Below are 230686 nucleotides of genomic sequence, written 5' to 3'. Positions count from 1 at the left end.
AATTTCCGGTCACACTTTCTATATCAGCAATCATTGTAATCTGTATACTCTCGGCGGTAAGAACAGATATAGACAGGAAAAATATTATAGCCATAAAGTTCTTCATGCATTCTCCTTGTGTATTATCTTTAAGCTGAATCGATAATAAAAACCAAGTTAAAATAAATTAAAAATGTGAAACATACTCATAATATATAGGGAAAAAACAAAATACAACGAAAAAATAGCTTTAAGTATTGATCTATCGCGTTATTTTTTTTTCGCTTACGCAAATGGGAAGAGCAAAGGTGGTTATGGTAGTTTTAAGAAACGTTTATCTATCACGAATAAGGAAGAACGGGCGGACACTAGGTCCGCCCCTACAACGCACTGTGTTAAAGATAGTCAAATATTATGCGGCGGTTACAAGCTCAAATGCCCCAGTGCGAGAAGCCCGTAAAAGGTATACTCACAGTCGAGAATATCATCGGTCCAGTTGCCGTAAAAACCACCGCTGTTTGTCCACAGACTATCGACAAAATCCAAACCTGGCTCTACAATAGGTTCGATATTCGCTTTTAAATACGACAACGAATGCAAAGCTGTTGCTGTGGAGAGAAGATCGGGAACGGGGAAGGTTAGGTTATTACAAAATCCACCATCAATACAGTGGTTCATCAACCACATTGCCAGATGATTGCCTAAGGGAATTTGCCAAGCGTACAATATGGCAATTGCCGCAGCGCTTGCCGTTACGTTACCTTGCGGCATGTTCGGCATATTGGCGTATCCACCATCTGTCGCTTCCAGAGAGCGCAAGTTATAAACAATGGCATTCTTTATCGCGTCTGGCATGCCGATATCTAAATCTTGGTAGGCGCCTAGTAGCAAGAAATTCGCATACGCAGAACCATGTTGTTGCTCTTTGGTTACATTGTACCCGCCATCTTGCGCTTTGTATTCAGCCATACATTCGAGTATGCGCTTGCCGTCTATTTTGTCTTGTATACCGACTGCCGCAGCCGCACGCACTAAGCAACTTAGGTGTACAAAGTCGAGCTTTTCGACTTCGCGAAACCCAAGTAGATATTTTGTGGTTTGTTCCTTGGGAATGTCTCCTTGCAGAGCATGAAGACATTCCAGGGCAAACACGGTATAGTATAGGTCACTGTTTCCAGAGCGATCCTTAAATCCACCATCTTCGTTTAGGTGACTATACAGAAAACGATGTATTAGGCTCTTTACTTCCTGCAACGGTTTCTGTGCCAGTCTCGCGACTTGCAACATTTCTAGCCTCAAACTCACTGCACCATCCCTTTATTTCTAAGTCGTTAAATATCTTGCTTATTACGCGGCGTAATAATCCTTTTAAAGTGTGGTTTTCTATGTAGCGAATGGAGCGGGTTGCTTGTTCTTTATATGACTCTAACAATTGAGTTGCGCGTTTTACCGCTTTGTTTTTCTCAATAATCTTTTGAATATTATCCCAATTTTCCGCGACAGGAATTTTCTTGGTCCACAAATCGGCCAAGAGTTTCTTGTCGTCTTTGACGGCCTTTTCGTGGGCGATGGCAAGAATAAGCGACAAACGCATGGAGTGTATGTCGTCGGCTTCGCCTTCAATGTCATTTAAATCATCGCGGATTTGATAAGCAATACCTAGTGATTCGCTGTACTCTTCTAGTACATCGTGGATTTCTTCCTCGGCTCCAGCGTATGTTGCACCTATGCGTAGAGCGGTTTCAAATGCGGGTGCCGTTTTTTTGCGGAACACGTCTACCACATCTACTGCTTTTAACGGTTTAGGTTCGCGCATCCAACATAACTCAGCGCCTTGACCAATACACAGTTCACGGTGTCCAGCAATCGCTAGCTGTAGTATTTCATTTTTACATTCCGCATCAATGTCGCATTCGGCGATTAGGCGATAACCTTCGGCGATGAGAAAGTCCCCTACGTTTAACGCCACGGGAACACCGTAGTCCTCGTGTAGAGTTTTTTCTCCATAACGCAGCGCATCATTGTCTTCTATATCATCGTGAATGAGAGATGCCTTGTGGAAACACTCGACAGCAACAGCTAACTTTTTCAAATTGCTGCTCACATCGTCGACACCTTTTATTGCCTGAGCACTACATACCGTTAGAAATGGACGCCAACGTTTCCCGCTTTTCCCTAACCACTCATGGGCAATTTCCTGGGTTTTATTTTTCGCCTCTCCCATTATTTTACTGAGAGGTTCTTTGTCAAACCATGTATTTATTTCTTCACGCAAACCATCGAGATCCATACGATATGTCTTGTCTTCGCTAGTTAGATGAATCACATCCCACAGCCAATCTAGGTCGACATTGGTGTTGGCGCAATCATCTTGAAGAAGAGGAATCGCTAAGCCAGGAATAGCTGAACCTTCCATATAGGGGAACATTCTCTCTAAAACCGCTAAACAACTTACACCGACAATGGCTTCGATTTTCCCCGTTTGGATAATAGAAACCACGATCGGCGAACCTTCGGCAACGAGCACTGCGTATCCTAATCTCTCTGCTTCTAACTGAAAATCTTGAATAGAGCACATTCCACAGTGTTTGCACAAAAGTCCAAATTCATCGAAAGGTGCCTTACAAGTATCTTCTTTGCGTAAACATTTCGGTAAAAGTAGCAAGCGGCGTTCGAAGGGAATACTTGCTAAAAGATCGCGACATGCAGCATTGTTAATCAAAACGGCGATATAGTCGCGGTAAATAGGGTTGATGTTGCAATGGCTCAGGAGATCATCAGCATATTCTTTCAGATCGTCAAAACTTAGAGGAAAAACAACCTTGTTGTTTGCGACGTAATCCTTAACGACACGCCACACATGTTCTCGCTCTCCTTTGGTTTGTGGAATATTTTTTTGTATCGGGCGCATTTGTTGTACAAATACAGGTTTTGGTAAAGGTTTTGTAGATTCAGACATTTTTTTTCCTTTGCATATCGGAAATGGGAAAATTTTACCGCATTCCTTTGGTCTATGAAGCTTTTTGTCTACGAGTGATTTTTTTGCGTGCTTGCGAAAAGTGTTTTCGCCACGACAAAATCTCAGCTCTTCCCAACATTTGAATTAGAGAGCGCTTAAACCAGGCAACGCCACCTGCTCGTTGATTGTCCCAGTACAGTCGTGGGACCCATTTAAAATTGATTTCGTAACACATGGTGTATAACTTTAAGTGATCTTCACGCATCCGCATTAGGTTGAATTGTACACCGCGTTTAGGATCATCACAGAGAACTGGTTCGTGAAATATAGGAAATACCACCGCGCGTTTTGTGCCTAAGTATTTCACGAGTTCAATGGTTCGTGCGATATCATCTGGGGTTTCACCAGGAAGTCCCAGAATCACACTAAAAACAGGAAAAAAACCCGATTCGGTCATGCGATTGGCCACTTCACGAACCATCTCTTCCCAATCGTCGGCGCGAAACGGAGCGATTTTTCCCTGCCCATTGCGCTGTACCAAGTGACCGTTGGCACTTTCAATTCCCATGTTTACCCACAGATAATCGCTGCGTTTTTCCCAAGTAAGGAGTTGACGCACTTCACGCAATTGTTCGTTCGTGAGTTGTAAAGCGGAAGAAATGTTGGCGTGATCAATTTGCATAAAAGACAAACCTTCGACTTTCTTCATTTCTACGAGCAAATCGTGAAGCCTTTCAAAGCGTACTTTCGAACCATAACCGCCATAGCGAAAGAAATCCTCGCTACCACTTACTACGGCCCGCACTCCACCGCGAACGTTGGTCTGTAAATCGGCAATAATTTTTTCGGTGGGTAAGTGTTCCATTTTTTTGAATGCCAAGGTACAGAACTGACACGCCTTACCACAACCACGCGAAAGTTCCACAACACCGAGCATCGAGGCCCCTTTTAGTGGTGCGACATCCGCACAGCAAGTTTGCGCTTCGTAGATATGCGTATCCACATCCTTGCCTTCGATTAAATCCATAAATACCTGTGGACCTTTGGTTTCAAAATAACCTTCGAATACCACATCAATACCATGTCGCGCAGTTTCTTCTTGGTTTTGAACCCATTGCCATGCTCCCGCACCCCCGCCAATGACCTTGTAACCGTATTTGGATTTTTGTTCTTTGATGTAGTCCATCATACTGTTCATCCACGTACGCGTATACAATTCACCTTTCCAAAAATTTGTGGTGGTGGTGTTGCTCATACCTTTCCCCAAGGGATCACTGGAACTTACCCCCACCACTTTCACCCACGGGCCGAGTAGTTTGGGAAGATATTCAGGTGTTGTACATACAATGTCTTCTTGGGTCAAAGATGTTTGGTCGATCAAGGCCGATTCGACTCTGCGCAGTCCCAACGGAACGACATCAGCGCGTCCGTTTTCGTCGGTCGAAACTTTAGGAGATACAAAACTACGCATTGCCCATTCTGGCACTTGTGTAGTTTGCATTGTGGCAAAAATTCCTTCAAAAAGCACCTTGTAATCAGCACTTAATGTACGATCGGCAACGAGAACTACTTGTGGTTTAACTTGCATGATTTTACCTTTCTTCGAGAGTTATTCGTAACAAACTCTCTATTCCGAGCTGTCATCCAATAAATGCTTTGGTATTGGTAATGAATTCAGTACTTCATCGGGAATATCTAAATCTTTTTGTAATTTCTTTAAACAACGCTTGCGTTCTTTTAACGCCCGATCTTCGTCGCGTTCTTTGGCAAAACGCGATTGTGCTCGTTCAGATCTTTGTCGCAAAGCATCGTAAATGTTTCCACCAAGAAGCGAAGAGATATCTACCTTCATCTTTTCTTTATTCAGATCTTCTTCACTGACCTCATCGCCGTTAATAGGTCCTGCTTTGTATTTGGGAAACATAATTGCCGCTTCGGGACACACACGTGAACACGCAGGGCATTCGGTCTTACAGTTTTGCGGCGTCTGCACCTGCAACTTTTGCTCATTGGACAGACCGTATACTCCAAACAAGCAAAAATTCATACACTGCATACAATTTGTGCAGCGATCATAATCAATAACCGGAAACCATGGTTTCCAGGGTTTTTCGGTGCTTTGCTCTAATTTCGACATCACTTGCGGTGTCTCGCTCAAATCTACGATAGGACAAGATAACTGCTCTACGTCCTGTGGAAAGTCTCCCGCAAATTCTCCGACAACAATACTGCTACCTTGGAGTGCTTGCGTTTGCGAAGTACACGTAACATGGTGACCATGTTGCAGTAAATCACATAACGCGGAATATTTTTTATCTAAGTCGTTTGCTTCGTTTTGGTAGAAGGTTACGGTCATGGCTATGTCCTTGCTGTTATCATGAAAACGAATTTAGGAAATAATTGTTCATTTTTCCATCACTTGGTCAATGATTTCTTGTGCTTGCTGTGCACGCATGTTGGCAATTTTTTGTTGTTGTAGAGGTGCTTGGGCCGATTTAAATAACCACTTCACCGCACGAGGGTAACAGGCAATAATATGTAGGTCCTCCTGCTGCGCAAAATCCTTTAATACGGGGCTTTTCTCCGCCGAAAGTTTACATATATCCGGTACTGCTTCGAAATTTACTCCCGAGTCCGATAGTTTGCGCAAAACCTCCATCTTTACTTCTTTGGGAACAGCACGTGAATATGCACAGTGGCAATATAATATTTTCGGTTTTTCTGACATAAAATCTCACTAACTTGCTTGTTGATCGCGGTAGGTAGGGACGGGCTCTCCTGGTTGAAAAAACTCTTTATGATCAAAAGAGACCTCGATGTTTTCCTGTTCTTGGTATTGTTGCAAAACTTTTTGCACCACATCATATAAAAGTTGCGCATCGCACTCTGCACGTAAATTAATGGTCAAATCACCACTTTTTAAATATTCGAGAAGTGTCTGAGCAACTTCGGGAACACCATCGTTGCGCACTAAGTTAACAACGGCAATTTGTCCATCACCATTGTGTGGTAATAGGGTCATTTTTAAGTGGGCAATTTCTGTTTGTGGCAATTCTTGTTTTATTCTTTGTGATATTTTTTCTAAAAAATCATTGCCATCAAAATGATAATCACTTTTCACACTCACACTACAATTTAACCAACCTAGAAGTGCTTCACCTTCGGCATAGATTTTATAATCCACTTCCATCGGTGTTGCTGTTCCTAGTTCGCGCTCCATCATTACCTCGATCCACGACTCCATTCCGTGGTTATGCCGCGCAGAAACCTTAAAAATTTCCGCTCTAGGAAAGCGTTCTTTCAGAGCAACCTCTAACGATTCTAGTTGCTTATCTTCAAGTAAATCCTTTTTATTGATAACGATAATGTCCGCTTCTTCCAATTGCTTGAGATAGATGTAACTTACCTTTGGCGAAAACTTCTTACCTGGTTGTAGGTCTAAAATACGCATCGCACGAATCGGGTCCACGACAACACTTAGCGGAGAAATCGTGAACTGATTACCATATATACGTCGTAATGGATAACTCACTGTTGCAATTAAATCCGTACAACTTCCGACAGGTTCGGCAATGAAAATATCGGGTGTATTATCTTGTTGTAGTTTTTGTGCCGCTTCCATGAGAGAATTAAAGCGACAACAAAAACACCCACCAGAAATTTCTTCCACTGCAAAACCACTTGCTTGAAAAGTATTTGTATCGACAAGGCTAGCTCCCTGGTCATTGGTAATAAGCCCTACCTTGTAACGTGTGGCAAGTTGTTTTGCTATTTGTAAAATGGATGTCGATTTTCCTGCGCCCAAAAATCCGCCTATCATAATATAGCGTGCTTTATCCATCTTCGTATCCTTCTTCTAACATCTTGTTAATAATTTGATCTAAAAAATCAACGTACTGCTGCACATCAAAATGCTGTGCTTCTGGTTCTCCCTTGGCCAGATAGAGCCAACCCTTGTTGTATGGATCGGAATAAATCACCGATGGATCTTCGTCAAGGTCTGTATTGCGTCCATCAAACGTACCATTTACTACGCTGAAAAGATCGGAGACAGCTTTAAATCCTTCAATCCAGCCAATAACCTCTCCCACACCAATTTTCGCTTGTTGTGTGACATCAAAATCATACTCAACAATATCTCCTAACATACGTAGGGCAAATTTTGTGTAGCCAATACGCCACGTATTGTCTTGTTGTTGGCACATCCAAAAATGTGAGGGAGTATATATATACTTTGTGGGAAGGCGAGTAAAAAATCTAGATTTTTTGTAGCTTATGTATTCAGGCATATTTTTATTTTGATCGTAAGATAATAATCTAATATAGTAAAATTCTAAGTGTAAAATAAATACGACAAATTTGGCCTTATTTTTTTTACCTCGCCATTGTACAAAAAAACACAGCCAACGCCAAATTTTTATTAAAAACATATGAGGATTTATGGAATATCACATTGCACTAGATGTGGACGACACATTGTTAGCAGGTCCCGAATCGACATTACGCCCACATTTAGAAGATTTTCTAAAATTTTGCGTGGAAAATTTTGCAACGGTTTCACTGCTAACACTTTCGCGAGAATCAGAATGTCGGAGAAAATTGGGGGAACTTTATAAGTACATCACGCAACACATATATGCATTTCCTAGAAAAGAAAACAACTTTTGCACAGATAAAGATTTGCGTTGGGTGCATCATGATATTAGCAAGGTGATTATGGTAGAGGACCCGCTAGCGGAAATGCTGAATGTCAACTGGCAAGAGCAGGGGAAAAGCTATATCGTCGTTCCCCCATTCGATTACAACAAACCACAAGACGACAATGAACTACTAAGAGTGATGGAAGTGATAAAGGAACGTCTGGATTTGTTTTAGTCCTCTTTATGTGGGTGCTCTCACCATCGAATTGAAAGGGTTTTGCTGTAGGGTTTTGTTGTAGGGATTCGTTTTGCGTATTGGTGCCCTTACCATCGAATTTAAAGGGTTTTGTTGTAGGGATTCGTTTTGCGTATTGGTGCCCTCACCATCGAATTTAAAGGGTTTTGTTGTAGGGATTCGTTTTGCGTATTGGTGCCCTTACCATCGAATTTAAAGGGTTTTGTTGTAGGGATTCGTTTTGCGTATTGGTGCCCTCACCATCGAATTTAAAGGGTTTTGTTGTAGGGATTCGTTTTGCGTATTGGTGCCCTCACCATCGAATTTAAGGTTTTAGCTTCGCTAAAAGCCTTAATTCTCATGCCTCTCCCACAGGGAGAGGCGTAACACGTCCTAATTTGTTTCCATTTGTGTTACTTTGTGCCGCCACACGCACAACCATAATTTTATAAATATAGTAACGCCATACTCTTGTCTCGCAAATCAATTGAATTTTGTTTTTAACAAAAGAGACGCATTACACCTCTCCCGTGGGAGAGGTATGAGAATAGTAGCTTACAGCCAAGCTGTAAGCTACTAATTCGATGGTGAGGGCATCGCACACCAAACGAATTCCTTATCCTACACAGTTTCCAAAATAAAACTGGCACCTTGTCCGCCGCCCACACATAACGTCGCGAGGCCAGCGTTCTTGTCTTGGCGTCGCAATTCATTGACAAGATTCATAACAATGCGTACCGCCGAAGCGCCTACGGGATGACCTAAAGCGATCGCTCCACCGTTGACGTTGAGAATATTCTCATCAATTTCCCCCATCGCCGGACGTTGTAGGTATTTCTCACTTAATGAGTCTGAGGAAAAAATGCGCAAGTTTGCCAACACTTGCACGGCGAACGCCTCATTGATTTCTACTAGATCTAAGTCTTTCACTGTCATTTGTGCTTTGTCAAGTGCCAGAGGAGTTGCATAAGCAGGACCTAATCCCATATAAGAAGGGTCCAAACCCGCAAAGGCAAATGAGCGTAGTCTCGCTAAGGGTTTGTAACCCATTTCTTTGGCGTGTTCCTCTTCCATCACTAGTAACATCGCCGCGCCATCAGTGATTTGGCTGGCATTTCCCGCTGTAACTGTCCCACCGTCTTTTTTAAAGACAGTTTTTAATTTTGCCAACTTATCGGTATTCGACAACTCACGAACACCATTGTCGTGAAATACACGGCTGTCTTCTTCCTCTTCATCTATGAGATACGGCATGATTTCTTCAGCGAATTTACCGCCGTCTATCGCTTGTTTGGCGCGCTGATGACTGCGAAGCGAAAAAGCGTCTTGTTCTTCGCGGGAAATACCAAAATCATGGGCGAGTATTTCCGCGGTATGTCCCATTTCCAAACCACAAAAGCGATCTGACAAAACCAGTTTCAGTCCAATAATCGGTCGAAAGTAGTCAAAATGGAATTTGCCCAGCATGCGATATTGTTGCCATTTTCCCTTACAACGCATGAATTTTTGCAACCAATTGCGTGCACCAACATTCCACATTAGAGGAATTTGCGACATATTCTCTGCGCCACCAACAACGAATACCTTTCCCATATCTGCTTGAATTTTTTGGTAGGCATAGGCAATCGCTTCCATACCACTTGCACAGTTGCGCTGTACGGTAACGGCGGGCACACTATAAGGAATGTCGGCAAGTAACGCTATATGGCGCGCTAAGTTGGCCGCTTCAGGAGGTTGCGCGACATTTCCGATAATCACTTCGTCAATATGCTTAACATCTAATTCATTGCGCTTCACCAATTCCTTGATAACTTGCGCCCCTAAATCGTAAGCAGGGATATTTTTGAATTCACTGTTCATTTTTAAAAAAGGTGTGCGTAAACCTGCAACAATCACAACATTTTTCATCGAAAATTCCTAAAAACTACTTGCACATACTGAAAATAACTTTTACGATGGGAGAAATTTTCTCAGTAGCGCGTCTCTACTACATGCTTAAAACCTTCATTGTAATGGATCATGTTATGAAAAAGCAATACTATATTATATTCGTTGTATTTCTGTGCCTAGGTTGTGGTTCTACAGAGGTAAAAAAAGTTAGTAACCCTAAATATTTTTACAACCTCAATGGCACCATTAAAACAGATAAACAAAAGTACCAACTTGGTGAGAATATCGTTACCGAGTATGTTATCCAAAATAATGGTGAAAAATTACATCAAGAACCCGTAACAGATGGAAGTAAAAATATCGCAGAGGCATTCCAGTCATACAGTTTTAACGCCGCTTCGGTAAAAAACCAACTCGAACATCTTGAGCTCAAAGATTTTGGCAAACCCATTAATGGTGCCATTTCTATCAAACCAAAAGAAGAAAAACTTTTTGTGAAGAATGTTTTTTCTGCGTCGACTGCGGGAAAATATCGGCTCACTTTTGATCTCAACTGGAAGGAAAACAAGCAAATTCTTTTCAAGCCGGTCATCATTGAAATCGTGGACAATAGCAAGGTAGAAGAAGAGGCCAAGCAAGAAACCATTGATCCGCAAATACGAGTGGTGATTCGCAATTTACTAGACCCTGAACTTCGCGAAGAAGCCGAAAAAGAAATTGTGGGCTACGGTGCGCAAGGTCTCGTTGCTCTTGTTGAGGCGATGGGAGACAGTAATAGTGAACTGCGTTCCGAAGCGATGTTTTTCCTCATACGTATCAAAGACGATTATGAAGTAAATCCTATTCGCGCATTGTCATGGGGAGCGGCTCATGAAAATCCAGAAATACGCATGCGCTCTATTCACGTTGCCGGACAAATTGCCCCAGACGAAATCATTCAAATAATAAAGGATCGCTTGGTCAATGATCCAGATAAAAACGTACGTTTAACATGTCTACGCGTTGTGAAGCCCCTTACAGATATCATTGCGGTACAGATGATGATTTTTGCACTCAATGACAAAGATCTCGCAGTACGCAAAGAAGTCATCACCGAATTGCGCGATCGCACTCTTGAAAACTTTGGCTACGATCCTGAGGCCAGTGAAGAACAACGCAAGGCAGCCACACGCAAATGGATTGAATGGGCAAAATCGAAATATCGCGGAAAATAATTCATGCTCGAAGACAATGACCTGGTGGAACTATTTAACGACGGCGAAGCACAAGCTTTTGAGATATTGGTAGAACGCTACAGTTCGCGTATTATTAACTTTATATATCGCCTATGCTGGCAAAGAGAACTTGCCGAAGACTTGGCCCAAGAAGTGTTCATCAAGCTGTATCGAAATTTATCGCGTTACGAATGTAGCGGAAAATTTTCCGCATACATCTTTACAATCGCAAAAAATATATGGATTGACTTTTTGCGGAGTAAAAGAGGTAAAACCGAGTTAAGCAAACGCAAAACTCACGAAATTATATTCGAAAATATAAAATCAAAAGAACCTTCTGCTGAGGAAATGGTTTATTATAAGGAAAAGTTAGAACTATTACAAACAACCATAAACGAATTATCAGAAGAACAACGCATGGTTTTTATGTTGTATCACGATGATATGAAATATGCCGAAATTGCGGAAATTTTATCGATTCCAGAGGGAACAGTAAAGTCGCGTTTACACCATGCGTTTCAAAAAATAAAAAAAGCATTGTTTGAGGAATAGAATTGTATAACAAAGGTATATTGTTAGATCGCGATGGTGTTCTTATCGAGAACCGCGAAGATTATGTGAAAAATATTAGCGAAATAAAAATACTCCCCGGAGTAAAAGACGCAATCATGGACTTGTGGAGCAAAAATTACACCATTTGCATTGTCACAAACCAGTCTGGTGTCAGCAAGGGTCTATATCGAGAACAAGATGTTCGCGATGTTCACGAATTTATCGAACAACAATTCAAAAAAGAGATGTCTGGCCCTATTTTTTGGTACTATTGCCCCCACCAAGACAAAGACAATTGCGATTGCCGAAAACCCAAACCAGGTCTATTGCAAAGAGCAATACGCGAGCACAATTTTTGTGAAGAGAATACATGGATGGTGGGAGACAATATTCGCGATATTGAAGCAGGTCGTGCTCTCGATTGCAAGACATGCTTAGTACTTACAGGTCTTGGAAAAAGTTTTCATCATCCGCAGATGAGTCTAGTTCCACAAAAAGTTTGCTGTGATTTACATGAATTTGTTCAACAAATTTTAACTGAAGAAGAGGAGAGTCTATAAGAGTATACTTATAGCAAAATTACTATGGGAAAGAAAATGCGAAATGCTATATCTCCTACACGTGTAGAAGATTATCCTGAGTGGTACCAACAAGTCATAAAAGCTGCCGACCTAGCCGAAAACTCAGAAGTCCGCGGCTGTATGGTGATAAAACCTTGGGGATATAGCTTATGGGAAAACATTCAACGTTGTCTAGATAAAATGTTTAGAGATACCGGACACCGCAATGCGTATTTTCCGCTATTTATTCCACTAAGTTATATGGAAAAAGAAGCAGAGCACGTCGAAGGATTTGCCAAAGAGTGTGCCGTTGTTACCCATCACCGTTTAGAGCCAGGAGAAAATGGTGGCCTAGTTCCCGCTGGTCCTCTTCAAGAACCTTTAATTATACGCCCGACTTCTGAAACGATTATTGGAGCGGCCTTTTCTCGCTGGGTACAATCGTATCGCGACTTACCGCTTTTGATTAACCAGTGGGCCAACGTAGTGCGTTGGGAACTGCGTACGCGTTTATTCTTGCGTACCGCAGAATTTTTATGGCAAGAAGGTCACACCGTGCACGCAACGGAACAAGAAGCGGTAGATGAAACACTGCAAATGCTGGATGTTTACGCTGACTTTTGTGAAAACTTTATGGCGGTTCCCGTCATTAAAGGACGCAAAACAGCAAGTGAAAGATTTCCAGGGGCCGTCGAAACATATTGTATTGAAGCGATGATGCAAGACCAGAAAGCTCTACAAGCAGGAACTTCACACTTCCTAGGTCAAAACTTTTCGCGGGCATCGAATATTAAATTTCAAGATGAAAATAGCCAAGAAAGTTTTGCATGGACAACCTCATGGGGAGTTTCCACTCGTTTAGTGGGGGCGCTTATCATGGCTCATGGAGACGATGATGGACTCGTCATGCCTCCAAGAATCGCAGCATCACACATTGCCATTATACCAATGCTCAACAAAGAAGAAATCAAAGATCAAGTACTAGAGTACTGCGATGATCTCGTTGCCAAGTTAAAAGAGATCAACTACTACGGTACGAATATACGTGTGGAATACGACAAACGCGACACGAGTAGTGGACAACGTACTTGGGAATGGATTAAAAAAGGTGTCCCTATTCGTATCGAGGTTGGTGGACGCGAACTGGAAGAAGGCAACGTGTTTATGGGACGTAGAGACAAAGGTCCAAAAGACAAAAAAGCCATGGCAAAAGATGAGTTCGTGGCCAGTGTTACAGATATCCTAGATGACATCCATAACAATCTATTTACGCGTGCGAAGAAATTCCGCAAAGAAAATACCAAGAAGATCGATGATAAAGACGAATTCTACAAGTTTTTTACTCCAGAAAACAAGAAAAAGCCTGAGATTCACGGAGGGTTTGCACTGTGCCACTGGAGTGGAGACGCTGATGTAGAAGAACAAGTGAAGAAAGATCTCAAGGTCACGATACGCTGTATACCTTTAGATGATGATGGAGAAGAAGGTAAGTGTATTATTAGCGGCAAGCCAAGCAAACAACGCGTCATCTTCGGAAAAGCGTATTAGAAATCGTTGGTATACGGCCTCTCCAGCGGCTAACGCCGCTGACTCTCCCTGTGGGAGAGTTTACGTATATCAAAAAGTGTTGAAAAAACGCAACGTTAGTTCGAATTTACGTTGCGTTTTTTCTTTTCACGGGTAGTGCGGAAAAGTGTTGTATGCTAACGAATCGCGTATAATTTGCGATCGTGACTCGTGAAGTATGTCGTATTTTTATATAGTAGCGGCGAAGATTCAATTGTCTCACCAATATGAAATTTATTGAATTCTTTACCACTTCGATCAACAAAATATACACCACCGCGCTTTGTTGAAAAACACACAAAGTCCTTGGTCACTGCTGGGGAAGCCAAAAGCGGCCCATCGGCTTTGAACTTCCATTTTAACCCGCCCTCTCTCGTAAGAGCGTATAGGTGACGATCTATACAACTCACGAATATCATATTACGCGACAAAGTGGGGGCCGAGACAATTTCTCCTCCGCAGATAAACATCCAGATCAATTTCCCTGTGCGACTGTCAATGCAGTACAAACTTTTGTCTTCACTGGTAAACAGTAGCGTATTTTTATGTAGGATCGGCGTACCTTTGACCTTACCTTTTGTTGCAAATCGCCACTCAACCATACCAGTCAATCTGTTCAGAGCGTAAATATGGAAATCTTCACTAGCAAAATACACCAATTTGCTATTTACCGATGCACCAGAGCTAATAATACCTCCGGTTTTCCATCTCCACTTTCCTCTTCCCGTTTTCGCATCTAAGCAGTAAAAATATTTATCATGGCTTCCTATGAATACTTGATCTCCATAGCAAGTTGCTGGTGCCGTAATTTTTCCCGAAGACTTAAATCTCCACAAAGGTTTTCCTTTATCGGCCCACAATGCATACAAGTAATGATCATTACATCCTACATATACGATATTATTTGCAACTGTTGGTGTTGATTTTGAGCCACTTCCCAAAGATCGCGACCATACTTTTTCTCCACTTTTTGCAGAAACGGCATAGATATTCTCGTCTAGGCTTGAAAATACAACACGACCGCGATCAAAAACAGGTGCACCAACAATGCGTCCCTGAGAAGAAAAGCTCCACGCAACATTCATTTTGCCTACAGATAAAGCTACGTTAGAAAAATATTGATTTTTTGTCACAGCTTTTTGTAAATTTGTTTGTGCCGTTTGCGAAGATTTTCCCTGTTGTGAAGACTTTCCCTGTTGTGAAGACTTCCCCTGTTGTGAAGACTTTCCCTGTTGTGAAGACTTCCCCTGTTGTGAAGATTTCGCGTGCTGTGAAGACTTTCCCTGTTGTGAAGATTTTGCCTGCTGTGGAAATTTTCCCTGTTTCGAAGTCTCTTCTTCTCCAAAATCAATCTCCCAAGAGTGCTCCTCATACTCCTCTTTTACAACTACAAAAAAACCACACCAATAATCATAAGAAGAGGGAGTATTATAGACATATATCGCAAAACCACTCACAAGAACAATTATTAAAACTATTAATTTCTTCATGATATATCATTCCGTATATTTTCGTTCAAACGTCTCATAAATTCTTCACTGATACGGCTCGCCATATCAGGATTTTTTTCAATTAACACATTAAACGCTTTAGGAGTGAGTACATACAATTCGCTATCGGCAACGGTGATCGCCGTTGCACTTCTTTTTTGTTCAGCAATGAGCGCCATTTCACCAAAAAATTGTTTTTCTCCAAGTACAGCAATCTCAACCTCTTGTTTTCCCGGTGTTGCTGGTTTAAAAATTCTCACCTTCCCTCTACGTATAATATAGAGAGCATTACCTTCTTCGCCTTCATTGAACAATACCTGGCCTTGAGGTACTTTTTCCAAAGAGGTATTGTCAAGAATTGCCTTGCAATCATCCTCGCTCAGTCCTCTAAGCGCTTTTATTCTTTTTAAAACACTTGGTATACTCATATCCTGTTCCTAAAAACTAACCTTTTTTCTGATACAATCGATACACTGAAATGCCTGCGAGTATCATTGTTATTATGCTTAAAAATTGTGGAAGCCAATCTCCATACTTAGTGTAAACAGTGAGTTGTTGTGTATTTTTTATGGGAATATTCGTCACAAAAAAGCCAGGAAAATCTTTCCACTTAACTCTTTTTCCTTCCAGCTCTAAATCCCAGCTATCTTTGATCGAAGACACGAAAGAACCTTGTCCCCAAAGGCACTGCGGGAGATAGTGCCAATTGATGAGAAAACGATCTTCCCATCGCTGTTGCATATAAGATGGTAGGGATTGCCAATACTCTTCTATAGGTTTATTATGAATGTATTTTGCATTGAGTTTCCCTGTGGGAGGAATAGCAAGCGTGACCCCCGAATTTCCGACGCGCAAAACTCCAACGCGATTTTCGATAGCGCGAAAAATAGAGTTTGCTGTAATTTGTTCGATCTCGCTACTTAGTGCAAACCAGCCTTCGTTTGTTACATTCACCACGAACTGGCAACCTTTTTTTGCAAGAATGCGCGTCTCATCTGGATAGATAATATCAAAACACACCAGGCTGCCAAATTTATATTTGTCATCTAAAGTAAATACTGGTCGTGTTGTACCGGGTTTCAAATCGGGTACGTAACCAACTAAAATATAGACTAATGCCGGAACAAAAGGGATGTAAGAAGAAAATGGTATGCTTTCGCCAACGGGAACTAATCTAATTTTATCGTAGTGTCCTTCTATGTTACCAAGGCGATTAAAAAAATAAGCACTATTGTGTGTAAAAAACGTCTTTCTGCCGCTGTCCAACAAATAACGATGCGAGCCAATCAGTAAATTTACATTGTTATTGCTAGATAGATCGTTAAAAATTTGCCAGCTTTCCGGCGAGAGATTACAATCTCCCGGTGCCATAGTTTCCGGCCACACTAATAAATCTGGTTTTTGTTCCAAAGCCCGTAAAGTTAGAGAAGTATACGTATTAAAGACTTTGCTGCGAAGTTGCGTAACATTGTCTTTAATATCTTGAGGTATATTTCCTTGAATACACGCGACTTTAGGGCCCTCTGTGTATGGAAGTTGTACTTTTTTTGCGCCGTAAATATATGCCCCAACCAAAAACAACAGTAGTACAGCGGTTCCGACATACAAATGTCGTGGTCGTGTTTGTTTTTCGACTACCCAATTGGCAATAACCCCGTTCGCTAATACTACGAGAAATGTGACCCCATAGGCGCCCGTGATATCAGCAAATTGTATGAGCGTTGTTTCATAAGCAAGTGTATGCCCCATGTATAACCATGGAAAACCAGTAAAGATGTAGCAGCGTAAATAATCATTCGCAACCCAGACGATCGGAGCGGCAAGCCACATCGGCATGAAATTTTTGCTAAAATGCGCATATAAAATAGGGAAGGGAAGAATAATAAAATACAAAGGAAACAAAATAGCAATAGGACTAAGTGGATGCACCGTGGCCATCCACGAAATACCTATCCCAAAAAAAGTGAGGTTAAAAATCAAATTGCTCATCAAAAGTTGCTTTGTATTTAACTTCGGTAGTGAGTACAACCAAGGAACCAAAGCGACCCATGCAAAAACATAAAACTCGCATGGAGGAAATGCTATGGCCGCGAGTACACCACTAATAAGAGCAGGTAGAGCATAGCGCTTTTTGTACGTTATGTACACCGCTAGAATAGCAGGTATGGCTTGTCCTGCTAAAAATAAGATATCTGCAAACATGTGTTTTCTCTTAAAAACGTAGCGAACGCTTCCATCCAAAACGTTGTTTACCAAAAAAATACAATAAAATTTTATCCACTCTTTTTGCCCATGCCGCCTCGTTGTGATCTGCTCCTTCGGCCTCTAAGTAAGCTAGATCATATCCTGGTTTAAAGCCTTCGTCGATTAGAGTGTCTCGTAGTAGCCGCGTATCGCGTACGGCGTAGGGAATTTCATCTTCATCACCGTCCATTTTCCCCTCTAAAGTACCTATATCAAGCCACACTTTGATTTTATCATTCAGTTTGTTTTCCTTGATATAACGTACAATATGTTGATACCCCCACCATACAGATGGTGAAACAACACCTGCCATGGAAAATACATGAGAGTATTTCCAACAGATATACATAGATACGAGACCTCCCAGAGAAGACCCCATAATCCCGGTGTACTGACGATGCTTTAATGTGCGATATGTATTGTCTATGAATGGTTTCAAATCATTTATGATGAAGTCGGCGTACAAGTCCGCTTTGCCACCACCGTAGTTTTCCATATATATATGGGTGTATTCTTCCTGTCTTTGAATATTATTTTCTATGGCGACAATAATAATTTCGCGCATTTTCTTTTCTTTAATGAGCTTTTCTGTTGTTTCGTCTAACTCCCACTCCACACCCAAAAAAGCTGTTCGACTGTCAAAGACATTATTTCCGTCATGGACGTATAAAACTGGATAGCGTTTTGAAGGACTCTTAGGATAACTTGGAGGTAAATAAACCCAAATAGTTCTTTTGTTGTCTAACTTAGTTGCCACAAAATCACGATGTTCTTTAATGATACCTGACCATGTATGGGTCGCTTTTAATTTGGGAACCCCCATATCTGCCCAATTGTGTATCGCAAAATGAACCGTACGCCCCTTTGTCACGTACACATTGCGGTCTGGGTATTCGAAAAAATTCTCATCTTTTTCTACTGTTTCCCAGCTTCCTCGTGTAAATTTGTAGTTTAGATGTGTACCTTCGTCAAAAGTAAAACTTGTTTGATACTGTCGTTCACCTACTTTATTTAGCTTTGTTGCATTGGGGACCCAACCACCAAGATTTTTATGGTTACCGCAAATATATATATCATCATTTGGTGGGGTATTTTCTGGAACGGTAACCAAAAATGTAATTCGATATTCGGGCATTTTTATGATCCTGAGGATGTTTCGAACTCAAGTTCTACTTTTGGGGAATCCGCCCATAAATCTTCGAGTTCGTAAAATTCACGCATATCTTCTAAATAAATATGCACGATAACGTCGATAAAATCCATCAAGATCCACTTGCCTTCTTGATAACCTTCGATGTGATGACAAGTTGTACTGTGTTTCTTTTTTAACTCTACTTCAATTTCTTGCGCGATGGCTTTTACATGCTTCTCGGTGTTTCCTGTGCACACGACGAAGTAGTCGGCAAGAACAAAATTCTTCTCTACATGCATAATCGAAACTTGTTGCGATTTTCTGTCGTAAGCATATCGCGCGCACATTTGCGCTAGTTGTTTACTATCCATTTCATTGTCCATAAAAAAACGAAAGCGGGTAGAATATACCCGCTACTATCTTTACTTTAAGGTATCGGCCCTAAAACAATCTTAGGGCGTATTTGCATAAAAATTATTGCTAAAACTAAGCGACAACATCGAACGAGCGCTTTGTCAGTTTTATGACAATAATAGATTGCAAACATGCCCTAATAGCGTACCTATGATATAATTTTCAATATACTATTCGCAAGTAATTGTAAGCTTTTTTTCGCCGCGTTGATAATCGACGCGTATCACTTTCTTATCTTTAAAATTACCGCGTAATAATTCTTCCGACATAGGATCTTCTAAAAGACGCTCAATAGCTCTTTTTAGTGGACGAGCACCAAAATCAGCATTGAAACCTTGATTTACGATGTGATCCTTAGCTTCGGCAGTTAGTTCTATATTCAACTCTTTTTCCGCCAGACGATTTTCTAAACCTTTAAGTTCCAGATCTAGGATGATGGTAATATCGTCTTTTGTCAAAGGTCTAAAAACGATGGTGTCGTCTAAACGGTTGATGAATTCTGGACGAAAGTGGTTTTCAATTTCTTTATCGAGTTGGTCTTTCATTTTCTCGTAAGAAACTTCGTCATTGTTTACTCTAAACCCAAGAGATGCCTGGTTTTTAATTTGTTTTGCACCAATATTTGATGTCATGATAAGAATGACATTTTTGAAATCAATATGGCGACCGAAAGAGTCGGTCAATCGACCTTCTTCCATAATTTGCAGTAACATATTAAATACATCAGGGTGTGCTTTTTCCACTTCGTCTAGCAAAACGACAGCGTAAGGCCGACGGCGTATTTTTTCTGTCAGCTGACCACCTTCTTCATAACCAACATATCCTGGAGGCGCTCCTGTAAGACGGCTTACATTGTGTTTTTCCATATATTCGCTCATGTCCACTTGAATAAGAGCCTCTTCTTCACCAAACATAAACTTGGCGAGAGATTTTGCCATGTGGGTTTTACCAACACCTGTTGGGCCTAAGAACATAAAAGAACCCATTGGTTTATTCGGATCTTTTATTCCTGTGCGACTACGACGAATGGCTTTTGAAATTGCCTTTACTGCTTCGATCTGACTAATCACAATGTTGCTGAGTGTATTTTCCATTTGCAATAGACGTTCCGCTTCGCCTTTTTCCAGTCTCGTTAACGGTATGCCTGTCATGTTAGATACTGTTTCACACACGATATCTACATCAACAACCCCATCAGCTTCATTGGACTGCTCACGCCAATCTTTCATTACTTGATCACGCTTTTTGCGAAACTTCATTACTTTATCGCGAAAGTTGGCAGCACGTTCAAAGTCTTGGTTAGCAACGGCCTCTTCTTTTTCTTTATCTAACTTGCGTATCTCGTCTTCGATTTCTTTAATTCCCGAGGGCTTTGTCATCGATTTTAATCGCACTCTTGCACCAGCTTCGTCCATGACATCAATCGCCTTGTCTGGCATGAAGCGTCCAGTGATATAACGATCCGCTAATTCTATGGCCGTTTTTAGAGCTTCGTCTTGAAATTGAACGCGGTGGTGTGCTTCATATTTATCGCGGAGTCCTTTTAAGATGATGAAGGTTTCATCTTTAGAAGGTGGTTCGACAATAATCGACTGAAAACGACGCTCAAGAGCACCATCTTTTTCAATATACTTGCGATATTCATCCATGGTTGTTGCGCCAATACACTGTACTTCACCACGTGAAAGAGCAGGTTTAAGAACGTTTGAAGCGTCAATTGCTCCTTCTGCACCACCAGCACCCACCAGTGTATGCAACTCGTCGATAAATAAAATAATGTTTTTTGAGCGTCTTACTTCGGCCATCACCGCTTTGATACGTTCTTCAAATTGCCCGCGATATTTTGTACCTGCAACCATCATGGCTAAATCGAGAACGACAAGCCGTCGATCGCGCAGTAATTCAGGAACGTCACCTTTGACGATTTTTTGTGCTAGCCCTTCGACAATGGCTGTCTTCCCTACACCGGCCTCACCTAGGAGTACCGGATTATTTTTGGTACGACGTGACAAAATTTGTACAACGCGCTCAATTTCTTTTTCGCGCCCAATAACAGGGTCTAATTTTTCGCCACGGGCCATTTCAGTTAAATCGCGTCCAAAAGCATCAAGGGCAGGAGTCTTAGACTTTGTTGAATTAGAACTTTTTGTCGAGCTTGTTCCTTGGAACTCTGCCCCCAAAAACTCCAACACTTCTTCACGGACATCCTCTAGTTTAAGAGATAGGTTTACGAGAACCTGTGCAGCAACGCTTTCATTTTCGCGTAAAAGACCTAACAGTAGATGTTCCGTACCAATATAATTGTGGCCCAGGTTATTTGCTTCTTCCAGAGCTAGTTCCAATACTTTTTTCGCACGAGGTGTAAAAGGGAGTTGACCGACCTGTAAAGCACTGGCTCCAGATTCGACCATTTTTTCCACTTCTAAGCGTATTTTGCGTAGTTCGACATCCATGTTTTTAAGAACATTGGCTGCGACACCACTTCCCTCTTGTATCAGCCCTAGCAAAATGTGTTCAGTTCCTATGTATTCGTGATTAAATCGTTGCGCTTCTTGTCTTGCTAGACTCATTACTTTGCGAGCGCGTTCTGTAAAGCGTTCGTACATTTTTCTTTCCTCAAGAATATCTTGTTGGAATTTTAAGTTAGTTATTTTCTTATATTACGTTGTGCAAATTAATAGCAATATAATACTCTCCATTTGTATTTATGCGTTCTTTAATAAGAGCTAAAACATTTGGGAGTGATTGCGAAACTCTCTTTCGCAAGGAATCTTTTTGGACAATAGACAGATTTTGAGAAATATGTTCGATGATTTCATCTGATGACAACTTATTTTTTGTTTCTTCTAAGTCCAACATACGTTTTTGATAATTTTTGGGAATGAGACCGCTTATTATTAACTTTCCATGAATTATATCATAGCGAAAGGAGAGTAAAACAATACCTGTGTTTGCGTCTATATACTCCAAAGTACCCGTTTTTAATATCCATTGACCGTATTCTTCCCAGCATTGCTTGATAAAATCAATCAATAGTTTTCCTAAGGCGGCAAATTCCCGGATGCGACTTTTTAACAGAGTATCTTTTTCATCTTGAAGTCGTAAATAGATAAAAATTTTGTTATCTTGTTGCAAAAATTATTCCTTTCACTTGCCACGAAAATTAGGATTTTTGTGGGGGGGAATATACAACAGAAACTTGCAATGAATAGCTTTGAGAAGCCAGGCTTACTGCAATAGTTTGGTCAGCGTTCTCTGGTATTTCTATGTTTCCAAGAGATGTCACCACTTTTGATGGTTTTAAATCCACTCTGATGTCTTCTTGGCTCAGTTTAGAAGCTGTATTTCCGACAACGATGTTTGCAAACTCCATAACAGAATCTTTCGCAAAATCATTGACTTCCCATATTTTTTCATGAGCTACTTGAGACGCTATTTTTAAAAAAGGCTCATCGGATAGCGAAATGATATAAGTACCGTCGGTGTCTCCAAAAAATTGCTGGTACACATTCCACATAAATGGGGCTATTCGTTCTTTATCGTTGTGTGATTCTATTGGTTGAACTTCCATATCAACAAGACGCAATAGTAGTTTTGCTGTTACATCGAGAAACGTATCTGCAATTTGTCCGCCTTGTAAATTTTCAATGGCTTGTCGTGCTTGGACAGTGTATCCTTTTTGCTCTTCTTTATATGCAGTGAGTTCTACTTCTAAGTCTCCAAGAGTTAGATAACCCTTTTGAACTAGAGCTTCACCAAGAGTAATTCTTTCATTTTTCTGAATAACCAACAGTTCTTCTAATTGTTCGGGAGAGAGCAGATTTTGTTCTAAGGCGATCTCACCAAACATTTTGTCTGTTCGCTGTTGTTCTGAGTGTATTCCTTCGATTTGTTCTGCTTTGAGATAACCAGCATCAAGAGCAAGCGTTCCCAACTTCACGTTGACGCTTTTTTGAAAATCTAGAGCATCCATAAGTTCTTCTTTTAGAATTCGCCCACGTTCTAAAAGAAATTGACCAAAAAACTTAACAGACATTTAGCTGCCTTTCTATACTTTTATGGAAGATTACATGGTAAACTTCATATTAGCCCTCATTTAAAACCTTTTTGAGAACTTCTATTAGGGTTCCTTTTTCATAAGGTTTCATTACAAAGTTTTTGGCACCCTTTTCTAACGACTCCATAACTTTCTCTTTTGCTCCCATAGAGGAGACCATAACAGCTTTAACGTTTGGATCTTTTTCTACAAGGTTTTCAAGAGTTTGAATGCCGTCCATCCCGGGCATGATAATATCTAACAATACTAAGTCTGGCTTGAGTTCGTCAAACTTTACTAGCCCTTCTTCTCCGGATGTCACTTCGCCAACAACTTCAAACTCAGTATCTTTTAAAGTTTTCTTGAGTATTTTCAAAGTCACCAAGGAATCATCAACAGCTAAGATTCGTACTTTGCCTTCAGACATAGCAAAAGGCTCCTCTCACGTTATGATAATATTTCTCTAAGAATTTAACATGGTGCCTGGATGTAGAACTGGGTATAAAATGACAACTTTCCAGTGGTAGCTCTAATTGTTTCATAAAATTATAGTTGTGCACCCAAGTATGTTTCTCCCAGGTCAATTTATTTGATTTGTAGATTGTTTGTAAGAGTAAAAGAATGACAAAAATTGTTTTTCATCTCTCAATACACCTACAAAACGGTAAAACTTTTTTGTGATTTTACAACGATACACTATGTTTTGCAAGAATAAACTCTAACGAATTAGCACATTTCACAAAGAAATTGCCACATGGTAAGGAGAGGTTTAAAGGATTGAAGATAAGAAGAACAAAACAAGGAGTTGAACTCCTTGTTTTGTTGCAAGTGTAACTTATAGGTTACGTGTGTTTTCTAGAGCTTGACGTCCTTGATCATCCAATACCCAATTGAATACAGCTTCTTCAACAGGAGCTTCTGGGTTTGAATGTTCTAAAGTGAAATTTAAAGTTAAGTTTGCTTGACGTCTAACAAAACGGCCATTGACGACAACAAAGCGTTGTACACCAAGACGCATGGTCGCAGTGCGTTCTTCTTCGTTGATTTCAACAGGTGCGTTCAAGAAGAAACGGAAGAAACGAATGTTGTTTCCATAAACTTCTTGTAGTACCGGAATAAAGTCATTGATCAGCTTTTCTTGAGTAAAGTCAGCTGCTTGTGGCTCTGGTTCTGGTTCTGGCTCTGGTTCTGGAGGTGTTAGTAGTGTCACCAACTCACTTACAGAGGTGAAAGCGTTGATTGCTCCCGCACCTGTTGCGTTGCGTTGTGCTACACCAAACACGTTCTCAGGCTTTGTGAAAATACCCTTCAAGAAAGAAGTTTGTGTCTCGCCTTCTGGTAATTGGAAAGTACCATCAGCTAGTGCAGGCTTTAAAACTTCTAGCATCAATGCTGCGATACCAGCAACGTGTGGTGTTGCCATAGAAGTTCCGGAGAAGAATGCAAATCCACCATTAGCGATTGCAGAACGAACTCCCACACCAGGAGCCATCAAAGTAGGAATGTCTTGATTATCTGCGTTTGGACCTCTAGAACTAAAATTAGCTAGGTCTCCACGGCTATCATGTGCACCTACAGAAATAACTATAGGCGAAGAACCTGGATTTCCTACGGTTCTTTCAGTTGGGCCACTATTTCCTGCTGCGGCAACCAAAACAGCACCAGAAGCAACAGCATTATTCGCTGCTTGTTCGATACCATTTACACCTGGCGTGTCGCCATTGGTTCCCAAACTCATGCTAATAACATCTGCTCCGTTAGCAACAGCAAATTGAATCCCTTGAATAATACCAATTCCACTACCACTACCGTTTGCTCCCAAAACTTTTACAGCCATAAGTTGTGCGTCAATAGCTACACCGGCTGTTGCACCAGCAACTGTACCAGCACAGTGTGTACCGTGGTTGTTGCCGTCTTGCTCAGGATCTGCTTCTCCAGGAACAAAAGACGCTCCGGTGACAAATCTTGAAATATTGTTACCATCTTTATCTTTCGCTGGATTTGCAAACTCAGAGTGATTGGACTGAATCCCTGTATCGAGTACTGCAACAATAACACCTTTTCCGGTGATTCCAAGGATGTTGTTTACATCGTCAGACTGGGTAACTTCCAGACCATAGGTATTGAAACTGTCGAAACCAGGAACAGCTTCGTTCACAGCCAAACCACTGACGTTTTCGTTATTGTTGTTATTTCTGTTGCGTCTGTTACGTCTATTGCGTTTATTGCGTTTATTGCGTCTATTCTTTCCTGCTCTACGTGCGCCAGGAACGGTAAGTTCTCTTTTACCAGAACGTCTCTTAAACTTTACTTGATTGACTTCTTCTGGCTCCAAAAACTGCTGTACAATGTTTAGCTCAATTGATTCAACTTTTGGATGTGCGGCAAGTTCGGTAATTGCGTCCCTGCTTAACTCCAATGAAATTGAATTAACTGCCCATAGGTATCTAGCTTCATTGTTGGTCAGTTTGGAAATTAAAGCACGTAAACTACGTTGTGCACGCTCAGAACGTTTTCTCAAACGATTGATCACTTCTTCGCGGATGTTGTTGTTACCGCGTAGTGCTCTTCTTACTGCGCGACGGATTTTTTTTCCGTTTAGTTTTTCTTTTAGTTCGATAACGACATCAAAACTCTGTGCGTCTCCCTCTAAAGCTTCTTGTAATTTCGGGCCAAGTTCCGCCGCGAAAATAGAAGACAATAGAGATAATATTGTTATAAGGATTAAATTACGCATACAAGCCTTTCTATAACAAAGATCTCTACAAGCCAGTTTTCTAAATACCTTAGAAAAAACAATAATCCTGGCTAAGTATATGTTAACAAATGTAGATTGTAAACGCTAGTTTTTTTTTAGTTTGCCCTACGCCTCTTCTTTTTTCGCCTTTGAAACGTTTTCTCCCAGTCGTTCCAAAAGTTGATTAAACTTTTCCTTCGTTAGCATTAAATTTTGGAACAGAAACTCTTTTACATCTTCTTTACCATCAGATGTCTGTTTTTCGTAGACATGCTCTGCGGAGAGTAAATTGAGACTATCACATCCCCCACAGTAAGTTATATACAACTGAATATATGGCTTGTACTTCGCCACCTCTATTTCATCGACCCAAGCAATGCTATCCACAATGATATCTTGTTTGATGCGCTTTGCGATATCGGCATTTATTGTCATCGGTAGCGGTTCTTTCTCTAACCATATATAACAATTTTCACAAAAAACATCATATTTGGAAAGCATTCCTATGGAATAAAAGGCAAACAAAACCCACACGACTTCCAGGATGCCATACACTTCATCTCTAAAAAAATTGTATTGGATGTACTGCAACATCCATTCGGGATCCGCCAATCGTTCGAACAATCTACCTTTACCATACATTACTGCGTCGGCGCACCACAATACATACAAAACAATGCATGCCGAAATCGTCGTTCCCACAAAGGATAGTTTGCGGTTACGGTTGTTTCCCTTCTTTTCTCTCCCCTCATACATTGTGCACACCATAATAATGTACACGATATAAACAATGATAAACTCGATAAAGTACGGAAAGATCTGCCGGATGTACACTTGCAGAAACGCAACGATAATCGCCGAGAGAGTTACAGAAAAAAGACCATTTACAACGCCAAACAATCCAGACCGGCCTGATAATTGATAAAAATTTGCCATGTTTAATACTCAATCAATTCGTTAATTGCATCCAACACAAAACGACGTCGCAAATCGTGCGATTCGTTGTAAAATTCCCATTTTTCTACGGTATCGTGAATAGAGAGCAACTCGTCTACCGTCATTTTTTTAAATATTTTTCGCCAGTAAATACTTTTGAATAACTTCTCAAGGGACGCAACAGCATCAATTGGTCCACGACCGCGATTTGCCAGTGCACCAAGGTGCTTAATCATCAATGGAGCGCTGATTTGATCCAAACGTCGCACACCCTTATTTTTGATTTGGTATAGTCTTTTACTCACAATTTGATATCCCGCAGCAATTTGTATATCTTTTGCCGTGTTTTCGGCATAAACGGTATAGTGAGTAAAAATTCTTTCTTTCCTAATCTCCATATGATGATCTTCAACGGGCTGGCCATCGATAAAAACTTTATACGGGTAGAGAATACCGTCTAATTCTACCGAATTACCGGTGATAAAAAATTTGTATTTACCTAATTTACGAAGAGGAGCTTCGATCACAAACGGTCCGTTGCCAGATGTTATACGTATACGTGTTTTCAATGTATCGTACTCTTTAAACCTTGCGGTTATTTCATAGCTTTTACCCACTTCAAAAACATCTTCTTCTGCGATGTCCTTCTTGCCAATTTTTATGTCAATCGCTTTTGCAGAATGACCATTTTCATTTTTCACGTGAAAAGAAATTCTTCGTGCGCTCCCGGCATCTGCAGGCTGAAATTTTGCAATAATACTGCGGTACGCATCTTCGGTGCGCAGAATGTCAAAGTCATTTTCTTTTTGTATCTTTTCTACATTATTAAAGCCATTGCGCACTGCGTCCTTCAAAGCAGTAATCGCTTTGCGAATATCTCCATTTCTATTGCCTATACCCACTGGAGTACGATCGTATTTTTGTGCCTGTAAGCTATAACAACAAGCGAGAAGATAATACGCATCTATTTGCTTAGGGTCCATGTTAAGAGATGTCTCAAGACTTTTAATCGCTTGCGCAAGTTTACCACCTTCTTTTGCCGTAACCGCTTGCAAGTAGTAAGAGTTCGCATCTTTAATTTCGCTCGCCATACGCGAACTATCGGTAACCTCTATTTTCCAAAGTTTCACGATGTGATTTTGTGAACTCGCAAAAATTACGGCACTATCTTTGCTAAAAGATACTTGCGAAATGGCCACAGAGTAATCAGAAATAGTTCGTAGTAGTTTTCCCGTTGCCAGTGACCATATGCGAATAGTATTGTCTTCACTGCCACTCGCCAAGAGTTTCTTGTTTGGGCTAAGGGCCAAACAAGTCACAGCTTTACTATGACCAGAAAGTGTAAGTTTGTCATTTCCATTACTCGTTGACCAAACTTTAATCAGCATATCCTGCCCAGCACTGGCCAATAGAGCACCGTCACTACTAAATGCCAAGGCATTGATATAGTGAAAATGTCCTTTTAATGTGAACAATACCATGTTACCGGTGGCGTTGCGTAGACTAATGTGATTATTTTGATGCGCAACAGCCATAAATTTGCCGTCATTGCTATATACCACCGCACGCACATTTTGAAAAATATTCCATTCCTCGATATTGATTTTTTCGGCGTACAAAGCTATCAGTGCACAACATAAAATTATGATTCTTTTCATCGTAGATATTACGGGACGTTCCCGTGTCTCCTTTCTTGTGCTTTGTAGTATAACTATTATAACTAGTGGTATGTCAGGCAAATCTCTACATGTAATTGATTCTTTTGAGTTTTAGCTGACACGCCCTACAAAGGATCGTCTTGAGGTAGTTTCTATAACTTTGGAAGTTAATAATATAGCGATATAGCTTGTAAAACCCGGATTTTGACTCCTCTAGAAGTCCTACTCTCATATTATGCATTGTAAGTGAAGATTTTGGTATAAAAAAGCGGGCGCAAGAATGATAAATTCTTTGTGCTCTGCCACAGATGAATGAATGGTATGATTATGAGAGATAGGTAAGTCTTGCTATTCACCACCAGTAAAAGGATTTTGCGAATTGATGTCAATGGCTTTCGTACATAGATCTTTCGCTTCTTCGACATTTCCGGTAAAAGCACATAAAAGTCCCATACGCGCTAGCCCATCAGACATTGCTCTTTTGTCTCCTGTATCTTGTGCTATTTTTAGAGCCTGTGTCTGATTTTTGATGGCCTCTTCCAAACTATTGTTGTCCATATTTGCGATCGCTAAATTATTTAAATGTTTAATTTCTAGATCCTTGCGGCCTTCAATTTGTGAAATTTCTAACGCGTCATTGTGATACTTAAGTGCATCTTTGTGTTTACCCATAGCGCCGTGAACCATAGCAATGTTCGACAAAATCATTGCCCGATCTTTACTATTGTTTTTTTCCGCCATGGATAGGCCCGCAAAAAGGTTTTTGAGAGCCTTGGTATTGACCCCTACTTGGGCATATGCAATACCTAAATTACTGTAGGCAGACTCAATATACTTGAGACTTTTGTTGGTTTGCTTGAAAAAAAACAACAAGGCTTCTAATATGGGGATCGCGTGTCGCGCACGGTTGGTTTGTAAGTACTGAGAAGATTTTCCCCAATAGGTTTTAAAATTATCTTCGGTAATGACGATAGAACCATATTCACCATCGAAATCAAACATTTTTTGAAAACAAGACTCTAAAAAACGGAATGTTTTACCCAACGTAGCATCTTGCCCTGGCTTCTCGGTATACTCGCGCATTTTACGCAGTAGGTTAAAAAAGGGTGTGTCAAATTCTTCATAATTGTCTTTCACCCATTTACTAAAGCCTTCGGGGCCCAATGCCACCTTGATTAGGGCTTCTTGTACAAGCCAACGGTCTTTTGGTAGGTTATTGTATTTGCTCATTTTCCTTGTTTTTCTTTCAACATATCGCGACGACGCTTTACTACCTGTAAGTTGAGTTTTACGGAAGTAAAGCTCGGGTCCATTTTCAAAGCGTTTTCCCAATCATCAATGGCTTCGTCATATTGTTTTAATAGTGAATATACAACCCCGCGGTTGTTGTATGCATCTGCAAATTTTTTGTCTAGTTGTATTGCGGTAGTGTAGTCTTTTAAAGCTTGTTGGTAATCTTTTTGAAAGTGATGGGCCACTCCACGAAAGTAATATGCTTTGGCATAGTCTGGCTTCAATTCAATTGCGGCTTTGAAATCTTCAAGAGCCTGTTCAAGGTTATTGAGGCTGTTATACGCAATTCCTCTATTCGCGTAAGCAATTGCATTGTCAGGATCGTACTCCAGAACTTTGTTAAAGTCGACCAACGCCTCTTCGTACCTCTGTAGACCAACAAGAGCGTTTCCTCTACTTAAATACGCATCGGTGTGGTACGGATTACTTTTCAAGACGCGCGTGTAATCAGAGATGGCCTTTTCGAAATCTTTATCTGATTGATATTGATTTGCTCGATCAAAAAAGGCTTGCACGTTTTTTTCGTGTATAGAGATGATAACGTCTAATTTTTCGTCTGTCAAATAACCTTTTTCGATAAGAAATACCGATAGCGGTTTGCTTGATAACTCACGTTTTTTTCTCTTTAAGCACTCTTTTACTTCTATACGAGAAAGTATACCGTACTTGATTGCTAACTTACAAAATAACTTTTCTTCAGGAGAAATATCTGACATTACTCAGTTCCATCGATAAAAAAACGTTTAAAATTGAATTTAGACAAAGTAAAATGTACAGCAAGAAATTTAAAAATTTCTTGCTGTAGTTTTAGGCGATTATAGCTTTACTATTAAGAACTTAGTTGATCTTTTATCTGCTGAACAGCAGCATCAACAACTTGATCTGTAGCTTCTTCAACGATAACATCGGTAAGTTCTTTAAATTTTCCACCTGTTTGTTTTTCAACTTCTTCTTTTACCATGTCACTTGCTTTTTCAGATACGAATGCTTTTATTGCTTCTTCGCCAGCATCTGCAAGATTGTCAGGCATTGTTTCGATCAATCTACCAACAACAGTTTTTGTTACTTTAGCGATAGTTTCTTCTTTGAATTTCTTCTTCAATTGTTCTTGAACGTTGCCGCCAGAAAACAAACCTTTTATTGTATCAATCAAACTCATTAAACGTTCCTTTATAGGAAAAAAAATTACAGACCATATATAAACTACAGGTTGATGCAATTTTAAATTACCTTGATTTTTAGAAATTGTCAAATTTTTTTTCATAGCGAATCATAACTTATCATTTGAATCTTTGGCAGAGTTCGGGCATAATACCAGCACTTACATATTTGTTGTGCTTTTATCAAAATGTTAAAAGTTCCTGACGTATGAGCTGGTACTTGGTCCCTTAAATTCGAAGTTTGGTGGTGAAATGATAGAAGTAAATGGCGTTTCTAAGATTTTTGAGGATAGTGCACAAGAAACAAAAGCACTTGATGAAGTGTCTTTTTCATGTTGTGCAGGAGAAATATTTGGTCTACTAGGTCCGAATGGTGCAGGAAAAACAACTTGTCTGCGAATATTGTCAACTGTGTTATGTCCTACAGCAGGAGAAGCCAAAGTCGCAAATTACAATGTTGTTGACAATCCCCAAGAGGTGCGTCGCCGCATAGGCTTTATTTCCGGGAACACGGGGATATACGACCGATTAACTCCTCACGAAACCGTATTATATTTTGGAAAGCTGTACGGACTATCGAAAAGTTTTCTCAAAAAGCGCTGTGATGAGATATATGAAATGTTCCAAATGACAGATTTCATTCATACTCTGAATGGTAAACTATCAACAGGGATGAAGCAAAAAGTTTCTATTGCCCGAACCATTGTTCACGACCCACCAGTACTCATTTTCGACGAACCCACGGCAAACCTTGATATTTTAGTGGCAAAAAACGTACTCAATTTTATCCTTGATTGCCGCGAGAAAGGCAAATGTATCATTTTGTCAACTCATATCATGAGCGAAGCACAAAAACTTTGCGATCGCTTGGGCATTATTCACAAAGGTAAACTTTTGGTTCAAGGCAAAACAGAAGATCTTTGTGCGCAGTACGACTGTGGAGATATCGAAGATATCTTTTTTTCTCTAATCGATAGCGGCTTTTAAAAGGTGAAAAAAGTGCAGTGGTTAAACAAATTAGATAACATCTTAAATATATGGGGTAAGGAAATAAAAGAAACGCTTCGCGATAAAAGAACTCTTTTTATCATGACCTTACTACCTATTTTACTCTATCCATCACTAATGCTGGGTATGACGCAGCTCATTGTATATCAACTCGATAAAATAGACAAAGAAGATGTAACAATTGCCATAGAGGGTAGTTCGCAAAAAATTAACGAACTATTGCAAGGAAAGTCTTTTAAAATAGTCGAAACAAAAAGTGCTTGGGATGAAGTCTACTTAGAGAAAGCTGTTTTAGGTTTGAAAATACCTGAGAATTTTGACAAAGACATCAGTGATTTGAACGCTGTTCCTCGTATTTTAGTTTACTACTCTGGTGCAAATGACAAAGCGCGTTTACTGCTCAAGAAAGTGCGTGACTCTCTAAATGTTTTATTACGCAAAACTCAACGCAAAGCGCTACAAAATAGTCCACCAGGATTGGTAAAACCATTCACGATAGCCCTCAAAAACACCGCTGGTGCAAAAAAACAAGGAGCTTTTGAATTTGGACGTCTTCTCGCTTTACTCGTCGTACTCATGGCCATTACTTTTCCGCTATATCCTGCCATTGATATGGGGGCCGGCGAAAAAGAACGAGGTACAATGGAGACACTACTAGTTGCTCCTGCCACCCGATTTGAAATTGTCGTTGGGAAATATCTTGCCATTTTTAGCATCGCCATTTTTGGATCTTTATTGAATCTCGCGAGCATGGGAATTACTTTTGGATATTTTACCAAGCAAAGCAATGCGCTTCTCGAAGCAACACGGACACAAGAGTACCAAAGTGTTGATGATTTTAAAATAACCCAATTAGCCACCAACGATGATATTCCACATATTCGCGAAGAAGGTAAAATATCTCATGCAAAACTTTACAACGAAAATGTGGCTTTTACCATTAACAACAACAAACAACAAATTTCGTTGTGGCACATAAAAGCGGAAAAAATAATGTACCGCTCCCCATGGACCTTTGCGAACGTAACAAAAATATCCACAATGGGCAACAGTTGGATTGCGAGTACACAAAACAGATTGATACACATCTTCATTTCATCACAAGGGATTGGCTTGCGTACGTTGTGGCAAAATGAACATATCATAGAAAATTTTATAGTGGATTCCTCCACACAAAAAGTCATTGCCGAACTAAAAGTAGAAGAAGAAAAGCGACGCTTCGTTATTTTGGACACCAAAACTTGGCAAGTCGAACAAAACTTTGATGGTTATGGCAATATAGTCGATGGTAACATCAACTACATTATATTTCGCAATGAAAATTTACAGTTGCTAGATACACAAAGTGGAGAAATCACCGCATTACCAGGATACAAAGCACTACTTTTCAACAAAAATCGCATTGTTTTCTTTACGGAAAGCACCTTGGGGATCTATGATACCAGGGCAAAAGCAATTATCCGAGAAATACCTATAAATTTATATACACAGCTACCCATCACTGCAGTTACACACAGTAATAACAATTTGGTACTTGGTACTCAAGATGGTGTTGTACAGTTGTGGAGTTACAAAAAAAATAGTTTCTCTTTCGTTGCTTATCTTGGAGCACACGAAGGTCCTATTACCCATATAGATATATTTGACAATTACTACCTAAGCCTTGATGAAACAGGGACATTGATGAATTGGTCAACATCTCCCCCACTCAAGTTTGACATATCAAACTCTGTTTTAGTCGGCATGTTTATATTGCTCATTCCTCTTGTAGGTATGTTTTCGGCACTATGTTTAGGTCTTTCTATTTTTGCGCGAAGTTACAAAGAAGGCCAGCATTATTTGACCCCTATGGTCATTGTAGTGATGCCACTAGTCATGGTAGCGTTTTTGCCTAACATGCACTTGACAACGCGGCTTTGTTTTGTACCCGTTTCTAACATTGTACTTCTTTACAAAGAAATGTTTCTCGGTAACGCCACTTTTACACAGATTTTATTAGTGTTTTTCTCAACCGCTCTATATGCGCTACTCGCTCTGATATGGGCGATACGGCTTTTTAGTCGTGAAGAAGTTATTTTCCGCCAGGTAGAAGGTATCAAATGGGATTTTTGGCGAAAAAATTCCACGGTGATATTCACAACGAACCAGGCATTCATATTTTTTGCACTGACAACCATTTTATTCCACTTTATGGGACCAAAACTTTCCAACAACATTTTGTTTGGTCAAGCACTATCCATGGTATTGTTTCTTGTTGCTGTCCCAGTCATTGTTACAAAGGTATTCCATTACGATCTACGCAAAACCTTTGCAATTGGCGAAAAGTTTCCTGTTACGAAAATCCCTGTTATTATCGCATTGAGTATTAGTGGGCTTATTTTTGCTCTTACGGTAAAAAGTATCCAAGATTTTATCTTGCCAATTCACAATGAGCAATTGGTAAAAATGCTACAAACTCTATTGCAAGGATATCCATTGTGGATCATGATTATCGTATTTGCGGTACTACCGGGAATTTGTGAAGAGCTATTTTTTCGTGGGTTACTACTCTCCAGCTTTCGTAAAAAAATGTCACCATTGGCAGCTGTTGTATGGACAGCTCTATTGTTTGCCGTGATGCATATGGATATTTCGCGTCTTTCCTTTACCTTTGTTATGGGCATTTTTCTCGGAATTGTGTTGTTGCGCACCGAAAATATTCTTGTGCCGATAGTTATTCATATATTGTGCAATTCGACTACCCTAACAATAGGTTACTACGCCCAAGAAAATTCGCTCGACAACTATCTTTACTACTTGACTGCATACCCCTGGATTTCAATACCTGGTAGTTTGATCGTTAGTGGTTTTATTATTAAATACTGTTTTCAAGCTTTAGGGCATAGACATGAATAAGTTTATCAACAAAAGATCTTTATACTACGAAGCTCTAGAAGGAAAGCATCCTGATTTGAGTGTCAAAAAAAAGTGGATTCGCCACGAAAGTGAATCAGTAAACCGCGCCGTAACTCTATATCTTCGGGATATTTTCACGCCGCTTACATTAAAATTCTATGAATTTATCACACAAATTTCTTCGCAAACAATTGCGGATATGGCAAAGCAATTTGTTGTGTATGAAAACGTATACAGTGATGTTATTTTCGAAGAAAACGCAATGCCATTTCTCGAAGGTTATCAAAGTATTGATACAATAGATACGTCAAACTCTAAATTCGAAGATTTCGCAAACGCATATAAAGCTCTACCAGAAAAAATGCGTGCATATTATCGAAAACTCTTATTACATAGCAAAAGTGTCGCTACTCTAGAAAGATATGGACTCAGTGATATTGTCAGTGGTCACTACCACAGTTATCTGTGGTCATCAATTGATAATGGTATTCAAACCACAAGTCATGCTGTAGACACGACTCTTGTTCCCATTGGCGAATATGGATATAATTTATCGCGCACTATGGTACTGACAACCAATATAATGGCAAAACTCACCTACGATTTTTTTCAAAAAACGGCGGTCATCGAAGACAAGTATCAACAACTTATTGACAACGAAACCGCACGTGGTCGCGAAAAACAACAGGCACTTTCACAGGCAGAACAAATGTGCCATTGGCAGAATTTTCCTGTCCATTGCGAACATGCGCAAAAAATTTACCAGTTGCAAAAAGAGCAACGACAATTGATCATAAAAGAATCTGCGCGTTTCGCTGCTCCGGATACATTTAAAGAAGCCATCCAAAGTGTACAGGCGGCGCTGTCGTCTTTCTATGCCCAAAAAGTTATCGAAGACCCTATTGCCTACTTGAGAACGATCATTTCCTCAGGGGTGGCCATACAATTCGCCAAAATAGTTCCTTTCGGCTACACCCTGCCTGTGGTAAGGCGCGGTCGATTTTATCCGCATATTTTACAGCCGAAACGAAATGGTTTACAACTCAATCCTCACTTTTGCCAAAAAGCGCGTAATTTAAAAGAGGATTACCTAAAAACACGAGTGTATGAACTGGACCAAAGAAATCCTGGTTTCCTGGGTTTTGGATGTCCCGCAGCAATTCGCGATAAGGCTTGTAAAAAAACAGGTATTCGCTATATGCTAGATTGTTACGAGCATATATTTAAAATTGTTTACCATCAAAATTCATAATCGTACAACTATCAATCCCGGTCCACAAAGAAAGTCTATATGGGATCGGGACGCAGAAAGCTAGCTGTCCTCAATATTCCATCTCAAGTATTTGACTTTTTAACTTTTTAAACTTGGGATTATCAGGTGCAATACGCAGAGCATTTTTAATCCAAGCAATCGCATAATGATACCGCCGTTTTTCGTAAAATTTCCTCGCTAACATCGCAAAAAATACATCTCTATCTTCTATGTAAGGGAGAAGATACTTAATATAAAGCGGAGCGTAATTTTCCATTTCACTGGCGAATAGAAAATCGAAAAAGTCAAAAACTTGTTGTTGGGTTTTGTCGGACATCGATAGTTTTAAATATTTTTGCAAAACGCGCTTTTCACGCTCATGGTCAGGAATTTGGTGTATCATTTCTTGCGCAGCCTCAAATTTTTGCAGTTCTATCACACATGGAATAATGGCAATAATTTTCGAGGAGTTGTTGGGGATAACTTGTTGCCAATTTTGCGGAAAAAGAATTTGCGCAACGATAATAGACCATCTACCGTACTTTGCTACATTGTAATAATTTAATAATAACAGGTTATTGCGGATGAAATTTACGTAGGTATGATTGTTTTTTTGCTGATACTTTTGCAACCAGTAAGCGGTTGTCGATAGCAAAACAGTAACATGTGCAGGTGAAAGCGTTTGTGCTCTAAGCATCAGTGAATCTAAATTTTGCTTGTTAAGTTGTGAAATTTGCGCTAAGTAGAGATATGGTAATCCCCAAAATGGAATGAGTTGTTGCGAACGACAAAAGTGAAAGTGAGCATTAGAAAGGTACAGTGGATTCTCTTCCGTTTGATAAAGGCGCCAATATAAACGACCTATTTCAAAATGAGCCCAATAATTATTGGGCTCTATTGCCAGTACCTGAGAGAATTTTTTACAAGCCTCATGCAAAAGAGGCTTTTTCTTACCACGAATATAGAGAGGATAGTCATAATATGGTACATGGTAAGAAGCCCAGGAATGTTTTAAAATGTCACAAGACACCATTACAGCCAAAATAACAGCCACTCTTACTAGAAACTTTTTATTACCAGCCAGCATCGACAATAATCAAATCTCCACCGCGAATCAGCATGTTTTCCGCGCGACTCCCTTGAAGTATTTTATCGAAATTCACCACATACTTTTTGGTTACCCCTCCTGGTAAGTGACGAATAATTCTAATCTTAGGCGAGGCAAATTCGGTAAGACCTCCTGCTAGACCCATCACTAGGGACATGCGTGTTCTACTTTCGGGCATGCGAATTGCCCCAGGGCGTCTTACTTCCCCAAAAACACTCACGACTTTACTCTCTTCATCTTTAGAAGGAATGGTGATAATATCGTTCTTTTGCAAATAAAATGGCTTTTGTGCCTTGGGAGAAACAGAAAGTTTAAAAGTGACTCTTTTGTTTTGCTCACTTTCGCGTATCACCTCAACATTATCGAGATTGGCATCAGGCCTTGGCCCACCAGCTAGTAAAATGACATCCCACAATGTCTGCTTTTTATCGTCGTTAATAGGGTAGTTGCCTGGAGTAACAATGCGCCCTTGGACGTAAACTTTTGCCTTTTCCTTGATAACGATTAAATCCTCGGCTTGCAAAGCAATATCGTTTTCGGTATCGTAGTTTTCAAAAATGGCATCAATAGGAAGGTAAAATGTTTCTTTTTTACCTTTGTCGACAGGGTCTTCGCGGATAAGTTCTACACCTTTTACTGTTTTCAAATTGGGTGAAATACCAATACTTAGTAAGAAGCGACTTATGGTAAATATTTCGTCATTGGGCAAGGGGATTGCTCGCGAACCTTTTTCCAGTCCATCAATATAAACTTGGCGCTTTTTCCAATTAATGACATTAATACTAACAAGAGGCTCTTCTATGTAGTCAGACAACTTTTCTTTTAACTCCACCGTCACTTCTTGAACCGTTTTTCCGACAACTTTAAATTCTTTAATAAGTTGATAATTGATAGCTCCTGTTCGAGGAATCAATATATCTTTATTTAGCTTAGGCTCATTGGTAATTTCTATGCGAATAGTATCACCAGGTATCAAAACCGGTTCACGGTATTTTTTTTGCAATTTAGGTGCAATCCATTTGTCTTCACTTACAGACGATGTCTCTGTCGAATTCTTATTTTCGTCGTTGTTTTCTATTTCCACTTCCTGTGGAGGCGGTTCGTAACCAGGTAGTTTATTATCGTTTGTACAAGATGCTAGAATGACGGTAAGTAGTAGGATGACTCTTAACATAACGAGACCTTCACTAAAAAATAACATTAACACTAAAAATGATACGGTGGTTTGCGAAATTTTCGCCCTGCTCTCCTTCACGTTGTTCTAGACGATAGCTAAAACTTAAGTCCACGCTACTTGTCAAACGATAGTTTGCGGCGAAAGAACTGATCGCCCCATAGTTCACGTTGTTGTTGTCAAATTCGGAGTACAACAGGTCGATATTACCTTCGATACCAAAAGCACCCGAAATAACATAACTTCCACCACCACCAACGCGAATCGAGTATTGAAAAACATCATTAAACGCCGGAGCGGTATTGGAACTTGCTCTAACAAAAAGGTTGAGGTTTGGCAACACGTTCCAACTAGCGTTTAAGGCACTAATAAAAAACACCTGATTGTCTATTGTTTGCAACCCAAAACTCAATCGGTTGGACACTTTGCGAACTAAGGGAAATGTAATTCCGACCAAGACACTATGAGCGACAACATTTTCTACATCATCGTCCAGGAAACTAACTTGGTAATTAAGACTTGTGAATAATCCTGAAACGAAATTGTATCCCGCAAAAAAATTTGCGCTATACCGCGAATCTTCGTCGTTTAAATCAAAAGATTTCCTGTACAAGTAACTCAAATTCACTCCATAAGAAAAACGACGCGTATTGGATTCTAGAGAAAACCTGGTGACTGCAGTATGGAGAACATCATTCAACCCTTCGTCTAAACTAACAAATGCATTCGAGCGACTGAAATCTTGAGAGGCTCTAAATGTAAATTTTCGCGATACATATTGATATTGTACACTTGCCGTTGGGAATATATCAAAATTATCGTTATAGCGTATTAAATTCGATAACTGAAATTGCAAATAACCGAAATTTTTCGACACTTCCGTCAGTAAAGTGAGGAGTGTCCCGCTGTCGTTCTCATTATTCCCGTCGCGATCCCCATCACTTTCAAAAAACGCCCCTATCGAAAGAACGTTACGCATACTGAAAGTGCGCGATCGAGGAATAAGAGCCAAGCCCGGACGATTAAAAAACTCTAAAACAAGATCCTTATCACGAACAAGTAATTCTTCATTTTCATCGACTACGGCAATTTGTTCATCGGTTTCGAGTTCGCCCACTTCTGTTACTTCATTTGCAAAATAGTCTTCCTGGCTACACAAGCAAACGATGCAAATAAGCAATAAAAAAAATAACTTCATTGGCATGCTCCAGGAATAACAGCGGTTCGAGGAATCTCTTTTTGGTTTTTATAAAAAGTCGCGGCCATGTCAATCATAACTCGATTAGGTATTTCCACACCGTGTTTCCCAGACGAATAGTGGAAAGAAATCATCACTTTATCATTATACCGAAATTCATACATCCCTTTTCGGAGTACAAGGTAAATTCTTTGCGCACTTACCGACATTTGACCATCAAACACATACTTTGCTTTACCTTCTTTGCTGGCGATTATATTACCACAAGAGAATGCGATAAAATTAGGCTTTTTACCTTCATACTTGAATTTATTGTTTTGTTTTTTTAGAAAGTGCTTTTGCGGCTTTTTGAAGCGAATAGATACGGCCAATGCTTTTGGCAAACAATACACATTTATATAAGTGTGCGTTGTTTCGTATTTTTTATTTCCTTTTTTTATAGGGAAAAATACACCTTGCGCATTCAGACTACTACACAGTAACAAAAAAATTATGATGGAGCGTATCACGTCACTTCCTTTGTGGCATTTGACATTGCGACCAATGTTCCCATTAAGTATGCGAGAAATAAACGATTTGAATTTATGAACAGAGGGAAGTGAAATGCAGCAAAGACAAAAAACATAATGATGGATACCAATACACTATTCCAAAGCATTTTGTCGTATGAAGTATTCTTCGCTATCAAAATTCCCCAAACCAAAAGAAATATTACACCTGCTATGCTCGATAGTATACCATATTCTGCCACAAATTCAATGTAATCGTTGTCTTGATGGAAATATTGTATCACTACGGGAACATCGCGATACATCTCGAAAGCCAGTGAAAAATTACCTGCCCCACAACCAAAAAGCCAATGATCACGTATGATTTTCAACCCCACGCTGTAGTGCTCTAACCTATAACGAAAATCTTCACCACTGCGATAAAAACGTTCCATTATGTCTACCTGAAAAGCAAATAGGACCACAATAATCGCAAAAATCAGTGCAATGGTCGGTATATGTCTGTGGTATAAAAAAATTCCGATTACGATAAGCAAATACAGAAAAACGCCGGTACGTGATTTACTGGCCAACAAACAAAGGAACATCAGTAAACAACACAAAATACCAAGAACGACACATAACTTTTTCTTTTGGTTGTGAAAGTGGAGTATTTGCCCTAACAACAAAGGAGTGCCTACAACAAGAATGTTTGCATATAGATTACGCGTCACATATGTTCCCGTAATCCCTCTCTTGCGACTAAAAAACGGAAAGTATTGGTAAAGCAAAGATTCTCGCGACAAAAAATATTGAACAACACCTACAATAACTTGCAGCAACACCACAAAAATTAGACAGCGCAATAACCATAAAAAATCCTCTTCGGTTTTTAGCACTTGAGGAATGGTAATCATCGCACTTATAGGTAGTAGCCATTGGTAAATCGACAATTTGACGTTCTGCGACGAGAAAAAATACGGCACTTGCAATTCAGGGTGAGATGGAACATTTATGATGCGCGACGGAACAAAAAACTGAACACATAATGTCACAAAAAACAATAGAATCGTAACATTTAACGCAGAAATGTATGGGTTTTGCTCGTTTGCCTGATCAAACACTAAAATTAAATTTACCAGAGACAAAACACAAAGAGGTCCCCAAACGTAGGCAATATTTCCACCATAGCCCAACGTGGCCACTATTATTTGCAGACACAAGTTCATTTTGATGATGGTTTTGACCTCATGGGACATTTTCAAGTTCCTCCTCCCCAAAAAAAAAGAGACCGAAAAATTTTCGGTCTCTTTTTATTCATTACTCAAGTGTAAAAAAGATTCTAGTATACGTGTGTACTTTCTTCTTCTGTTACAGGCTTCTTGAGTAGGTCTGAGCTTAGGTATACTTTCAAGCGTGAGTCACCTGGTTGTACAGCTTTCGCTCTGATTTGCCACTTAATCTTTTCTTTAGGATTCAACTGTGGGTATGGTACAACGGTTACGCGTTTACCAGATACTGTACATTGAGTATCACCACTTGCAGATACAGGTGAAATTTCTGCTGGGAATACAGCTTCAACTTTCACTAGTTTATCTGGAGCGGTACCTTGGTTGGTTACCTCGATAACATAAGTGGTTTCTTCGTTGGCTACAAGTGGGTCAACGGTATCAATTACCTCTAATAGTAACGCTGGGAAACCTCTCCAGTTTGTGCAACATTCAGCTTGCTTACGTACACCTTCAGCTGTTGCAACACCAACGCGGAAGCAGTGGTCGCCAGGTTGTTTAGAGATAACGGTTACAGCGTATGTCTTGGTTTCGCCAACTGGTAGAGAGCCAACATTCCAAGTTACTGAGTTTCCAGAAATGGTTGGGTTGCCTTCGCCAGCTAGAATTTGAAGACCAGAGTCAGAGTTAGCATTGACAGTTACGCCAGATAGAGGTGCACCACCAGTGTTTTTAACAACAACGGTTGCTCTTATGCGTTTACCTAGGAAAGCGATACCTGGGCAAGATACGCTAACTTGAGCTTCCAGTTTGCTAATTTCAGTACATGCTTGCGCTTGAACTGTACCAGCGTTAGAAGAGTTAGCCTTAGCTACGTTGCAAGCACGTCCAGCAGCTTTTGCAGTTACAGGAATGCTTAGAGTTTTTGTAGCTCCAGGAGGCATATCGCCAATTGGTGTACGTAGAGAACTAACGCCACTAGAGTGTGCTAGTTGACTTGGAAGATCGTCGACAACAACAACGTTCTTCGCGGTAGCTGTACCAGTACTCTTAACGGTTACTGTGTAAGCAATTTGTTGACCTACAGAAGCTTTTGCAGGACCAGTTTTGGTGATTTCAATTTTTGGATCACCTGTCCAGTTTGTACAACATTCAGATGTTTTCGTCATACCATCTGCAGATGCACTCATTCTCATGCAGCACTGACCTTCAGCTGTAGCGGTCATTACAAAACTACATGTCTTGCTTTCTCCAGGAGCCAAAGCACCACGCCAGGTTGCGCTTGTTCCGGAAACTTCACCACAATCAGAAGAAATAAGTTGTCCTTGAGAACATACATTTACAGTTAGTGTTGCATCTGTTAACTCTGTATCTCCTTGGTTGGTGAGAACAGCTCTAGCTGTAACACGTTGTCCAACTTTGCCTTGTTGTGGAGCTTGGCAAGTAAGAAGAAGTTCTTTCTTCAAAATCTTTGTACATGCTCTAGCAGTAACACTTCCAGCGTTAGAAGAGTTTGCTGTAGCTACGTTACATACTTGACCACGCTTAACAGCTTTGAATGGAGCTTGAACTGTCTTAGATTGACCTGGGCCTAGGTCTCCTACAGGGAAAGATAGCTGGCTTTTGCCATTAGGATCTTGTAGTCCGTTAGGAACTGGATCGGTAATAACAACGTTTCTTGCAACAGCTGTACCAGAGTTTTTCACTGTGATGGTGTAACTAACATTGCTGTTTAACTGAGCAACTTGAGGACCTGTCTTGGTAATATTAAGTTGTGGCTTACCAATCTTGGTGTTAACACACCATACAGGATCAGCTGTAGCAACATAGCATAGTCTTACATCACCTTCGCGGTTAGAACGTAGATTAACTTTAATTTTTCTTACGTCTTTTTGCTTAAGTAGGGCATAACTCCACATCAATCTGTTGCCGTTAACTCTCGCAGCAGGTTCGCTACTGATGTACTGAACTCCCTCAGGAACAACGGTGTAAAGATGTACGTTACCTGCATCAGAAAGAGCTTCAACATCTACTTCTGATGTGTAAGGTTGACCAATAACTGCTTCACCTGGTGCTTTAGGTGTTACTTTAATTAGTCCACATGTATCGCATCCACCGCCACCGCCGCCAACGCGAACTTCTTTCACGACAACTTTGCCGGGCTTCTCAACTACTTTTTCGACTATTCTGTCTTTGTAAACAACTTTTGTACCTGCGTCAAATTTCTTGCAAGTACAGCCTGTGAAAGCGATGATTGCTGCACAGGTAAGTAGTACGAATTTCTTCATACCAGAATTCTCCTTTGTAAAACGGAAGCTACACCCACTTATAAATATTGTATAGCTAGGTATTTCATATTTAGTGTATACTTAAATTCAAATTTGTTTTTTGCATTGTGCTTTGCATATAGCTTTTGCAATTAGTATACCAAACAATATTTTTAGCGTAAAAACAAGGGGGGCAACTTTATCGCTATGCAAGGAAAACCTTGCGATAAACGATATAAAAATTTTATACATGTTACACGAAACTTTGTATATTGACAAAATTTCGTCTTTTTTTTTACGAGATAGCGTCAAAACATGTATTTGTAGTTTAAGTTTGATCTTTTGTCTAAAATTTTCTACATTTACAATTGCTAATTCACAATTCAAATTCACAATGCAGTTTTAGAACCTAAAATTACAGCAAATTTGAACTATGATTTAAAATGTTTGGCGCAAAATCAAACACATAACAAACATATTTCGTATTAATTAAATCACAAAAAAATATTGTTTGTCATTAAGCACAAATTATAATAAACCCGCGAAAAGCATTGCAAATATATTTTTCGGAATGATCACTTTTTTTTACAAAAGATGTTTGTGTCGCACTTAAGTATCTACAATAAAAAAGCTTAGGAGTCAACAATGGCTAAAGAAGATGTAAAAAAAATTATCCAAAAAGCAAAAGAAAATGAAGAATTTATGGTTTCTATTTTGCAGAATGCGCAACAAGCACTACAGTCTTACAACTTATCGCAAACAGAGCTAGAATTTTTTCAAACTGCGGACCGAAAAACAATAGAAGGTCTAAAAGATAGTTGTTTTGAACTAGCAAAGTAAGCATAGCGATGTAAATCTCTGGTTGAATTTAAACCAGAGATCATAATTTATCGATATATTTTTTCTTGTTTTACACAACGACAAACCTCCCGTAAAAATACACCAATTCCCTCAATAATTTTTCTTCCTTCACCACAATGACAAAAATATACGTTTTTCCTTATTTTTCCTATACAAAGCGATACATTTTTTTTGTTTTTTTAGCCATTTTGTGTTATAATTTATTCTCAAAATAAAAACAGGGGACAAAACATGACACAAAAAATTTTTTTTAGTATGTCTGTCTTTGTAATTGTAGTTACATTGACCTTGGAAGTCACTAGCTCTCTAAGAGCTTCCTCCGTCGACGCATATCAACAAGCGGAAATTATTGCCGAAATTCGCAATAAAATTCTAAACTTTTACGTCGAAGACGTCGATTCTGAAAAGCTAATGCGTGGAGCTCTAGATGGAATGGTTTCTGTTCTAGATGATCCTTATGCTGCTTACTTAGATGAAGAAGACTACAAAAAGATATTTGAGGGGACAGAAGGAGAATTTATTGGGATTGGAATTGAAATCTCCGTAAAAGACAATTTTATTACTGTTGTTTCTCCGATAGAAGGATCTCCTGCATCTAAAGCCGGTATCTTAGCGGAAGATAAAATTTTGGAAATAGATGGTAAATCTGCGGAAGGAATTACCATAGAACAGGCTGTAGATTGGTTGCGGGGTAAAGCAGGAACAACAGTGAAACTACGTATACTCCACAGCAGTAGCACCACAAGCGATGAGATTACAGTTGTAAGAGGGCGCATAGAGTTAAAAAGTGTCAAAAATGCCCATATCATCAATACCGAGTACCATATAGGATATATTCGCCTAACGCGTTTTAATAAACATACATACGATGACTTAAAGAAAAATATTGAAACACTACGCGAACAAGGAATGGAAAACCTGATACTCGATTTACGCTTTAATCCCGGTGGATTGCTAACAGCATCTGTTGACGTCGTAAATACATTTATTTCTGAGGGCAATATAGTCCATACCAAAGGTCGTATTAAGCAAAATCAACAAACCTATAGTGCTGCACCCGACAAAATTTGTTGGAAAAAGCCCATGGTAATCATAGTCAATAAAGGAAGCGCTAGTGCTTCTGAAATCGTAGCAGGTGCTCTACAAGATTATCACCGAGCTGTTATTATCGGAAACAGAACATATGGTAAAGGAAGCGTTCAAAGTATTCTACCTCTTAGAGATGAAAAACGTGGACTAAAGATAACAACGGCAAAATACTACACTCCATCAGGAAGATCTATTCAAAAAGGCTCCGATGATGAAGGGGGCATTACACCAGATGTACTACTACCCCTTTCCACTGAAGAACAGCGTGAACTCATTAGGTCTTTCAGTCAACCAGGAAGTAAATTGGATGACAAACAAATACAAAAAGCAATAGAAGTGATAAAAAAACCATAGGTGTATTTTCACCTAACTTATACTAGTTCTAACAAAGTCAGTGGTGTGGCCGCACTTAGTTTTACTCGTAATGTTCATTTGCTATCAAAATTAGCCTTACGACTAGAATTAAACCGGCGAATAATAGTTGTTGAACTAGAACAACGAAGTAAATCACAAAATGTTAGAATCAGAATTTTAAATTAAAGTAGAAAGGAAAATGGAAGAACAGTGAAGGCTGTAAATCCATATCTATTTTAAATATGACTGATACAAAGCAGTGTCCTGTTGTTCGGTTAGAAGACGAACTAAAAAACTCTTATTTAACCTATGCGATGAGTGTAATCGTATCACGGGCATTACCTGATGTTCGTGACGGTATGAAACCATCACAAAGGCGTATTCTCCTGGCAATGAACGATTTGAATCTTGGACCATCATCAAAATTCAGAAAGTGTGCAAAAATAGCCGGGGATACTTCGGGTAACTATCACCCACACGGTGAAGCGGTAGTTTATCCCACACTAGTTAGAATGGCACAGAACTTTAATATGCGTTACCCGTTAATCCAGGGACAGGGAAACTTCGGATCTATCGATGGAGACCCTCCGGCAGCGATGCGTTATACGGAAGCGCGTTTAACAGCTCCAAGTGTCAATATGCTAGAAGATATGGACAAAGATACGGTTGATTTTGTATCTAACTACGATGAAACACGTGAAGAGCCAACGGTTCTTCCCGCTAAATTTCCTAATTTATTGGTCAACGGTTCTGTGGGAATTGCGGTGGGGATGTCGACGTCTATTCCTCCCAATAACTTAACCGAAATATGCGATGGAATCATCGAATTAATTGAAAACCCTGACATTGAAGTAGAGGCCCTATGTGAGATTATTAAAGGACCTGATTTTCCCACAGGAGCTATTATTTGCGGTGAAAAGGATGTACGTAAAGCCTACACCACAGGACGAGGTATAGTCAAAGTACGATCCAAGGCCGAAGTAGAAGAAAAAAAGAATGGTCGCGAATCGATAGTATTCAAAGAAATTCCTTACCAGCTTAACAAAGCAAAAGTGATTGAAAAAATAGCTGATCTTGTAAAAGACGGTAAAATAACAGGTATTTCTGATGTGCGCGATGAAAGTGGACGCAAAGAACCTGTGCGTATTGTTGTGGATTTAAAGCGCGGGGAAAATAGTGATGTCATCCTCAATCAACTTTATAAATACACACTACTACAATCTAGTTTTTCGATTATTATGTTGGCTCTAGTCAACGGTCGACCGCAACTACTAAACATAAAAGAAATGATTTATCATTTTGTTGAACACCGCAAAGAAATCATTCGTCGTCGTACACTATTCTTACTAAAAAAAGCGGAAAAGCGCCATCACATCGTAAAGGGTCTAATCCTAGCATTAAACCACATTGATGAAGTGATCAAAGTAATTCGTGGATCTCAAGATACAAAGGAAGCCAAAAGCTCTTTACGCGAGAAATGGCAACTCAGCGTTCAACAAGCGGATGCGATTGTGCAGATGCGTCTAGGTGCTCTAACCAATCTAGAGTTTAATAAACTCGACGATGAAAGAAAAACCTTGGAAGAACAAATTGCAACATTTAAAGGAATTCTCGAAGATCCGCAAAAAATTCTAGCGATCATCAAAGAAGAAACCATCGCAATTCGTGACAAATACGGAGACAAAAGACGTACGAAAATTGGCACTGCAATCGAAGCCTTTGTTTTGGAAGATATCATTGCCGATGATCAATCCGTCGTTCTAATCACTCACGAAGGATATATTAAGCGTACCCCTGTTGATACTTACTCCAAGCAACATCGAGGAGGAAAAGGTGTCACGGGAACGGGAATGAAACAAGGAGATATCGTCAAAGACTTCTTCATTGCTTCCGCGCATCAATATATTCTGTTCTTTAGTAACTATGGAAAAGTGTACTGGTTAAAAGTGTATGATATACCAGAAATGTCACGAACCGCAAAAGGAAGAGCTCTTGTCAACCTTCTTAATCTTGACAACGACGAAAATATTAGCTCGGTCATTCCTGTTCGTGAATTTGACAGTCGGTGGTTGGTGATGGCCACGAGACAAGGTATCATCAAAAAAACAGCACTCTCTGCATTTTCTCGTCCGAATAAAAGTGGTATTCGTGCTATTAATCTCGATGAAGGTGATCGTCTAATCTCCACCGTTCTTACAGACGGAGAGCAAGATCTCATCATCGGTACGAAACTAGGACGTGCATGCCGCTTTAATGAAACAGAAGTACGCCCCTTAGGTCGCGCGGCCCGAGGAGTACGCGGATGTAAACTTTTAGAAAACGACATCGTCATTGGTATGGTTGTGGTTCGCGATGACCACAGTTTACTAACTATCTGTGAAAAAGGTTATGGAAAACGTTCTGCGTATGAATCTTATCGTTTAACAAGAAGAGGTGTACAAGGGGTTTTAAATTTCCGACGCACGGATAAAACAGGTGATGTTGTGGCCATTGTTTCCGTAAGAGACGAAGAGCAAGTCATGATCATAACAAGTAAAGGAATGGTAATCCGCATGGGTACTGCTTCTTTACGCATCTTATCGCGAGCCACACAAGGGGTGAGGTTGATCAGACTCAAAAAGAACGACAGTGTCGTCTCCGTAGCGAAACTTACGAAAGAAATTCTTGAAGATATGGGAGAAGACTCTTCGGTAACCGAAGCTTCAGAAACAGAAGCCGAAGCTGATAATGGTGAGGTTGCAAATGAAGAAACTTCCGAAAAGTCTTCCGAGGAATCTTCAGAAGAACCCTCAGAAGAAACCGCAGTAGAATCCACAGAATCAGAATAAACCAAATTTAACGATCAATGTCGCTAAGCGACATTGATCGTCATACCAAACCTCTTCTATTTTCCACAAATATTCTCAGGCACACCTTTTGCTCATTCACCACATAAGATTTCTAAAACACATAGAAGTTCTTCGTATGTAGTGTTATACTAAGGGTAAATAATCATTTTCTGTGGTCCAGATTTCTCTGTGACTGCTCTACCTCTAATAAAAATGAAAGGCAAACACTTTCCATTCCATACAAAGTGTTGATCATAAAAATGACAGAAGAAGTAAAAGTACAAAAGACGAAAAAACGACGACGTTTGTGGTTAAAAATACCTCTATATACGTTATTGTTCATCATTGTCCTAATCGCATTTCTTCCTCTATATTCGGGACTTTTTGTTGCGACAATTGTCGATGTTGTAGAACAAAAAACCGGGCGCAAAGCACAAATAGAGAGTTTATCCGTCAACGTATTCGGAGGAAGTGTATATGTCGGCGGAGTTTTGTTAAAAGAAGACAAGTCAGAAAACGATTTTGTCAAAGTTGACAAAGTAGAGTTCGACATTGCAATACTCTCACTCATTTTTGGCAATATCAACATTGCCAATGCCGAAGTTTCCGGAGTAGATGTTCATGTTGTCAAAGGTAAAGACGGAAAGTTCAACTTTCAATCTATTTTAGACAACCTTGCCAGTGTAGACGGTTCAAAACCGGCAAAAAATGTGGAGACGGAACTTCCGCAACAAGACACAGAAAAAGACACCACAAAACAACCGAGTTCAGACTCAAATCCCGTTGATTCACTGCGTTCTTTAGGGGTAAAAGTCACATTGGCGGACATCAACTTTCATTACGAAGATTTACAACAAAATAGTAGTTTCGCATTAAAGAAACTCAATTTCTTTTGTAATGTTGCAGGCCTAGATAATATCGGTTATCAGTCTAATTGGGAAAAAGCACAGTTTGAATCGCAAAACGGGAAAGAAGTCTCCGCCGGGCTTGTATATAGTCTAAGTGGAAACGCTGGAGTCGCCGCGAAAAAGGGAAAATTGAACTTGTATTCCAAAGGTTCTCTATCGTTTCTCGACATGTACGCCAAAGGTCTTGGTGACAAGGATGTAGAAAACACTAATTTAAAAGTTACACACGATTTTAGTGTGGATATGGCTTCTGGCGTTTGTAGTTTGAATGACTTACAACTCGAATCCGACTATCTAAACGTAAAGGGCTCCTCTGTCAAAATAGATAAACTAGACACCATCATTGAACATTTACAAGATATCGCAAAAAACGATAAGTTTGGTGATAAAGAAGCCGTCGAAAAATTTATACAGGCGCTGTCTTTCGAAAACTGGAGCGGAAATTTTTCTGTTTCGTTTGATTTAGATCAAGTCAAAACAGATTTCGGCAAGAGTATTATGGCCGCTGTAAATAAAAACCTACAAAAACAACAGAAGAAAGTGTTAGTCGAAGATACAACCGACTACAGTGGAGATGGCTTGAAAGAGCTGAGTGACTTTGGTGGAAAATTTAATTTTGAAGTCGCACTTAGTGGCAAAGAAAAAGCGGTAAACATCAATGAGAAATTTAATATCGCAAAGTTGTTTGTTGCAGGTAAAAGTCAAAAAGGCAAAGACGTGCGCATTAACTTTGATAAAATAGCACAAACATTTAACTTTGACGTAGGTTTTGAAAAAGAAAATGCACAGGCTAAGTTCGAATTAGGTGTGCACCCAACACAAAAAACTACGCTACTGAAAATATCTTTTGATTCATCGTTTAGCAATATTCTCGATAAGGGAAACCTAAAAGTAAACAAATCGAGTCAAAATGTTTTTATCGATTTTGATGTACTCAGTAATATCTTTGCTGATTTTCTTCCTCCGCAAACCAGTTTACACGGAAAATTTGACAACAAAGACTGGATTTCGCAACTATCTGACCAGAAAATGGAAATTGGCGGAAGCACAGAAATTTATGCACATGTAAAATCACCGAAAACGAAAGACTTACCACCATTTCATTTAACCGGGAAACGCTCTTTTTTTATGGATTTTGATGCGAATAAAATTCTGAAGAAAGTCACCATTAAAGACCTAAATTTTCAAACCAAAGGCAGTGATATTCTTGAATTAAAAGGAAAAGGAAACGTCAGCCTTGCTGGAAATGACCGCAATGATTTACAGGTAAAACTGGCCGTAAATTTAGGTGGCTTAGAGCCTTACATTAAGCCTTTTATTCCAGGCTTGCAACCACGTGGTAAGATTCAACACATTACACGTGTTGCCAAAAAAGGTGACAAAGTTAAAATCGCAGGAAATGGTGGAATTCGCAACTTGGCCTTTGTGTTACAATCGACTCCATACTCAATCCCCAAAGCGGACTGGAAACACGATATCGTAATGGCTCTTCAAGACAACCAGCCAACAAATGTAGAAATTCGTACCGTTAGCTTTAAGCATGAAGCCTTACAACTTAATGTTCACGGGGCTATCAAAGACATCGTCCTACAACCATTGTCATTTTCCACGGGAAAAGTGAAAGTGAAAAACAAAGGCAAGACCACCGTTACCGATGGTATTGATATTCGCGTAGATGGCGACTTGGAAAAAATTCCTTACTTTGTTCGCGAAATGGCAAAAAGTAGTGGCGTACACTTACAGAAACTACGTGGTAAATTCCTTTACAATACACGTCTACAAGGAAATTTAGACGAATTAAAAATACGCAACAAAATTCTATATCGCGGTGATTTGGCCATACGTTTACAAGATGGCGAAAAGTTTCTACCCACCATTGAATCAAACCATGGAGTGGACAGCGATATACAACTGGTCATAAAAGACCTTGGTAAGTTTAACGAAAAAAAAGCCCCACTAAACATCGAAATAAACCCCAAGTCACATTTCGGGTTAAACAAAGGCAAAGCACCTCTATTGTATAGCCGCTTGTCAGGAACAATTAGTAAAGATCAACAAGACCTACAGCTCAATAACCTCAGTGTTAAAGTACTCGGACATGGAAAACAAATTCAAGACTCCATTCCGGTAAACTTTATCGCTAAAAATGACGCATCTTTACGAAAAATGCTCCGCGAAGATTTAAAAATCGATGGAAAATTCAACATAAATACGACCCTAAACGGTTCACCACAAAATCTTACCGTGGAGTTTAGCAAAGATTTTACCCCGTTTATCTTGAAATTCACCGATGCCCAGAAAGGTGTATTGGTTGATAAGAAAAGTGATTTTGCTTTAGCATACGCTACGGAAATCCATTTACAAAAGCAAGATACACAAACATCTATTGACATCAAAAATTCCGTTCCTAAGCTAGGCCGTACAAAAATCAAAATGGGAAACCTGGCAATTGTACAACAACAAGACGATTTGCACATCACCGCAGAAGACGGTAAGAGTCCTGCAACGGTAATAAACATTGAAGAACTACCATTCTCCGAGCTAAGTGCGATGTTACCTATTATCGAAACTCTGAAGCTGCAAAATGCCAAACTACAATTCGAAATCGGTAATTTGGTTATGCACAAAAAAGCACAGGACATATCCGGAAAACTGTTTGGACGTATCACCATCCCTGAAATTGACTTGCCGCATATTCAAAAAGTTCTGGGTACGGAAAAAAAACCTGTGGCAAAAGAAGACAAACCCGCTCCTGTAACAAACGACGACAAAGCACAGGAAGACACGAATACAGAAACAGACGAGCATATAGTCACTTTGCCGCAAGAAGTGCGCGATATGTTGAGAAAGTTTATTGTCGATTTCAAGATTATCGTTGATAAGGCACAAATTGATGAACTAAACACCGCAAAGGATTTCACCGTAACAGCGGCGCTTAACGAAAAAGAAGCGAACAACATGTTCATGTTTGATGTCAACGGTCAGACCAACGATGGTAAACTATCGGTCACCGCGCAAGCAAATCTCGACAAAGAACACCCGGAGTGTAAATTCACCAGTGACATCGAAGAAATGTCATACACCACATCTCTATTTGGCTCTGTAACAGAGCGTCTCAATAGCGTTGTCCCCTTCCCGCTTTTTAACAAAATCAATTTTGCCGAAGGTGATGTTGTCAAGTTTAGTTTTAAAGGCGAAAATGTGTGGACAGGTCTCGACCCACGTGTGATCAAGAAGAGCTTACTGTCAAACGGCGAAACCTCTCTAAAGATCTCTGGAGGAAAATTTGACCTTGGTTTTGATATGTCAAATTTTGTCGACCTCGACAGTATAAAACAAGAACTAGAGGCACAAATCGCTCCGTTAAAATCACAATTATCTCAATTGCAAACGAACCTCACTGGTGGCAAAGGCAGCGTGAGTGGGTTACAAGAAACACTCACAACTCTTACTAAGAATATACAGCCTACCATTGATAAAAAACGCGAGACAGAGGGCCTTATCAACTCACTGAGTGAAAAACTCAAATACACACCACAGTTTTTACGTGGTCCCGTGGAAAAACAGTTGAAAAATACCCAAAAGTATTTATCAACTTATGATACCGAGATTGCGGAATATGAAGAGCAAAAAGGTAAATTGGAAACGCAAATTGCAGGTTGGCAAAAGAAAATCTCTGGATATCAACAACAAATAACCGACATGCAAAACAACATCCAACAAAAACAAGAAAGCTTAATGTCTAAACTAAAAATAGATGATCCTTTTGCTTTCGACTTTGGTTCGTTGTATATCGCGTTTAAAGTGACCAACGACTCCCCATACCAGGGTAACTCAAACAATTGGTCTTCACATCCTTTTAGCAAAGTAAACTACGTAGAAGTAAGTTTTACACCAAAGGGAAAACCTTTCCCTGCACTAAAGGGGTGGTGTAGTTTAGATGGAACCTATGATTTTCAATTTAAGCCGGCAGAGGAGTTTATGGAAAACCTAAAGCAAAAAGCACCTTTTCTCGCCAACTTTATTGAAAAAGAAAACGGCGTCTCATGGGGATCGTCGGGTTTTAAACCATCACCTGTGAATAAGTAATAGATAAAACAGTGGCGGTCATAAGACCGCCGCTTTTTTGGATAAAATTGATGAGTGACATACAAAAAATGATCGCAATGATACGCGAGCGCTTAATCTTAGAAAAAAACTACGCGGGAAGCTATGCGTATATCGATCCTACACAACGTAAGGAGCGACGAATGCCCCCTGCTGATACACCACAAAATCAAAGTAATGAACTGCCGCAACAGGGTAACAGCAATGATTCACTTAAATTAGCACAACAACAAGCGCTAAGCTGCACGAAATGCAAATTGGCCAAAACACGTACCCAAGTAGTCTTTGGTGTGGGATCGGCAAATCCCGACCTGGTAATTATCGGGGAAGCTCCTGGTTACTATGAGGACCAAAGCGGAGAACCGTTTGTTGGCAAAGCCGGGCAATTGTTGACAAAAATGCTCGCAGCAATACAAATCCGCCGTGAGGATGTTTACATTTGCAATGTGATAAAATGTCGTCCGCCAAACAATCGCAACCCAGACCCTGATGAAATTGTCGCGTGTCGTCCGTGGTTACAACAACAACTGCAAATACTTCGTCCCAAAGTCCTATGTAGTATGGGTAAATTTGCCGCGCAGTTTTTGACAAATACACAGCAAGCAATGTGGACATATCGCGATAAAACTTTTGATTACGAAGGTATACCGGTCATCTGTACCTATCACCCCGCGTACTTATTACGCAATACAGAAGAAAAGAAAAAGGCGTGGGTTGACCTCAAGAGACTCAAGGCTTTGTTATTGGAATTGCAAGATAAGTAAAAAATAGGACGGTGCACACCGTCCTATTTTTTTCCTCGCGATAGTAAATGATTGTAGATTACGATGGCGCTGGAGTGAAACAATATACTAATACAACTGAATACAACTAAATGCAAACAAAACGTCTCAAGTGCACCAAGGTACAAGGAAAGACGAACACCATTTATTTGCAACCTCATAATCGCAAAATAACCGACAACACATAAAATCAGGCCAAATAGCATACTTCCGAACCAAAAATAAACTTTCCACCAACATCCCTTAGTCAGGGAAAAAGAACGTCGAATGGCACCTATTGAAGTAACATCTTCCATCACCACAATCGGCAAAACAACAGGCGTACATACCACCAAGCGCACACTCACATACAAAAAAAGACCAATGATCGCGTAGCGGTAAATGGCGGACATACTTTTGGCCATGTCAAGTGCTAGATAAGCGAGCGTAAGAGTAAAGACAAGAGGAAAAATAATCATAAACATCGCAAAAATACTCGTTATTCCTCTTTCAATCGCCGAAGAAAAACTAAATGTTTTTTTTGTATACACATGGTGCAAACCATATAATATCATGGCAGAAACAAAAATTTCTAAAGCCATACCTAGAATAGCAATAGGAATATGAATCACTGGCTCATTGGCAAAAATCTCCACACATATATTGATAAAAATGGCAAACGCCACAAGTATGACTGCAACAAAAAAATAGCGATTGATCGCTAGTCGCAGACTACGTTTAAAAAAATCTTGAATACCACTAATTGTAAAATCATTCATAACAACAACCCATATATAGAAAAAATTTCTGGTTTTGTTGACATTGACTGCACAAAGAAGAGTAAACTAGGAGATCACGAAAACCAGGAAATGAATACGCAATATTCAAACACATTATTTGTAATATTACCAGTATTTATTGAAAGGGAAACATTTGAAAATAATAGCTATTTCTGATTCCCACAACAAACATAACGAATTATGTATTCCCCCTGGTGACGTCTTCATTCATGCAGGTGATGCGACAAATATAGGACGCATTCACGAATTGCAAAGTTTCAGTGCATTTGTAAACAGCTTACCACATCCACATAAAATTATTATTGCTGGTAACCACGACCCCTGTTATGAGCAGTATAACTTCTGCGACTTTTTTCATAACGCACATTTTTTAGTTGATGAATGTATCGTTATAGACAATATAAAATTCTACGGAAGTCCATGGACACCTGCACACTGGGCATACCATTGCGAAAAAGATTCTTTACAAGACAAATGGCAAAATATCCCTCATGATGTTGATGTTCTCATCACTCATATGCCACCTGCCAAAATTTTAGACTTTGATGTCAATGCCCACAAACATCAAGGTTGCAAATATCTTGCCAAACGTGTACAGCAAATACAACCGAAGTATCATATTTTCGGCCACGTTCACAGCAACGGCACGCATCAATGGAATCGTACAACTTTCATTAACGCTAGTGTATGTGGCAACAGATATCAACTAGAGTATCCTCCCAGTGTTTTTTATCTGTAATTTTTTTTCTTAGAAAATATTCGCCATAAAAATTATCGTGACGACTACGCTGCGATTCTCTTAGTTTACAGTATCAAGGAGACAAATATCTTAACAATATTGTTAACTAATTTTTGTTTACATGCATGTATTTGGGATCGCGACACAATGAACATGGAACGTCTCAAACCTATTTTAGATTTTTGAGTTTTGAAAGGTACGGTAAAAATGAACTGGTTTAAGAATGTATTTGGTATTTTTTTAGAATGGTCTATTCAAAGATGGATTTTATGGACCGGAAAAAAAATAAAAGTAAAAGACGCGCCGTGGCTGGTTGGTCCGGTTAACTTTGAAACAAAAATAGGGAGCGAATTTTATAAAAAGTACGCCGCAAGGGAAAATCTTTCCATACACGAATGTACAGAAGATAAGGGACTCCTTGATGATTTTAACGCTTTACACAGCGAAAGCTTTGACACCAACAAAGTAGATCCCGACGTTCTCGAATTTTACGAAAAAACCGCCAACTTTAGTTTAGATGTATGGTCACAATGGTACGGAGTTATGTCTATAGGTGCCAAAATTCTCATCAGCACCGTCTCTAAACAAATTGAACAACTCAATCTACCATTGTCCTCCTTAGATACTAGCCAAGGAATGACCAGCCAAGTGATCCAACTACGCCGTGAAAACGGGGAAGTGGCATACACTTGTTGGTTGCGAAAAGTCAAAGCAACCGATCAAGTCGTATACGCTGGGTTCTACACGACCTGCACTCCTCCCAGATACGGAAAACCTTGTGTAAAAGTTTTTTTCCCTTTACCTCGAGGCTATGTAACGGTAATTTTGCGCCCGCAGCTAGAAGCAGATGGCTCGTTCAAATTAATATCCTACGGAAAAAAGATAGGTGATCCGGGCTACTATCGCATACATCAAGTCGACGAAGAAACGATCAAAATCAAATATGTACCAATAAAAGAAGTAATTCACGTCTACAATGACGAAGAAAAAGTTCTACGTACCGATCATGAATTTCGTTTTTTAGGTATGAAATTATTGAAACTACACTACAAAATTAACCGTAAATATCCTAAATAAAATGAGTCAATACGTATAGCACTTCGTAAACTCCCCCTGTGGAGTTGTCAGGGGTAGGTTTTTGGCTAAACACATATATAGAAAAGAGATAAAAACTTTTTCACTGACGAATCCCCGGTTGTCATCCCTGGCTTTACCAGGGATCCAGGCGTTTACAAGTCGACTTTATATTGTGGATTCCTGCTTTCGCAGGAATGACACCCTGGGGAACTTTAGTTTGAAATAATATCTACTTTTAGCCATAAGCACCTTGCATCATGTAACTTACATAAAACCTACCCTTGTCAGCCCAAGCCCATTGACTTAAGAAAATCTAGTAAGTAGGTTTTCGTTTTCTTTTATAGTAATTAACTTGTTTTCGAGGAGATTTAACTCGGGGTCGAGGGCGATCTTTTCGAATGCAAGTAGGAGAAGAAAGAAAAAGTTGAGTAAGTTTTTCAAAAAGTAAATCAGAGTCATTTTCAAAAAGTAAATCAAGAGCGTAGTTTTTAATGGTATTAAAAGAAACGGATTTATTGACCTGCTGAGGATACTTATTGCTAGAAGTTTTCTGATCAAGAATATCTTGAGCATCTTCAATAAGAATAGATTCAAGACCACTAATGTAAATAGTAGCATAGAAATCTTGTTGAACAGATAGAGTAGTTTTGCCAGTGAAATTCTCAAGGTCAAGACGGTTTTTAATGCGATCAAAGAAAGTTTCTATACCCCATCTAAACCAATAAAGCTCTTTAAAATCATCAGTGGGGTACAATTGTTCATCCACTAAGGAAGAAACAAGGACTTCAACATCACCTGTATCAAGCATAACACGAACAAAACGTACAGAAATTTTCGATGGTAGAGACTGGTCATTAACTAATTTCTTTTTATCGTCAGGAGGTTCAATAGTTGTAATACAGCTCTCAATTTTCTGCTTAAACATTTTGTTTGCTTGATAGAAAGAATTAACAGGACATCTAACTACAAAATTGATACCTTTTTTACATAAATGTGCTAACAGGGTATATGAACAATAACCTCTGTCGAAGAGAATGAGATCATTTTCATTTGCATGTTGAAAGTGTTTGTAAGCAAATAGCTCTTCATCTTTTTTACAGTGTCCTATTTCGCTATCAATTGCGATTTCGTTTAGTAGATCATAAAGTACTGACACTGTTGCAAATGCGTGTGATCCTTCTACACTTATGTTTTTATTTTTATATCTTATTGTGCCAAAATGTTCTTCTATCTCTTTTTCATTTGGAAGTCTTACTTTTGATCCGTCTATTGCACATAGACGAAAACCTTTGTATTTTCTGTAGTCTTCATCTTCATACAATGTTTCAACTACTGCTTGCTTATTTAACTCTATAAAGGCTGTATAATTCAGCTTTTTCCTTGCTTTTGTATATGCTCCTGAGGTTACCGTTGTAAAATTTGTAAGCAAGTCTTTTACGAATTCGTTTAGCCTATTTTGTATTGATTTTATGCTTTTACGTATCATGAATACCATTAATCTTGAAAAAGGTAGTTTTCTTTCTCTTGTAAAGTCTTTTTCGTTTTTACGATGCATTTTTTTGAAACGCTCTGACTCTAATAGTTCTTTACTTTTATCTATTACTCTTTTTTTTCATAATCTCTTCTTTTACTGTTTTAAATTATTTTATACTATATACTTACGCTTAAGTCAATGGGCTTGCCTTGTCAGCCCTGTGCGGGAGTAATCGGCGAAGCCGATTGTGGGGGCACCAAGTACTACGGAATATCTATACTTAAGCAACTTTCACAAATCAATGTTCCAAAGCACTAGTCCTCAAGCGACTCTAAATTTTCGGACTTATTCAATCTCAAGGCCTTTTTCCATTTTTTCAAAATCTCATTCATACTGTTGAGTGAAAATGGTTTGGCAAGAAAATCACTCATACCGCTATTTAAACATTCCTTGCGACTTTCCGTAGTAACATCTGCGGTAAGGGCAATTAAAAGAGGGCGATTTTCCCCATATTTTTGCACGATAGCCTTTGCTGTTTCCAGTCCATTTAACTTTGGCATGTGTACATCCATTAAAATGATATCGTAGGTGTTTTTTTCCAAAGCATCCAGCACTTGTTGGCCATCATTGACCACTTTAGCGTTATATCCCAAGTGATCTAGTGTATCAATGGCAACTTCACGGTTGACCTCGCTATCATCTGCGACCAAGATCTTTAACGAAGAGCGTCTTTCTACTTTGTTCAATGTCTTGGTACTTTTCAGAGGTCTCTTTCGCGCGGCAATCACTGGTAGTGTGAAGAAAAATTGCGAACCAATTTGCTCCATACTTTCTACCCATATCTTTCCATCTAAAAGTTTTACTAGTCGAGAACAAATTGCCAATCCTAAGCCACTACCTCCGTATTTCCTTGCAATAGAAGTGTCTTCTTGTGAAAACGCTTTGAAAATAGAAGAAACTTTTTCTTTGGCGATTCCAATTCCTGTGTCTTTTACCATAAATCGTAGTCGTATCACTTCGTCCTTTTGCGAAATTTTTTCTATCGAAATAGTGATTTGCCCTTCTTCTGTAAATTTGATGGCGTTGTTTATTAGGTTTGTTAAAATTTGCCGTACTCTCACGACATCCGATGTTACAACGGAAGGAACTTCTTCATCGATTTGTGTTGTGATTTTGATACCTTTTTGTTGCGCTCTTTGTCCGAATAATGTGATAAGTTCATTGATCAACTTATGCAAGTCAAATGGTTGTTGTTCTAATTCTAGTTTGCCAGACTCGATCTTCGAAAAATCCAAGATATCGTTCACGATACCAAGTAGATGTTTACTACTGGTGTAAATCACGTCTAAATATTTTTTTTGTTTTCCCGACAACTCGGTATGAATGAGTAACTCCGACATCCCAATGACACCATTGATAGGGGTGCGAATTTCGTGACTCATTGTCGCTAAAAATTTCGATTTGGCCCGTGCTGCGAATTCCGCCTTCTGTTTGGTGCTCAACAACTCAACTTCCATTTTTCGTTGCATCGTTACATCTCTAAAAACGAGTACAACGCCCAATGTTTTGTTGTCTTCCGTTTTAAGAGGTGTCATATTGCACTCAACACAATACTTGCGACCGTCTTTAGAGATTAAGCGTGTATCAGTGCCCGCGGCAAGTCGAATTTTCTTTGTCAGACTTCTCTGCATTGGCTCCGTCATTGTTTGCGAGCTTTCGGTTCGAAAAACTTTCTCAATGGATTTACCTTTGCCATCTAAAAAGTTCCAACCGGTTAAATTTTCGGCGACATAGTTCATAAATGTAATTTTACCACTTACATCCGTGGTAATAATGGCATCGGCGATACTTGACAAAGTAACGTGCAAAAATTTCTTCTGCTCTTCCAACTCAAATTGAACCTCGTAACGCTCTGTCATATCTTGGGCAATAAAGAGCATGCCTAAGACTTTATCACTACTATCAATTAATAAAGAACCTGACAAGGCCATAGAAATTTTACAACCATCTTGTTTTAAATATTCACAGCGAATGTTATTGCCGATCATTTTTTTCTTGGTAATTGTACTGGTGCGAAACATTTCGTCGTTATCGATTATTTTCGCATATGGTTGACCTATCAATTCGTCTTTTTCGTATTCTAGAAGATCGAGAAGTGATTTGTTCACCATGGTAATATTGCCTTCAATGTCAACAACAACCAGCGTATCTGACATCGACTCGATAATTTTGTTCAAGTATTTTCGATTCCGCAAGTCTTGCACGATGCTACTGAATGTTTTCGCTAAAACGGAAATTTCGTCCTTAGAACTGCGATGGCTAATTTGTACATCAAAGTTACCTTTTCCCACTTCGATGGCCGCATCTTTTATTTCCACAATAGGCCTGACCATCAATTGCGAAGACCTGAAGCTAATAAAAAGAGTGATGAATATCGTAAAGACACACATTGCGATTACAAAAAACAAAGCACGGCTCCGCGTATTTTTTACAAGATGTTTCATTCTTTCCCATTCAACCCTTTGACTGATCAACGATGACTCTATTGCGTTGAAAAATTCATTTTCTTGTATTAAAAATACTTTTTCGTACTCCAAGATTTCTTCGAGATTGTGACCTTTTTCTTGTAAATCCATGATTTTCTGACATGTGTCGATAAACAACTGCCCATTAAATTTTATTTTTTTTAGATGCTTTGCGTGCTGTGGAAAATGGTTGGTGATAAACTTCTCGTAATCTTCCATAGCCATGCGACATAAATTTTTACTAAATTCGATTTCTTTTTTAGCGATAATTTTTTTGTTTTCGTTGTCAGTCACAATCGACGTATGTACCGCCAATAGCATTTTCATGCTAGCGAACTCGGCTTCTCGTAAACTAACAACCGCCGGTATTGCTTTATCAACAAGATTGCTAATGACTTCTTCTGAATAGCTCATAAAGCGGAGACTTAAAAAACTATTAACGATCACCACTAAAGCAATCGCTACATGTCCAAGCGTGAGTTTCATAAATATTTTCATAGGTTCCTCCTATGTTCGCATTAAATGAAGAAGTTTCAACAACCTCTCAACTTTAAATTTTATTTATCTCTGAATTGATACTCAAACTAGGCATGGCAGTAGATGTGTTATTTTTTGAGTTTTTCGTATTTATCAGAAACGATAATCAATTGCCTGTAATATTTTAGTCTTTACATTTTTGTTTTACAAAAAATTTCTAGCAATCTATTACCTCTCTAAAAGATTTGGCAGGATGAAAACTTTATCCTGTTCCTCCTGTCCTCCCTGTCAATCTTACTTGCGTTTTTTATAATCATCGCGAATATGTTTCTGAAAAATATGCAAATTTTCTTCGTGTTTTTCTACAGTTTCTTTTATCAATTTCGCAATTTCAGGATTGGGGTCTTTGCTATTGAACAAAAACGTACGATAGATAAGGTCATAACCCAAAAAGTGTCGGAGTATTTGATAGACAATCAATCTTTTTGCATCGTCTTTACTCGCCGCTTGCGTATTGACTTCACGCAACATTGTCACTTCGACTCCCATGATCATATTACTTTTCTTCTTAGATTTCTTTTCTTTCAGCCAATAAAAATAAGCCAAGGCTGCGCCATCGTACTTGTAAATTTTATGGATCTTCGCAAATTGTTCCATCTCAGGAAAGTTTTTGATATTGTGAAAGGTTTGCTGAAAAGCATTTCCTGTTTGCTGCGACAATTTTTGTGCGAAATCGGTATATTGTTCAAATTTGAGTCTATCTGCATCTCGCTTTTGGTAATGTTTTCGATAAAGGGTATGCTTCGTTGTGTAATAGCTAGAAGTTATGATAACCACCACTAACACAATACAATTGAACATCATGGCGGAACTATCCCGCTCCGAAATTTTGTTGGGGTTATTCTTTATATCAATACCGGCGAACTCTATCCAGCTTTCAGAAGAATGCGCCTCTAAATATGCCCCGCGAAATAACGCCACAGAAAGAACCATCGCAAAGGCGGCGACGAAAAGGATGACAGCGCCAGCGACGAAAATCACAACCTCAAACTCCTCTTCAGACATACTATGTCCTAAAAAGACTGTCGTGATCATAAAGCCAAATAAAATAGGTAAGGTAATACCCGTCAGTAGCGTCATTGTTGGCCAAAAGTGGTGAACCTTCCCGGCAAAACAGATCGCAATCCCACCACGAAGGATGAAAACCGTACCAATTAAACAAGTGACGCATGTAATAATGCAGATCGAGAAACTGGGTACGATGTTATTTATAATTTGGTCCACAAAAAAACCAGCAGCTACCACAAATATTATTGCACCGAGAATAAAGTTGATTTTGGGAACAATACGTAACTTATGCGATAACTTTTTCTTTTTGTAGCCTAAACGCGTCATTTGTAACATGATTAAACCGATCATCACGCCAAAAATGGACATAAGATGCAAAAAGACTTCGCGTGTGCTTGCCTCCTGGAAGTATAAATATATTCCTTTGCATACTAAAAACGCATTTGAAGCCATTATGAACACAGCGTAGATCCCTAAAGTAATGCGAATCATACGCGCAACGCGACTATTATGGTTTTTTTCATCGTTCAGAAAATTATAGACAACGATCATCACCGGAATAATGGCTGCAACAAAAGCAATACCAAGTAAACCTTTGTAAGGTTGGCGTCTTATAATCATGGCGCAAATGGGCAAACAGCAAAAAATAACCCACATTGATCCAATCCATACATTTCTCATGCTTTTCTCCAAAACTTTTGAAAAATTAACTAGGGTGTAAATCGATAGAAAAGATCGGCGGGGATAGAATGAAAATAGCCAATACCACTTGCCACTTCGTTATTGTCATACGCCTGAAATGACTTCGCTCCCTCTTTTACAGCGTGTAGCAAAGCGCGCAAGTACTGTTGCGCATCTTCACAAATGTTGACTTGTTGCATGATAGACTCCACTTTACGAATGGCGTCGATACATGCTTTTGTCGAAGGATCGCGTCCCCAGCGTTTGCTCTCCGACTCCAAATAGTAAAGAACAATTTCCCGCCATGCTTGTTCTACATCTTTTGATGTATATGAATTCATACAGTTCCCTCATTTTTTTTGCGTTTATTTTTCAATTTAGGTGGTAGCTCTAAGCGAAGAATAGGTAATTTTTCGATTTGCCGTGGGTACTCTGTCAATTCGGTGTACGATAGATCCAAGTAATGTAGAGAGGATAGATTTTCTAACTCCTGGGGAAGTTCTTCTATCGGAGTATTTGCTAAATATAGCGCCTTTAGAGCGGTTAATTTCCCTATTTCTTTTGGTAATTTTTCGATTGCCGTATGACACAAGTTTAATTCAGTTAAATGAATCAGTTGCCCTATCTCTTTTGGTAATTTGGTTATTCCTGTGTGTGATAAGTTTAAGACGCTTAGCCTACTTAGTTGACCTATTTCTTTTGGTACACTGGTGATTTGTGTATTGCTCAAATTGAGTTGGTTTAGTGAAGTGAGTTGTCCTATTTCTTGTGGTAGCTCGTTTATTTTTCTGTTGTGCAAATCCAAATTCTGTAGAGAAGAGAGTTGACCAATCTCTTTAGGTAACTTTTTAATTTCGGTATTCTCTAAACGAAGTTGTGTAAGTGCTTTTAAATATCCAATTTCCTTTGGTAGTTTTGTAATCTTTGTCAATCGTAAATCTAAATCTTCTAAAAACGTCAATTGCCCTATTCCTTTTGCCAATTTTGTAAGTAGTGTATTGGATACATCTAAATGTGTCAGGGATTTTAACTCGTACACCTCTTTGGGGAGTTTTTTTATTTTTGTACTGCGTAAATTTAAATTTTTAAGCGAGCTTAGTTGTCTAATTTCTTTTTTTAATTTGGAAATGGGTGTCTTTGATACATCTAGATGCGTCAGGGACTTTAATTCATACACCTCTTTCGGGAGTTCTTCTATTTTTGAATTATGCAACTCCAGCTTTGTCAACGATCTTAGTTGCGTAATTTCCGTTGGTAAATCTGTGATCTGCGTATTGGAGGCATTCAAACAGGTGAGGCGCGAAAGTTTGCTAATTTCACTGGGGACTTCCTCTATAAAATGTGGCAACGACAAATGTGTAAGAGATGTCAGCTGAACAAATTCCTTTGGTAACTCCCACATCGGACACCCAGTTAAACTTAAGGTTGTCAAAGAAGTCAGCTTCGCAATTTCCGCCGGTAATTCAGAAAAAAAAGAATGGAACAAATTTAACTTTGTTAGTTTCGGTAAGTTATACACCTCTTCAGGTAGTTGTTTCACACGGGTATAGCACAAACTCAATTCTTTTAGTGAACGCAAACGCTCCATACCCTTTGGCAACTCTGTAATATTTGATCCTCCCACCTCTAATTTTGTGATAAACGGGAGAAATTGTACATCGAGTAACTCAGGAGCCGACTCCGAGTAAAGTATATATTGCGCGCGCCATAGCAAAGCAACTTCACGACTAAAATTGCAGTTAGTAAACGTATCCTTGGTGATCTCGCCGACCCCTAAGTGTAAATCGGTGCGAAAAGAACAATTATCAAAAACATTGTTCTGGAGTTTAACGGGTTTATCATCCAAAAAAAAAGCACAGCCATGGTACGCGGTGTTACTTTCTATGTGTTCTAGCGACTTTGATTTTACCGTTTTCATCAATTTGTGGCGAGGATACCCCGACTTCTATAAGTTGGGGAGGAATCGCCACTCGGACGCGAATGCGCGAAGCATGAGCACGATGGTTTTTTCAATCTCGCATCTCCTTTCTGGAAATAAAAATATCCATCAACTTGTTGTATCAAGTGACAATAACGATAAGAAATACCTTGTATTGTAGAATTATTCGTTTTGATATTGAAATATCCGTTAGATCTTACGGCAACACGACCAACATAAACACCCTTTTTCTTACCTTTTGTCACAACGGCTTTTATGATGTCACCCGTTTGAAAGTCTTTTACCCTTTTTTGACTTTTCGCTGTTGTACGAGGAAATCCAAATTGATCCACGCGACACATTTGCCTACTGCCCCTACCTTGAGATTGGATACCCAAAGGTATTAGGTCTTCAGAAATAGTTACATTCTCTCCACTCTTTCCTGCACAGGCAGCATCAATCCAGTGTTGTTTGTTGAATCCGTTGTGTCGACGATTTGCTTTTGTTTTTCCTCCACTTGCAAACTCTACATCTATACCGAGTTTCTTTAACTGGTTGCCGATGACGTAGCGTGTTGTGTTGATACTTGCAGCATCTCGCAGTGTTTTTTTACTATAAGACACAATTTTCTGTAATCTTTTGTTGTCTTTGCTAAGAAAATCATGGATATCACCATTACCTTTGTTTTCGTTGCACTTACGACAACTAATGGTCAGATTAGATACACGATTACTTCCGCCTTTACTTCGTGGATGAATGTGATCTATCTCCAATGCAACATTTTCTGCATCGCAATAGGCGCATTGATGATTCCATTTGTAAAGTAGGTATTCGCGAATCTCGTAGCCAAACAGTGTTCCTTGTTGATACATTACGCCTGAAATCTCAGGATTTTGTAGCTTCTGGGTATCAAAACGATTTGTTTCTACACACAAATTGTCAATTGGTGTATAAGTGAGTAGTTTTTTCGTCCAATTAAAGATGTTATCTACTTTTGATTTTAAAGAAGGTGCAATCCATTCTTTTTTTCTTGTACGATTACTGAATCTTGGTGGGCGATATCGTGTTTTACGATTGCGACGACTACGGCGAATTGCACGCCTTTTGCTTAGCAAATCGACTATTTTTTCGCCGCGATGCTCTAGTTCTGCTGCCCAAGTAACGATTGTACCTTTTTGAAAAAATACGACAAGAGCCATTCCCGTAATTTTGCTTCCCGGATCAAACTTGAGTTGCACCTTCTGTAAGTCTCCTTCTGTTCTTTTTTGGAGAATAATGGTGAAGGGTTCTTGTCTGTAGACACTTGCTTTTCTTTCTTTTAACAATTGTCGTGCTCTCGCCGGAGAGCATGGCATTAGAGGTTTTCTATTTTTACTGAGTACAAACACTCTTCTTTGCATCAAAGCTATCTTTCTTTGTAAAGTACCAAATTACTTTGGTTTCTCGGTTTAGAACCGGTAAAGGTCTCCTCGCTAATGTTATGAAACGGTTTTGTATGTTAGCAGCACTGGCTTAACCCACTACACCTGTTTAACTACTAACCGTAGAGTCTGGAGCTGGAGAAGCACCCCAGAGTACCTATATTTTCGTTTCTAACGCTTATCAAGTTTGTTACACTTGATAGAAGCTGGTCAACAACTGAGCTTACAAGCTCCCACTTCAAGTACCGCTAGGTACTAAGTGGCGGTAGTTGACATTGTTCCCATTAATAATATGTTACAACACCTATACGATACTTACCAATTCAATAGCAATTGTTATTTGGAACATCAACCTGCTTACTGATAACCTTGGGCTTGTAATGAAAATAGTCGTGAATATTGTCCTGCTTGCTGCATAAGCTGACGATGATTCCCTTCTTCGGTGATTTGTCCCTTATCAAGAATGATAATATGGTCGGCCATGCGTACGGTAGAAAATCGGTGTGAAATAAAAATAGTCATTTTGCCAGATGTCATTTCGCGAATATAATCAAACATTTGATATTCTGCTTCCGCGTCGATAGAAGCCGTTGGCTCATCAAGGATAAATATATCGGCATCTTCTCTCATAAAAGCGCGCGCTAAGGCGATTTTTTGCCACTGCCCTAAGGACAATTCTTGTCCACCACGAAACCATCTCCCCAACTGTGTGCTGTATTGCTGCGGAAGTTGTTGAATAAAAGATGCCGCCATTCCTTTTTCCGCTGCTTTTTGCCAACGTTCTTCATCTTCCCAACCGGAAACATCTCCGACACCAATGTTTTCCCCCACCTGAAATTGATATTTGACAAAATCTTGAAAAATGACTGCGATACGGCGACGTAAACTTTGTCTGTTCCACTGTTGTAAGTCGCGACCTTCGAAAAGAATACGTCCAGAGCTAGGATTGTAAAGACCTGTCAGCAATTTGATCAAAGTCGTCTTCCCCGAACCGTTTTCCCCCACCAATGCCAACTTTTTTCCTGGGGGTAAGTGAAAAGAAATATTTTGTACGGCAGGCGTCTCTGAATTGGGATATGTAAAAGAAACATTTTCAAAACGTATTCCGTCTCCTGGTTGTAAACCTTCGTCGTGGCCTCCACTAGGAGAGGCAATTTCTTCTTCTAGAAAGTCATATAAGTTCGAAACATAAAGGTTGTCTTCATACATTCCACTGATAGAACTCAACACCGACGATAAACTATTTTGGGCTTGCTTGAAGACTAGGATATACATTGTCATTTCTCCCAAACTAATTTGGCTTTTAATCGCCGCAGTTGCAATCCATATATAAGTACCATAGAATGCGAGTGTTCCGAGCAAACCGAGTAGATACCCCCACCAAATACGGCGAATGGTTAATTTGCGATCCTCTTGGTATACATTATTAAAAATGCGTTTATAGCGATCGAGAAGTTTTGTTCCTACCCCGAAAATGCTAATTTCTTTTGCATAGTCTTCGCGTGCAATTACCGTCTCTAAATACATTTGCTGGCGCGTCTCTGGAGTTCGCCAGCGAAATAGACGAAATGCCGCTCCCGAGAAATGAGTTTCGGCAAAAAACACCGGCAGTACCGCCGCGACTAAAACCAATGTCACCCAACCAGAAAACTGCCACAACAATATTCCATAGGTAAATAGAGAAATAAAATGACGTAAAAAATCAAATGTACGGTTCACTAAACTCAAAGGACGAGACGAAGCTTGACGGCGGGATTGTGTCATCTTGTCGTAAAACTCAGAATCCTCAAAATGCGTCAATTCTAAAGTTAAGGCCTTTTCCAAAATCATTGTATTCACACGGTGGCCCAATTGCGCACGTAGCAAAGCACGGCACATTCTAATTCCTCTTTGTCCTGCCGCAAAGAGCATCACCAAAATCATTTCAAAAACAATGTAATAGATGGCTTGGTTTTGGTCGGCAATTGCTCGCGACTTTGTCGCCATAATAACGGTATCGACGATCAATTTCCCCAGATAAGCAATACCTACCGGTAATATTCCGTTTAACAATACCAAACCAGCAAGAAGAATCGTTAATAGACGATTTGTTGCCCACACTAAAGAGATCGCACGCCCACTATGGCGGTAGACCCCCATAAACTGTTTCCAGCCTAATTTAGGGGTATCTTGGTTTACGGGATGCATATTCCATTTTTTCCTACGCATATTTTCTGCACAACAACAGTAACCCTATACTAACGAATAACTTTTCGCGTGAAAGCACCAACAAATAGGGCCATGGTAAAAATTCCAACAAATGCCTCGATAGTCACAACATAGCGAAATATGCTATCTGGATTAGGTGCCCAGTCTCCAAACCCCATGGTGGTAAATGTCGCTATACTAAAATATGTGGCATTGCTCCAATCAAATACACCTTGTTGCGCTCCATTATACCCGAACTCGTGAGGAAAGTAGCCATACAAAGCAGCAAAACCAAGGGCGATAAAAATAGAAGTAACGGTTATGCGAAACGGACGCGTACCATAACCACATCCTAAATCAAGAGCCCAAAAACTCAAAAAGCGTCCAAGAGTTTGCCATGGATGAAGAAGGGAAATCTTTAGTGTTTTGCGCATCGCTTTCTTATAGAGAAGATAAGCTTCATCTTCGTCGTCGTATCTGTTTTGCCTTTCAAATACATTTTTCAACAAAGAATATTCTTCCGCGGCCTCCACATAGTTTTTTTGCGCAACACTTTGCAACTTGCCACGCACTTGACGCCACGAAATAACCATGTCGTAGACACTCATGCCCGAGAAAGAAAGCTTTCCCTGAAACTCCGCTTTTGCAAAAGAAACTTTCGGCTCAAAAATAGCGGCATAGAAACAACAGTTCTTGGTAAAGATGCTACTGTGAAAAGTTGTTGCCCCGCTAAAAACCGCATAACTAAAGTTAGTTTCTTCAAAAGTCGACTTGGTAAAATCGGCGCCTTCGTTTAAACGCGCACGCTCCATGTCTAATTTTCCGATTTTGCTATTGCCCGCAAATAGTTTTCCACAAAATTTAGTTTTGATGAGTTCTATCCCGGCACAAAATTCACTTTCGGAAAAATGAGTTTCGTCGTGAAAGATCGAAAGCGGAAAGTGTAATTTGGCGTCAAATTTACAGCGAAAAAACAGCGCTTGTTTATAAAAATACGCCTCCCCCCAAAAAACGGCTTCTTTAAATTTGTTATCCACTACCTCTAAAGTATTTTCAAAACGAACTCTCTGTAACTGTGCCTTTTCATGAAATGAGCATTCCTTGACTCTTGTCACATCTTTAAATACAGCACCTGACTTTTCGGCAACAATACCGCAAATAAATTCGCCGTGAAATGCACATTTTACTATTTTCGTTTGGTGATGAAATACAGATTCTCTAATGTCCAACCCCATTAGGTGGCAACCATACATTTCAAATTCCCCGTGAAAACTTGCTGCGCGAAATGAAAAAATAAAGTCTTCCATACTTTTGGCTTTTCGCGCAGCATCTACAGGCATTTGTACATTGTACAACACCACATCTTTACAAAATTGCGCTAGATCCAAATCGGCCTTGCGCTTTATTGTGACATTTTGCAAGATAAAATCTTCCGCAAACTTACATGGTGGGACCACCTCTTCGTCACGCAGTAACTTTTTTTCAATGTCGCTTAAATACTCGCCACCAAGATTTAATTCGTCAACACTCACTAAGTTAAAGCATACTTTTTGTTGAAAATGCGCACCACTTCCCTCTAGAACACCAATCGTCACGTTATCAAAGATGATTTCTTTTTTAAAGACTTTGTCGCGAATATCTAACATATCGATATGACAATCTTTGATGACCTTCCCTTTGTGCATCCGATCAATAATGCTATCGGAAATCCCCGTTTCTCTCTTCGCTGTTTTCGTTGATTTCTTCTTTTTCTCGACATTCTTTTCACTGTTCTTTTTCTTGTTTTTTCCCTCTATTTTCGCCAGTGACTTTTCGTAACACTTTGCTAGAAGAAACTCAAAACACTCTTCAACATTTTTTCCCTCAGTGGCCACGGTTTCAAAACTGGGAAGATTTTTATTATTTATTTGTTTCTCCAAGTCTTCCACCGATTGAATGTCGTCTAAATCGCGTTTATTCCATTGTATGACAATGGGAATATCGCCGATCTTTACTCCGTGTTCTTGTAAATTTCCGCGTAACTCACGCCACGAATCAATATTGTCCTGCTGTCGTTCCTTGCGCGAGTCCGCGACAAAAACGATCCCATCTGCTCCGTGAAGAACAAGTTTGTTGCTCGAAGCATACGTAACCTTACCCGCAACAGTAAACAGACGTAACTTTGTATAAATACCATTTATTTTTGCATCGGGAGCCACACTCGAAAAAAGCATACGGTCCTGATCTGTAGAAATAACAGCAATGTCGCTACGTTGTTCCTTGGGATAGCTTTCATGAACGCATTCAAAGGAAGTCGTTTTCCCCGACATTTCTGGACCGTAAAACACGATCTTCATATTAATAGATCTGCGAAAAAAATTAAATTGAACCATGGAAACCTCCTAGTCTATTGTGTCTCTTTCCACAGGAAAAGGTCCCTCGACAAATTTTTCCTCATGATATCCTTTGATTCCCACCTCTAAAGCAAGAGGGCTGCGAAAATCTTCACCGTTCTTTAGTTGCCCAATAATAAACGCAAAATCATAACGTGGCTGCCACCCCAACTGTTCACGAGCTTTTTTATTGACATAAACACGTTCTATTCGTGGAAACATTTTCCAGTTTTTTTGCCGGTAGAGAGAGGAATAGTCTGGCAGCAAACGTGCGACAACTTGCGGAGCATTTTTGTGTAATTCGCAAAGATGCTCTTTCGTAAAAGGTGTTGTTGCACTGATAATATAGCGCTCAAATCCAATGCGTGATGCCTTCTCCATCGCGAGTATGTGCGCGTCGACAATGTCGGCAATATCGACACGACGGTATAAATATTCATTGACCTTTATATTGTCACTTATGTAGGAATTTCTCATTTCCGCGTTATCGTCTTCTTCCAGAAAAAAACGCGAGGTACGCAAAACAATACCGGGAAGTTTAAATTTGTAGTGAAAAAGCTCACATAGGTTTTCCGCAGCAAATTTCGTGGTTCCATATATATTGCGCGACACTGGTGTCAATGATTCATCTACCCACACAGCGGGTGCGTTCAAATTTGGACGCAGAGCGCGTCCGAAAACACTCGTAGTACTTGTAAAAATAAAAGCCTTGGCTTGTACTTTTACCGCTTCCTCAAGTAAGTTTAAAGTTCCGGTGATGTTGGTGTCGATGAAATTTTGTCGCGTGTGAGTGGAAACATGTGGTTTGTGAAGTGTGGCAGTGTGCATCACAACATCGATTTTCTCCATACATTTTGCAATGCCTTTGCGATCTGTAACACACACTACTTTGTCCGTGAACGGTGATTCTTTGATGTCAATACCACAAACATCGTGATTTGTATTGCGCAAGGTACGCATTAGCGCTTCGCCTAGATGCCCTGCACTACCTGTAACTAAAATTTTCATGGATTCTGTTCCAAAGAGTTTTTGTTGTAGGTCAGGTTGTACCTGAATTTTAACATTTTAAGCGAAAAGTCCCCCATCCTCTATAGGTGGGGGATGAATCGCTAGCTACCTAATACAGTGATAAAAAATTTTATAAAATTTTACTATCGCTGTACATGATATTTTCGTAATCGAGAACAAAATTCGTAATTTTTCCGTATCTTTTTAGGGGAAATACTTGAAAACAAATTCAAGGCATGATAAAATTTCTTTCACTATGAAAGAAAAATATAACAAATTAGTAACGACTTTAGATACAAATAATCATTCAGTATTCAATCTGAATTACCACTTGGTATTGGTGGTGAAATGCCGTAGAAAAGTATTGAACAAACAAATGGTAAGTCGTATAAGAGAAATAGGTGAGTACATAGGAAACAGATATCATATAAATTTCTTGGAAGTAAATCACGAGAAAGATCATATGCACATTCTATTCAAAGCCCATCCAAAGAGCGCTTTATCAAAGTATATCGGTGCTTTCAAAAGTGCATCTTCGAGACTTATCAAAAAAGAGTATCCTCATGTAAAAGAAAAATTATGGAAAGAGTGCTTCTGGTCACAAAGTTATTGTTTGATCAGTACCGGAGGAGCACCGCTTGAAGTCATTAAAAGTTATATTCAAACACAGGGAGAGAAAAAAAGAAAGGCAAACGGTCAGTGATAAGAGTAAAGAAGACACCTTTTCAAACGAACAAAGAAAGTCTCTCTCGTCTTTTCAATTGCAATCGAATAAGTGCCCAGGTATACAATGACTGCTTGAAAATATCAAAAGCCTATAGCAAAGATAATGGCAGGTGGATCAATAAAACACAATTGCAACAGGCAACAAAACGCAAATATCCTCTTCACTCTCAGTCGATTCAAGCTGTGTGCCATAAGTATCTTGATGCCAGAAATGCTGCACGCGAAGCACGCAAAAAAGGCTATAAAAACCGCTATCCTTACAAACAGAAAAAGTATTTTCCAACAAAATGGGCTAAAGATGGATTTTATATTGACTATGACAAAGGAAAAATTACTTTCTCTATGGGAATCAAAGATGGCAAAAGGCAAAAACCGCTCTCTGTTAAAGTCGATAAACTTCCAAGTGGCAAGATCAAAGAAATAGAACTGGTGTACAGTGGTAAATTACATTTAGCAATTACCTATGAAGATGGGTATCATCCCAAAGAAAATAATAGTAAAACTATTGCTGCAATTGATATGGGAGAGATTCACTCAATTGCAAGTGTCACTGAAAATGGAGAGTCTCTAATTATCACCGCACGACAATTGCGCTCCATCAAACGTTTGAGAAACAAAAAGCATAGTCAAATAAGAAAGAAACTCTCTCGTACAAAAAAAGGCTCCAGGCGTCACCGAAAGCTACGACGAGCCATGCACTCAATCACTAATAAAACTGACCGACAACAACAAGATATTCTCCATAAAACCAGTCACAACTTTCTCAAGTGGGCCAAAGAAAATGAGGTCAAAACGGTTGTTGTTGGTGATGTTGAGGGAGTACAACGCAACACTTCTGCTCGTAAAAAAACAAATCCCAATAAAAAAAGACGTCGACGTCAAGTCAGTCAAAAACTCAGCCAATGGTCTTTTGGCATTCTCCTCACTTACCTTGCATACAAACTAGCTGCTAACTCTATTGAGTTGGTTTGCCGAAGCGAAGCATACACTTCTCAGACATGTCCTGTCTGTCATCGGAAAAAGAAACCTTCTGGTAGAGTATATCGTTGCCACTGTGGTTATTGCGAACATCGCGATATTCATGGTGCTAAAAATATACTATCGCTTCACAAATATGGCTCTATCCAAAATTTGGGGATAGATGTCAAACAAATAACGTATCTACGGCCTGCCGCTTGCGGCAAAAAGTAGTAGAAAGCTCTGTTCCGAGCCTGTAGGAGAGTCCGGTAACCACCCCTGATTCATTTGTACTACAGTTGTCAGGAGCACTGATGGAATGATGCGCATCCTTCGTGGATGAGGTTGTTCTTGTGGATGACCGCCTGTGATTACTTGATGTATACTCCTTGAAATCTCTTGCTTTTGGAAGCCCCAGCTTCTTCAAGCCGGGAGGGTTCACTCATCTACTTCAAAAAACGTTGTGGTACTTGCAGCTTTACCGTAGAGATCTCCCATATGCGATGGTTGTAGCCATAAGCAATGTTTTTATTGTGTAGATTTTTTAACCGCTTCGTATTATCTATGTAAAAATAGATTCCTGTCGCGGTGCCACCATATTCGACAACTTCATGTTCACCGATAAAAATATTGACGACCATCGCCATGTGACGCGGAAAATCGCCATTGATGTTTACGCGATATTTTTTCTCGTTTGTTTTTCCATTACGCACGATAGCGGGAACTATAGTACAGGATGTGATTTGAATATTATTGCGGTTTCGAAAACTATATACCACAAATTTCACTTTGCTATATTGCACATCGCCATTTTTGATACGATGGCCAATCATTTTATTTTGTAGAAATTTTAGTAAACTTTTGTCCTCGATCACAAAGCGTATATTTTTTGCGGAAATTTTGGCATTTTTCACTTGGTAATCACCGATAAAGATCTCGATGTTTTTTTGCGGGAATTGTCCTACAATCGTGACAATATAATGTTCATCACGTTGTACACCACTGTTTTTTTTCTCTAGCTTTTGCTTCACGACATTGCAAGACGTGATCAATGTTTTTTCTTGGGCAGTGAGCACGGTCATACAACACAATATGCAAAGGTAATATGAAAGTTTCATGTGGCCTCCTATTTACTTAATTGAATATCATCCATTACAATAAATCCCGTTGGTGTATTACAAAACTTGATACGTATGGTGATGTCTTTTAAAGGAATTTTGTTGTTGGTGAATTTTTCGATGGGAATTCGCACTGTTTGCATATTGGTTTTGCTGATATCGTAATTGAATTTAAACACCGGAACAGGAGCGACCAATTTAGTAAAGCGCGATATTTTCACGGGTACGGTTGTGTTTTTCGCCAATTGTAAGTTCAACGATAAATCTTGCCCTTCTACAGGATTATGTTGCGGCTCTTTTTCATACATTTGACCAATGCGAAACGACAAATAAGGATAGTCCGCGACAAGCTTTTCGATTTGTGAAGGTAATTTTATTTCGTATACAGCGTCATTGCTATTCCACGTAACAAATGCACCATGCGTTTGTTGTGATGTTACATTGCTACCTCCTTTGATGGAAGCTTCCTTAAACTGCGACATGTTTCTCGCGTTGTTTTGTACACCAGGATATGTTCCTGTGGTACTGTCAACGTCTTCTTCGTAGTTGTTTAGGTCGATATGTTCGCGATCACTATATTGCTGTACCGCGACTATATCCGTAGGAATCAAGCTTTCACTACCCGTAAAAAGTTCTTTGCGAGACTTTCCTTGTAGGGTCCACTCAAAAAAAGCGCGCATAAAAATTTGTGCGAGCAACTGCTGTTTTTCTGCGGTAATTTGTAAGTATGGCGATGACATGCCAAAACCTGATCCTCCATCATTGGAGTATTGCCATACTGTATTCCAATAATTGTGGTTGGCCCCATGCACAAACAGCAGGGACTTAAAACCTCCTGCGTCATGGTCAACGGGAAAAGCACGATCATACATGCGTAAACCAGCAAAGTTGTAGACATCTCCATCATGACTTCCATGCATCACAAAGTAATTCGTATCGTTTATCACCACTTTCGTGGATTTACCTATTTGACCATCCACCGGGGCAATGGCAAATAATCCTTTAATGTTAAAAGCAAAATTATGTAGTGGATCGTTTTGGTCATGTAGGGTTTTATTAAATAAATTGGCAACGGCAACCGCCTCACCTCCGCGTGAATGTCCTGCAAGGCCGATGCTGTTCATATCTATTTTTTGATAAAAACGATGTTGTGGTGTCTGATTCCACTTCCTCCACACCTGCAAATGGCGTAACATTAAAATAGCGCGTGCATCCATTTCTCCCGAGACACGACCATTGAGAAAATTCCCATCGATACTAATACCAACCATGCCATGGCTTGCCAGAAGCTGCGTCAAATATTTATATCCTTCGTGACTAGGACGCAAAGGAAAATGATTTCCATGAAAAATAACCACCAGAGGGAAAGGGCCCTTACCTACAGGGTAGTGGCCGACACCAGAGATCGGTACGTTGTCCATCTGTTCTTGGACTGCCTCGTCAGGGGTAGCGAAATACGAAGACACATCCGTGCGTAGCAGATCCTGTGGATCATTACTCTGTGGTTGATAATAAAACTCCTCCGTTTTGAAATTCCCCTCGTTGGCAATTTTTTCTCTTGAATTTTGCCCATAAACTGTGCAACATGCAAATAAAATAATAATAGTTTTCAAAAAATAGGACATGGTAAATAACCTTACAAAATACTGTAAAATTTTTGAATGCGTGTTATCTTTTATATAAAAGTTTTTTCGTTTTGTAAAGTTCTAATGAAGATGCCAAGGCAGGAGCAAATATGTTTTCATCGCGTAAATCACTAAAATCGCAAAAAAAGTGTATGGTCTCACTCGTAAAATCACCTGATGGGATTCCCTGGGGAATTTCTATCTACCGTGGAAAATCTCCCAATGAGTACATACAGCCCATCGCGGTATCGTTGGGGTATGACCCTCTACCTGAAAAATGGGGGACGAAGTTTGAAGAGTTAGCATGTTCCGTACAAAAAATAATAGACGACCGACAATTCTTTCAACTCGAACACAAAAATAAGAACCACGAATTTTATATCCTCAGTTGTAATATGAAACAACTGTTTGGCAAAACCATTTTGCGCAGAATGATTGATAAATTTGAAGACACGAAAAGCGACACCTATTGCCGGGATTCCAGTATAGAAGATTCACGTTCCTATCACCTAGATGAGGAAAACTCTCCCCAAGCGCAAATTATCCAAAAAAAAATAGAGGAAAGACTTCATGCCTCTTCTCCCAAACTGGCGATTCAAACCGATGGCAACAAGCTAGGCATTATACGTCTGAGACAAGACCGAAGTGTTCTTTGGGAAAGATACTTTATCTCGGAAGACCTCACGCATTTAAAAACCGGTAAATTTTATGCTTATGTTGCAAATAATATCATTGCCGAAGGATCTTTGGGAAAAAAATACCTTGAGTTGCGTAAACCAGGAGTCTTCAATAACTATCAGTGGAAATTTAAGGTAAAAGTGAGTGAAATTCTCCATCATTTAGCGGAACTGACTTTTTCTCTCCATGAATCTCACCAAAAGGGAATTGTTCACGCAGATTTAAAACCGGAAAACATTCTCATTACCAAAAAAGGCATGATCGCCATCGATAGTATGGAAGCAATGATTGGTAAAAACTCCAAAGGAATGACAAAAAGGTACGCTGCTCCAGAACAAATCATGCGCGAAACAGTTTCCCCACAAACAGATCAATATGCTTTTGGCGTAATCTTGGCGGAATTACTTGGGGGAGTGATATACGGCGAAGAGGTTAATTTTATTATTCCCACAGGCGGTTCAGGTAGTACGCGAATGACGATCTTAAAAGATCCAGGTGTATTCTTAGATCCCACCACGTGCTCTGTCCCGACAAAATCAATACAAAGAGTACGTGACTTGATAAAAAAATGCCTCAGTTTTCATTGTAGCGATCGTTTCTCTTCCATGAAGGAAATCGGTACCGAAATTCATTCGTGGAATAAAGACGATGACTTTTCCCATGAGTTAGAATGCCCGCTCCAATTTGGTCAGTTAAAAAGTGATGAAACCGAAAACAGTTATTGGTGGCTAACAGACAACTACCAATAAGGAAAATTCTCATATTTTGAGTACATTTGCCGTTCGACAATTTGTTATGATGGACGCTCATGTTTTATTACTACTAGTAAAGGATACACAATGAAATACAGTTGTTTAATGATTGCTTGCACACTGTTATTCTGCTCTTGTGCAAGTGTGAACAGTGATTATGTGGGTAGCTATCGCGCAAGAGGCGCAGGGTCATACTCCCTAGATTTAGGGCACAATGGTGATGCATACTGGCAAAGACAGCGCCGTGATGGATCCATTGAAATAAGAGAAGGGACATGGGCGGCTTCGGGAAGTACGATCTACCTATCGATTACCTCTCAGTCGGTAATGAAAGGGCGCAGAGAAATGCACAAAAGTAACACCGACAAAGACTTCTCCGGAACAATTTCCGGTAATTGCATCCGTTTAAAATCGAAAAAATACTGCCGTTAGATGATAAATGTTCCTATCTTGTCCTAGCAAAATAGGAACATTTATTCATGTAGAAATTTACCCGAAGGCATAAATTATTTACGAAAAATATGGATTTTGACCTTGGGAGTGGTCGGTGTTGTCAAATACGGAATTGATCGAAGGAATTTCACGCTTTAAGGTCGCTTCTATACCATTGCGTAGCGTTGCCATTGCCATACTACATCCTTGGCAACCACCGGACATCTGAATATAAACATCGTTGTCCTTTACTTCAATGAGATTGGCACTTCCGCCATGCATCGCAAGTCCCGGATTAATGTGTTCATCGAGAACTTGTTGTACGCGGGTTTTTAAATCGCCCACCGGAATATCGTTTTGTAATTCTGCGGAGATGAGAACATCCTCATTGGCAATACACTCACGGATTTTCGTCCCAATTTGTTTGGCAAAATGTGGCCATGGATCTAAGGTATTTTTTGTAATATACAATGAATTATTCTCTACATATACTTGGTCAATGCCTTCTATAGCAAATAGGTTTTCAATCAACGGAGAACCTTGGGCTTGTTCACGCGTTTTAAAACTATATTTTTTTCCGGGGTAAATGTCATGTGCTATTTCGAACATACAAATTTGTGGGTCCATTTGTGGATGACAGGTTATACCTATTTTTTCACTCATCACGTTGCTCCTTTTTTGTTGTTAAACGTTTTAGTAAATCTTGCTTGAAGTCTTCAGAAGCTTTGTAACAATAACGCACGGTGCGTTTTGTTTTAAAAGTTTTTGATACCAATAAATAGGGTTTTTCTTTTTCTTTTGTTCCTTGCATTCTCTCTTCGGTAACATCATCAGGTAAGGTCTGAATTGCGACGGGTAATTTCTCACTAGTGATCATTTTAGGAGAAGTTAAGTACGCAACCGCCAATGTATCAAAAGGATTAAAACCATCGACATAAAAAACAACTTCCCATAAGTTTAACCAATTTCTTGCGTGAGGAACAAGCCACGTACAAGCGGCATCTTTGCTCTTTTCTAAATAGTCTAGATCACTTTTTTTCATCCACACTTTTGATGAAATTTCAAAAGGTGCGAGTACGAGGGGAATTTCCGTCTTTAAAAGCTCACGAAAAGCTTGAGGATCTTTTTCGAAATTAAAATCGCGATGCGCTTTCGTGTTTTTTGTTCCGGTCTGAAACCTTTGCTGAGGTCTGCGCCCTGCTACCGCGATAATTTCTTTTACTTGTCCAGCAATTTTTGGATGATTCTTCACCACCGTAGCAATATTTGTTACGGGACCTAAAGCGAGTATTGTCAGTGGTCTTTTTTGTAAGGCCGCATAGAGATTTTCGGAAGCGGCGGTTTCGCTGCCAACTTCATCTCCTTCTTTGGCCCCTTTGTATACGGGAATTTTTTTGTCGCTGAACTTTGCCACCAACAATTTAGCGATGGGGTAACCTTCTTTTAGCGAAGCATTACCAAAAACAACACTAATTCCCACAATATTGAGTTCTGGAGAACGAAATGCTTGAAGTAGTGCAAGAGCATCATCCACATCTCGATATTCGATGCCAGCGGCAGGGTCCGTATCAATCCACACATCTATTTTTTGCTGTGCATAGATGCAGGAAATGAAAACAATAGATATACAAATCCACTTAGTCATGTTTCCCCCTAATCTACTTCAGATAACGTATTGTCAGGTGTCACTACAAGGCGATATGACAATTCTAATAGTTTGCGCTTATCTTGTAAATGGTATTTTATAGGTAATTGCGCTACTCCTAGTAAGCGACGCATGATTTCAACTCCTGCAAATTGAAAAGCAAGACGTACATCAAAGGTATTCATTCGTCTGTAGTGCGCAAAAATTTTAAATACAAAACTGCGTGGTTGTTTCGCCAATAGTAAATGCGCAATCATTACACCCATATCAAATTCTGCAGGTCCACAAAAACAAAACTCTACATCGATTATTTTTACCCCATCATCTGTTAATAACCAGCTACCAGGATAATAGTCACCGTGGAGAAGCGTCGTACCGTTTTCCAAATATAACTTACCAAGAGTAGCAATGCATTTTTTATAGTCATTTTTGTTGCGAAATTCACTAGCGACGTCGTTAAGTCCTGGGGTAATATTATCGAGGTCAACACTTTTGTCTTTGAGGGGGATTTCGTAAATGTGTTGATAGTTAAGTGCGCGCATCGCTTCGTTCGTAATCATTGTCGTCGTTTTTGTTGTGTGGAGGTTACCCAAAAAAATCGTGAGTTGTTGTAGTTGATCTCCCGTAATAAATTCTCCGTTGTAGAGAAAGGTAAAATCTTTGGCGTTTCCCAAGTCCTCGAAGACAACGATATACGAATTTTCATCCACATGGAGAAGGCGTGGCATATCACGTAAAACAAGATCATTTCTTTGTACATTACTGTAAAACTCCGCTTCCATCAGTGTTCTCTCTATAGGTGCTGCAATGCTAGGATATTTTTCCACCCAAGGTCGCGATTGCTTTACAATAAAAGAGCGTTTGTCACTTTTTACACGTAAGGTACAATTCATGTTACCATCACCCGCTTTTTCAACGTGTGATATTGTTTCGCCTGAAAGTAAGTATTGTTGTTGCAAAAGATAGTCCTCAATGCTACGCGCGTCACATTCTAAAAAATACGCTTCGGGATATGAAGAACAAAAGGTTTGTTTGTCCATGTTATAATTCCTGCCAAATGTAAAACAGACGCCAAGAGCTATATGTTCTTGGCGTCTGTTGTTGTATTGCTAACTATACGAAAAAAAATTAGTCTACGGAATTCCAAATATTAGCATCTTGCCCGGCGCTTCCCGAAGCAAAACTTCCTTCGAGTTTGCTTGCATTTTCTGCGTCTGCAGCAAATGCGGCATTTGCTTTTGGCATATCGAGATCATAGTACTGTCTCGTTTGCGTAGAAACAATTTCCCCTTTTTCATTCATAGCATATACAGTGTTGTCTTCATATGAAGCTGGCCATGCATAGATAACAAATTTGTGATGAGCACGATTGCTTTCTGCGCCTTCTTCCGTCACTTCTCCATCAGCAGTTGCACGATACATATAGAGATAATAGTCACCGCACATGAAAACTCCAGAGTCGTAATTGTACACATTGTATGTATAATTTTTCTGAGTTAGGTCGGTAAAAGATCCGTAGCCCATTCTGTCTACTTTGTACATCTGTTGTGCAGACAGTATGTTGCGTAGATTACTTTTGATCATCACTTGACGCGCTTTTTTCTTTTGCTCTTCAATCAGTGGAATGGCAATGGCTGTTCCCACTCCAGTTGCTCCAGCAACAGGAATAATAAATGTCATCGGAGAAGTATACGACATCAGCAACCCGTCTTTGTCGGAAGCATAGCTCATTAAAAATGGCTTCAAATGACGACTAATCGTTGTTGCTTGTGGTAAATTCGCCGTGCTAAACTCAACACCTGCCTTGCGTATAATTCCTTCGAAAGAACGCAAAATCGGAATCATCGTGTTCCACACATAGTTGAACATCGGACGCACATCTAGGTATGTGACAAAAGAGGCTTCTGCTGGTAGAAACTTCTTGAGTTGTTGAAAATCAACATTGTTGTCAATATTTTCTTTCCAACTCGAACGTTCTTCAATGAAAGACTTCATGTCTTGCACACTACCCGCTATGTACAACGTACCATTTTCGACCATCAATGCTTGCCCAGAAAAGTTTCCTAGTTTAGGTAGCGCTTGGAAGGTACGAAAATTGAATAGTTCACCGACGTTCTGTGAAACATAGTGAATTGTTTTCCCAGCAAACTCTAACTTTTTAATCGAAAGGTCACCTTTGGTGGCCATTTCATTTGCAATGCGCCAAAACTCTGCTTCGTTTTTCAAAGTGACAGCACCTAAACTACGCGGTAACAATCCACCTGTCGCAGGCATGTAGTTACAACCGTAAAGCTCGGTACCTAATGTATCGAACAAACCGTTTTCGAAATCAAAGCCTAACTCACGCTCAATTTCTCCCATCATATGTTCATACATTTGTAGCAAGCTACCATCGGGAGCAATATCTTCAAGAGTTGCTTTAACTTTGTTGAGTAATCCGACCATGTCAAAACGCATTAAAGACACACCCACGCTGTGTTTTGGCATGTATTTAAGTGCTTCCATAGAGGTTGGTTTTAGGTCAAACACCGACATAACACCATTTTTTTCTCCAGGTGAATGTAAATAGAAATCAACGTTGATGTTGTCCCCATCAATGTTCACTCCCATACCTAGTGATTTGATACCCGCAACGCCTAATTTTTCCATCATCGGCATCGCTTGTGGAGGCATCATCGGCGAGAACTGTTTCATGGCTTGCTCTACATTTAAGTAAAGTAACTCAGCAGCAACTCCCGCACGGTGAACCTTCGAAGATACGGTTTTTATATTTGCGGCATCTTTTAGACGTGCACCTTCGGAACCCGATATCAGTTCTTTTAATAAAGTATTTTGCGAACTAATGAGAAGTGTGTCTTGTACGATCGCATAACTCACCTTCATGTGTGGAGGCATTTGCTGGACACTATACACAGTGTGTCCATCGTGTTGCTCTTCATCAAAGGTAAAACCACTGGCTTGTTTGGCCAAATTCAGTAAAGCATCTATCGCTTCGCGATTTTCGCCAAACTCTATGGACAAAACAGCACCAACACTTTGTCGTCTTGGATCTACATCAACAACCGCAAGAACTACTTCCCCGTGTAGTACAGCGATGGCTTTTTCTGCAGGCATACCTAGTACTTGCGATACCTGGTTTATCGTTCCGTGAAGATGATCTTTGTAAGGATCGATTGTTTTTTTGACAAAGTTTTGTACTTCGGGTTCGTTGAATAATTTGTAAAGTGCAGAACCCTTCATCGCATCTCGAGATGTAGCAACATCAGGAGCTCGCCACAATACTAGTGTACGTTCAGGTAGTTGATCGTACAGTTGGAAATTCTCCTGTGCATTCACACATACCAATGTTGCGAAAATGATACACAAAAATATTTTTTGCATTATAAACCTCTTTTAAACAAAAGCGAGCGTAAGGCTCGCTTATTATTATTCGTACAAACTATACCAGTAATTACCATCTTGCCCCATATCGTTGACGGAAAATTTTCCTTGTAAATTGGAGGAATCTTTCGCGTCAGCGTATGCCGCATCCGCTTTTGGTATATTCCAGCGACTGTAAGAACTTGTATAACAACTAATGACTTCGCCACTCTGGTTAATTGCAAATACACGTTCGCCAGTATTACCGTATCTTATAGGCCATGCATACACAACAAAACCGTTTTCCTGTAGAAGAGTTGCATCGTCACCTGTTGCGCTGGAAGCATCTTTTTCCCCAACGGCGGTACCATTACTTCCTGGTAGGTAACAATAGAAGTAGTAACCACTTTTTTCGGCAATACCGTCTCGGAAATTCATCGTTGCGAGGTAAGCAGAAGGTATTGTGTGGTTTTTTCCGCGTAGATTTTGTTGTCCACTAAGCTCTTGCAAAAATCCATACTCTCCTGTTCCGTTTTCGTTTTGATCAAGTACAGCAGAACTTTGAAACATCGCTTGGCTACTTGAAATGGTTCTCAGAGTTGCAATGGCAGAAGCTTCATTGGCTTTTAGGCGTGCACGAAGAACAGCAGGCACTGCAATCGCAGCTGTAATTCCCACGGCCGCAACGCCAACAAGTGGTAAAGTTGCTTCAAGTGTTCCGTTCGAGGAAAGAAGCATGCCGTGCTGATCACATGTGTAGCTAAGAGTCCCTGGAGTTAGATAACGACTTATTGTCACAGCACGTGGAACCAGTGCGCTGTCGAATGGAATGCCCAAACTACGTATAAAACCATCAAATGGGCGTACGACAGGTGTCACGGTATTCCATATCCCACAAAATGGCTTGCGTAGGTCGGTGTATAGTACAAACGAACTTCCTTGTGGAACGTGTTTCTTGGCAGATACAAAATCTTCATGTGTTGCAATGGACTTTGTCCAATTACTGCGATTTGTCAGAAAATCTTTTGCATCATGAACATTTGCGGTCATGTACATGTAGTTGTTCTCTACAAAAAACGCCATACCAGACAAACCAAGCCCCAGACCAACAAAAAATCCTTGCACAGGATTGCGCTCTAGATCTTTAAATGGGTCCTCGCCAAATTTTCCCAGAGGTACGGAAAAATAACTTAGCTTTGTGCCATTCGCATCGGTACTCTCGATGTCAACACCCAAACTCGCGCATATTTTGTTTAGTACTTCCATAAATTTGTTGATGTCTTTAAGCTGAACAGCGCTAACACCTCTTGGTAAAAGTCCGCCTTCTTGTGGCATGTAAGCAAAAGAATAGTGGTCTGTTCCCATGGAGGCAAAAAGTTCATCTTGAAGTGAGAAGCCAAGCATTTGTTGTAGTTGCTCACTTCCCTGTTTGTATTGAGCGAGAAGACCACCATTGGGATCAATCTCTTGCAAAACAGCTTCCACTTTGCGAAAAAGTTCATCGTAATCGGCATGCACTAAAGATGCGGAAATACTGTGATGAGGTATTTTTTGTACATTTTCTTCGGCAATACCACCAAAATCCAAAAGAGACATAACACCTTTTTTATCTTCGCAGTGTAAGAACATTGCCGAGCCTATTCGCTGACCAGAAATACTGCCACCAGCAGCAATAGATTTGATATTCATAAAACCTAACATTCCGCCAATTTGTTGTGCTTGAGGAGGAATCATCGGTGAGAATTGTTGCAATGCTTGCTCTACATTTACGTAGATCATCTTCGACGGTACGGACCCTTCAGGGAAAACTTTGGAAAGTACGGTCTTAAAATTTGCGCTGTCCACTAGTTTATCGCTCTGCCCCGCGATGAGTTGTTGCATCAACTCTTGACTAGAACAAATCACTAGGGAATTGTGAAGTATCGCATAACAAACCTTCATTTTGGGCGGTGCTTGATCCAAAACGAGAATTTCAGTGTTTTCGTAGGTGGTCGTCGAAAAGGTAATTTGAGTCATTTGTTTGAGCAACTCAATTGCTTTATTGACGGTCTCGCCGTTTTCACCAAAATTGATGGTCGCTGCAATTCCCAACTTTTTTTGTTGAAAATTAACATCGACAAGCGCTAAAGTAACTTCTCCCTGAAAGATATTTAGAGCATCCTGAAGGGAAATACCAAACTGTTGCTCAGCTTGTTGTAGCATACCTTCCACTTGAGGTTTGGCCACATCATACATCGAATCAATAAACATCTTTACTTCAGGATCTTTGAATAACTGATATAGAGATGTTTTTTGAAAAGCATCAATTGTTTGTGGTATGTCTGGCCAGTGTGCTACAAGTAAACTATGGCTCGGTAGTTGATCAATTAGCGAAAAATTCTCTTCTTCGGCATGAACTGACAAAGTAGTTATGAGAATTAATGCCAAATACAATGAAAATTTGGCATATTTTTTCATAAAAAATCCTTTCTAAAATAAGTCGCTTTTAGCCTTGCTCATCTATCCATTTTGAGAGAGCATCTTTTGAACGAAGTCCTGTAAGATTAGAAACGACTTCACCGCCTTTGAAATACATTAAGGTAGGGAAGGCCATGACATTGTATTTTTGTGCCAAGTCTGCCAGTTCTCCAGCATCCACTTTTGCGATTACAACATCATCACGCTCATTGGAAAGCTCTTCAAGAATAGGTGCTAAGGCACGACAAGGACCACACCATTCCGTAAAAAAATCCACGACAACGGGTTTTTCACTTTTTAGAACTTCACTATCAAATTCATCTGTGTTTTGTATTTGTTTCATTCATTTCTCCCAAGTAATAACTACATACGTTGAATAATACATTTTTGTTGAAACTTTTTTTGGCCTGTGGTGAAATTTCAATAATCAAATGGTCAAAGGTTTGTACTTAATTCTTCGCGGTTTGTCTGCGTCTTCGCCCAATCTTTCACGACGGTCGGCTTCATAGGAAGCATAGTTTCCTTCAAACCACACAACTTTGCTATCTCCCTCAAAAGCGATAATATGGGTAGCAATACGATCTAAAAACCATCTATCGTGAGAAATCACCATAACGCATCCGGCAAAATCGTGAATGGCTTCTTCTAAGGCACGTAGTGTTTCTACATCTAAGTCGTTTGTTGGTTCGTCGAGAAGCAATAAATTCACATGTTCACGTAACATTTTTGCGAGATGAACACGGTTACGTTCTCCACCAGAAAGAACTCCCACAGGTTTTTGCTGATCTCCCCCGCGAAAGTTAAATGATGCACAATATGCACGACTTTTTACCATGCGCTGCCCCAAAGAAATTTCGTCCTGTCCTCCAGAAATCTCTTCCCATACAGTTTGTTTGTCATCAAGTGCATCACGCGATTGGTCAACATAACCAATTTTAACTGTATCTCCAAATTTCAAGTCACCGTTGTCAGGATCTATAGATTGTGCAATCATGCGGAATAAAGTTGTTTTCCCTGCACCATTCGCTCCAATGATCCCAACGATTCCTCCCGCAGGTAATTTGAAACTAAAGTTGTCAATTAAAAGTTTTTCCCCATAGCCTTTGGTGATATTATTGCCTTCGACCACCAAATTCCCTAGTCTTGGACCATTGGGGATAACAATTTGCGCAATTCCAGGTACTTTTGTTTGCTCTTTTTCCGCCAATTCATTGTAAGAACGAATACGTGCTTTGTTTTTCGCTTGTCGCGCTTTTGGTGATTGTCGCACCCAATCCAACTCTTTTTGTAAATATTTTTGTCGCGCTGATTCGCGCTTTTCTTCATCTTTTAAACGCTTGTGTTTTTGTTCTAACCATGAGGAATAATTTCCTTCCCATGGAATTCCCTCGCCGCGGTCTAACTCTAAAATCCATCCGGTAACGTTATCTAGGAAATAACGGTCGTGGGTAATTAAAACGACAGTTCCGGCGTACTCACGTAAAAAGCGTTCCAACCACGCGACAGACTCTGCGTCTAAGTGGTTTGTCGGTTCGTCGAGAAGTAGCATGTCCGGCTTTTGTAGCAATAAGCGACACAAGGCCACACGTCTTTTTTCTCCACCAGACAAACTATCAACGTTACTTTCCGCTGGTGGACAGCGAAGCGCATCCATAGCAATTTCTATCTGTCTTTCCAAGTCCCACAAATTTTCAGCATCTATTTGTTCTTGTAACTTTCCTTGCTCTTCTATGAGGGCATTCATTTCGTCGTCGTCGGTAATTTCGGCGAAAAGATCGTTCACCTTTTCGTAACGATCCAAAACCGCTTGCTTTTCTGCAACCCCTTCCATGACGTTTTCAAGGACATTTTTTTCCGCATTTAGTCGTGGCTCTTGAGGAAGGAAACCAACTTTAACTCCTTTTGCAGGCCATGCTTCTCCTTCAAAAGTTGTGTCTTCTCCTGCCATAATACGCAGTAAAGTACTTTTCCCGGCACCGTTATGTCCAATCACTCCTATTTTGGCTCCTGGGAGAAAAGAAAGCCAAATATCTTTTAAAATTTTCTTGTCACTGTTGGGATATACTTTGCTAACACCCTTCATTACATATGTGTATTGATAGGACATTCTGTTATTCTCCTGTTTACCTAAATAAAGATGGTCGCGTGTAACACGCGACCTTTTTTTGTTTATATATTAATTTTTAACTTCGATCCCGTTCCTGATCCTAATCCCGCTCCCGTTGTTTAAATCGGGAACGGGATCAGGATCAGGAACGGGATCGGTATTAGCTACCGATATAATTAAATTGTCCGTCCACCCAACGTGCAAAATAACTACCGTTTTTCATCACCCACATAACTTTGTGTCCTTGCTTTGCCATTTTTCCGTACTCAGAGGGTTTGTTGGGATTTTGCTCTAAAAAACGATATGGTTTAATGTCGACAAAGTGTACGCCAGTTGATTTATATTTTTTTACCCAGTACTGGTATTTTCCCAGAACAATTTCCTTACGATCTTCGAACATGGCATCGGCGACTTTATTTGCCAAATCTTCCACATCCATATCTAATGAAAATTTGTCGATCGTAACATTCCCTTGCGAGTCGATGATGTTGATCTCAACACCTTCATGTTTTTTGACAACAAGCTTATGCATCATATCAATATTCGCTTCAAAGTCGTTGTCGTTAAATTCAATCCCTAATTTTGTCGTCAGAAGCGGAGGAATATCATCTGGTTTTAAGAAAACCGGTATTAGTCTCTTTTTAAGTTTTAGCCCCGTCATCCACTCAAGTTCAACAGATTCAGACTTCATAGAGTTTTGTGTACAGAACACCAGTATAACATGACACTTGGCTATATTGTCATTCATGTACTTCATGATATCGTCATCCATATGCTCTTCCCAATAAAGAACATCCGCAATTTGCTCGCGCTCTTTCAATGACTTTGCAACTTGAGAAATTTGAAACGTTTGTGAATCTGGTGTGGCATAACTGATAAAAACGAGTATCCCCATCTTTTTTCCTATCCTTTAAATCAAACAACCAAAATCAATAACTAAATCAGCAAATTTGCGCATAGGACGAATGTAAGTTTCATAGCCTTCTATCACGCTTGGATACTGTTTTAATATACTTTTAGGAGTTCGTCCTCTTTCTTCGATATCACGGCGATATCTTCGTGCGAGAATAACTTCAGGAGGTGGATCCATAAAAATACGTAGTGATGCTAGATCTAAAAGTGGCGGATGAAAAGAAAATATTCCCTCCACCACTATAATCCCATCTTCACTGGGAGCTATCAGTGTTCTTGTTCCCGAAGGCTCCGAAATTTTCATGTCGTATTTTGGAATGGTGATCTTAGCACCCGTAGGAGATTCGGCGAGATCAATCACAGCTTTAGCACACGCTTCCAAATCTACCGTATTCGGATTATCAAAGTTATACACTCCGTTTTCATCTGGCTCCATTTTTGATTTGCCAATATAAAAATCGTCGGTACCAACTTTGACATAATTGGTAAATCGCTTTACTAAAAAAGATTTTCCGCTGCCGCTACGTCCGCAAATGGCAACTATACGGCGTCGTTTGTTCATTATCTTCCCTTTGCTAACCTGTCGGCAATTTTATGGTCGAAACCAATGTCTCTTATCTTTTGTTGTGTTGTGGCGATATCGTACTCTAAACGATAGTAATGAATTTTATATTCATCGGTGTCAAGGATTGCACACGAAGAAAGAGGACACTGGTCTCTTGGCTGTCCTACGCTTCCAGGATTTATCAGATATGTTAAATTGCGATCTAATTCAAAAGTTGTACTCTTGTGAATATCTGTTTCTATATATTTCGAAGAGATTACATAAGGTAAGTGTGTGTGTCCATAAAAGCATATCCCCACACCTGGATGTTCCGTTTTTAAGAGTTGAAGATTATTTTTTGCAACTTGCAGAGAGTTAATGTATTCGTCTTTGTGTCTTGGAGAACCATGGACAAATAAAATGACATCTTGCAAAGATCTTTCTTCGGGTAATGACGAGACAAAATCCATTTGTTCTGTGGTGAGAATGTTTCTTGTGTATTCGATCACATGTCGCGTTTCTTTGCGAATAACAGCGTCAATTTCTCCAGAAACAAATCGATCGTGGTTACCGCTAATACACAAAGCATTGTGTTCAAGTAAAAGTTCTATGCATTCAGCAGGATTTGCATTGTACCCTACAATGTCCCCCAAACAGTAAACTTGATCGACGTTTTCTTTTTGGAAGTGTTCTAGCACTGTGGACAAAGCTTCGTAATTTGCATGAATGTCAGCAACAAGACCTAACTTCATATATTGCCTTTCTTTTTTATTTTACAGTTGTATTGTTTACAACAATACCAAATACTCTATGGTTGCATAAGGTACTTTTTTCCGCCCCAAGAAAATTTCTCTTTTAGAATATCAAAGAAATTTCTATTACCTGTCTTTAGGATATGAAAAGACCTCTCTGCTTGTTTTACTCTAATAATATCATTTTCGTTTAGATCAAAATATATTTGACCATCTGCGGTGAAAATACATCCTCCCGGATATGGTGGATAAAAACAAACTTCTATGGTGTTGTCCGATGGAATAATAACAGGTCGCATGGTCAGTGTATGAGGACAAATAGGGGTTATAATCATCGCTGACATACCGGGTGTTAGTACTGGTCCCCCAGCTGACATTGAATAAGCTGTGGAGCCTACAGGAGTCGAAATGATCACCCCATCACCACCATAAGTACACATTTCTTCATCGTTCACCTTTATCTGACAACAAATCAGACGCGACGCTACGTTTTTTATCACCCCATCATTCAAAGCCACTGTTTCGTTGACAACCTCTCCATCGCGAATAATTTCAAAATGTAGCATAATCCGTTTTTGAACCGTGAATTCTCCGCTCACTATTTTCGACATACACTGCGGTAACTCACTGATGGAAACTTCTGTTAGAAAACCAACTTTCCCAAAATTAACTCCTACTACAGGGATGGGAGCATCAAGTTGGCGAGCTGTCGATAAAATAAATCCATCTCCTCCAAAAACGATGATACCTTGTATTTTTTTTTGAGAGATAATAGAGCTATCTAGTTGCTCTGGCTTTTCAAAACAATCGACTAACTCGATGGGTTTTACGGAAGCTTGGAAAGCTTTAACTGCTTTTCTCACCTCTGATTTACTAAAATCTGCAACAAGGGCAAATTTTTCCATTTTAGTTTTCTCGATTCACAACATAATCCGCTAAATATTCTAAAAAACCGGCATTAGGTATATCTAAAATGAGTTCTTTCGCTTCAGAAATAAGCTTTTCAGCATGCTTGCGCGATTCTTCTACTCCTAAAAATTTAGGATAGGTATTTTTGCCTTTGTCGCTATCTTTACCAACTTTCTTACCCATTTTCTCCGATGTACTGGTAACATCTAAAATGTCATCCATTATTTGAAAAGCCAAACCAATTTTCGCCCCAAATGATTCGAGAGATTTCACCCGTGATTCACTCGCTTTTGCACAAGTGGCACCGCATTTCGCGGCCAGAGAAATTAGCGCACCTGTTTTATGACGGTGAATATAATTAAGTAACTCAAAGGAGATTTCTTTGTTCTCGTTCTTAATATCATTTACTTGCCCTGCGACCATTCCACCAAGACCAGAAAAAAAAGACACATCTTCGACAAGCTGCGGTACAATTGATTTGTCCTTTGTTTTAGAAGCAATTATCCAAAATGCATATGTCAAAAGAGCATCACCGGCTAATATTCCCATGTCTTCACCATATTTTTTATGCGTGGACAATTTTCCGCGGCGATAATCGTCGTTATCCATTGCCGGTAAATCATCGTGAACTAGTGAGTATGCGTGAATTATTTCAATCGCACTCGCGGTGGGAAAACAGTTGGCATCCTCTCCACCAAGTAAACGACAAATAGCTATCGTAATAATACCGCGCAGGCGTTTTCCACCACCAAGAACACTATAGCGCATGGCATCAAGAAGTAATTCGGTGTTTGTCTGTTGTTGTGGAATTGCATTTGACAAAAACTCTTCTAGCTCTGTTCTTGTCTTTGTTATTAGCTGTGGATATTCCATATTCTATGCGAGGATTTCCCTTTAGTTGAGGGAGCAGCTGCGGTTGCGAAGCTTAACCTCGAGTCTCCTTTCTAAGGTTTAGGACGACCAGTTTGGATAATTTGAATCTTCTGGATTTAAGCAAGGGGTGACCGTGGGCAACAGCGAGCTGTTGTTTTATTTAAATCAAAACTCTGCAATTTGTAGTTGCAAGTGTACAATTTGGTCGTGTAATATGTTGGAGTGTTATGGCTTACGGTCAAAATTACAAAACCATTTTGTTACACAGTTCCAAAAAAATTTGTGGTATTCTCCAAGAACTGTAAGAAATAGAACCATTGCCCTAAATCATTGATTTGGCGATCTAGTTTTTACTAAATCAATGATTTAGGGCAATATCCAAGGTAGTTTTTAATTCCAGAGAACAAGAAAGTAATTAATGTCTTTTACCTTCAAAATCAGTCTCTTTTAGAGATCCATCAGGATTTTTAGTCAACATCACAATTTTTTTCTTTGTGTCTTCCAGCATAGAGTGACACCTTCGCAAACGTTCTATACCCTCTTCGTATTTTGCAAGGGATTCTTCTAATGGAAGATCTCCTCTTTCCAGCTCGCTAACTATTTGTTCTAAACGCTTGATGGAAGTTTCAAAAGTTTCTTTTTCATTTGTCATATGATTAGGTATCTGGATTAAATAACCAGATATCTCCTTGTAATTATTGCAAGTGAGACGGTACATTCAGATTTTTTCTGAAACTCGTATTTTGTATTAGTTTTATAGAACTTGCAATATCAAATACAGGTAGAATTTGTTTATCTTATTGCTTTTCTCTTTGGCTGTCAAATCTTTTTGCATTTGTAGTACAAATGCGCACAAAAAATATTACAGTTTGCCAAAGGTTTTGTTCGTTTCTTTACAGAATTGGTAAATTTTGCTATTTTATAAGAATGTAACTGTCCTGGATTGTAATCCTTCATAGAAAGGTAACTTTACTATGTCTCTAAGCGAATTTTCTGATTATTTAAACAAATTTCAAGAAATGCTTCCTAATATTTCTCAAAAAATATCCGATAGCGAATTTAATAGCAATCTACAAGATATCACCCAAAAAATGATAGAACTTATACCTTCTACACAAAAAGCTCTGGAGGACAGTCAAAACTTGCTGGAAGCATTTTGTTCATTACAGAAAGCTTTGGTTGCAATGGGAATGCAGCCAACTTTCCCTACAGCCACCAGTGACACGGTAGCTAAAATTTCTGAAGTGCAAGAACAAGCGCCAAGTCAACAACAAACATCGGAGTCCACAGTTGCTGGTTCAGAAAGTGGGCAAGAAACCGCAACCTCCGAAACGGAAGATGCCACAACGCTTGAGAATGAGCAACAAACCACAACACCTGAGAGTGAGCAACAAACCACAACACCTGAGAGTGAGCAACAAACCACAACGCCTGAGAGTGAACAGACAACAGTTCCTGAGAGCGAGCAACAAACCACAACGCCTGAGAGTGAACAGACAACAGTTCCTGAGAGCGAGCAACAAATCACAACTTCTGAAAGTACTCAAGAAACGGCAACAGGCGATGCGATCACTGAAGAAAAACCAAATTTTACAAAAGTTGACGCAAACACATTGGAAGAAAGTAAAGACACATTTAGTAACGCTCCTTTGGACATTTCACCTTCACGAGAAGACGAAAAACCTCAAGTAACCATTTCCACACCACAAAAACATCAAGATACTGCGGAAAATAAACATCTTTACTTTAGCGAAGACGAGGTAATGAAAGAATTACAAGTCGATATTAGTGGTCTCGAAGAAATGATAGAGGAGAAAAAACTCACTCCAACACTCATTGAAGACAAAAAATATTTTTCAAAGAAAAAAGTATCATTGTTGCGCTCTGTTGCGATGGAATCTTCGACGGTAGTTATTGAAAAACCGGTGAAGCAACCTTTGATTTTTGGCAGCACCAAAAAAGAAACCCCGGAAAAAGAAAGTACAAAAGATTATTACAACGAAAATGAGGTAATGCTAGAGCTGCAAACAGACCGAGATGGTTTAGAATCCATGATTGAACAAAAAAAATTGATCCCAACCATGATAGATGGTAAAAGATACTTTCCAAAGAGAAAGGTAACATTGTTACGTTCAATGGCAATGGAACTTTCAACAATTGTCATTCAAAAGCCAAAGAAAAAAAATCCTTTGAATTTTTGGAAAGACAATTAGTTGTTGTGTTAGAATATGCTTATTACAGTATATAATTTTAATTACAAAGGAAAACTCATGAGTGAATATACACATCCTGACGTTCTTGTCAGTGCTGATTGGCTTCAAGAACACATTGATGATCCAAATATCCGTATCGTAGAATCTAATGAAGATATTTTACTATACAACACAGGGCACATTCGCAATGCCGTCAAAATTGATTGGCAAAACGATTTACAAGACGAACTCATTCGCGATTATATCAGCAAAGAAAAATTTGAAGAACTAATGTCGAAAAAAGGTATCAGCAATGACACAACAGTAGTATTTTACGGAGACAAAAGCAATTGGTGGGCATGCTACGCTTTTTGGACATTTACCATGTATGGTCATACAAAATGCAAGTTGTTAAACGGTGGACGTCAAAAGTGGGTGAATGACAACAGAGAGATGACCAAAGATACTCCTGATTTTCCAGCAACCGAGTACAAAGTTTCACAAATTAACGAAGATGAAATTCGTGCATTTCGCGAACATGTTCTCAAACATATTGATGGTAAGAAACCTCTCATCGATGTTCGTTCCCCTGGCGAGTACACGGGTGAGCTTTTGCACATGCCAGACTATCCGCAGGAAGGTTCTCTACGTGGTGGTCATATTCCGGGAGCGAAAAGTGTACCATGGTCGCAAGCAGCAAACGACGATGGCACTTTTAAAGATAGAAAAGCCTTAGAAGAATTGTATGCACAAGGTGCCGGCATTGCCGAAGAGGATGATGTCATCGTTTATTGTCGTATCGGTGAGCGTTCTTCTCACACATGGTTTGTTCTTCGCTACTTGCTAGGTTACAAAAATGTGCGAAATTATGATGGGTCATGGACTGAGTGGGGAAATTTGGTTCGCGTTCCCATTGAAAAACCATAGAAAGTGTCGTTCATGAGTACTTTACAGGAAATTATAGATGATTTTCAATTGATGTCGCGCGATGAAAAGTTAGATACATTGATGGACTATTCCGAAAATTTACCTGACTTACCACAACGCTACCACAAAGCGCGAGATGAAGGAAAAAACAGACTCCATGAATGCCAGACTCCTGTACATCTATGGGTAGAGATGCAAGAACAAAAAGTTCAAATATTTGTAGATGTTCCCCGTGAAGCCCCGACAGTCAGAGGCTTTGTGGCATTACTCCTCGACGCTTTTGACGGTAAAACTCCACAAGAGGTTATGGAATGCCCCAACACGCTACTAAACTCTCTGGGGTTGGTACAAATTTTGGGGATGACGCGTCTTAACGGACTAAGTTGGCTTGTAAAACGACTAAAGCAAGAAGTGACAAGAGTTTGTGCGGAAAATTCATAATTTTTTGCATGTAAATAAATAAGAGCGTGTAAACACGCTCTTATTTAAAATAGAAACACAATGTGGAATTTTGGTTCGCTTTTTTATTTACTCAAAGCCTCTTTCTTTGCACCACGAAGCTAGAGTATCCACCCATACCTTATTTTCATTTAAACACGGAACTACGCGTAATTCTTCCCCTCCAGCCTCTTCGAAGATTTCCGCCCCCTCCTCACAAAGCTCTTCCAATGTTTCCAGGCAATCAGAAACAAAGGCAGGAGAAAGAAGTAAAAGTTTCTTCACACCTGACTCCGCAAGTTTGGTAAATGTTGCATCGGTGTATGGTGTAAGCCATGGATCTCTACCGAGTCGCGACTGAAAAGATACAGAGTATTTACCTTCGGGAATATTTGCTTTTTTCACAAATTCTTCACTAGTACGAAATACTTGGTGACGATAACAAACATTATGCGCTTCAGATGGTACATGACAACAATCTTTTACTTTAAGACAATGTTCTCCTGTAGGATCTGCTTTACACAAGTGCCGTTCAGGAATACCATGATAACTAAATAGTAAATGGTCATAGTCCCACTCTAGATGTTCTTTGGCACTATCGACCAAGGCGTCGATATATTTTTCATTTTGGTAGTACGGTGGAAGTACGTCGAGTTCGACATCAAGTTTCATCTTTTTTATGGTGTCTTGCACATCAACAACGGCTGTTTCATAACTTGACATCGCATAATGAGGGTATAGTGGTATCAAAAATATTTTTTTCAGATCCTTTACTTTTTCCAAAAGTTCCGAAATCGCACTTTCCGCAGAAGGGTTTCCATAACGCATACCTAGTGCAACCGGTGTTTTTACTTTTTCTTGTAAAAGCTTTTGTAGTCTTTGGCTTAAAATAAGTAACGGAGAGCCTTCCTCCCACCAAATAGACTTGTATGCTTCAGCGGAAGCTTTGGGGCGCGTGGGCATGATAAAACACTCCACTACGAGTTTACGTACCCAGTATGGTTTGTCAATAACACGCTCGTCCATCAAAAATTGTCGTAAATATTTGCGTACATCAGATACTTTTGTCGAGTCTGGTGTTCCTAAGTTAACCATTAAAATTCCATTTGTGTTTGTCGCATCCATTTTACTTCCTTTAAAAACTTAATTGTATGTCCATAAATAAATGTGGATACTTCTGGCGTTGTTTCTTCAAATGTTGCAAAGTTTTTACACGAGTGGTATGAGTTTCCGCTTCTAACACAAAGTTTTCAGGATCATCGTCGGGAAAGTTCTCAAAAGCTTCTTTTTCCATGATCATAACCCTTGGTTTGTGAGTACGAATTGCACCTTCTAATTCGTATGTTACACAAAAAGTATACCATCTAGTTTCAATGGGCATTCCCATATCTTTTTTCAAAATTCCGTCGGCAAAGCGCTCGCAAATTTGGTTTAAGATAGCGTTAAGCATATACCAAGAATCTTCTTTGGCGAAATGAACAAGGCAGTCACTAGGTTTTACTTGTTTGATGCATTTGTTCAAAATTTCCGCCATAATTTCATTTTGAAAAACATAAATTGCATCGCGCTCAAATATAGTACGCAACTGTAGTACTGGTCGTTTGGTTGTTTTTCCTTCACTTTCCACTTCTTTATAGGTAAGTGAGTTTAAGGAAAGAACAACACGATTTGTAAATCTTTTTTGTTTCCAAGCGACTCCTGATCGCCAACGTCCCCATAACCAACCGATAGATAAAACGCAAATAGCGCCAAATATTTCTACCCATACACCGGCCAAGTCAGAGATAAATAATGCATACATATGGTAATTCCTTTCATCGTTTTGTAACAGTTCTCATAAAGATAAAATAAAGCGTTATAACATTCAACAACAAAATTGAATCGTTGATTAAAAGTTAGGATAATTTTTTCTTGCACTCCCGCCTTTGATGTTTTTAGATATTGTTATACAAGTTATACAAAAATAAATTTAGAATTATGAGGAAAAATAATGAGCAATGCTTTACAGGGAATACTTGTTCTCGATCACACATCAGCACTTGCTGGTCCATATTGTGCACAAATACTAGGTGACTTCGGAGCCGATGTCATTAAAATCGAGCAGCCGGGAAAAGGAGACCAATCTAGAGGTTGGGGGCCACCTTTCGTTGGCGAGGTAAGCGCGTATTATCTTGGAACCAACCGCAACAAACGTGGTTTAACACTTAATTTAGGTAAAGAAAAAGGGCGAGAGGTCATGGCTAAGCTCATCAAGAAAGCCGACGTTCTCATTCACAATGTCCCTCGCAAGTCATCGCGCACCAAGCTTGGTTTAGATGAAAAGTATTGCCATGATATAAATCCGCAACTTATCTGGGCGAGCATTTCTGGGTTTGGAAATACTGGTCCTTATGCCGAGAGACCAGGCTACGATGTCATTGCCCAAGGAATGGGTGGCTGCATGTCACTAACAGGGGAGACAGGAAGTGATCCTATGCGTTTCCCCACACCAATCGCAGATATCACAACGGGGATATACACAGCTCTTGCGATTGTGACAGCTCTCTTTGCACGCACACGTACGGGAAAAGGTCAAAGTATCGACAATGCTCTTTTTGATAGCCAAGCAACATGGTTGGCGAATGTTGCGAGTAGTTACCTTGCAACAGGTGTAGCACCACAAAAAATAGGTAACACTCATCCCTCTATTGTACCTTACCAACCACTGCCTACAGCAGATGGCTGGATTATTGTTGGAGTGGGAAGTGAAAAATTGTGGACGAGTTTTTTAGACGTAATTAACTACCCTAAAGTGGCTGAGGACGAACGTTTTATCAACAATACATTACGTTTACAACATCGTCCACAATTAACACAATTATTGAGTGATTGTATGCGGCAACACAACAGTAGTTATTGGTTGGAAAAGTTACAACAAGCGCGCATCCCTAGCGGACCGATTTATGCGCCTCAGGAAACTTTAAATGATGAACATTTACTGGCACGTGGAATGATTGTCGAATTGGAACACCCGGTCATTGGTATGGTGAAATCGCTAGGAAATCCAATGAACTTGAGCGAAACACCTGTGAATTACCGTTTGCCACCACCGCTTCTTGGTGAACATTCACAGGACATCTTACGCGAATTACAATACAGCGACGCACAAATTACACAGATGAATGACGAGCAAGTAATTTAAATGCCAAAATACGCATAATAGAGCCCAAGTCCGTTTGCGAGTCTAAGCCCGTTAGCAACTAACTCAGGGAGTTCTCTAGAACTGTTGAGTAAGGGGCCTCCCTGCTGGCTATCAAGCTAAGATATAAACTTCTTATGGTGTCATCCCTGCAAAAGCAGGGATCCAGCGTTTACAAATCCACTTTACATTGCTGGTTTCCCGCTTACGCGGGAATGACACTCTGGGGAAGTTTTTATTTCATGCATGAGCATCAATGGCCTTGACGCACTATTTATTTTAAAGATTTACAAACGCGGAATCCAATATTAAACTTGAAGTGTCGCGGTGGTTTGCGCAAGCGGTATGCGGAACGACATTCTTTCACATCACTGTACCAACTTCCTCCGCGTAATATGTGATCAAAACCTTTTTCCGCACCTTTGGGATTGGTGACATCTGCGCTAGTATATTCTTCGTAGATATCGGAACACCACTCCATCACATTACCACTCATGTCGAATAAACCGAACGCGTTTGGCTTCTTTGAGCCTACGCGATGTGTTGTGCGACTACTATTATCCCAGTGCCATGCATACTCTGTAGCGTCTTGTGTTCCCCAATAATACAAAGATGTTGTTCCTGCGCGACACGCATATTCCCATTCCGCTTCTGTGGGCAAGCGCAAATTCGTCTTCTCGCAGAATTTTTGAACATCGTTCCACGAAATGCGTTCCACAGGCTTGTGTTTATCTTTAAAATAAGAAGGATTTCCCTGCATTATTTTTTGCCAAATGAGTTGCGTAATTTCATATTTCGAAATCAAAAAATCATCTAAGGTAACTTTATGAATAGGTTTTTCGTTTTCTTGTCCGTAACTGCTACCCATTTTGAAAGTTCCACTGGGAATTAATACAAATTCAATACCTGTTTCTGTATGGATATATTCTTTTACTGTATTTGTTTTTTCTTCACAGCTATATGTTTTGGTACCAACAAAATCAAACCCTAAAATGTCTGACTTCCCCAATTTTGTTGGTGGCGTTACTTGTGTCAGATCTTTATTATCATCTGTTTGTTCTTTATTTGCCAAACGATCTTTAATTTTTTGTATTTCGCGAGCAACATCTGAAGACATATTGTCTTTCTTGGTTGGTTGCTGCATTTGCTCAATTTTTTTCTCAAGCGCGACTATTTTAGATTCTAAACGCTTAACAGTTTTTTCGAGTATAATGATCTTTTCTAGAGCTGCATAAATCAATTCTTTATCATCAGCATGAACTGCTGTTGTTGTAAAAGTGTAGCAACACAGAAAAAAAAGGACCATTGTATATCTCATCATTGTAAATTCCTCACTTTATCTTTGTACTCTATATTCCATAAATTTTTTGGCCCAACTCTTTGCTTTATAATATTCTAAACGTAACCCATCACTGGAATGAGCAAATACAAAAGCGTTTTGGTATTGGGTTAAAAGGTTGCCTAGTGGATTTATTTCCGTTCTACTCTGAACTAAATTTCGCGCATATTTTTGTGCTTCATCGACAAGAAAAACGCCAGGAGGAGCGTCGCGCATTTTCGTAAGCATTTCTAGCACTTCTCCGTTATAAGCAAACAGAAAAGACTCTTGGTATTTATCTAGAAGACCTTGATTGAGAGAAAATTGAGCATGTGCCTGTACAAAACCACGTGCCCATTGTACTGATTCTTCATCGCTTAATCTCAAACCACCACTACTGCGTGCAAATAAGAATGCTTCACGGTACTGATCACCTAGCCCTAACTCGCGGCTTATCACACCATGATTTTTTATATAACTTTGTGCCCACTGTACGGATTCTTCAAAACTCAGGCGCAGTCCTTCAGAGTTAAAAGCGAACTCAAAGGCGACCACGTACTGCTCAACCAGGTTTCGATCACTATAGAAACGAAAGCGGTTTTGAACAAATTTGTTCGCCATCTTACGTGCCGTTTCATCGTCGACGGCGACAAGGTAATTTGTCCGGCAAAAAAGATACACATCGCGATACATGTCTAGCATATCCAATTTTGTGTATAAAGGCGCGGAAGAAAATAAAAATTCCTCCACCCAAGTTTTACCATCTTCCGCCGTAAAGGTAATACGATTGAGCAGAGTGTTCATTTCGCTACTTATATCCGCGCGTAGTGGTATTGTTCCTCGACGTAAAATAAGATTTTTTGCCCAAATATCTGCTTCGTCAGTGGATATCTCAAGAAACTCTGTCGCAAAATCAAAGGCTTCTTGGTACTGCGCAACTAAAATTTTCTGGCGAAAGACTCCTTTCGTTTCGACAAATTTTTTTGCCCATAAAAAAGCTTGTCCATGTGTATAATTTAACCCCCTAGGGTTACGCGCAAATTCATATGCTTGCAGATATTGTTTATCTAGAGACGCGGACAACCCGCAAATGGCAAGCATCAGTAAAAATATAACTTTCATCGACAACAACCTATTTACCTGCATTTAGTTTTTCCAGCCTTTTTACCAATTTTACAAATCGTGGATGTTTACGTACATTGCGCAAGTCACCATCTTTTAGCATCCAGTCAAGATCTGTATAGCCATAATCCACTGATTTTTCTAAGGCATCCATTGCCAGTTCTACGCGACCAGCCACCGAATATGCACATGCCAAATTGTAATAGGTAATTCCATCCTTGGGACTCACAGCCACGGCTTTGTTTAAGTACAAAATACCATTTTTCGTATCACCTATTTGCAAATATTTCATTCCGATTTCAAATAACGTATCGCGATCTCTTGGATTCATACGTAGTCGCCATTTTAAACGCCGTAGTTCGGCATCGAAATTTGCCGTATAGCCAATATTGTATAGTATTTTATTCACAAGCCCTTTGATATAGTCATCGAGTTGTTGATTTTCGGATCTCATCTCTCGAACCATATCATCCAAGGCTCTTTTTACACTAAGACGCAAATTGGTGGTATAAATGTTTTTTAAATCCGCTAATCCCTCTCCGGCAAGAAATCGAACTTGTCGCGCTGTTTCTCGATCATCATTAATGTGATTGTTCACATAACGATACTCGGGATCACTAAAAATGTCTAAAAGAGGAATAATGGCTTCATGTTTCCATTTACGCTGTAGCTTCGCAAATTGTCCGGTAAAATATCCTGAATTCCCATCGGGGGACACATAGTAAAGCAACTCTTGTTCGATTTCTTTGTAGATAATACTTCTACGTAAGTCGGTAAAAGTTTCGCGTATTTGCGGAACAGTGGTACGAAGTCCCTGCAATTTTTCGAGAATAGGAAATTTATCGGATAAATTTAGCAACATACACGCGGCAACATTGCGAACACCTTCATCCTTATCTTTGAGTATTTCTAGTAAATATTTAATGCTGTTCCTGGTTTCTATTTGTCCAATCACATACGCTTTTGTCCGCCGCACAGCATAGCTGTCCTTGCTGAAATTCTCCATTAGCAGAGGAATAATATCTTCGCCTTGTAACGACAATTTTTCTGCAGCTTGGTCACGAACAATCGGATTTTCATCGTTTAAACTTTCCAGAAGAGCACTCACATACTCATCGTTTTTTTCACCCACAACTACTGTCGTCGCAAAAAGCACTACAGTAAATAGTATTATTATCTTTGTCATAAAATAGCACTCCTTACCACAGAAAATGATATTTCTTATTTGGTTTTACCAAGGTTCAGGCGCCATCAAATCAACTTCACATTGCTGGATTCCTGCTTTCGCAGGAATGACACTTCGCGATAGCTCTATCTCATAAAAAGCGAGCTGTTCTCTGGAACTACAAAACAAAATGGTTTTGCAATTTTGACCGTAAGTAATAACTGTACAACATTTTATACGATCAAATTGTACAATTCCAACAGCAAGTTGAAGTAGTTTGATTAAATATAAAACAACAGCTCGTTGTTGCCCACGGTCATCCCTAACTTGATTAGGGATCCAGGCGTTTACAAGTCAACTTCACATTGTAAATTCCTACTTCGGCAGGGATAACACAATATTTTTATTGATGGCATTCCTAGATCTTTATTATTTCTAGTATGTAGGATTTTCCGTAACAGATCAAGCTAAACGTTTTTCTATTTCTTGCTTTAGTTTTTCTGACACATGCGCGCAACCTGCCACTTCCTGCAAAATGTTTTGTACGCGAAAAATACGGTCGCGAAGCCCTTCGAACAAAGAAAAAATCAATCGTTCACGTAGTTGCTCCGATTTGAGTTCATCGACGTCGAGTTTTTTTGCTGTTGCCATTTTGCCAATACAACGCATAATAACAGCCTTGTCTTCCGGCCCTTGAAAATCTTTGTCCTTGTTGAATTCTAATAACTTTTCTACCGTAATACGTGCTGATTTTACAACGTTATCCGCTAAAAAATCCTGGGCAAAAATTTCGACAAGTAATTCCGTAATGGAAAATACTTCTATCTTTTTAAATAGCGACTCTATAATTTTGTTTTTTGTGTCTTCGTCTGCATGAATAGCAATTTGCTGCAAAGCATAGGCTAAGTCTAGAGTATTTTTTGGTCCCCAAATCATCTTATACGACAACACGTCTTCCCACTTACGCAATAGACGCTCAGTAATTTTTTGTTGTAGAGACGTAGGAGTGTCTTCAGAAACAACCATTCTTTCGAGACCTTTAATTAAAAACGGTATTAAGTCGGTAAACGCAGATACTTTCATGTCGATTTCATAAAGAGTTTCATTCTCAGGTAACTCCTTACTTTGGGTAAAATCTCCGCTCACATCGCGGTCGAGAAGACTCATAAACAAATAACCGATATCAAATTTAAGTTCATGCTCTATTTGTGGACTAAGTCCAACCCAAGATAAGGCTTGAATTACCGCATATGGACGGTACGACTTACATATATTGTCGAGAAGATACTGTCCTATTTTTTTTGCATCTTCCGCCTTCGCAATAGTCGTTAATCGCCCCAAAACTTTGTATATCTCTTCTATATGTTCAGGTTTTTCTTCTATTTGAGAAAAGCAAAATGTTTGGATTCTATCCACTTCGTCATCAATGTTATCGGTTAAGTTAATAACCACGTCTCCCAATGCCGATCCCGCAAAAAGAGCCTGCTCAACGGAAATGGGGTTCTCTAGTACTTTAAGTGTCGCGGTAACTGCGATACCTTTCATACGTATTAAACAAGAACGTACCGCTTCATGATATTGATCTATCGTTCCCGTATCCAAGTTTACCAATAGCTCTTTTGCCATTTGTAAACGCAAACTTTCACTTACCTCTTCGTCGAAAAGCAATCGCATTTCCATAATTGAATTACACAAAGCCTTATGGGCTGTGGCAAATTGTTTGATAAAAATTTCGACAATCTTATCTTTCTTCGCAGAAATTACCCCACCAGAGATAATCTCTTGCATAATTTGCAACAGTTGTATTTTTTCCGTAACGCGTTTTGACTGTTCAAAACGTTCGGTGAGAACATCGAGAATTTTAACCCCAAATGACTTTATCGCATTATTTAGTCGAATGTAGATAGGATCAATTTCATCTCCAAAACCGACTTCCAAAACCATCAATTTTTTTGATTCATCGCAGTCGCGAACGTCAACAATTAGGGTCAGCAAGAAAGAACGTAGTCGTCGTTCACTAGACTTTTTTATTTCTTTCCACAGAAAATCCCCTACATAATTTTCATCTAGCTTTTTTAATGCATTGAAAATTAAATACATCTTCTCATACAGATGGTCAAAGTCACTAATTAAATTTTCCAACGCATTGAGCATAATACGCTCAATCATCGGTTTATTTGCCGGAAGATCGGGAATAATATTCGCGAGTATTTCCAAAATATTTAGAACATGTTGATGGTAGTTTTTGTCTTTGATTGTCGTTAGGAAAATTTGTAATATGGCCCCTTTTTCGAATTCTGAAGCTTCCAAAAACAAATTGCCCAAACTACTAATCGCGTGTTTTTGTTGTTTGTCGTCTCCTGTACACAGAGCAATAATCGCATTGCCCATTTGTTCATCAAACCCTGTTTTTTCCAGCGCACTTGCTGCCTCACTACGCACTATAACGTCTGGATCTCCTAGAGTATGTAGGAATAACAACGATTTGTCTTTCTCATCAACTTGTGACAAAGAAATTTTGCGGATCGCTTCGATCTTCTCTGATGACGAAACCGTTGTGGCAATAATCATCTTTAAACGCGCTATTTCTTCTTCGCCGAATAGGTGCTCAACACCTTTGATGTTCATCTTGGGTACTAGTGGCGATTTAGAAACATTGGACAACGCTGTTTCTTCTGGGGCACTTTGCTTCCAGCCTTGCTCGGCAATCACCTCATCTTCTAAGGCAATCACTTTTTCGCTGCCATTATCTAACAAAATGAGTTGAAAAAACTCCTGAGTATTGTATTGTTCTTGCAGTGCATTAAATTGCGCTTGGCTATCGAGAGATCCTATCAACGTGCGATCTTTGAACATCTCCTCGAAAGGTCCCCCAGCACGGCACAATTCCAAGACAGGTTCGGTGCAAAAAATATTTCTACTTCGCAAAATCCCTACCCAGGTAACAGTAAGGGGATTGAGCTCAAACTTTCGTTTTAAATCCTCTTGACTACCTTTAAAAATTTGCATGAAATCGCTTTCTAGATAAACGCTTACAGGTACTGATCTTGGCCTTGCTCTTTGAGAAGAGATACAAGTTTTTTGATTTTAGATGTTTGGTTTTTAGGAACGACAAGAATGGCGTCCTCTGTGGCGGCAACAACTAAATCCTCAACACCAATAGTTGCCACCAACTGTTTTCCACTATATATCACACAGTTTTTCGTGTCGATCCCTATGTGCTCCCCCACCACAGAATTTTCTCCAGGATGTAAACTCTCTAGAGCTTCCCACGATCCAACATCATTCCATGAAAAGGATGCTTGGAGCATAAAGACATCTTGCTCTTTTTCCATTATACCATAATCGATAGAGATAGATGGCAAACTACTAAATACTTTTTCCAAATTCTGCTGCCAATTGTCACCATTCCAACTCTCAGAAAGAGTCTCAATTCCTTGGTAGTGTTGGGGTAAAAAACGTGCAAACTTATCAACAATCGTGCTCACTTTCCACGCAAATATTCCGCTATTCCAAAAGTATTTTCCTTGTTGTAAGTACTCTTTAGCGACATCAATTGTTGGCTTTTCTACAAATTTTCTTACCGATGTTACTTTAGTGTCTTTCGCATCTACCTTTATGTAACCAAATTGCGGAGACGGATATGTAGGAGCAATGCCAAACGTAAATAAACTATCGTGCTCTACTAAATATTCATTTGCCAAAATCAATTCGTCATGAAATTTTTCTTGTGGTGTGATGACATGGTCTGCGGGCATCACGAACATATTTGCTTTAGGATTTTCCGCCTTCACAATACTTGCTGCTAGCATTACCGCTGCGGCAGTATCGCGACGTAGTGGTTCGACAATAACATTTTTTTGCGGAATTTCACGCGCTTCTCCTATCACGATATCTTTGTATAAATGATTGGTCAAAATCCAAATATTCTCGGGTTCGACCAACGGAAAAACGCGCTGTAGAGTATTGCGCAACATTGTTGTATCATCAACCAATTTTAAAAATTGTTTGGGGAAAATATTGCGACTTGCTGGCCAAAAGCGCGTTCCCCCTCCTCCAGCCATAATTACAATATGGGTATTATCCAACTTCTGCACACGAAAGCCCTTTTACGAAAGAATTAAACGTATAGAAAAAAGTATTCCCAACACCAAAATAAAGCATTTTACCCATACGTCTTTTAACTTTACATTAATGTAACTACCCAACCATCCACCAATAACTGCACCACACGATAGAAGTATAGCAGGAGTCCATTGAATTTTTCCATTTATCATAAAAATAACAACGGCAACAATTGTGTAACAAAATACGATTGTCACCTTGATTGCGTTGATACGAATTAAATCAAAATTGGTAAATGAAGTCAATGCTAGTATAATAATAAACCCTACTCCCGCCTGAATGAATCCGCCATATACTCCTACACAAAAAAAGACACTCATTAATAGCGGTTTATTCATTGTATCCACTTCGACATTCCGTTGTTTGAAAAACATAGTGGCCAGAGCAATCGGTATCACCGTCGAGAAAATTTTTTTAAAAATTTCATTGCCAATGTACACTCCCAGGTGTGCACCAAAAAATGCACCACATAAACTAGGGACAATCATTATTTTCGCTTCGTTGATCACAACAATTCCTTGTCGTGCAAAAGACAAAAGTGCACTGGTGTTTTGCATAAGAATTGCTACGCGGTTGGTGGCATTTGCCTCTGTGGGAGAAATTCCAAAAAAAATAAGCATTGGTATACTAAGAATAGATCCACCGCCGGCAAGGATGTTTACTACTGCCATTGCTATTCCTACTAAGAAAAGGAAAAGCGGTGATATGTAGTCTGAAAACATCATCTAAATCCTAAAGGTTTTTTTGTTGGAAGTAATTTTGAGTTTTTGCGATAATAAATATACGGTTTTTGTATATATCTTGATGGAAATAATTGATTTCGTGGAGTTTACAATGGCAAAAAAATCTGATGGACAATCTGTTGGCAAGGGTAAGACAACACAAGCAGCCAAACACCATAATAGAGACCATCAACCTCCACAAAATCAGCACCTTCATGATGACTTATTGGGTCTCAAAGATTTTGTGACATCTTCCCCTCCCAGTATACCAGGGTATCGAGTTACCAGTATTTGCGGGAAAGGTGGAATGGGAACAGTATACAAAGCCTGGGATGAAAAACTCAAGCGTAAAGTGGCGATTAAAGTTATTCCCAAAGCGACCATTCATGAAGAGAGTCGACAACGTTTCTTACGCGAAACACAATTAACTTCACAACTTGTGCATCCCAATATAGTGAGGCTGTACCAAACAGGGGAAACACACGATTACATATTTTTTGTGATGCAATACATCGAAGGATCTGATTTATTCAGCCATGTGGAAGAAAATAATCTTTCTTCACGACGTATTGCACAAATAGTCATTCGCATACTCGATGCTTTAGTCTATGCCCACGAGAACAATGTCGTACATCGCGATTTAAAGCCGGGAAACATTCTCGTTGACAAAACAGGCATACCGATCGTCATGGACTTTGGTTTAGCAAAAACAATCGGCGGTGATTATTCCCTAACCACAACTGGGCAGATCTTAGGAACTCCCTACTACATGTCTCCGGAACAGATTGAGTTTCCCAAACAAATCAACGTATCCAGTGATATTTTTAGTTTGGGAGTCATTCTTTATCAACTACTAACCAAAGAACTCCCTTTCGATGGCGCTCGCGAAATACAAGTATTTCATAGTATCATGAACGACGATCCTACACCATTGCGCAAGATAAACACACGTATTGCACAAAAGTTAGAACTCATATGTCTAAAAGCCATGCGCAAATCACCACAAAAGCGCTATACAGCCAAAAAAATGCGCGACGATTTACAGGCATTTTGCGATGGAAAGCACATCTCAGTATCACGACTTCAATTTGTCCTTGGTCGTAAGATAATATTTTGCGCTTTCATGTTATTGGTCGCTGTAATGGCAGCAATTTTTTTCGTTTTCTCCACATCTCCACAAAAAAACACCTTGAACATTGATCAATTGTCCTACGAGAGTTTACCTCTGTCACAAAAGATAAACTATATTGATAACTTGATTTCATATGGCGCATATGAAGAAGCCGGACAATATTTGAATGACATACTTAAAAAAACAGTATCTAACAACGCCAAACAAAACCTTTTGCAAAAAATGGTAATTATTTTGGTGAAAATGAAAAAATACGACTCCGCGTTAACAGAGTTTGCTAAACTCTCCAAAAACAAGACCGACGAGCTATTGTTGGCCATTTCCCGAGCGTATTTAGCGCAACAAGATTTAAGCCAAGCACAACGTTATATCAATCAAGTCACAAGCAAAACTCCTGAATACTTAGCGATCCGTGGACAACTTGCTTTTCGCAACAGCGAATACCTCAAAGCCATCACATTTTTTCAAAAACTGCGCGATAAATTTCCGCGATCATCACAAGTGGTCAATGCTCAGTTTTTTTACGCGAAGAGTTTATTCATTCTCGATAGTAAAAAACACTTTAAGACAATCATTTCGTTGTTAAAACCCCTGGAAAAGCGCTTTTCACAAACAGTGCTTATTTACGAATATTTAGGACGCACCTATTTACAAAACGCCCATACTTCGCAAAATCTTAGTAAAGCACAACATTACTTTGAAAAGAGTCTACGGTTGTCTCCCTACAATAGCGATTACTTTGTATATCTGGCGCGAACGCAGATAAAACTCAAGCAACTCGACAGTGCTTTTAAAAATATAACCACTGCGTTAGAAAAACAAGCAGACAACGAGAATGCACTCAAAGCGATGTTACAGTTAACCTTACAAGATGCTACCCGAGTGCCAGATAGCTTTAACTTTATGAAGTTTTATGTAGACAAAGGTTTTGATCTACAAATACGTTCTCCGAGTTTATTTGACAAAGAGATGGCGAATATACGCGACACATATGCCACAGCTTACAACGAGTGGCGATTTTACACCGGTCAAAAACCACAGATTAATCTCCACACGTATTTTGCGGTGTTGGCAAATCCTGATGCCGCCCAGGAAATATACCAAGCCAGTTTACTTGGCTTGCGCAACGCACGCTATCAAGAAAATTGGGAACAGACATTTGATACATTTTTACAAACGGTTTCTCCAAAACCACGCAGGCGTTTACTGCAAATCAAAAAACTAATCGTACGGCAAAAAAAACGCGAATATAATCAAGCTTTGAATCATGTAATGGCGCGTTTTTTTTTGCAATCTAATGCGAAAACCCTAAGAGAATTACGCGAGCACATTCCTCAAATACAAGAGATATTGTTAGATAATAAACAAGATAGTTTTATACGTTATTTGGCAGCGGACACATTGGGAAAACTGCATCAATTCGAGCAACTTGAATTCTATCGCATACAGCAAGTAGGAACGGTACATGATTTGAGTTGTATTGTTCTGCGCAATCACAAGTTCTTTATCTCCGAAGGAACCCTACTCGACATCATTGCAACAAACGATAACAACTTCGTGAAATGCATGGCCATTTACGCTTTATACAGTAATTCGTCACCTGGTATACAGGTAAAACAACAACTGCGCTCTTTACTAGGCAGCAACAATTTAAAAATAAAACTTTATGCCGCCGCAAGTTTATGGCAAGAGCCGGAAGCAATCGCTATCCTGAAGGAAACGATCGCGAATAAAAAAATATCGCAACAAAAGTTTGCCCATTACTACTTGTGGAAAAATATTTCACCTTCTTTCTTGGAGAGAAACCGTACACTTTTTGAAAAAACAGCGGCAAAAAACGATGTGTTTATACAAGCAATTCTCCTACATTATTTAGAAAAAAATAACCATGATGGCCTTGTACCATGGACATGGAAATGCTTTCAGCGCTACTCACAGACGATATTAGTATGCAAAGCTTTTTCCATTGCTGTCACGAAAGAACCACAAGCAAAAATGATTTTTCAATTTTTTACACAACAGCCGCTACATCCTCAACAGAATAAAAGTTCGATTGTCAAAGTGTACATGTACATGGAACTACTAAAAAGTTTGACCAACCATCATGTCACTTACGCTGCGAAAAACGACTTAATCGCTATGGCGCGTATCCGCAACTTAATCAGGATGGTCGTAGCGACAGTACCGTTTATTACCAAAGAAAAAAACAATTATTTCAAATTCATGGCCTACTACTTGACAGCAATCTTCGATTGTCGCGCACTGCGCAATTTGCCACATGAAAGTAACAATGACATTAAGGCACATATTTTTTATGGTTTGAGTCTGGAAACGATTGGACAAAGAATTCCACCAGATATTCCAAAGCCGTTGCAAAAGTCCGTCAAAGCCATTTGGCAATCGATCTTACGTAAGCATGGTTATTATGACCGCAAAAAAGTCAATGGAATTATTGATTTGTACACGCAAAGTTCTCACGATCATCTGCGCAAAAATGCCTATATTGCCCAGGTAATTTTTTGCTATAAACAACGACAAAAATTGTACGAAAATGCTCTCGCATCCCAGAACACTTTTATTCGCCAAGCTACAGCAAAGGGATTTCACTCGCTTCTCGAAATCAAAGTGCATAACAACATCCCACTGGGAAAAAGAGGTTCGCGTAAGAGTTTAGAATACCACTATTGGAACCACTTAGAAATATTGCGAGAACTTATGGATACATCGCAAAAACACAATAACTATATTGATTTTATGGACAAAGCCATTGAGCTAGATCCCTCTCGCAGCGAATACTACTTCGAACGCGGCTATTTATTCTTTTTAACGAATAAGAAAAATCGCGCAATAGAAGATTGGCGTCAAGCCGTAAAAAAATCTCCTGAAAACGCTGTGTATCGTTATTTTTTAGCGCAATCGTTATTTCGAAACAAAGACCTTACTGCGGCAAAAAAACTACTTTGGGATATCAAACCACAAAGTGAAAAAACCATATCGAAGACCGCGGTTCTCAGTTTTCAACTTCGGCAAAACAAGTTAGCGCAAAAAATGTTGAAGCAGATGCGTGATAGTTACCAATTATCCATAGAACAAAGTATTCTTTTGTTGCGAACATATTTACGGCAAAACAATAAGTCATATGCAAAAATTTATCTACAACATCTACGTCGTAGTTACCCTAATCACAATCTACTTCGAGATGCTCATCTAAACCAGTATGCAGAATTTCGCAAAACTTTAGGCAAAGAACAAAGATAACCACAAGGGATAAAATAAGAAACCACGGGATAAGGGATTATGAGTACACCAAATATTGAAAATCAAAATTCAGAAATGCCAAGTTCTTTCTTTGACGATGTCAAAGAACAACACAACCAGGAACCGGCGACTGTCCTAGGAAAGTACCAAATTATTCGTGAGTTAGGACAAGGCGGCATGGGAAAGGTATATCTTTGCTACGACAATATTTTAAACAGACACGTAGCGATAAAGGTTATTCTTTCGCAATACAAAGAACGTGCCAAAAAACGCTTTTTAATCGAAGCGCAAGCCATCGCAAATTTAAGCCATCCTAACATTATCAAAATTTATGAGCTAGGTTTCACTAGTAGCGGAAACCCATACATGGTCATGGAGTATGTCGCAGGGTGCTCTTTAAAAGAGTTCATGGCCAACAACAAACTTTCCGTACGCGAAAAAGTCGCTCTTATTATGCCAATTGCCGATGCCCTTGCACACGCGCATCGTAAGGGGATCATTCATCGCGATGTCAAACCATCGAATATCTTAATAGACACCGATAATAACCACGGATATCTCATGGATTTTGGTTTGGCGAAAATGGCAAATGTCAACCAAGAGCTAACCAAAACAGGCTCTGTACTTGGTAGTCCCAGATATATGTCGCCAGAACAAGCGCGTGGCAGGTCCCGTGAAATAGATACACAAACGGATATCTATTCGTTGGGTATCACATTTTTCGAAATTATTAGCGGTAGTTGTCCTGTTCAGGGAGGCTCGTCAATGGAAGTCGTTGTGAACGTAATTCACAAGAACATTCCGCCACTGCGTAAAGTATTCCCTCAGGCACCACGCGACTTAGAAACCATATGTTTAAAAGCTTTACAAAAACACAAAAGTAAACGCTATAGCCATATGGCGACGTTCAAAAACGATTTACAATTATTTTACGAAAACAAACCCATTAATGCCCGGAGATGGCATTTATATTCGTGGGGGATATGGCTTGTTACCTTGCTCATTGTTTTGGTTACCGCAATTACATATTACTCCTTTAGTACATCGCAAATGGTTCCAGAGGGCGCTATTAACGAGAGTGCTACGCAAATTGAGCATTACTTACAACAACAAATGTATTCTGAGGCGAATGACTTACTTGAAACCGTACGAACAGAAATATCGCAAGATGCCTATAGTTTTTACCTAGCGCGAATCTCCAGTGGGATGGGGCAACAACAAAAATTCAATTTTATTTACAAACGCTTACCAAAAGAAGAAAAAGATAATATTAAAATCATTTTGGCAAAAGTTCATGTTTCGATCTTAGGCAAAGAATCGACAGAAGTATGGGAAGAAGCACGGCGCATATTGCGTGGTATTGATCCGCAAAAACTCGCAAGAAGAGATCGTGCATTGAGACTATTCTATCTTCTACAGATGGAACAAAACAAAGACAAAATTCTCGCGTATTGCCTTGAATTAGAAGAACTAGAAAATGTTCTCTTGAATCATGAAAAGTTACAAGTCTACAATTCATTGGTAAAACAGTTTATGCGTATTGCATTAAAACAAAACGGAAAACAAAAAATAGACACCCATGGCAAAATCATCAAATACGCAAAACAAAGTATCGCCATTGAGGAAAATATAAACGTGTATTTATCCATGGCAAAAGCGTACTACGAAAAAGCAAACTACCAAGAAAAATCCGATAAACAAGGTGCAAGACGTAATTATCAAAATTTAACGGACACTTTACGTCATATTTCGCGATTAGATCGACTAAACCAAGAAATGTTTTCCTATTACACCAAGTTAGCAACTGGAGATTTTGTACGTTATAAGTCTCTGCTCTTCGAGGTGATTGCCGCTTTTAGCATGTATAATTTTCAATTACCTGATCCCAAAAAACAGTTTATTCCCCACACGACATCCACTTGGCCCGTTAAACCCAAATCAACATCGGATACTAAAGTTATTCGTAGTTTAATTTCTAAATCTCACATGGCACAAGCCAAGCAAGGTCTATTCGTCGAACGATATCATCCCAAAATGGCAGAAATACTAACGAAAAGTAGTGGCAAAAAAGCCAAAGCAATTTTGACTTCGATAGAACGACTAAAGGCTATTGATAGAGAACAATGGATAAGTGGTCTTATTCGCGAGCTCAACAAGGAAACCCATAGTACAAAAATAACTGAATTAAAAACCTATCTCGAAATCAACGATCAACAATTGGTAAAACTACTGATGAAAATTTTCAAAAACCCCGACACACCGACAATACGTCGTTATATGGTCGCAAAAGCTCTCATTGGTTTATTGCAATTTCCCACCATTGTGCAATATGTAAAAAACAGTTCGGATCAAGAAATGGGACTAATTTCCGCAGTAGTTCTTCGTGATATGGGTTTCGATATTCCGCAAAAAACTTTTAAAAAATGTGAAAAGACTTGCTTCACCGTAGGTAATGAATTTTTACAATACTTACTCACTCAGCTATACACACAACAAAAAAAATGCCCGCCGCGGTTTATCACAGATATCATTGAAAAAGGGCATCCTATAAATAAAATATATATAGCGTCTTTTTGTGTAAAACATAGGCAAAGAAATCGCTCATTGTATAAATGGAGTTATGAGTTTTTGCAAAAAACAACGCAGACGAATAACCCTAACGAATTGCGCTGTTTGGCATACTATTTTTTTGTCACACAAAATAAATTGTCGCAGAAAATGTGGAAAGATTTACAAAATACTCTGTCAGACAAAAGTGAAGACATCAATATAAAACTAAGTATACTCAAAGCAATTGCCCATATCGTCGAGGGAGAGCATTTTTCCAAAAATTTTATATTGCAAGACCAAACGTTCTGGGCAAATTTTGTGGCGCAAAACAACAACCAATTGTTACACACGATTGCCTTGCGGTTGTTCAACGATAAGAACTTAAAAGACTACGCCAAAAATACCGACTATAACTATTGGCTCCGAGGCTACGCCTACTTCATCTACTTACATCGTTTCAACACTAGTGTGAAGCTAGGTGGTATTGGAAATGCGTTTGATACACTTCAAAAGTTCATGCAACAACGGCAGTATGTAAAGCAAGTGTTTATCGAAAATAAACCAGATATTTTGCTACGTGGCTACGCATACATGCTACTTGGATTTATGGGAGAAGAGCCCTTGAGGTACATTCAAACAGAAACAGATCCTCTTGCAAAAAGTTATATTTTACTGTCGTGCACGGTTCCTGCTCCCTCTTTCGTGCCAATGCAAAGGTTTTCCCCCAAAAAACGTCTAGCCTTAATGAAGAAATACATGCTTTCAGAAAACAAAATCATCAATAGTAGTTCTTCGTATGCATACGGACACATCAGTAATCGTTTAACGGCTCCTCACCGAAAAGTAAATAACACTAGTTTTGCTGCGGGAATTTTTGCCCACATTGAACGCGGAAAAAAAGAGCAAGCCCTGTTATGGCAATATGGTAATCCAGACTATGACAAAAACATGTTTCGTTACTATGCAATACAAAGATTTTATTCACGTGCGGAAACCAAGGCAAACGAATACATAAAACGTTTGCAGAAATTAATAGAAATGGACAATACCAATGCGAAATATAACTTTTACATAGGAATGGCATACAAACAACAGAAAAAATGGAAACGCGCACAGCATTTCTTTCGCAAAGCATTGTCGAAAAAGAAAGATATATTCATCATGCTCGAACTGTTGTCATGTCTATATTATCGTCAACAAAAATTTTCAAGTTCTGAAGTTAACAAAGACGTCAATTCATTATTGGAAACTATTTTACACACACTTAAAAAAGAGCCGGTAACCGGCGCCGCTTTGTTACCCATAATCACAATGCAAAATCCCAAAGTGGAAAAAATTTTGCAACAGAACTTGGCATCACTATTGTTAAAACAAAACGCAAGTAGAAAAAGACTTCTCATTATTGCCCTAGAAGTGCTACAAGACTTTTATCAAAGAAACAACAAAAAATTTAAGCACTTCGATACTTATATTGGGTGGTTAAAATGAAAGAGTTTGTAGAAGAGCTAGGCTTAGAGAAACCTTTTAACATCGGCGAACGCATTCGATCTTACCAAATAGAACGTGAAATCGGCGAAGGTGGAATGGGGATCGTATACCTAGCCACAGACTTAAAAATTGGACGTAAAGTAGCGATCAAAGTAATTATTGATCGCGAAAATGCCATCAACATGAAAAGATTTATGCGCGAAGCAGAAGCTGTTGCGGCACTTGATCATCCCAACATCATCAAAATGTACGCTTTCTTCAAATTCAAGGAAGCGCCATGCATGGTAATGGAGTTCGTCAACGGCAAAACGCTCGAAGACTGTTTGGCAGAGCAAATACTCTCCCTAAAAGACAAAGTATATATTGCAATAAAAGCACTGCATGCTCTTAGTTACGCCCACAAACAAGGTATCGTTCATCGCGATATCAAACCTTCCAATATTATGGTAAACGAGAATCGAGAACCACTTGTTATGGACTTTGGTTTGGCCAAAAGTACTCGCATCCAAGATAAGTCACTCACAAAAACAGGTACCGTGATGGGAAGTTGCGGCTACATGGCACCCGAGCAAGCGTGTGGTTTAATTCGTCAGATTAATCATACAAGTGATGTATACGGTATCGGCGCTGTGTTATATAAATTGGTCACCGATCATGAACATATTGTTGCCGAACACATGATCGAGTATATGTATAATCTCATGCACCAACAAATCATTCCTCCACGACAACACAACAAAGAAGTTTCTCGTCCTTTAGAGACCATTATTTTAAAAGCTCTTGAACGCAAACAACACTATCGCTATCAAAGTGCCATTGATTTTGCCAATGACCTAAATAATTACCTGGAAGATAAACCTATTAGCGCCCAGAGGTGGCGCATGTCACTACGCAGAAATAGCAAATGGATCATGGCCGCCATTACATTGTCACTATGCGCGGCATTTATGGCATCATATTTCTTTCTCTCGTCAAAAAATGACCACAAAATCAATGAATGGATTAAACGCGGTTTTTTTGAAAATGCTGCGCAACGTTTGCAGGATCTGCGCCAACAAAATAAGATAAGCAAAGAAGAATACTTAGAAAGTATGTTGGTAGTTCACAGTAAACTAAAAAATGTCGCGGGCTTTGACGAAATTCGCCAACAGATATCGAAAAATTCGCCCAAAGTAACACTTGCGGAAGGTGAGATTCTCTTACACATGAAACAACAGCAAAAAGCGCAGAAAAAGTTTGACCAGTTGTTGGCAGGAAAACCGTGCTTTGAGCAAATGTACGCCGCGTATTTCACCGGAAAAAGCTACTTCGCCCAAAAAGATTACCAGACAGGTGTTATATATCTTAAAAAGGTAATTGAATTATATGAAAAATATACTGTCTTTACGGAAATTACCCACACGTATTTTTATCTTGGCAAATATTACTTCGAAAAGAAAGATTATACACTTGCGCAAGAATACTTACAAAAGGCGCAGTTGTCTGAAAACCCTAACTGGCATGAAATGCTTGGAAAGTGCTATATGCATAAAAAAAGCTATGCGAAAGCACAACAACATTTTGAAAAATGTATTTCACTAGAAAACAATAAATGCAATTACCACGTATGGCTGGGAAAGTCGTTATTGTCTCAGGATAAAATTACCGAAGCGAACAAAAATTTCGAAAAGGCATTGGATATTGACCCACGCGACGTCGAAGCATTGCAGTGGTTTACTCGCGTGGCCTTGAGTAACATAGATCTAATGGAGTACCGCTATTTTTATTTTATATACCTTAGAAAATTTTATCCGCCAAAAAGTTTGACATATGAACTGTGCGATGCCCTCGCCAAAAAACATAGCAACACTTACTGGAAATACACAAAGGCATTCAATGCAAAAGCGCAAAATTCCGATATTACTGGATTTGTAAAGCGTCTAGACCACAAAGATGCCAAAATTTCTTTTGCAGCTCATGAAGCATTACAATTGTTTCGGTACAATACGTTTTTATATGACGCACTAAAGAATAAACCACGCATTGCTCGCTCCTTTCGCGATATGTGTCAACAAGAGACGCGCGAAGCACTTATGTATATGATGGCCAAATCCGCCATGAAACCAAACTCTGATATTTTAAAAAGTCTCTCCGTAAAGCAATTACGAAGTGTTATCGAAAACGAAAAAGACCACTTTCTTCAGTACCTAGCTATCCATTGCCTTATCTTAAAACATCGGTTTCTCTTAGTAGAGAAAATACGCTGTACCACAACAGACAAAAATTTACAACTTATTTGTGCGCATGTTCTGGCGAAATATCGCCTATACACAGATAATTCCTCTTCTCAAATTCCCGACTATACCAACACACCTTTTATGAACTATGTCACAACCGGTGTGCATCCCTTCTATAACAATATAGGCCTCTGCGAAAAATTTTTCAAAAACACTGATCTTGCAAACATTGATGCCAAGACAAAACTTGCAGCACTAACAACATACTCCAACCAAATGAAACTGCACAAAAAGCCTTTTCATAACAAGATAAAACTCATTCAACAAGTATCAAGTAAGTTCACACCGTTTTTTGAAAATCCATCGACAACCATTGCCAGCAATGCCCATTCCGTGTACTGGCATATATCTAGAGGCAAAAGCCTCAATGCATGGCTAAAAGACAATTTCTTAAAAAATTTACATGCAGATGTCATTAATGTGGTTTTACAGGCAGCACGTCACAGAGCGCAACCTACAGATAAAAGTATCCTTGATCACATTATCAAGCACTATCCACCATTTATTCAGAGACTTGCTCTACGCAGAATTGCAGAAAAACAGATTCATCTAATGGAGCAATATCTTCGCGACAAGTCACTAGATCCAGCAACCAGAGCCTCGAGTATATACATGTTTTTGCGCAATCGCGCAATAAAAGCAAAACAATTTTTAAAACCCGATATTGAATTCATTCTAAAAAGTCCGGAACCTTTTCTGCGTAGTTACGCCTATTCAATTGCGGCGGCGTATGGCGACGAAATACTCGATTATCTCGACAAGGAACACGATGTTAACATCAAGATTGCTCTCATGCGCAGTTCAACCTTGCCTCTTTTACCTCTTGTCTCGATAAATAAGCGTAAACAGTATCGTGAACGTCAAAAAATAGTTCAGCGTTATTTTCGACATAAAAACCCGAAAGTGCGCCGCGAAAGTTATCGCTCATTTACTTACTATGCAAATAGCGAAAAACAAATAGATGAGATATACACACAGTATAAAAATGACCGTGATCCTGCGGTACGCTCTGGTGTGGCCGCGGCAATACGTCACAAAATGCGTGACATTATTGAGAGAGGAAATTTGCGGACCAATATGAAATACTTTGCACAACACTCGAATTTTAAAAATCGTTTGCAAGTCCATCGCAATTTCAAATCGAGTCTCAAGCCACGACAAATACGCAATAAATACAAAAAAATGCTACAACAAATCAAATCTCTGAAGACTCTTGTTGCCGAAGATTACGTTCGTTGGGGGCTAATAGCCAAACAGGAAGAGCAGTGGCAAACGGCGATCGAAAAACTGAATGCCGCGATTGCAACGCGTTCTTTTAAAGATAGGTTCAACGAACTCATTTGCCTTGTTGAATTAAGCGAATGTTATATGAAAATACAACAAAAGATACCAAATAAATTGATCAACAGCATACTGCGCATATTGAAAAAAGATAGTTTTCCGGAAGAGATATTTGTCAATTTTGTTCAGGAAAAAAATACTCCTGCGGTGGAGAAAATTTTATTACAATATTATCTCAGCCAGTGCAAGAGTGTACTAGGTTTCGACCATAACACCAGACGTCGTGCGGCGTGCTTGTATCTGATACAATATTATCAACAATATCGCCGTCAACGTCCGTATCGTCAAAAAAGAAAAATGTTTGCTGCTATATTGGAAAATACACCTTGGGAGTAGAACTATGCCAGAGTTACCAGAAGTAGAAACCGTCGCGCGAAGTTTGCAACAAATGTTTGCAGGTCGCACCATCACCAAAGTGCAGTGTCTACGCAAAAACTTGCGTTACGACCTGCAACCGAGAAAACTCAATAACATTTGTAAAGGCCAAAGCATTACAAATATCCTGCGTCGTGGAAAATATATGATTTGGCAAATAAAAGACAAAGCTATTATAGTGCATTTAGGAATGTCAGGGCGTTTTTGTAAACTGGACAAAAAAGCCGCGTACGACAAACACGATCACGTCATTTTTGAGCTAGACGACAAACAGCAAATACGTTATCGCGATCCACGGCGTTTCGGTCTCATTATTGCCATAGATGACGGAAAATGGCAGCAACATTCTCTCATGGTCCATTTAGGCGTAGAGCCACTAGAGGTACACAATCCCCAGATGTTTGTCACCAAAGCGCAAAAGCGCAGCTTACCAATAAAACAATTCATTATGGATCAAAAAATCATCGTTGGCGTCGGGAACATTTATGCAAATGAAGCGTTGTTTGCAAGTGCCATACATCCATGCACTCCGGCAAATGCTCTCAATCATCAAGAATGGCGCACATTGCTAAAAGAAATCCGCCGTGTACTGCGCAGTGCCATTGTTCGCGGAGGTACAACATTACAAGACAAAGGTTTTTCTGATGTCGAAGGCAACCACGGCGAATTTGCCATAGACCTGAATGTCTATGCACGCAAAGACGAACCCTGTTACTTTTGTGAAGAAACAATAAAAAGCTGTGTCATTGGTGGCCGTTCTACGTTTTTTTGTGTCAACTGTCAAGTGCTTTAGTCAAGGGGAAGGTAAAATGCGAAAAGTAATCTTCGTTGTTATTTCACTAGCGATCGGCGTTTTTATCGGTAACCATTTGAATCATTTTTTGGCCATCAAAATAAAAGACAAAAAACTTCCCCAACCTTTAAAAAATATAAACGAAACAACACCAAGAACTTTAAAGTTACGCATGGTGGACATGGGCGGGGTTGGGATTGTCACCAATCCGAAAGATTGGGGAAACAGCTACTCACATAACACACGGCGCTTTGAAAATGTATTTCTCACTGAAGAACCTTTTGTAAGTCGCGAAGCATTCGAAAAAGTATTTGTGGACTACTGTAAATACATCGACCACACCGCCGCTCTTGGTTTCAACGCCATTGAAATCCCTGGTTTTCTCAAGCTCGTTGATTTTAAACTACTCGGAAGCGGTCGCGAAGTATACGCACCAGATAGCGTATATATAAAACGCCACGAAGTTCTGCGCCATTTTTATCGACGTTTTTTTGACTACGCGCAACAAAAAAATATGCAGGTGTTTCTAAAAACCGATATGGTGGCCCTCAATGGTGCACTCAAAAAGTATTTCCATAAAAATATAGGTAGCCTTGACGTTGAAAACAAAAAGTTTTGGACAGTATACCAAAAAGGTCTTCAAGAGTTATTTACCCATTTTCCACAGGTTCGCGGAATGATCATACGTGTGGGAGAAGCCGGGGCGGTTTACAATCGTCCCGGATATGATTATGGTAGTGAATTACTGGTGCGCAGTATCACCTCCGTACAAAAAATGCTTAGAGCTTTTTTGGAGGTGGCAGAACAAAACAAACGCTTTATCATGTTCCGCACTTGGTCGGTAGGAGTAGGCGAAGTCGGACATATGCATACCAATCCCCACGACTACAAAAAAGTCCTTGGTGAACTCGACTCGGAAAACCTCATTATTTCAACAAAATTATGTCAGGGAGATTTTTGGAACCATCTGCCTTTAAATCCTACGTTGTTTCGCGGAAAACATAAACGTGTAGTGGAATTACAAGCACGTCGCGAGTTCGAAGCATTTAATGTCATTCCCAATTACCTGGGACCATTACACCATACCGCACTCAATAGTTTTTTACAGCACAACGAAAACATTCACGGCATCTGGTTATGGACACAATCCGGTGGGCCATTACGCCGCGGACCGATGATGACATATCCCTTTCACGGCCTATGGTTATGGACAGATGCCAATGTATACTCTTCGGCAATGATTGCGCAAAACCCCCATGAACCAGTAGAGAAATGGACGCGCAGTTGGGTCGCACAAAATTTTGGAGAAGACGAGAAGGTCATCACCACGATGTGTGAACTGCTACAGGACTCTCACCAAATAACAGCTCAGGGATTAACGATACCGACTTTTGCGCGAAAATACATCGTGGGATTAGGACTAGAGGTTCCCCCAGTAATTTACTGCTATTGGGACATTGTTGACTCATCAACATCCATCGCCAGCCATCTATATTTTGTCAGCCGCAATAACATAGACGAAACAATCAGTGAAATATTCGCATTGCTACACAAAATCAAAGAGAAGCGCAAAGCATTTTCCATCATCAAGCCCAAAATAACAAAAGGTAGGCACTGGTTACCTGCCATAGAAAGATCTCTAGCGTACCAAGAAAACTTGTTCGAAACGTTGGCATATCACAAAAAGTTTCTACTAAAGTTTTACCAGTGGGTAGATAACGGAGGAACAAAAGACAATTGGCGCAAAGCCATCGAAAGTTATCACCGTGCGCGCAAAACACACTATGAAAAATACAAAGGTAACTTAGATTTTCCCGCATATAATTTTACCCTCGCCGACTTTGGTAGTCATCAAGCCTTAAAAAGCCTATGGGTGATTTGGCTGGCACGCATTTTGGTGATCGCCATCCTCACGATTTTAGTACTCTACTACAAAGGCAAAGATTTTCTGGCAAGTACAGCAGTAATCGCCACACTACTATTATGGCTATTTACCTCTTTTACCGCTCCAACATTCTCATGCATAAATACCATCGCTTTCATTATTTACTTTGTTGGTTTAAAAAAATGGATTGTGCCCCGCACACATTTTAGCAAAACAATGCTGCCTCTTATCATCTTCTCGATGTTTATATGTGTTATTCTTTCGCTTCGCGGGCCTTTTTATTTTTGGTTAAACTTTTGGACAAACGATTCTTTCCGTTTATTGCTCTGTGGTGTTTCTAGCTTGTGTATTTTGGGACATATTTGCATTGTGCTCACAAATAATTTTCATCAATCATGCCCAAAATTACTCATGGTATTGGGAGTATTACTGGTGTTTTACGGAAGTGTCTTTACCATTGGTGGCTTCGAAAATATGTTGGCGTGTTTTAATGATGAACTGCTTGCCATTCCAGGTATGACATCGCGTATATTGGGCATCACCACACATCTGAATATACCCACGGTACTTCCTTATTATGTACTGTACATGGGCGCTACTCTATGTGCTTTAGGAATCATTCCCTGTCTACGAAAAGGTTCAATAAAATAGGAGTTACTCATGGACCCAACACCACCGCCACGGCCTTCTACAGCAAAAAAGTATGACGATACGATACAAAGTATTCCTGGTATTCCGCAGCAAGACAAGACCATAAGTCGTGGGCAAACATTCGGACGCTATGTTATCGAAAAAGAGTTGGGACGCGGTGGTATGGGGATTGTCTACAAAGCTCATGATCCGACTCTTCAGAAAAACATTGCCTTAAAAGTCATTATGCACGGCGACGAGAAATATATTGCGCGTTTTATTGTCGAATCTACAGCTACCGCCAAATTGAATCATCGCAATATCGTGCGCTTTTATGAATTCGGAGAACACCCACAACCTTTTTTCACGATGGAATACATCGAAGGGTGCACGTTAAGTACGCTCATTAAAGAGAAACAAATTTCGCCGGCATTACTTATCGATATTCTCATTGAGATATGTGATGCTTTGGCCCATGCTCATCACGAGCAAATACTGCACCGCGACATAAAACCGTCTAATATTATGATTGATCATGATCAAAAACCAAAAATTATGGATTTTGGTCTCGCCAAAGTTTTTGACCGCACTCAGCTAGATCTTTCCAAAACCGGCGATGTTCTGGGCACGGTTTTTTACATGGCCCCCGAACAACTCAATGGACGCGCGGTATTACAAAGTGACATTTACTCCATTGGGGCTACGATGTACGAAGCATTGACATACCGCACCGTACACCAGGGTGACTCTTTTGCCAACCTATGCTTACAGATTCTGACAAAAGATCCCATTCCCCCACGACAGCTCAATCCAGATATTTGTCCTTACTTCGAAGCCATTTGTCTAAAGTGCTTGCAAAGAAAACCAGAAAAAAGATACCATAACTTTGCGCAGCTGAAGCAGGAGTTAGTCAACCTCAAAAACAACCGTCCTATCATCGCGCGAAAGTACAACTACATCGACAAAGTGAAGAATACTGTTCGTCACAATTGGCAACTATTTACCGTCATTTTTCTTATCATTTTCTTACTCAGTGCTTTTGATATTTACATATGGATCAAAGACCGGGAACTGAGCGCCGCATATACACAACTAGAACAACAAAAAAACCATGCCAACAAAACTTTGGCGAAAATTTCGCTGCAAAAATCCGCGGATCACTATAAATTACAAAAATACCGCGATAGTGGTGTTTTTGCCGCTGCCGCCCTGGATTTTTCCCAAAAGTCAGGAACAAACGTCCATAACATACGCACACAAGGTAAGCTCTACCTGCAAGAATCGCTACGTAAAATATCGCTACATAAATATCAGATAAACACTCGCTTAAATCGTTTAAATGTTGCGATGAGCAACGACTTACAAACCATCGCTTTCTCAAGCAAGCAGCAAGTCATTGTTGCCAATGAAGGCAAATGTATCTTTCGCGAAACATACCGCGACACAGACCTCATATCGCTGAGTCTCAATAAAAGCGGAGAAGTACTTGCCTGTTCTTTCACCAACAACACAGTCAAAATATACAATGTCCTCAAAAAAACGTCACAAACACTAAACGTCATGAACTGCACCGTAAAAATAAACGCGCCATATATTGTCTTTGCCTACCAAGGTCTTCTAGAAATCCGCAACCTCGATAAACCGCAAATGATTCATACAACCATAAAAACATCACAAGAGTATCCACATCCGATGTTGAGTTTCCATGCGCAAAAGATTATCTGCGAAAATGCGATGTATGATGTAAACACCACCAAACCTCTGGCCAAATTTTCCCAACACCAGCACGCCATTTTCGCAGGAGAAAATATCATTGCTGCAACACAAAACGCCATTGCCGTTTTTGGAAACGACGCGAAAAAAAAGAAGCAATTGAACGGACACACAGCAACGATATACACCCTGGCATTTTCGCCTCGGCAACAAATCATCGCATCTGGTTCCAAGGATAAAAGCGTAAAGTTGTGGCAAAATAATCGACAAATATACTCGCTCGATCATTTTGACAGTGAAGTAATCCAGGTAAATTTTAGTGATGAGGGACACAAACTCGCGGTAGTGACGAGAAAAGGTAGTATACAATACTATGATTTAACACTATTGCTATCGATTTCCGCACAAACAATAAACGCTCATCAAACTCCGATTCGTCATTTGGCCTTCTCTGCTGATGACACAATGATCGTTTCTGCCGCAAATAAAAATGCAAAACTATGGAAAAATTCTAAACGATATCGTACCCTATCGTTTTCAAATCGCATTACGGCCATCACCTTCAGCCATGATAGTAAATATCTGGCCATAAGCCACAGTGCCACACAACCGCAAGTAACACTGCACAACATTCAAACGCAACAACAAAAAACGTTCTCCCAGAAAACGTACGACATCGTATCGCTAGCATTTAGCCCCGACGACACCAAATTAGCAACGGTAGCCACCAATGGCGACATCAATATATACAGAGCCCTGACAATGAAAAAACTAACCACGCTATTTCATGCCAACGGTTCTGCACAAGTCACATTTAGCTCTGATGGTTCCCTTATTGCCGCCATGACCAATATTCATTCATTTAAAACAAAAGATACCATCAAAATATGGCACATAAAAAGCGGTAAACTACGGTATCAATTTCCGCACAAATACACACAAAAAATCGCCTTCCACCCCACAAAACCAATATTGGCATCCATAGGTAATGGTCACATGTATTTATGGAATTTACCACAGAGAAACAAAGTAGCACAATTTCCCCACTGCGAAAACCAAATGGAGTTTTCACACCAAGGAACCACTTTTCTTACCCAAAAAGATAAATACACCGTCACCTACCGCGAAACAAAAACCGGAATTCCGTTACGCTCTTTCATAAATAATAGCCAAATCACCCAAAGTGCTTTGAGCAACAATAACGATCTCATCGCCACCGGAGACACCACAGGGAAAATCAAGATATGGAATTTGAAAATAGCCACTACATTTTTCGTGGCAAAGCATCCACACTATACATTTATAAAAACCTCTCCTGAGGAGCTTTTACAAAAAGACTTCAACAAAACCCCTAGACAAACCGCACAAAAAATATTCGCCAAAAAGTTAACCGACTCCCTATCCACACAACCCCTAACAAAGTAACACTCCGTCATCGCACACCAATGTCATCTTTTCTACACACCTCAGATGTATTTGGCTCCCCTGTGAGGGAGCAATCAGTGCGTAGCACTGATGTGGGGCATCGCACACCGAAATCAAAATGTTACGAAAAGTAAAATAAAATAAACCGTTCCTAGAAAACCTCAAAAATCTAAAAAAGAGAAGAAGAGGACAGTCTCCGAACAGTGCTGAGACTGATTACTGCTGGAGAATTTCACTCCAGAGACATTATTTTTATGGAAGTAATCCGATAGAGTACATAAAGTATTCGCAAATGTTATTTAAAGCCTACTCAATCAACAATCGAATTGAGTGGGCTATATTGGTTTCACACACGAAACGAAAAAATAAGATAAATCTTACAAAAAAATCAGGGGCATTCCTGATGGTAAAATCTCGAATTTTTAATATATTTAAATAAATATATTCTTTTCAGAACATAAGCAGACTATCTATCGACAACACCTACCTTGATGTAAAACCCACAAATAAACCTTTTTGTTTTTAGACACTTATGCTTTTATTGAATAGACTTGTGTTTTGTAGAAACAACATAAAAGAAATTATATTTGTAATTGATAATATAAATTAAATAAATTATATTTATTATATATACAAAATAAGGGATTACTCTAAATCTACTACACTAGAATAGGAGTTATAATTTCTAAGGGAATGAAAAATGCAATTGCAAAACGAAACCATCACCAAAGTCCACAATAACACCACATATAAAAACTGTACCTTCGATATTGACTATGAAATGGAAATCTTACACAACATCCATTTTGACAATTGTCGCTTCACGAATAATACGTTTATCGCTGAAGAGGTCAGCAGTTGTGTGTTTACAAATTGCCGCTTTGAGAAATTTCATATAAAAAGAATAACATCTACCAAATTTGAAAACACCAAGATAGACACATTGGTCATCTACATGATGCACTCAGAAGAGTTCGTAAAGGTTCACTTCAATCGCAACGACAACTCCGTTTTACTGAAAATACGCGGTTGTTATGAAAGCGAACACAATAGACAAAACTTATCAAAAGCCCTTGGCTTTATCCAAAAACAAAAGTCTATTTTATGCGATATGCAATTTTTGAAGCGTATTAGCGTTTCTTGTTTCTGGGACTTACAGCAGTTCATCACAAATAGACAAAACTGTGACATTCGTTTTTACAACGTTCCACCATTTGCGGAAAATCTTTTTACCGCTTGTCGTCTGTCGCATAAAATTGATCATGCGTTAAACAATGCCTCCAAGAAGAGTCACCGCAAAAGTACTCCTACGGAGTTGAACTCGAAAACAAAAAATGCAGCTCAATTTACCTACGCTCATCGCAATTATTGTGTGCGTGCCACGATGTCACCACTACAAAAAAAGCTTTCATAACGCAAAATACATGGAGAGGTGGCTGAGTGGTTTAAAGCAGTACACCTATAGTGCGAGCTATAGGGCTACCGAAGTCCCCCTCGGGAGGGAAACCGCGGGTTCGAATCCCGTCCTCTCCGCCATAAACAATAAAGAGAAAAACTATGGACGACAATTTACCATTAATTTGCGAATATTACTCCCATCTAGAACGACAAGGACCAGGTAGTCCAGAAGTCACCATAAAAGCATTGAGCTTTATCGACAACCTCAACGAAAAATCACGTATTGCGGACGTTGGTTGTGGTTCAGGTGGGCAGACAATGGTATTAGCGAATAATACGCGGGGCAATATCACCGGGATTGATCTTTTCCCTATTTTTATTGACTTATTCAACGATAATGTAGAAAAAAGGCAACTGCAAAATAGAGTACAAGGTATTGTCGGTTCGATGGAAAATCTTCCTTTTGCGGAGGAGGAACTTGATTTAATTTGGTCCGAAGGAGCTATCTACAATATGGGTTTTGAATGCGGACTGAATGAATGGCGCAAATTTTTAAAAATAGGTGGCTATGTGGCCGTCTCCGAAGCATCGTGGTTTACCGAAGAACGACCGACTGAAGTTGAAGAATTCTGGAAAGATGCCTATCCGGAGATGGACACAATCCCTCACAAAGTGGCACAAATGCAAAAAGCAGGTTATATCCCCGTTGCAACCTTCATCTTACCTGAAAACTGCTGGACAGAACATTTCTATGAGCCACAAGTAAGTGTCGAAAAAAGTTTTCTTGAAAAGTATGCCGGCGACAAAGCCGCAGAGGAGTTTATAAAAAGCCAACGCCATGAAACGCAATTGTATTACAAATACAAAGAATATTATGGCTATGCTTTTTACATTGGCAAAAAGCTTTAGGTAATTCTAGAAACAATTTGAAAAACAATGATTCATCCAGTATTATCCACCTCCCACCTCTACGTCCCCCTCTATACGTTCACCATTTTGGGAAGTATTGCGTTTAACCTGCGAAGTGCGAGGATGCTGTGAATCCATTTTGCGAACAGGCCGAGTGAACAGATTTTTATGATGATGATCAATCTCTTGCAAGTATTTCATACCAAACACCGCCAAAACCCTCGAAAGTTCTTCAGCGTTTTCCGGTGAACTTTTCTTTTGTTGGGCAAACAGAGTTTGTAATTCCTTAAAATGCTTCTCTCCAAGAGCCGTCAATCGTTTCTTCTTAAAATACTTCTCGATTTTCACCACAATAAACAACACCCCAAGACCAACCATCGTGAGAACAAGAAACTCCGTTTTTCTTAACCCCACATGGGTGAACTTATAAATAACAGGTAAAACAACACATACTTTGATCGAAAAGAAAGTGGAAAATATCTTGCCATAATACCCCTGCCCAAAAACCAAACGCTCGCGTTCAAATTTTTGTTTATAAGTTTCAATATCGCTCTTTATATCAAACGCCACACGATGTAAAATTTCAAAAAAAGTCTTTTCTTCGACAGGCTGCTCAAAAAATTGATATACCTTTTTTTGCAATTTGGGCTTATCTTCGGGTAGCTCAAGGTGAGTCTTTTGTACTTGGCAACGGTCCCCCTCATCATCAAAGGAAACATACCCCTCATTTAAAAGCTCAAAAACAACGAGATTTGCCACCTCGTACTCATGGCCTCGAAAAAAGGCAATCTCATAAGGATGTAACTCATGCAAAATGACAGGGGCAAAATATTTACTGTTGTCTTGTTTCTTGGCAAAACAAAAACCGACAAAAACAAAACAACAAACGATTAAAATGTATAAAAGAAAAAAATACGGCATTTATATCTCCTTGCGCGCAGACAAAAGTGTTATTTTTCTGAAAGCGCCCTCACAGCCTGCGATGATAAAAAACTACATCATTTTGTTATCGTTCATAATTTACTATAATAACATTTACGATAAAAAACCAATTGTATCCACTATTTAATAGACGAGGTCAACGATGAAGATTGTAATTTATGCGTTATGTGCATTATGTATTTCGTGTTCCAGTAGTTTACCCGTGGCCAAATTCTCGCCAAAAGAAAAATCAAATGCCCCACTAGAACAAATTTCTCCGCTAGTCACAGGTAACAACGCATTTGCATGGAACCTTTACGAGCAGCTAGGACAGAAGCCTGGTAATCTATTTTTTTCCCCTTACAGTATCTCAACCGCTTTGGGAATGGCATATGTCGGAGCCAGAGAAAACACCGCAACACAAATGAAAAACACACTACAATTTCCCACGAATGATCCGCATGTGTTGTTTTCAGGGTTAGTTGATCGTGTGCAAAACGCAACAACAGACTACAAATTATACGTAGCCAATGCGCTCTGGGGACAAAAAGGATATGAGTTCTTACCTGCTTTTTTAGAAACCACCGGCAAAAACTATGGGGCAGGATTGTACGAAGTTGATTTTTCCAGCAACACAGAAACTGCACGTCAAACCATCAACGCCTGGGTTGAAAAGAATACCGCCGACAAGATACAAGAGCTATTCAAAGAAGGTGCGATCAAAAATACTACCCGCTTGGCATTGACCAACACAATTTACTTCAAAGCCGACTGGCTAAATCAGTTTGAAAGTATGGACACCTCTGAGCGACAATTCCAAATGAATAGCGAAAGCACCGTAAAAGTACCGATGATGCAACAGAATACTCGTATACCTCATTACAAACAACAAGATTTTCAAGCAGTGGCTTTGGCATATAAAGGCAAGCAATTGGAAATGTTGATTTTCTTACCCGCAGCAATAGATGGTCTAGCACAACTGGAAAAAAACCTAGACGCAAAAAAAATTGCAGAAGTGCGCGAAAAGATGACACAAAAGAGCACTCTATTGATGATGCCAAAATTTAAATCGAGTTCGAGTTTTGAATTGGCTGAAGTATTAAAAGCATTGGGTATGAAAGAGGCCTTTAGCAACTCCGCTGATTTTTCAGGTATAACGAAGACAGAAAAACTGATGATTGATAAAGTAGTTCATAAAGCCGTGGTAAATGTTGATGAGGAAGGAACAGAAGCCGCAGCGGCGACTGGTATTACCATGAGACCAACAAGTGCCATCATGAACGATGTGCAATTTATCGCCGATCATCCATTTTTGTTCACCATTTCGCATGTAGAAACAGGTAGTATTTTATTCATGGGACGTGTCGTAAATCCCAAATAGCAGAAATGACTTTCTCGCGAGAAAAAGCGAGAAAGTTATATGCGGTGTGATCTTTTTAAAACGAATATTTTGTACCATCTTCAAAAGCTTTTATTGCACTGGGCAAATCGGGAAAAACAGGAAGAATAGTTGCTAAACCTAACATTTCAAACAAAGCGATCATTTTTTCCGGTACATGAGTCAAAACAATAGCCCCTTTTTGTTCCAGATAGCCGTCTGCTATTTTAACAAGAATTCCCATACCTGTACTAGAACCATACACGGCAGATTCAAAATCCACAACAAGTTTTTTGTTACCTTTTTCTAAAGATCCAAGAGTCATACGCTCCAACTCTCTTACGTTACAACCGCTTATCATTCCGCAAACTTTCACGTGCATGATGTCTTTGTGGGGAATTCTACAAATTTTATATGTATTTTTCAGTAGTAACAAATCAATATTTGTACTCCACAGACTGCCATTGGCTCCTTCGTCTAACTCAAGGTAATCGATATGTCCGCCGCTAAAATTGCACACTTGTAATTTATGTATTTTGACGTTACGCAAACTACAATTGTTCAGAAAACATTCTTTCATCAAACCCACTTCGATATCTTCGCGAAAACTACAGTTATCAAAAACACAGTTACTTATCGTGCTCTGTTTTTTTACGTAAATACAACATCCGCGATACTCCGAATTTTTTTCAATTGTTTCGGTAATGGATTTTTGGGTATAAATATTTTCTATATAATGGCCGCTAGACATAACGATTTCACCAAAGTATTGAATGTATTGTGAAGGTAAACCATATACATTTCTTCGTATTGTTACTCAACAATGCTAATGATGGTACATTGCCAATTATCGTCTATTTTTTGATAAACGGTTTTTACGGAAACGTACATTTTTCCATCGATAGGAAGCATCATATTGAGCACTCGTTGCGCATTACTATACGCTTGTTCCTCTGATCGTCCGACGCCATGGATCGTCAATTCGCGCTCGGTGATTTCTAGAGGTGTTACGTAGACGGTACAATGCCATGTCTCTCCCAGCCTTACGCGTGTGTCACCATAAACAGCGACATCATTTCCCCACAATTTTTTCGCCAAAGAAATGGCCTTTTCATACGCTTTTTGTACTTGGAGATCTGTGCCTGTAAACCAATCAATTCCTGACGCTGGAGATAGAGAAATACGTTTATTTCGCAGTATGCGTTCGACCCAAATGCGGCAGATGACGAATGCTCCTCCGCCCCGATAACTCTCTTTGACAATCTTAATATTTTTACCTAAAAGAAGAATGGCGCGTCGAAACGCATTTGCACGTGCTTCTTGTTTGCTCCTACCCACATCGCGAAACGACCACCCACGGTCTTCTTTCATTTTATTAGAACCGTCAGTGTCAGCACCTTGCTCTATTTCTATTTGTGAGAAATTTTTTGTACGTTCTACCGACAGACGACAAACAACAAAAAGATTTCCTTGATAACGTTCATCTACCACCTTAAAATTATCACCAAAGAATCGTTTGCATCGTATCACCGCATTTTCGCGTGCTTGTTCCTTTGTTTTAGCAAAGCCCGTAAAAACCACTACTGCGTATTGCTCGCTAGCAAAACGCAAGGTTAAATTGGATTGCCAATTTTTTGTTAGAGGTGGAGAAACATTTGTCTTTTTGACAATAATGTAGTTCTGAGCAAATAAATTTGCTTTGTGTAAGGCATCTTGTTCTGCCGCAATAAGGTTGTCACCGCTACCTGAAATAACTATTTCCTCTGCCTGAACGGTATAGGTGAGAATGAATATTATGCTACATATTAGAATCTTAAACATTTTTGACCTCCTGTGGTAAAAAGACCGCTAAATTGCGCATATGTCTATTGTAACACGATTGTGTTATTCCGGCAATCTTGTTACTTTGATTTTAGATTTATCTAGGATGCTCTCTCTTCATAAAATCTATCTAGCCTAGATAAAATTTGCAAATAGAGAACTTTCTCCCTTCATCAGGAATGTAATTACAAAAAATAATAAAGAGAATATTCTTATTTTACAAAGTACTTCTCTTTACTGTGGAAAGTCAAATGAATGAATGCACAATCGGCAAAGCAATTTAATAGATATCAAATATTAGAAGAGCTAGGGCGTGGTGGAATGGGAGCCGTCTACAAAGCTTATGACACAAAGCTAAAAACGATCATTGCCCTTAAGGTCATTACTCATGACTCACAAGAATATCTACAACGCTTTTTCTTAGAAGTGGCAACCATCGCCAAGCTGAATCACCCCAATATTGTGCGTTTCTACGAATACGGCAGTTCACCACGTCCCTTCTTTACAATGGAATACATAGAAGGCGTTACTCTTTCTTATTTGGTTGGCAATAAAAATATTCTCCCACAGGACTTAGTTGACTTGCTCATACCAATTTGTGAAGCGTTGCACTACGCGCATTCACAAAGTGTCATCCATCGCGATATCAAACCATCGAATATTATCATCACCAAAGACAAACTGCCCAAAATCATGGATTTTGGTTTGGCAAAACAGTCCAACCAAACGCAACGATTGTCAAAATCAGGACAAATGTTGGGCACTGTTTACTATATGGCTCCTGAACAAGTAGAAGGCAAGACAACTTTTGCCAGTGACATATATTCACTAGGTGCTTCGATGTATGAAGCTCTCACCTATAGAACCGTATACCAGGGAGAGTCGGAAATCAATATCATTGTACAAATTATCAAAAACACGCCTATTCCTCTTAGGCATCTCAATCCCGATATTTCGCCCTACCTCGAAGCCATATGCCTAAAATGCTTAAAACGCAATTTTCACAAAAGATACAAAGACTTTGAACAACTTGCACGAGAACTAAAAAATTTTAAAGCGCATCGCCCGCTCATCGCTCGCAAATACAATTCCTGGGATGTGATGGCCCACTTCATTCACAAACACAAAGTTATATGCAGTAGCATTGCCTTAGTCTTCCTAATATTGTTCTGTTCTCTTTTGGTAACAATCAATGCATTGAACTATGCGCACCAAGAACGTAAAAAAGCGCAACAAGCAGCACAACGAACGCAACAGGAAAAGGACAAAACCAAAGCGGCTCTCAATAAAGTGATGGCCGTTCTCAGTTATGCGGTGCGCAACTACGCGCAGTTGCAAAACGATGAAAAGTTCGCCAGTCTATTTTCTAAAATTTTTGAAGATGTCGAAAGCTACGGAGAAAATGAAGATTGGAGTTTTATAAAAGGATACGTAACTGCGCAAAGTGGTGACAAACAAAAAAGCATTGCATATTACACACAAAAAATCGAAAAAACCCCTAACGATTCAGGGGCATATAACAATCGTGGAACTCTTTATCAACAATTGCAAAAGTACGATCTCGCAGAATGGGATTACAGCAAAGCTATTCTTTTTAGCCCCACAGACATAAACGCGTATAACAACCGAGCTATTCTCTACCATCAACGACAAAAATACGCCCTGGCAATCGCTGACTATAGCAAAATCATTGCCCTCGCCCCGCAAATTCCTAAAGCGTACAATAATCGCGGACTTATCTACGAAAAACTGGGAAAATACGATCTTGCACGGACGGACTACACCAAAGCCATCGCCGTTGCACCTAACTATCTAGAAGCATATAACAATCGCGGGAATCTTTACAAAAATCAAAAAAAATATACTCTGGCCATGGCGGATTATCATAAAACAATTCTCCTCGCTCCACAAAATGCGGATGTTTATAACAACCGTGGACTTATCTACGAAAAACTAAAAAAATACAAACGTGCTATACGCGACTACAACAAAGCAATCGCCCTAGACCCTAAGCACAAATACGCTTACAGTCATCGCGCCAAACTTTATAACAAGCTAAACCAACCTACTCTTGCGCAAAGCGATTACAACCAAGCAATTCTACTCAATCCAAAAAATCCAAATGCCTACAATAACCGTGCTCTTTTTTACGAAAAGCAAAGGAGGTATAAGCATGCCATTGCCGACTACAACAAAGCGATTTTCCTCAATCCCAATGCGCAACATATTTATTACAACCGCGCCAGTCTTTACTACCAACAAAAAGAATATACTCTCGCCATGCAAGATTATAGTAAAGCGATTATTCTTAACCCAAAAGATTCGAATTCTTATCACAACCGCGGTATTCTCTACTACCAACAAAACAAATATACTCTCGCCATAAAAGATTTCCATAAAGCCATTTCGATAGAACCAAATAAATGGCGTTCTCATCGTGGTCTATACCTGTGCTACACAGCGATCAATAACACACAAAAAGCACAATACCATTTACAAATATCACGCAATTTACGCAAGTAGGATCTTTACATAGAAAGACATAAATTGATGAAAAAAAAATTACGCGAACGCCTCGAAAAAAAGAGCTTCGTTGCCCTTATAGGCATCACAGTCATGCTTTTTTTTCAAATAGTATATTTCCTCATTCAATACTATGTAGAGCCGGCATATGATTTACAAACTTCTTTAGACAAAAAGATTCCTTTTCTTCCGTGGACAGTGATCATTTACCTCGCGATATACCCCTTTATTTTGGCCGTGGTTTTACTCATAGATGTCAAAGATTTCATGCGCGTTATCGCCATCTATTTATTGACATGTGCCACAGGGTGGCTGTTTTTTATTTTCTTTCCCGCCGCCATCACAAGGCCATCACTCACAACAATTGACAATAAGATCTGGTATTTTGTATATTCGTGGATTCACCACCTTGACGCCACCACCAATACCTTCCCTAGTTTACACGTGGCAGCATCGTGGGTAACGGCTCTAATTTTATGGCGCAGAAAGACATTGTTTTTTGCTGCATCTTGCGTCGCGACTCTTATTAGCTTGTCCACTCTTACCACAAAGCAACATTTTATTTACGATGTTATCGGAGGGTTTGTTTTGGCAGTGATTTGTTGGTACGTTATTGTAAGAAAAGAAATCAAGTAACCAAATATTGATGAGAAAACAGGAGGCAAAAATGAACAAAACAAAATGGGGGCTCACATTCATCCATGTAACAATTGCCGTGGGATTTTCCATCGCGATGGCACGACACATTGCCGATCATTCATGGGATCTTCATGCACGTAATCACGCATTTCAAGCGACCATATGGCTAATCACCATACATACATTGGGTGTTATCATCACCTGGAACGCTTATCCTCAAAAGTGGGCATGGTACACATTACTCATAACAGCGCTACTCTTTTTTGGTGGATACTTCGCTGCTCTTTTTGTAATCCCCCAAAGCGGTGCGCCAGGGATCAACGACGACATACTCATCGCGACTTTCGCAGTCATATACCTGGCGATTTTAGCGGTCGATCGCAAAAAAATATTGTAGACTATAAAACTTAGGGAGAGTAATTTTATGGGAAAGCGAGCGTATACAAGATATTGTATACTCTTAATATGTCTAATTTTTAGTGGATGTTGTCATACTGTAGGCTTATTAACCGGGTATCAAACAGGCAATAATTGTGAGCCACTCACAACAAAATTGTCGCAAAAAATAAGTAAAGAAGAGTTACACGTCGAAGAATATGACTTCACCTACACAAATCAACAAGGACAACAGCAAACGGAAAAAAGAAAAAATGCATACCGTGAATCGCGCCCGTACACCTATTTTTTGCGTTCTCTTTATTTCTTTACTGTACCAATCGATGTGATGATCGACATAGTGTTTTTTGGACATCTTTCGCAATGATGTCAGTGAATTTCCGCTAAAATTCTACATAAAAAATACTACGATGACTTGGAGGGAAACCATGACAAAACAAACTATTTACAAACAAAGCTTAAAAAGAATATCTAACAATACTAATTATGAAGGGTGTACTTTCTATTTAGATTCTTCCAAGTTAATCCATATGGAAAATTGCACATTTCGCAATTGTAGTTTTCGTAATCCTTGCACCTTATACATCGGTACTCTAATGGGAGATGAGTGTCTCTTTGTTGATTGCACATTCTCTCAATTAGAAAAAGTATTCACAACCCCTGAAAACCTCGCAGTATGTGCCAAAGATATTGGCTCTTACATCACCAAAATGCAACTCAATATAATAAAAGAACTACCAGGGAAAGAAATCCTATTATGCGAAAATCTATATCATCTGACATTATCTGGAGGATATAATCGATTGTCTGAAGAAATAGGAAAGCTAAAAAAATTAACGCATCTTGAATTAAATCTACAGTTTGCGGCTTTACCACTAGAAGTGTTCGAACTGTCTTCCTTAGAGTCATTAAAGCTATATGATAGTGAAACGGGTTTTCTACCACAAGAAATTACAAAGTTAAAAAATCTACGGCATTTAAACCTTGACGATAGCCATTTTGAGTCCTTTCCTTTGGCTGTTCTTGACTTGAAAAACTTAGAGAGTTTAAGCTTGCAGCGTAATGCACTAACTAGTCTTCCAAAAGAAATAGACAAACTCTGTCATCTTACCCATCTTAATCTAGAGAGTAATCAGTTGACGAGTATCCCACAAGAAATCGGAAAACTACCTCTCGTTTCTCTAAATTTAAGAAACAATAAACTTAGTCGTCTTCCACAAGAAATGGATCAGCTAGAGCAGCTACAGGAATTGAATGTCAAAGTCAATAAAATCGAGGAATTTCCAACACAAATTTGCCATTTACCATCTCTAGAAACACTATTCTTTGAACGGAATAAACTACAAAGTTTGCCACCGGCGATACAAAATCTAAAGAGTTTACGAGTCTTATCCGTAGTACACAACCCAATCACCGAAATTTGTAGTGAAATAGGTGAACTATCTTCATTGAACTATTTAGATTTAAGAAAAACGTTAATTCAGACCCTCCCGAAAAGTTTTGCAAAACTCCATTCATTAACAACGCTACTTTTAAGCTCCAAAAATTTAACGTCTTTCCCTAGGGAATTAACTAAATTATCGTCACTAGAAATATTATTTTTAGGAAAAGCCATTCCCCAATTCCCTGTAGAAATTGTAGAAATAAAAAATTGGGCCAACTTAAAAGTTCTTAGTTTATCCGAAATACCTATCCAGAAAATTCCACAACAAATAAGTAGTTGCTCGTCACTAAAAACTTTAGCAATCTGTTATTGTGAGCAACTCCAAATAGAATCTCTTTCTGACATACCATCTTTAACTTCTCTAATTTTGAGTTCATGCAATATCAAAGAAATTCCTCACAATCTTCTCCATCTGCGCAAATTGAAGAAGCTAGATCTTTCTAGCAACAATATCACAACCATTCCACACGAAATCTCAAAACTCACGGAACTCAATTACCTAAACATTAGATACAACAACATACAAACCTTACCTGACAAAATCACTCTTTTGCAAAATTTACAAAGTTTTTATTATACAGGCAACCCCATGGAGGAAGTTTCATCGCAAGTGAAAGAATTTCTCGCTCAATTTGATTCGGACTAGGGCGTGTCATCAATTAACCTTCATTCACTATTGAGCCCTTGTAAATACTAGTGTCGTTGCTCCTCATTTAAATAAACTGGTTATGATGCGTTCGGAGCGCCTAGCTAGAATTTACAATGACTTTAATATTAAACAAACTTTAATTGATGACACGCCCTAATACCGTGGAACATTCTATAAATAGGTAACAACAATCTTGGGCGGGGAAATATTCACTTACTATTCTTTACTTGAGTAACTACGGCTCACAAATGTTTCCTCTTCCGTATGAAACTCTTTTGGTAAATGATATATCCATTCAATTTCCTCAAACTCAAAAGTAATGTTTTCGGTGAGTCTCCTTTCTCCACCGGAACCTCCTGTCGAACAAGAAGTGACTCTTGCGTTTTTCATTTTGTAAGATAAAAAGTTTCCCTTATCGCCATCTCCCTTGTTTACTTCGAGTATCACCTCTGGGTAAATGGTGTTTTGCGAGCACGAAAAAGCCATAATGGGGCTCGTGCGATCATACCACTTTGTGATGCTAATATCTTGTTTGTTGTAGTACTCTTCTTTTGTTTCTTTGTCGAAGTTTCGCGAACATCCCCAACTCCAAGCAAGAACTTCGACCCAGTCCTCATAACCTTCGTCTTTTGCTTCGCCTTTTATTCCTTCTACTTTTAAAAACATGTTTACAGGCATCGATATCCTTTCTGTGTATTATTTGTATGCAAAATCATGATCGTTATTTTTTGGGCAGTTGATTCATCCATTCGAAAAAAGAAAACAGAGAATTGTAAGCGGTTTGGTTGTTATTTGCGTTACCTGCGGCTTGTTCTTGTTTTTGTTTGTTGTGCTTGACCACTTTAATGGCTTTCAAGAAATATTCATTTACGGACAATGTTTCGTTGTCATGGGCTTTGTCATAAGCGTAGAAATTTTTTACATCGTCGGTGATTCTTCTCAAATCCGCCCCGGAAAACCCTTCGCTATTTCGACCTAACAATTTCAGGTCAACATCATGGAAAAAATCTCCATGTTGTTGTATACAGTGCTCTAGTATTTCGCGACGCGTTTTTTCATCTGGTAACTCAAGCTCTAGCCATAGCTCTACGCGTCCACTTCTCACTAGCGCAGGAGGAATATTGCTTACATCCATTGCTGTCATAATAATACAGACAGTACCTGATCGAGCGCCTTCTATACCGTCCAGTTCGGTTAACAAATAGCGGTACAAATTACCGTATGACCAGCAGGTATCTGCTTCGTCAATAAAAACAATACTCGGGGCGTTTTTTTTCGCTGCTTCAAAAACTTTGCACACTTGAAGATAGAACTCTCTGTCATTGCTGGCAAATCGACCATCTACGGAAAAAAATTTGCTCTTCAAACGATGCGCAAGTACACGACCTATACTCGTTTTACCTGTGCCAGGAGGTCCATACAACAACACCCCCTTTTTGTGTTTTAGATTTAATTCTGCGGCCAAGGGACTTTCTAAAGGCAAAATAACATGTGTTTCGAGAGTTTGTAAAACGTCATCTAATCCTTTGATTTCCTCCAGGTGAACTTTTTCCACATTTTCGATAAACACATTATTGACATTGTGGTGTTCTAAGAGGTAATCAATCACGTCATCGTTATGAACGTCCTCTTGTGAGTGAAACGCCTGCCCAGCCATTTTCATTTGATAAACATTTAGTCTCGGAACAAATTGATAGACTTTACTCATATCTAACGTGTGTTTTTTGAAAAAAACTTCACCAAAAAACTGGTAATCCTCTACTTGAAAATCTTCAAGCTCGATATACATGCAACGTTTATGTACCAGTGAGGTAGCGATACCTGTATGAGAAAAAATGATTTTTTTACTCATGGACATCGCTTTAGAACAAATAAGTTGCAGAATCAGCTCCCAAAATTCGTTCGATTGTCGATCGTACAAAGACAAAAGGTCATCAATCAGTACAATATTGCTTTCTTCAAAGGCGATTGTGCAAAGTTCGTCAAGTATTTGTGGCAATGATAAATGATTTTTTTCTTTTTGTAAACATAAGAGATCAGGTGTTCCGATGAAAGTACCGCTTATTTTTTTTTGTAATACTTGTAGCAAAGTTGTTTTTCCCAAGCCCGATTGCCCACGCAAAACCACAATGTTGCCAATATCCATGGCTTTTTCGAGATTTTGAAAACACTTCGCTTGGGTAGGAGAAAGTTTCAAGTCCATAATACGCTCATTTTCTTTGATAAATTTGGCTATTTTTGTAATGGAGAAGTCGTGGCGCGAAAACAGTAACTGCGACTTGTATAGGTAAAACGTCGTAAGTTATTCATCCTATCTGAAGACCATCCCTGCGTGGGTTGGATAGAGCTAAAGTCCTGTGCTTTGCGGTAACGTGGTGCACACATGGCCTCTTCAAAACTACCATACAGTTTTTCCGAAAAATCCGCTACCGCAAATAAATTCATCATAAATGACTGCGCTTTATAAAAGCGAATATCACCATTTTCTTCGCGGATACTTTCCATAAACGATTGCAAACGATAAAAGCAACGCACTGCGAGATATTGCAAATGTTCCATGTTGCACATCACTTGAGTACTCTCTCGGGGGATTAAATTCAAAGCTTGAGAAAAAACATTGGTTTCTTTGCCCAAAAATCCATGCGGTTCTAATAGAATATAGTTGCCTTGATAGTTAAAATACATCTTAACAAACGCCGCAGAATCTACCTCAACGGTGATCTCGTTGATATACCCCTCATCAAAACTAACACGCTTGGAAGCTTTTATTTTTAGCTCGTTCATGTTGCAATGAATAAAAGTACAATTGTATATCTCATCCACAACCAACTTTTCCCCGCGAAAACTACAATGATAAAACTGACTATTGTGCAAAATAGGTACTGGGTGATCGATATAAAAAGTACAGCCGTGGTATATAGTATTACTCTCAATTTCGGTTAGTGATTTTCGAATGACGTTTTGTACGCGCATAGCAGTTCCTCCTAAAAGAGTTAAAGAAGTTCCTTTGTGTGTACTATTTGTCAAAATACAGTGTTTGGTTATATAAAAAATATTTTATGGAAAATATTTTTCCACAAGTTCCTTGTATTCAGGGTTCTTGGCGGATTTCACCAACTTCTTTTCCTAAGGACAACTGTATAATCACTTCAATTATCGTTTCTCGTATATTTGCATTTTCCATACGACATCCTCCCCAACTATTTATATAGTGACTATTTAGACAAATATTATTTCGAATAAGGCTTTCCATATGTCTATTTGCACAAAAAAGCCGAAGAGGTTATATGGAAAATAAAATCTCAAATTTTTTCTTTCGCGCTCTTGGTCCAGCAAAATCCATTACAAAACGCTCTGTCTCGTGACGTGTTAAAGCATAAATAGTATGCTTTCTTTTAGCTTTTGAACCGATTTCGACCATGCGCGAAAAGTTTCGCGCATGGTTTGGCAAGTATTCCTCTTTGTTTTTTTATAAACTTATCGTCGTGGGCATCAATAATACTGAGTTGTGACATTTTTTCACCAACACCAAATCTCCAAACAATATTTTAATTTACTTAAAAAAATAATCTTGCTAAAATTTACAAAAATTATTATTTTTTTAGAGACTATCACCTAGAGATTTTGAACATCTTTTCTGCTTACCAACAAAGAAACTCATTGAAGTTGATTTTCTTATCCAAATTATTCCACAAATATTTTCTCACGAGGTCACGATGAAAAAACTGTTTTTTATAAACGTAGTTGTTCTTGTAGGGATTTTTCTCTATCTAGATATGCGATATAACACGACACAAGGATCACAGCAGGAGCTTACAACAGTTGAGGACTTTGCCCTGCTAGATCATGAAGGCAAACACCATGAATTGTACAAGTATAAACATTTTCCGGCAGTTGTATTGTTTTCTCATGGTGTTGGTTGCCCCATCGTACGTCATAGTTTGTTATCGTTGCAAGATTTACAAAAAAAATATCCCCAAGTGGCGTTTTTAATGCTCAACGCAAACCCTCAGGACAATCGCGAGGATATTCGTCAGGAAATGCAAAAATTTCAATCAACGATACCGGTATTGAAAGACCCTACGCAGTTGATCGCACAAGAGTTGAAAATTACAAGAACCGGTGAAGCTTTAGTCATTGATCCGCAAACATGGGAGATTGTTTATCGTGGACCCATTTCCGACCGTTTGGGATATGAAACGCAGAAAGTCGGCAAAGTACAAAACTTTGTAAATACGGCTTTACACGCACTGCTCAACAAACAAAAAATCGATATTGTCCCTACAGAGGTAAAAGGTTGTGCGATCAATATGCAGGACAATTTGTCTATAAAAAGTCAGAAAATTTCCTATACAAAAGACATTGTTCCTATTTTGAAAAACAAGTGCCTGGAATGCCACCAAAACAATGGCATCGGCCCGTGGGCGATGACAAGTTATAAAAAAATAAAAGGGTGGTCAGAAATGATCAAAGAGGTGGTTCTTACCAAGAGAATGCCGCCGTGGACAGCCGATGCTCATTACGGTAAATTTTCCAACGATACATCTCTTAGTGTACAAGAAATGCGTACGTTAGTTCACTGGATTAACTCAGGTTCTCCTGTGGATGGAAACGAAGACCCCCTTGTGAAGCTTCATTCTAAAGTGGCCAAGCAAGATTGGCGTGAGGGAGAACCCGACGTACTCTTAAAATTAAAACCACAGAAAGTTCCCTCCACAGGTGTTATGGACTATATTCGTTATAAAGAACAGGTTCCTTTTGAAGAAGATACTTGGATTCGAGGCGTTGATATTCGGCCTGGGGAGCGCGAAGTCATGCACCACATGATTATTTATATATACCCGCCAAAAGATCCAAATATGGACGAGAAAAAGCAAAAAAAACACAAAATTTATCTATGTGGCTATGCTCCTGGAAGTGGTGCCGATATGTTTCCCGAAAATACCGGCGTTTTAGTCAAAAAGGGCAGCAAGTTTGAATTTGAGTTGCACTATACAACGAGCGGACGTAGTGTTGTTGATCACTCGCAAATCGCTTTTTACTTACACAAAGAAAAGCCACAACGTGAATTTAAAGTTGGTGCTGCATACGATGTAAAGATTCGTATCCCCGCCAATGATCCCAATCATGAAGTAGTTGCGTCTCATACATTTAAACGCGATGTTACACTGTACGGTTTATCTCCCCACATGCACTATCGTGGAAAAAGCATGACTTTTACAGCAATCTATCCCGACAAATCGCAAGAGATTCTTCTCGCTGTTCCGAACTACCGATTTGATTGGCAAACAGGCTATACATTGAGTCAACCAAAAACAATTCCCAAGGGAACAAAACTTGTTTGTAGTGGAGCATTTGATAACTCAAAATACAACGAATACAATCCTGATCCGGAAAAAGAAGTACGATGGGGCGAACAAAGTTGGGAAGAGATGTATATTGGATTTTTCTTGTACTCTCCCAATGAAGTTAGCCATCGTTGATATCATCAAATTTTTATGAGTTGTTCACAGTGTTTCTCTTAAAAGTTACTCACAATACTTTGCCAACTATCCACGGGAAAAATGAGCAAAAGAGGCTTTATTAAGAGAGGCGCTGTGGCTACTAGCCATAAAATATGTAAAGCAATCGCAATAGGTGATGGAAAAAAATGTTTGCGCTGAAACACTTTTGCGATTGCTGTTTCCACAACAGTTGCCAAGTAGTGCAACATAAAAAAAGCGGTCATGTATCCAAACATACGAGTATGAATGCACACAAAGACTAAATACTCGTGAAGTATAGCACTGACAAAAAAGACAACACCAGCGGCCAAGATGGGTTTTTGATATTTTTCAACACGTAGAAATCCCAAACTTCCAGTATGAATATCAAAAAAAAACAGATTGAAATGCCAACCATCTTTGACTCCTGTATTGCAAGAATTCATTTTCATAAACACTTTGTTTGTTGGTGCTAAGTGCTGTAAAACAAAAGAGTCACAACTTCTAAAAAATTTAGAGTAACATATAGACTACTACTGATTAGAATCAAATTATAGAGAGAATGATGGAGCATATCAAAATATTAAAAATAGAGACCGAAAGTGAACTTACTTATAGCAAGGTAAACATTTCTCATTTTATACATCATCAATTAGGAAAATATCACGACTCTCTATCGGCAATCAAAAAAGCGATCAATTATGCATTACATCGGCAAGACGGTAGCTTTTTATACCTTGCAACACTATCATCAAAATTAGTTGGTGTTTTAGTGAACTATTGTTTCGAAAACCAAAATGAGATTATCTATCTAGCTGTTATCAAAGAGCATAGAAAACAGGGCATTGGACGAATGTTGTTACAACAAATTCTAAAGAGTCGCTACGTCCATCTCCATGTCCACATTGACAATCCTGCAAAAAAATTCTACCAAAAAATGGGATTTGTGGAACACAGTGAAAGATTTTTCTATTCATATATGGTCTTTCACAATATGCAATAATCTTTATCAAAATACTCCTTTCCATTTTTATAAAACGTTAAAGTGTTCATTTAAGAAAATATTACCAAAATTCTATAATTTAATTTTTTTAACAAAAATAACTTTTTATTTTTTGCTGAGATTTTTATAATAGGTGTTGGAAATTTTACGTTTGGGAATATGCTAGTACATTCGGTTTGTAGAAGGGACGGCAATGAATTTTTTTGATAATCACAATGTAACTCTTATCGACAAACTCATTGTCTTTGCATACCGCAACAAAGGAATGACTCCTGAAGAAGTTATTCGTGCCGTTGGTTGCGAAGGGCACATTCATTACTACAACGGTTATTGGACGCAATATGGTGAAGAAATTATCGTCACCCGCACCGAGTATCAACGTGTTCTTCAACAGTACAACATCAAAGAAGAGAGACTGCGAAGCAACGTTCGTTCTTTATCTGCAACAAACCGCATATCCTCGAAACTTTTTGTATTAGAAAGAGAAGTGCAAGCAGTAATTGCCTGTATCAATAGAGATTTTTCTATGCAGTTGACATTTAACGCAAAAAACGGTCGTGAAGTAGTTCGCATCAGCCGTAAGGGTACCCATACTTGGATTCACCTCAATGAAAAGGAAAATGATTGGCTCGAAGACATCACCGAATTATCGGGCTGGCAAAAAAACGGTACCTACTGGACAAAAACTGTGCAAAATTTTATCTATAGCGCGGTATAGGACCTTCACCATTGCGATAACAAATTTATATAGCGATCCCACCATGCAACATCATCCCATTGCATTTGTCATTGAAAAAGATGAGAAAGTCGTTCTGTCCATTTTGGTAAATCTTCGATGTTTGTATTTTGTAAATGCAAATGCGTCAAAGAAGAGAGGTGTTCTATTTCTTGTGGCAACTCTTCTAATTTCGTATCTTGTACATCTAGCTGACAAAGAGAAGAAAGTTCCCCTATTTCTTTTGGTAACTTTTTTATTTGTGTTCCCTGTAAATCAAGGTGGGTTAGAGAAACAAGCTCTCCTATTGCTTTTGGCAAATGTCTTATTTCTGTTTTTCCCAGAAATAAGTGCGTCAAAGAAGAAAATTGTTTTATCTTTGCCGGTAGCTTACTTATTTTTGTGCCCTCTAAGTCCAAACAAGCAAGATTTAATGATGCTAAATCTATGGGAAATTCTGTTATTCCTGTTTCCTTTAGGTATAGATGCGTAAGGAGAGAAAGTTCATTGATCTCTTGTGGCAAATTACTTATTTTTGTATTCTCTAAATATAGGTGTGTCACAGAGGAAAGTGCCGCGACTACTTTTGGTAGTTCTGTTATTTCAGTACCACTTAAATCGAGATGAGCAAGCGCCGACAGCCTCTCCATTTCTTTCGGTAGATCACCTATTTTTGTTCTGCCTACATATAAGTACATTAACGAAAGAAGTTGCCCTATTTCTTTTGGCAAATGGCGTATATTTGCTCCGCGCAAATATAAATGCGTCAGAGAAGAAAGCTGTCCTATTTCTTTTGGCAGTTCTGTTATCGTAGTATTCCCCAAATCGAGATGAGTAAGAGCAGCAAGTTGTCCTATTTCTTTTGGCAGTTTGCTTATTCGAGAACCTCGCAAATCCAGAATAGCCAAAGAAGAAAGTTGCCCTATTTCTTTTGGTAACTCGGTGATTTTTGAAAAACTCAAATTGAGATGAGTGAGAGAAGAAAGTTGTCCTATTTCCTTTGGCAACTTTTCGATGTCCGTACTACTTAAATCTAGATGCGTTAGTGAAGAAAGTTGTTCTATTTCTTTTGGAAACTCTGTTATTCCCGTTCCTTGTAAGTTGAGACAAGTCAGTGAAGAAAGTAGTCCTATTTCTTTTGGCAACTCTGTGATTTGTGTAAATTGCAAAGAGAGATGTTTTAGGGAAGAAAGTAGCCCTATTTCTTTTGGCAGTTTATTTATTTTTTTCTTTAAATATACATAATTACATTGAGAAAATTTTTCAATCTCTTGCGGTAAGTCTGTTATGGGTGTTTCATCTAAATATAAATAAGCAAAAGAAGCTAAGATAGTAAACTCTTTAATAGATATCTCCGTTGCCTCTGTTACATAGTCAAAAAATAGATGTGTAAGAGAAGAAAGCAGACCAATTTCTTTGGGCAATGCAGTTATTTTCGTACGACTCAAATTCAAATGTGTAAGACAAGAAAGCTGTTCCATTGTTAGAGGTAACACTACTGCGTTTGAGTCACTTAAATCCACACAGAAAATATTCGAAAAATTACAGTTGTCAAAACGACAATTCTCTATTTTTCTAAAAACAGCATTTGTACGAAAACTACAATTGTAAAAGGCACAATTCTCTATTTCATAACGAATGTCTTCCTCAAGAAAAAAAGTGCAACCAAAGTACGATGTTTGATTTTCAATTGTCTTGAGAGATTTCGATTTTACTTGCATTCGTATCTCATTTCTCTTGTACTTTACATAAAATTTTGCGTAAGCTTTCGTTGTAACTTATATCTTCGGCGAAAGTAGATTTCCTCTTTTAGCATTACCGACTTCTCCTGTGTGGAGCAATGATAATTCTTGAGTTGTTTCCTGAGTTGCGCTGTGACCCACTTTTCCCATTCCAACAGAAATTTCGCGCTCATATAGTCATTGCGATTTTTACACTCATAAAAAATATCTTCTATGTGCCAGTAACGCGGATCGATAAACTTTTGCACGCAACACAACAGTTGTATGAAACGCTGCAATTGTAGACGGCATTCTTCGATGTGTTTTTCTATGTCTTGTAAACAGTAAATCTCACGCTGTAGACGATGCAAAATTTTACGCTCGTAGTCTTGCATTTCCAAACGATAGAATGGCTCTTCATTTATGAGGCTTAATATATCGCTATAGCTGGAGAGTAGATCGATATACATCACCTCGATATCTTTGCGTGAATATTTCATAAAAAACACCAAGATAATAAAATCCTTACACGGCGTTGCGAGTTCTAGGGGATTGGGAATAAAACTTAGGAGGAAATCTTTGGCGGTTTTTTGCGCCGTTGCCGCAGCTTGCTTAGGTGTCAGAAGCGCTAGATCTCTTTTCATCTCGTCGAGGTGCCCACGCAGTTCAATGACAAGTTTTAAGGCAAACGTTTGAGCTTCGCTATCTATTTGTTGTGGTTTGTGCTCGCGTAGGCAAAATTCAGGAAAGGTCAGAAGACGCGAGAGTTGATAACGCATCACATCCAAGTCTTTTTGCAGTTCGCTAATTTGTTGTTGTGGATTGTTTCTTTGCAAACGACGTTGAATGCTTTTTGTCATTTTCCACGTGCGATAAATATTGGTGATATAGCCCGCGACAAATTCCGTCACATTGTCCGCAAAATTAATCACTGTCAGCACACGTAAACCAATCGTGACCTGTATCGACTTCAACAGCAACTGCGACTGTGCCAAGATTCTTTCGATCGGACCTGGTTGCCCCGCTTCTTCGCTGAGCATCCCCTCAAACGTAGGAATAGTAACTTGGCCAATGTTTTTTTGATATTTTTTGGCGAGCCGCTGCCCAATTTGTTTTTTTACTTTGCGATACAGTTGTTGTCGTTTTTTACTGCGCTTTTTACCGCGTTTTTTCGCCGCAACGCTTCTACTTCTTCTCGCACGGGTGGTTGTTTCCATTTCGGAATCAGGCATTTTCCCTCCCCGAGGAGGAACAATCGTTGACATAACGGCGTCTTCACCATCTATCCAAAAATCCGCTTCTCTTGGCATCTGATCAACGACAGGTTCTTCAGGCTCTATAGTCGTAGACCGCTGGAATGAATCTGCCATTTCTTTTTCTTTGAACGATACATCGTCCTGCTTTGTTTCAGTTTTATCAGCAATAACGGATTCCTGTGGATCAATGACAATGGATTCGAACGGCGTATCTTCAACCTCTTTTTCCTCATCCATTCGCAATTCTCCGGTACCCAATTCGTCGGAGACATCTGGAAGATCAACTGTTATAGCCGTCCCGTCTTCTTCCAGTATAGAGGAAAGGTCCAATGCAATGTTTTTGCCTTTATTTGCCGTAGGTGTCACAATTGGTACAAACTCATCGTCTTCTTCCTCCACAAGTTCTTCATCTAAAGGCATAACAATAGTTTGGTCGGCTTGTTTTTGCTGACGATATTTATCCACATCTTCCTGTACAAGGCGAAGCTCACCGTCGACAATTTGAGTTTCAATTTCACCTTTTGCGACTATTTCCTCCAAGGTTTCTGCTTCTATTTGCAGTTCATCTAGACTTTGGTCTAAGGAGTATGTTTCTTTTTTTGGCATTGGGGCGTCTAAACCCATGGGTAGACTTAAACTAATCGCTTCTTCATCTTCAACAACGACATCACCACTACTTCCGGGCATCACAATAGTCTTGTCATCCATGAGGGTGCTGATCCAACGATCTATTTCTTCACAGGAGAATATTATTTCGCCATCCTGAGTGTACGCTTGAATGTCACCATCTGTGATAAAACGTTCTAAATCTTCGTTTTCTATTTGTAGGCGTTTTAGTGCCTCATCCCAACTGTAGAATTTTTTTTGCGCAGAATCTCTATCAGTAAACTCATAAGGAAGAATAACAATAGAGGGATATTCTTCAGGCTCTTTATCTTTATGTGTTTCTCCAACAATAAATACGATGTCATCATCGTCATCGTCATCTTCCTCTACAATTTTCACTTGTTGCGGTGTTAGAAACGAAGAAAAAGCCGTTTGCGGAATGTGTATTTCATTGTCGATCACGTGTACCGCGATTTCTCCGTTAGCAATAGAGGTATACACGCTGTCTTCGAGTTCACACTTTTGCATAATTTCGCAAAGAGCCATCGTGGAAATACCTGAATTTTTGCAGTGGAACAGCTCAGATACTTGAGAGTACACAAAAACGATGTAATTATCACGAAAGTCGACACCAAGCTTTCCACGATAGATATATTTCAATAGAATACTTTTGGTAACATCAAAAGAAGCAAGAACACTTTGCAATGTCGATGCACAAAACAAACTTTGGTCAAAATCGCTGTGTACTTCTGTTTCGTGGAATAGGGAATCCATTTCATGTAATGAACACAAATACTCTTCCCAATCCACTTGTCGCGAGTAGTCGGAATTCAGTAGAGTTCGGCTCGCCATTTGGCTCAATTTTTTCACGTGTGATAAGCAAATATCATTGCTACTGGTTAATTTGTGCAAATAGTACGCGGCCATTTTATTGTTGTTTTGCGCTTCTTGCCACAGGTGAGAAGTGATGTTATTCCACTCGTGATCATCGGCATAAAAAGCCTTCCACTGCAAGATCGCGAATAAAAATTCACTGTCAGCGTGCTGCTGTAAAAGTGGTTGAATGATATTTGGCATTTTGTCAACCCAAGCTTTTAAGAGTTTGTCACGGCAAAGCGCAAAATGATATCGGCCGCATTTTTCGCTCCGTCATTATTTTGATAGGTTGTTTGTAAAGTTTTACACTTGGCGGCAAATTCATTTCCCGAAGCCAAAAGTTTTTGAAGCGTTGCCAAACAAACCTCATCGTTCCACTGCTCTCGTGCAATGTTAAATCCCACACCCGCCTTCTCCACTAGTTGCGCCTGGACCGGCTGATCACTAGACAGTGGTACAACAATAGGCGGTACACCAAAGTAAATACTCTCCATTACCGAACTTGCTCCTCCGTGGGTAATAAAGACGTGCGCTTTTTTTAGTATCTCTAATTGTGGCGCGTAGGAAACGACGATGTGCCTTCCAAAATCTTTCGCGGAAGCCGCAAGATGTTCCGACGCTAAAATAAGTTGTGCATCTAAGGCATCTGCCGCCTTAAAAATAGGATCGATCACGTCTGCCAAAGGCATTTTCGATAGCACACAACCAAAAGCGGCATAGATAATATTTTTGTCTGTTGCCACATCTTCCCAAGGAAAATCGACATCATCTCCTCTTCCGCCTTGCGGCACCGCGGAACCAACTAAAAACGAATTCTCTGGCAATGCCGCCTTGTCGACAAACTCTTCGGTGGCAAAAATGATATTGGCATACGGAGAGACATACTCAAACAAGCGAAAGTTCGGTTTGACGCCATAAGACTCAAACATGGCACGTCGTGGTTCGATGATGGGCTGTAGGTTTCCCAAGTACGACTCCTCAAAGTCTTTTCCCATAATTTTAGGACCAACGCAAATAGAGACAAAAGGAAGCTGTAACTTTGTACAAGCAATTGCCGCAGAATACAGAACATTATCTTGCAGTACGACATTCGGAGCCAAATCTTTGATCAATTCCATCAAACCATCTAACTGATGGGGAACAGGATCTAATAGAAAAGATTTATACGCCTGGTAATTGTTTTCTTTGTCCATCGCTAAGCGCGCCAATTCTTTGTTTTCTTTGATAATCCCCTCTTTCAACGGTGGAGGTACAACAACTTGTGCCCCGAGAGACTCCACTTGTTCACGGTCTGCTTGGGATAGGGCTTTTGGCAATGACAACCAAAAAACATCATGCCCCATCGAGATGAGTTTTTGAGTTGTGGTGATAAAGGGATGGATATGCCCTTTAGAATTGCCATCGCTAACCTGTAAGGTAATGACTAAAATTTTCATTTAGGGAGTCCTCTCGTAAAGTAAAGAAAACTAAATTGATTTGTAGATATAGAAATATGCTAATATGCGATGCCCCCACATCAGTATATTTCTATACTTCCATGTTACACACCACCAGTTTTTCCTGCTCTAGATTTTTGATAAACTGTGTCACATCTTGCAGCGACTGTGCTCCAAAATACGCAGACACCGCATTGCGAATATCCCAAATGGAACGTTTCCCATCGATAAGATTTACAATTTCGAACTGAATATCAAAAAATTTCATGTTTTCTTCGGGAAAACCTGAAGCCTTAAGAGCAAAATTTAAATGAATCGCCAACGGACCTTTAAATAACGATGTGCGTTGCGGAATTATTTTTTGCGCTTGTTGTTGTTCTTCACCAAGCTCTTTTGTTTCTTTCGCTGTCAACGTAAATTCACGACAATACCCCGCATAACTATCTTGCAGTTGTTCTTCATAAAGAGCAGCGACATTGTGCAGTTGTTCCTTAATTTTCTCGCGCCATAAAACGCCGTCATTTTTGGGATCTAGCTCACCAACAGAATCGACACGTGCGATATTTTGTTGTAAATAGCACTGCAATTTATTACGGCCTTCCCAATAGTTTTGCTCTAACGAAGATGGCTGACTACTGTGCAACAGATGGCTCACTTCGCAACTCATATGCGAAAAATCTCGCAGGACTTTGCTTCCTACTAAGGCAGACAATTGTGTACTTTGTGATGAATTTATATTCGCTAAATACCAAACAGATCCCAAGGCAATAAACATCGCTTTTTTTAGCTGTGTAGAATCCAAATTATCGGGAACGTCTTGCGTGGTATGATAAAAAGGGTTATCCTCACCAAGCATGACAGTAGGAACCGCCGTTGTCGAGTCGTTGAGGAACATATGGTCACTACCACCACGATATGGAACGACACGATAGTTTAGAGGAAGACTTTCCCCACGAGGACTCGTAATCACAACCTCATTTGCCACTTGACGTGCAAAATTTTCGACCACATCGTTGATGTAATGTGGCCTGGAAAAAGGCGTTTTGATGATATTGAGGCTTGATTTTGTCTTCAAAAAATTACTTCCCACCATATCGCAATTGATGGCGGCGATAGTTCTCTGCGCAATATCGCTATTTTTTTCCAGCCACGGAGCCATCCCTTGAAATTCGGTGGGCCATAAAAAACGAATGGTGCGCTGAGGTTTTGGTAACTTTTTATTTGTGATAAGCTTTTGCAAAGTACGCGCAATTTCTATGAGCGTTGCGCTTCCCGAAGCGTTGTCATGAGCACCTGGCTGGTAGTGATCAAGGTGGGCGACAAGCAAAATTTCTTCGTCAAGATTTTCCCCAGGAATTACACATGTCATTTGATCAATGGTACTTTGTTGGTTTTTGGCATCGAGTCGCGCGTGCAGAGTTACCTTGTCTTGCTTTATCATCTTTTTTAACATGACGGCGTTGCGATACGAAATACAAAAACCAAAAGTAATTTGCTCATCCTCGTCGGCATGGTGCCACATTCCGTAATAGGGAATCAAATTACCAGGATGTGGACGTAAGCTTAATTCAGGATTTAAGTACAGCAACACTCCAACAGCACCGCGTTTTATCACCGCTTGACGTTGAACTTTTCCAGCATAGTTACTAAAGGTGGGGCCACCCGCAAGGACAATTTTGCCGTGCACGTCGACATTTTCATACTCGTAATCTTCCAGGCCTGTTCCAACATCAACAAGCTCGGCGACAACATCCGCCGAACGACTACCACGCACTACAGACACAGGTATTTCGTCGTAGTCTGCCAACTTCATTTGTTGTGGATGACGCATCCACAACTCACCGTAGTTTATTTCCCACCCTAGGCTTGTGGGCCATGTCCAATATTCCTTCCTTCCATCGGCGATATAGCGTTCGATTTCAATATTTTCTATTCCAAAACTACTGAGCATGCCTTGAACCATTTGCATACACTCATAGGTTCCCGAAGAGCATTGAACACGATCGAAACGCGAGATCATTGTTAGAAAATCTTTTGCTCGCTCACCAGAAAGTTCGTTGAGAATAGTTTGTTGCGTTTGATTGTCTAATAACATTCCTCGACCTCTTTTAAAGAAACAAAACTCCCACTTGGATAATGTAAAAATTGACTTTGGCAACCCACTATTCTTTGCGCGACATGATCGGGAGATTGCATCATACCTTGGTCTTTTGCCTGCTGTAACTGTGCAAGAATGGGAAATTTTTCATGACCTTTGTGCTCTTGGAGATATTCTTGCATTGCGGTATCTATAATACCGGGAGAAATGGTACAAAAATGCGTTTGTTGTTGTTCCAATGCGTACATGGCCATCATGCGGTTTAGGGCTAACTTAGATAAAGCATAGCCATTTCCCCCACGGCATGTATTTTCTGCCATTCCAGAAGAGATAGCAATTATTTGCGCAACATGGATGCCTTGCTGAAAAAGAGTATCGCAAATGATTTTATTGCTCCAAACATTTACCGCCATCACTTCGCGCAACAAGTCGACACTTGTATCTTTTAAGTCTTCTACAACTCCCATATGCGCGGCATTGAGAATCACCACATCTAATGCATCAATATTTTTTACCAACATGCCTAATTTTGCGGCAACGGTCTCCAGGTCTGCCAAGTCAATACACTGATGAATAATCTGCGGTAACCCAGGTCGGCGACGACTCACTCCATATACCTGTGCTTTTTTCATGTAGAGTTCCGCTAAACTCCGTCCAAGACCAGCACTTACTCCGGTGATCAGAACCCGCGACATTATATTTTACTTCCGTGAATAGACTCAATTTGTCCAAAAGTAACCAATTGAATGCCCTCGTCTTGGATTGCCTGTAGAATGCGTTCGTTTGTCAAAACCTCCACCTCTTGATCTCGTTTTTCTAAATAGTAATCATTTTGTAAATCATAGCTATAACCTGGATGACACATTATTTCCGTGACCCCTGTGGGCAAGTTGCGCAGAATTTCCAGTAAATTATCCACCGTCACTCCGGTGTCGAAAAAACGATATTCAAAAAAATCTGGATGCGCAACGCAGAAATGCGCATAGATTTGTTGCAGTTCTTCTATCCGTCCATCTAGTTCGGCAAGTGGATTTGTTTTACGACTCCTCATAAACTGATGAAGCTTGTTTTTTGATAAAAACATGTGCGGATTGCGAATCGGAATTTGATGATCTTTTGCCAAATTTAACACCGTCTTAAAAGCGGCAGGGTGGACATTGGCCATAAACTGATGACTGTCGATGTGATCGGGAAGACAACCTGCTACTTCGGTAAACAAAGAAAATTGCGCTTCGATTTCACTCTGTAACTCCTGCGCGTTAAATGGAGCAACAATGGGAAAGGAGAGAAAATTTCCTTGTTTGTCCACAAGGCTGGGCACTTCTGAAGCGGGTAAAACAGGTGCACCGTAAGAAAGAGTAATGTGTAAACCAATCCCCACACTTTCGGTCATCGCTGTTTGTATGCTCTCTCGGAAAAAAGCGGTATTGACCATCGCTGTTGTCGAGGTAACAATACCCATTTTGTGCGCATGCAATATCCCCGAAGAAACCCCAGGAGAAATCCCTAAATCATCGGCATTTACAATAAGATATTTTAACATTTTCCACTTTTCAGATCTTCGTTATTTGGTTACAATTTTTATACGGTTTATTATGTTAGCAAAAGACGTAAGTCGAGAAAAGCCTAAATTCCGAATCCCAGAAAGGGGAAATGGCATGAATCCTTTGACAAAGTGGCAAGGCATTGTTGGTGAACAAAATATTCTTACGAGTAGTGAACACTTAGAGCGTTATACAGCAAACGTCACTGGAATTGAAAGGTCCATTCAAGCGGTGTTGCTTCCCGAAAGTACAGAACAAGTACAAAAGATCGTCGCCATTGCCAACGAAAATAAAACCCCGCTTTACCCTATTAGCTCCGGTAAAAACTGGGGATTGGGTGATAGGCTACCTGTACAAAGCGGTGCCACCATCGTTGATTTAAAAAGAATGAATAAAATTCATCGTGTTGACCCGCATCATGGATATGCGGTGATTGAGCCAGGTGTTACCCAAAAGCAACTCTATGAATATCTTCGCGAGCATAACCTTCCGTTTATCATCAATATTACAGGGGCTGGTTCAGACACTACTTTTGTGGGAAATGCCATGGACCGCGGCATTGGCTACTATGGTTCTCGTGTGGATAGTATGTCGGGATTGGAAGTCGTACTAGGTAACGGAGAGGTTTTACGTACCGGCTTTGGTCACTACCTAAATTCCAAAACAACGTATCTTTACCCTCATGGTGTCGGACCAAGTTTAGAAGGATTGTTTTTTCAATCGAATTTTGGAATTGTGACAAAAGTAGGTATGGAACTGATTCCACACAAAGATTCACATGCTTATTTGTCGTGTTCGCTAAAAAACCCGAACAATCTAGAGGCATTTGTTGATATCCTCACAGATCTAAGACAACGAAATATTGTAAGAACTACTTTCCACATTTCAAACGATCATCGTTCGGAAATTAATGCCTGTCCGTTGTTGTATAACTACTTTTTAAAAGAAGGTGACGACAAAGAAACCAGTAAAAGAAAAGCCGTGGAGCTTTTCAACAGCATCAAAAGTTGCTGGAGCGCATCTTGTGGACTTCTAGGGACCAAGAGCTACATCAAAGATGCTTACGAGCACACAAAACAAGCCCTAAAAGGTATTGGTTCTGTAAAATTATGGACATTTTCTTCCTTGAAAAAACAACAGAAAATCGCGCAAAGGCTATCTTTTCTACCTTCTTATCGCTTAAAAAAAGCGTTGCTCGCAACTTTAGAGCCACCCTTGGGGCACAGCCGTGGAATTCCCTCCAACGACGCCTTAAATAGTATCTTCTGGCCGCTCAATAAAATTCCCCAAGACCTCATTGAGCCCGCACAACAAAACTGTGGTAAATTGTATGTCTTGCCTCTCGTTCCCATGTCAGGAGAAGCGTTTGGCGAGGTAGTACAAATCACCACAAATATTCTCCACGACAAATTTGGCTTTACACCGTATATCACCATGAATATGGCCAAGGATAAAGTATTTGAAAGTGTCATTAATATTGCATTTCATCGCGACGATCCACATCAAGTACAGAAAGCTCATAACGCTATTACCGAAGTAAACCGTCAGTTTGTCACTTCGGGCTACATTCCTTATCGCGTTGGTATCCAAGCAATGTCCGAAATTATCTCATCGCAAGATTATCATTGGCAAATAGTGGCACAACTCAAAGACATACTTGATCCAAACAAAATTATTTCTCCTGGTAGGTATAACCTTGTCTAAGTGCGATATACTTCGTGAACATGCAGCCACTCAACTCCACAAGGCATACTGTCATTTTTGCGAAAAATAGCCGTAGAAACCTTAACTTCGTCTACATTGTCCTTTACTTGCCACTCTTCATAAGTCACTAAATGTAAGGTATCGGAAAGAGAACGACTGCGATAGTTTTTTATTTCAATGCGAAACGGCATATGTGCATATCGCCCATGTGTTTTCTGCATGATGTCGATAATCTGTTGTCGCGAAAAAATCTCTCCGCCAGGAAAGACAATTTCAAAATCGTCAGACAACACCTGCGGAAGATAACTAAAATCGTCTTTAGGTACACGACCAATAAACCAATCTTCAAAAACTTGATGAAGATCGCAAATTTCTTTATAGCACTGTTCTTTCATATTTTTTCTCTTGTCTATGCTAAAACCGTTATTCTACTCTAATGAGCTTTCCGTCCACAAGAATTGCGGTTTGTATTCCAAGACCTCTCGCAATAGATAAGTGCTCCATGTCTTCCGTTACGAATAAACAATCTTGTGCTTCTAAACTCGGGTTTATTTGTTGGGCACGTTTAATTGCCATTTGAAAAATCTGCGGGTCTGGTTTTTCAATTTTTACTTCTGAAGAGAGCAAGATCAAATTTTCGTCAAAGCTATCAAATGAAAAATCTTGAGGAAGTAGCTCTAGTAATTGACTTCGTGATAAGTTTCCGGTATTAGAAATGATGCCTAAGCGTTTACTTTTCATTTGCTGCAGAATTTGTTGTGCTCCAGTTGCCCACTTTTTGCCGGAGACAACTAAGGTATCTCCTAAATCGAAAAATATCACTTTTGCTGCACTAGATGTCTTTGGAGAATTTGCACGACCTAGTTCTAAAATGGACTTTGTACTTTTAAACACACCTTCTGAAGTTGCAATAATCACATGTCTTTCGTGTACAATAACATCATACAATGGTTTTTTCGTTAGGCTTCCTAGATCAATTTCTTTCCAGGTTACATTTTGAGAGTTGTTAGAAATAAATAGCCGGCTTGTGGAAAAAAAATGGCCACCAATCCCCGATCGTTCGTGTGTCCCCATGACGATATATGAAGTAGAATAATTATGAATTAAGTTTAAAGCGACGGCTGCTTGTTGTGATTTATGAGAAGATACGTTTTGCCAATTACTTCCTTTGGGAAATTGCCATGCACCCTCTTCGTGAGACTTAAAGATGCCCGCTGATGTTGCCGCAAAGCGTTCTCCTAAGGTGTGATTGTAGCTTATAGATTTTACGAAAGGCGTCTTTTTGTTTGTTTCCATGCCACCGTTGAGGGGTTCCCAATTACCATGTCCATTTTTAGAGCGTAAAACGCCACTGCTAGTACCTAAAAGAACATCTCTGTTGCTATCAACAGCTACAGTGTTAATACTATGCTGATCAGACATTTGATGAATTAGAGACCAGCTTGCTCCGAAATTATCAGAACGGAAACATCTACTTGTTGGATTGTGAGGACGAAAATCTCGAGTGACAACAAACAAACTGTTTTTGGAAATAGTGATATCTGTCACAAAAATTACATCAGAAGATGGCAACTGCGAAATGATATCTTGACCAACCCTATTCCAATTTTTTCCGCCATCTAAAGACAGTGAGAGCAAAGGAGAATCTTTTTTCTTATTGCGAAAAGCAACGAAGACAATGTTTTCTTGGGACACCACATGAGAAATACTACCTTCTGTTTGCACATTAGATGTATTCCAAGATTGACCGTCTGTGGAAAAAAACAATTTGCCACTTGTACTTGCTGCCCAAATATTCTTTGACGAAGAACTAGAATCATCTTGTGCAAAAGAAATAATATCTTTTGCAGAAAACACTTTTTCCCAGTTTTCATTTTCAGCGGTTAATGTAAAACATAAATGAATTGTAAATAGTAGCGCTATTATTTTCATGTCTCTGACCTTTCAATTATAATTTGAAGATACTACTAAATTGTTACGTTCATAATAACCGAAAGTTCATTATAATAAAATGCAATAAGCTTTATAGTTGCCATAAGTAAATCTTATTTTAAGTTTTTTCACTGCAAATTCTTTTTCATACATCAAAATGTAAAAGTGCGGTACATTTTGAGCTAAACAGGCATATTTATGGGCCGAATTTAGAAATTTTAGAAAACGGTAAAAATGGCCACCTGTTGCGTTAAAACTATAAAAATCAACAAAGTGACACTTGACACCTACTCACATGCAAAATTCCCTTGTTTCACCTTGTGCAAACTGCTACGATATCATATCTTATCTATTTTATTACTAGACGTAAAGTGTATAACTTTTGTCTATGTTTTGTATGGCTCTTCCGACAAACCCACATCTCAACGAAAAATTTCGATACTCGTTACAGACCATCATCATGCCATCAAAATTCCTATTCGATGCAAAGAGAGGTCAAACATGCAAAAATTTATTATTGTCTTACTCGTAATGTGTTTTTCCCTACCTTGTTTTGCCGACCGCGATAGACGAAATCGCAATCCGAAAGAAAAATTACGTGTTGTTTTTATCAAGAAAAATAAGAAAAACCAAGAATTCGTTTGTATTCGCATGACTCCTATTCAGTACCGCACCGCAAATGCACGCGCCAAAGTAAAGAGAAGAGGAAATATCCGTATCGTGCTTGGACCAAGACAAATCGCCGCCTTACATAAGCTTTTAAAAGAGGAGCATCGCTGGTCCAAAGTGGTTGTACGTGTCAGTGCCAAGAGATTACGTAAACTCGGTGGCTTAAAAGATCGTTTCATCATTCGTCCCAAAAGTCTTTTTGAGAAAAAGCGTGGAAAAAATAGAGGTGAACTCGCCATTGATGGCGAAGGTGATTACGATAGTATTCTGAGGTAACCAACGTTAAAGACAGATGTATGTATTTAGGACACGCTTCCTCTGTTAAGCGTGTCCTTTTTTATTGGCCATGTAAAGGCAAGTGGCGTTTTATTTTGGCAATGATTTTCTGAATGTGCTCGTAAATAGTAAAAGGTTTCTCTTGTAGTAAGTCACCCATTTCCTCGTAAGTAAAAAACATGATATATCGCAAATGCAAAAGATACTTTTCTTCGGCACAAAGACTCTGTAGTTGTTGGTGGACTTCCCGATAATCATGACCACTCATTACACATGGTTTATGTTCATAATTCTCCATCACACAAAAGAACTCTCTAAGGGCACCAAAAAGTTTTTCCTTCTCCCATAAACGATCCACAAAACTACATTCGAGATTGCGCATACTTCCACTACAATTGTTCAACCATCCATACTGCGGATGTTTCCGCCATTTTAATCGCGAAAGAGGCGTAAGTTTCGCAACGGTTGTATCAAGTGTGGGCCTTTCAAACAAACCGATATCAAGACACAATTGCCGCGTTACTTGACGCAGTTCTTGTGCTTCTTCTTTACAAGTAGATGTCATTTTCAGCAAAAGCAAAAATATACGATTCAAGTTTCCATTTACATGCGAAAAATAACGAGCACATCTGATGATGTTTTGCACTTCTTGCCAACGAAAAGCTGGCCACAAAAACTCCATATCTCCCGCGCAATACAACTCTATTTTTTTAGGAAAACTAGGATGTGTCAGAAAACATTGCAGTTGGTCATGAAAGTTTATTTGAATCGTATATTCTTGGGGAAGATAAACAATGTATTCGTAACCTTCGTCAAAACAAAGATCCTCCTCTGTCATAGCATATGGCAACAAACCACCATTTGCACATTGAGCAATGTCATCGAATGCAAAGGCATTGTCGTAATCTTTCCCCCAGAGTTCACACAGTAAACGAAGAGAAATAACATCGCTCTCTTCGAGCAAATCTTCCGGCTCCAGCGGAAAAGCTTCGAAATAGTACTCATCGTCAATAGGAAACCAAAATTCCTCCTGAAGAAGCAGATTCTCTCCTCCACAGTACAAAACAAAATTTTTCGTTCTATTCGTAGTTTCCATTCTTTTGCGTCCACTTATTTCAAACTGATTTTTTGGCCAAAAAGTCCTCTAATATCGTTTCCAAATTCGGCGTACCAATCTCTTGCAAGTCGTATTGTACGCGCACGCAAGGCTTTTCAATTTTAATAACACGACTAAGATCAATGGGCGTACCAATAATCACCAGGTCGCAATCCATGCGATTGACGGTTGTTTCTAAATCGCGCAATTGTTTTTCACTGTAACCCATCGCCGGTATGGAATTCTCGATGTGCGGATGTTTCGCAAAAATTTCTGCCATTTCCCCTTCGACAAATGGACGTGGATCGAGAATTTGTTTTGCGCGATATTTTTTCGCAGCGTAAACTCCGGCACCGTATTTCATTTCCCCATGTGTGAGAGTAGGTCCGTCTTCGATCACCACGACTCTCTTACCATTAATTTGCTTGTAATTCTCTACCGTCAAAGGAGATGCCGCCTCGATAAGCGTTGCTTGTGAATTCACCGCAATAATGTTGTGGCGTAACTGAACAACATCCTCGTAATTTGCACTGTCGATCTTATTGATGATCACATAATCAGCACGGCGTAGATTGACCTCTCCGGGGTAATACTCTACTTCGTGTCCTGGTCGCAATGGATCGACCACCACAATTTCTAGATCTGGTTGATAAAATGGTATGTCATTGTTGCCACCATCCCACAAAATGATATCCGCGTCTTTTTCGGCTTCGCGAACAATCGCCTCATAGTCTATACCTGCGTAGATATAGCTTCCCATCGCAATATATGGTTCATACTCTTCCATTTCCTCGATGGTGCACTGGTGTTTTTTTAAGTCTTCTAAACACGAAAACTTTTGCACGATTTGTTTCGAGAGTTCTCCGTATGGCATCGGATGGCGAATGGCGGCGACTTTTTTGCCCTTGGCACTCAGTATTTGTGTTATTTTACGTGCGGTTTGTGACTTTCCACAACCAGTTCGCGTTGCACAAACTGAAATGACGGGTTTTTGAGATTTTAGCATGGTACTTTCTGCACCAAGTAGCCAAAAGTCTGCTCCCACAGCCAACACCATAGAGGCTTTATGCATGATCTCTTTGTGTGACACATCACTGTAAGCAAATACCACGACATCTATTTTTTCTTTGGCGATGATATCGACAAGATCGTTTTCGGATAGTATGGGAATACCTTGCGGATACAATTCTCCGGCAAGAATGTGCGGATATACCTTGTCATCAATGTTGGGAATTTGTGTCGCGGTAAACGCCACAACGTGGTAATCGCTATTGTTGCGAAAAAAAGTATTGAAGTTATGAAAGTCGCGTCCCGCAGCTCCCATGATAATGGCACGTTTTGCAGACATTGTAAGATCTCCTAAAATTTTCCGTCATTTTTTACGTTAACCATAAACAAAGCAAATGTCGTAACATATTCGGAATAAAACAAATAATGAGTGTCGTACAACAATTATTATTCTATAATAATATCTCTTATATAAAAAGCTTTTGTTGGAGGAAGTGCGATGTTTGGATGGATGATTCGTTTTATCAAAAGAAATAACTTATTGCCAAAAATTTCCGATACGGAACGCGCCGCTCTAGAAGCGGGTAGTGTGTGGATTGATGGCGACTTATTCAGTGGAAGAGTAAATTTCAAAAAAATACTGCAAGAACCCTATCCGCAGTTGTCGAAAGAGGAGAAGGAGTTTATCGATGGTCCGGTGAGTGAAGTCTGTAAAATGGTCAACGAGTACGAAATACGCAAGCAAAAAAAATTACCACAAGAGGTGTGGGACTATTTACGAGAACACCGTTTTTTTGGACTTGTCATCCCTAAGGAATATGGCGGACATCATTTTAGTGCGCTGGCCTGTAGCACTATATTTGGTAAACTAGGTGTGCGTTCGATGAATTTAAATGTCACGGTAATGATACCCAATTCTGTGGGTCCTAGCGAGTTATTGGCCAAATACGGTACAAAAGAACAAAAAGAATACTACTTACCACGTCTTGCCAAAGGCGAAGACATTCCATGTTTTGCTCTCACCGAAGAAAAAGCAGGGTCAGACGCGGGATCACTGAGATCAGAGGGCGTTGTATTTAAGGGCGAAGACGACAAAATATATGTGCGCATCAATTGGAGCAAACGCTATATTACTCTTGCCCCCATCGCCACATTGATTGGTTTGGCTTTTTATCTAAGAGATCCCGAAAATATTTTAGGCAAAGGTGAAGATATTGGTATTACCTGCATTTTGGTAGACGCAAAAACAGAGGGAGTGGAAATCGGTCGTTATCACGATCCACTAAACAACGGTTTTCCCAACGGACCAACACGTGGCAAAGACGTCGTCGTTCCCCTCGAAAATGTCATCGGTGGTAGTGAGTATGTGGGAAAAGGCTGGGGAATGTTGATGGAAGCGCTTTCCGCCGGACGCGGAATTTCACTCCCGGGCTTTGCGACAGCAGGAGTACATGTGGCCACACGTGGTGTCGCGGCCTACTCGATGATCCGCGAACAATTCTCGATACCCATTGGCAAAATGGAAGGAATACGCGAGCCTTTGGCGAAAATGGCTGGCTTTTGCTATTTGATGGAAGCAACGCGCGTTTTTACCTGCGGAGCAATTGACAACGGTCACAACCCATCGGTTGTCTCTGCCATTGTCAAATACTCCCTTACCGAACTAGGACGTGAGGCCATCGGCGAGGGGATGGATATCATGGCAGGAAAAGCCATTTGCCTTGGCCCCAACAACCCCATTGCCCAAGGGTATTTAGCAGCACCTATTGCCATCACTGTCGAAGGGGCAAATATTCTAACGCGCACACTAATTATCTTTGGGCAGGGAACCATTCGCTGCCATCCATATCTATATCGACAAGTTCAGGCGCTGCAACAAGAAAAAGGCGGAAAATTTGTTGCCCTCCTCGCCGCGCATTCTTTTTTTATGGCAAAAAATACCGTCATGCACTTACTGGTAGGCACCACAAGAGGATACTTTCTCCGCGCCCCCAAATGGAATAAAACGCGTCGCTACTACCAAAAATTAAAGTGGGCTTCCCTGAAGTTTGCCGCTTTAACCGATGTTGCGGCCATTTCGATGGGTAGCCAATTAAAAAAGAAAGGTAACCTCGCCGGACGCTTTAGTGATATTCTCTCCTGGATGTACATCGGGACATGTGTTCTGCGTCGTTATCATGAAGAAGGAGACAACAAAAGCGACCTAGTTGTTGTGGAGTGGTGTATGGAGTATGCACTGTGGCAAATTCAGCAAGCATTTGCTGGAATTTACGACAACATCAAGGTGCCGATCATTGGCGGTCTGTACGGCAAATTTCAACTGTTTTGTCTACGCATTAACCCACTTGGCAAAGCGCCGCGTGATTTACTAAGCAATCAAGTTGCGCAAATCCCCCAAAATCCCGGAGAACAACGTGACAATCTAACCTTTGCATACAAACCTGACTACGTAGAAAACGAGCCTCTTGCCGATTTGGAAAAAACCCTGCTGTTAGTGAAAGAGGCCGCACCTACTTTGCGCAAGATCAACCAAGCGGTCAAAAAAGGAGAATTGCAAAAGCAACCTTTGATACAAAATATTGAAACGGCGGTGAGTGAAGGTGTTATTTCCAAGGAAGAATCTACTTTACTGCGTAATTTGGAAAACGCTAGAGATAACATCATTCGCGTAGATGATTTTAGTTGGGAAGAATTGACGTTTTAAAAATTTTCCACTCAATTTATGGAAAGGAATCTAAAATGAATATAGGTAAATTAATAGTCGTTATCATCTTGTTTACAACGTGGACATATACACAAAATTTTGATGCTGTCGAAAGAAAACTGGGCGAGGCAGTTGCCGAAGGTCATCTCTCTTTGGACCAAGCCGCGGCGATGATGAAAACGCTTCGAGAAATGGCTAGCGACAAGCATCACAACGCCGAAGAAAAAATTGGTGCATGGATTGATAGTGTCGGTAAAAAAATCAAAGCTGCGGCAATGAAGGGTGAAATCAGTGAAAAAGAGGCTTGGGAAAAGTGGCAGCATTTTAAAGAACACGAACTCGCTCCCAAACTCAAGATGGCCGTTGCCAAGGGTGTAGTGCGCGAAAAGTGGGCCCAGGAACTGTGGCACGGTATCGAAAAAGCAGAAATCAGTGAGAAACTCAAGGCCGCAGTAGCGAAAGGCGAAATGACAGAACAACAAGCTTGGGAAAAGTGGAAAGAAATCAACAAACAAGACAACAAACATCATGAAATCATCCATCACTACAAACGCTTGGGAGTTTCGATGCAAGAAATGGGCAACATCAAAAAGTCGCTTGGAGATGCTGGGGTTACCAATGAGCAAATGGAAGGGGCAATGCGCGGCATATTGCGTACAGTTCACGAAATGAAATCCGAGGGGGAAAAATACGAAATGGATCTTGGTGTTGCCAAGTTTCTCCGTGGTGAAATTAAGCTCAGCAACAAACAAATTGAGATGGTACAAAACATTGCGCGACGCATTTTACACCGCGTAATGAAACAACAACAGAAGAAATAATACGCTAGAATAATCGTGTTTTCTAAAACTATGTGTAAAAGTTCATGCATAGTTTTAGAAACAGGGTATTTTCTATCGCATTTCACCGATCTAACTTGCGAAATGGCGTATCTTTTACCAATATGTCATATAAATCATAGCGATAGACATCATCTTTGGTGACGACAAAGATGTGTGGTTTCAAAAAATCTATGCGAATAATTTTGGCGGACACTTGTAGTTCATAAATGTCTTTGCACCACACAACCCAAAAAATAGCATTGGCAGAGCTTTTCATTATAATGAGTGGTAATTCTTTCCATAGTGCCACGCGGCATAGTACACAGGACTTGTCCTTTTTGGTTATTTTCGATCGGGCGTTTAGGTATAGCGAACGATAGGTATCATGAGAAAAAAACATCACGCCATTTTCGATAAGACTTTGATTGTCCATCTCCAGTGTGACCATTTTAGGTCCCACGTAATGGACTTTTTTTACTTTGCTTACGCGATAATTATATTCATGCAAAGACCATTTATCTTTACGACCGGTTACATGAAATATGTTGGCTCTTAACTCACCGCTTTGCATCCCATTGTACACATCATTTAACATAACGCTTTGTTTCTGTATTTCATGAAACATACCATCTTGAATGACTTGTCGTCCACCAAGCACAATGTCGTCGTGTAACAATCCCTCGCATATCCATTCGACATAACAGTGTTCCTCTAGTGCGGAAACTTCACGCCAATTTTTGCCATCAAAATAGTAAACGTGGTCTTTGTTATAAGCATAAATTTCGTCGTGTGATGGCCCCCACAAATCTTCGACAACAAAAGGTATGGGAAATATTTCCCATCCACTGTTTTTCCATCTCCAACATTTTTCCCCTACCGCATACAGTGTTCCATCTTGTAGCGTTCTAAAATGCGAAACTCTTTTAACATTTGGGTAGACCTGCCAATTTTCATCTTGCCAATAGACGAGCCGTGTGGTGCGTAAGATTTTATTTTTGCTCACCGCCCATATTTTTTTTTCCGCGTCTGTGGCGATCGAATCAATGATACTCCACGAAGGATTCTTATATTGTAGCCGTTTCTGTATGTACGCGGAATAGATCATGTGCTTGCGGATGCGGCAATTGGGTAAAAAATTTTCCGTGGATTGAATTTTGATGAGCGTTTGCGAAATGTCGAGAAACGACAACGGCAGACGGTGGATATTTTTTGGCAATTTAGAAAGGCGACGGTTTTCGGCAATATCTAATGTTTTCAACTGAGAAAACTTAGTGATATCTGCTGGAAGTTTTTGGATATTTCGTAGGCAAATGTTGTGGACATTCACATTTTCTAAAAAATCAAAATAAGAGGGTCCACTTAGGGAGAGATGGTCTATATATCCGTCTTTGAATGTGCAATTGTTCAACGCCTCTATTGTTAATTTCGTAAAATTACAACTGGCAAAAGTACAACCATGCATAGAAATAATATAAAGTTCCTCGCTGCGAAAACTACAGTTTGTAAAATCACTATGCAAGATTTTGTCTATTTTTTTTTCGATATAGAATGTACAGCCCATATAGGAAGTTCTGTCTTCTATATTTTGTAAGGACTGACGTTTCACTACTTTTTTCGTCATTGCTATTTTCCTCCACGAAAAAAGCGCTAATTAGCGTTAGAAACGCTTGCCTAACTGTATTTACAAGACGGGCGGACACAAGGTCCGCCCCTACATTTCAATCGTGAAACAAAACGACACTGGTTGGTTACCAGCAATTTCCCGAATTGGGTAATTTGGTATAACTGCTGTATTTCCAACTGCGTTTTCCTTTAGGAGATAGTATTCCCAAGTGAATGGTGACACCACCAAGTCCTACGGACAGTTGCAAATCACCGCTCCAGTAATTTTGACACAAATAAGCTTGGGCCTTTGCACGACTTTGTGCAGACCTGAAGTCCAAATCCACAGCGAAGGCTTGTACGTGGTCACTTCCTTTCGCACCACCCACTTTGGAGTTGTAGCACGAAGGTCGCCACCAATTACGCATTTTCACTGGCTCATTGACTAGGGCACGCATTTTATCTGCCAACAGAGCAAGAGCAGCGCCCTTTGGCCAATCTTCGTGTGGTGGTAAAAAATTGTCAAAACCACACTGCTTGGCTTTATCTGGGTGATTTGGTCGGGTCATTTCTCTTGCTGAAAAATACCTAACCCCCACGGCGTCGAGATACATTTGAAATCCATCCACTGTTTTCGGAAACATGGTCGATTTCACGGCACTACCACCAAGTTGACGAATGGCATTCTCGAATGTGTTTGCTCGAACAGATGCGGGAACATGTAACACTTGTTTGTGCACTTTAAATGCCGCGATATTTTTCGGATTTTTGACGGTTTCTCTACTTCCGAGAATAGTGCCGTCTGCCGACATAAAAAAAACGCGGCTATTGGACATGACAATGGCAAAGACACCTTGACCTTGCGCATTTGTACAAAAACTCACCGCTTTAGTGTTGAGACCTTTGTTTCCCAAGGAATCTAATAGTGCAACGTGTTGAATTGCCTCGCCTTTTCTCAAAATACTCACACCGGTTTCGGCGTTTGCCACAACAAAAGAACCAGCGCCGTAGGCAAGTCCCTGTGAAAGTTTACTTTCGGTGTATATTCTATTTCCACCTTCTGCGACTATTTGCGCTGAATTCAAATCAATAGGAAAACCAGCGTCATTAAACACCGAAACCGAGTTGTTTTGAGGATTTGTCACGACAAATACACCATCGCCCCAAATCACATCTTTTGCGCCAACTCCGACAAAAATTTTGCGGACCGCGAGAGAAATTTCGCTGGTTTCTCCTTCGCGATAAACGAGTGATTGTAGAGTTGTATCGTGCGCACTTTTCTTTCCGGGCAAAGACAAATCTTTGCCACTAGGATTTTTGAAAAAATACACGTGGCCGTCAACGCTAGTAACCGCAAACAGTCCTTTGCCAACACCGCAAGCGTTTAATTTACCAGAAATCATCACATGTCCGCGGCGTTCGCCGTGTTCATCAATGAACAACATTCCCTTGTCACTGGACAGCAAAGCAAATTCACCTTCGTCAAATGCAAGTGCTGTTGTCGGCCCAACAATTCCTCGTTGAATTATTTTTCCAGAACTGTTCACCAAGTTCACATGTTCTTTTTCCATCACAGCGAGTATAGATCGCGATTTATTACTCACAAAACCTTGTAAACCAGAACCCCTGAATAAAAGAGTCTCTTTTCCAACCTCTTTGGCCAGCGGAGGTATATATAAACGGATATCGTGTTCATTGCCAATCGCAAATACATCCACTAAATTTTCATCTGCGACAACACTGAAATCTTCGGCAACACCACAACACTCTTGGGCTGTGATACTGCTCATTATACCGGTGAAGGTGACCATAATGGTCATCATTATATTTCTCATTTTACCCTCAGAAAAATAGAATATATTTTCTGCCAATTTTATTTAAGTATAACCAAATCAACGACTAAAAGTAAAGAAAACAAACTGTATACATCGCAAAAGGAGAGTGAAAGGGGTTGTCTTTTTCGAGGGTTTACCATTATTCTGCGTTCTCTTTTTCCCACGCACGGATCAATTCTCGGGCGCTCTTTTCAACACTTAAACGTCGCGCTCGACGACGTTCAATGCTATTCAATTTCTTTTTTCCTACCCACTTTTGCAAGGCAATATATAGATATCTCATTTCACTTTGTTTTTGATCAGCAATCGCTTCTTTTAGTTTGTTTATCAAAAGTTTCTCGGCGCGTTTGCGGTCAATTTTATGTAAAGCTTCCGCATAGATAAAATCTTGCTTTTGGTATGCTGTTGTTTGCAAATATAAATGTAGATTCTCCGGTGATTTGTGTTGCAAACTCGCATATGCCGCTCCACGCCGAACAGAGTCGTTGGTATGGGTGATATATTTACTCACCACATCAATAGACAGTGAATCAGAGCTTGCCCCCAAGCACATCAATATGACATGTTGTAAATGCGAATTATTGGTATTGTTCAGTATGTCAATGAGCATTTGGCTATCTATTTTTTGCGAATGTTTCCAGTGTAAAATGGACGCAACAACCCGTTGCATTTCCGTAGAGTTTTCATTGTGGGCGATCGCCAATAAATCAACCTGTGGTTTTTTGCTATATTCGATTAAACACAACAATGCAACAGGGAATAACCGCGGACTGTTCAATGTTTTCCACAAAAATGGCAAGATCGCACGATCTATTTTTTTATGTGTTTGTCTACGATAAGGACGGCGTGGACGGCTTGCACGGCGTTTACCACTGCGTTTATTCACCACTATGGGCTGTTGAGCTACAGGTTGCTGTGCTATAGGCTGTTGCGTTACCGGTAGCAAAAAAAGACAAGAATATGCTTTATGGTCGTAGAAAGAAGCACGAATATTATTCACTTCCGCAAAAACATGTGTGGTCAAACATATTCTGTCAAAGGTCATGTTTTCGTATTTTACGGCTTTTTTGTTTTGCAACCATTCTTTGGTTAACAACTCAACCCCGCTGCTGTGTTTTCTCGTGACATTTTCGCCTAACAAGATAGATATCGTAGACAATATCAGGTACTTTTGTTCATGTCTTCTTTGAAGATAATAGGATGCTAGGGCAGCAGAGACGCCTGCACGACAACGGTTCTCTTGCAAAGCACTTAAAGCATTTTGCAATGCACGCGACGAAGCATTTTCACTCCACAAAACTTTACATGCATTGCGTAAATTCCTTTGCAAATCACTGCTTTCCTTCACAACCAAGCGCTCATAGTCTTCTTGTAGACTCTCTACATATTGGGTATTTCCTCGCTTTTTGCTAGAGTCAAACAAATCGAGCTTGCCTCCGCGAAATAGGATGGAAAACAACGCCACCACTCCAAATACGAAGTACGCTATTTTTTTGAACGCGGCAAACGGTATCGTGTTAAAAGAATCTGGAATAAATTTTTCTTTTGTTAAACCTTCGTAAACGCGATGATCCGCCAAGGCATCACTTTTTTCGGTTTTCTTCTGATAGAGACCGGAAAAGGACCGTTTTTGCGCATTGGGGATTTCGTAATTGTGGTAATCGTAACGTTTTTCGTTTCTGGTCGTTTTTTTACTATATACATTTTCATTGGTCATGGCACTGTGCGGTTTATAACGATTGCCAGATTTGGAGTCAAAGGTCATCTCTACTGCCACGTACACCACAGATAAAAACACGCTAAATGAAAAGGAAATGGTACAGAGATTTACTCCCATCAACAAAACCAAGGTACAATTCTCTGCGATTTTCCGCCATGAATGTGGCCAAAAAATGTACACGAGCCCCGATAAAACGAAAGTGACTAGGGTAAAAAAAATCGTGACAACCACTGCGCCCTTAATAGCTCCCCAAGTCAACTTGGCAAATAAACCTGACAGTCTGTGGTTTTCATAGTGCATGGAGGCAACAAGTATAATATGCGCAAAATTGGCCATTAGCATCGCCGCATAGACCGCACCCAGAACTCCTCTTGTTGGTATGATAAATTCTTTTATAACCGGGAGCGACATTAACAAACCGAGAGAAACACCAAAGGCAAAAACATGTCGCCAATTTTTATAATACGCCACAAAAAGAATGATAATTGCAATGATATATTTAATCGACATATTCATTCACTCGAAAAAGAAAACCCAAATTATTTTTCGTCACAACGGCGCATCAAGCGCAGCCCGACAAAATCAACACGCTTAGAGGGATGAAAACCGCGACGCGAAGCGCTACGCATTAAAGATTCCTGAACCAGACTCCAGCTCCCACTGCGGATGGAAATCAAGTATCCTTTCGTCATTAGTGGATCTTTTTGCACTTGATTTAGCTGCTGGTACGGTCCGTAATAATCGCGATTCCACTCCCAAACATTGCCCATCATATCATGGAGTAAAAAAGGATTTTGCCCCAAACTACCCACGGGAGCTAAAAGATAAAATCCGTCACTCACTCTTTGTTGAATGCGAAACGATATTTGGCTGAGTAATTGATCGGCAAGATTTGCATGTTTACCGACCAGGCCAATATCGTTTCCCCAATAAAAAATGGAAGTAGTACCTGCGCGACAAGAGTATTCCCACTGTGCCTCAGTGGGCAAATGAAAACTTTTTCCCAATTTTGGCAACAATTTACGGCGAATATCTTCATATGAAACAAAGACAATCGGATGTTGTCGGTGGACTCGTAAGTCTTGCTGTAGAGGATTTTCTCCCGTGACATCCTTCCATTGTTCGCATGTCACCTCGTATTTACCCAGCCAAAAACATTTACTAATCAGGACTTTATGTTGTTGTTCTTGATTACTTCTTCCTCTTTCAAAATAAGGAGATCCCATAAAAAATAGCCCTGGAGGTATCAGCATCATTCGCATGTTCACACGGCGTAAAACAAAATCTTTCTCTACAGGTAAATTATGTTGCTGTGCATACCATTTTTGGTATTCTCCTGCGTATTGTACTTGCTGAGGATGTCTTAGGTTTTTCCACACTAATTGAGTGAAATCAAAATATTTTTGTTTCTCATTCCAACATTTGTCCCATATTTTTGCAGGCAAGGGCATCTTAGTTTGCGTTTCGATTTTAACAGAGGCACTCCTCGTAGTATTTTGCTTCTCCTCATTGCCAAGCGCTGCAAAATTTTGCACAACGAACATTAGGATAACTCCGATGAAAGCACCACTTAGTAGGGCGATCATCCATGCCGCATAATTGGATTTAGGTTTCTGTTGATCTTTATATTTATTCAATCGCCTACGCGTAGTGTGTGTACTTGTTTTTGTCGCAGGTGGAGAGTCCATTTGCGGAACATAACGCGTCACAAGATCACTATCGCGAACTTTTATTTTCACCGCGTGTAGGGAGTGAAGTAACTGTGGATTTACCGCGGTAATATGAAAACTACTCATTCTCTGTGTGGCATGCTGTAATTTTTGGTGCAACTCTTCAAATATATGCGCCATCTGTCCAGCGCTTTGCCATCGACAATTAGAGTCTTTCTCCATAGCTTTTGCGACAACACGGGAGACTTCTTCATACAGCCACCTTGGCTCTAAGTGCACAGCATCTTTAATTTCAAGAGGGGAAAACGAATTGATGGCAAAAAAGCATTCAAAAATCCCTTTACGGTCAAAAGGCGAATGACAAGTATCTGTGAAAAGTTGATAAAGAACAGTCCCCACAGAAAAGATATCACTTGTGGCGGTAATTTTGCCTTTTGTTTGCTCAGGACTAAGATACATCGCCGTCCCCAACACCTGTCCGTCGAGAGTCAGATGATTTTCGCCCATCTGTTTTATATTTTTACCGATACCAAGATCCAGTATCTTGGTAAGACCTTTGGCACTATTGATCATTATATTTGCCGGTTTTATATCGCGATGTATGATACCCGCGGTATTTAGAACTTCGATTCCACGACAAATTTTATTGGCAATGGCGAGTTTGTCACTAAGATTTAGAGGAGCTTTTTTCAAAAGTGTCTCTTCCAGCGACGCTCCCTCTACATATTCAATAATCATATGCAGGTAACCATTTTCTTCAAAAAACTCATATGCACGTATGAGGTTTTCATGGTTGATGATAGAAAGAAGTTTATATTCACGTATAAAACGATCGCGATGAGACTGGTTTCCAGATGATCTTATACTTTTAATAGCAACAACTTTATTCGACCGCGTATCAATCGCTTGATAAACGTTTCCCATAGCACCACTACCGAGCTCTTGCATAATACGATAACTACGTATTGTGGCTTGACGCGGAGACATTTCTTGTAAGGATCGTGTTTTTACATTTTCAATAAAAGAATCTGGTAATCGATGTTCGTCCATATAAATTCAACCTAATGCGTATGTGAGTGCGAATGTGCATGTGTATGTGAGTGCTTACGCTCATCAAAAACAAGAGCCTTATTATTCGTACAACCATACTCCGCCTGCAAAGTAACATGGTGGATATTAAATTCATCACGCAATATATTTTCCACTTCACGGATATGCTTGCAAACTTCGCTAAGTTTTAAATCTTCTTCAAAATCAACACGTGCTTCACAATGTATTTCCTGATCGTTAAGTTGCCATAAGTGGAAATGATGAATGCTCGCAATGGCCGGTAGTTTGCAAATTTGTTGTTGTATCTCGTTAAGGTCAATACCTTGTGGAGCGAATTGCATGAGTATTTTAAGTGTTCTTATCACAAGTCCTAGGGAAGAGTATACCAAATAAATAGCGATCAACACGGAGAGTACACTATCTACCCAGTAGACTTGCATGGTGTAAATAGCAACCCCTCCTAGCAACACCGCTACAGAAGTGACCATATCAAAGAATAGGTGCAGAGAAGCGGCCTCGATATTCATATTGTCTTTTGCCTCTTTACGCAACAGCAAAACACTTCCGCCGTTTACCGCAATCCCTAGAATGGCCAAAACAATTACCCATGTAGAATCAATAACAATAGGATCGTACAAACGCTCAAAAGCCTCTTTCACAAGAAAAAGTGCAACACCAATGAGAATAACTGCGTTGATAAACGCGGCCATAATTTCAGCACGTTTGTAACCATAGGTAGTTTCGTGAGTATATTCTCTTTGAGTCAGACGGTTGGCCACATAACTTAAGGCTAAAGAAATAACATCGCTTAAGTTATGCAACGCATCGGAAATGAGCGACAAACTTCCCGAAATAATTCCTCCCACTATCTGCGATAGAGTAATCGCGGTATTGAGAAGAATAGATAGCATTAGCTTTTTGCCTTTTAAATCCGGATGATGGTGGTGACAGTGTCCGTGATGTTGGTGAGCCATGTGTGTCTCCTCTTCAAAGTTTGTCGCAATAACCTAGGTAAAGTATTTCATTGTCAGTTGCAGTAGTTTTCTTCGCGTCGAAGTATAGGGGGGTAGAAACAAACGCGACAAGTTAAATAGCTTTGACTGGTATAAAACTGCACGTTCATGAGAAAAGGCCTTGAAGCCAAACTCGCCGTGGCTACTTCCCACACCGCTGTTGTTTACTCCACCAAATGGGAGATTTGCATGGGAAAAATGAATCATGGTGTTGTTTACCACCGTACCTCCAGCAGTGGTTTGTGCGATGAGATTTTTTATTTGCGATTTGTTATTGCTGAAAATATACATCGCCAGCGGTTTATGATTTGTGTTGATATATTGAACCACTTCTTTGATGTCTTCATATTCCATAATCGGTAGCACCGGACCAAATATTTCTTCTAACATTACGGCATGGTTTGAGTTGACTTCGGACAGAACGGTGGGAGCGATAAAGTTGTCTTCGTCATTTGTTTCGCCGCCACATTCTAACTTAGCCCCTTCGCTAACCGATTCATCAATCAAATGTTTGACGCGTTTGAAGTGTCGATCATTGACAATACGGCAATAGTCCTGATTTTTTTCCAAAGCATCTTGCCCGAAAAAAGTACTTACCGCCGACTTCAATTCATCAATCAATTGCTGCTTTTTGTTTTTCTGCACGAAAATATAATCGGGTGCAATACATGTCTGTCCGTTATTGGTAACTTTCCCCCACATAATGCTTTGTGCAGCACTTTTAACACTTGCCGTTTCATCGACAATTACCGGAGATTTCCCGCCCAATTCTAGCGTTACCGAAGCCAAATTTTTGGCCGCCGCCGCCATGATAATTTTTCCCACCATCGGACTTCCGGTGAAGAAAATATGATGAAATGGTTGCTCTAGGAGTTCCGTCGATACCTCGACACCTCCTTCGACAACAGCGACTTGTTTTTCCTCAAAAATATCGGCGATAAAACTTTTGATAAATGCCGATATGTTCGGCGTTAGCTCCGAAGGTTTTAAAACCACGGTATTTCCAGCGGCAATGGCAGAGACTAGAGGGCCTAAGGTTAAGTTGATCGGATAATTCCAAGGAGAAATGATTAAAACAACTCCTTTGGGTTCATAGTGTAAACGCGCTTTGGTTCCCAGCATGGTAAGGGAAGGAGATACTCTCTTCGGCTTCATCCACTTTTTAACTTGCGAATCGTATGCCGCACTTCGGTAATGACAGGCATGATTTCCGCCAAATCAACTTCCATCTCTCCTTTTTTGTAGTCTTGATAGCATACTTTGTATATTTCGGGGGTTTTTTGATACAGGTGGCGTTCTAATTTTTTTAGTAGTGCAATTCTCTCTTTTGCAGTTGTTTTTTTCATTGTTTCGCTATACTCATTTTGTAAGCGAAAAATACGTTCTATCTCAGACATAGTATTGTCCCTCTAAAATGCTTGCTAAATTTGTCGCTATTTGTCAAACTATAATAAATTATCCACTGAACTTCCAATAAATTATTCCGTCAAAAATATATAGGTTATATATGGTTCGTTATCTTTTACCCCATAGCAGTTTTCCCGATCCCGTGGAGGCAGACGAAAACGGTCTCGTTGCGGTCGGAGGACAATTAACAACAAAAACATTGCTCGAAGCCTACTCAAAAGGTATCTTTCCGTGGTTCAATTATCCACCTATTTTATGGTACTCTCTTTCTCCAAGAATGATTCTCGTCCCGGACGAACTTTATGTTGGGCGCACTTTACGCAGTGCCGTAAAAAAACAAAAATTTCATATAACCCTCGACACTTGTTTTCGCAAGGTCATCGAAGAGTGCGCGAAAAAGAAACGCCCCGGACAATATGGAACATGGATTAACAAGGACATGGTCGCCGCATACTCGCGTTTACATGATGACGGATATGCTCATTCTTGTGAAGCATGGTTAGATGGTAAGTTAGTCGGTGGGCTGTACGGTATATCTTTGGGCAAAGCATTCTATGGCGAATCAATGTTTGCACATGAGAACGACGCTTCAAAGATTGCTTTTGTTCATCTAGTCAAACAATTACAAAAATGGAAATTTCACCTGATCGACTGTCAGATGCATACGGATCATTTACAACGCTTTGGTGCAAAATTATGGGAGCGCGAGGTGTTTGAAAATGCACTGCGTAAAGCTCTCGAATACCCCACCAAACAAGAAAAATGGAAATTTGATTAAACTCCAGGGTTTAGTAAGGTAAATCGATGAAAAAATATATTACACTACTGGTAATACTTTTATCTATATCAGTTCACGCGCAGCACAATCCTTTTTTATATGGACAAAAACAACCATTTGAAGTTTTGGCAATTGCCCATCGTGGTGCAAGTGCTTATGCTCCCGAGAATACAATGGTCGCTTTTAAAAAAGCCATTGCCATGGGGGCACACATGTTTGAGCTCGATACACATGTTTCCAAAGACGGCGTTGTCATTGTGTTTCATGATGACGTTTTGACAAAGTGCACCGATGTCGCAAAAGTGTTTCCAGATCGCGACACATATTTTGTCAACGATTTTACCTACGATGAACTGCAAAAGTTAGACGCGGGTTCTTGGTTTGTAAAGAAAATGGAGAAGATCAATTATACGAAAGAGGAACGTAAACTCATTACCGAGGAAGATGTTGCATTTTATGTCAGTGGCAAGGTAAAAATTCCGCGTTTACAAGATGTACTGAAATTTGCCAAGAAAAATAGTTGCTACGTGAATATAGAGATTAAATCCATCGCACAATTTTACCCTGATATCGCCAAAAAAGTAGTTTCTTTGGTGGAAAAAGAACAAGTCGAGAATCAAGTCATCATCTCATCTTTTGATCATTATGAGATTGTAAAATGCAAAAAATACAATGCCAAGATTGCAACCGCCGCTTTGTGTAGCGCGCGAATTTTTAAACCGGGAACTTATTGCAAATCTATCCAAGCAGATGCGGCAAACCTAAAATTAGTAACATTTGGCTTTCATTCCATACGCTTTCGCAACAACGGACAACTTCCTTTAGAACCAGTACAAAATTCTATAAAAGAGGGTATAAAGACAAATGTATGGACAGTAAATGACCCCAAACAAATGGAAGTTCTCATTCGTTCAGGAGTAAGGGGAATTATATCCGACTATCCCAATCGTATCGTTCGCATAATTAATCATTTGAAAGAGGAGTAGAGATGCGAAAACATTATTTTTTAGTTGCTATGTGCGTTTTCATCGTCTCATGTCAATTGCCCACGGCAAACTATTTACGAGATAACACTTTCCCGAAAAATGACGCAACCAAATTGGCTCTGTCTCCTGTTTTGTTGCCCACATACATTGTCGCGTGTGTTGTCGATATTGCACTTGTCAACCCTGCGCGTGGAACATTGAACGTTCCGAAGGTAAGTAAAACAATTTGGGGATGGCAAAATCGCGAACCATGGCTTGGCTATGGTGTGTTAATGCCTGTCAAAATAATTGGTATTCCACTCGCCGCGATAGGAACAACAGCGATGTCAGAACAATTTATTTATAGTAGTAAGTAAACGTACACTCGTTATACTTGTGTGACGAAGACGCCAATTATCGTAAACTAAGCGCCTTCGTCACCAAGCAATCATTCCAAAAAAGCATGCGTATTCTCGCATGAATTGATCTTTGATAAATTTCGGGTAAATACTTTACAGCCTGGAAAGAGATAAATTCGCCACCGAATTATGCAATGATGCATGATGCCTCCCCAGCATTTTCCCATCCGCTACTAAATTAAAAGACAGTGTGAATTTAGTGATCTTCAATTTATTTACAACAACTCTTTTTGCGCAGGGAATTACTTCCCATAATAGTGTTTTGTCACCATATTTGAGCAAAAGGATTGATTCAGAAGGTTGGGTAAAATAAAACGAACAGCAAGTAGGAATTGGTTTTCCACGTTTGGCAAGAAAAACTTTATTGTCACCGTTAACTTCATTAGAGATTTCAATCCTTAGGTTGTTTTTAAGACGCATGCTAAATCTCCTTAAAATTGCAGTTGATAAATAGTTTTTTGCAATAAAGACTGTAATTGTCTTCCTGTTTTCATATTAACATATATTAAAGTGATACATTTATCAAGTAAAAAAATGAAAAAATAATTACTTATATGACAATTTGTATTCATTTGTGGTGGCTAGTGTAGGTATTCGTTGGTGTGGAAGTGGTTTGGCGTAGGTATTTGTGGGCGGATAAATTTTTTTACTTAGGGGGATCATCCCTGCAAAATCAGGATGTAATACCTTATAATGTAAAACTTACAAGTACATGTCATCCCCATAAAAATGGGGATCCAGCGTTTACAAGTCAATTTTATGTTGCTGGTTTCCCACTTACGCGGGAATGACACATGAGAGCGAACGGTTCTTGGAATTCTGGCAGTTTTAGTTCCCTGCTAGCTCCCGTTCGCATTTTTCGATGGCAAGATGAGTCGGTTGGTCTTGAGGGTCTTGTTCTGCTACTTGATGAAATATTTCTAGGGCCTTTTGCCAGTTTTTTTCATTGTAGGCGAGCATACCGGCGGTATAAAGACGCGCAACTTTTTGTTTTGCGGGTGAGATGTCGTCTTTCTCCGCAATTAGCTCGTAAATCGCCACACACTGAGTTTTTCCTTTCACAACGACAAAGTCGAGAAGGCGCGTTTCGAAATGATCTTTCACCACATGATAAGTACTTTCACCGATCACGATCGTTGTTCCATACACTTTGTTGATCGCTTCTAAGCGACTGGCTAAGTTAACGCTATCTCCCACAGCGGTGTAGTCCATGCGATCATCGCACCCCATATTACCGACAATCGCCTCGCCGGTATTGATACCAATGCGAACTTTCCACTCCACATTGCCTTGCCATTTTTTCGCCAACTTTTGTGTCTGATGTTTGGTAATAAGCGCGGCGCGGCATGCTAGAATCGCATGATCTTGTACATCGTGAGGTGCTCCCCAAAACGCCATCACGGCATCTCCAATAAACTTGTCGACTGTTCCTTGGTAACCGTGAATCGTATTGCTCGCCATATCGAGATACTCGCTTAGATGTTGTAATAAATCTTCTGTCGACATCGATTCGGCAATAGTTGTAAAACCAACAACATCGGAAAAGAATGTGGTGATATTTTTCTTTTCTCCCCCCAAACAAGCTTCTCTTGATCCGGCTAAAAGATTATGCACCACATCACTTGGCACAAATTTTTTAAAACTTCGTAGTCCGGATTTCATTTTCTCAAAAGCCAAAGTCATGCGATCGACCTCTATAATTCGCGAGCGTGCCATCGTGCCCTTGTTCAATTGTAAATTCTTGACTTTTTCCATCTCGCTCTCAAGTGTCTTGAGAGACGAAGATAAGCGCTTTGAGAAAAACAAGCTAACGATAAGAGCAATCGCGATACTCAAACCAGCAATGACGAAACTAATGATATTTGTCCAGTACACTACTGACATAAAATCATCTTCAGGTGAAATAATGACTATTTTCCAATTCCAGCCCATCTCTTTAGCGAACGGAGCGTACATCGCAATATAGTCCTCGCCACCATGTTCAAACGAAACATTCACGATTTCGTCAGATAGCATTTCATTTGCTTTAAGAAATAGCGATTTGTAGTTGCTTTTTAGCTTTTTCGAAGTGGTGTCTAGGTATTCTTTGAATCTGCTTTTGAGTTTCTTGTTGTTCTTAACTTTGAGTTGTAGCGAAGTATAAAATGTTTGTAGTGTTGGATTGGGAGCATCTTTTGCATGGCACAGTTTGTAAGAAACGGTTCCTTTCATGTCATCGTGGCGTTGCGATATTTTGCGAATATCTTCGCGATCTTTTGCCGGAAGTGCAATCACCTCATCTTTGTGATTCAAGATAAAAGCCTTACCGTTGTTACCGATGCGTAAGTTACCAAGGAAAAACGAAAAACCACTAATACTGATGTCTATTCCCACGACGCCTATCAACTTTTTGTTTTTATCATATACAGGTGTTGAACAAGTAATTCCCGGTGTCTTGTCACTGTAAAAAAGATATACGTCTGTCCAACTAACTTTTTGCGTCTTTGTCGATTCTTGAAACCACGGACGTTTACGTGGATCAAAGGCTGTTTTTAGAGACTCCTTCGCATTAGGGTACTGTTTCGCCCACTGCGGGTTTTCGTGTTCCCATGTACTATAAACAAATTTTGATGTTCGGCGTACTGTCTTTGTACTGAAGGTGTCATCGGGCATGCGTTTGACCATAAAAAAGTCACCATCTACTTTTCCGAAAGTGACCATAGCAAATTGCTTATTTACATGAAGAAGCTGCCGAAAATACTGTAGCAAAATTTTTGGGTTTTGTGTTTGCACCACCTGATTTGCGGTGAGATTCTTGCTTAATTTAGAAGCGGTTTCTGCCGTATACAAGTAATTAACACATTTATCCGCCATATGCAGAGAAATGTTGCGCATCAAATCTTTTAAGATGAATTGTACAGAAATTTTACTGTTAAAATAAAATACTGTAATAAGCATACTAGAACAAAGAATGATAAGGAACAACAATACTACGAGAATACTAGTTCGTATACTGACGCGCATCTTAATTACTCCTTTGGTAATTTTTCTTGATCAAATAAAATAAGGGCCACAGGCAAAATAGTTACCGAGAAAACAAAGCACAAGCTCACTCCTACCCCCACTAAAATTCCCAAGCCAATAAGACCACTGTGGTTGGTAAAAAGCAGTGCCCCAAAACTAACTAAAGTAGTGATGGTTGTCAACAAAATAGCACGTCCTGTCTCACTGATGGTTTTGATGATATCACCATTTTCGCGAAAGCGATGCACAATATGAACCCCGTCATCGATACCAATGCCGAATATAAGCGGGAACGCCGACAACATTAAAATACTAATAGTGACATTGCTCATGCATATAATGCCCATACTAATTATTCCACTAAATACAAGTGGTAGAATGGCAAAAAATAAGTACTTAGGGCTGCGAAAATCCAGAAGCAATATCACCACAAGAACAATAAGTACTGCAGAGAGAATAATCGGAAAGTCGCGCAAACCTCCGGTGACAAATTTTTTGGTAATGACCAACATCCCCGTCGCTTTTCCCGGAGCAATGTTTTGTAGCGCCCTTTCAATTTCATCAATATTGTCAGGATCCAGACTACTATCCTTAGGGTAGGCGAATATTAAAAACTCATCACCGGTATTGCTCTCAAAACGCTCGCGAAAATACCCAGGTAGATTTTGCAAGGTAAGAGGCCTTATATTTGTTGTTAGTTTTTTTATGGTCTTAACCGCTTGCATCGCTTGTTGGGCAATGACAGACTCTAAATATGCCAGATTTTCGCGTACGATGTGATCATTCTTTTGTATGTATCTACGCAGGGAGCGCAACTGACTCTCGATGTCGTTGAGAACCTCCATCGTTTGCGACGAATGAATGAACTCCTTTACCAGAACAACATCTAATTGCATACGCGAAAGAAGTAGAATAATACGCGCCACATCAAACGATGACACCTCATCGCGTCCAGGTACATTACGCGCCCGTAGTTCTTTTACCACTTCGTGAATGCGTTCTATCCTTTTTAAACGTTTGCGCTGTTTGTGCATAGGAGGAATGAGCTGGCTAATCGACATTACTTCGGCAAATACATCGCATTTTTGCAAGCGTTGTGTGAATTCGCGGTCTTCTTCGAGATCACTAGCGGTTACCATCACGAAATCGTTGGTGCGATTAAATTTTGCTTGTACTTTGCGTTTTGTTTCTAACGAGGGAATATTGCGCTGGATAATTTTTTCCAAATTGTATTCCATGCGAAAATGGCGTATCTGGTAGCCAAAAAATAGCAGTGCCACAATAGAAAGTACCAAAAAATTATACGGGTGTCTTTGTATTTGTTGTGCCCACCATGTCAGGAAGCGATTGTCTTTGTATCCGTAATATGCTTTCGTTTTGTTTCCCTTGAGAAGAAGATACAAAATAGCGGGAAAAAACACTACCATGACGATCATACAACTCAAGAGTCCCCACCCTGTGGTAAATCCCAAATGATTCGCCGCTTTATCTTCAGCGACACACATCGCAAAAAAGGCCATGGCCGATGTCACACCACCTGTAATAATTCCACGTCCACTTGTAACCACTGCCTGTTGGATTGCCACCTGATAGTCCAACGTCTTTTTGTATTCCTCATTGATTCGCACCATAATGTGAATGGCAAAATCAACCCCCAAACCAAAAAGAAGTATGGCAAATATCATCGAAGTGATGCTCACAAATCCAATGCCTATTTTCACCATACCAAAAGTCCACACCATGGCCATTAACATGGGAATGGCAACAAGTATCGGTCCCAAGGCAAGTTTCGAAATGTAAAAAAATAGCATGGTCACCATAATGAGAGAGAGAAATGATAGCCATTGAAAGCGATTTAAGGTAAAGGCCTGGTCCTCATATCCGGTGGCCATCATACCACTAAATCCCACTGTAATGCCTGGATATTGATCTACCGTTTCTTGGGTGATTCTCTTTATGTCTTCAAAAAACGATATGCCAAAAGGAACTTCAATCAAATCGACATTTAATCTCATAAAGATAAGCAGCATTTTTTTATCTTGAGAAAAAATATAACCATCGTCGACATCGAGAAACACACGGTTTTCGGCAGAAAATAACGAAGATATTTTTTCCTTCACTTGCGAAGATTGCACATCGCTTCCTTGTGTAACATACATATGCATTACATCAAGCCATGTGCGAAATTGACGTAAATTTTTTTGTATGTCTTGCTCTTTCGGAGCTTGTAACGAATCGAGCTGTAGAGAGTTGAATTGCAACAACGCGTACGTTTTTTCGAGAAGGCCAGGCAGAGACAAGTCGCGATATGTCGCACGTAGTGGGTAATTGTTTTTTTCGAAAAAGTTTGCCAAATCCTCAAGCTGTTGGTTTTGTGTGAGCAGCAAACCGTACTTGCGATAAAAATCTGTGTCGATTTTATAGCGAAAAGAACGTACCACCGACAAAGTACCCGCGTCACGCGCTTGGTCAAACGCTTTTTCCAGCGCGCGAGCAAATTTTTTGGATTGTTGAGGATTGTCACTCTCCACAGCAATCAGTAGGTCTGAAGATGCCCCAAATTTTGCTGTAACTTTTTTAAAGCGATTGAGTTCCTCGTCTTCCGGCATGATCGCCAAAAAACTCAAATTGATTTCGAGAGTTGCGGCAAGAGAACCAAGGACAATAGTTAGTATCCCACAGATCAGAAAAATTTTCTTGTACTGCGTTGTGGTGTAACCGGCGATAGTGTGCAATAATTTTTGATACATTTTTCATCCAGTTACCAAGGATAAAAGGGAACTAAGGTCTGTTTGGCGAAGTAATTGGTGTTTGCGTCTAACTTTACATAACCGTGCGTGCCAATTAAAGAGGCGTAATCTCCAGAGCCAGCGGTTGGACAAGGATCTGCCACGAGTTGCCCTTGTATATTTTCAATTTTCACCGGCAAAAAATACGTCAAATTTTTGCGAAAATTAAAATCCGACTTCAGTACCGCAAAAGAAGGGCGTTGGGGTAAGGAGCAACACTTATTCAAGTATGGTACGACATAATGGCGAAAATTAGTGATGGCGGTCACGGGATTTCCCGGTATGGCAAATACTGGTTTATTTGTGGTGGTATGAACTCCAAATGTCAGTGGTTTTCCTGGACGCTGTTGTACACGGCGAAATTTTAACTCCACTCCCAAAGAATCTAAAACTTCGGGAACATAGTCATATTTACCTTTGGACACTCCGCCACTTAAAATAAGAACATCGAAATCCTGGAGAATGTCTCGCAGTTTGTTATGCAATTGCTCTTTGTCGTCTTTGAGGTGGAAGATCATTGTTTGATCAAAACCGTGTTTGTGTAAGCCACTCTCTATCGCATATGTATTTGACATGCGTATTTGATAGGGCGCAACTTGCGCATCTACCGCAACAAGTTCGTCTCCTGTGGCGATAATCGCAATTCTTGGTATGCGGTACACTTCCACTTCGTATTTGCCCACCGAAGCAATCACGGAAATATGATGCGCTTCGATTCGTTGTCCCTCAGAAATCAGTTTACTTCCACTTTTGTAGTCACTTGCTTGTTGATGCACATTGGTCATTTCTTGCAACTGAATTTCTTCCACAACATGGGCTATGTTGTTCTCTATCTTTAAGTACTCGACTGGAATAACGCAATCACAACCTGTCGGTAAGACGGCACCGGTCATAATTTCCCAACAGCCTTCGCTATTTTGCAAAGAAACACAAGGAGAACCAGCTCCTTGTGTTCCTTCAATCACAAAGCTTTTTTGCCCTTTGTGCCATGCGCTAAGAGCAATCGCAATTCCATCCATCGCCACGCGGTGGAAAGGCGGAAGATCGCGATCGGCAACAATGTCTTCCGCCAAAACTCTACCATAACTTTTGTCAAAAACGCACAACTCTTTGGGAAATTCGTTTACCTGTGCAATAATTGTTTCAAAAGCTTCTTTTACACTAATCATATTTCCCTACTTTTTGGTAAATAAATAATGATTTACCATCCATTCGTGTCCCTTGTTGTAAGCGAACAATTCCGAACACGCCATAAAGAAAGTACGCCAATACACCCACCACTTACGCGCATTTTCTTTGCCATACGTTTCTTCTAAGATGGGATAAATTACCGACTTTTGAGTGGTCATCTTTTCCAGCCACGCTTCTAAAGTTTTTGAGTAGTGTCTTCCGTCAATCAACCAATGATTTTTCACCACTAAATCATCGTTAAAGTAAAAAAACAGGTGATTTGATGGCATAATACCTCCGGTAAAAAAGTACTTTGCCATCCAATCGGTTTCATCATTTACTTCAAACAAATATGTATATTTATGGTGGGCAAAAATATGAACAAATAATTTGCCGTCGTCGACAAGCCAATGATTAATTTTTGCAAGAAGTTGTTGATAATTGCGCATGTGCTCAAACATCTCTACAGACACAACGCGATCAAACTTTTCCTCTGTTTCAAAATGCGTTACATCTGCGGTGATCACTTCCACATTATTGAGATTTTTTTTCTGTAACTTGGCGTCGATAAATTGCTTCTGTGGTGCAGAATTCGAGACAGCAGTGATTTTTGCATTGGGATATTTTTCCGCCATGTAAGTGGTCAAGGACCCCCAACCACAACCGAGTTCTAGAATTTTTTGCCCATCTTGCAGTTGCGCACGTGACACGCTCAATTCGAGCATCTCTTTCTCAGAACCTGCAAGATCATTAGAGTTCTTCCAATATCCAGAACTGTACTTCAAGTATGGACCAAGAACTTTTTCAAAAAATACCGGTGGTAGTTCATAGTGCTGCTCGTTGGCTTTATCTGCCTCGACAGCAATGGCGTCTTTACGCAGTAGTTCTACCATTTTGGTAAACGCATCCTGCTCATCATCAAGCCATTCACTATACAACGAATCTAAGCGCATTTTCAATAAATTGCGGATTCCTTTGCGGATCGCCGCATCAGGTAAAACATTTTTTTCTAACAGTTTTAACGTGAACATTGCTAAACCAATCTAGTTGCCTTTTGTCATGTTGTTGAGAACAATTTCTACAGTATATCCTTTCAGGACGTCTTTTTGTTTGAGCATTACATTACGTGGGCTAAACCAAAATTCCCAACTTCGTCCTTGCGATTTTAGCAAAGTATTGTAAATGCTTTTTCCCTTAAATTTGAAAGGAGTACCACGTCTTTTCAAAAACGAAAGTTGTGAAACGGTTCCATCTTCGGGGTTAATCAAATTGTATTGTTTACGATGCTTAAAAGAAACGCCCAAGTTCCAAGCATTGTTTGTCGAAACAGGCGCCACAGTCGTCAATGCTCTACCGTCTAGTGTTCCCACCATTTTTCCACCTTGACGTTTTAACTTCAACACAATCTTTGTTCCATTTTTCACGGTATAGGTTTTCATCGATTGTAACTGACCATTTTTCCATATTTCTTCGCATTGGTGCTCGTAGGTTACCGTAAAAAACAGTAGCGCGCGAAAGGAAAACTTAATACTCGATTTCATCAATACCGAACCATCACCTCGAGGGGTAACAACCATTTTTTGCCAGCCGCTTAGGTTACTCTCTACATAAACTTTGTAGTCATAGGTTCCGGCCAAATTCACAAATTGTTGCTGTGCAATTTGGTCTACGGATTGATTTTTAACTACCATGCGTACAGGTTTTTCGCCTTCCATTTTTGTTGCCACTAAGTTGCCACTTAAAATGAAAACCATGAGAAAAGTTACAAAGTAATACATAATATTGCCTTCCTAAATAAGTTGAAATTCTACGCATTAAAGACCTTTTCAATTGTATCACAAACTTTACAAAGTGTCATCGGAGTTTTTTTGTGATAGCATCATTCCCAAATTAAATAACGCGCTAAGTAAAACAAGTTGTAGGAGTAAGCTAGCTATATTTAAAATATATGAGTATTGAAATCCTACTTGATCGAGAAACCGATAGCCTATTTGCACTGCAATTCTTCCGAGCAGAAAGATCATAAAAAGAAGTTTCGCCGGACAATCCGGCCATTGAGAAACAATTAACACTCCCAAAATAGGAATCACAAGCCACATAATCTGCAATAAAGAAACAAAATCCGCTCCCATATTTTACTCCCAAACAACAAAATCAATGAAAAATGTTTATAAATACCAAGATCTTCTGGTATAACGGAAGGGGATTATAACAAATATAAACAGCACAAAATATTGAAAAACAATGAGAAATAAGCGAGTGGAATATATTTATATTTTGCGACATAGAAGTAGCAAAAACCTATATTTTTGCTAAAAAAATCGTGCATCGGTTACTTACGCATATACCTCAGTTTTAAATTCTTGCAATTCGCGCTTCTCTTTCACTCTCTTTTTTTTCATAAAAAAGGCAATTGCCATGATAACAATGCTCCAAAAGCCACAGACACAACAAAAAATTGTAAAAGTCACCAAACTGTTCATATAAGCTCTAAGGAATGCAAGAATAATAAGTAAAGGAAAAATGTCAAATATAGGAAATAAGTATGTGTTTTTCTGAAAAAGTAATTTTCTCTTTTCAGCGCTTTGTGGAAGTTCTACATTTTTTGCAAATAATGTCAGATCCGAGTAATAGATTTTGTCGAGAACAGTGTCTTCAAAAGAACAATAACGCAAGTCCGTTACTTCACGAGGAGAAAAATTGGCCTGCTGCAAATCACAATTCTCAAAGGACGTATCTTTTAAATTACCGCAAAATAATGCTTTGTGCAAACGACAGCGGATAAATTTTGTTTTTGCAAACGATGTATAGGTAAATAATGGTCTTTTGAATAAGGACTTGCTGTTAAAATTACAATCAATGAAAGTTGTTCCCTCAAGTATACAACTGGAGAAATCAACGCTTCCGAGTTGACAATTTATAAAAGTGCAATCAGACAAATCGCTATGAGCCAATTTCAATTTGCGACAGAGAGCATCACTCAAGTTTTCAAATACTCGACCACGAAAATTTTTTCGCGATATCTGCCAATATTTATACCATCGTAGGCTTGCAACAAACGCTGCAAAAAAACCCAAAGCAAACATAAACATCACAATTTTTGCTTTGACAAGAGCATCGGCATAACCAATATCACTAGGAGCATAGGTTTTGCCATTTATAGTAATAGTCAAGGTTTCATGAAGGTGCATTGTCAAAGAAAGTACGACAAATGCAATGCAAATAAATAAAGTAAAGATGAGCATGACTATATTTGTATAACCAGGGGCATTTGAATCTGTTAACTGGTATTTCAATCGTGACTCCTTAACAAAATGAATACGTGGACTAAGTAGTAACGACGAAGACGACACAGGTGTTTGTTTTTTCATACACAAGTCTGTATTTTTAGTCTACAAAAACCTTACAGGAAATAATTATGGATGAAAAATTTTATAAAAGTAGTGATCTAACCAAGGAAAAACTCCGACAAATGCTTGCCAAAAGTAACCATCCGGCCTCCGTGCGTTTCATGATCATGTACATATTGTTTCTGGTAACCTCAGCTCTAGTCGTCGTGTGTTGGACACGTAGTTGGTGGGAGTTAACAATTGCTTTTATAGGGTACGCGGTTGTGGGGTGTAGCCTTTTTGCATGTGAACATGAAACGGTTCACAACACCGCCTTCAAGTCGCGTTCACTAAATCGTTTCGCTGCTTTTCTTTGTGGAATTGGACATTTATATGCCCCGACAGCATTTCGTGAATTACATTTTACGCATCACCGTCATACACACATACCAGGTAAAGACCCAGAAATTTCTCTTGGCGGCAAACCAGCTCCTTCTGTAGTGGCAAACTTACCCATGTACTTGGGATGGCTATCGGGTTTTCCATTGCTGCTTTTCAAACTCAACATGCTCGTAAGCGGCACGCTGGGAATGCCAGAGTTTCTGCGCCGCATGCTATTTCCGTTCATCAATCAAAAAGTACGCAAGCAACTCGCACTCGAAAGCATGTTTATTTTGGGTGTACACATAGGAGTTGTATTCTTCGCTATTTTCGTTCATCCTGGTTTTTGGGGAATTCTTATTGGGCAGGTAATTGCACATTGTGTACTGGCGAACTATTTAATCCTAGAGCACAACGGTCTACCTCATGAAGGAAACATATTGCAAAAAACGCGAAGTATACAAACCAACCGCTTCATAAAACTCGTGATGTGGAATATGCCGTATCACGCAGAGCACCATGCCTATCCAGGAGTTCCCTTTCACGCGTTACCACAATTAAGTCGCGAAATCTCTAACGAACTCGTCCACAAACAAGATGGTCATTTTCGCTTTCACCTCAAAATGCTAAAGGGAGAATTCTGTATGAAGGAATGAATGAGTTACAGTGGAGAAATGACAATGTATAGCGAAAATCTTTCGCATAGTTATTGTTTTGCTTTTGACACAGAAGATTTTATTCTTTTATGAAAAACTTGCATAAAAATAAAAACTCCTGGTAGAATGTATGTTAGAAGCCACTATTTAAAGTGGAAATGCACCTAATTTCTCATCACAAATCAGCGTGTAAACTTTCATGCCATACAATCGTAGTTCTGTGATGAAAAAATGATGTACATCTGGATGGTAAACAATGGCACCAAATAATTATCGTTTAAGAGCATGTGATTTGGCTTTTTCCCCGCGTGGACATCTGTTGTATGCTGCAACGCGTGGAAATATAGAGCGCCTTAGTTGGCCAGACCTTAAAGTCCAATTTACATGGCCTGCTCCCTTAGGATGGTATAACTTACAGCGACAACTCGCGATATCCCTCGATGGCTATATTGCGGTTTCGAATTGGGGAAGTGATATTGCTGTTTTAACACCTAACTGGGAAGTAAAGCACTACTTGACACTGGCGGATAACGAACAGTTTGTAATAAGCGATTCTCTCCAAGAAAATCCTGGCGAATTTGAAAGCAACAAAATACTGAAGTTACACTTCGACGGAAAACAAAATTTATGGATATTCACTACGGATAATTTTTTATATTGTTTTGATATTAGCAGCAATAAATGTTTGCCGATTTTCCAAAATAAAATAGCCGACTCTATTTCGAATGCTTGCATTTTACCCCAACAGAAGAGTGTTGTATATATCAGTGGGTATCGTGGCGAAGCACACGCTTATCATTGGGATTCTAACAGCACAACACGACTTTCTTATGAAAAAGAATCCTCCTCTTACCATGGTGAAACATATAAATACGAAACACTTTACGGCATTATTTCCCTCCAAGTAAATATGGAAAACACCTACATGATTTTTTCCTCAAAAACCCCACATATGATGGTTGCCGCACTACAAGACAATAAATGTTACCCGAAAGATGTGATTTTCTGCGAGCAAAAGAGTAGCCCTGCTTGGCGTTTAAAATGTCCAAGTCGTACCATGGCTCACGCTTTTCATCCACATCAAGAAATCATCGTTTCGACCAACATTGCCGGAGATTTATTGTGCATTGATCAACGCAAAGGCCACATATTAAAGAGTTCTTCCAAAGCTTATTTTCCAGGCTACCCCAAAGATGCCAGTTATTGGGTAGATCGTTTAGAAATCCAAGTAGAGGTCAATACACATCAAGAAATTTCCATCGAACATCGCAATCCACAAGGACCAGCAGCGGAAATGGAGAGATACGACAAAATCATTGCCGTCAATGGCGAGAAAGTCAACGGCTTCCACGACTTTTTCCTACAAATAGAAAACAGTGATCGCCATTGCTACATTCAAATAATACGAGATGAGTCGTTAACGGAAATAAAAGCGGACTTAGATATTTCGTCCTATGAATAGTAGCGTGTTTTCTGGAACTACAAAACAAAATGGTTTTGCAATTTTGACCGTAAGTAATAATTGAACAACACTTTACACGACCAAATTGTACAATTCCAACAGCAAGTTGAAGTAGTTTCATTTTGATAAAACAACAGCGAGCTGTTGGGCACGATTATCAAGGAGAGTATTATGGACAATAAAATTATTTTTTTACCGCTCTTTGCACAGGTGGCATTGACGGGAATGGTTTGGCTGTGGATGTATGTTACACGGCTCAAGGAAATATACGTAAAGAAAATCAATGTTCAAGACTTGGCGGATTCTGCGGCAAAACGCGATCTTCTGAAAAAAGTTTCAGGTCCTTCGGATAATTTTATCAATCTATTCGAAATGCCGGTGTTGTTTTATGTCGCCATTTTTGTGATATACAACACCGGTATTGTTAGTTCACTGTATATTACTCTTGCTTTTTGTTTTGTGGGACTTCGTTTTGTTCACAGTGCAATACAAGGTACATATAATCGCATCAAACACCGTTTTGCTTTTTATCTACTTAGTTCTCTGTCCCTATGGACTATGTGGGTCATCATCATCGTGGAAATTGTGTCTACTATGGAGTTTTGATTATTTTGTACACATAAATTTCGTGTATTTCGCGTGTGTAGCCAGGATAAAAACCTTTTGGCATACCCAAGACAATGCGTTTTCCGCGATTAAAGTGCATTAATAGTTCATTGGTTGTGGGGTCAACGGCGAGGCCTTCTGCTTCTCCGGGAAATTTTATGTCATCGAAGGTCTTTTCCATTGTGACGCTAGCCGTATTATTTTTATGAAGCACAACGCGATACAAATGATCCCACTGTTGTTTTTCGGCATCACCATCATCTGCGGAAAGGTATAAATTTCCTTTGTAGTAAAATATTCCTTGTTGCCATTGTGGTGCTGGGTTTAGGCGTACCTTGCGCAGATAGTTTCCGGTTGTGAGATCGTATTCGTATATATGGTTTCCACTTTCCCCCCCTACCCACGAACACATCCACACCGTTTTTCGGTCACGATCAACACAAATACCGCTTACTTCTTCTTGTCCAGAGGAGGCGTCAAATTTGAAGGTGCGTTTAAATTTCAACGTTTTTGCATCGTGAATAGCGATTTGAATATCCTTGCCCTTACCATCCATAAAATACTCGGCACTGATAAACAATTCACCATGGAAAACGTCAATGTCCCCGATGTGATTACAAGGAATTTTGTAGCTGGCAAATGGTGTTGTGTTTTTGGCAACGAGTTTGCCATTTTTATCGTATTTGTATAGTGATTTACTACCACTCACAAAGTAATGTTGCCCATCCGTGGCGACACCTTGACGCCCGTCTACTTCCAAACAGCGCAGTAACTTATATTTTGTTTGCTCTGCACCGATACAGCACATAAAAATACATAACCACAACATATTTCTCATCATAGTGTCCTAACTCAGTAAAGAAAGTTATCTTGTTTAGAGTGTATAATAATCATAATCAAATTATACTATGAAAGACCAGAAATAGGTGCGCCTTTTTCGCGTAAATCATCTTCTATTTCTTCAAAACAAGTTTTGTAGTGATAGAAAGGTATTTTCGGATACAAATGGTGTATTAAGTGATAATTATGTCCAAGGAAAAGGGCATTGAGTCCTGGAAAAAGAATAATCCGCGAATCCATAAAACGTTGTTGAACTTGGTGCGGATGGTGCGGTAACCAGTCAAAGACCAATGCGAGAAAAGCACTCGAAAGTATGACCGGAATTAACCATAGTACACAAAAAACGTATATGTATCCAAGAGCATAAGGAACAAGTATCATCGTAGCGATGGCAAAAGTAGCAATGACATTTGCGCGCCACGAACATATGGCTTTTGGGGATTCTCCAAGAATAGCTCCCCCTAAATTACTAAAGTAGTGAAAAAAAATTGTCAAGCAACGCAGAGCAACTTTCCACCACTTATCCGCTGCCACCCAGTAATCGGGATCTTCATGAGGATTGTTCGTAACCCCATGATGACGAAGATGAATACGGCGAAACACTGAAAAAGGTACAAGAAAAAATCCAGAGAATACCCAACCCAAAGCGGGGTTAAGCCACTTCCATCTCTTGTGACTACCATGAATATTCCCATGAGAGGCTTCGTGAGCGACAGAAAACGACAGATATAGTAATATGGTATGCCACACACCTAAGTAAATCCATAAATGAGGGTTATTGGTGGCGAAAACAGTCGAAACACCAAAACCAAGTAAGATAAAAAGCGCTAGAAAAAGAGTTGGCCATGCGAAATGATTTGTGTACTTTCGCCATACGTTATTATTTATTGTCGCCATATTACATCTCCTTAATGATTCGCGTCTTTGTCAAAATAGGGAGGTAAACCAACGATGGTCAACAAGTGGTTCAAAATTTCGATATATTCTTCATGGGAGATACGTGGTAGCAAATGTTGACACCCGATGTAGCAAGTGTAGATAAGCTTTGCGTTTTTCTTGTTGTAGATTTTGTCGTCACTTATGCTATGTAGATATGTTTCTAAAAACTGTATGCGCATATCATCCACTTGTTGTTGAAAATGATGTACGGCTTCATTTTGTGAAGCCCAAACGCGGATAGCCATTTCCACTTTTTGTGGAATTACCAATACTTTTCGAATTAACTCGTGAGCTCGTAGTGTCGGAGCGTCTATTTTTTCAATACTACTTATGATCTCTGTTGTATATCTTTGGCTCCAATATTCCAATAAGCCATGAATATATTTTTTGCGACTCGTAAAGTGATGATAAAAAGAACCCTTTGTCATTTGTAATTTCTGACAGAGACAATCAATCGTAAGCTGCTTCTCTCCGCTTTCACCTAAAATATCAATACCCACTTCGAACCAATGTTTTTTTGTTTTTTTCATGACATCCTCAAAAACATACTATACGGTATGGTACGTTTTATAGCATATTTTTGTCAATGCAGCAATAAAAAAAGAGGAAAGTTGATGCGTCAACTGCGGAATGGTAGCGTTTAGAGGAAAAGTGATGTGTAAAAAAATCGGCTGCCATCCGTAAAATTAGCATGGCAGCCACAAATTTCAAAATAAACTACGTTAACCTACATCTTAGAAATCATCATAGTCGTCATCAAAGTCTGCTGGTTCAAAGATAATAACTCCCTTACTATACACCTTCGACTCCACAGCAACTTCATTATCTTCACATGTTTCTTCAACACGTGCAATAATATCGTCAATTGATTGGCGATTCAGTAACCATTTTACGCGAAAGGTAAAATAGTCTGATCCTGCTCCTTGTGAACCAGGAAGAATTTTCATTGCTGGTCTACGGCCGAATTTCATATCGGCAATCGCGTCCATAATGCGACGTTTCTTGCTACCCAAGTTCACAAATTTTAGTTCGTACACGTTATCTGGTAATACTGTTTTACGACTGCGAACCTGCGCACGAATCTTTTTGTACGCCACAAGAGCTACGTTCTTAATTGCCTGTTGCATCGCACCTTTTCTCCCGCGGTATTGTATCGCAACGGGCTTTGCTGTTTTCCCTGAAGTAATTTGAAATTTCCACAATTCCTGTGCTGTTTGTTGCCATACACCACGGCAACGCATTGTCGCATAAACCATATTGCCAGCATATGGATCACGTACGATTCGTGTTTCGACATCCAAATAAATCAAAAGATTTACCTGATTAAACTTTCTTGCGACATATGCCGAAGGATCTGCCCCCGCGCTCAGTCCTAACATTTGTGCTTCTTTTTTCATCAAACGATCTATCGCACGTAAATCGCGAATTACCATGTCTTGACCTAGCTTGTCTTGTAAAGTGTCAAACATGACATCTTTATCACTATGAAAACTGCCTCTTTCCGCGATAAGAGCCACGCGCATGCCTTTCAATTTTGAGCGTGTCTTGTCAAATAAATAGCGAATGTCTTTTAATAACTTATCTTCTTTTATGCGAACGCGTATCGTAATTTGACGTCGGTTAAATCTTTTCACTATCTGTGGTTTATCCGCGGAACCAATAGTGTACTCGCGCCAATTTTCTGCTAGGTGTTGTTCAATTTCATTCTCATGCGCTTCAAAATCACTACTATCATAATTTTTCTTTAAATACTGCAACATTGCTTTACGCCATGCTCTTGCAATTGCTCCGCGAGGTATACTACCTTTTCCTGTAACCACATACCAATTTCCATCGTCATAGTTTTCGACGGGCTTTTGACGTTCTTGCAACTGACGACGTAATTCGTTGATGGTCGCAGAAAGCATCTTATTTTGTTGCAACAATGCGTCGCGCTCTTTTTGCAAATCAGAATAGCTTTGCGATTGTGAATTGTAACGATTATTGGCATCATTTATTTGTTGTAGATAACCTTGCTTTTCACTACGTAGCTTGTTAACAATCGCCAATAAATCTTCGTTATCGCGCTTTGCCTGCGAGCAACGGTTATTTGAATCTTCGTATTTTGTTTTGTACATCTGCACTTCTTTGCGTAACCTCTGGATTTCCACTAATAGCGCCGCATTTTCACGCTGGCTTTGATCGCATCGGTTCTGTGCTTGATTGTACTTATTTTGATAATTTGCGCTTTGGCGTTTCGTGTTTTCCAATAACGCGTAAGCATCTTGTAATTTCTTATTTAAACTTTGTTGCTGAGCGTTCAAATCTTGTAAGGCTTGTTGCTGTCTTTGCATGTCCGCTACATTTAAATTATAACGTCGTAGCAATTCTTGGTACTGCATTTTGTATTTGAGACTATAGGCTAACAATGCTTTTATCTTCTTATTCATACTTTGGAAAAAAATCATTTGCGATTTTTCTTCCGCATTGAGTGTTTTCCAAATATTTTTTACTTTTGCGTGTAGTTGCGTATCTTGCTGTAATAAAATTTCAATTTGTTTCTCTTCATATTTTTCTTCTACCAACTGTGACCAGGTAAAAGAACTAAAAATTAAAATAAGACCAATTAAAAATCTCATAGTTTTGTTCCTTTATAGAGCCTTACGGTAAGATTTTGAATACCTTAGTACGAAAGTGCCATTACAAAGAATAGCATCTGTTTGTCCATAACGAACGAGTGGAATTCTCATAATATTATGATGTGATTTTTGTGGTATGACAAATGGTAAAATAGATTTTTATGAATTATCGCGTAGAGCTTCATCAATAAGGCGTGCGCCTTCAAGCAAAATAGAGGTAATAGGAGCATCTATCTCATCTTCGATATCAACATCCTGGTAGTAAAAGGCAAACTTTCCGCCTTGCCAAGTCAGTGCATTGTAGATCGCCTCTTCGTTGACAAAATCAACGCCTTCGCTTTCGGCTTTAAATATTTCACCTTTTACGACATACGCTTGCACTTTTTCGGTTTTATCGACATTGTCTAAGATAAGTATGCCGGTTTTTCGTTCGAGATTGATCATCGAAAGTACAGAAGAAAGACCGATTTGCATTAGACTGCCACTAAGGATTGTATGAACAACTGGCATTTTACTTTCGGTTTCGCTCTCTTCAAAGTTGTCGATGAGAACGAGGTCGTCTTCTTCGTAAGCAGGTTCCTCGGTATTGTCAACTTCAAACTCATCAATCGACATAAACTCATCGCTGTCGGCAATGTATTCATCGACAATATTATTTTGTCGTGCTGGTGTGTTGTACATACCGGTATTTTCGAATTTTTCGCGAAATGCACGTGATTTTTTAAGAACTTCAATGGTGGTTGCAATAAGTTTTTTGGGGGAGAATGGTTTCGAAATATATGCGTCAGCGCCGAGGCGAAAGCCTTGTAGTTCATCTTTGGGATCATTTTCAACAGATAGGAAAATGACAGGTATCAGGGAGAACATTGGGTTAGCTCGCAACATGCGGATTAGTTGCCAACCCGTCATCCGCGGCATGTTTACATCTAAAATAACCAAATTGGGTTTTTCTTCGCGAATTTTATCCAACGCTTCTTGTCCATCACGAGCTTCTACAACGACACAACCGTCGCGTTCTAATATTTTTTTTAGAGCCAAACGAATGATGGGATCATCATCGACTGTCATTATACTCAATGGGGACATAGTTTTTACTCTTCATCTTCCAATTTGTACATTAGTGTTATTCAGACTTTAAATATGGCCAACTCTGCGAATATACCATAGCGGTACTTTTTTGCAAGCTATTTTTTGATGTAAAGCTTTATAGGAAAATAGACTATTTCGTTTTTTTCCTGGTCCGCGATTTTTTCTTCGTGGTGAAATGCTTTTTATACGACTTGTGGCTGTCCATAATTACTTTCAAAGCTTCTTCTTTACCGCGAAAGTCATCAACAATAACTTTTTTATCCTCTAGAATTTTATAATCTTCAAAAAAGCGCTTAAGTTCGCGCATGCGGTGAACGGGTAGATCTTCAAGGTTGTCGTATGTACAGTATTCGGGATCATGTTGGTGAACAGCGATAATCTTATCATCGGCCTCGCCTTCATCTAACATATTCATCAAACCTATCGGTTTCGCAATAAGCATCGATAGAGGATGAACTGGTTCTTGTCCGAGGACTAAGATATCAAGTGGATCCTTGTCTTCGCAATATGTTTGTGGAATAAAGCCGTAGTTTGCAGGGTAATGGATGGAACTGTACAGAACGCGGTCAACCTTAATAATGCCTGTTGTTTTCTCTAACTCATATTTGTTCTTTGATCCCTTGGGAACCTCGATAATGGCATTTATTAAAAGAGGGCTTTCTTCACCAATGGGAATATCATGCCAAGGATGCATAGTATCTTTCTAAATATAGGTAAAAAAACATAGGGCTGTCATCATTGCAAATAATAGACACCGTATTCTCTATGAAAATTTTTGGATCTCGCACTCGAATAACGCAGTACTCTAAATGATGACACCATCTAGTGACTTTTACAAAAAAATAGCGTGGTTTTTGCCGTATAGTTTACATCACCATGCAGCAAAAATCACGCTATTTTTTATGCCTTAGCCAAACAAAGTCTACTACGCAGATACAAATTTTTTAGTCAAAAGCATATGACAAAAATTCATTTAGCGCTATGTTGTAGGAGTATTTCCATGACGTTTTCAGAAAATTTTTCGTCATTCGCCTTCCAACATTGCTAGTTGTGAGTCTTTCCAGTTGGTTAAATCTCTGGTGAATTAACTCTTTGCGCAATACTTTTTTGAAAGATTTCCACGCAATATTCAAAGCTACTTTTTTCAATTTTGCCAAAGTAAATTTTTTCGACTCTTGTTCAGCAATTTTTACAAATGTGTAACCTGTTGCACGACCAAACAATACTTTACCCGATTGGCTGATCAACTTAGAGTTTCCAAGGGTGTATATCGTGTGTAAATAGTCCACTGCATCCCAAACCGCCAAACCAAATTCTGCCCATGTAGGTTTGGAACCATACCAGAAATAGTTCATGGTTGTTTTTACTAAGTCAGGCATTAAATCTTTTGATCCCTGGAAACTTGGTATACCATACTCATCAAATGAAAATTTGTTGAGATAGTGTTTTCCACGATCATAGCCATCTGATAACAATAGATTTATTGCTTCACTTCTACGTGCACTGTATGTAGCGAGTAGTAAACCGTTTGATGAATATTTATCGATAATACTCTCGATTTGAAGTCGTTTTTCTTCTTGCTTTGCATAATCAAACAATAGCTTTAAAGGAGCGACCCCGTAACGGTTTAAAAAACGGCATAGAAACGTTTTGTGTCGTGGATAGTAGTGATAAATTAAAGCCGCAGGAAGATAGTCCCCCATACGCGCAATTAATTCTTTCCCTTCCTCAACTTCAGAACATAGAGCAAAGGCAAAACTATCGACAAACGTGTAGTTCAGTACGCCTTCTCGGTTTAACGACTTCACTTGTTGCGTCACAGATGTAATCCACATTTCGTCTGTAGGATCTTGGACATGTGACGCCAGATAGTGCCCGTTAGCATTTAAAAAATCTAATGCGGAAACAATTCCCATTGTCTCGACAAGTCTTTGGTACAATCTCGGGAAACGTACGGCAGTACGCCAGCCAACAATAGATGACTTGTTGTAAGCTTCAACGAAACTTTTGCCACCTATTTGGAGTTCCCTCAAAACTTCGCGTCTTTCTCCTGGCTTGTAAAAAGTGGCGATAGATGCCACGACATCGCCGTATTTGTCCATTGCGGCGATACCATCTTCTTTTGTTTCCAGCAAGAAAAACGCTGCATGTGGTTTTTCTTGAATCGCCTTGCGAACAACAGGAGATGCTTCACTATACAACTCGACCAGTCTCGATGCCAAATACGCAGAATTGGCTTCTAGATCCGTGATTAAGTGTTCTTTAGACTGCGAGTTTGAACGTAGTAACAATCCCAAAAGCTTTGGCTTATGTTGATATTTTCTCAATTTTTGGGCATAGGCTTTTAAAAAGTCAGCATTATGACTCGTCGCCTTGAAAAATTTCACCGCTTCTGCTGCACTTGTTTTTGTCGACAAGTAGTGAAAGTAACCAGGAAAAACTTCCATGGTGTATATCGCAGCAACGGGATCTTCGCTTAACGCCTCTATCGCAAAAAATCCTTGCCTCTGAGAATAATATTCCGTTAACTTGGGATATTTTCTGTAGACATGCTTGATTAAATTTTCTTTGTTGGCATTTTTGTGTATTATTTTTTGGATATCTCTGGGAATAGGTGTTTCGCTTGTAACAACTGTTCCGAAAAACATGCAAAAAAGTGCTAGAGCAGTAATTGTATTTTTTAGAGAGCAAATCGCGCGTATCATATAAAACCTCCTTTGGCATAAGAGTTATATGCTAAAATTAGGATACACAGTAAAATCGTATCTCACGATTTATCCTATATTTAGCTACATATATTATACGATGTGATCCGCGCAATTCGCAATTTTTTTTTATTTTGTTACCAAAATAGCGACAAAAAGCTATATGCTAATCTAAGTCTTCCAAGTACTCACTTTCCTTTTTGCGTTGCTTTTTGGTCTTTTTCTTCATGCTTTTCTTACTTTTGCGTTTCTTTTTGGTCTTTTTCTTACCTTTTTTTGTACGAGACTTCTTTTTGGCTTTTTTGCTTTTTCCTTTTGATTTCCCAGTACTCTTCTTGTTCTTCGCTTTATTTTTAGAGATCTTTGAACTATGTTGTGCTTTTTGCGTTTTTAAAGTTGTGGGGAGTAAGTATTTGGTGTCGTTAAACATATAAATCTTACCTTTTATTTTATATCGCGAAAACAAATCGATGCTTTTGCTCAATTTTTCTAAAAGAGGCGACTCCAGTAACACGAACCATTTACCATAATCATCTCCGACGCCTTTTACAATATAACGATCCCCATAGAAATGTATATTTCCGTCTACTTCGGTAACTTTACCTGAATTTTGCTGTGCATATCCAAAACACAATGTAGACAGTACGAGAACCAATATTATTTTTTTCATAAACAAATCCTTATAGAGTTTAAGTTGGTATTGAGATAATTTCTGTTAAAAGCAACCATCATGCCAAACCAAAACCCAAAAACTTAAGCGTATAAAAATGAACAACTTACAAAAAAATCCATTTTAGAGGCACACAAAAATGTGAGAAAGTTATTGCTCTTATATTTTTTTTTTGTGCACGTTACTGCAAGTGATATAATAAGATGACTCGGAAAAGTGGTCTACACCACAAAAAAGCATGGAGGGCTGTCACTATGAAGTTGACATTTAAAAACAGGGGTGAGGAACAGTCTCACACTCTAGGAAAAGAACCAACAACTATTGGTCGTTCCGAAAACAACGTTATTCACCTAGACGATAATAGTTGCTCGCGAAACCATTGTATAATAGAGTATCGCGATAAAAGTTATCAGATTGTAGATTTACGTAGTTACAATGGAATTAAAGTAAATGGCGAAAAAGTAACCTCACATACCTTAGGGCATGGTGATGTAATCACGGTTGGAAAAACGGTGATGAAAGTTATTGATAATTTTCTGTTCGCCAGTGATTGTAGCATCACAGCAACACATGCACGCAAAATACAAAATGAAAGTTTTTTTACCGAATTGACAAAGTGGCGCGAAATTCCATACGCAACTCATTTTGTGGTAGGGCTTTTAGTATTGTTTTCTCTATCGTTATTTGTGAGAGTTCGCGAAAATTTCGATTACTACAGTCACAGTGTTGCGAAATACAAGGAAATTCTTGCACAAGACCTTGAAACAGAAGTGGCCATCAAAAAATTTGAAGAAATTGTCGAAGTTGTACCAGGAACATCATTGGCCAAGGCCATTCAACTAACAATTGAACGTCTAAAACAAAAAGAAACTTACTTTGCCAACGCCAATGAAGCGATCAACTCTGTTCGTAAAGCCTACGAGACAGGAAGCTACTCTCCACAAAAATATATGTATGTACTAGAAGATTTGAATAAAATCTATTCGGAGCCAGAGATTGCGACCGTGGTCAAAGCGGAATTGGTTAAAGCAAAAAATGACTATGAAGCAGAAATCGCCAGCGTTTTCGAAGGAGTAAAAAGTTCGGCGCAACTTAAACTAGAACAGGGCAATTTTCAAGCGGCCTTAAAGTACTATAAAAATTTCTCCCGAGACTACCCCATAAAGCGTTGGCAAGACAAAGTAGATTTTGAAATCACCAAAACATATGCGCTGCAACGCGAAGATTGGGTTGCCTTTAACGAAAGAATAGATTATCTACAAAGCAAAAATCGCTTTCTGGAAGCGCGTATGCAGGTATTAATGAAATACGAAAACTATTTGAATACCCCTCTAGCCAACGAAGTACAAACACTGCTTACTTCCTTACAGAAAAACAAAAGCCAAGAGGTTGTTGCTGTTACGGTGAAAAAAAGCTCTTATATTCCCAACATCGCCAGTTTTTTAAATAAGTACGACGTCAAAAAACTTATCAAAAACGACGAGTGGACTAAAATCATTAAAGAGCTAGCCAAATTGCGCAATGAAACACAAAATAGTAAAACGCGCGCAGTTATTGAACAATACGCGAAAGACTTTAAAAGCCTAGCGCGCTTACAAAACAACTTTTTCGCTTCGTGGAAAGACATAAAAGACTTTACCATTCCTATGGCCAACAAAGAAGCATTTGTTCGCGACATACAAGGGAAAACCCTTATTCTTGGTTTACGTGGTGAGTTAGGAACAATACATTTTAAATGGGGAAGTTTACCTGCAGAGGCAAAGTTGTCGGCGTTACGAAAACTTCCTTTTGATAAAAGCAATGCTTTTGGCCTAGCGAGTTTATGTATGGTTTCAGGTCTAGAAGACAGCGTCCACGAAATCTTAATTGCGATACTGGATAGTTTTCCGAGTAGCAAGACAAAAGTAGATAGTTTTTTCTCGCGTTGGACGGGTGTCGAAATTCCCAAACCAGATGGCTTTATCGTTTTTCGCGATTTACTGATTCACCCGAAAGAAAAAACCTTAGTAGAGTACCGTGAAGAAGTCAAAAAGTTTTGTCGTTCACAAATCACCAACCCTAGCAGAGATTTTGACGGTGAATTACAGACAATACACAGAAAAATTAACCGCGTTTCCAATTTGGAAATCAAGGATACTCTACTCATTGCCTTGGGAGAAAATCTATTTTCGACCCGCCAAAAACTAATGCAAAAAGTACAGAACAGCTTCGATTTTGCCGCAGTAAAGTATTTGCAGCAACTCAAACAAGAATTGGAAAAAAGACGTAAACACGCATTAGAACTCATTTTCGATGAAAAAACATATCCTGCGGATGAAACAAAAGGTGCGGCAGCACAGCCAGATGTTGATAAACGCGTAGCCGCCGTACGCGAAATATGGGATACCCCTTCCAAGGGAATAGAAAAACTGTCTCCAAGAATACTGAAAAGCAAAAAGATCATCTCGCAAATAGATTCGTTTTTAACCAAAAAATATCCAGACATGTACTCGATTGCGCAAGAAGATCGACTAGAATCGCTCAATTCGTTTATTGATGGTCGTCTTGATATAAAAAATTATGCGGAAAATCCGCGAGAGCAACAACGTATCAAAGACAGCTTGAAAGTCATGCAAGAAAACGATAACGGCACAAATGACGCCACATCCACCGAGAGAAGACAAGTAGCGATCACCAACGCCTATCGTCACATGATGGGGCGTGTTGCTGTCAAAATCAATAGTTCACTAACTGTTGCTGCACGAAAGCACAGTGGTCACTTGCGTGCCAACAAAATTTTTGCCCACGTAGTACCTGGAGAACCGGAAGGCGAAACACCAGCACAAAGAGCTAGAAACGCCGGATACACAGGTAGTGGGGTTGGAGAAAATATTTATATGGGGCGTACTTCGCCTCAAGAAGCACACAATGGTTGGGTTCACAGCGCAGGCCACCATCGCAATATTCTCAATCCACGCTGGAGAGCGATGGGTTCTGGACAATCAAGCAATTATTGGACACAAAAATTTGGAAATCAATAACAAATGAGACGCTTTTCAACAGTTAAAGGTATTACTTTGATAGAACTTATGGTCGTTATGGCCATAATTTCTATCGTACTTGGCGCAAGCAGTGCTTTTTTTACGCAGTTCAATAAACGCCTTGCGGTTCAAGGAGCAGCATTTGAGATTCGCAATGTATTGCGTTCGTGCAAGAACTACGCCGCCGAATCGCAGAACAAAAGCACGGTTCGCGTTGTAGAGGACGCTGTTATCCTACAAGGAAGTCGTTTGCTGGGCTGCTGGCATTTAGAAAAAATCAATCAGTCCACAAGCGATGGCTTTGGAGGACAAATTTCCATCGAAGGCGGTGAGATCGTTCCTGGTAAAGTAGGAAGTGCCGTATCGCTAAAGAAAATTGGACAAGTAAATTGCGGTAGTGTACAAGCACTGGGTTTGAACAATGGATTTATTATCTCTTTCTGGTGTTTCTTTTACACCGGGCAAACCGGAAATCGCACGATCTTTTCTTTAGGGGAAAATGGTAGTTTACAGTTAACTCCACAGCATACCATCGTTTTTAACTGGGGAGAAGAAAGTATACAAACCCCCGAATCCATACCTCTTTTTGAATGGGTACAATTAAAAATACGCTGCGATGGTGAAAAATCCTCGATTTTTGTCAATAATATCGAAGAAAAATCGCTAACATTTACCGATTTTATTCCCATAGAACATTATGATGCCGAATTGATTTTTGCGGAAGATGCACAGTTTAAACTAGATGAAATTGTGGTCGAAACACTGGTAGAGCTTGAACGTTACACTCTACCAGAAAATATAGTTTTCGGACCACGAACGACCCCGATTGTATTTGACGAAGCAGGAAAACTGCATCCACTCTATCACCAAGGAAACGCAAGCATTACTGTTATCGAACAGGGTACAGAAAAGCAATTCACTGTTAGAGCTTCTTTGATGGGACAATTAAAAATAGAGGAAAAAACCGAGGAGCAGTAATCATGGAGAGCACTTTATCCGCCACCGAGATCATTCACTATTTCCAAGAAAGTGTAAAACACGAACACATTTTTCACGCCTCATTGTTTATGGGAAGTGATCGTTTCTTACTCGAAAATACTCTCCAGCAAGTCATTGAGAAAATCTTCAGTCCCGAAACAGAAAATAGTAACATACGCCAAAAAGTCGCCGAAAAAATTCATCCAGACGTGATGGAAATTTCCGCAGAAGACAAAAAAAACATTTCCATCGATAAAATACGCAAAGTCATTGAAAACGCCGTCATAAAACCATGGGAAGCGAAGTATCGCATTTTTGTTATTTACAATATAGAACGCATGAGCATTGAGGCCGCCAATTCTCTTCTAAAAATATTAGAAGAACCTCCGGGACATGCTCTGTTTCTTCTCACCGCAGAAAATATTTATAGCGTGCCCGACACCATTCTCTCGCGTTGCCAAATGTTCAAGCTCCACAGTTTAGGAATAAAAAATACTTGCGAAACACTGGTGAACACTCACCAAATTCCTATTCATCGTGCCCAAGTGGCGGCACAACTCTCCGATGGTAATCTACAAAGTGCTCTAAGTATACTGGAGAATGATTGGCAAGTTCGCGATAGTTTAATTCAAATTCCCTTACGCAATCGCGATCCTATTTCCATATCCGAAGCGATCATGTCTTTTTGTGCCAAAGGCGAAGAAGGACGACAACAAACCAAGAAATGGATTGCGTTTTTGTGTAGTGTTGTACGCGATATGATGCTCGTTAAACTAGCCGGTGAGCAAATAAACACACAAATCATCAACAGCGACTTTTCCAAAGAATTGCAAAGAGCAACGGTAAACTACACCCATTACGAAATAACAACTTTTTTGGATTTTCTACTTCAGTGCTTGCACATGACAGAAAGAAATGTTTCCGTAGCACTCATTTGGGAAAACATCTGCATGTTTCCGCACAAAAATGAGAGGTAATAAAATCCCTACTTGAGTTCGATCATTGAATACAGAAAGGAGAGCAAGTTTTTTAACTTGTGATACGAAATGATAAAACAAATCGCAATTATTTTCTCTCTACTACTGGTTTTTTGTTATGCCGAAAGCAAAAGACTTTACATTAGTTCTATAGAAGTCTCCGCCAAAAAGCCCAACGGAAAATCTTGGGATTTTACCGGAAAAAAACCCGACGTTCGCATAGAAGTCTTACAACAAAAAAACGGCAAGTGGAAAAAGACTTTCACAAGTGCGCTATTCAAAAACACCACGAATATCGACCAGGTCATCAATACCAATATAGACGTTGATCATGGCAGCAAGGTAAAAATTAAAGTTGTCGACGTCGATAGTTTCCAAAACGATGTCATTGGAGAATACGAAGTTACCGTAACAGATGAAAAGACCCATACGGTAAATTTTTTCAGTGTCAAATCGCTATCGTACTTTTTTTCGCCGTATAAAACTTTCCTAGAGCATCAAAATGCCCTAAAGAAAAAAGCATCACAAAACGCACAGGTAGAAAGTTTACGAAAACAAATCGCCGAATTACGTGCAGAAAATGAGCGTTTACAACTACAACAACAAAGCTCGTCCTCTTCCGACGACAAATGGAAACAACAGTATGAAGCAAAACTCCGTGACTATAATACCCTGCTAAGCGAAAAATCGCGTTGGCAACAACAAAGTGCCAACTGGAAACGCCAATACGAAGACAAACAGCGCGAGTACAACGCTTTACAAAGTCAACAACCCCAGCAACAAAACACCACAAAATGGCAAACTCTGTACCAAGAAAAATCACAAGAGTACAACACTCTACAAAGTGAAAAATCGCGTTGGCAGCAACAAAGTGCCAACTGGAAACGCCAATACGAAGATAAAGAGCGCCAATACAACGCTCTACAAAGTCAAAAATCGCACTGGCAACAACAAAGCACAAAGTGGAAACAACAATACGAAGACAAACTACGCGAATACAATACTGTGCAAAATGAAAAATCGCGTTGGAAGAGACAATACGAAGACTTAAAAAAATCGTCCTTGGCCAATAACAATACAACTTCGAATAACACGACCGCGTCAAACAACAATACAACGAACAACTCTGACACAAATACTTCGAGAACCATCACCGCAGCGGAAAAACAAGCACGAACAAAATTAGACTCCATTTTTCGTTGGGCAAAATACGCCAACGGTAACCCCAACAAGCTGATGAACTACTACAAGCAAGCACAACCATTTGCCGATGTTCTCGCCAAATACCCCGCACAACATAAGGAACACCTAGAAAAATATCGTGCTCTACAAAAAAATGCCGAAGAAGCCCAGGCCGCCAAAATTGCCAAGGACATCAACTACGAACTTCGCAAAGCAAAATACTACCTGGACAAAAACAACGACTGGATCAAATACTACCGCGACAATCCACAACAAATGCAAAAGCTCTCCGACACCGACGCCCAGGGAATTGTCCAACAATTCAACAATAACATTGAACTAGGTAACGAAGCTTTGCAAAAACTCGAAAAGAAGTTTGGCACACATGCGATCATCGAAGCTTACAAAAAACAGTGGTTAACTTCACAAAAAGAAGTACAAACATTTACCAATAGCCTGTCGAATAGTTCCACCATCAATAACCTACAGAAACGCCTAGCGGAACTACAGAAGTCGCTAAACAAGCAAATAAACGGATACAAATCACCGCATTTTTCGCCGCTGAGTTTTGCCCACTACGCCGACGAATTACAAAGACTGCACACCCAATCGCAAAAAGATTTAGGTGCCGCACACAACGTGTCACAAGAGATCAGCAAAGCGCTGTTCTTGGCAAAAAAATGGACAGTAATTGCCTACTGTGATCAAGGAATACTCGCACGAAAGAACAACAATAAGTACTTCATGAAACAAAGTTTTGACAACGCCCAAAAAATTGTCGGCAACAACAAAGAGCTACAACAAATTTTTACTGAAAAAACCGCTTCGTCAAGTAACATTGGTCTTGCAGACGCAGAACTGCGCAAGGTAAAAGAAAAGCTGCTGCAACGCATTGCCGCTGAATCACAAAGACTGTCCCAAGACTTCAATAGCTACGACAGCCATTTTGAGCACATTCGACCCAAAAGACAACAAATACTCGACTCACTAGAATACGAAAAAGGTAAAGCTCTCTCCAACGCACAATTTACGACACTGCAATGGAGTAAAAACGGTTGGTACCTACAACACGATGGCACATTCTATTACACTTGGGATGCTAGTCTATGGAAAAGATTTCGCCAGATAGAGTTAGATCACTACAAAATTTTCAGAGATGTACGCAGCAAAATTTTACAAAAGTACAACATAAAAGACACCGAAGGACGCGTCGACTGGCATTTTCCGGGATTTCACGACGTGAAGTTCATCGCCGTGGTCGAAAAAACCGCGACCTATGTTGCCAAGAAAAACGTCCGCGATGCCTATGGCAGAGTCATTGCCCAAGTAGACCAAGATCCTATACAAGTAGTCAATGTACAAATCATGGGAATCAAGAGCAAATACTTTACCCTATGGTGCGACAACGACTCGCATCGCAATCTGCAAACCGATGATTTGTGGAATAAGTAGGTCCTTTTATCGCAGACGTGCATAAAATAAAGCAATAAGACAACCTAAGACGTGTTATGCCTCTCCCGTGGGAGAGGCATGAGCCTTGTTGCTTTCAGCGAAGCTGAAAGCAACAAGACGATGGTGAGGGCACCAATCGGCAAACGAAACCCTTACCACAAATGACAACCACCAGCAACATAACACGAACGACAATTTCGCAAAAAATATATGGAAATAATCCCCACTGCGCAGTAGAATATAATTTTAAGCCGTACTTTCACCGTATAAGAGATAAAAAATGGAAGAAGATAGATCCTTATCGAAAAACGAACTAGAAGAAGACCACGAACTAGAAGCCAGTCTGCGACCACTAAGTTTCGACCAATTTGTTGGCCAGACACAGGTTATAAGTAATCTACAAACGTATATAAAAGCCGCCACCTTACGCGAAGAAGTACTCGATCACGTTCTTCTTTCAGGTCCACCAGGCTTGGGAAAAACCACACTAGCACGCATCATCTCCCGAGAACTGGGTGCACAAATCACCATCACCTCCGGACCCGTGCTAAAAATAGCTGGAGACCTAGCGGGAATTCTCACCAATCTCGCCCACGGAGACATCCTATTCATAGACGAAATTCATCGTATGTACCCTGCGGTAGAAGAGTTTCTATACTCGGCAATGGAAGACTTCTCCATTGACATCATGATTGACCAAGGACCAAGTGCGCGCTCCATTAACTTAAAGCTAAAACCATTCACCTTAATAGGTGCGACAACACGCGAAGGCTTACTCACTGCCCCATTTCGTGCACGTTTTCTCATCCATGAAAAGATGTCACTGTATCCTGTAGATGACCTATTCAAGATCATACAACGCAGCGCAAAAATACTTAACTGCTCCATTACCGACCAAGGTGCTATGATGATCGCCAGTCGCTGCCGTGGAACACCTCGCGTTGCCAACCGTTTTCTGCGTCGTATTCGCGACGTGGCCCAAGTGCATACAGAAGACGGCGTTGTCGACGACAAGGTTGCTGCCCAAGGACTCGCGATGTTGGGAGTTGACGAAAGTGGTCTCGACAAGACCGACCGTAGAATACTGCAAACCATCATCGATTACGGAGGTGGACCAGTAGGGTTAAAAACACTAGCGATTGCGGTAGGAGAAGAAGACGATAGCATTGAATCGGTGTATGAACCGTTTTTGATACAAGAGGGCTTTCTACAAAAAACCTCACGTGGTCGTAAGGTCACAATGAAAGCGTATGACGCCATGGGAGTCAAAACCCAACGTCAAGATAGCCTGTTTGATGGCTTTGATAGTTAGCGTTTAAAATATTTGTACCGTTTACAAAACAAAGCGGTACAAATATTCTCTTACGACATCCACGGTATATCACACTCAGGAAGTAACTCCTTCAATTTCTCATTCCACGGCGCGTAATGCTCATCGAGTATTGTTCTCGCCTTTTTTGACATCGGCTTATATGGCTTACGATTTCCCTTAGAGTATTGCCCCTTCACCACCCACAATCCACGAAAGTTTTTTTCGATAAGTGGTGCGTAGTCCAGAGGAGGTAATTCGAGGAACTCTAGCAAATCCTTCATCACCACAAGCGGCTCTTCTTGGAAGTGTTCGAGAAAGATCACAAAAAGATTCTCGCGTGGAAATACATCTAACCATCTCTGCAAATACAACGAATAATAACCTAACCGTACAAGTTGCTCTTGTGGTTTGTTTTCGACGACCTTCATCTTGCGTTTAATCAAAGTAGTGAAATCTTGCTGAGAGCTTTTACTGGCTTCGCGAAATCTGGTGGATTTTTTTCCCATTTGGTATGCGGAGTAGGCGCGGTCTGCGGGGTTTCTTAGTAGTAGTACTAATTTTGCAGAGGGCATCATTTGTTTTACAATTTCGGCGGTGGGTGTTTGGTAGTTTAGGTCGTTGAAATATGCAGGGGATTTTTCAAATGTGTAGAAACGGTGTTTATCAAAATGTTTTTTACCACGTGAGTGCATAAAACACGGTTGTAAAACATAACGAATCCATTCCTGCTCTATGTCAATTACTTCATTGAAAAAATGAAGTTCTTTGTCTGATGCTCTTAGATTGGGATGCATCGATAGCCAAGTATGAAGCTCTCGTGTACCGCACTTTTGCGCTCCGATAATCAAAAAGCTGGGAACGACGTAATACAAATTGCGCTTGTCAATGGGGTACATCACAACAGTGCCCGCATCCAGGTCTTGCAATGTTGTTTCGGGATAGAATACAATTTTCCTCACGATAAACCTCTTTAATCTTGATTATTTTAGCCGCAACCACCAACGTTGGAATGGGCTTTTTATTTTTTTTAAATATTTCAATTGTCATATTTGCGAACGCAATTTTTGTGGGATATACTTTGATGTCTTTTTGCCAAAAAAACATTATAGGAGATAACTATGCTAAGAATAAGTATTCAGAGTCTTCAAAGTGATATTCATCTGATGGTTCTCAACGGTAATATCGATGAAAATACCATTGGTGCGTTGCAAGATAATTTTACTCGGTTATTTAGTGAGAACAAAAACAAAATTATCTGTGATATGAAAAACGTAAAACATATTTCCGCACCGGTTCTAAAAACTTTTTTAGAAAATATAACCACAGCGCGCAATCGTGGGGGTGATATAAAACTGGTTAGCTTGCCACCAGACCTTCAAGGTATTCTACGCTATGCAGGATTCAACGATGACAGCGCTTTGTGTACAGATATACAAACGGCTATTCAACAGTTGCAACAGCCGTCTTACCCTAGCGACCACGTCGAAGATCCTTTTGGTGCCACCATACAAACAAGTCAATCTCCACTAAAACCAGCTTCGGATATTTACGCCCCCACAATCCAAAACAATCAGTCTCCGTTACAACGAAGCTCTTCCATAAGTCCAATGGATGACCCTTATGGCGCCACCATTCAAATGACGGGTTCCCCTTTGCAAAACATAAAACCTTCTCAGGATAAAGCCGATGATCCTTACGAAGCAACCATTCAAATGACAGATTCTCCGTTGGAGAATAGGTTAAAAGCAAAGGAAGAAAAAACTTTACAAGCAGATAAATCCCCTTTGTCGTCTAGTTCTTCGAGCACAAAACCGTCGGAGTCTGCCCCAAAAAAGAAGTCCCGTCGTACAAAAGCATCCGCACCCAAAAAGAAGGCTCCGCCTGCTGCCTCACAACCAACATCTACTCCTTCGCAACCCGCACCTGCTGCCTCACCTCCACCACCAGCGCCTACGTCTCCACCACAAGTTCCCCAAGAATCTGCGGCAAAAGACCAAATACAAGAGGTTGTTGAAACCGAGCTCAAACGCAAATCGACGATACGCTTTTACAACAGAATGTATCCTTTTTGTATTTTCCCACTAAAAGTGATCTTTTCCCAACAAAAAATTCAGAAAATCGTACACAAAAAAATCGCACAGGTAGAGGGGAAAAAAGATGTTGTTGTCTCCAAGGAAAAGCCAATAGTAGAAGTGGTTCCTCACTTTCCAGGTTGCTTGATTGTTCCCTCGCGGAAAAAAGTAGATGTAACCCCCGAAATTTCTCAGGCAAATTTTTCGGTTACCCCTCTCGCCGAAAGTAAAAATCAAAAGGGATACGTTGAGATTTATTACAATGGTGAAGTGATTGATACCGTCGAAGAGCTAAAGTATCACGTAGAAAAGCAAACGATCGCAAAATTTGCGTTGTATATGAGTATTATATCTCCGGTGATCTCCACATCTCTGGACGCTTTTCAGATAGACTTTAATGAAAAGCTACCGATGGCAATCGAATGGTTGTCAAAATTAACACAGCTATTCGGTGGAAAAACCGGCTTTGGACTTGCTTTGGCAGGAGTATTCCTCTTTATTTCCATTGTATTTTATTTTCTTAAAAGACCTCGCGAAGCAAACCCTATTGAAAATATTTTACCCGTAGACTAAACTTCCACAGCTCACTCAGAGTGTCCCTTGCTTTGCAGGAATGGCGCTCTGAGGGAAGAGTCGAATCCTACCAATACTTTCAATCCATCTTACTTTTTGCTGTAGTCAAAAGTAAATTGTTGTAAATAACTCTTCACGCGCGCTTCGTCGCTTTCGTTTAATTTGTCTTTGTAAAATTCAAATGCAAAAGGAACTCGGTACATTACTTTGTATTTGTGAAAAAATAAATAATCAAAAATTTGTCGCGCTATCTTCCACTCACCTAACTTTGCATATAGCCGGCCTACCTTTAGTATATACACCATGTCTTGTTGGAAGATATTGGAGTTCTGCATTCTCACGAGTTTTTTCACCACCGCTAATTTTTTCTCTTCGCTGACCTGCAAATCGTACACGTAAATTTCTGCGATTTGTAAACGCGCTAAATCTCTTTGAAAAATATAGTCCCCAGGTGGCGAAACCGCAATTTTTTGCAATATTTTCAGCGCAGATTGTGTAGCTCCTTGTCCCATTAGTATGCAAGCTTTTTCAAATAAATACTTTGTGTTACCGGGATCGAGTCGCAAAGCATGCTCTATACTTTTCTCCATTTCGCGATAACGTTTTTGCGCAACGCTACTCAGTAACTGATTTAGGTACCTGTAGTAATGTGCTTTGGGAGAATGGGTCGCCAACATATCGACAAATAAATGCAAACGAAACTCCATTGACCGATAAATCGCTCCCGCTAATTCCTTTTTTTCCTTTGTATAAATGACTAAAACTAAATGGAATTGTGACTACCTGGTGCTCCATAGAAACATTTCGCCATCTTCACCAATAGAAATCAAGGCATTCCCATCTGGCGAAAGGCTTCCATGATGAATAGAGGCACGATGTTTTCGCAGGGTTAAAAGTTCTTGAGATTTCCAATGAATAGAATCTTGATGTGCTTTTGCTTCAAAGTCCCATATTCTCACTGCACGATCTCTACTCACAGTGATAATCCTTTCCCCGCGCGCGTCGAAAAAGCAAGCGTTGATGTTGGATTTCGACCCAGAAATATGGCCGAGTGATTTTTTATTCTCGAAATCCCAAACGGCGAAACTAATATCTTGCTTAGCGTCCAAAACATGCGAATCTGCTGTTATCAGTAGCGGTAGGGTTGGGTGAAAATCGGCAAAGTGTATTTTGTAAATATTGTCGCGAAAACTGTGCAGCTCTTTTTTATTTTTGAGATCCCAAATGATAATCTTTTCTGAAGCGGTTATAAATACATTGTTATCGTTGGGGGCAAAGCCACACCAACGTATACCACCTTTGTGACTATGGCGCAATTCAAACTCATTGTTATTTTCAAAATCAAAAATTTTAATGCGTTTGCTGATAGATGCTAGATAACGACCATCGTCGCTAAATGCACAAAAGCGAACGGCTCTTTTATGTGCACCAACCACTTGCGATTCGCCACTATTGACATTCCACAACGTAACTTCATAAACTTTTTTGAGAGCATTGCGCAATAAGTCTGGTCTTTTGTCCGTAGTTGCCACCAAATTTTTATGCGGATGAAATGTGCATTGGTAAAATTGGCGATTTTTCCCCAAGGTTTTATATAATTTTTGTTTATGCCAATCCCATATTTTTAAACCATCGTCTCCTGCCGAGGCAAATAAATGACGATGCTCTGCCGTTTTTGCGAAGTCACCTCTCCGTTCTATTTTTGCGTTGGCCTTTTTCGCTAACATCGCCGGGCGTGATTTTTCATTGATTGACCACAATTTAATCGTATCAGCAGCCGAAATGAAACTCTTATTGTCCGTGCTAAAATCGCAATTGAGTATTCTTTTGGCATGACCATAGTACTTGGCGGTGACAAAAATGTTCGCTTGACTCTCGACTTCCCACAACACGATGTTGGTGTCTCTTCCGCAAGAAAGCATTTGTTTACCATCTTTGGAAAAAGTACAGTGCTCCACCTCTAGTTTATGTACTTTCTCCAACGACCGCACAAAGTTCAGCTTATTTTTTGTCACACTCCACAAATCAATGCTGCCATTTTTTGTCGCCACGACAATCATATTCATAGTAGGGTGAAATACACAGTGATTAATACTACCCGAGTAACGCTTTAAATCCAAACTATAAGAACTTTCGTCTAATAACTGGTACTTACGTGATGTTTTTTTCCACAATATCAGTACATCATCTCGTGTCGCAATAATATACTGTTTATTTTTGCTAAAAGCACAACTGCTAACTTCATAGTCCTCGGTGGAACGTAAACTCTCTTTACCAATACCGGAGTCTTCAACTATTTTTTTGATTTTTTGCAACAGGTCAATGCTTTGTAGTGGTTTGGTACTTTTTGGCGTTGCTTTCCATATCTTTATGCAACAATCATCTCCCCCTGAAACGATCAGTTTATCGTCAGAACTAAAAGATACTTGCCGCACAGCATAGGCGTGTCCTTCATACGTATGAATAATTTTTCCCGTAGCGCTATCAACCAAATATAAATTTTTTGCCGGTTTTCCATACAAACGATTGCGATTCGGGTCTCCTCCATATGTTCCCACAATAATCCATTTGCCATTTTGCGAAAAACTACAGCAGGTAATTTTGTCATTAACTGCTGGAGAATGCCAAACGGGCTTTAATGTGTTGCGCACGTTCCACAGTTCCAAGTAATTGTTATTTGCTGCCACAAACAACCCTTTTTTGGGATGAAATCCGCAATAGTTATACAATGTTTGTCCAAAAGACGTATGCTCTATTTCCAGCGTTTTATATAACCATTTCCATTCCCAATTTTGTTGCCGCTCCTCGTCGCATCTACTCAAAGCCTGACGTGCACCACTAATATTAATGTTTTCGATACGCAGAGCGGCTAAGGCAATGTTGGCATTGTAGATATTTTTTTCCAGGTCGTCATTTTTTCTTTTCAGCTCGTCTTTGTTTGCTTGCAGTTCGTCTTTCTTTGCTTGCAGTTCGTCTTTCTTTACTTGCAATTCGTCTTTCTTTGCTTGTAACTTAATTCTGGCTTTTTCAGAAATTTCGGTTCTTTTCTTTTGTTCTTCAATGTCTTTTCTTGTAATTTCGCGCACGTACAAATAACTAGATAACGAAACGACAAACAGAATTACCAAAAATGAGGAAAACGCCATTATACTGACCGCTTTATTGCGCAAAATCCACTTTTTTAAATAGGTAAGCTGGGTGGGAGAGGAAGCAATAATGGGACGATTTTGTAAATAATTTTCAAGATCTTTTGCCAAAGCATGCGCACTGCGATAACGCTTGGCGACTTTTTTCTCCATGCACTTCAAGGTAATGGCTTCTAATTCACGAGGAATGTCAGGATTCAATTCGCGAGGAGGTACGGGGTCCTTTTGCATAATTTGTACAATGATATTTAATGCCGAAGACCCACTAAAAGGAGCACAGCCTGTAAGAGATTGGTATAGCGTTGCCCCAAGTGAGTAAATATCACTCCCTGGAACCGCTTCTTGGCCATGGGCTTGCTCAGGAGACATGTAAGCGGGTGTCCCCAATATGTCGCCTTCGTGGGAAAGATCACTATCTGCGTCTTTCACCAAACCAAAGTCCATTAAACGCGGCTGTTTTTTTACGTCTAACATAATATTTGAGGGCTTGATATCGCGATGGATGAGATTTTGGCGATGCGCGTTTTGCAGCGCTTGCGCCACTTTGTGCATGATTTTCGCAATCGTAGCAAAATCGAGAGACTTGTCATTTATGTATTCCGTCAAGGTTTTTCCTTCGATGTATTCCATCGTAAAATACTTTTGTGGAAATTCCCCAATATCAAAAATGCGAATTGTATTTGGGTGGTCTAGTTTCGCGACCACCTGTGCTTCTTTCAAAAAACGACGAATTTGGACTTCTGTGGCATGTTTTGCCAAAACCAACTTCAAAGCCACATCACGCCCCAAATTCTCGTCGTATACCTTATAAACAACGCCCATGCCACCGCGCCCAAGTTCTTTTTCTATACGATAACGTCCGGCGAACAAATCGCTATTCTCCAACGCTGACTTGGCATGCGCCGTAGAGGAAATATGACTTGTGGAAACTGGGGTGTTGGGGGAAGGAGAATGAACACTAGCGATCGTTTCTTCCGGAGAGACGTCCACCTCTATTCGCGAAAAGGGCTCTTCTGCATCTCTACCAAAAGAACTGGCTATCGTCTCATTTGCGACCACTTGTCCAGAGTCTGCTATGGTTACATTCGCATTTGAATCCATCTCTATTTTCGAAAAAGGCTCTTCCACACCTCTGCCAAAAGAACTAGCTATCGTCTCATTTGCGACCACTTGTCCAGAGTCTGCTATAGTTACATTTGCGCTCAAAACTTCCGTTCGATCACTCACCGCCACAGTTGCGTTATTGGCCGTTTGCGCGTGCCTGTTTTGCCACGCCGCGACTAATGAAAGAAAAAGTTTCTTTTCCAACGCGGAAAAAACATTTTGCCCCATCAACTCTTGGACACTTTTCTCATAAAAAGTGACAGAGACAACGTTTTCTTCGCCACAAAAAAGTTTCGGTGCATTTCGTTGCTGAGTTGATTTTTGCCATAGACTATTTTTTTGTGGTTCACTAATAAGTCCTCGTTGTTGCGCTTTATTGAGTAAACAATGCTTCACATACAAAAAATAGATATAGTAACTGTCTTGACGAGATATTTTTTGTTGCAAGAATGCGTCGATGTCGAAAGAAGGTGGGATATCCTTGCCGAGATAACCTAGGCTTTGCGCCTGGTATATTAGAGATTGCGTGCGATAATTCATAAAACAACTCCCGTTTTTTTCCGCAAAATGTAAAATTCCATGATAGCATAGTATAAGTTGTTAGACACGAAGAAAAAGCGTGTTACTTTACAAAAGAATTCAAACGTTTTTTGGAAAAGAGAATAAATGGTAGCCCATTTTCACATACCACTGAACTTGCCTCATGCCGGCACTATTGCACAACGCATTCAAACGCTAGTGAGTAGAGAAACTAAGGACAACGAACAACTCCAAGAAATGCAAAAAATTAGTGATAAATTAATGCTGTTGCTTCTACCCTACAAGCGCTACGGTGAAAATCCACCACCACAGCAGGCACAAAAAGTCCGCGAAGAAGCGGCGCAGTTGGCACGCAACCTCGTTGACGAAATTGAATGTAGCGACTGCGGAGCAGATCGTCTTGGGCAATGTATTCGCAATTTGTTTGAATGTTTAGAATTAGGTGAGGAAGGTGCGATCATTTCCCTACGCGCAGGTGAAAACCCCGACTCCGCGCAAAGACCTATATAGCAAAATTTTGTCATCGTTATACAAAAAATTTTGCACAAAAAATGAAGTTTTTTTACCCAGCGCTGTCTATATGTTTAACCGTTGTCAAATTATGTGACATAATACTAGAAGTACATCTATTGTTCACGAACGATCGAAGAAAATCTTTGGTCTGACGAATAGTTAGGAGGTAGCTATGGAACTTTTTATTACTAGCTTACAAGAAGCAAAAGAACTGCTAGAACAAAAACCGAATTTTTATCGTGTGGTTTCCATTTCCAGTCCTCTTGATCCAGTGGATGATTTGGAAAACGCAAAAGAAGTTTTGTATCTGTATTTTGATGATATAGACAAAAGTAGAAAAAAAAGCGCTCTTATACAGCTAAAGACTGTAAGTAAAGAAGACTGTCAAAAAGCCATTGAATTTTTAAACAGCGATGGGCCACTGCTCATTCATTGCCACCACGGAAAAAGTAGATCCACGGCAATAGCCTTGGGATTTCTCTTGCAAAAAAGCAACAACTACCAACAGGCCATTGAAGAATTGTTGCGTTTAAAACCATGGGCAGCACCCAACGAATATATTGTTGAGCTGATGTGCTCTATTTTTAACAGAAGTAACCAATACTCGCAAATATTGAGTTACTTTTACCAAAAAAGAAAAGAACACCTATCTAAATTTTATAAACGTCCACATTGGAAATTTGGATGGATTACCTAGAATCACTTAATACACAAGTTGCTGAACAACTTTCCACATTTTTCATTGTAATCTAAACTCAAAATTGTCACTGGAATATCTGCGAAAAATAGCCACGATAGCTTTTTCATTCTTCCACAACAGGAGGGGAAACGTTACCTTGGTTATCATCCTTGCGATATTCCAGATTTTTTTGCACACTACCGTAAACCCAAAAAGCATTTCAGTTATCGATCTCAATATCCAATAGATAAAGTAGCGACAGGGCTTCTGGAAGAGAAAACTTGGCTTTTTCGATCTTATTCATCGCTATATCGATACGATAATTTTTAGCATGGGAAAAATCGCACTTCGACAAATTTGTTTGCATAAAATGACTCTCCGAAAAATCAGTGTGTGTCAAATTCGACTCACACAGGTTCGCTTCTCGAAAGTCTACATCTTTTGCCACACAGTCTTTTATGGACGTTTTTGGCAAATTCATTCCCAGGAAACTAGAATTACTAATATTACATCGTAGAAATTTTATCGGGCAAGCGAGTGGTATCTTTGGCAATGATATTTCACTCCAATTTACTCCCATTACTTTTGAATCTTCGAACACCACGTCGCAATATGTGCTTTGAGCTACCTTCATCAAACTTAAGTTACATTGCGTAAAATGACAATGAGAAAACTTACACTCCCAAAAAATTTTTTCACTAAAATCACACTGTACAAAATTGCAATCTTCAAACTCTATTGATCGTATTTCTTGTTCCGATACTTCGATATCCTCAAAAGTTTCTTCGTAGTATTCACGTTGCGAAAAAAACATATTCACCTTCCTAATTATTTCCCATTGTTCTATACAATATTGAAAACTTTATGATGTACTCAAGTAACCGCATATTGTATATTGAATTACAGTTGTGGTTGCTCATCGTTTCGCTTACTACTGTGGCTGTCATATTATGCAAAATCAATACTTAAGGCACTACCAAATCATCCGTAAACTCGGCCAAGGAGGAATGGCCATTGTTTACTTAGCTCGCGACACAAAAATTAATCGCTATGTTGCGATTAAAATGATGAATGATGAACAAACTTCCCATGAAAGATTTGTTCGTGAAGCCAAGTACTCTGCCTCGCTCCATCATCCGAATATTGTGAAGATATACGATTTTTTTGTGGTTCAAAATATCCCGTGTATTGTTATGGAGTATGTAGAAGGTCACACATTAAAAGAATATCTCAACACCCACTCGTTATCTGTGCAGCAAAAAGTAAAAATCTTTGATCAAATCCTCCACGCAATTCATTACGCACACCAATGCAAAATTATTCATCGCGATTTAAAACCAAGCAATATAATGATTACCAAAGATGGCTCGCTGCGTATAATGGACTTCGGCTTGGCCAAGAAGTTGAGTCACAACGAAAAAAACCTAACAAAATCGCAACAGGTTATTGGTAGTCTCTTTTACATGTCTCCAGAACAAGTACAAGCACAAAAAAACATGAATCATTTAGTTGATATCTATGCACTGGGAGCAATCTTGTATGAAATGCTAACCGCACAAAAAGTCTTCGATGGACCTACTCCTATTAATATTTTTTATAAAATTGTCCATGAAAAACCGCGTCTTCCCAGTAAAATAAATCCACAAGTGCCCTCCTCATTAGATGCAATATGTATCAACGCTTTACAAAAAAATAAAAATCATCGCTACCAGAGCGCTGATTTATTCTCTCATGACATACAGGCATGGCTACAAGGAAAATCTACTCGAGCAAGTTCACTAAAAAACTTTATAGCATATTACAAAAATGGCCTTGTTGTTTTTTTATCCATTCTCATTTTGACTCCCATTGTTTTTTTAGTATTTACAAAGCAAACAGTGCAAATACCATCCTCGCAAATAACATTTACATTACAAAACAAAATAGACCAATGGATTTACAACGGACTTTACGAAAAGGCCCATGAGGAACTGCTCGCGAGCAAAATAAATGCACGAGAATACCGCGAATATCAACTTTTAATCTACGCGAAATCACAACGTTTTTCTAAATTTGAAATTCTAATAAAAGAGCAAGAAAAACCATTTTCTACTTTGGTATCCATGGCCCTTGGCGAATATCATTTTTTAAAAAACAACTACGAGAAAGCTTTCCCTCTTTTAAAAACCGTAGCTACTTCTGCAAAGAGTAAGGGCGTTCACAAAAAATATTCCTTTTATTACCTTGGACGAATTTATTTCCAAAAACAACAGTACCAACTTGCGCTAGAAAATTTTCGCCTTTGCCAAGAAATACGAAGCAAGTGGCCTTTTCTGGCACATCAAATGCTGCAACTATTTATCGGAAAAAATTATTTCTATTTAAACAAACCGACGTTGGCCATTGAAAGTTTTCAATCGGTTCAAAGTCAACTACAGCACAATGCAGAAATCTACTTTTATACAGCAAAAAGTTACATTCTTCTCAACGATTATAAACGCGCACATCGCAATCTACAAAAAAGTATCGAACTCGATTACGAAAATGCTGACTATCGCATATCCCTAGGAAAACTGTTGGTCAAACAAAAAAAATATAAAGAAGCTGGTGATGTTTTTCTCCAAGTACGCGCTTTGCATCCACTGAACACTAAAGCTTTAAAAGAATTTACCGCAATTGCCAATAAGGACATCAACCTATTGGAAGAACGTTATCTGGCCCTACTCCACGATCTAGAAAATTGGCGTTATGTTCCTACAGAAAACATACGTCATCAGTTATATTCGATACGAGACCAACATAAAAACGACTATTATACCTTGCAGCGATTACTCTCCATTCAAACGCATAGGAAATCAATTTTACATTTAGTGGATAAGATGTCTTCCAAAAATAAAAGTGTATCTCATGCTGCGCGATTGGGTATTCTAACTATGCGCCATACTCCACAAGTGTTGCAGATACTACAACAAAAAAAATACCACAAAATAGCACAAGATGTAAAAAAGATGGCCATTCGCGAACGATACTCTGCGACATGCTATGTCATGGCACAAGCATGTCTATACCCGTACTCAAATATTATCGACGAATTGGATGTCAAAAATGTCGAAAAAATATTGTGTGACCGCCAAGTGGATATTTGGCATCGCTACATCGCAGCTAGGTCATTATTACTTCTCTACCAATTTGAAAAAGTAGAACTTTTTCGCAGGAAAAACGAAGATCAAAATTTGCAAATAGTGTGCTCCAGAGCACTACAGGATTTCGACATCGTTACAGTGCGAAAGCCACAAACTATTGCATTTGCTTCTCACGATCCAAACATAGTGATGATCGCCGCCGGCGCTAGGTCGTTCTTTAAAATAGATATGTCAAAATTACCACCTTCCTTGTTGGATAATACGACGGTCGCGATGGAAATTGCAATGAATTTAAAAAAGAAATATGCTGCGCCCGCCGCAAGAATATTTGCCAAGTACACCGATGAGAAGTATCCACCACACATACGCAAGATAGCATTTCACTATCTGGGAAGAATTATAGGAAGAGCGAAACCACTACAAAAACAATACGCGGGTCTTTGGTTAAAAGCCTTACAGCAACTCGAAAAGCTTCCTCAAGAATTGCAGATTACCATATTGCAAAAACTACCAAGCATTCTTGACGTACCCGAAGGCACAATGAAAAATATTTTGTACACCGCCCACCACCCCTATGTAAAAATAGCTGCGATAGACCGCATGTTACTAGAAAACACAAGCGACGGTATTCTAAGAAAGTACTATCGAGACGAAAAGAATAACCCCATTGTTCGCCTGTATATTTTTTATAAGATATTTCGCAAGGGAATGATAAAGTTACGATTAGAAAACCCCGAATTCCTGATAAAAAGCCAAAATAACTTTTTGCGCAGTTACGGTTATAGCATGTACGCCGCCTGTGGAGGAGAAGTGCTTGACTGGTTGGAAAAAGAGCAGTATTCCAATATACAAGCTCTCATTTTAAAAAATGTAGGAATGATGACTTTACCCATTGCTCGGGATAGACGTAAACCTGTTGACCAAAGAATGGCGATATTAAAAAGATATTTCTCCGCTAAAAATACCAACTTGCGAACTTACGCGTATGGTGGCTACGCATTTCTCGCCAATCTCCAACAACTAAATGAACTTATCGAACAAGTGAGGGGAAAAGATTTCTATGCGCGCAAGGGAATTTCCTTAGCTATTAATCGGCGCATTGAAATGGAGCTTTTAGAAAAATCCGGGGCTTTAAAACTTATTAGCGTATTCCAAGGTTCGCGCGTTGTAGGGGAAGTGCCGTTCCTTGATGAATTCTACAAAAATATCAAAGATAAAAACTACCGTAGGCGCTACAAAGCATGGTTTTTAAAGATCAATAAGTTAAAATATGTCGATGTCGATGATATATTTCGTCAAGCTATGGTTGCAAAGGAAGATGGTAACTATGAACGTGCTATAAAATTAATGCAACAGGCCACCGCTCTTGAGCAAAAAGTGATATTTTATGTTGAACTCGCGGATCTTTATTGGAAACACACCAAAAAAATACCAAGTAATATCATAAATACCTTACAAAAACTTACCAGAGCAAAAGTTATTGTGGCCAGTAGTTATAGTTTACTTTCACAAATACCTCATCCTCAAATCGACAAAGTACTCAAACAAAGTATTCTTTCCCTCACTCCATATGGCAAAGAAAGAAAAAAAGCATGGCGTAATATGATGCTGTACTACAAAAAAAGAGGAAAAAAGAGTCTATTAGTACCCGGAGAGTAGTACTCTAAGATTTCTCTAAAGTACAGTGTTTACAATAGTATGCCATGCCCTCCTGCCGGTGATTAGCCGGCTGTCCTCCCACTGGGAGGACTTACGTATAGCACTTCTTAATAGAAAAAAACGACACGTTAATGCGAGACAAACTCATGCTTATTGACCGAACCAAAATTGCGTTTTTTCAGACAAACGTCGTCCTATTTTGTATAGAGAACAACAAAAAAAACAGTGGCAATAGTTACGATCTGTATAAAATTAATGATGACACTTAATCGATGTAAAAAGTCAAATTTCTTTCCCGCATCGTTGTCACCCTCTTTTTGTAAATCGCGATATTTATTCACAGTGGGAACTAGGTAAAAACGCAGCCATATAAAAATGAGTGCTAAAATTAACGTGGCCAAACTTACATAGAGATGAATAGAAAATGTTAGCAATGAAATTGCAAAACAGGATATCGCCATAACTATATAGTAAACAGGAAAAACCTGTCGTATAAAATGCGCGGCGATCTGACCTTCAAGTTTTATAAAAATTAGTGGTGCCATTACAAAAGAAAAAAAGACCATCCCTCCAAATACAAAGGCAATGGTTATCATAGATATATCTTGTAGGTACGTCATTTTTTTCCTTTTTTACAAAATCCAATAAAAAGTATAATATATAATACATCAACAAATAAAAGAACATTATATTCTACATCACTATTTATGATTTTGTCAGGAAAAATAAAAATGCCTTTGTGAATAGCTGTATTGGTAAAAGCTATGCATCAAATGGATTTACTTCTAACTTAATTTACTCTATAATAAAATTCCATAACAAATTGTATTACATAGGCTTCCTATACGTATTGATGTCAAAAAAATGAAAGATCGCGTACAAAATCAGGCTGGTAAAAATGAAAACACGAAAATTCGGACGATATGTACTTGAAAAGGAACTTGGCCGTGGGGGAATGGGAGTTGTTTATCAAGCGTATGACACCTATCTCAAACGTTTTGTCGCCTTAAAGCTGATCCTTCAAGGAGATGTAAAACGATTTCTCAAAGAGTCCGAAATGATGGCGCAACTCAAACATGAAAATATCATCCAATTCTACGAGTTCAGTAACGAACCTCAGCCTTTTTTTACCATGGAATACGTGGAAGGTACTACCCTTTCCCAAGGCATTAAAGAACGAAAAATAGAGCCGGGTCTTTTAGTTGAGATTATGATACAAGTTTGTAAAGGGCTTGTCGCTGCGCATAAAAAAAACATCATTCATCGCGATTTAAAACCTTCCAATATCTTAGTGACAAGTAGTGGTCGTGCAAAAATTATGGATTTTGGTTTGGCCAAAAGGTTGGAGCAGGATGCGCAACAATTGTCCAAAACCGGGCAAATAGTTGGTACCGTTCTCTACATGCCCATCGAACAAATCGAAGGGCATGTAAATGAAAAAAGTGATATATACTCTTTGGGAGCGACGATGTACGAAGCATTGACGTATCGTACCGTTTTCCAAGGAGCTACGGACATCAATATCATTTTTCAAATTCAAAATAAAATGCCCATTCCGCTACGTGAACTCAACCCAGATATATCTCCCTACTTAGAAGCCATTTGTTTAAAATGCTTATCGAGAAATCCCAATAGGCGTTACCAAAGTGCGCAACAACTCCTGCAAGAGTTGGAAAACTTCAAAAATCATCGTCCGATCATCGCACGACGCTACACTCACATACACGCACTGCGCAATCTAATGTTTACTCATCGCAAACTTTTTGCGGTCATGGGACTTATTATTGCGATGCTCGTGATATTTAGTGGTTATATGATTTCGAAAGAAAGGGCTTTACAACAAACGAACAATGAGCTCAAGCTACTCAACAGTGCCATGATCGAGTTTGTCAAAAACATACAAAAAAGTTCGCACAGCGATATGTTAGTCAATCCAGAAATCATCAAACCTTTGGCAGTGGTTTTTTCACAATCAATACACTTAAAGACAGCAGAAGAGTATATCTTTTTACGTGGTGTTATACTTGGGCAAAGCGTCGATAAAAAGAATATGCGACAAGCAATTATCGATTACACCCAAACCATTCGCCAATACCCGAAAATGGGAGCCAATTATAACAATCGTGGTGCCGTTTATGTCGGGTTAGAAAAGCACGATAGCGCATTAAAAGATTTCGATAAGGCAATAGCTCTCACACCTCATGAGGCAGAATATTATTACAACCGAGGATTTGTATACCACGAATTACACAACTACGAAAAAGCTCTACAAGACTACAAACAAGCCATCGAACTCAACCCGCAGTACTCTAAAGCATATTACAGTAGAGGAAACCTATATAAGTTTCGAAGAGAATACGAAAAAGCAGTGCTAGAGTACAACAAAGTCGTCGCACTCACTCCCAACGATCGCAAAGCTTATTACCAAAGAGGAAATACCTATCGATCCTTAAGACAGTATACAAAAGCAAAATTAGACTACGACAAAACCATCCGACTCGATACAAAAAACCCCGAGGGATATGTTGGCCGCGGAGAGGTATATATTCAATTAGGAAAATATGATAAGGCGCTAAGAGACATTGACACCGCAATATCTCTAGATGCGAAGTATTACGATGCCTATATCGTCAAAGCTTTTTTGTACAAAAGATTGCGCAAATACGAACAAGCAGAGATGAACTACAACAAAGCGATAGCAATGAACCCAGACTCAGGCAAAGCATATATCAACAGGGGTAACATGTATTCCGATTGGAAAAAATACACAAAGGCCCAGCAAGATTATGACAAAGCTAAAATGCTATCCCCGGATGACCCCGTGATTTACTACAACCACGGAAATTTATACAAAAGATGGAAAAAATACGCGGAAGCCAAAAAAAACTACGACAAAGCAATTGCCTTGGACGCGACGTATTCAGAGGCTTATGCCAACAGAGCAAATATTTATTATGCTTGGAAAGACTATAAAAAAGCGCTTGTTGACTACGAGAAAGCCATCATATTAAGTCCTAAAAATATACAAATCTATAGTAATAGAGGGGCCATGTACTGTTCTTTAGAACAATATTCTAAGGCAATGCAAGACTTTGATAAAATTTTATCTATAGACCCCAAAAATGCGAATGCTTATGGCAACAAGGGCATTGTGTGCTATAACAAAAAGAATTACCGCCAAGCGATACGTTTTTGGCAATATGCCCTTCAGCTCGCACCACAAGAAATGAAATTTTTACGCACAAATATCAAATTTGCCAAACGCAAAATGAATAAAAAGTGAGTGTCTAAACCCCTAATTACCAGCTTTTCTCCAATTTACGATGGGTAAATTTCCGCGCATCATTCCCCGAATAATTCGCAACGACGTGACCGTCTCCGACTAAAACATATTTGTAAGTCAAAAGAGAGTCTATGCCTGCCGGTCCTCTAGTGTGTATTTTACCTGTGGCAATACCTACCTCGGCTCCTTTGCCATAACGATAACCATCGCTAAATCGCGTGGACGCATTCCATACGACACTACTAGAATCAACGCGGGTGATAAATGCCAACGCTTTTTCCTTATTCTCGGTAATAATACCATCAGTATGCGCAGAACCACAACGGTTGATAAAATCAATTGCCTCGTTCATATCGCCAACGATTTTTATCGATAGGATCAAATCGTTGTACTCGTAGGTCCAATCCTCTTCACTGGCTTCTTTTATATCGATGTCGTGAGCCTGTAATACAGCAACAACTCTTTGATCACCGCGTAATTCCACGCCTGCATCCAAATATTTTTTTGCCATTTCCGGCAAAAACTGTTCGCTGATTGCTTCGTCTACCAACAAAGTTTCCATGGCATTGCACACCGCAGGGTACTGTACTTTGGCATCAAAACAAATACTGTACGCTTTATTTAAATCGGCATCTTGTGCGACATACTCATGGCAGATACCACTGGCGTGTCCCAAAACAGGTATATTGGTATTTTTTTGAATAAAAGACACAAATTCATTGGAACCTCTAGGAACGATTAAATCGATTAAATCGTCCATCGTTAAAATATTTTTTACATCTTCTCTTGTTTCGATCAACTGCACCAAATCCACAGGTAAATTGTTTTCTCGAAGAGCATCCCTTACGATAGTGGCTAAAATTTGGTTGGAGTTTTGCGCTTCGGTCCCGCCTTTTAAAATGACGGCATTTGCTGATTTTATACACAGGCTACTAATTTGAATAAGTGCGTCTGGTCGCGACTCAAATATAGTACAAATAACTCCAATGGGCACCGTAATTTGAAAAAGCTCTAGGCCACGATCGAGTTCCAAACAACTCAGAGTTTTTCCTACGGGGTTTGCCAGTTCCTCGACGCTTTGTACCCCCACGGCCATGTCTCTAATTTTACTTTCACTTAATTTGAGTCTCTTAAAAAGAGCCTCGGAAATTTCCCCTTTTTCCACGAGAGGCTTTGTTGCTTCGAGATCCTTTTCATTGGCGGCAAGAATTTGCGGTGTTTTTGCAATCAACTCATCCGCGATGCGTTTCAAGGCATTTGATCGTTGCTGTGCTTCGATAGACGCTGTTTTTAAGAATGCCATTTTTGAGGAAGAAACTTTTTGTCGTAAATCGTTCACTTTTTACTCCGGTTTAAAATAAGATCCTGGTATTTTGCCGCGAAAGATGTTTTTTATCACGTTTTTACCCGCTTTACATACAATCACCTGTACGTCATTTGCCAACGCTTTTTTGGCAGCAATCACTTTTGATTTCACCCCCCCTGAACCTAAGGCAGATTTTTCCTCTGTGAAATTGCGAAATTTTTCCAACTGTGCGACATCATTGATAATTTTAGCGTCAGCACTACTGTCGGGATTCTCGGTAAAAATTCCCGATACATTGGTTAAAATAATGAGTAGTTCTGCTTTAAAGTGGATCGCACAAAGAGCTGCCAGTTCATCATTATCTGAAAAGTATCCATCCACATCGAGCTCTTCGGCGGAAATAGGATCGTTTTCGTTGATAATGGGAACCGTATTGAGTTCGATTAATTTCTCCGCGGTATTTTTTAGAGACTGCAAGGCATTTTTATTGGCAAAATTCTGGTGTGTCAACAACAATTGCGCAATGATTTTGTGCCGTGAGGAAAACGCTTTTTCGTATGCATGAATCAATAAATTCTGCCCAATGGCTGCGGTGGCCTGTTGCATTTCTAGTGACAGTTTGCTATCGGTGAGAAAAAGTTTTTCTCTCCCAAATCCTATTGCCCCACTAGACACTAAGATAATTTCCTTGCCTCTGCTTTGCAGCTCCGATATATCCTCTGCTAGATGATTAATCATTTTTGTGTTTGGTGCATCTCCTGCAAACAGGGAAGAAGTGCCAATTTTCACAACGACTCTTTTTATACTTTTAATATCAGACATAATATGGTTTTCTAATCTATATTGGTTTACATGTAAGCAATTTCCCCATATTTTCCGAAAAAATATCAAAAAAGCAAGCTGGTTTTCGAAAAGAAACTTGGTTGAGGAGCTAAAATGCAACTGCTGAATAATCGCTATAAATTTCAAAAAGTACTTGGGCAAGGCGGTATGGGACGCGTTTATTTGTGTATAGATACTCACACCGAAAAGCCAGTTGCCGTAAAAGAGTGCTTTATCAACGACTCCACATCTCAGATGCAAATTCGTCGTGTAAAACGTGAGTTTTACTTTTTGCATAAAATCGATCATCCCAACATTGTGAAAGGTATCGAACGCATCCACCTACATAACCGTTACTTTATTGTCATGGAGTATGTCGCAGGAATTAGTCTAGAAGATTTTATAAAGCAAAAAATTGACGTAAGTCTCAGCAAAAAAATTGAGATTATGCGGCAAATATGTGCCGCTGTTGTCGAATTGAATCGCAATGGTATTATTCACCGCGATTTAAAACCAGCAAATATTATCCTTCATGGCGAAGATTATTGCCCAAAAATACTAGATTTGGGAATTGCCAAAATCATGAACAAAGAGTTGACGACACTGACAAAAACAGGAGGAATTATTGGGACTCCCGCGTATATGAGTCCTGAGCAAGTACGGGGGAAAGTGTCTAAAAATACCGATGTATTTAGTCTCGGAGTAATTTTTTATCAATTTCTTTCTGGAGAAGAACAGTCTCCCTTTTTTTCGGGAAGTCCCATTTCTACTGTGGATAAAATCCTAAAGAAAAAATTACCGTCTTTGGCAAGCATTCAAAGTATCAACGACAAAAGATTCGCGGTGTTATCGCACATCATTGATCGCGCACTAATCAAAAGAAGCGCGACACGTTTGGATTCTACGGCAAAAATGTTAGATGCCATGAACAATCTCGATCGAAATATCGCCATTATTTATGGACATAAACTTATCTCGCTCATCGCAGATCATAAACTGATCGCCACGGTTCTATTGTCCACCACTCTTTTACTTTTCATGTTGATAACGCCTAACATAAAAAAATCAACGGATAAAGTTGCTCAATATATGCAAAAAATACTCCATTTCGACGGTATTAAAAATAGCGAAGAAGTCATTAAACTTGCGAATGCTGTTCTCAAATTAAATCCTCAATTTGCCAAAGCCTATCTCTACCGTGGACGCTCTTATCAAGAAAGCGGTAATTACGATCTTGCAGAAAAAGACTACGACAAAGCCATCGCACTCGCTCCCAAATCACAAGAGGGCTATTACAATCGAGGAGGGCTATTTTGTGATCAAGGGCGATATGAACTCTCTGAAAAAGATCTCAATACCGCTTTACGTCTAAATGAGAATTATACGAATGCATATCAGCGCCGTGGAGTCTTATACCAGGAACAAAAAAAATATAATTTAGCGATCAAAGACTTCAGCAAAGCAATTGCGCTTGATCCACAAAATATACAAACGTATATTCGCAGAAGTAAGTTGTACGATTCCCTGGGAAAGCCCGTACTAGCAATTAAAGATTGTAGTAAAATTATCGAAATTAACCCACAGGATTCGGCGGGGTATGTGCAGCGTGGAAATATGTATTTTATGCAGAAAAAATATTCATTGGCGGAAAAAGATTACGAGAAAACGATAGAGTTGAACCCTTACGAGGTAGGGGCATGTGCCAATATCAATAACCTGTACATAGAACAAGGTAGATATGACTTCGCCGTAAAAAAATACACACGTCGCATAGAAAAAAATCCTCGTGATTATATTACATATCATAATCGAGGGCTTTTGTATTGTATGAAAGGGAAATATCGACTTGCGGAGAGAGATTACACCAAAGCCATCGAAATCAATCCTCGTTATGCCTTTGGATATTGCCAAAGGGCTAACTTATACTTTATCATGCAAAAGTATGATCTGGCCGCAAGAGATTATACCGCAGCGATCAAGACCTATCCGCGATATAAAGGTTTTTACAATATACGCAGCAATCTATATCGTAACCAAGGGCGTTATGATCTTGTGGAAAAGGACTACACCACGATCATTCAATTAAATCCCAAAGATCCGGCCTCCTACCAAACGCGCGGCGACTTGTATCAAGAACTACAAAAATACGATCTTGCGTTGAAAGATTACCATAAAGCTATTCAACTAAGCCGTAAACACATCGGAGCATACTTTCGTCGTGCAGGAATATACGAAAGGCTGCAAAAATATCATTTAGCACTAGAGGATTACACGACGGTCATTACAATAAATCCCAACAACGCCAACGCCTATTATCAAAGAGGAAAAGTACAGCACGCATTAGGTAAACATGCACAAGCGCAACAAGACGAGGACAAAGCTTTCGCTTTAAATCCACGATTGAAAAATCAGCTGCAAAAATAAATAAGGCAACAATCTTCACCTATACACAAAAAAAAATGTAAAAATTTTGTCAGGATTGCAAGTGTTCTCCAATAACAAAGTAGAACATATTTTGTCAGGGACTGACTAGAGCTAGAACTGTGTATAGGAAGATAAACATGAAACGCCGCAAGAAAATAATGAGTAGCTTCATCTCGCTATTGTTACACATCATTGTTATTTATCTGTTTGTATTTTTTTCGCCGCCACAAAAAAAACGTACTTCCCCCGTATATGAAGTTTCTCTTGTGCGTATCAAACGTGTAGCTCCACAAAAACAAAGAAAAAAAGCTGGTGGGGCTAGCGCAGCAAACACCGCACAAAACAAGGTGCAAACGCAAGAGGTGACACATGATGAAAATTGGTTTCCCGTCGCCGCAGCGCAGGAAAAATTTGTCGCTCCTACTCTGAATAAACAAAAACCAAGCAAGCAGTCCAAATTCAAAATGAGCGGCGAAAGACTGACCGCGCCACAAGGCAACATAGCCAAAATTTTACAAAAAGTCCGCGCGCGCAAAACGGGAAATGGTAGTGGTCGAGGCAATGGCGATGGCATCGGCAACGGCAATGCGTTTTTCGATGTCAGTGTGGAAGCGGATAATGTCGTTTACGTGATTGATATTTCGACAAGTATGAATGTCTATCTCGCCGCACAACAACTCAAACAAAGCTACCACAAACTCACCGACCAACACACATTTAACATAATTGCCTTTGCCGGGGAAGTATATTCATGGAAAGATAAATTGCAAAAAGCCACCCAAGAAAACAAACAAGATGCCGACAAATGGTTACAAAACTTAGGCGGAGAAATGATGACCAACTTATACAAAGCGCTAAAAGTTACCTACGAAATGATCGATGAAGACACCACCATCTATTTGGTTACCGAT

172 protein-coding genes and 1 tRNA gene (2 of these 173 cut by a window edge) are annotated in these 230686 nt (G+C 39.6%); 63 read left to right on the top strand and 110 right to left on the bottom strand.

Translation table 11 applies throughout. The annotated features are described in order from the left end of the window. The 8 genes from UABAM_RS22110 to UABAM_RS22075 all read right to left on the bottom strand — a co-directional run. Nucleotides 1–106 carry the 5' end (the start) of a PEP-CTERM sorting domain-containing protein gene (locus tag UABAM_RS22110; protein ID WP_151970168.1) on the bottom strand. 506 nt of this gene lie to the left of the window's left edge, so 106 of the gene's 612 nt are visible here — the first part of the coding sequence; its start codon is at nucleotides 104–106; its stop codon lies beyond the left edge, outside the window. Between the two features lie 296 nt (nucleotides 107–402). After that, complete coding sequence (locus UABAM_RS22105; RefSeq protein ID WP_151970167.1) at nucleotides 403–1284, bottom strand: prenyltransferase/squalene oxidase repeat-containing protein; 882 nt, start codon at nucleotides 1282–1284, stop codon at nucleotides 403–405. Then, nucleotides 1193–2938: a polyprenyl synthetase family protein gene (locus UABAM_RS22100; protein ID WP_151970166.1), complete on the bottom strand. Its 1746-nt coding sequence runs from the start codon at nucleotides 2936–2938 to the stop codon at nucleotides 1193–1195. The genes UABAM_RS22105 and UABAM_RS22100 overlap by 92 nt, the downstream gene beginning before the upstream one ends. Before the next feature lie 52 nt (nucleotides 2939–2990). Continuing rightward, nucleotides 2991–4526: a B12-binding domain-containing radical SAM protein gene (locus UABAM_RS22095; protein ID WP_151970165.1), complete on the bottom strand. Its 1536-nt coding sequence runs from the start codon at nucleotides 4524–4526 to the stop codon at nucleotides 2991–2993. Nucleotides 4527–4565: 39 nt separating this feature from the next. Beyond that, the gene (locus UABAM_RS22090; RefSeq protein WP_151970164.1) at nucleotides 4566–5294 is read right to left on the bottom strand and encodes an ATP-binding protein; all 729 of its coding nucleotides are present in this window, start codon (nucleotides 5292–5294) and stop codon (nucleotides 4566–4568) included. Between the two features lie 48 nt (nucleotides 5295–5342). Further along, complete coding sequence (locus UABAM_RS22085) at nucleotides 5343–5666, bottom strand: hypothetical protein (RefSeq protein ID WP_151970163.1); 324 nt, start codon at nucleotides 5664–5666, stop codon at nucleotides 5343–5345. 9 nt (nucleotides 5667–5675) lie between these two features. Further along, nucleotides 5676–6779, bottom strand: a complete 1104-nt coding sequence (locus UABAM_RS22080) for a GTP-binding protein (RefSeq protein WP_229759295.1) — start codon at nucleotides 6777–6779, stop codon at nucleotides 5676–5678. Further along, complete coding sequence (locus tag UABAM_RS22075; RefSeq protein ID WP_173013487.1) at nucleotides 6772–7227, bottom strand: glycine cleavage system protein H; 456 nt, start codon at nucleotides 7225–7227, stop codon at nucleotides 6772–6774. The genes UABAM_RS22080 and UABAM_RS22075 overlap by 8 nt, the downstream gene beginning before the upstream one ends. Before the next feature lie 151 nt (nucleotides 7228–7378). Between UABAM_RS22075 and UABAM_RS22070 the strand changes: the two genes are divergently transcribed. Continuing rightward, entirely contained in the window at nucleotides 7379–7813 is a 435-nt protein-coding gene (locus UABAM_RS22070; RefSeq protein ID WP_151970161.1) for an NIF family HAD-type phosphatase, read from the top strand. A gap of 621 nt (nucleotides 7814–8434) precedes the next feature. Here UABAM_RS22070 and UABAM_RS22065 read toward each other — a convergent pair. Then, nucleotides 8435–9721 carry a thiolase family protein gene (locus tag UABAM_RS22065; RefSeq protein ID WP_151970160.1) on the bottom strand — a complete coding sequence of 429 codons (1287 nt, stop codon included), beginning with the start codon at nucleotides 9719–9721 and terminating at the stop codon, nucleotides 8435–8437. A gap of 116 nt (nucleotides 9722–9837) precedes the next feature. On the opposite strand from UABAM_RS22065, the gene UABAM_RS22060 reads away from it, so the two are divergent. The 4 genes from UABAM_RS22060 to proS are packed head-to-tail and all read left to right on the top strand — an operon-like array spanning nucleotide 9838 to nucleotide 13577. Further along, on the top strand, nucleotides 9838–10917 hold the full coding sequence (locus UABAM_RS22060; protein ID WP_173013486.1) for a HEAT repeat domain-containing protein: 1080 nt from the start codon (nucleotides 9838–9840) through the stop codon (nucleotides 10915–10917). A 3-nt stretch (nucleotides 10918–10920) separates the two neighbouring features. Beyond that, nucleotides 10921–11469 (top strand): RNA polymerase sigma factor, encoded by a 549-nt coding sequence (locus UABAM_RS22055; protein WP_151970158.1) that lies wholly within the window; start codon nucleotides 10921–10923, stop codon nucleotides 11467–11469. Between the two features lie 2 nt (nucleotides 11470–11471). Beyond that, on the top strand, nucleotides 11472–12029 hold the full coding sequence (locus tag UABAM_RS22050) for a D-glycero-alpha-D-manno-heptose-1,7-bisphosphate 7-phosphatase (protein WP_173013485.1): 558 nt from the start codon (nucleotides 11472–11474) through the stop codon (nucleotides 12027–12029). 24 nt (nucleotides 12030–12053) lie between these two features. Then, the gene (gene proS / locus UABAM_RS22045) at nucleotides 12054–13577 is read left to right on the top strand and encodes a proline--tRNA ligase (protein ID WP_151970156.1); all 1524 of its coding nucleotides are present in this window, start codon (nucleotides 12054–12056) and stop codon (nucleotides 13575–13577) included. A 155-nt stretch (nucleotides 13578–13732) separates the two neighbouring features. On the opposite strand, the gene UABAM_RS22040 is transcribed toward proS, so the two are convergent. From UABAM_RS22040 to UABAM_RS21970, 15 genes are all read right to left on the bottom strand, one after another. After that, the gene (locus UABAM_RS22040) at nucleotides 13733–15085 is read right to left on the bottom strand and encodes a beta-alanine-activating enzyme beta-propeller domain-containing protein (RefSeq protein WP_151970155.1); all 1353 of its coding nucleotides are present in this window, start codon (nucleotides 15083–15085) and stop codon (nucleotides 13733–13735) included. Further along, a complete protein-coding gene (locus tag UABAM_RS22035) occupies nucleotides 15082–15513 on the bottom strand; it encodes a Crp/Fnr family transcriptional regulator (RefSeq protein ID WP_151970154.1) in 432 nt (143 codons plus the stop codon). Before UABAM_RS22035 ends, UABAM_RS22040 begins: the two co-directional genes overlap by 4 nt. 16 nt (nucleotides 15514–15529) lie before the next feature. Then, nucleotides 15530–17287 (bottom strand): apolipoprotein N-acyltransferase, encoded by a 1758-nt coding sequence (gene lnt / locus UABAM_RS22030; protein WP_151970153.1) that lies wholly within the window; start codon nucleotides 17285–17287, stop codon nucleotides 15530–15532. A gap of 10 nt (nucleotides 17288–17297) precedes the next feature. Next, nucleotides 17298–18464: an alpha/beta hydrolase-fold protein gene (locus tag UABAM_RS22025; protein ID WP_151970152.1), complete on the bottom strand. Its 1167-nt coding sequence runs from the start codon at nucleotides 18462–18464 to the stop codon at nucleotides 17298–17300. A gap of 2 nt (nucleotides 18465–18466) precedes the next feature. Beyond that, a complete protein-coding gene (gene rsfS, locus UABAM_RS22020) occupies nucleotides 18467–18832 on the bottom strand; it encodes a ribosome silencing factor (protein WP_173013484.1) in 366 nt (121 codons plus the stop codon). A 213-nt stretch (nucleotides 18833–19045) separates the two neighbouring features. Beyond that, a complete protein-coding gene (locus UABAM_RS22015; protein ID WP_151970150.1) occupies nucleotides 19046–21481 on the bottom strand; it encodes an ATP-dependent Clp protease ATP-binding subunit in 2436 nt (811 codons plus the stop codon). Between the two features lie 49 nt (nucleotides 21482–21530). Next, nucleotides 21531–22010: a hypothetical protein gene (locus tag UABAM_RS22010; protein WP_151970149.1), complete on the bottom strand. Its 480-nt coding sequence runs from the start codon at nucleotides 22008–22010 to the stop codon at nucleotides 21531–21533. 28 nt (nucleotides 22011–22038) lie between these two features. After that, complete coding sequence (locus UABAM_RS22005; RefSeq protein ID WP_151970148.1) at nucleotides 22039–22911, bottom strand: chemotaxis protein CheX; 873 nt, start codon at nucleotides 22909–22911, stop codon at nucleotides 22039–22041. Between the two features lie 49 nt (nucleotides 22912–22960). Further along, entirely contained in the window at nucleotides 22961–23338 is a 378-nt protein-coding gene (locus UABAM_RS22000) for a response regulator (protein ID WP_151970147.1), read from the bottom strand. Between the two features lie 408 nt (nucleotides 23339–23746). Further along, the gene (locus tag UABAM_RS21995; RefSeq protein WP_151970146.1) at nucleotides 23747–25648 is read right to left on the bottom strand and encodes a S8 family peptidase; all 1902 of its coding nucleotides are present in this window, start codon (nucleotides 25646–25648) and stop codon (nucleotides 23747–23749) included. Between the two features lie 126 nt (nucleotides 25649–25774). Next, nucleotides 25775–26584 (bottom strand): hypothetical protein, encoded by an 810-nt coding sequence (locus UABAM_RS21990; protein WP_151970145.1) that lies wholly within the window; start codon nucleotides 26582–26584, stop codon nucleotides 25775–25777. A gap of 2 nt (nucleotides 26585–26586) precedes the next feature. Then, nucleotides 26587–28242 (bottom strand): WD40 repeat domain-containing protein, encoded by a 1656-nt coding sequence (locus UABAM_RS21985; protein ID WP_151970144.1) that lies wholly within the window; start codon nucleotides 28240–28242, stop codon nucleotides 26587–26589. Nucleotides 28243–28590: 348 nt separating this feature from the next. Further along, entirely contained in the window at nucleotides 28591–29472 is an 882-nt protein-coding gene (locus UABAM_RS21980) for a tetratricopeptide repeat protein (protein WP_151970143.1), read from the bottom strand. Next, nucleotides 29469–30251 (bottom strand): tetratricopeptide repeat protein, encoded by a 783-nt coding sequence (locus tag UABAM_RS21975; RefSeq protein WP_151970142.1) that lies wholly within the window; start codon nucleotides 30249–30251, stop codon nucleotides 29469–29471. Before UABAM_RS21975 ends, UABAM_RS21980 begins: the two co-directional genes overlap by 4 nt. 113 nt (nucleotides 30252–30364) lie before the next feature. Continuing rightward, complete coding sequence (locus UABAM_RS21970; RefSeq protein WP_151970141.1) at nucleotides 30365–30799, bottom strand: hypothetical protein; 435 nt, start codon at nucleotides 30797–30799, stop codon at nucleotides 30365–30367. Between the two features lie 148 nt (nucleotides 30800–30947). On the opposite strand from UABAM_RS21970, the gene UABAM_RS21965 reads away from it, so the two are divergent. From UABAM_RS21965 to UABAM_RS21955, 3 genes are read left to right on the top strand one after another with little or no spacing between them, the layout of a single operon-like run. Further along, nucleotides 30948–31682 carry an ABC transporter ATP-binding protein gene (locus UABAM_RS21965; RefSeq protein WP_151970140.1) on the top strand — a complete coding sequence of 245 codons (735 nt, stop codon included), beginning with the start codon at nucleotides 30948–30950 and terminating at the stop codon, nucleotides 31680–31682. A 12-nt stretch (nucleotides 31683–31694) separates the two neighbouring features. Next, complete coding sequence (locus UABAM_RS21960) at nucleotides 31695–34598, top strand: CPBP family glutamic-type intramembrane protease (RefSeq protein WP_173013483.1); 2904 nt, start codon at nucleotides 31695–31697, stop codon at nucleotides 34596–34598. After that, nucleotides 34591–35850, top strand: a complete 1260-nt coding sequence (locus tag UABAM_RS21955; protein ID WP_151970138.1) for a hypothetical protein — start codon at nucleotides 34591–34593, stop codon at nucleotides 35848–35850. Before UABAM_RS21960 ends, UABAM_RS21955 begins: the two co-directional genes overlap by 8 nt. A 70-nt stretch (nucleotides 35851–35920) precedes the next feature. Here UABAM_RS21955 and UABAM_RS21950 read toward each other — a convergent pair whose 3' ends face one another. From UABAM_RS21950 to UABAM_RS21925, 6 genes are all read right to left on the bottom strand, one after another. Then, nucleotides 35921–36937, bottom strand: a complete 1017-nt coding sequence (locus UABAM_RS21950; protein ID WP_151970137.1) for a hypothetical protein — start codon at nucleotides 36935–36937, stop codon at nucleotides 35921–35923. Beyond that, nucleotides 36924–38132, bottom strand: coding sequence for an SLBB domain-containing protein (locus UABAM_RS21945; protein ID WP_173013482.1), 1209 nt, complete (start codon nucleotides 38130–38132; stop codon nucleotides 36924–36926). The genes UABAM_RS21950 and UABAM_RS21945 overlap by 14 nt, the downstream gene beginning before the upstream one ends. 13 nt (nucleotides 38133–38145) lie before the next feature. Next, the gene (locus UABAM_RS21940; protein WP_151970135.1) at nucleotides 38146–39330 is read right to left on the bottom strand and encodes a hypothetical protein; all 1185 of its coding nucleotides are present in this window, start codon (nucleotides 39328–39330) and stop codon (nucleotides 38146–38148) included. Beyond that, entirely contained in the window at nucleotides 39327–39839 is a 513-nt protein-coding gene (locus UABAM_RS21935) for a hypothetical protein (RefSeq protein WP_151970134.1), read from the bottom strand. Before UABAM_RS21935 ends, UABAM_RS21940 begins: the two co-directional genes overlap by 4 nt. Then, nucleotides 39836–41077, bottom strand: a complete 1242-nt coding sequence (locus UABAM_RS21930; protein WP_151970133.1) for an O-antigen ligase family protein — start codon at nucleotides 41075–41077, stop codon at nucleotides 39836–39838. The genes UABAM_RS21935 and UABAM_RS21930 overlap by 4 nt, the downstream gene beginning before the upstream one ends. 83 nt (nucleotides 41078–41160) lie before the next feature. Continuing rightward, nucleotides 41161–43335 carry a DUF7507 domain-containing protein gene (locus UABAM_RS21925; RefSeq protein WP_151970132.1) on the bottom strand — a complete coding sequence of 725 codons (2175 nt, stop codon included), beginning with the start codon at nucleotides 43333–43335 and terminating at the stop codon, nucleotides 41161–41163. Nucleotides 43336–43959: 624 nt separating this feature from the next. On the opposite strand from UABAM_RS21925, the gene UABAM_RS21920 reads away from it, so the two are divergent. The 5 genes from UABAM_RS21920 to UABAM_RS21900 all read left to right on the top strand — a co-directional run bounded on the left by UABAM_RS21920 (nucleotide 43960) and on the right by UABAM_RS21900 (nucleotide 54225). Beyond that, nucleotides 43960–44154 (top strand): hypothetical protein, encoded by a 195-nt coding sequence (locus UABAM_RS21920; protein WP_151970131.1) that lies wholly within the window; start codon nucleotides 43960–43962, stop codon nucleotides 44152–44154. A gap of 252 nt (nucleotides 44155–44406) precedes the next feature. Then, nucleotides 44407–45618 (top strand): S41 family peptidase, encoded by a 1212-nt coding sequence (locus tag UABAM_RS21915; RefSeq protein WP_151970130.1) that lies wholly within the window; start codon nucleotides 44407–44409, stop codon nucleotides 45616–45618. Between the two features lie 242 nt (nucleotides 45619–45860). After that, nucleotides 45861–48446, top strand: a complete 2586-nt coding sequence (gene gyrA / locus UABAM_RS21910) for a DNA gyrase subunit A (RefSeq protein ID WP_151970129.1) — start codon at nucleotides 45861–45863, stop codon at nucleotides 48444–48446. Between the two features lie 260 nt (nucleotides 48447–48706). Next, on the top strand, nucleotides 48707–53443 hold the full coding sequence (locus UABAM_RS21905; RefSeq protein ID WP_151970128.1) for a DUF748 domain-containing protein: 4737 nt from the start codon (nucleotides 48707–48709) through the stop codon (nucleotides 53441–53443). Between the two features lie 50 nt (nucleotides 53444–53493). Beyond that, nucleotides 53494–54225 carry a uracil-DNA glycosylase gene (locus UABAM_RS21900; RefSeq protein ID WP_151970127.1) on the top strand — a complete coding sequence of 244 codons (732 nt, stop codon included), beginning with the start codon at nucleotides 53494–53496 and terminating at the stop codon, nucleotides 54223–54225. 23 nt (nucleotides 54226–54248) lie between these two features. Here UABAM_RS21900 and UABAM_RS21895 read toward each other — a convergent pair whose 3' ends face one another. Further along, on the bottom strand, nucleotides 54249–55001 hold the full coding sequence (locus UABAM_RS21895) for a hypothetical protein (RefSeq protein ID WP_151970126.1): 753 nt from the start codon (nucleotides 54999–55001) through the stop codon (nucleotides 54249–54251). 154 nt (nucleotides 55002–55155) lie between these two features. On the opposite strand from UABAM_RS21895, the gene UABAM_RS21890 reads away from it, so the two are divergent. Further along, entirely contained in the window at nucleotides 55156–55761 is a 606-nt protein-coding gene (locus UABAM_RS21890; RefSeq protein WP_173013481.1) for a metallophosphatase domain-containing protein, read from the top strand. Nucleotides 55762–55968: 207 nt separating this feature from the next. Next, nucleotides 55969–56838: a hypothetical protein gene (locus UABAM_RS21885; RefSeq protein WP_151970124.1), complete on the top strand. Its 870-nt coding sequence runs from the start codon at nucleotides 55969–55971 to the stop codon at nucleotides 56836–56838. 313 nt (nucleotides 56839–57151) lie between these two features. Here UABAM_RS21885 and UABAM_RS21880 read toward each other — a convergent pair whose 3' ends face one another. The 9 genes from UABAM_RS21880 to UABAM_RS21840 all read right to left on the bottom strand — a co-directional run bounded on the left by UABAM_RS21880 (nucleotide 57152) and on the right by UABAM_RS21840 (nucleotide 71969). After that, nucleotides 57152–58438 (bottom strand): IS4 family transposase, encoded by a 1287-nt coding sequence (locus UABAM_RS21880; RefSeq protein WP_261344000.1) that lies wholly within the window; start codon nucleotides 58436–58438, stop codon nucleotides 57152–57154. A 188-nt stretch (nucleotides 58439–58626) separates the two neighbouring features. Then, nucleotides 58627–61335 (bottom strand): PAS domain S-box protein, encoded by a 2709-nt coding sequence (locus UABAM_RS21875; protein ID WP_151970123.1) that lies wholly within the window; start codon nucleotides 61333–61335, stop codon nucleotides 58627–58629. Nucleotides 61336–61608: 273 nt separating this feature from the next. Further along, on the bottom strand, nucleotides 61609–63063 hold the full coding sequence (locus UABAM_RS21870) for a hypothetical protein (protein ID WP_151970122.1): 1455 nt from the start codon (nucleotides 63061–63063) through the stop codon (nucleotides 61609–61611). Nucleotides 63064–63092: 29 nt separating this feature from the next. Beyond that, a complete protein-coding gene (locus tag UABAM_RS21865; RefSeq protein ID WP_151970121.1) occupies nucleotides 63093–63404 on the bottom strand; it encodes a hypothetical protein in 312 nt (103 codons plus the stop codon). Beyond that, nucleotides 63401–64981 (bottom strand): leucine-rich repeat domain-containing protein, encoded by a 1581-nt coding sequence (locus UABAM_RS21860; RefSeq protein WP_151970120.1) that lies wholly within the window; start codon nucleotides 64979–64981, stop codon nucleotides 63401–63403. Before UABAM_RS21860 ends, UABAM_RS21865 begins: the two co-directional genes overlap by 4 nt. Further along, nucleotides 64981–66381: an RNA-guided endonuclease IscB gene (gene iscB / locus UABAM_RS21855; RefSeq protein ID WP_151970119.1), complete on the bottom strand. Its 1401-nt coding sequence runs from the start codon at nucleotides 66379–66381 to the stop codon at nucleotides 64981–64983. Before iscB ends, UABAM_RS21860 begins: the two co-directional genes overlap by 1 nt. Nucleotides 66382–66759: 378 nt before the next feature. Further along, nucleotides 66760–68589 (bottom strand): ABC transporter ATP-binding protein, encoded by a 1830-nt coding sequence (locus UABAM_RS21850; RefSeq protein WP_229759294.1) that lies wholly within the window; start codon nucleotides 68587–68589, stop codon nucleotides 66760–66762. A 50-nt stretch (nucleotides 68590–68639) separates the two neighbouring features. Beyond that, complete coding sequence (locus UABAM_RS21845) at nucleotides 68640–70961, bottom strand: ion channel (protein WP_151970117.1); 2322 nt, start codon at nucleotides 70959–70961, stop codon at nucleotides 68640–68642. A gap of 9 nt (nucleotides 70962–70970) precedes the next feature. Next, on the bottom strand, nucleotides 70971–71969 hold the full coding sequence (locus UABAM_RS21840; protein ID WP_151970116.1) for an NAD-dependent epimerase/dehydratase family protein: 999 nt from the start codon (nucleotides 71967–71969) through the stop codon (nucleotides 70971–70973). 256 nt (nucleotides 71970–72225) lie between these two features. On the opposite strand from UABAM_RS21840, the gene tnpA reads away from it, so the two are divergent. Both tnpA and UABAM_RS21830 read left to right on the top strand, forming a co-directional pair. Next, nucleotides 72226–72672, top strand: a complete 447-nt coding sequence (gene tnpA, locus UABAM_RS21835) for an IS200/IS605 family transposase (protein ID WP_152021965.1) — start codon at nucleotides 72226–72228, stop codon at nucleotides 72670–72672. Beyond that, a complete protein-coding gene (locus UABAM_RS21830; protein ID WP_151970115.1) occupies nucleotides 72669–73886 on the top strand; it encodes an RNA-guided endonuclease InsQ/TnpB family protein in 1218 nt (405 codons plus the stop codon). The genes tnpA and UABAM_RS21830 overlap by 4 nt, the downstream gene beginning before the upstream one ends. 212 nt (nucleotides 73887–74098) lie before the next feature. Here UABAM_RS21830 and UABAM_RS21825 read toward each other — a convergent pair whose 3' ends face one another. Beyond that, complete coding sequence (locus UABAM_RS21825; protein WP_151970114.1) at nucleotides 74099–74770, bottom strand: hypothetical protein; 672 nt, start codon at nucleotides 74768–74770, stop codon at nucleotides 74099–74101. A gap of 8 nt (nucleotides 74771–74778) precedes the next feature. Next, nucleotides 74779–76395, bottom strand: a complete 1617-nt coding sequence (locus UABAM_RS21820; protein ID WP_151970113.1) for an alpha/beta hydrolase — start codon at nucleotides 76393–76395, stop codon at nucleotides 74779–74781. 110 nt (nucleotides 76396–76505) lie between these two features. Here UABAM_RS21820 and UABAM_RS21815 point away from each other — a divergent pair, with 110 nt between their 5' ends. Both UABAM_RS21815 and UABAM_RS21810 read left to right on the top strand, forming a co-directional pair. After that, nucleotides 76506–77822: a protein kinase domain-containing protein gene (locus UABAM_RS21815; RefSeq protein ID WP_151970112.1), complete on the top strand. Its 1317-nt coding sequence runs from the start codon at nucleotides 76506–76508 to the stop codon at nucleotides 77820–77822. Nucleotides 77823–77912: 90 nt separating this feature from the next. Beyond that, nucleotides 77913–78257, top strand: a complete 345-nt coding sequence (locus UABAM_RS21810) for a hypothetical protein (RefSeq protein WP_151970111.1) — start codon at nucleotides 77913–77915, stop codon at nucleotides 78255–78257. A gap of 78 nt (nucleotides 78258–78335) precedes the next feature. On the opposite strand, the gene UABAM_RS21805 is transcribed toward UABAM_RS21810, so the two are convergent. The 13 genes from UABAM_RS21805 to xseB form a co-directional block, all read right to left on the bottom strand. Beyond that, entirely contained in the window at nucleotides 78336–78920 is a 585-nt protein-coding gene (locus UABAM_RS21805) for a NifU family protein (protein WP_151970110.1), read from the bottom strand. Next, nucleotides 78913–79902, bottom strand: a complete 990-nt coding sequence (locus UABAM_RS21800; protein ID WP_151970109.1) for a nucleoside hydrolase — start codon at nucleotides 79900–79902, stop codon at nucleotides 78913–78915. Before UABAM_RS21800 ends, UABAM_RS21805 begins: the two co-directional genes overlap by 8 nt. An 8-nt stretch (nucleotides 79903–79910) precedes the next feature. Beyond that, the gene (locus tag UABAM_RS21795; protein WP_151970108.1) at nucleotides 79911–80942 is read right to left on the bottom strand and encodes a phosphotransferase; all 1032 of its coding nucleotides are present in this window, start codon (nucleotides 80940–80942) and stop codon (nucleotides 79911–79913) included. 88 nt (nucleotides 80943–81030) lie between these two features. Then, nucleotides 81031–83283, bottom strand: coding sequence for a DUF3352 domain-containing protein (locus UABAM_RS21790; RefSeq protein ID WP_151970107.1), 2253 nt, complete (start codon nucleotides 83281–83283; stop codon nucleotides 81031–81033). 45 nt (nucleotides 83284–83328) lie between these two features. Then, nucleotides 83329–85719, bottom strand: a complete 2391-nt coding sequence (locus UABAM_RS21785) for a DUF3352 domain-containing protein (RefSeq protein ID WP_151970106.1) — start codon at nucleotides 85717–85719, stop codon at nucleotides 83329–83331. Between the two features lie 28 nt (nucleotides 85720–85747). Further along, a complete protein-coding gene (gene trxA / locus UABAM_RS21780) occupies nucleotides 85748–86062 on the bottom strand; it encodes a thioredoxin (protein ID WP_151970105.1) in 315 nt (104 codons plus the stop codon). Between the two features lie 84 nt (nucleotides 86063–86146). Then, on the bottom strand, nucleotides 86147–87826 hold the full coding sequence (ettA, locus tag UABAM_RS21775) for an energy-dependent translational throttle protein EttA (RefSeq protein WP_151970104.1): 1680 nt from the start codon (nucleotides 87824–87826) through the stop codon (nucleotides 86147–86149). 160 nt (nucleotides 87827–87986) lie between these two features. Continuing rightward, entirely contained in the window at nucleotides 87987–88721 is a 735-nt protein-coding gene (locus UABAM_RS21770; protein WP_151970103.1) for a toll/interleukin-1 receptor domain-containing protein, read from the bottom strand. 15 nt (nucleotides 88722–88736) lie between these two features. Next, nucleotides 88737–89300 carry a uridine kinase family protein gene (locus UABAM_RS21765; RefSeq protein ID WP_151970102.1) on the bottom strand — a complete coding sequence of 188 codons (564 nt, stop codon included), beginning with the start codon at nucleotides 89298–89300 and terminating at the stop codon, nucleotides 88737–88739. Next, entirely contained in the window at nucleotides 89300–90034 is a 735-nt protein-coding gene (locus tag UABAM_RS21760; RefSeq protein WP_151970101.1) for a metallophosphoesterase family protein, read from the bottom strand. Before UABAM_RS21760 ends, UABAM_RS21765 begins: the two co-directional genes overlap by 1 nt. 56 nt (nucleotides 90035–90090) lie before the next feature. After that, nucleotides 90091–90939, bottom strand: a complete 849-nt coding sequence (locus UABAM_RS21755) for an NAD(+)/NADH kinase (protein WP_151970100.1) — start codon at nucleotides 90937–90939, stop codon at nucleotides 90091–90093. A 1-nt stretch (nucleotide 90940) separates the two neighbouring features. Continuing rightward, nucleotides 90941–91816 (bottom strand): polyprenyl synthetase family protein, encoded by an 876-nt coding sequence (locus UABAM_RS21750; protein ID WP_151970099.1) that lies wholly within the window; start codon nucleotides 91814–91816, stop codon nucleotides 90941–90943. Nucleotides 91817–92231: 415 nt separating this feature from the next. Next, a complete protein-coding gene (xseB, locus tag UABAM_RS21745) occupies nucleotides 92232–92468 on the bottom strand; it encodes an exodeoxyribonuclease VII small subunit (protein WP_151970098.1) in 237 nt (78 codons plus the stop codon). 322 nt (nucleotides 92469–92790) lie between these two features. On the opposite strand from xseB, the gene UABAM_RS21740 reads away from it, so the two are divergent. Genes UABAM_RS21740 through UABAM_RS21730 form a run of 3 tightly spaced genes read left to right on the top strand, consistent with a single transcriptional unit; the run spans nucleotide 92791 to nucleotide 95376 of the window. After that, nucleotides 92791–94029 (top strand): hypothetical protein, encoded by a 1239-nt coding sequence (locus UABAM_RS21740; RefSeq protein WP_151970097.1) that lies wholly within the window; start codon nucleotides 92791–92793, stop codon nucleotides 94027–94029. 57 nt (nucleotides 94030–94086) lie between these two features. Next, a complete protein-coding gene (locus UABAM_RS21735) occupies nucleotides 94087–94935 on the top strand; it encodes a sulfurtransferase (protein WP_151970096.1) in 849 nt (282 codons plus the stop codon). 12 nt (nucleotides 94936–94947) lie between these two features. Next, nucleotides 94948–95376 carry a SufE family protein gene (locus tag UABAM_RS21730; protein ID WP_151970095.1) on the top strand — a complete coding sequence of 143 codons (429 nt, stop codon included), beginning with the start codon at nucleotides 94948–94950 and terminating at the stop codon, nucleotides 95374–95376. 87 nt (nucleotides 95377–95463) lie between these two features. On the opposite strand, the gene hemH is transcribed toward UABAM_RS21730, so the two are convergent. Together hemH and UABAM_RS21720 are read right to left on the bottom strand one after the other, a co-directional pair. Then, a complete protein-coding gene (gene hemH / locus UABAM_RS21725) occupies nucleotides 95464–96498 on the bottom strand; it encodes a ferrochelatase (protein ID WP_151970094.1) in 1035 nt (344 codons plus the stop codon). A 10-nt stretch (nucleotides 96499–96508) separates the two neighbouring features. Next, the gene (locus tag UABAM_RS21720) at nucleotides 96509–97174 is read right to left on the bottom strand and encodes a hypothetical protein (protein ID WP_151970093.1); all 666 of its coding nucleotides are present in this window, start codon (nucleotides 97172–97174) and stop codon (nucleotides 96509–96511) included. Between the two features lie 189 nt (nucleotides 97175–97363). Here UABAM_RS21720 and UABAM_RS21715 point away from each other — a divergent pair, with 189 nt between their 5' ends. After that, complete coding sequence (locus tag UABAM_RS21715; protein WP_151970092.1) at nucleotides 97364–98554, top strand: CaiB/BaiF CoA transferase family protein; 1191 nt, start codon at nucleotides 97364–97366, stop codon at nucleotides 98552–98554. A gap of 271 nt (nucleotides 98555–98825) precedes the next feature. Here UABAM_RS21715 and UABAM_RS21710 read toward each other — a convergent pair whose 3' ends face one another. The 6 genes from UABAM_RS21710 to UABAM_RS21685 form a co-directional block, all read right to left on the bottom strand. Beyond that, the gene (locus UABAM_RS21710) at nucleotides 98826–99872 is read right to left on the bottom strand and encodes an SUMF1/EgtB/PvdO family nonheme iron enzyme (RefSeq protein ID WP_151970091.1); all 1047 of its coding nucleotides are present in this window, start codon (nucleotides 99870–99872) and stop codon (nucleotides 98826–98828) included. A gap of 15 nt (nucleotides 99873–99887) precedes the next feature. Then, nucleotides 99888–100991 carry a hypothetical protein gene (locus UABAM_RS21705; protein WP_151970090.1) on the bottom strand — a complete coding sequence of 368 codons (1104 nt, stop codon included), beginning with the start codon at nucleotides 100989–100991 and terminating at the stop codon, nucleotides 99888–99890. Nucleotides 100992–101001: 10 nt separating this feature from the next. Further along, entirely contained in the window at nucleotides 101002–102177 is a 1176-nt protein-coding gene (locus tag UABAM_RS21700) for a TPR end-of-group domain-containing protein (protein ID WP_151970089.1), read from the bottom strand. Nucleotides 102178–102618: 441 nt separating this feature from the next. Continuing rightward, entirely contained in the window at nucleotides 102619–105165 is a 2547-nt protein-coding gene (locus UABAM_RS21695; RefSeq protein ID WP_151970088.1) for a hypothetical protein, read from the bottom strand. A 23-nt stretch (nucleotides 105166–105188) separates the two neighbouring features. After that, entirely contained in the window at nucleotides 105189–106253 is a 1065-nt protein-coding gene (locus UABAM_RS21690; RefSeq protein WP_151970087.1) for a mannose-1-phosphate guanylyltransferase, read from the bottom strand. Between the two features lie 12 nt (nucleotides 106254–106265). Continuing rightward, nucleotides 106266–107003 carry a sulfite exporter TauE/SafE family protein gene (locus UABAM_RS21685; RefSeq protein ID WP_261344010.1) on the bottom strand — a complete coding sequence of 246 codons (738 nt, stop codon included), beginning with the start codon at nucleotides 107001–107003 and terminating at the stop codon, nucleotides 106266–106268. 112 nt (nucleotides 107004–107115) lie between these two features. On the opposite strand from UABAM_RS21685, the gene UABAM_RS21680 reads away from it, so the two are divergent. From UABAM_RS21680 to UABAM_RS21640, 9 genes are all read left to right on the top strand, one after another. Next, the gene (locus UABAM_RS21680; RefSeq protein ID WP_173013479.1) at nucleotides 107116–111393 is read left to right on the top strand and encodes a serine/threonine-protein kinase; all 4278 of its coding nucleotides are present in this window, start codon (nucleotides 107116–107118) and stop codon (nucleotides 111391–111393) included. A gap of 39 nt (nucleotides 111394–111432) precedes the next feature. Continuing rightward, nucleotides 111433–115431 carry a serine/threonine-protein kinase gene (locus tag UABAM_RS21675; protein WP_151970084.1) on the top strand — a complete coding sequence of 1333 codons (3999 nt, stop codon included), beginning with the start codon at nucleotides 111433–111435 and terminating at the stop codon, nucleotides 115429–115431. Next, a complete protein-coding gene (locus tag UABAM_RS21670) occupies nucleotides 115428–119384 on the top strand; it encodes a serine/threonine-protein kinase (protein WP_151970083.1) in 3957 nt (1318 codons plus the stop codon). Before UABAM_RS21675 ends, UABAM_RS21670 begins: the two co-directional genes overlap by 4 nt. A 4-nt stretch (nucleotides 119385–119388) precedes the next feature. Next, nucleotides 119389–120216 carry a bifunctional DNA-formamidopyrimidine glycosylase/DNA-(apurinic or apyrimidinic site) lyase gene (gene mutM / locus UABAM_RS21665; RefSeq protein ID WP_151970082.1) on the top strand — a complete coding sequence of 276 codons (828 nt, stop codon included), beginning with the start codon at nucleotides 119389–119391 and terminating at the stop codon, nucleotides 120214–120216. A 16-nt stretch (nucleotides 120217–120232) separates the two neighbouring features. After that, the gene (locus UABAM_RS21660; protein ID WP_151970081.1) at nucleotides 120233–122752 is read left to right on the top strand and encodes an ABC-2 family transporter permease; all 2520 of its coding nucleotides are present in this window, start codon (nucleotides 120233–120235) and stop codon (nucleotides 122750–122752) included. Nucleotides 122753–122761: 9 nt separating this feature from the next. Beyond that, on the top strand, nucleotides 122762–125869 hold the full coding sequence (locus UABAM_RS21655) for a serine/threonine-protein kinase (protein ID WP_151970080.1): 3108 nt from the start codon (nucleotides 122762–122764) through the stop codon (nucleotides 125867–125869). A gap of 700 nt (nucleotides 125870–126569) precedes the next feature. After that, nucleotides 126570–127283 carry a hypothetical protein gene (locus tag UABAM_RS21650; RefSeq protein ID WP_151970079.1) on the top strand — a complete coding sequence of 238 codons (714 nt, stop codon included), beginning with the start codon at nucleotides 126570–126572 and terminating at the stop codon, nucleotides 127281–127283. A gap of 12 nt (nucleotides 127284–127295) precedes the next feature. Further along, nucleotides 127296–127405: transfer RNA gene (locus UABAM_RS21645), tRNA-Pro, on the top strand. Nucleotides 127406–127426: 21 nt separating this feature from the next. Continuing rightward, a complete protein-coding gene (locus UABAM_RS21640) occupies nucleotides 127427–128176 on the top strand; it encodes a class I SAM-dependent methyltransferase (RefSeq protein ID WP_151970078.1) in 750 nt (249 codons plus the stop codon). A 42-nt stretch (nucleotides 128177–128218) separates the two neighbouring features. On the opposite strand, the gene UABAM_RS21635 is transcribed toward UABAM_RS21640, so the two are convergent. Beyond that, a complete protein-coding gene (locus UABAM_RS21635) occupies nucleotides 128219–129097 on the bottom strand; it encodes a TIGR04222 domain-containing membrane protein (protein ID WP_151970077.1) in 879 nt (292 codons plus the stop codon). 163 nt (nucleotides 129098–129260) lie between these two features. Here UABAM_RS21635 and UABAM_RS21630 point away from each other — a divergent pair, with 163 nt between their 5' ends. After that, entirely contained in the window at nucleotides 129261–130478 is a 1218-nt protein-coding gene (locus UABAM_RS21630; RefSeq protein WP_151970076.1) for a serpin family protein, read from the top strand. Nucleotides 130479–130533: 55 nt separating this feature from the next. On the opposite strand, the gene UABAM_RS21625 is transcribed toward UABAM_RS21630, so the two are convergent. Further along, nucleotides 130534–131226, bottom strand: coding sequence for an STAS domain-containing protein (locus UABAM_RS21625; RefSeq protein ID WP_151970075.1), 693 nt, complete (start codon nucleotides 131224–131226; stop codon nucleotides 130534–130536). A 62-nt stretch (nucleotides 131227–131288) separates the two neighbouring features. Further along, nucleotides 131289–132296, bottom strand: a complete 1008-nt coding sequence (locus tag UABAM_RS21620; RefSeq protein ID WP_151970074.1) for a hypothetical protein — start codon at nucleotides 132294–132296, stop codon at nucleotides 131289–131291. 255 nt (nucleotides 132297–132551) lie between these two features. Between UABAM_RS21620 and UABAM_RS21615 the strand changes: the two genes are divergently transcribed. From UABAM_RS21615 to UABAM_RS21595, 5 genes are all read left to right on the top strand, one after another. Further along, nucleotides 132552–134819, top strand: coding sequence for a serine/threonine-protein kinase (locus tag UABAM_RS21615; protein WP_151970073.1), 2268 nt, complete (start codon nucleotides 132552–132554; stop codon nucleotides 134817–134819). Between the two features lie 27 nt (nucleotides 134820–134846). Further along, nucleotides 134847–135455: a phosphatase PAP2 family protein gene (locus UABAM_RS21610; RefSeq protein WP_151970072.1), complete on the top strand. Its 609-nt coding sequence runs from the start codon at nucleotides 134847–134849 to the stop codon at nucleotides 135453–135455. Nucleotides 135456–135486: 31 nt separating this feature from the next. Then, complete coding sequence (locus UABAM_RS21605) at nucleotides 135487–135855, top strand: hypothetical protein (protein WP_151970071.1); 369 nt, start codon at nucleotides 135487–135489, stop codon at nucleotides 135853–135855. Nucleotides 135856–135882: 27 nt separating this feature from the next. Beyond that, on the top strand, nucleotides 135883–136221 hold the full coding sequence (locus UABAM_RS21600; RefSeq protein ID WP_151970070.1) for a hypothetical protein: 339 nt from the start codon (nucleotides 135883–135885) through the stop codon (nucleotides 136219–136221). Between the two features lie 61 nt (nucleotides 136222–136282). Beyond that, on the top strand, nucleotides 136283–137944 hold the full coding sequence (locus UABAM_RS21595) for a leucine-rich repeat domain-containing protein (RefSeq protein WP_173013478.1): 1662 nt from the start codon (nucleotides 136283–136285) through the stop codon (nucleotides 137942–137944). Between the two features lie 219 nt (nucleotides 137945–138163). Here UABAM_RS21595 and UABAM_RS21590 read toward each other — a convergent pair whose 3' ends face one another. From UABAM_RS21590 to UABAM_RS21580, 3 genes are read right to left on the bottom strand one after another with little or no spacing between them, the layout of a single operon-like run. Continuing rightward, the gene (locus UABAM_RS21590) at nucleotides 138164–138625 is read right to left on the bottom strand and encodes an Hcp family type VI secretion system effector (RefSeq protein ID WP_151970068.1); all 462 of its coding nucleotides are present in this window, start codon (nucleotides 138623–138625) and stop codon (nucleotides 138164–138166) included. 43 nt (nucleotides 138626–138668) lie between these two features. Beyond that, nucleotides 138669–140150, bottom strand: a complete 1482-nt coding sequence (locus tag UABAM_RS21585) for an ATP-binding protein (protein ID WP_151970067.1) — start codon at nucleotides 140148–140150, stop codon at nucleotides 138669–138671. Between the two features lie 29 nt (nucleotides 140151–140179). Then, nucleotides 140180–140920 (bottom strand): hypothetical protein, encoded by a 741-nt coding sequence (locus UABAM_RS21580; protein ID WP_151970066.1) that lies wholly within the window; start codon nucleotides 140918–140920, stop codon nucleotides 140180–140182. A gap of 743 nt (nucleotides 140921–141663) precedes the next feature. On the opposite strand from UABAM_RS21580, the gene UABAM_RS21575 reads away from it, so the two are divergent. Next, nucleotides 141664–143430 (top strand): redoxin domain-containing protein, encoded by a 1767-nt coding sequence (locus UABAM_RS21575; RefSeq protein ID WP_151970065.1) that lies wholly within the window; start codon nucleotides 141664–141666, stop codon nucleotides 143428–143430. Between the two features lie 38 nt (nucleotides 143431–143468). Here the strand turns inward: UABAM_RS21575 and UABAM_RS21570 are convergent, their stop codons facing one another. Beyond that, entirely contained in the window at nucleotides 143469–143876 is a 408-nt protein-coding gene (locus UABAM_RS21570; RefSeq protein ID WP_151970064.1) for a hypothetical protein, read from the bottom strand. Nucleotides 143877–143992: 116 nt separating this feature from the next. On the opposite strand from UABAM_RS21570, the gene UABAM_RS21565 reads away from it, so the two are divergent. Further along, nucleotides 143993–144433, top strand: a complete 441-nt coding sequence (locus UABAM_RS21565; RefSeq protein ID WP_151970063.1) for a GNAT family N-acetyltransferase — start codon at nucleotides 143993–143995, stop codon at nucleotides 144431–144433. A gap of 193 nt (nucleotides 144434–144626) precedes the next feature. Next, nucleotides 144627–145151, top strand: a complete 525-nt coding sequence (locus tag UABAM_RS21560) for a hypothetical protein (RefSeq protein ID WP_151970062.1) — start codon at nucleotides 144627–144629, stop codon at nucleotides 145149–145151. A 68-nt stretch (nucleotides 145152–145219) separates the two neighbouring features. On the opposite strand, the gene UABAM_RS21555 is transcribed toward UABAM_RS21560, so the two are convergent. The 6 genes from UABAM_RS21555 to UABAM_RS21530 form a co-directional block, all read right to left on the bottom strand. Then, nucleotides 145220–146869 (bottom strand): leucine-rich repeat domain-containing protein, encoded by a 1650-nt coding sequence (locus tag UABAM_RS21555; RefSeq protein ID WP_151970061.1) that lies wholly within the window; start codon nucleotides 146867–146869, stop codon nucleotides 145220–145222. A gap of 23 nt (nucleotides 146870–146892) precedes the next feature. Continuing rightward, a complete protein-coding gene (locus tag UABAM_RS21550; RefSeq protein WP_151970060.1) occupies nucleotides 146893–149808 on the bottom strand; it encodes a hypothetical protein in 2916 nt (971 codons plus the stop codon). A 17-nt stretch (nucleotides 149809–149825) separates the two neighbouring features. Next, on the bottom strand, nucleotides 149826–151043 hold the full coding sequence (locus UABAM_RS21545) for a glycosyltransferase (protein WP_151970059.1): 1218 nt from the start codon (nucleotides 151041–151043) through the stop codon (nucleotides 149826–149828). A 91-nt stretch (nucleotides 151044–151134) separates the two neighbouring features. Beyond that, on the bottom strand, nucleotides 151135–153138 hold the full coding sequence (locus tag UABAM_RS21540; RefSeq protein ID WP_151970058.1) for a M28 family peptidase: 2004 nt from the start codon (nucleotides 153136–153138) through the stop codon (nucleotides 151135–151137). Beyond that, complete coding sequence (locus tag UABAM_RS21535; protein WP_151970057.1) at nucleotides 153129–153836, bottom strand: SDR family NAD(P)-dependent oxidoreductase; 708 nt, start codon at nucleotides 153834–153836, stop codon at nucleotides 153129–153131. The genes UABAM_RS21540 and UABAM_RS21535 overlap by 10 nt, the downstream gene beginning before the upstream one ends. Next, the gene (locus UABAM_RS21530) at nucleotides 153836–154684 is read right to left on the bottom strand and encodes a carbohydrate deacetylase (RefSeq protein WP_151970056.1); all 849 of its coding nucleotides are present in this window, start codon (nucleotides 154682–154684) and stop codon (nucleotides 153836–153838) included. The genes UABAM_RS21535 and UABAM_RS21530 overlap by 1 nt, the downstream gene beginning before the upstream one ends. A gap of 115 nt (nucleotides 154685–154799) precedes the next feature. On the opposite strand from UABAM_RS21530, the gene UABAM_RS21525 reads away from it, so the two are divergent. Further along, on the top strand, nucleotides 154800–156389 hold the full coding sequence (locus tag UABAM_RS21525) for an FAD-binding oxidoreductase (protein ID WP_173013476.1): 1590 nt from the start codon (nucleotides 154800–154802) through the stop codon (nucleotides 156387–156389). Here the strand turns inward: UABAM_RS21525 and UABAM_RS21520 are convergent. After that, on the bottom strand, nucleotides 156386–156784 hold the full coding sequence (locus UABAM_RS21520; RefSeq protein WP_151970054.1) for a DUF4440 domain-containing protein: 399 nt from the start codon (nucleotides 156782–156784) through the stop codon (nucleotides 156386–156388). The two genes, UABAM_RS21525 and UABAM_RS21520, sit on opposite strands and share 4 nt — an antisense overlap. Nucleotides 156785–156812: 28 nt before the next feature. After that, entirely contained in the window at nucleotides 156813–158321 is a 1509-nt protein-coding gene (locus tag UABAM_RS21515; protein ID WP_151970053.1) for a hypothetical protein, read from the bottom strand. 501 nt (nucleotides 158322–158822) lie between these two features. Between UABAM_RS21515 and UABAM_RS21510 the strand changes: the two genes are divergently transcribed. Then, nucleotides 158823–159266: a hypothetical protein gene (locus tag UABAM_RS21510; RefSeq protein ID WP_151970052.1), complete on the top strand. Its 444-nt coding sequence runs from the start codon at nucleotides 158823–158825 to the stop codon at nucleotides 159264–159266. A 61-nt stretch (nucleotides 159267–159327) separates the two neighbouring features. Here the strand turns inward: UABAM_RS21510 and UABAM_RS21505 are convergent, their stop codons facing one another. Next, on the bottom strand, nucleotides 159328–160362 hold the full coding sequence (locus UABAM_RS21505; protein ID WP_151970051.1) for a sigma-70 RNA polymerase sigma factor region 4 domain-containing protein: 1035 nt from the start codon (nucleotides 160360–160362) through the stop codon (nucleotides 159328–159330). Nucleotides 160363–160381: 19 nt separating this feature from the next. Beyond that, on the bottom strand, nucleotides 160382–161710 hold the full coding sequence (locus tag UABAM_RS21500; RefSeq protein ID WP_151970050.1) for a cyclic 2,3-diphosphoglycerate synthase: 1329 nt from the start codon (nucleotides 161708–161710) through the stop codon (nucleotides 160382–160384). A 159-nt stretch (nucleotides 161711–161869) separates the two neighbouring features. Here UABAM_RS21500 and UABAM_RS21495 point away from each other — a divergent pair, with 159 nt between their 5' ends. Next, nucleotides 161870–164074: an acyl-CoA dehydrogenase gene (locus tag UABAM_RS21495; RefSeq protein WP_151970049.1), complete on the top strand. Its 2205-nt coding sequence runs from the start codon at nucleotides 161870–161872 to the stop codon at nucleotides 164072–164074. A gap of 35 nt (nucleotides 164075–164109) precedes the next feature. Beyond that, the gene (locus UABAM_RS21490) at nucleotides 164110–164895 is read left to right on the top strand and encodes a hypothetical protein (RefSeq protein ID WP_151970048.1); all 786 of its coding nucleotides are present in this window, start codon (nucleotides 164110–164112) and stop codon (nucleotides 164893–164895) included. 82 nt (nucleotides 164896–164977) lie between these two features. Here the strand turns inward: UABAM_RS21490 and UABAM_RS21485 are convergent, their stop codons facing one another. The 7 genes from UABAM_RS21485 to UABAM_RS33800 all read right to left on the bottom strand — a co-directional run bounded on the left by UABAM_RS21485 (nucleotide 164978) and on the right by UABAM_RS33800 (nucleotide 175182). Continuing rightward, on the bottom strand, nucleotides 164978–166516 hold the full coding sequence (locus UABAM_RS21485) for a hypothetical protein (protein ID WP_151970047.1): 1539 nt from the start codon (nucleotides 166514–166516) through the stop codon (nucleotides 164978–164980). Nucleotides 166517–166643: 127 nt separating this feature from the next. Continuing rightward, a complete protein-coding gene (locus UABAM_RS21480) occupies nucleotides 166644–168332 on the bottom strand; it encodes a D-Ala-D-Ala carboxypeptidase family metallohydrolase (protein ID WP_151970046.1) in 1689 nt (562 codons plus the stop codon). Nucleotides 168333–168471: 139 nt separating this feature from the next. After that, a complete protein-coding gene (locus UABAM_RS21475) occupies nucleotides 168472–170562 on the bottom strand; it encodes a HEAT repeat domain-containing protein (RefSeq protein WP_151970045.1) in 2091 nt (696 codons plus the stop codon). Nucleotides 170563–170591: 29 nt separating this feature from the next. Next, nucleotides 170592–172772, bottom strand: coding sequence for a bifunctional serine/threonine-protein kinase/formylglycine-generating enzyme family protein (locus UABAM_RS21470; protein ID WP_151970044.1), 2181 nt, complete (start codon nucleotides 172770–172772; stop codon nucleotides 170592–170594). An 11-nt stretch (nucleotides 172773–172783) separates the two neighbouring features. Then, nucleotides 172784–173746 (bottom strand): cation diffusion facilitator family transporter, encoded by a 963-nt coding sequence (locus UABAM_RS21465; RefSeq protein WP_151970043.1) that lies wholly within the window; start codon nucleotides 173744–173746, stop codon nucleotides 172784–172786. 33 nt (nucleotides 173747–173779) lie between these two features. Next, nucleotides 173780–174940: an aldehyde dehydrogenase family protein gene (locus tag UABAM_RS21460; RefSeq protein ID WP_229759293.1), complete on the bottom strand. Its 1161-nt coding sequence runs from the start codon at nucleotides 174938–174940 to the stop codon at nucleotides 173780–173782. Beyond that, nucleotides 174937–175182 (bottom strand): hypothetical protein, encoded by a 246-nt coding sequence (locus UABAM_RS33800; RefSeq protein ID WP_229759292.1) that lies wholly within the window; start codon nucleotides 175180–175182, stop codon nucleotides 174937–174939. Before UABAM_RS33800 ends, UABAM_RS21460 begins: the two co-directional genes overlap by 4 nt. Before the next feature lie 110 nt (nucleotides 175183–175292). Between UABAM_RS33800 and aat the strand changes: the two genes are divergently transcribed. The 3 genes from aat to UABAM_RS21445 are packed head-to-tail and all read left to right on the top strand — an operon-like array spanning nucleotide 175293 to nucleotide 177312. Next, complete coding sequence (aat, locus tag UABAM_RS21455; RefSeq protein ID WP_151970042.1) at nucleotides 175293–175970, top strand: leucyl/phenylalanyl-tRNA--protein transferase; 678 nt, start codon at nucleotides 175293–175295, stop codon at nucleotides 175968–175970. Nucleotides 175971–175996: 26 nt separating this feature from the next. Continuing rightward, entirely contained in the window at nucleotides 175997–176956 is a 960-nt protein-coding gene (locus UABAM_RS21450) for a glycerophosphodiester phosphodiesterase (protein WP_151970041.1), read from the top strand. 2 nt (nucleotides 176957–176958) lie between these two features. Beyond that, entirely contained in the window at nucleotides 176959–177312 is a 354-nt protein-coding gene (locus UABAM_RS21445; protein ID WP_151970040.1) for a hypothetical protein, read from the top strand. Nucleotides 177313–177447: 135 nt separating this feature from the next. On the opposite strand, the gene UABAM_RS21440 is transcribed toward UABAM_RS21445, so the two are convergent. From UABAM_RS21440 to UABAM_RS21405, 8 genes are all read right to left on the bottom strand, one after another. Next, nucleotides 177448–177774, bottom strand: coding sequence for a hypothetical protein (locus UABAM_RS21440; RefSeq protein ID WP_151970039.1), 327 nt, complete (start codon nucleotides 177772–177774; stop codon nucleotides 177448–177450). A gap of 408 nt (nucleotides 177775–178182) precedes the next feature. Beyond that, the gene (locus UABAM_RS21435) at nucleotides 178183–180357 is read right to left on the bottom strand and encodes an adenylate/guanylate cyclase domain-containing protein (RefSeq protein ID WP_151970038.1); all 2175 of its coding nucleotides are present in this window, start codon (nucleotides 180355–180357) and stop codon (nucleotides 178183–178185) included. A 5-nt stretch (nucleotides 180358–180362) separates the two neighbouring features. Beyond that, nucleotides 180363–183107 (bottom strand): efflux RND transporter permease subunit, encoded by a 2745-nt coding sequence (locus tag UABAM_RS21430; RefSeq protein WP_151970037.1) that lies wholly within the window; start codon nucleotides 183105–183107, stop codon nucleotides 180363–180365. An 11-nt stretch (nucleotides 183108–183118) separates the two neighbouring features. Next, a complete protein-coding gene (locus UABAM_RS21425; RefSeq protein WP_151970036.1) occupies nucleotides 183119–184315 on the bottom strand; it encodes a molybdopterin molybdotransferase MoeA in 1197 nt (398 codons plus the stop codon). A 6-nt stretch (nucleotides 184316–184321) separates the two neighbouring features. Beyond that, entirely contained in the window at nucleotides 184322–185347 is a 1026-nt protein-coding gene (locus UABAM_RS21420; RefSeq protein WP_151970035.1) for an SAM-dependent methyltransferase, read from the bottom strand. Nucleotides 185348–185359: 12 nt separating this feature from the next. Further along, the gene (locus UABAM_RS21415; RefSeq protein ID WP_151970034.1) at nucleotides 185360–186094 is read right to left on the bottom strand and encodes a DUF6134 family protein; all 735 of its coding nucleotides are present in this window, start codon (nucleotides 186092–186094) and stop codon (nucleotides 185360–185362) included. A 66-nt stretch (nucleotides 186095–186160) separates the two neighbouring features. Beyond that, nucleotides 186161–186448: a hypothetical protein gene (locus UABAM_RS21410; RefSeq protein WP_151970033.1), complete on the bottom strand. Its 288-nt coding sequence runs from the start codon at nucleotides 186446–186448 to the stop codon at nucleotides 186161–186163. 204 nt (nucleotides 186449–186652) lie between these two features. Then, nucleotides 186653–187687 carry a pentapeptide repeat-containing protein gene (locus tag UABAM_RS21405; protein WP_151970032.1) on the bottom strand — a complete coding sequence of 345 codons (1035 nt, stop codon included), beginning with the start codon at nucleotides 187685–187687 and terminating at the stop codon, nucleotides 186653–186655. Between the two features lie 47 nt (nucleotides 187688–187734). On the opposite strand from UABAM_RS21405, the gene UABAM_RS21400 reads away from it, so the two are divergent. From UABAM_RS21400 to UABAM_RS21390, 3 genes are all read left to right on the top strand, one after another. Further along, nucleotides 187735–188682 (top strand): fatty acid desaturase, encoded by a 948-nt coding sequence (locus UABAM_RS21400; RefSeq protein ID WP_151970031.1) that lies wholly within the window; start codon nucleotides 187735–187737, stop codon nucleotides 188680–188682. Between the two features lie 256 nt (nucleotides 188683–188938). Continuing rightward, entirely contained in the window at nucleotides 188939–190144 is a 1206-nt protein-coding gene (locus UABAM_RS21395; RefSeq protein WP_151970030.1) for a hypothetical protein, read from the top strand. A 171-nt stretch (nucleotides 190145–190315) separates the two neighbouring features. After that, entirely contained in the window at nucleotides 190316–190750 is a 435-nt protein-coding gene (locus tag UABAM_RS21390; protein WP_151970029.1) for an MAPEG family protein, read from the top strand. On the opposite strand, the gene UABAM_RS21385 is transcribed toward UABAM_RS21390, so the two are convergent. The 8 genes from UABAM_RS21385 to UABAM_RS33795 all read right to left on the bottom strand — a co-directional run bounded on the left by UABAM_RS21385 (nucleotide 190737) and on the right by UABAM_RS33795 (nucleotide 199611). After that, nucleotides 190737–191591, bottom strand: a complete 855-nt coding sequence (locus UABAM_RS21385) for a hypothetical protein (protein ID WP_151970028.1) — start codon at nucleotides 191589–191591, stop codon at nucleotides 190737–190739. The genes UABAM_RS21390 and UABAM_RS21385 overlap by 14 nt on opposite strands. A 65-nt stretch (nucleotides 191592–191656) precedes the next feature. Further along, nucleotides 191657–192487 (bottom strand): fatty acid desaturase family protein, encoded by an 831-nt coding sequence (locus UABAM_RS21380; RefSeq protein ID WP_151970027.1) that lies wholly within the window; start codon nucleotides 192485–192487, stop codon nucleotides 191657–191659. Nucleotides 192488–192498: 11 nt separating this feature from the next. Continuing rightward, nucleotides 192499–193059 carry a TetR/AcrR family transcriptional regulator gene (locus UABAM_RS21375; protein ID WP_151970026.1) on the bottom strand — a complete coding sequence of 187 codons (561 nt, stop codon included), beginning with the start codon at nucleotides 193057–193059 and terminating at the stop codon, nucleotides 192499–192501. 204 nt (nucleotides 193060–193263) lie between these two features. Continuing rightward, entirely contained in the window at nucleotides 193264–195147 is a 1884-nt protein-coding gene (locus UABAM_RS21370; protein WP_151970025.1) for a hypothetical protein, read from the bottom strand. Nucleotides 195148–195306: 159 nt separating this feature from the next. Continuing rightward, the gene (locus tag UABAM_RS21365) at nucleotides 195307–196233 is read right to left on the bottom strand and encodes a response regulator (RefSeq protein WP_151970024.1); all 927 of its coding nucleotides are present in this window, start codon (nucleotides 196231–196233) and stop codon (nucleotides 195307–195309) included. Nucleotides 196234–196366: 133 nt separating this feature from the next. Beyond that, on the bottom strand, nucleotides 196367–196930 hold the full coding sequence (locus tag UABAM_RS21360) for an inorganic diphosphatase (RefSeq protein WP_151970023.1): 564 nt from the start codon (nucleotides 196928–196930) through the stop codon (nucleotides 196367–196369). A 250-nt stretch (nucleotides 196931–197180) separates the two neighbouring features. After that, nucleotides 197181–198941 carry a hypothetical protein gene (locus tag UABAM_RS21355; protein WP_151970022.1) on the bottom strand — a complete coding sequence of 587 codons (1761 nt, stop codon included), beginning with the start codon at nucleotides 198939–198941 and terminating at the stop codon, nucleotides 197181–197183. Between the two features lie 166 nt (nucleotides 198942–199107). Continuing rightward, nucleotides 199108–199611: a hypothetical protein gene (locus tag UABAM_RS33795; RefSeq protein WP_229759291.1), complete on the bottom strand. Its 504-nt coding sequence runs from the start codon at nucleotides 199609–199611 to the stop codon at nucleotides 199108–199110. Nucleotides 199612–199865: 254 nt separating this feature from the next. Here UABAM_RS33795 and UABAM_RS21345 point away from each other — a divergent pair, with 254 nt between their 5' ends. The 5 genes from UABAM_RS21345 (at nucleotide 199866) to ruvB (ending at nucleotide 208532) form a co-directional block, all read left to right on the top strand. Continuing rightward, the gene (locus tag UABAM_RS21345; RefSeq protein ID WP_173013475.1) at nucleotides 199866–202631 is read left to right on the top strand and encodes an FHA domain-containing protein; all 2766 of its coding nucleotides are present in this window, start codon (nucleotides 199866–199868) and stop codon (nucleotides 202629–202631) included. Nucleotides 202632–202634: 3 nt separating this feature from the next. After that, nucleotides 202635–203609 (top strand): pilus assembly FimT family protein, encoded by a 975-nt coding sequence (locus UABAM_RS21340; protein ID WP_151970020.1) that lies wholly within the window; start codon nucleotides 202635–202637, stop codon nucleotides 203607–203609. A gap of 2 nt (nucleotides 203610–203611) precedes the next feature. Further along, a complete protein-coding gene (locus UABAM_RS21335; protein WP_151970019.1) occupies nucleotides 203612–204586 on the top strand; it encodes a DNA polymerase III subunit in 975 nt (324 codons plus the stop codon). A 69-nt stretch (nucleotides 204587–204655) separates the two neighbouring features. Continuing rightward, on the top strand, nucleotides 204656–207220 hold the full coding sequence (locus tag UABAM_RS21330; RefSeq protein ID WP_151970018.1) for an AAA family ATPase: 2565 nt from the start codon (nucleotides 204656–204658) through the stop codon (nucleotides 207218–207220). Nucleotides 207221–207500: 280 nt separating this feature from the next. Beyond that, nucleotides 207501–208532, top strand: coding sequence for a Holliday junction branch migration DNA helicase RuvB (gene ruvB / locus UABAM_RS21325; RefSeq protein ID WP_151970017.1), 1032 nt, complete (start codon nucleotides 207501–207503; stop codon nucleotides 208530–208532). A 50-nt stretch (nucleotides 208533–208582) separates the two neighbouring features. On the opposite strand, the gene UABAM_RS21320 is transcribed toward ruvB, so the two are convergent. Beyond that, entirely contained in the window at nucleotides 208583–209491 is a 909-nt protein-coding gene (locus UABAM_RS21320) for a sulfotransferase domain-containing protein (protein WP_151970016.1), read from the bottom strand. 159 nt (nucleotides 209492–209650) lie between these two features. Between UABAM_RS21320 and UABAM_RS21315 the strand changes: the two genes are divergently transcribed. Further along, complete coding sequence (locus UABAM_RS21315; RefSeq protein WP_151970015.1) at nucleotides 209651–211177, top strand: STAS domain-containing protein; 1527 nt, start codon at nucleotides 209651–209653, stop codon at nucleotides 211175–211177. A gap of 89 nt (nucleotides 211178–211266) precedes the next feature. On the opposite strand, the gene UABAM_RS21310 is transcribed toward UABAM_RS21315, so the two are convergent. Then, nucleotides 211267–211872 (bottom strand): hypothetical protein, encoded by a 606-nt coding sequence (locus tag UABAM_RS21310; RefSeq protein ID WP_151970014.1) that lies wholly within the window; start codon nucleotides 211870–211872, stop codon nucleotides 211267–211269. A gap of 84 nt (nucleotides 211873–211956) precedes the next feature. After that, complete coding sequence (locus tag UABAM_RS21305; protein ID WP_151970013.1) at nucleotides 211957–215967, bottom strand: protein kinase domain-containing protein; 4011 nt, start codon at nucleotides 215965–215967, stop codon at nucleotides 211957–211959. 126 nt (nucleotides 215968–216093) lie between these two features. On the opposite strand from UABAM_RS21305, the gene UABAM_RS21300 reads away from it, so the two are divergent. After that, nucleotides 216094–216477, top strand: coding sequence for a hypothetical protein (locus tag UABAM_RS21300; RefSeq protein WP_151970012.1), 384 nt, complete (start codon nucleotides 216094–216096; stop codon nucleotides 216475–216477). Between the two features lie 175 nt (nucleotides 216478–216652). Further along, nucleotides 216653–217177 carry a protein-tyrosine phosphatase family protein gene (locus tag UABAM_RS21295; RefSeq protein WP_151970011.1) on the top strand — a complete coding sequence of 175 codons (525 nt, stop codon included), beginning with the start codon at nucleotides 216653–216655 and terminating at the stop codon, nucleotides 217175–217177. A 202-nt stretch (nucleotides 217178–217379) separates the two neighbouring features. Here the strand turns inward: UABAM_RS21295 and UABAM_RS21290 are convergent, their stop codons facing one another. Next, nucleotides 217380–217973 carry a pentapeptide repeat-containing protein gene (locus tag UABAM_RS21290; RefSeq protein ID WP_151970010.1) on the bottom strand — a complete coding sequence of 198 codons (594 nt, stop codon included), beginning with the start codon at nucleotides 217971–217973 and terminating at the stop codon, nucleotides 217380–217382. Nucleotides 217974–218109: 136 nt separating this feature from the next. Here UABAM_RS21290 and UABAM_RS21285 point away from each other — a divergent pair, with 136 nt between their 5' ends. Further along, a complete protein-coding gene (locus UABAM_RS21285; RefSeq protein ID WP_151970009.1) occupies nucleotides 218110–221940 on the top strand; it encodes a protein kinase domain-containing protein in 3831 nt (1276 codons plus the stop codon). Nucleotides 221941–222134: 194 nt separating this feature from the next. On the opposite strand, the gene UABAM_RS21280 is transcribed toward UABAM_RS21285, so the two are convergent. Then, nucleotides 222135–222560 carry a DUF4149 domain-containing protein gene (locus UABAM_RS21280; protein WP_151970008.1) on the bottom strand — a complete coding sequence of 142 codons (426 nt, stop codon included), beginning with the start codon at nucleotides 222558–222560 and terminating at the stop codon, nucleotides 222135–222137. 278 nt (nucleotides 222561–222838) lie between these two features. Here UABAM_RS21280 and UABAM_RS21275 point away from each other — a divergent pair, with 278 nt between their 5' ends. Next, a complete protein-coding gene (locus tag UABAM_RS21275; protein WP_151970007.1) occupies nucleotides 222839–225223 on the top strand; it encodes a serine/threonine-protein kinase in 2385 nt (794 codons plus the stop codon). 16 nt (nucleotides 225224–225239) lie between these two features. Here UABAM_RS21275 and UABAM_RS21270 read toward each other — a convergent pair whose 3' ends face one another. Continuing rightward, a complete protein-coding gene (locus tag UABAM_RS21270; protein WP_261343901.1) occupies nucleotides 225240–226562 on the bottom strand; it encodes a glutamate-5-semialdehyde dehydrogenase in 1323 nt (440 codons plus the stop codon). Between the two features lie 3 nt (nucleotides 226563–226565). Beyond that, nucleotides 226566–227351 carry a glutamate 5-kinase gene (gene proB / locus UABAM_RS21265; protein WP_151970006.1) on the bottom strand — a complete coding sequence of 262 codons (786 nt, stop codon included), beginning with the start codon at nucleotides 227349–227351 and terminating at the stop codon, nucleotides 226566–226568. 114 nt (nucleotides 227352–227465) lie between these two features. On the opposite strand from proB, the gene UABAM_RS21260 reads away from it, so the two are divergent. Together UABAM_RS21260 and UABAM_RS21255 are read left to right on the top strand one after the other, a co-directional pair. Further along, complete coding sequence (locus UABAM_RS21260; RefSeq protein ID WP_151970005.1) at nucleotides 227466–229775, top strand: serine/threonine-protein kinase; 2310 nt, start codon at nucleotides 227466–227468, stop codon at nucleotides 229773–229775. Nucleotides 229776–229912: 137 nt separating this feature from the next. Then, a protein-coding gene (locus UABAM_RS21255) for a VWA domain-containing protein (RefSeq protein WP_151970004.1) crosses the window boundary here: on the top strand, nucleotides 229913–230686 show its 5' portion. 228 nt of this gene lie beyond the right edge of the window; the window shows 774 of its 1002 coding nt (coding positions 1–774); its start codon is at nucleotides 229913–229915; its stop codon lies beyond the right edge, outside the window.

Origin of the sequence: Candidatus Uabimicrobium amorphum, from assembly GCF_009002475.1 — a bacterium.
Classification (GTDB): Bacteria; Planctomycetota; Uabimicrobiia; order Uabimicrobiales; family Uabimicrobiaceae; genus Uabimicrobium; species Uabimicrobium amorphum.
This window is presented reverse-complemented; position numbering and strand designations above follow the sequence as displayed.

Coding starts and splice junctions, on each gene's coding strand:
- UABAM_RS22100 (WP_151970166.1), bottom strand. CDS start 2,938: ATGTCTGAATCTACAAAACCTTTACCAAAACCTGTATTTGTACAACAA.
- UABAM_RS22095 (WP_151970165.1), bottom strand. CDS start 4,526: ATGCAAGTTAAACCACAAGTAGTTCTCGTTGCCGATCGTACATTAAGT.
- UABAM_RS22090 (WP_151970164.1), bottom strand. CDS start 5,294: ATGACCGTAACCTTCTACCAAAACGAAGCAAACGACTTAGATAAAAAA.
- UABAM_RS22085 (WP_151970163.1), bottom strand. CDS start 5,666: ATGTCAGAAAAACCGAAAATATTATATTGCCACTGTGCATATTCACGT.
- UABAM_RS22080 (WP_229759295.1), bottom strand. CDS start 6,779: ATGGATAAAGCACGCTATATTATGATAGGCGGATTTTTGGGCGCAGGA.
- UABAM_RS22075 (WP_173013487.1), bottom strand. CDS start 7,227: ATGCCTGAATACATAAGCTACAAAAAATCTAGATTTTTTACTCGCCTT.
- UABAM_RS22070 (WP_151970161.1), top strand. CDS start 7,379: ATGGAATATCACATTGCACTAGATGTGGACGACACATTGTTAGCAGGT.
- UABAM_RS22065 (WP_151970160.1), bottom strand. CDS start 9,721: ATGAAAAATGTTGTGATTGTTGCAGGTTTACGCACACCTTTTTTAAAA.
- UABAM_RS22060 (WP_173013486.1), top strand. CDS start 9,838: ATGAAAAAGCAATACTATATTATATTCGTTGTATTTCTGTGCCTAGGT.
- UABAM_RS22055 (WP_151970158.1), top strand. CDS start 10,921: ATGCTCGAAGACAATGACCTGGTGGAACTATTTAACGACGGCGAAGCA.
- proS (WP_151970156.1), top strand. CDS start 12,054: ATGGGAAAGAAAATGCGAAATGCTATATCTCCTACACGTGTAGAAGAT.
- UABAM_RS22040 (WP_151970155.1), bottom strand. CDS start 15,085: ATGAAGAAATTAATAGTTTTAATAATTGTTCTTGTGAGTGGTTTTGCG.
- UABAM_RS22035 (WP_151970154.1), bottom strand. CDS start 15,513: ATGAGTATACCAAGTGTTTTAAAAAGAATAAAAGCGCTTAGAGGACTG.
- lnt (WP_151970153.1), bottom strand. CDS start 17,287: ATGTTTGCAGATATCTTATTTTTAGCAGGACAAGCCATACCTGCTATT.
- UABAM_RS22025 (WP_151970152.1), bottom strand. CDS start 18,464: ATGCCCGAATATCGAATTACATTTTTGGTTACCGTTCCAGAAAATACC.
- rsfS (WP_173013484.1), bottom strand. CDS start 18,832: ATGGATAGTAAACAACTAGCGCAAATGTGCGCGCGATATGCTTACGAC.
- UABAM_RS22015 (WP_151970150.1), bottom strand. CDS start 21,481: ATGTACGAACGCTTTACAGAACGCGCTCGCAAAGTAATGAGTCTAGCA.
- UABAM_RS22005 (WP_151970148.1), bottom strand. CDS start 22,911: ATGTCTGTTAAGTTTTTTGGTCAATTTCTTTTAGAACGTGGGCGAATT.
- UABAM_RS22000 (WP_151970147.1), bottom strand. CDS start 23,338: ATGTCTGAAGGCAAAGTACGAATCTTAGCTGTTGATGATTCCTTGGTG.
- UABAM_RS21995 (WP_151970146.1), bottom strand. CDS start 25,648: ATGCGTAATTTAATCCTTATAACAATATTATCTCTATTGTCTTCTATT.
- UABAM_RS21990 (WP_151970145.1), bottom strand. CDS start 26,584: ATGGCAAATTTTTATCAATTATCAGGCCGGTCTGGATTGTTTGGCGTT.
- UABAM_RS21985 (WP_151970144.1), bottom strand. CDS start 28,242: ATGAAAAGAATCATAATTTTATGTTGTGCACTGATAGCTTTGTACGCC.
- UABAM_RS21980 (WP_151970143.1), bottom strand. CDS start 29,472: ATGAGCAAATACAATAACCTACCAAAAGACCGTTGGCTTGTACAAGAA.
- UABAM_RS21975 (WP_151970142.1), bottom strand. CDS start 30,251: ATGTCAGATATTTCTCCTGAAGAAAAGTTATTTTGTAAGTTAGCAATC.
- UABAM_RS21970 (WP_151970141.1), bottom strand. CDS start 30,799: ATGAAAAAAAATTTGACAATTTCTAAAAATCAAGGTAATTTAAAATTG.
- UABAM_RS21965 (WP_151970140.1), top strand. CDS start 30,948: ATGATAGAAGTAAATGGCGTTTCTAAGATTTTTGAGGATAGTGCACAA.
- UABAM_RS21955 (WP_151970138.1), top strand. CDS start 34,591: ATGAATAAGTTTATCAACAAAAGATCTTTATACTACGAAGCTCTAGAA.
- UABAM_RS21950 (WP_151970137.1), bottom strand. CDS start 36,937: ATGCTGGCTGGTAATAAAAAGTTTCTAGTAAGAGTGGCTGTTATTTTG.
- UABAM_RS21945 (WP_173013482.1), bottom strand. CDS start 38,132: ATGTTAAGAGTCATCCTACTACTTACCGTCATTCTAGCATCTTGTACA.
- UABAM_RS21940 (WP_151970135.1), bottom strand. CDS start 39,330: ATGAAGTTATTTTTTTTATTGCTTATTTGCATCGTTTGCTTGTGTAGC.
- UABAM_RS21930 (WP_151970133.1), bottom strand. CDS start 41,077: ATGTCCCATGAGGTCAAAACCATCATCAAAATGAACTTGTGTCTGCAA.
- UABAM_RS21925 (WP_151970132.1), bottom strand. CDS start 43,335: ATGAAGAAATTCGTACTACTTACCTGTGCAGCAATCATCGCTTTCACA.
- UABAM_RS21920 (WP_151970131.1), top strand. CDS start 43,960: ATGGCTAAAGAAGATGTAAAAAAAATTATCCAAAAAGCAAAAGAAAAT.
- UABAM_RS21915 (WP_151970130.1), top strand. CDS start 44,407: ATGACACAAAAAATTTTTTTTAGTATGTCTGTCTTTGTAATTGTAGTT.
- gyrA (WP_151970129.1), top strand. CDS start 45,861: ATGACTGATACAAAGCAGTGTCCTGTTGTTCGGTTAGAAGACGAACTA.
- UABAM_RS21905 (WP_151970128.1), top strand. CDS start 48,707: ATGACAGAAGAAGTAAAAGTACAAAAGACGAAAAAACGACGACGTTTG.
- UABAM_RS21900 (WP_151970127.1), top strand. CDS start 53,494: ATGAGTGACATACAAAAAATGATCGCAATGATACGCGAGCGCTTAATC.
- UABAM_RS21895 (WP_151970126.1), bottom strand. CDS start 55,001: ATGAATGATTTTACAATTAGTGGTATTCAAGATTTTTTTAAACGTAGT.
- UABAM_RS21885 (WP_151970124.1), top strand. CDS start 55,969: ATGAACTGGTTTAAGAATGTATTTGGTATTTTTTTAGAATGGTCTATT.
- UABAM_RS21875 (WP_151970123.1), bottom strand. CDS start 61,335: ATGAAAATATTTATGAAACTCACGCTTGGACATGTAGCGATTGCTTTA.
- UABAM_RS21870 (WP_151970122.1), bottom strand. CDS start 63,063: ATGAGAAATGTATGGATTGGATCAATGTGGGTTATTTTTTGCTGTTTG.
- UABAM_RS21865 (WP_151970121.1), bottom strand. CDS start 63,404: ATGAATTCATATACATCAAAAGATGTAGAACAAGCATGGCGGGAAATT.
- UABAM_RS21860 (WP_151970120.1), bottom strand. CDS start 64,981: ATGAAAACGGTAAAATCAAAGTCGCTAGAACACATAGAAAGTAACACC.
- iscB (WP_151970119.1), bottom strand. CDS start 66,381: ATGCAAAGAAGAGTGTTTGTACTCAGTAAAAATAGAAAACCTCTAATG.
- UABAM_RS21850 (WP_229759294.1), bottom strand. CDS start 68,589: ATGCATCCCGTAAACCAAGATACCCCTAAATTAGGCTGGAAACAGTTT.
- UABAM_RS21845 (WP_151970117.1), bottom strand. CDS start 70,961: ATGGTTCAATTTAATTTTTTTCGCAGATCTATTAATATGAAGATCGTG.
- UABAM_RS21840 (WP_151970116.1), bottom strand. CDS start 71,969: ATGAAAATTTTAGTTACAGGTAGTGCAGGGCATCTAGGCGAAGCGCTA.
- tnpA (WP_152021965.1), top strand. CDS start 72,226: ATGAAAGAAAAATATAACAAATTAGTAACGACTTTAGATACAAATAAT.
- UABAM_RS21825 (WP_151970114.1), bottom strand. CDS start 74,770: ATGAAACTTTCATATTACCTTTGCATATTGTGTTGTATGACCGTGCTC.
- UABAM_RS21820 (WP_151970113.1), bottom strand. CDS start 76,395: ATGTCCTATTTTTTGAAAACTATTATTATTTTATTTGCATGTTGCACA.
- UABAM_RS21815 (WP_151970112.1), top strand. CDS start 76,506: ATGTTTTCATCGCGTAAATCACTAAAATCGCAAAAAAAGTGTATGGTC.
- UABAM_RS21810 (WP_151970111.1), top strand. CDS start 77,913: ATGAAATACAGTTGTTTAATGATTGCTTGCACACTGTTATTCTGCTCT.
- UABAM_RS21805 (WP_151970110.1), bottom strand. CDS start 78,920: ATGAGTGAAAAAATAGGTATAACCTGTCATCCACAAATGGACCCACAA.
- UABAM_RS21800 (WP_151970109.1), bottom strand. CDS start 79,902: ATGACTAAGTGGATTTGTATATCTATTGTTTTCATTTCCTGCATCTAT.
- UABAM_RS21795 (WP_151970108.1), bottom strand. CDS start 80,942: ATGGACAAACAAACCTTTTGTTCTTCATATCCCGAAGCGTATTTTTTA.
- UABAM_RS21790 (WP_151970107.1), bottom strand. CDS start 83,283: ATGCAAAAAATATTTTTGTGTATCATTTTCGCAACATTGGTATGTGTG.
- UABAM_RS21785 (WP_151970106.1), bottom strand. CDS start 85,719: ATGAAAAAATATGCCAAATTTTCATTGTATTTGGCATTAATTCTCATA.
- trxA (WP_151970105.1), bottom strand. CDS start 86,062: ATGAAACAAATACAAAACACAGATGAATTTGATAGTGAAGTTCTAAAA.
- ettA (WP_151970104.1), bottom strand. CDS start 87,826: ATGTCCTATCAATACACATATGTAATGAAGGGTGTTAGCAAAGTATAT.
- UABAM_RS21770 (WP_151970103.1), bottom strand. CDS start 88,721: ATGGGGATACTCGTTTTTATCAGTTATGCCACACCAGATTCACAAACG.
- UABAM_RS21765 (WP_151970102.1), bottom strand. CDS start 89,300: ATGAACAAACGACGCCGTATAGTTGCCATTTGCGGACGTAGCGGCAGC.
- UABAM_RS21760 (WP_151970101.1), bottom strand. CDS start 90,034: ATGAAGTTAGGTCTTGTTGCTGACATTCATGCAAATTACGAAGCTTTG.
- UABAM_RS21755 (WP_151970100.1), bottom strand. CDS start 90,939: ATGGAAAAATTTGCCCTTGTTGCAGATTTTAGTAAATCAGAGGTGAGA.
- UABAM_RS21750 (WP_151970099.1), bottom strand. CDS start 91,816: ATGGAATATCCACAGCTAATAACAAAGACAAGAACAGAGCTAGAAGAG.
- xseB (WP_151970098.1), bottom strand. CDS start 92,468: ATGACAAATGAAAAAGAAACTTTTGAAACTTCCATCAAGCGTTTAGAA.
- UABAM_RS21740 (WP_151970097.1), top strand. CDS start 92,791: ATGTCTCTAAGCGAATTTTCTGATTATTTAAACAAATTTCAAGAAATG.
- UABAM_RS21735 (WP_151970096.1), top strand. CDS start 94,087: ATGAGTGAATATACACATCCTGACGTTCTTGTCAGTGCTGATTGGCTT.
- UABAM_RS21730 (WP_151970095.1), top strand. CDS start 94,948: ATGAGTACTTTACAGGAAATTATAGATGATTTTCAATTGATGTCGCGC.
- hemH (WP_151970094.1), bottom strand. CDS start 96,498: ATGGATGCGACAAACACAAATGGAATTTTAATGGTTAACTTAGGAACA.
- UABAM_RS21720 (WP_151970093.1), bottom strand. CDS start 97,174: ATGTATGCATTATTTATCTCTGACTTGGCCGGTGTATGGGTAGAAATA.
- UABAM_RS21715 (WP_151970092.1), top strand. CDS start 97,364: ATGAGCAATGCTTTACAGGGAATACTTGTTCTCGATCACACATCAGCA.
- UABAM_RS21710 (WP_151970091.1), bottom strand. CDS start 99,872: ATGATGAGATATACAATGGTCCTTTTTTTTCTGTGTTGCTACACTTTT.
- UABAM_RS21705 (WP_151970090.1), bottom strand. CDS start 100,991: ATGAAAGTTATATTTTTACTGATGCTTGCCATTTGCGGGTTGTCCGCG.
- UABAM_RS21700 (WP_151970089.1), bottom strand. CDS start 102,177: ATGACAAAGATAATAATACTATTTACTGTAGTGCTTTTTGCGACGACA.
- UABAM_RS21695 (WP_151970088.1), bottom strand. CDS start 105,165: ATGCAAATTTTTAAAGGTAGTCAAGAGGATTTAAAACGAAAGTTTGAG.
- UABAM_RS21685 (WP_261344010.1), bottom strand. CDS start 107,003: ATGTTTTCAGACTACATATCACCGCTTTTCCTTTTCTTAGTAGGAATA.
- UABAM_RS21680 (WP_173013479.1), top strand. CDS start 107,116: ATGGCAAAAAAATCTGATGGACAATCTGTTGGCAAGGGTAAGACAACA.
- UABAM_RS21675 (WP_151970084.1), top strand. CDS start 111,433: ATGAGTACACCAAATATTGAAAATCAAAATTCAGAAATGCCAAGTTCT.
- UABAM_RS21670 (WP_151970083.1), top strand. CDS start 115,428: ATGAAAGAGTTTGTAGAAGAGCTAGGCTTAGAGAAACCTTTTAACATC.
- mutM (WP_151970082.1), top strand. CDS start 119,389: ATGCCAGAGTTACCAGAAGTAGAAACCGTCGCGCGAAGTTTGCAACAA.
- UABAM_RS21660 (WP_151970081.1), top strand. CDS start 120,233: ATGCGAAAAGTAATCTTCGTTGTTATTTCACTAGCGATCGGCGTTTTT.
- UABAM_RS21655 (WP_151970080.1), top strand. CDS start 122,762: ATGGACCCAACACCACCGCCACGGCCTTCTACAGCAAAAAAGTATGAC.
- UABAM_RS21650 (WP_151970079.1), top strand. CDS start 126,570: ATGCAATTGCAAAACGAAACCATCACCAAAGTCCACAATAACACCACA.
- UABAM_RS21640 (WP_151970078.1), top strand. CDS start 127,427: ATGGACGACAATTTACCATTAATTTGCGAATATTACTCCCATCTAGAA.
- UABAM_RS21635 (WP_151970077.1), bottom strand. CDS start 129,097: ATGCCGTATTTTTTTCTTTTATACATTTTAATCGTTTGTTGTTTTGTT.
- UABAM_RS21630 (WP_151970076.1), top strand. CDS start 129,261: ATGAAGATTGTAATTTATGCGTTATGTGCATTATGTATTTCGTGTTCC.
- UABAM_RS21625 (WP_151970075.1), bottom strand. CDS start 131,226: ATGTCTAGCGGCCATTATATAGAAAATATTTATACCCAAAAATCCATT.
- UABAM_RS21620 (WP_151970074.1), bottom strand. CDS start 132,296: ATGTTTAAGATTCTAATATGTAGCATAATATTCATTCTCACCTATACC.
- UABAM_RS21615 (WP_151970073.1), top strand. CDS start 132,552: ATGAATGCACAATCGGCAAAGCAATTTAATAGATATCAAATATTAGAA.
- UABAM_RS21610 (WP_151970072.1), top strand. CDS start 134,847: ATGAAAAAAAAATTACGCGAACGCCTCGAAAAAAAGAGCTTCGTTGCC.
- UABAM_RS21605 (WP_151970071.1), top strand. CDS start 135,487: ATGAACAAAACAAAATGGGGGCTCACATTCATCCATGTAACAATTGCC.
- UABAM_RS21600 (WP_151970070.1), top strand. CDS start 135,883: ATGGGAAAGCGAGCGTATACAAGATATTGTATACTCTTAATATGTCTA.
- UABAM_RS21595 (WP_173013478.1), top strand. CDS start 136,283: ATGACAAAACAAACTATTTACAAACAAAGCTTAAAAAGAATATCTAAC.
- UABAM_RS21590 (WP_151970068.1), bottom strand. CDS start 138,625: ATGCCTGTAAACATGTTTTTAAAAGTAGAAGGAATAAAAGGCGAAGCA.
- UABAM_RS21585 (WP_151970067.1), bottom strand. CDS start 140,150: ATGGACTTGAAACTTTCTCCTACCCAAGCGAAGTGTTTTCAAAATCTC.
- UABAM_RS21580 (WP_151970066.1), bottom strand. CDS start 140,920: ATGCGCGTACAAAACGTCATTCGAAAATCACTAACCGAAATTGAGAGT.
- UABAM_RS21575 (WP_151970065.1), top strand. CDS start 141,664: ATGAAAAAACTGTTTTTTATAAACGTAGTTGTTCTTGTAGGGATTTTT.
- UABAM_RS21570 (WP_151970064.1), bottom strand. CDS start 143,876: ATGAATTCTTGCAATACAGGAGTCAAAGATGGTTGGCATTTCAATCTG.
- UABAM_RS21565 (WP_151970063.1), top strand. CDS start 143,993: ATGATGGAGCATATCAAAATATTAAAAATAGAGACCGAAAGTGAACTT.
- UABAM_RS21560 (WP_151970062.1), top strand. CDS start 144,627: ATGAATTTTTTTGATAATCACAATGTAACTCTTATCGACAAACTCATT.
- UABAM_RS21555 (WP_151970061.1), bottom strand. CDS start 146,869: ATGCAAGTAAAATCGAAATCTCTCAAGACAATTGAAAATCAAACATCG.
- UABAM_RS21550 (WP_151970060.1), bottom strand. CDS start 149,808: ATGCCAAATATCATTCAACCACTTTTACAGCAGCACGCTGACAGTGAA.
- UABAM_RS21545 (WP_151970059.1), bottom strand. CDS start 151,043: ATGAAAATTTTAGTCATTACCTTACAGGTTAGCGATGGCAATTCTAAA.
- UABAM_RS21540 (WP_151970058.1), bottom strand. CDS start 153,138: ATGTTATTAGACAATCAAACGCAACAAACTATTCTCAACGAACTTTCT.
- UABAM_RS21535 (WP_151970057.1), bottom strand. CDS start 153,836: ATGTCGCGGGTTCTGATCACCGGAGTAAGTGCTGGTCTTGGACGGAGT.
- UABAM_RS21530 (WP_151970056.1), bottom strand. CDS start 154,684: ATGTTAAAATATCTTATTGTAAATGCCGATGATTTAGGGATTTCTCCT.
- UABAM_RS21525 (WP_173013476.1), top strand. CDS start 154,800: ATGAATCCTTTGACAAAGTGGCAAGGCATTGTTGGTGAACAAAATATT.
- UABAM_RS21520 (WP_151970054.1), bottom strand. CDS start 156,784: ATGAAAGAACAGTGCTATAAAGAAATTTGCGATCTTCATCAAGTTTTT.
- UABAM_RS21515 (WP_151970053.1), bottom strand. CDS start 158,321: ATGAAAATAATAGCGCTACTATTTACAATTCATTTATGTTTTACATTA.
- UABAM_RS21510 (WP_151970052.1), top strand. CDS start 158,823: ATGCAAAAATTTATTATTGTCTTACTCGTAATGTGTTTTTCCCTACCT.
- UABAM_RS21505 (WP_151970051.1), bottom strand. CDS start 160,362: ATGGAAACTACGAATAGAACGAAAAATTTTGTTTTGTACTGTGGAGGA.
- UABAM_RS21500 (WP_151970050.1), bottom strand. CDS start 161,710: ATGTCTGCAAAACGTGCCATTATCATGGGAGCTGCGGGACGCGACTTT.
- UABAM_RS21495 (WP_151970049.1), top strand. CDS start 161,870: ATGTTTGGATGGATGATTCGTTTTATCAAAAGAAATAACTTATTGCCA.
- UABAM_RS21490 (WP_151970048.1), top strand. CDS start 164,110: ATGAATATAGGTAAATTAATAGTCGTTATCATCTTGTTTACAACGTGG.
- UABAM_RS21485 (WP_151970047.1), bottom strand. CDS start 166,516: ATGACGAAAAAAGTAGTGAAACGTCAGTCCTTACAAAATATAGAAGAC.
- UABAM_RS21480 (WP_151970046.1), bottom strand. CDS start 168,332: ATGAGAAATATAATGATGACCATTATGGTCACCTTCACCGGTATAATG.
- UABAM_RS21475 (WP_151970045.1), bottom strand. CDS start 170,562: ATGTCGATTAAATATATCATTGCAATTATCATTCTTTTTGTGGCGTAT.
- UABAM_RS21470 (WP_151970044.1), bottom strand. CDS start 172,772: ATGGACGAACATCGATTACCAGATTCTTTTATTGAAAATGTAAAAACA.
- UABAM_RS21465 (WP_151970043.1), bottom strand. CDS start 173,746: ATGGCTCACCAACATCACGGACACTGTCACCACCATCATCCGGATTTA.
- UABAM_RS21460 (WP_229759293.1), bottom strand. CDS start 174,940: ATGAAGCCGAAGAGAGTATCTCCTTCCCTTACCATGCTGGGAACCAAA.
- UABAM_RS33800 (WP_229759292.1), bottom strand. CDS start 175,182: ATGTCTGAGATAGAACGTATTTTTCGCTTACAAAATGAGTATAGCGAA.
- aat (WP_151970042.1), top strand. CDS start 175,293: ATGGTTCGTTATCTTTTACCCCATAGCAGTTTTCCCGATCCCGTGGAG.
- UABAM_RS21450 (WP_151970041.1), top strand. CDS start 175,997: ATGAAAAAATATATTACACTACTGGTAATACTTTTATCTATATCAGTT.
- UABAM_RS21445 (WP_151970040.1), top strand. CDS start 176,959: ATGCGAAAACATTATTTTTTAGTTGCTATGTGCGTTTTCATCGTCTCA.
- UABAM_RS21440 (WP_151970039.1), bottom strand. CDS start 177,774: ATGCGTCTTAAAAACAACCTAAGGATTGAAATCTCTAATGAAGTTAAC.
- UABAM_RS21435 (WP_151970038.1), bottom strand. CDS start 180,357: ATGCGCGTCAGTATACGAACTAGTATTCTCGTAGTATTGTTGTTCCTT.
- UABAM_RS21430 (WP_151970037.1), bottom strand. CDS start 183,107: ATGTATCAAAAATTATTGCACACTATCGCCGGTTACACCACAACGCAG.
- UABAM_RS21425 (WP_151970036.1), bottom strand. CDS start 184,315: ATGATTAGTGTAAAAGAAGCTTTTGAAACAATTATTGCACAGGTAAAC.
- UABAM_RS21420 (WP_151970035.1), bottom strand. CDS start 185,347: ATGTTCACGTTAAAACTGTTAGAAAAAAATGTTTTACCTGATGCGGCG.
- UABAM_RS21415 (WP_151970034.1), bottom strand. CDS start 186,094: ATGTATTACTTTGTAACTTTTCTCATGGTTTTCATTTTAAGTGGCAAC.
- UABAM_RS21410 (WP_151970033.1), bottom strand. CDS start 186,448: ATGGGAGCGGATTTTGTTTCTTTATTGCAGATTATGTGGCTTGTGATT.
- UABAM_RS21405 (WP_151970032.1), bottom strand. CDS start 187,687: ATGAAAAAACAAACACCTGTGTCGTCTTCGTCGTTACTACTTAGTCCA.
- UABAM_RS21400 (WP_151970031.1), top strand. CDS start 187,735: ATGGATGAAAAATTTTATAAAAGTAGTGATCTAACCAAGGAAAAACTC.
- UABAM_RS21395 (WP_151970030.1), top strand. CDS start 188,939: ATGGCACCAAATAATTATCGTTTAAGAGCATGTGATTTGGCTTTTTCC.
- UABAM_RS21390 (WP_151970029.1), top strand. CDS start 190,316: ATGGACAATAAAATTATTTTTTTACCGCTCTTTGCACAGGTGGCATTG.
- UABAM_RS21385 (WP_151970028.1), bottom strand. CDS start 191,591: ATGATGAGAAATATGTTGTGGTTATGTATTTTTATGTGCTGTATCGGT.
- UABAM_RS21380 (WP_151970027.1), bottom strand. CDS start 192,487: ATGGCGACAATAAATAATAACGTATGGCGAAAGTACACAAATCATTTC.
- UABAM_RS21375 (WP_151970026.1), bottom strand. CDS start 193,059: ATGAAAAAAACAAAAAAACATTGGTTCGAAGTGGGTATTGATATTTTA.
- UABAM_RS21370 (WP_151970025.1), bottom strand. CDS start 195,147: ATGAGATTTTTAATTGGTCTTATTTTAATTTTTAGTTCTTTTACCTGG.
- UABAM_RS21365 (WP_151970024.1), bottom strand. CDS start 196,233: ATGTCCCCATTGAGTATAATGACAGTCGATGATGATCCCATCATTCGT.
- UABAM_RS21360 (WP_151970023.1), bottom strand. CDS start 196,930: ATGCATCCTTGGCATGATATTCCCATTGGTGAAGAAAGCCCTCTTTTA.
- UABAM_RS21355 (WP_151970022.1), bottom strand. CDS start 198,941: ATGATACGCGCGATTTGCTCTCTAAAAAATACAATTACTGCTCTAGCA.
- UABAM_RS33795 (WP_229759291.1), bottom strand. CDS start 199,611: ATGAAAAAAATAATATTGGTTCTCGTACTGTCTACATTGTGTTTTGGA.
- UABAM_RS21345 (WP_173013475.1), top strand. CDS start 199,866: ATGAAGTTGACATTTAAAAACAGGGGTGAGGAACAGTCTCACACTCTA.
- UABAM_RS21340 (WP_151970020.1), top strand. CDS start 202,635: ATGAGACGCTTTTCAACAGTTAAAGGTATTACTTTGATAGAACTTATG.
- UABAM_RS21335 (WP_151970019.1), top strand. CDS start 203,612: ATGGAGAGCACTTTATCCGCCACCGAGATCATTCACTATTTCCAAGAA.
- UABAM_RS21330 (WP_151970018.1), top strand. CDS start 204,656: ATGATAAAACAAATCGCAATTATTTTCTCTCTACTACTGGTTTTTTGT.
- ruvB (WP_151970017.1), top strand. CDS start 207,501: ATGGAAGAAGATAGATCCTTATCGAAAAACGAACTAGAAGAAGACCAC.
- UABAM_RS21315 (WP_151970015.1), top strand. CDS start 209,651: ATGCTAAGAATAAGTATTCAGAGTCTTCAAAGTGATATTCATCTGATG.
- UABAM_RS21305 (WP_151970013.1), bottom strand. CDS start 215,967: ATGAATTATCGCACGCAATCTCTAATATACCAGGCGCAAAGCCTAGGT.
- UABAM_RS21300 (WP_151970012.1), top strand. CDS start 216,094: ATGGTAGCCCATTTTCACATACCACTGAACTTGCCTCATGCCGGCACT.
- UABAM_RS21295 (WP_151970011.1), top strand. CDS start 216,653: ATGGAACTTTTTATTACTAGCTTACAAGAAGCAAAAGAACTGCTAGAA.
- UABAM_RS21290 (WP_151970010.1), bottom strand. CDS start 217,973: ATGTTTTTTTCGCAACGTGAATACTACGAAGAAACTTTTGAGGATATC.
- UABAM_RS21285 (WP_151970009.1), top strand. CDS start 218,110: ATGCAAAATCAATACTTAAGGCACTACCAAATCATCCGTAAACTCGGC.
- UABAM_RS21280 (WP_151970008.1), bottom strand. CDS start 222,560: ATGACGTACCTACAAGATATATCTATGATAACCATTGCCTTTGTATTT.
- UABAM_RS21275 (WP_151970007.1), top strand. CDS start 222,839: ATGAAAACACGAAAATTCGGACGATATGTACTTGAAAAGGAACTTGGC.
- proB (WP_151970006.1), bottom strand. CDS start 227,351: ATGTCTGATATTAAAAGTATAAAAAGAGTCGTTGTGAAAATTGGCACT.
- UABAM_RS21260 (WP_151970005.1), top strand. CDS start 227,466: ATGCAACTGCTGAATAATCGCTATAAATTTCAAAAAGTACTTGGGCAA.